Consider the following 224,403-nt stretch of genomic DNA (forward strand, 5'->3'; position numbering starts at 1 on the left):
AGCGGCCCGGAACGGTGGGAAGCGCAGTCTCTTCGAGCTCCGGCATGACGCCGCCATTGGCCGCCTTCACCATTTCATCGACCGCTGCCTGGGGCATCTGGCCCTGGCTCAGGTCCACGAGCTGCTGGAGCTTCAGTGCCTTGGCCGGACCGAGGGAAGCTTCGTCGCTTCCGGTCTGGGCCAGGAAGCCGCGCAGGACCGGGCCGCCCACGGGGTGGTTGAGCCATTCCTCGATCGTGTTGCCGGCTGTTAGGGGTGTAGTGGACATAGAGGGTAGTCCTTTCGTCGGTGCGGCCGGGGTACAGGCCGCACGTGGTTACACGTGTAAGTAACGCGTGTAAGGTCAGATTAGCTCAATACCGGGGCCCCATCGCAAGAACCGCGGGATCCCGGTCCGTGAAACGAAAGGCTGGGCGCTCAATGGCATCACGGGTGACGTCGGAGGACGTGGCACGGGTTGCAGGGGTCTCCCGGGCCACCGTCAGCTACGTCCTCAACGGACGTTCCGGGCAGAGCATCTCGGAGGCTACCCGAGAACGCGTCCTTGCTGCCGCACAGGAGCTGGGATACTCACCGTCGACGGCTGCACGCACGCTCCGCCGCGGGCGCAGCGACCTGGTTCTGATGCTGCTGCCGCCCGAACCCCTGGGACGTGCCCTCGCGATGGTGCTGGACAGCGCCTCGGAATATGTTGAACAGGCCGGTCTGCGCCTCATTGCGCACCGGCTGCCCGACGGAGGTGCGGCCGCCCCGCTGGTCCGCTCACTCGTTCCCGCGGCGCTGATTGTGGCGACACCCTTGAATGCCGAGGACCTGGATTCGCTGCAGGCCAGCGGTGTGCCCATGGCGTCGCTGCAGCAGGACCACGCGGATCCGCTGGGAGCGGACCTGGGGATCGGCGCCATGCAGGTGCAGTACCTGTCCTCCGCCGGACACCGCCGCATTGGCGTTGCCCTGCCGGCCGGCCCCGGCTACCAGTGGCGCGCGGACGCCCGGCTGGCGGCCATCCAGGAGGCCTGCTCCCGAAATGGTTTGCTGCCGCCTGCCGTCGAGCGGATTGGCCTTGATCCGGCGGCTGCAGCCGCGGCCATTGACCGGTGGCGCCAGGCACGCATACCCGTGACCGGGGTCTGTGCCTTTGACGATGAATACGCGTTTGCGCTGTTGGCTGGACTGTCCATGCTCAACCTGTCCGCGCCGTCGGACCTGGCTGTGGTCGGCGCAGAGGACATTCCGCTCGCCCGGCTGGCCATCCCCCCGCTGACCACCGTTAGCGTGCATGCACGCAGGATCGGGGTCCTCTTCGCGCAGTTGGCAACTGCGTCGCTGGTGCCCACCGATAGTTCCGCCGGCACCACAGCGGAACCGGCGGAGAGCCTGCCCCCCGTGACCCTGGTCCTCCGCTCTTCCGCGTAGGAGTCGGCTCCGGTTGGCAGGAAACCGGCGGGTTCGCAGTTCTGCTGCCGGTTACAACCGGCAGCAGAACCTGCAAACGGCAGCAGGCCTTAGTTCTCCCGCGCGCGGTAGAGCTGCATCTGCCGGTAGCGCCGGCCCAGGGATTCACGCCTCGGCTGGGACGGAGCGTCCTCCGGCTCGGCCGTCAGGTCGATGTGCTTCTTGCCGAACCTCCAGAGCAGAAGGTCGTCCAGCAGGCGGTCCGGTCCCGGAGAGTAGCGGTGGTCCAAGGCCGCGCGGACCTTGGTGATGGCCTCGGCCTGGAGCAGCCCGGCCAGGTCCATGGTGGTTTTCAGGCCATGCGCCGCCAGCAGTTCCGCGGCCCAGCCCCAGTCGTCACCGGCCTTGCGGTTCACATGGGGCAGCAGGGTCATCCAGACATGCCGGATCCGGTTGGGAGTCAGCGGCGCCGCCCCCTCACCCTCGTCGTCCCAGAAACCAGTGACCGCCTCATAGCGTTCGTGCAGCTCGGCGAACTCGTTCTCCACAGTCTCCAGCATGGCGGCCGTGGCAATGAACTGCCGGTCGAAGTACGGGCTCCAGGCCCGCGGATCCCCGGCTTTGAACCGGATGTCGTGCTCAATTTCAGACCACGCATGAGCGAGCACAGTGCGGATCTGCACCTCGAAAAGGTAACTGCCGTTGGGTTTTTGCGCCGGTTCGAGCAGGCGGTGGAACTTGCGCACCGTCTCGTTCTGGATGGTGCGCAGGATCAGGTGCCGGCTGGAGTAGCCGTAGGTTCCGGACTCGATCGAGCCGATGTCTTTCTCCCGGTCCCCCCGGCAGTCGAACTCGGCCCGCTGGCGTTTGATCAGGTTCGCTGCCTCATCCACCTCGTGCGGCAGGGTCATGATGACGCGCACGCCTACCAAGTCGGTCAGGTTCCGCAGCGGATCCGGGAAAAGCAGGCTCGGCACTTCGTCCGGGTTCTCGGAGGGCAGCGTGCGGGAGGCCTTGTCCCGGAACGACTCCACCGATTTGGTCCGGGAAGCGATGAACAGCGGCTTCACCGGGGTGTCCTCGAACACGGCCCGCAGGCTGGCTTCCATTTCCGCCGTCACGGATTCCAGTGCCGGGCGCACCCGGGCATACTCGTCCGTGCTGGCCTGGACCACCGGGCGCAGCCGGTCATCCAGGGTGTCCCACGCGCTCACTTCTGTCCTTTCGCAGTTTCTGCCAGCCTAGGGCACGCCGCAGACACTGGACGGTCCGGCGGCGGTTAGGCTCATCTCCAGATTAGGACGACGGCGGCCCGCCGCGTGCAGGCAGCCGCAGGCACCTCTCCCTGACGAAGGACCATCCATGCCACAGCGGTTCACTTACGGCAGCCATCCTGAACAGTTCGGCGAGCTGACACTTCCGCCGGGAGGCCAGCCTGTCCGTGGAACCGTGGTCATCATCCACGGCGGATACTGGCGTTCAACGTACTCGCTGGAACTGGGCCGGCCGCTGGCCGCGGACCTGGCGGGGCGGGGATGGGCTGCCATGAACCTGGAGTACCGCCGCGCGGGAAACGGCGGCGGCTGGCCGCAGACCTTCGCTGACATTGGCGCCGGCATCGATGCGCTGGCGGCCCTTCCCGAACCCGGGGGCACCGGCCTGTCGGGACCGGTGATCGCCCTGGGGCATTCCGCCGGCGGGCAGCTGGCGGTCTGGGCGGCGGGACGGCAGGCGCCCCGGGTGGCGCTGGACGCCGTCGTCAGCCAGTCCGGGGTGCTGGATCTGCGCCGTGCCCACGAGCTGGGACTGAGCAGCGGGGCAGTGGAGAACTTCCTGGGCGCGGGCTCGGAAGAAGACCCGGAGCGCTGGCAGGCGGCCGACCCGGTCCGGTCCGTGCCGGTGCCGGTGCCGGTGTTCGCCCTGCACGGCAAGGAGGACGCAACAGTGCCCCTGGAACTGGCCGAGTCCTACGTCAGGGCTGCGCATGCGGCGGGCGGATCCGCGGAGCTGCGCCTCATTCCCGGGGACCACTTTGAGATGATCACCCCGGGAACGGCGGGCTGGGAGGAGGTGCTGCGTGCGCTCGACGACGCGGCTGAAGCGAATCCCGGCTAGCGCCGCCCGTGCCGCAATCGGTAGGTTGAGGGCGTGATCACAGTCATTGGCGAAGCCCTCATCGACGAAGTCCTCAGTGATACCGCGCCCCGCCGGTCCCACCCGGGCGGCAGTCCGCTCAACGTCGCGGTGGGAGTGGCCAGGCTGGGCCGGCCGGTGCAGTTCGTTGGCCGGTACGGCAGTGACGCCCACGGCGTGCTGATCGCCGAGCACCTGAGGAACAACTCGGTCCTCACCGCCCTGCCGGCGGATGACCGGCCCACCAGCGTTGCCACGGCGACCCTGGATCCAGCCGGCGGAGCAAGGTACACCTTCGACCTGGAGTGGGCGCTGCCCGGCCTGGCGGAGAAGCTGCCGCGGCTGCTCGAGGGAACCACGCTGCTGCACACCGGCTCTATTGCCACCATGCTCTCCCCGGGGGCGCACGAGGTGCTCGCCGCCGTCGAACGCGCGCATCCGCAGGCCACCATCACCTTTGATCCGAACTGCCGGCCGACCATCATCACTGATGTGTCATATGCGCGGGAGCAGGCGGAAAAGTTCGTCCGCCTGGCCGACGTCGTGAAGGCCTCCGACGAGGACCTCGCCTGGCTCTACCCGGACCAGTCTGCCCAGGACGCGGCCCGGGCATGGCTCGGCATGGGGCCGGCGGTGGTGGTCGTGACGCGCGGTTCCCGCGGACCCTGGGGCGTGGCTGCGTCCGGGAGCTGTGAGGTGCCGGCGCCCGCCGTCGCCGTCGCTGACACCGTTGGAGCAGGAGACTCTTTTATGTCGGCGCTGATTGCCGGGCTTATGGACCGCAATTACGACGGCGCTGCCCGCCGCCCGGAGCTGCGGAAGATAGGCGTCGGGGACCTCGAAGCCATCCTCGCCTATGCCGCACGGGCGGCAGCCATGACCGTGTCCCGTCCTGGTGCAGACCCGCCCCGGCGGGATGAGCTGTTCTAGGAGAGCGCCCGGTTCCACAAGGGACCGCCGAACCGCGGCTGGCGGCAGGGGCGTGCATTCCCGCTAATCTGGAAGCTGATGGAAAGGCGGGGCATGCGGCTGGTAGCAAGTGACCTGGACGGAACGATAGTTGGCCGGGACAACCGGATCAGTGACCGGACCGTCAACGCGTTCCGCAAGTGCGCCGACGCCGGCATCAAGATTGTCTTTGTCACCGGCCGGCCGCCGCGCTGGCTGGGCCCGATCCGCGACCAGCTGGGCCACACCGGCACGGTCATCTGTTCCAACGGGGCAATCCTCTATGACCTCAAGGCCGCGCGGGTGACGTGGTCCAGGGCCCTCGGGCTGGACGGTATGTTCCAGGCTGCAGGGATCATCCGCCGCCTTTATCCCGCCGTGCGGTTCGCCGCCGAAACCGTGGAAGGTTTCCACCTGGAGCCAGGGTTTTTACAGGACGGCGGTGCTGACCTGCTGGGGGAAGTCGCCCCCGCACCGCTGGTCCAGTCGCTGGGGCCGGGAAGCCGAGTGGTGAAGTTCCTCGCCCGGGTCCAGGACGTCCATCCGGACGAATTCCTCCGGACGGTCCAGCCCGAGGTGGCGCATCTGGTTTCCACCACCCATTCAGCCCCGTCGGTTCCGCTGCTGGAAATGTCCGCTCCCGGCCTGGACAAGGCCGTGACGCTGGCGGAGTACGCCGCTTCCCTGCAGATTGAGGCGGCGGACGTCGTCGCTTTCGGTGACATGCCCAACGATTTGGGGATGCTGGGCTGGGCCGGACGGGGTTACGCCATGGCCTCCGGACATCCTGCCGTGCGTGCTGCCGCGGCCCGCACCGCGCCGCCGTTCGAGGAGGACGGCGTAGCCCAGGTGCTTGAGGACCTGCTGAGCGGCCGGTAGCGCTACGGCGCCGGAACGTTCCGCAGCCGGCGGGCGTGCAGCAGCTGGTGGACCGTTATGAGGATGGCCAGCCAGGCGAGTCCCAGGAACCAGGCCACCAGCACGTCCGTCAGCCAGTGATGTCCCAGGTAGACCCGGCTCAGCCCCACGGCCGCAATGAATCCGGCGGCCAGCACCAGCGTGATGATCCTGGCCCACCGGGAGTCCAGATAGAGGAACAGCAGATACGCAACCGTTCCGGTTACCACCATGGAGTTCAGTGAATGCCCGCTGGGAAAGGACGCGGAGTACTCATACGGCGGAACGGCGTCGGAAAGCGCTGGCCGGGACCGTCCCACCAGGGCCTTGCCTGCGATGGTCATCAGCAGGGAACCCGCAGCAGCTGAGGCGGTAAGGATCAGGGGAGTCCAGCTGCGCTGCCACCGGCACAGCACGGCCACTGCGGCTGCGGCCAGGAGCGGCAGTCCGATGGTCCCGCCAAGGTTGGTCAGCCAGGTCACCGCGGTGTCCAGTCCCGGCGAACGGATGGACTGCGCGGCAGTGAGCACCGGCTGGTCCAGGGCTGCCACACCGTCCTCCTCCGCGACGGCGTCGTATACGCCTCCCGCCAGCAGGGCCAGCAGCAGGGCCGGCACCAGGCCGGCAGTCAAGGTGAGGAGCAGGACTCCGTGCTTCCCCAGCGCCTGGGCAGCACGGGAGACTTGGTGCTGGAGCCGGGCGGCAGGGGCGTCGCTCATGGTCCCAGTATGCCAAGCCGGTGGCCCAGCCAATCCAGGTTGCCGGCGAGCCCTTCCTTCCACACCTGCCAGGAGTGCCCGCCGGGCAGTTCCTGCAGCTGTATGTCCATGCCCGCGGCCTGGGCTGCGTCATAGACCTGCCGGCCCTCCCCTTTGTACACGCCGTCGTCCTTTCCGATGACCACTATTCCTGCAGTATCCGGAAAGGACTGCTGTTTGAGCACGTCCAGGGCGTTCTGCGCCGCGAAGGCTCCGGCGTCGCCCCCAAAGTAGGTATTGAGCAGTGACTGCATTCCGCCGGGAATCGTTGGTTCGTTCTCTCCGGCTATGTCGATGAACGTTGGGAAGGTTTCGGGAAAGTTCACGGCCAGCTGCAGGGCACAGGTTCCGCCGTAGGAGTAGCCCGCAGCGGCCCACTGCCGCGGGCCGCTGAGTCCGGCCGAAAGGTTTTCCTGAATCCAGCGGGGCACATCCTCAGCGAGATAAGTGGCTCCGCGGCCCTGTTTCGAATCAAGGCAAAGCGACCAGTTGGAGTTGGATCCGCCGGAGAGATCGGGAATGACGACGACGGGTGCCAGCCCGTGATGCTGCGCCGCGAAATCGTCCATCACCTGCTGGAGCTGGCCGCCCGCGAACCAGTCAGCAGGCCCGCCTGGCTGCCCGTGCAGGGCAAGCAGCACCGGAAGGTTCTGTGCGTGGGGCGTACCCAGGTAGGCGGGCGGCAGGTACACCAGGCTGGGCCCGGCGGCGTACCCGGAGCCGGACTCAGGGATCGGCACCTTATAGACGCCGCCCTCCGAGGGCATGTCCGACGGCGGCGTCCAGTTCGCTTCCGTGCTTGGCGTCGTGTCCTGCCCCGGAACCGCTTTCCGAAGAGGTACCTCGCCGCTCGATTCTCCGGGCCGCTCCACCAGGGACTGGATCGTGGGGTACTGCCCGTAGGCAACGTTTGCGGCTGATGCCGAACCAAGCAGCACGGCGGCGGTGGAAAGCACCGTCAGGATCCGCGCGGTGACGCCGCGGCTGAGCCGCCAGCGCGGGACCACAAGCAGTACAGCGAGTATTCCTGCAGCGGAATACAGGTACAGATACCGCGGAAACGAGGCATTCCACCAGGACAGCAGCAGCTCGGCGGCCACGAACAGCCCTACGGTTCCCGCCAGGGCGCCCATGAGCGCCAACGGAACCACCCGGGTGACATACCGCGGCGGCCCGGCGCACAGCCAGCACAGCCCGAGCACTCCCAGAGCGAAGGCTGCGAGAGGGACTGCTCCCGTAGTCAGCGCCAGGTTCATCGCTGCGGGCCTATGATCCTGCGGGCGATCGTGAGCGTCTGGCCCATGGACACGTGTGGCAGGTAGGCCCGGGCCAGCGCGTTCGCTATCGCCGGCAGGGACGCGGAATCAAGGTAGGTCATGTAGAGCGGAACGTACTGCGGCTGGAACTTGGCCTTGTAGGCCAGCAGGGAGCGGAAACCGTAAACCGGTTCCAGGGTGGCTCCCAGCCGGTCCATCAACCACTCAAGCGCAGGAGGCGTCGCAGCGGTCCGCCGCCCCGCGGTGTCTGCCCCGGTCCCGGCAGCGGTTCCGGCCCCGGATGCTGCCGGGGAGGAGGCCTCGTTCCGGGCCAGGGGTGCACCGGAGAGGCTCAGGAGGCGGCAGCCTTCATCCTGCAGGGACAGTGCTGCCGAAGCGATGAGGAAATCCATGGCCACAGGAAATCCCTGTGCGCGCCGGCGCATAAAATCCAGCGTCCAGCCGATGATTTGCCCGTCCCGGTAGATTGGCAGCCAGGAGGTCACTCCGTGCACCGTACGGTCCTGGTCGACGGCCAGCAGAAGCCGTACGCCGTCGTCGTCAAGCTCTTCGATCCCGCCGAGGGTGAAACCCATTTCCGGCATGTTCTTATCCGCCACCCACTCCTCGGAGATGGCGTTGATTTGGTCCAGGACGGACAGCGGAGCGGTGCGGTAAGTGCTCCACTCGGCACGGATCCCGGCCTTCCTGGCACGGTTGAACGCTGTCCGCACGTCCTGGAACCGCCTGCCCCGGAACTCGAGCGACCCCAGCGGAAGCAGTGTCTCCTCCGCGACCTGCAGATCGGTGTGGCCCAGCCCGGCCGCCGCGTCCCGTGTTGCTTCATTCACTGAGTAGAAGCAGGCCGTCACCCCGGCGTCGGTGCAGTAGGCGGCGAAGCCCTCCACGCTGCGGTTCAGTTCCTCCGCTGGGCCAACGGGGTCTCCCACGGTCAGGGCCACGCCGGAATTCAGGCGGTAAGCCACATAGGAGCGGCCCGTGGGGGAGAACCAGTAGGAATTCCCGCTCCACAGAGTCATCCACGCCATGGTGCTGCCGCCGCTGGAGGCCAGCAGGCCCCTGGCCCGTTCCTCATCCGCAGCGAACCGGCTGTACGCCGGTTCAAGGAACGAACGCAGGAGCAGCACGCAGGTCAGCGCCCAGAACGCCACGCCCACGCCTTCATACAGAATGATGGCGGGAACGGACTCCGGAAGCAGCTGCGGCGGGGCCGAGATGATCTCGAAGACCGGAAGGAAGCGAAGCGGCAGATCCGCCAGCAGCGTTGGCAGGCTGGCCTGCGGGGTGAAGCCCGTGCGCAGCACCAGCCCGCCGGCCACCCAGAGAGCGGCAAGCAGTGCCCCTGCCGTGACGCAGACCAGGAACAGCTGCCGGTAAGTGCCCGGCGGGGCTGACACGGCAAACAGGCGGCGGCCGGTGGCGGCCAGCAGCACGAAGATGAGCAGCGGCAGCAGCATGGGAAGCACCAGCGCCAGGGGCTGCACGCGTCCGTCCACTCCGTACACGCCGCCGGTGTGGCCTGCCAGGAAGAAACCCGTATGGACGGCCGCGGTCAGGGTCATGAGCCCCTGCAGGACCAGCGCACCGATCCAGGCGGACCTGCGCCCGCGACGAAGTCCGGCGGCGAAGACGACGAGCAGTACCTGCGGCAGTACAGCGAGGAAAAAGCCCGCCAGTCCGGCGCTCTGCTCCAACTTGGCAGTCCGGCATTCCGCCTGCATGCCCGGATCGGCACAGATGGTGGTGAGTGCCACCGGATCCAGCGTCTCGGCGTTGGTGAACAGGTAGGCCAGGACGGCCAGGGGTCCGACGGCGCGAACGTTCAGGGCGGCGATGACCGGCCCCACTGCGGTAGCCACCACGGCCAGGGCCACCAGCACCCGGGCCTCGCGGCGGCTGGAAACCAGGCTCCGGGGCAAGTGCGGCCGCCGCCCGAACAGATATGGTCCCCACAGCCCGCCTGCCAGTGCCGCCGCCAGGGCCACCACATCACGCAGTGCACCGGAGTACAGCGCCAGCACCACCAGCAGGGTAAACAGGAGCAGCCTCACCCTGCGGCGCCAGAGGGTTCCAACTCCGGCGGAAGCAGCGGCGGCGACTCCGCAGAACACCGCCACCGGCCCCAGGAAGGTATCCGTGCTGAGCTCACGTCCCCAGTTCTCAAAGGCGCCCCGCAGGGCGGCCGCAAAGCCAATGCCGGCCAACGCGCCGGTCACCTGTGTTCCCGCTGCTGCGGCCAGGAAGCGCAGGCTTCCCAGCAGCCGTTCCGCCGGAAGGCCCACCACCAGGGCCAGGACCGTCCCGCCGATGTACCCGGCCAGTCCGTTGGCCCACAGGGCCGAGAGCACCAGTGCAGGCCAGTGGCCGGGCAGCGTATGGACTGACACGCTCACCCACCCAAGCAGGGGATTTTCCGGACCCCGCAGGATTGAAGAGGTCAGGATGCCCAGGAACCAGAACAGGGTGAGGAAGACGAGGGTCACCGGCGACTTCGCCAGGGCGCCGCGCAGGCCGTCCGCAGGCCAGCGGAGATAGCGTCCCGCCGTCCGCCGGGCAGAACCGTGCTGCATGCGGCCACCTCCATGGCTTACCGGCGCGGTGGGCGAAGGTGCCGTCCCCCGGGTGCAGCCAGTCTAATTCCGGCAGTGCTTCCGCGGACCCGCCAGCAGTGCAAGTCGGCCTGCGGCAGGCGATAAAGTACAGCTTGTGAGCGCACCCCTGCCGTACTTCACCCCGCCTTTCCTGCCGCAGCACTCAGGCGCCGCGGCCCCGCTGGGCCTATCCCACCGGGGTTTCAGCCCAGCCGGACTGGAAAACACCATGGCAGCCTTCCAAGCCGCGGTGGACCTGGGTTTCGGGTACCTGGAAACCGATGTCCGGACCACCAGTGACGGGGTGCTCATGGCCTTCCATGATGAGACCCTGGACCGCGTCACGGACGGATCAGGCCCGATCAGTGCCCGTAGCCTGCGTGAACTGCGCGGGGTCCGGGTGGGCGGCACCGAGCCGATCCCCACGCTGGAGGAGGTCCTGGTCCGGTGGCCGGACGTGCGCCTGAACGTGGACATCAAGGACGCTGCGGGAGCAGGGGCGCTGGCCGCCTTGATCGAAAAGCACCAGGCACATGACCGGGTGCTGGTGACCTCCTTTTCCGACCGGAGGCGGCTGGATTGCCTGCGCCGGCTTTCCCGTCCAGCGGCTTCCTCCGCCGGTTCCGGCGGCACCGCTGCGATGCTGCTGCTCTCTCCGCTGGGACTGGGCGGACTGGTCGCACGGCTGGGCCGGTTTGGCTGCGTGCAGGTCCCGCTGAACTTCCGCGGAATTCCGGTGGTCCGCCCTGCCTTCCTGCGGCGCTGCCACCGCGCCGGCATCCAGGTGCATGTCTGGACCGTCAACACCCGCCCGCTGATGGAAGGCCTGCTGGACCTTGGAGTGGACGGCCTCGTTTCGGACCGTGCGGACCTGCTCTCCCAGGTGCTCTCTGCGCGCGGCGCCTGGCCGCAGGGTTCCGGAAGCGCCTAGCAGTCTCAGTACACCTAGCCCAGGGGGTCTGCGGGAGCGGCGTTGGCTGCCGAGCGCAGTTCGGCGATGCGGAGCCTAAGGAAAATGATCAGCAGGACCAGCGCCCAGACGGAGAGTACCGCCACCGCGACAATCACCAGCACGTACAGAATTGCAAAGACCGCACCCACGCCTGAAACAGCCATCATTTTCTCTTCCCCCATCGTCTGGACTTCCGGCGCCCGCCGGACCTGCCGGAAGTCTATAGGTCCTGTGCAAACGCACCGCGCAGTGCGGCCGGGCTGAAGCCGGGCGCTGGAGCTGTGCCGCCGGCTGCAATCGCTGGCAGGATGTAGTCCATGCGCGTGCTCATAGCCCCGGACAAGTTCAAAGGCAGCCTCACCGCCGAAGAGGCCGCTGCGGCCATGGCCCAGGGGGTGCTCTCCGTCTACCCGGACGCCGACGTCACCCGAATTCCCGTCGCCGACGGCGGGGAAGGCACCCTCGAAGCCGCCCTCGCCGCCGGAGCGGAGGAACGCACCGCGCGGGTCCGGGGTCCGCTTGGCCGCGAGGTCACCGCGGTTTGGGCGATGGACGGCACGACGGCGGTCCTGGAAACTGCACGCTCCTCCGGCCTGATGCTCGTGGAACCGTCCGTGCAGACGTCCCTGGCGGCGTCGAGCTTTGGCAGCGGTGAACTGATCACGGCGGCGCTCGACGCCGGCGCCCGGGAGATCATCCTGGGTATCGGCGGATCAGCAATGACCGACGGCGGCTCCGGCGCCCTGACCGCCCTGGGCCTGCGGATCCTTGACGCTGCGGGCGACCCGGTTCCCCCGGGCGGCGCAGGACTCGCACTGGCCGCCGCCGTCGACGCCTCGGGACTGGACCCGCGGGTGAAGGACACCCGCATCCGGATCGCCGCGGACGTCACCAACCCGCTGACCGGCCACAACGGTGCCGCCCACGTCTTCGGCGCGCAAAAAGGCGCGGATTCCTCCGCCCGGCTGCTGCTGGACGAGGCGCTGGGAAACTGGGCCGGGGTCCTCAAGGAAGCGACCGGCGTTGACGTCGACGTTCCCGGTGCCGGTGCGGCCGGCGGTTTCCCCTCCGGGTTCCTGGCTTTCACCAAGGCGCAGATTGAACCGGGGTTTGAACTCATTGCCGGCCTCGTGGGGCTGGTGCAGGCACTGGACCAGGCGGACCTGGTGCTCTCCGGGGAAGGCTCGATCGATGAGCAGTCCCGGTACGGGAAGGCGCCGCTGGAGGTGGCTCGCCTGGCGGCTGCCCGGGGCATCCCGGTGGTGCTGGTGGCCGGAGCCATCACGCTGAGCCCGAAAGTTCTTGCCGAGTACGGCGTCGAGGCTGCGGTGAGTGTGCTGGACCTGGCGCAGGGGCCGGAAGACGCGATGGCGCGGGCAGAGTTCTACGTTGCCCGCGCCACGCAGGCGGCCCTTGAAGGGGCCTAGGCTCCCGAACGGTTCCTAGCCGAGGCTGGAAGGCTTGGAACCGACATCTTCCTGCGGTTCGTCCGGCACGGTGCCGCGCCAGCGGGCAATCGCCATCATGCCGTGGTAGATCACCAGGGTCGCTGCAGTGCCCAGGGCGATGCCTTCGAAGGTCAGGCCCGCGACGTTCCAGGTGTAGTTGGCGATTCCGACCACCAGGGCGACGCCGGCCACGGAGAGGTTGATCGGGTTGGAGAAGTTCACCCGGTTGTCGACCCAGATGCGGACACCGAGGATGCCGATCATGCCGTAGAGCACGACGCCGGCCCCGCCGAGCACGCCCGGGGGAATGGTCGCGATGAGCGCCCCGAACTTCGGGAACAGGCTGAGCAGGACAGCGGTGATGCCGGCGACCCAGTAGGCCGCGGTGGAGTACACGCGGGAGGCAGCCATGACGCCGATGTTCTCCGCGTAAGTGGTGGTACCCGAACCGCCGCCGGCTCCGGCGAGGACCGTGGCAACGCCGTCGGCCATCAGCGCGCGTCCGGTGTACGGGTCCAGGTCGCGGCCGGTCATTGCGGCCACGGACTTCACGTGGCCGATGTTTTCGGCAACCAGCACCAGGACAACAGGGACGAACAGTCCAATGACGTTGAAGTGGAAGGTCGGGGCCATGAACTCCGGCAGGCCGAACCAGGCGGCGTCGTTGATCGTGGAGAAGTCGACTTCGCCCTGGATCACGGCCGCTGCGTAGCCGGCCAGGACGCCGACCAGGATGGACAGGCGGCCGATCAGGCCCTTGAACAGCACTGTCGTCAACAGGATCACGACGACGGTAACCGTTGCCGTAATAGGTCCGGCCTCGTAGTTGGTCCGGGTGGTGGGCGCCAGGTTCAGGCCGATCAGTGCCACGATCGCGCCAGTGACGGTGGGCGGCATCAGGACCTGGATCCAGCGGGTGCCGGCCAGCTGGGCGGCGAGGCCGATCAGGAACAGGGTGGCGCCGGCCATGATGATACCGCCCAGGGCGCCGCCGGGTCCATGCTGGTTTACCGCAGCGGCGATCGGCGCAATGAAGGCGAAGGAGGAGCCCAGGTAGCTGGGCACCTTGCCCGCGGTGATGATCAGGAACAGGATCGTCCCGACGCCGGAGAAGAAGAGGGTGGTGGCGGGCGGAAACCCGGTCAGGAGGGGTACCAGGAACGTTGCGCCGAACATGGCTACAACGTGCTGGGCGCCGATGCCGATGGTCCGCGGCCAGCTGAGCCTTTCATCCGGAGCGACGAATGAGCCGGGAGTAACTGTCCGGCCGTTCCCGTGGAGTTTCCAGTCTGTGCCGAGCCTGCTCATGCGTGTGCCTTCCAAAGGGACATTGGGGGATTGATTCGTGGAGAATGTTACCGGCGGGGCTTCTGTGCCACGCTATGTTGCACGCACGACCAATTTTACCGGGAAAGCTGTGAGGCCGAAGGCGGCCTGTGACGGACGGAATACACGTGGGAATGACAGTTTCGGGACGAACGGTCCTCATTACCGGCGCTGCCATGGGCATGGGGCTCCTGTACGCCGAACGGGCGGTGCGCGAAGGTGCCCGGGAGGTCCTGCTCTGGGACCGCAACACGGTAGCGCTCGAGGCGGCGGCTGCGCGGCTGCGCGGCCTCGGCTCGTCGACCGTGCGTTCCTGGAGCCTTGACGTCTCTTCGCTGGCTGAGGTCACCGAAGCCGCCCAGGCCGTCCTGGCTGAGGCCGGCACTCCGGACATCCTGATCAACAACGCCGGAATAGTCCGCGGCAAGTATTTCTGGGAGCACTCGGACGCCGACATAGACGCCGTGATGGACGTGAATTCGCTGGCCCCCATGCATATCACCCGGGCCTTCCTGCCGGGCATGATCGACCGCCGGACCCCGGCACGGATCCTGAATGTCGCTTCCGCTTCCGGAACGCTGTCCGTTCCGAAGATGAGCGTTTACACGGCCTCGAAGTGGGCCGTGATCGGGTGGAGCGATTCGCTGCGGCTGGAGCTGGAAGAGGCCGGTCACGGGCACGTGCAGGTGACCACGCTGATCCCGAGCTACATCAAGACCGGCATGTTCGAAGGCGCCCGCGGCCCGCTGATGACTCCCCTGATGGAACCCGAATATGTGGTGGACAAGGCCTGGAAGGCGCTGCTGGACGGCAAGGCCCGCGTGCAGCTGCCCTGGACCGTTCCGCTGGGAAGCGCCCTGCGCGGACTGCTGCCGCAGCCGGTTTGGGACGTTGTGGCCGGCAGGGTTTTCAAGGTCTACCAGTCCATGGACCATTTCACCGGCCGTCCGGCGGCGGGTTCAGCCCCTGCGGGTCAGGGCACCCGAACCGGAGGCGACGCGTGAGCGCGGATCTGGCTTCTGCCGAGGCGGGCATGGGGGCCATCCCCGAGCAGGTCGCAGCCGTCCGGAAGACCTACGACTCCGGCCGGACCCGGGAGCTGGCCTGGCGCCGCGGGCAGCTGCAGGCCATGCTGCGGCTGCTTTCCGAGCGGGAAGAAGAGCTGGCTGCTGCGCTGCACGCCGACCTGGGTAAGAACGCGCTCGAAAGCTACCTCACCGAAGTGTCGATCACACGCTCCGAAGTGGAGTACACCTTGAAGCACCTGGCGGCGTGGACCCGGAGCCGCAAGGTACCCGTCCCGCTGGGCCTGCAGCCGGCGTCGGCGCGCACTGAACCCCAGCCGCTCGGCGTCGTGCTCATCATTTCGCCGTGGAACTATCCCGTCCAGCTCCTGCTGGCGCCGCTGATCGGAGCCCTGGCAGCAGGCAACGCCGCGGTGCTCAAGCCCAGCGAACTGGCCCCGGCCACGTCCGCAGCCCTGGCCAGGATCCTGCCGCACTACCTGGACCCGGAGGCCGTAGTGGTCATTGAAGGCGCCCAGGAGGAATCCGAGGCGCTGCTGAAGGAACGCTTCGACCACATCTTCTTCACCGGCGGGGAACGGGTCGGGAAAGCCGTTATGCGCGCGGCGGCGGAACACCTGACACCGGTCACTCTGGAACTCGGCGGCAAGTCTCCCGCCGTCGTCCTGGACGGCAACCTGGCCGCCGTCGCCCGCCGCCTGGTCTACGGCAAGCTGATGAATGCCGGGCAGACCTGCGTCGCGCCGGACTACGTGCTGGCCACCGGGGACGTGGCACCGAAACTGGTGGCAGCCCTGGGCAAGGCCATCCGGGAATTCGTGGGCAAGGACCCGTCCCGCAGCCCGGACTTCGGACGGATCATCAATGAACGGCACTTCGACCGGCTCACGGCCTACCTTTCCGACGGCACCGTGGCATCAGGAGGGCGCAGCGACCGGCAGGCCCTGTACCTGGAGCCAACGGTCCTGACCGGCGTCGCGCTTGAATCCCCGGTGATGCAGGAGGAAATCTTCGGGCCGATCCTGCCGGTCATCACTGTCCCGGACCTGGACGCTGCCATGGACATCATCAACTCCCGGCCCTCGCCGCTGGCGTCGTACCTGTTCACTTCTTCAGCGGCCAACCAGCGGAAGTTTGAACAAGGAGTCCGTGCCGGCAGCGTGAACCACAACGCGGCAATCGTGCAGCTGGCCGTTCCGGAGCTGCCGTTTGGCGGCGCGGGTGCCAGCGGAATGGGCGCCTATCACGGCAAGCATTCCTTCGACACGTTCAGCCAGCTGCGTCCGGTCTTCTCCAAGGGCACGCTGCTGGACACCCTGCGGGTGGCGTATCCGCCGTACAACGGGTTCAAGTCCCGGATCCTGCGCCGCCTGCTCTAGCTCGGTGCGATGGACCTAGGAGATCACGGCGTCCACGATCGCCTTGGCCTCCTCCTGGACCTTCCGCAGGTGCTCCTCGCCCTTGAAGGACTCGGCGTAGATTTTGTACACGTCCTCAGTGCCTGACGGCCGAGCCGCGAACCAGGCGTTCTCGGTGGTGACCTTCAGGCCTCCCACGGCAGCACCATTTCCGGGTGCCTCGGTCAGGCGTGCGGTGATCTCCTCGCCGGCCAGGGTCGTGGCGGTGACGTCCGACGGCGCCAGCTTGGACAGCGCTGCCTTCTGGTCGCGGGTGGCCGGAGCATCCACACGGGCGTAGACGGGGTCCCCGAAGCGGTTCGTGAGTTCGCGGTAATGCTGCGACGGCGTCTTCTGAGTGGCTGCGGTGATTTCCGAGGCGAGCAGGGCCAGCAGGATGCCGTCCTTGTCCGTGGTCCAGGCGGTGCCGTCCAGGCGCAGGAAGGAGGCGCCGGCGGATTCTTCCCCGCCGAAGGCCACTTCGCCGGAAAGCAGGCCCGGAACGAACCACTTGAAGCCCACGGGAACCTCCATGAGCCGGCGGCCCAGGCTGTCCGTGACCCGGTCGATCATCGAGGAGGAGACCAGGGTCTTGCCGACCATGGCATCGCTGCGCCAGCCGGACCGGTTCGCGTAAAGGTACTCGACGGCCGCGGCGAGGTAGTGGTTGGGATTCATCAGTCCGGCGTCCGGGGTGACGATTCCGTGGCGGTCGGCATCGGCGTCGTTGCCGGTGGCGATGTCGTACTGGCCGGCCTGCGAGATCAGGGATGCCATCGCGTTCGGAGAGGAGCAGTCCATGCGGATCTTCTCGTCCCAGTCCAGGGTCATGAAACCGAACTGCGGGTCAACGCTCGGGTTGACCACGGTCAGGTTCAGGCCGTACTGCTCGCCGATGGCGCCCCAGTAATCCACGGATGCGCCGCCCATGGGATCCGCACCGATGTGCAGGCCGGAGGAGGCGATGACGTCCATGTTCAGGACGGAACCGAGGTCGGCGACGTAGTGCTGCAGGAAATCATAGGAGCCCACGGAATCCGCCAGGCGGGCCTGCCCCAGGGGAATCCGCTTTACCCCGCGCAGCCCGTCCTCGAGCAGTTCGTTGGCCCGGTTGGCGATCCACGATGTGGTGTCCGAGTCCGCCGGCCCGCCCGAGGGCGGATTGTACTTGAAGCCGCCGTCGGCCGGAGGGTTGTGCGACGGGGTAATCACGATCCCGTCCGCCTGGTCCGTGCGCGACGCGTTGTGTGTGAGGATCGCGTGGCTCAGCGCCGGCGTCGGCGTGTAACCGGTGCGCGCGTCGATCAGCACCTCGACGCCGTTGCCGGCCAATACTTCCAGTGCGGTGTTCTGTGCCGGCTCTGACAGGGCGTGGGTGTCCTTGCCCATGAACAGCGGGCCGGTGATGCCCTGTCCGGTGCGGTATTCCACAATCGCCTGGGTGATGGCAGCGATGTGCGGCTCGTTGAAGGAACCCTTCAGTGAAGTCCCGCGGTGGCCGGACGTTCCGAAAGCGACGCGCTGCCCCGGGTCGTCCAGATCTGGTGCGACGTCGAAATAGGCGTCCAGCAGTGCCGTCAGGTCAACGAGGTCGGATGGTTGGGCAGGTGTTCCGGCGCGGTTAGACATAGACCCAAGCATGCCAAAGATTCGGATGATCCGGCAGGCATCTGCCGTCCGTGCCGTCCTCTCCGGTTCCCGCCGCCCACGCGAGAGGCCAGTTACGGCTGGTTTGAGCGTTCAAAACAGCCGCAACTGGCCTCTCGGCGGAATGGAAAGGGGACGAGGGTTACTGGAGCATTGTCCGGTCGTCCAGGCCGCCCTTGATCTTCTCGAACTCGTGCAGCAGGTCCGGTACGGTCATGGCGCTCTTCTGGGCGCTGTCCAGGTCCAGGATGATCCTGCCTTCATGCATCATGATCAGCCGGGTGCCCAGGTCCAGGGCCTGCTGCATGTTGTGAGTGACCATCAGCGTGGTCAGGTTGTGGCGGGCCACGATCTCCCCGGTGAGGCGGGAAACCAGGGCAGCACGCTGCGGGTCCAGGGCAGCGGTGTGCTCGTCCAGCAGCAGGATCTTCGGCTCGCTGAACGTCGCCATCAGCAGGGACAGCGCCTGGCGCTGACCGCCGGAGAGCAGGCCGACCTTCGCCTTGAGCCGGTTCTCCAGCCCGAGTTCCAGGGACTTGAGCTCCTCGCGGAACAGCTCGCGCTTCTTCGGGGAAACACCCCAGCCCAGGCCGCGGCGCTTGCCCCGTTCGTAGGCGATGGACATGTTCTGCTCAATGCTCAGCTGCGGGGCGGAACCGGCCATGGGGTCCTGGAACACCCGGCCAATGAACCTGGCCCGCTGGTAGTCGGCCAGCTTCGTGACGTTCTTGCCGTCGATGAGCACCGATCCGGTGTCCGGACGGAGCTTGCCGGAGACCATGTTCAGCAGTGTCGATTTTCCGGCGCCGTTGGATCCGATGACGGTGATGAACTCCCCGGCGTGCAGTTCCAGGTCGATTTGTGCCAGGGCCACACGTTCGTTGACGGTGCCGGCGAAGAAGGTCTTCTGTACGTTGTCGATTTTCAGCATTGTTCTGCTTTCCGGCCTAGCTGGCTGTGGTGGCGTTGGACTTGCGCAGGCTGCTGAAGGTGGGCAGCCGGCGGAACAGTTTCCACTGCGGCAGGATGAGTGCGAGCACCACCAGCACTGCGGAAATCAGCTTCATGTCGTTGGGCTCGAAGCCGAGGTCCAGCGCCAGGGCAATCACGATGCGGTAGACAACCGCGCCAAGGACCACGGCCAGGGTGGAGACCACGATCAGGCGGCTGCCGAAGATGGCCTGCCCGATAATGACCGAGGCCAGGCCCACAAGGATCAGGCCGATGCCCATGCCGATGTCAGCGAAGCCCTGGTACTGCGCCACGAAGGCACCGCACAGACCGACGAAACCGTTGGAAAGTGCCAGGCCGAGGATCTTCATCCGGTCCGTGCTGACGCCAAAGCTGCTGACCATTTCCTGGTTGTCGCCGGTGGCCTGCATGGCCAGGCCGAGGTCGGTGTGCAGGAACCAGTCGAGGAAGAGCTTCACCCCGAGGGCCAGCAGCGCGAACAGGGCAATGGCGACGGCGCCGCCCAGATAGCCGTTTTCACGCAGCGGGGTGATGAGGGTGTCCTCGCGGAGCAGGGAAAGGTTGGACGTTCCCATAATCCGCAGGTTGATGGAGTAGAGGGCAATCATCGTGAGAATGCCGGCCAGCAGGCCGTTGATCTTGCCCTTGGTGTGCAGCAGGCCGGTGACGCAGCCGGCCACGAGGCCGGCTCCGAACGCGGCTGCCGTGGCGGCCAGGGGCGGAACCCCGTTGGTGATGGAAATGGCCGCCACGGCTGCGCCGGTGGTGAAGCTGCCATCCACGGTAAGGTCCGGAAAATCCAGGATCCGGAAGGTGAGGTAAACGCCCAGGGCCATAACGGCGTAGATAAGCCCCAGTTCAACAGCAGTGATCATGGAAGTTCTGTTCCTTACAGCAGGGTGGGAAAGGCAGCTTCGAGGATTACTCGATGACCTTGTCGGCCTTTTCGAGCATCGACGCGGGAATCTCGATGCCCATGTTGGCGGCTGCGGTCTTGTTGACCACGAGCTGCACTTCATCCAGGGTTTCAATCGGCATGGTGGCCGGGTCGGCGTCCTCTTCCAGGATCTTGATGGCCATCAGGCCGGTCTGGTAGCCGAGTGCTTCGTAGTCGATGCCCCAGGTGGCAACGCCGCCGGCCTCGACGGCACCGGCGTCGCCGGTGACCAGCGGAATCTTTTTGGTCTCGGCGATCTGGACCACGGAGTCCAGTGCTGCCACCACATTGTTGTCGGTGGGGATGTAGAAGGCGTCAACGTCCAGGGACTCAGCGGCCTGCTGCACCTCAGCGGTGTTGCTTACAGCCGCGAGCTTCAGCTCCAGGCCGAGCTCCTTGGCTGCTTCCTGGGCCAGTTCGATCTGCACCTCGGAGTTGACTTCGCCGGAGCTGTAGACGATCCCAACGGTCTTGGCATCGGGAGCCAGTTCCTTGATCAGCCCGAGCTGGTCTGCGACCGGGTTGAGGTCGCTGGTTCCGGTGAGGTTGGCGCCGGGGGCGTCCCAGGAATCGACCAGTCCTGCTTCTTCCGGTTCGGTGACCGCGGTGATGAGGATGGGAGTATCCGTGATGGCCTGTGCGGCGGCCTGAGCCGTCGGGGTGGCGATTGCCAGCACCAAATCGAGGTCGTCCGAGGCGAACTTTGAGGCAATCGAGGTGGCAGTTGCCTGCTCACCGGCTGCGTTCTGCTCGTCGTAGGTGATGTTCTCGCCCTCGGTGTACCCGTTTTCCGCCAGGGCCCGCTTGAACCCTTCCTTGGCGGAGGTGAGCGCATCGTGTTCGACGATCTGCGTGATGCCGACCTTGATCATTTCGGAATCGCCGGCTTCAGCGTCGGCGCCGCAGGCGGTGACTGCGAGTGATGCACTCAGCAGAAGGGCCCCCAGTGCCCCTGTCGTAGAACGCTTCATCGTTGCCCTTTCAATGCGCTGCCCAGCGGCGGACGGCGCCGGGGGGCAGGGTGACGTGGTGCCGGGCTTCCCTGGCCCGTTCCTCGGGGGTCGACGTCGGCGTCGTTCCGGAGGATGCACGGGTGTCGTTTCGCACCGGCTGGTTCACCGATACTAACTGTGAGGACAGTCACATTGTCTAATGGTTACGTCACTGCGAAGACAATTCTCCCGGGAACGGCGCTCTCCGGCGACGAACCTGCACCAGATAGGGAGGTCCGCCGTCATAGTGTCTAGTGCGGGCAGACGCTTCGTGGGTATGACCGGATAGCAAAAAGTGCCCGTTTGGTAACCAAACGGGCACTTTTTGTATCGATTTATAAAGGGTTAGCGAACGCCGCCCATGAGCTTTTTGATCGCCGGAGCGAACGCCGCGAGAACGATGCCGAGTGCGATGGCAGTGAGGCCCAGGAAGGAGAAGTAGCCGACTTCGGTCTCCCGGTTATAGAACTGCGCGAGCCAGCCCGAAAGCGTGCTGCCCAGGGATACCGACAGGTAGAACAGGGCCACCATCTGGGTGGGGAACGCCGCCGGAGCGAGCTTGGTCGCCGCGGAAAGCCCCGTGGGGGACAGTGTCAGTTCCGCGAACGTGAAGAGCAGCAGGATGCCTGCCAGGGCAAGAAGCGGCGTGCTGGCGGGGCCGCCGCCGGAGAACGGGATGAATGCCAGGAACGCGAGTCCCATGACGGCCAGCCCCATGCCGAACTTCAGCGGTGTGCCGGGCTGGCGTGTGCCCATCTTGGTCCACATGCTGGCGAAAATCGCGGCGAACACGATGATGAACACCGGGTTGATGGACTGGACGAAGCTCGGCGGCATCTCCCAGCCGAACAGGTCAAGGTTCAGTGAGGTATCCGCATAAAGCGCGACGACGGTGAACTGCTGCTGGAACAGGGCCCAGAAGGCCGTGCTGGCAACAAAGAGCGGCATGAAAGAGAAGACCCGCTTGCGCTCGATGGCGCTGACCCGCTTACTCGACAGGATCACCACGAAGTACGCGATGGCAGAGAGCAGCGCCACCACGGCCATCAGGGCAACAAGGTTCTGGCTGTTGATCAGGCCGAAGGCAATTGCGGCGCCGACGGCGGCGAGGACGAGTACGGCAAGGCCGCCGACGCGGGCGAACTGGGCTTTGGGCAGCGGGTTGGCCACCAGGTGGGCGGACTCGGGCAGGTACTTCCGGGTGGCGGCGTACTGTGCCAGGCCGATACCCATGCCTACCGCGGCCAGGCCAAAGCCGACGTGGAAGCCGAAGGAATCCCACAGCAGGCCGGTCAGGATCGGGCCGATGAGGGCGCCGATGTTGATGCCCATGTAGAAAATGGAGAAGCCTGCATCACGCCGCTCGTCGGTCTTTTCGTACAGCGAGCCGACCAGCGCGGTGGCATTTGCCTTCAAGCCGCCCGAACCGAGTGCGATGAGGACCAATCCGATGGCCAGGCCCGCGTAGCCGGGAACCAGCGACAGGGAGATGTGGCCGATCATCACGATCATGGCCGAGTAGAAGAGTGTCCGTTCCGAACCGAGGATACGGTCCGCGAGCCAGGCTCCGGCGATGGAAGAGAGGTACACGCCGCCGCCGTAGGCTCCGACGAGGCCGGCTGCGACTCCTTCGTCCATGCCCAGGCCGCCGTCTGTGACGGAGTAGTACATGTAGTAGAGCAGGATTCCCTGCATGCCGTAGAACGAGAACCGCTCCCAGAGCTCAACGCTGAAAAGGTTCGCGAGCATGCGGGGGTGGCCGAAGAACGCCTTGCGTGCCGGCAGTGCGGCAGCGGGTTCGGTAGTGGTGGGACTTGGACTCATTGTCCAATAATCCCAAAGGGCCAAGGGGCCCTAACGGCACATTTCCGCCAAAACCGGGGTGATCCGTGGAAGAACAATCAAGGGTCTGTGACAGGTATCACCGTGCCATGGCCAGTTTTGTCCACATGCTGGACAAAACTGCCGATCATTAAGCGTCGTCCTGTTAGTGGGCCTCAAGCTGCGCCGCCACGGAAAGCAGCTCTGCTTCCGCTCCAGGGCGCCCGATGAGCTGGATGCCCATCCACAGTCCGTCCGCATTCCGGTAGGTGGGCACTGTGATGGCGGGAAGGCCGCACACATTCACCATGGAGGTGAACGGAGAATACTGGCACTGCAGGGCGTAATCTTCGTCGGCGTCGCCGGTCCAGTACCAGCCGATGGGACGCGGCGTCATGCCCAGTGCCGGTGTGAGCACCATGTCCCACTGCGAATACTGGGAGATGGTGTCCTCCTCGAAACCGCGCAGGATGTCGACGGCGGCGGCCAAGTCTGCTGCGGACCGCTGCAGGGCCCGGCGCCGCATGGTTGCCGTGAGCGGGGTCAGCAGCTCCTCGGCGCCCGGCGGGAGCGGAATGTTCGCCAGCGGTGCGGTCCAGACCAGGCCGAAGGCATCCGGATACCGCTCGTCATATCGGACCTCGGCTTCGGAGATGTCATGGCCGGCGTTGGTAAGTGCCACGATGCCCGCCTCCAGGGCCAGCCGGGCGTCAGGGTCCAGCCGGATCTCCAGCCGGGACTCAAACGGTGAGCGTGCGCTGACCCCTATGCGGAAGCGGCCCTCGGCGCGCTGTGCGGCCGCCAGGAAACTGCCCGGGACGGCGGGTGCACTCGTGGCGTGGAAGTTCGGCTCGCCGGTCATGGCATCCAGCAGCAGGGCAGCGTCGGCAGCCGTCCTGGCCAGCGGCCCGGCGACCACAAACTGCCCGAGGTCGCGCTGGCCCCCGCCGGAAGGCACCCGTCCGCGGTTCGGCTTGAGGCCGGTCAGGCCGGTCGCCGCTGCCGGGATCCGAACTGACCCGCCGCCGTCGGTGCCAGGCGCAAACGGCAGCATTCCCGCAGCGACCGCAGCCGCGCTGCCTCCGGATGAGCCGCCCGGACTCAGTGAAGGATCGAGGGGATTGCGCGCAGGCTCGCCGATGAGGTTCTCGCTGTAGCTGCTGAGGCCAAACTCGGGCACCTGCGTCTTGCCCAGGCTGATGGCGCCGGCCCGCCGGAGAATGGCGGGAAGCGGCCCGTCCTGCGCCGCGGGTTCGCGCGGTACCGCCGCACTGCCCATGGTGGTGGGAACACCCGCGACGTCGGTGAGGTCCTTGTGCGCCAGCGGCATGCCGTGCAGCAGGCCAAGGTTCCGGCCGCCGGCGTGCTCAACATCGGCCCGTGCGGCTTCGCGGAGGGCCGGCTCGGCGGTGACTTCCACGAAGGAGCCCAGCTCCGGATTCAGCTCCGCGACCCGGCCCAGATAGTACTCGGCAGCTTCCCGCGCCGATATTTCACCGGCGGCAAGAGCGTCCCGCAGCGCAACGGCGGTCATGCCGCCCAATTCTCCGGCGGAGGAGTTGGCGCTGTTGCCGGTAGTAGGACCAATGGACATTTGTTACCTCCGGGGCCGGGGCTCTTCGGTTCTCTGGCGGTGCGTCCCACTATAGGCTTGAAGACAATGTGGGAAAGACCTGACGGCAGGCTATCGCGTGCCTTGTCAGACCCGGCTATGACAACTGCGAGGAAGCAATGAGCGAGATGGAAAACGTGTCCGTGACGGCCATTCCTGAAGGTGCCCGGATCCTTGATGTCCGCGAGGACTATGAATGGGAAGCAGGGCACGCCCCCGGCGCTTTGCACATTCCGCTGGACCAGCTTCCGGAGCGCCTGGATGACCTTGACCCGGACACCGACCTTGCGGTGATCTGCCGCTCGGGCGGCCGCAGCGCCCGGGCTGCCCAGTGGCTCGAAGCCCATGGATATTCCGCCGTCAACGTCACCGGCGGCATGGGCGCCTGGCTGGAGGCCGGCCAGCCGATGGTCTCCGACAACGGGAAAGAACCCACCGTCGTATGAGCGGCTCCGGCAGCGCCGGGACGCCGCGGCTGCCCGGCACCATGGTCTACACCTATCTGGGCCCGGAGGGAACGTTCACCGAAGCGGCCCTGCTGCAGGTTCCCGGAGCCGACCAGGCGGTGCGCATTCCGTCCGCAAGCGTCAGCTCGGCCCTGGAAAAGGTGCGGTCCGGGCACGCCAATGCCGCTGTGGTGCCGATCGAGAACTCGGTAGAAGGCGGCGTCAGCGCCACGCTTGATGCGATCTCCGTAGGTCAGCCGCTGCGGATCCTGCGCGAAATCCTGGTTCCCATCACCTTTGTCCTGGCGGTTCGGCCCGGCATGGAACTGGCAGACATCCGCCGGGTTTCCACGCACAGCCACGCCTGGGCGCAGTGCCGGGACTGGGCGGAACAAAACATTCCACATGCGGAATATTTGCCCGCCTCGTCGACGGCGGCAGCCGCCGTCGGACTCCAGGATCCGGAGTCCGGCTTCGATGCCGCCATCTGCGCGCCCCTGGTGGCTTCGCGGCTGGGGCTGAACGTTATTGCCCGGGACATAGGGGACGTAGCGGACGCGGTCACGCGGTTCATCCTGATCAGCCTGCCCGGACTCCTGCCGGAACCGACCGGCGCGGACAAGACAACCGTGGTTATTCCGCTTCCCGAAGACCGTCCGGGCGCACTCATGGAAATCCTGGAACACTTCTCCACCCGCGGGGTCAACCTGAGCCGGATTGAGTCCCGGCCCACCGGAGCCTTCCTTGGTGACTACTTCTTCAGCATCGACGCCGACGGGCACGTCTCTGACGCAAGGGTGGCCGACGCACTGAAGGGCCTGCACCGGGTCTCGCCGGGGCTGAGGTTCCTGGGCTCCTATCCACGGGCGGACCACCGCCGTGCGGAGGTGCCGCCGCATACCTCCGACGAGGCGTTCGAGGCTGCGGACCAGTGGCTCGCATCGTTGATTGACGGCTAGCCGTGCCCCGCCTGCGCCGCAGCAACTGCGAACATCCCGGATACACCCGCCGCCGCTGGGGCAAGGGGTTCAGCTACCGCGGCCTGAGGAACGAGGTGCTGCGGGATCCGCGGGAACTGAAGCGCATACGATCACTGGCCATCCCGCCCGCCTGGCAGGATGTCTGGATTAGTCCCTACCCCAACGGGCACATCCAGGCCACGGGCCAGGACGCGGCAGGGCGGCGGCAGTACATTTACCATCCGCACTGGCGCGAGATGAAGGACCGGGAAAAGTTTGACCGTGCCCTTGAGCTGGCCCAGGCCCTCCCTGCCGCCCGCCGGATCATTACGAAATACCTGCGGAGCAGCGAAAGCACACCGGAGCGGGCCTTTGCGGCAGCGCTGCGGATCATAGACTCCGGAGCCCTGCGGGTCGGAGGTTCCCGGTACGCCGAAATGAACGGCTCCTACGGAACCACCACGCTGCGGATCGAACATGTCACGGTCCAGGACACCCGGCTGATCCTGGAATTTCCGGGCAAGCACGGCCAGGAATGGTACGTGGAGCTGGATGACGAGGACCTGGTCGCTGCCCTGGTGCCAATGCTGGAGCGGCCGGATGCGGACACCGCGCTGGCGTACATCGGCGTGGACGGGCAGTGGCACAGCATCGACGCCTCCCAGCTGAACGGTTTCCTGCGCGAGGCGACGGCCGGAGATTTCACCGCCAAGGACTTCAGGACCTGGCAGGCAACGGTCTCTGCGGCAATGGGGCTGGCCCGGGCGCACTCCGAAGCCACAACCAGGCGGGCGCAGCAGCAGGCCGTGGCCCGGACCGTGCGTGAGGTGGCGGAGCGCCTGGGCAACACCCCCGCCGTCGCCCGCAAGTCCTACATTGACCCGCGCGTGGTGGACCGTTTCCTGGCCGGGGAAGTGATTCCAGTGGCCGGCTACTCAGCCTCGGAGACGGCAGTGCGCGAGATGCTCGGGGATTAGCCGAGCATTTGCTCCCGCCTTATGGTAAGTATGCTTATAGACCCGTGCCGCAAGGCAGCCGGGCAAGCCATCGAAACGAAAGGCGGACTATGAGCGAGCACCCGAATGAAGAAGAGCAGCTGACGGATCCCAAGCCAAGCGGCCAGTCCACCGGCGACGATAACTGGCGCGGTGACGTCGGCGACCAGGGTAACGACATCCGCTTCGCTGAGGAGCAGGAACTCATCCGCCAGCAGGCCTCCCCTGCTTCGCTGAAGAAGGATGAAGGCGAGTACACGGACGCAGACGGCTCAAAGGAGCCGCCGTCCCGCGGCGGGGCCCGCGACGAAGAAGGCGGTTACACCGACTCTGAAGGCACCCAGGACTAGCACTTTAGGACCTTTTCCGGCGGGAATCAGCCGGTTGGCGGCCGTCTCCGCAGCCTTGACCGGGCTGGGGAGGCGGCCGCTGTGCTTCCGGCCCCTCCGCCGGGCGGCTGGGGGTCAGCAGCCCGGACGCGAAGGCACCGCGGGTCCACCGTCACACTGACGCTGGTTGCTGCGCCCGTCAGGTCTCCGTCCAGCTGGGTGATCGTGGGTTCCTCGGTGCTGACGGTGACCCTGCGCGCCCGGCGGTATTCGATCAGGGGAAGGTCGCGGCGGTTGCGGGTGACGATCTTGCCCACCACAGCTGCCCAGCCCAGGACCGTCCGGGGGCTCAGCACCACGATGTCCAGCATGCCGTCGTCAACCGCGGCTGACGGGATGAAGTCGATTCCTGCCGGCAGCCTGCCGGTGTTGGCGAAGAGTACGCTCCGGACCTTGCGCACCTGCGCCGGCTCGTCGTCGAGCTGGATGCGCATCCGCCGCCGCGGGCCGGGCATGAGACGCACGCCGGCTTCGCTGTAGGCCAGCCACCCCACGCGTCGTTTGAGCTCGTCACGCGTAGCCGCGATGACCTCCGCATCAAGGCCGATTCCACCCATGACCAGGAAGTTGCTGGTGGAGCGGGCCCCGGTGCGGGCGTCCTCCAGCACCAGCCGGCCCATGTCGATCCGCCGCTCCGAACCGTGCAGCGCCGCCTGGACGCTGCCGGCCAGGTCATTGAGGGGCAGGCCGAGGTTCCGGGCGAGCAGGTTCCCGGTGCCAAGCGGAATCAGGCCCATGGCCGCGGGTGCGTTTGCCAGTGCGCGGGCCACCTCGCGGACAGTGCCGTCCCCGCCGGCTGCCAGTACGACGTCGGCTCCTGCTTCCAGCGCCTGCTGCGCCTGCTGGTGGCCGGGGGACTCCACCGTTGTCTCGAAAATCAGCGGAGGTTCCCACCCTGCGATTTCGCAGGCTGCGGCGAGGATGGTGCGGGCGGAATCTGCCTGCGACTTGATCGGGTTGATGACCATGGCCACCCGCTGGTCAGCTGCGGCTACCGGGCGGGTGACGCGTGCGGCGAGCAGGCGGCGCTCCCGCCGGGACATCACCTGCCAGGTCGACACGGACGCGATAACGGCAGTTGTCAGCAGCAGGATGACGGCTATTTCGGCAGGCATGGTGATTTCCAGACTAGTCCAGCCCTGCGTGCGGGGCGGCAAGGTGGTTTTCGGTACTCTTGAACCGTGATCGATGTTAATGAGCTGCGAGAAAACCCTGACAAGTTCCGAGCTTCCCAACGGGCACGGCTGGCTGAACCCGAGCTGGTGGACGCGATCATTTCCGCAGACGCCCGCCGGCGCGAGGCGCGGACCCGCTACGAGACGCTGCGGGCCGAGCAGAATGCGTTCGGCAAGCGTGTCGCCCAGGCCAAGGGCGAAGAGAAGCAGGCGCTCCTCGCCGAGGTCAAGGAACTGGCTGCAGCCGTCAAGGCCGCCGGAACCGAGGCAGACGCCGTCCAGGCGGAGCAGGAGGCGCTGGTCCGGCGCGTCGCGAACGTCGTTGAAGACGGCGTCCCCGCAGGCGGCGAAGACGATTTCACCGTCCTCAAGACCGTAGGTACGCCCCGCGACTTTGCGGCGGAAGGTTTCACCCCACGCGACCACCTCGAACTTGGCGAGCTCCTGGGGGCGATCGACATGGAGCGCGGTGCGAAGGTATCCGGTTCCCGTTTCTACTTCCTGCGCGGCGTCGGCGCCCGGCTGGAACTGGGCCTGCTCCAGATGGCCATGGACCAGGCAGTCAAAGCCGGCTTCGTGCCGATGATCACGCCCACGCTGGTGCGCCCGGAAACCATGCAGGGCACGGGCTTTGACGTGGCCCACGACGCCGAGATCTACCGCCTGGCCGAGGATGACCTGTACCTGGTGGGCACCTCCGAGGTTCCGCTGGCCGGCTACCATGCCGACGAGATCATGGACCTCACGGGTGGTCCGGTACGTTACGCCGGCTGGTCCTCCTGCTACCGCCGCGAAGCCGGTTCCCACGGCAAGGACACCCGTGGAATCATCCGCGTGCACCAGTTCAACAAGGTGGAAATGTTCACCTACACCTCCGTTGAGGAAGCAGCGGCCGAGCATCAGCGGCTGCTGGCCTGGGAAGAGGAAATGCTGGCGAAGGTCGAGCTGCCTTACCGGGTAATTGAAACTGCCGCCGGAGACCTGGGCATGTCCGCAGCCCGCAAGTACGACTGCGAAGCCTGGGTGCCCACCCAGAACGCCTACCGCGAGCTGACCTCCACGTCGAACTGCACCACGTTCCAGGCCCGGCGCCTGAACATCCGCGAACGCCAGGACGGCAAGACCCGCGCCGTGGCCACGCTGAACGGCACCCTGGCAACCACCCGCTGGATCGTCGCTATCCTCGAACACCACCAGAATCCGGACGGTTCGGTCAACGTGCCGGCGGCGCTTCAGCCCTACATGGGTGGCCTGGAAGTCCTTCCGGTCCTCTGATCCGGCCCAGTCCCTCTGATCCGGCCAGTCCCCTGCTGCCGCATTCGGTGCAGCGGCGGGGGCCGGTAACGGTTCACCCGCGGTTCACCCGGAGTGTGAACCGCGTCCTACCGCTATTTACCTACGTCTGTTTATATGAGTCGATGACAACTCTCACCTCCGCCGGCATCGAAGACCGGTTCAACACAGATAGCAAGCACCTCATCGCCCTGGACGTCGACGGAACCCTGGTGGACCACGACGGGCACATGTCCCCCAATGTCCGGTCCGCGGCCAGGGACGCGATCGCCGCCGGCCACCACCTGGTGATTTCCACCGGCCGCTCCTTTGGCGCCGCACTTCCGGTCCTTGAGAGCATTGGCCTCACTGACGGCTTCACCGTCTGCTCCAACGGCGGCGTCACCCTCCAGATCGACACCTCCCTGCCGGACGGCTACCAAATTGTGGACCGGGTGGTCTTTGATCCCCGCCCCGCGCTGGACGCCCTGCGCGTGTCACTGCCTACCGCCAAGTTCGCCCTGGAAGACCACGAGGGACGTTTCCTGTCCACCGAACGGTTCCAGGACGCCAGCTTCGGCGCGGAAGCACAGGCCGTGGACTTCGAATACCTGCGCGAAAGCAAAGCCGTGCGTGTGGTGGTGTTCAGCACCGACAGCACTGCCGAGGAATTCGGCGACGCCGTGGCCGCCATCGGCCTGCACGGGGTGACGTATTCAGTGGGCTGGACCGCCTGGCTGGACATCGCCGCAGCAGGCGTCACCAAGGCATCCGCGCTGGAACAGGTCCGCCGCCGTCTGGACATCGACCCCCTGCACACCGTTGCCGTGGGCGACGGCCGCAACGACATTGAAATGCTCTCCTGGGCCGCACGCGGTGTCGCTATGGGTCAGTCCCCGAAGGAAGTGCTGTCCGTTGCCTCCGAAGTGACCGGCTCGGTCTATGAGGACGGCGCCGCGAAGGTCATCCGCAGCCTGCTCACCCCGCGCTGACCGGCCGCGCCTTGCCACCACACGCTGACCGCAAGGTTCTGGTCAGTGGCGCTTCGGGGCAGTACGGATATGTGGGGCAGTGCGGATATGTTCAGTACGGATATGTTCAGCGCAGATAGGGAAGCGGCGCCGGCGGGAGGGCAGCAGGCCCCGCAGCCAGGTCCAGCAGGCGGGCAGCAGCCGGACGGGTTGCCCACTCCTCGACCCAGTGGGCGCGCACCACTGCCTTGCTGACCGCCTGTGCGCTGATGCCCAGTACTTCGGCCACGTACTTCTGCTGCCCCCGGGCTCCGGGCGTCAGCAGGTCCAGAACGTTCCATTCCGCGGTGGTGCGGCTGGCCACCAACTGCCCCAGCAGACGCAGGACAGCCTCGGCTTCGGCAGCAATTTGGGTATCGGGTCCTTCAACGGCCAGCGGTATGCGGTCTCCGGTGCGCTGCGCCCGTTCCACCGCGCGCCTGGCGTAGACCAGCCCGAATCCTTCAGCCTGGAGCACATCCTGCGGCAGGGGACGGCGGATTTCACCAACGCCGAGGCCAACGTGCCAGCGCCGGGCCCGCACGGCAATCAGGGCGGCGTCCACCGCTGCAGCGGGATCAGCAAGGATCCCCTGGACCTCATCCCCCACGGAGCGCTGGAATCCAGCGGCAGCAGGAATGTGCCGCAGGGAGCGCAGCAGCTCCGGAACCTGGTCGCCCACCTCGCGGGAGTCCCGCTGGTTGATGGTCAGCACAAAATGCATGGCCTCAGCATGCCAGAGCAACCGGCGAAACAACCGCTAGGGGTTGATTGGGCGTGCCGCGTCCCAGATAGCAGAAACTGCACGTACCAGCGCTGGTACGTGCAGTTTCTGTAATCTCGTTGGGGGAGGAAGTCCCTAGTTGTTTTCGGGGTTCGCGTCGACGTCGCGGCCCTGCGGCTCGTCCTCTTCGCTGGCCTCGCCCTGCGCCTTGAAACGCTCGAGGGAAGCTTCGACCTCTGCTTCGGCGGCTTCGCGGCCTTCCCAGTCAGCGGCCTCTACCCACTTGCCCGGCTCAAGGTCCTTGTACTTGGTGAAGAAGTGCTTGATTTCGTCCAGCAGGAAATCCGACACGTCGGAGATGTCCTGGATGTGGTCGAAGCGCGGGTCCACGGGAACGCAGAGGACCTTGGCGTCTCCGCCGCCGTCGTCCACCATGTTGAAGACGCCGATCGGGCGGGATTCAACCAGCACACCCGGGATCAGGTCGAAGTCCTGCAGCATGACCATAGCGTCCAGCGGATCGCCGTCCTCGCCGAGGGTGTTTTCGAAGTAGCCGTAGTGGGTCGGGTACTGCATGGAGGTGAACAGCACGCGGTCCAGCCGCAGGCGGTGCGTCTCGTGGTCAATTTCGTACTTGACGCGGGATCCCTTGGGGATCTCGATCGTTACGTCGAGTTTCATATCGGCTCCTTGAAAACGGCCCGGGCGGACCGCGCAAACGGACAGACGGTTTAGTGCACTTTAGTGCGCAGATGGACAATGGGCGCAGCCGGAATTCCCCGTCCATTTGGGAATGTCCGTTTGGCTCACCGCGCCGGTCTAGTGTTAAAGATATATGTCCGCAGGCGTTGCCGGGTCCGCCCCGGCGCTGGAAGCCTTGCAGACGGCCGCCGCTGGGGCGGGACCTGAGGCATCAGGGAAGCGACGAAACAGAAGATGGTGGCCCTTGGCGAGGATGTTCTCCGGGTTGGCGCTGGCGCTGGCCTTTGCCGTCCTGCTGGTGCCCCTGGCTGTGTACGCCGGTCCGCCCCTGCTCCGGGAGCTGGACGGTTCCGCTGTCGAACGCCAGAGCGTGACGCCTTCCTACCAGCGTCCCCCCGCAGCACTGACGAAGAATTCCTTCGTCAGCCCGCTCGACCCTGCCGCCCCGGTTCCGGATCCGGCGGTCCTGGCCGGCCTGCTTGACGCCGAGCTCGCACTGGAAGGTGCCGGATCGTTTTCCGCCGTAGTCACTGATGCCCTTACCGGGCGGGTTCTGTACGAGCGGAATCCGGCGGTGGCCGGGATGCCGGCGTCGACCCTGAAAGTCCTGACCGCGGCGGCCGTAGCCTCGGCCCTGGACCCCGGGTCCCGCTTTGAAACCACCGTCCATGCGGCGCCGGCAGCCGCGGGAGAGACCGTCGTGGTCCTGAGGGGCGGCGGGGACGTGCTGCTGGGCACGGGAGAGTCCGCCGACGATGCCGTCGTCGGCCGGGCCGGACTGGCGACGCTTGCCCAGTCTGCCGCCAAGGCCCTGGGTTCCAACGCCGGGACTGTCCGGGTCCAGGTCGATGATTCCTTTTTCACGGGTCCTGCGCTCTCCTCCGCTTGGAACGAAGCGGACATCGACGCGGGGGAGATCGCTCCCGTCTACCCCCTGGCCGTGAACTCCGCCTGGACGGACGAATCCCGGCAGGGCGGTCCGCGTACCGGGGACGCGGCGATGGCTGCGGCAGAAGCTTTCCGGAACGCCCTGGCCCAGGCCGGAGAGAAAGCCGGCTTCAGTGTGGCCGACGGCGTGGAACGGGGAACCGTGGCGGCGGGAGCCCGCCGGCTTGCCGTCGTCGAGTCGGCCACGGTCTCCGACCAGATCCAGCAGATGCTGATGGTCTCGGACAACTATCTTGCAGAAGCCCTGGCCCGCTCGGCGGCTGCGGCAACGGGACACGAGCCGTCGTTTGAAGGCGCACTGGACACTGTGGCTGACCAGGCATCAGCCCTGGGGATCGATACCGCAGGCATGGTGCTGGCGGACGTGTCCGGACTCGCGGCCGAAAACGCGTTGACCGCGCGGCAGCTCACGGATGCCGTCCGGCTGGTCCTGACCTCCAGCGACGAGGGGCTGCGTGCGGTTGCCCGCGGCCTGCCGGTCGCCGGGCTGAGCGGAACCTTGGAGCGGCGGTATGACGACGGCGGCGCCGCAGCCGGTTTGGTCCGGGCGAAGACCGGAACACTGTTTGCCGTCACCGCGCTCAACGGGTACGTCACCGACGCCGATGGCCGGCTTCTGGCGTTCGCGCTGGTGGCACGGGGACTGGACGGAAACACGCTCGAGGCCCGGGAAGCCGTTGACGCCGCTGCAGCGGTTCTGGCCGGTTGCGGCTGCCGCTGAACACCCGCGCAATTGGAACCGGACGGAACACTTTGAGCTGCGCCTGTGATCGAATGGTGCCATGGAAAGCAACCAGCAGCACCTGAGTGCCGCAACCGCCAGCCGTTTGGTGAACTGGGACTTCGCAGCTGCCACGGCCGCTGCCCTGGTGGCCCCCGGACCCAAGATGAGCCGCCGCGAAATCCAGGCCGCCGTAACTGACCTGCGCCGCCTCGCGGATGAATCCGTGACCCACGTCCACCGGATTACGGGCCTGGATGCAGCGGAGGACCTGCGTGACTCGCAGGTCCTGATTGTCGACCGTGCGTCCTGGGCCAAAGCGAACTCACAGAGTTTCGCCGCCCTGATGAACCCCATGCTGCAGCACCTGGCCCAGACGCGCCCGGAGGCAGTCAACGCCACGAATACCGCCGTCGCCGGGACGCTGACCGGTGCCGAACTCGGTGCCGTGCTGGCATTCCTGGCCAGCAAGGTGCTGGGCCAGTACGACCCCTTCGCAGCGCTGGCAGCGGATAACCCGTCCAAGACCGGCGGCCGGCTGCTACTGGTGGCCCCGAACATCATCAGTACCGAGCGGGAACTGAATGTTGAGCCCCGGGACTTCAGGCTCTGGGTCTGCCTGCACGAACAGACCCATCGGGTGCAGTTCGCTGCGGCCCCGTGGCTGCGCGACCATATGCTGGACCAGATCCGGCAGCTCAGCAACGGACTGATGGACAAGGCGCAGGGCTTGCCGGAGCGGATTAACCAGCTGGCCAAGCAGCTTTCCGCCGCTGCCGGAACAGGGAAGGCCGTTGAATCTTCGGACGGCGTTCCCGCACGGCAGATGGACGTGCTGACCCTTCTGCAGGATCCGGAAGACAAAGCCCGGCTCTCCCACATCACGGCTGTCATGAGCCTGCTGGAGGGCCACGCCAACGTGGTGATGGACGCAGTCGACTCCAGCATCATCCCGAGCGTGAAGACCATCCGCCGCCGCTTCAATGACCGCGGTGCCAACCGGGGCTGGCTGGACAAGTTCTTCCGCAGGGTGATGGGGCTGGACGCCAAGATGCGCCAGTACGCGGACGGATCCAGGTTTGTCCGGTCAGTGGTGGACAAAGCCGGCATGCAGGGCTTCAACCGGGTCTGGGAACGTGCGGAAAACCTGCCCACCGAAGCGGAGATCCACAACCCGGACCTCTGGATCCAGCGGATGGGGCTGTAACCCGCACGTGAATGATTCCCAAACGCATCCCCTCGTTCCCGCAGTACGCGCCCGTAAGCGGCTGAACCCCACGCTGGGCAAGGCCCGGGCCATGCTGCGGGAATTCCTGCTCGACGCCGGCCTGTCCCCCGGCGGCGAGGCCCCGCCCGTGCTCCTGGTCGCGTGCAGCGGCGGCCCGGACTCCCTGGCCCTCGCCGAGACGGCGTCCTTCTTCAACCGGCGCGGTGACTATCGGGTCGGTGCCGCCGTCGTTGACCACGGGCTTCAGCCCGGATCTGCCGAGGTTGCCGCGCAAGCTGCTCAGAAGCTGGGTGCCATGGGACTGCACCCGGTCACCATCCACCGTGTCCGGGTTCCCGAATCCGGCATGGGACCCGAGGCTGCCGCCCGCAGCGTCCGGTATGAAGCACTTGATGCCGCCGCCGAGGCGGCCGGAGCCGACGCCGTCCTGCTCGGCCATACCCTGGACGACCAGGCCGAGCAGGTGCTCCTTGGCCTGGCCCGCGGATCCGGGACCAGGTCCCTTGCCGGCATTCCGCCCCGCCGCGGCCGTTACCTCCGTCCGTTCCTGGGGCTGCGCCGCGATGAGGTTGAAGAGATCTGCGCCGCCCAGGACCTTGACCCCTGGCACGATCCGACCAACGCGGACCCGGCCTACGCACGGTCCCGGGTGAGGACCGAGGTGCTTCCGTTCCTTGAACAGGCGCTGGGGCCGGGCATTGCGGAGGCGCTGTACCGCAGTTCCCGGATCCTGGCACAGGACGCCGATTACCTGGACGGGCAGGCCGCCGAAACCTATGCGCGGCTGCGCAGCGAAGCGCCGGATTCGGGCAGCCCGGATGAGATCCTCCTCTCGGAAGACGGCCTTCGGGCGCTGCCCCCGGCACTGAGGCAACGGGTGCTGGCCCTGGCCGCCGCGGAGCTCGGAGCCGCCCGTCCCAGCTGGGAAAGGGTGCGCGCAGTGGAGGCGCTGCTGCGCCGGGAGGGCTCGGCCGGGCCCGTCCAGCTGGTGGGTAAGGTCAGCGCTTACCGCCAGGTGCGCGGCAAACCGGTTCCCCAAGGTGCCTCAAGCTATGGCAATCTTGTTTTTAGGAAAAAGAGCAGCGCCTAAGACCAGCTGCAACATCTCGTACCCGGGAGCCATTCGTGGATTCACACGACGTCCAGTCAGACCTCAAACACGTTCTTTACACCAAGGAACAGATTGCCGAGCGGATCAAGGAGCTGGCGGCGGAGATTGACCGCGACTACGCCGGACGCGATGTCCTGCTGGTTGGCGTCCTGAAAGGCGCCGTCATGGTCATGGCGGACCTCTCACGCGCCCTGCACAGCCACGTCTCCATGGACTGGATGGCAGTGTCCTCCTACGGCTCCGGCACCCAGTCCTCCGGCGTCGTCCGGATCCTGAAGGACCTGGAGACCGACCTGCTGGGCAAGCACGTCCTCATCGTCGAAGACATCATTGATTCCGGCCTCACGCTGTCCTGGCTGCGGACCAACCTGCAGTCCCGCGGACCGGCAAGCGTGGAAATCTGCACCCTGCTGCGCAAGCCCGATGCTGCCAAGGTCGAAATCGACGTGAAGTACGTCGGCTACGAAATCCCGAACGAATTCGTGGTTGGCTACGGCCTGGACTTCGCTGAGAAGTACCGCAACCTGGACTTCATCGGCACCCTGGCTCCGCACGTCTACGAGTAACCTGCACGCAGGTGCCCTGACCCGCCGCCCCTGGTGCCGATTCCCCTTTGGGGGCCGCAGCGGGGGACGGCGGGTTTTTTGTTCCCGCCGGCATGAGCGGAATCACGGCCGGCGGCTACGCCCTGAGGGAACTAAAGCGTCTTTCCGGCCGTGTCTTTTGGGGAGACGGTGTATAGCTAGACATTGCTGCAGCCATCAAGACGGTGCCAGGGGCAGCAAATTCTCGCGCAAGACAAGCGTTGTTGATCAGGAGGGACGGGGCTTTGGCCCTGACGACGAATGAAATCTAAGAACTTCTTCAAGGGACCGATCATTTGGATTGTGCTGGCTCTTGCCGCACTGCTGATCATCCTTCCCAACCTTGCCCCCTCCGGCGCTTCCCAGGTTGACACGAACGTAGGCCTGCAGCTGCTGGCTGACAACAAGGTGGAACAGGCAAAGATCTACGACGGCGAACAGCGCGTGGACCTGACCCTTCGCGAGCCTTATGAAGACAAGGGCGAAAACGTCCAGTTCTTCTTCGGTACGGCCCGCGGCGAGGACATCGTCAAGGCGGTGAACGACTCCGACGTCGACGGCTTCACCGACCAGCCGGTCCAGACCAACTGGTTCACGAGCTTCCTTGGACTCTTCCTGCCCATCATCATCCTCGGCGTTATCTTCTGGTTCCTGCTTACCCGTATGCAGGGCGGCGGGTCCAAGGTCATGCAGTTCGGCAAGTCCAAGGCCAAGCTGACCAACAAGGACATGCCGCAGGTGACGTTCGCCGACGTCGCCGGGGCGGATGAAGCCGTGGAGGAACTCCACGAAATCAAGGAATTCCTGAAGGAACCGGCCAAGTTCCAGGCTGTCGGGGCGAAGATCCCCAAGGGTGTCCTGCTCTACGGCCCTCCAGGCACCGGCAAGACCCTGCTGGCCCGCGCCGTGGCCGGCGAGGCGGGTGTTCCGTTCTACTCGATCTCCGGTTCGGACTTCGTGGAAATGTTCGTCGGCGTGGGCGCCTCCCGCGTCCGCGACCTCTTCGAGCAGGCCAAGAACAACGCGCCGGCAATCATCTTCGTTGATGAGATCGACGCCGTCGGACGTCACCGCGGTGCCGGCGTGGGCGGCGGCAACGACGAACGCGAGCAGACCCTGAACCAGCTCCTAGTGGAGATGGACGGTTTTGACGGCAACACCAACGTCATCCTGATCGCCGCCACCAACCGCCCGGACGTCCTGGACCCGGCGCTGCTGCGCCCGGGCCGCTTCGACCGGCAGATCGGCGTGGAAGCCCCGGACATGCAGGGCCGCCTGCACATCCTCCAGGTCCACGCGAAGGGCAAGCCCATGGCTCCGGGCGTCGACCTGGAAACCGTGGCGAAGAAGACCCCCGGTTTCACCGGCGCGGACCTTGCCAATGTGCTCAACGAAGCTGCCCTGCTCACTGCGCGTTCCAATGCGCAGCTGATTGACGACCGCGCCCTGGACGAGGCAATCGACCGGGTGATCGCCGGGCCGCAGAAGCGCAGCCGCGTGATGAAGGAACTCGAGCGCAAGATCACCGCGTACCACGAAGGCGGACACGCACTGGTAGCCGCGGCGCTGCGGAACACCGATCCGGTCACCAAGGTAACCATCCTGCCCCGCGGCCGGGCACTGGGCTACACCATGGTGCTGCCGCAGGATGACAAGTACTCGATCACCCGGAACGAGCTGCTGGACCAGCTGGCCTACGCCATGGGCGGGCGCGTCGCCGAAGAAATCGTGTTCCACGATCCCTCCACCGGCGCGTCCAATGACATCGAAAAGGCCACCTCCACGGCCCGCAAGATGGTCACGCAGTACGGCATGAGCGAGCGGATCGGCTCCGTGAAGCTTGGCTCCGGCGGCGGGGAACCGTTCCTGGGCCGGGACATGGGCCAGGAACGCAACTACTCCGACCAGGTTGCCTACGTGGTGGATGAAGAAGTCCGCCGGCTGCTGGATAACGCCCACGACGAGGCGTACCAGATCCTTACCGAGAACCGGGATGTGCTGGACCGTCTGGCCCTGGAACTGCTCGAGCGCGAGACCCTGAACCAGGCCGAGATCGCGGTGGTCTTCAAGGACGTCCGCAAGCGTGACCTCCGGGAAGTCTGGCTCTCCAAGCCCACCCGTCCGGTGCATGACATTCCCCCGGTGGTCTCTCCCCGCGAACGGGAACAGGCAGCGGCCGCCGGCGAACCCGACCCGGACACCGTGGCCCCGCAGGACCAGATTGCGGACGCCGAGATTCCGCAGGACTTCGATGTTTCCGCGAACGGGCTTCCCGAGCCCGAGAGCAGCGGGCGGGGCAGCCATACCGGCTCCTCCAACCGCAGCGAATAGCGCAAGAACTGACGGCCGGGGCACCTGCTCCGGCCGTCAGGGTACCTTCAGCGTCCACGGTAGGATCGTGCAGTGACGGATTTCGACGACGAACTGACTTTGGCCGAGTTGAATGAGGCCGCCTCAGAAGTGGACCAGCCCCGCATTGAGCGGGCGGTGCGCGAAATTCTCCTTGCCATTGGAGAGGATCCGGACCGCGACGGCCTCAAGCAGACGCCGTCCCGGGTGGCCAAGTCCTACGCGGAGATCTTCGCCGGGCTGCACCAGAGCCCAACGGACCTGCTCGCCACCACTTTCGAGCTGGACCATGAGGAAATGGTGCTGGTCAAGGACATTCCGTTCTACTCCACCTGCGAGCATCACCTCGTTCCCTTTCATGGTTCTGCGCACATCGGCTACATCCCGTCCCACGACGGGAAGGTCACCGGGCTGAGCAAGCTTGCCCGGCTGGTGGACGTCTACGCCCGGCGCCCGCAGGTCCAGGAACGGCTCACCACCCAGATTGTTGACGCCCTGATGGACAACCTGCAGCCCGTCGGAGCGATCGTCGTCATTGAATGTGAACACCTGTGCATGTCCATGCGCGGAGTGCGGAAGCCGGGGGCCAAAACGGTAACCTCGGCCGTGCGCGGCCAGCTGCGCGAGACCGCCACGCGCGCTGAAGCAATGAGCCTGATACTCGGACGATAGGACGACTCCATGGATTCGCTAGCCGCCACTCCCGGAACCGGGCCTGCCACCAACCCGTTGCCGGTGATTCGCCCCGCTGCGAAGCAGCGCCGCTTCGAGGACCTGCCCACGGGACGGACCCTGGTGATGGGGATCCTGAACGTGACCCCGGATTCCTTCAGCGACGGCGGAGACCACGCCACCACTGACGCGGCGATCCGCGCGGGACTCAAAATGCACTACGACGGCGCTGACATCATCGACATCGGCGGGGAATCCACCCGTCCGGATGCCGAGCGGATCAGCCCCGAGGAAGAACAGCGGCGGATCCTGCCCGTTGTCCAGGCGCTGGTGAAAGCCGGAGCGCTGATCAGCGTCGACACCATGAACGCCTCCACCGCCGCAAAGGCCATTGAAGCCGGAGCCGGACTGATCAACGACGTTTCCGGCCTGCAGCTCGACCCGGAGATGCCGGAACTGATTGCGCGCACGAAGGTTCCCTACGTCCTGATGCACAGCCGCGGAAGCGTTCGCAGCCAGGATCCGAAGGCGGACTACGGCGACGTGGTCGAGGACGTCATCGCTGAGCTCACCACACTGCGCGATACGTTCTACGACGCCGGCGTCACTCCGGAGCAGATCATCCTGGATCCGGGACTTGGCTTCGCAAAGAACGCAGAACACGACTGGGCACTGCTGCGAAACGTGGACCGCCTTACCCTGCTGGGCCACCGCGTGCTCATCGGAGCCTCACGCAAGCGTTTCCTGGGCTCCCTGCTGACAACGGCAGGCAAGGCCGCGAAGCCGGCCGAGCGGGACAACGCGACCCTGGCAACCACTGCCCTGGCCGCCAGCCAGGGCGTCTGGGCTGTCCGGGTTCACGACGTCGCAGCCAACGCGGACGCCGTCAAAGTCGCCGCAGCCTGGCAGGGCTAACCCGTGGCCGACGCGCTCCGCGACCGGATCCGGCTCACCGGGCTGAAGGCAACGGGCTTCCACGGAGTCTTCGACCACGAACGGCGCGACGGCCAGGAGTTCACCGTTGACCTGGTGCTGCACACGGATCTTCGTCCGGCGGCCGCCGCAGACGACCTCACCCTGACAGCGCATTACGGCGAACTGGCGGAGCAGGTCTGCGCCATCATTGCGGGTGATCCGGTAAACCTGATCGAGACGCTTGCCGAACGCATTGCATCCCATGTCCTGGAGGCCTTTCCGGTGATCGACGCGGTGGACGTTACCGTGCACAAGCCCCACGCTCCGATCACGGTTCCCTTTGGCGACGTCGAGATCCTCATCCACCGGGAACGGGCATGAGCGCAGCAGTGCGGACCGTGCTGGCGCTGGGCAGCAACCTGGGCGAATCCCGCACCACCCTCTCCGACGCCGTCGCCGCCCTCGCGGACCATCCGGCCATGAAGCTTGTGGCGGTTTCCCCCGTGGCGCGCACCAAGCCGGTGGGCGGACCCGAGCAGCCTGACTACCTGAACCTTGTTGCGGCCTTCGAGACAACGCTGGACCCGCACCAGCTCCTTGAGCACTGCCACCAGGTGGAAAACCTGCACCAGCGCACCCGAGAGGTGCGCTGGGGTCCCCGGACGCTCGACGTCGACATCATCACGTACGGCACCGAGCATGTTAACGACGACGACCTGGTGATTCCGCACCCAAGGGCGGCAGAGCGGGCTTTTGTGCTGCAGCCATGGGCGTGGATGGATCCGGACGCGGTGCTGGAAGGGGAACCGGTGGCAGAATTGGCCAGCCGGGCGCAGGACCATTCCGGAGTAGAGCTTTTCGAGGGGGAGTGAACCCAAACGTGAGGACCATTCGGTACCGCTGGCTGGCAGTCGTAGCGGTGGTCTGTGGAATCGCCGGCTGGCAGGTCAATGCCTGGGCCACACGCAACGGCTTCCCTTCACCGGTCCTGGGTTTTTCCGCCCTGCTCACGCTGGCTTTCATCGTGGGATTCACCCTCTTCCTGGGCCTGCGCGTGCGGCGCTGGCGGGACGGTGACCGCGAGAAACCGCTTGACCCCATAGCCGCAGCCCGCACGCTGGTGCTGGCGCAGGCCACGGCCTATGCCGGAGCGTTGCTGCTGGGATGGCACGGAGGAATCTTCCTGGACCAGCTTGGCCTCTGGGAGATGCGGCCAAACCACGCGCCGACGTGGGCTTCGCTTGCCATGTCAGCCGGCGGGATGGTCATGATCGCCACAGGACTGGTGGTTGAACGGTTCTGCAAACTGCCGCCCGAGGACAAGGACGGCCGAGAAGACAATATGCCTGACGGCGGGGGAGAGTATGCATAGCCAAGCAATTGATCCGGAGGGACTGCAGTGGCAGCGGGTATCACCGCGCTACCTGACCCTGCGCCTGCTCTCCCTCGCGATAGAAGCCGTCATCACGCTTGCCGTGTTCAGTGTTCCCCTGGTGCTGCGCAGCCTGGACATCTGGGGCGGCTTCCCCGCCTGGATCGCCTGGGGACTCCCCGCCGTGTTCCTGGCCGGCTTCGTGTGGCGCGGCGTCCTGCTGCCCCGCCAGGTCCGCGCCATTGGGTACGCGGAACGGAACGAGGACCTGCTGCTGCGCTCCGGAATCTTCTTCCAGCGCACTCTGGTGGTGCCCTATGGGCGGATGCAGTACGTCGACGTCGCCGTGGGACCCCTCGAGCGGCTTTTTGGGCTCTGCACGCTGAAGCTGCACACTGCGTCCACGGGTACCAACGCCACCATCCCCGGTATCCCCGGCCCTGAAGGCGCCCGGCTGCGCGAGCACCTCTCCGCGCGCGGCGAGGCGCAGCTGGCGGGACTGTGACTTCCCCGGAGGACCCCGGCGCTTCGGACGGCCCGGAGCTGCCCGCACCGGGTCCCGGAGCCGAATGGAAGCGGGTCCACCCTGTCTCTCCGCTGGTCCGCGGTTGGATCGCACTGGCGGCCATTGCCTATTTCGTGGGCCGCGACCAGGTCGAAGGACTTTTCCTGCGGGAGGAGTCCTCCGGCCCGCTGCCTCCGGGAACCCCCCTTCTCTGGGGTGTCCTGGCCCTCGTCGCCGTCCTTGTGGTCATTTCGGTCGTCTTCTTCCTCTCCTGGTGGTTCACCCGCTACCAGGTCACCGCCGAACATGTGCGGGTCAGGTCCGGCGTGCTCTTCCGCCAGCACCGGCAGGCACGCCTGGACCGGGTGCAGGCCATCGACATCAGCCAGCCGCTGCTTGCCCGGCTTTTCGGGCTGGCCGAACTCCGGTTCGAGGTTGCGGACGCCGGAGAGTCAGCCGTCCGGCTGGCCTTCCTGCGCCTGGACGACGCCCGCACCCTGCGGGCAACCATCCTTGACCGTGCGTCCGGCGCCGAGCCTTCCGAAGCCGCGCCCGGTGAGCCCGGCATGCCCTCGGAAGCTCCGGAACAGCCGGTCCTGGCGCTGACCCCGGGACGGGTTATCGGCGCCACGCTCCTGTCCGGAAATACCGTCTTCCTGCTCATCGCGGCAGCGGCCATAGCCGTCGTCACTGCCCTGACCGGGGAAGGCATTTCCCTGGCGGCCCTCATCCCGGTGGGGCTGGCCGTCGCCGGCGGTTACTGGTCGACGTTGAGCGGTGCCTGGAACTTCCGCGCAGCGATCTCCCGTGATGGAGTCCGGATCCGCTACGGACTCCTGGATACCCGCACCCAGACTGTTCCACCGGGACGCATCCAGGCGGTGGCCGTCAACCAGCCCCTGCTCTGGCGCCTGACCGGCTGGTACCGGATCTCGATTAACGTGGCCGGATACGGCGCCGCGGCCGGGAACGACGCCGCCCGGACCCGCCTCCTGCCGGTGGGAACCCTCGATGAAACACTTCGAATCCTCGCCCTGGTGCTGCCGAACCCCGGAACCGCGGACCCGGTGGGACTCTTCACCGCCGGGATCCAGGGCAGCGGGGAGGACTACGGCTTTACGGTTTCACCCCGCCGCGCCCGCTGGGTTGCACCCCTGCAGTGGCGGCGCAGCGGCTATGCCCTAACCGAGACAGCCCTGCTCAGCCGAAGCGGCCGGCTCTGGCGCAGCCTCGCCGTCGTGCCGCATGAACGCATCCAGTCCATGGCACTGGAACAGGGCCCGCTGGCCCGGAAACTGCGGATCGCAGACCTGCGCCTGCATTCGACGCCAGGGCCCGTTTCCCCGCGGATCCGCCAGCTGGAGGACTCCGTGCTGCTGGAGCTCTTCAGTGAGCAGTCTGTACGGGCAGCCGATGCCCGCCGCCGGGACCGCACCGAACGCTGGCTGCACCGCGAAACGGCAACCGGACCGGCAGGTCCCGGAGCTGGGCTGCCGACTCCGGCAGCACCGACAGCACCCGCAGGACCCGCAGCACCGGCGGAAGCGGAGCAGCCTGGCGAGGCAGCGCATCCCGCACCACAGATGGAGGAAAACTGGAATGAACACCGCTGATCAGCGCCGGCGCGGACGGCTGGGAATCGGCGTCATCGGCGCAGGCAAGGTCGGCGCCGTCCTGGGAGCCGCACTGCGGGCGGCCGAGCACGCCATAGTAGGCGTTTCGGCCGTTTCTGATGCGAGCAAGGAACGGGCGGAGAACCTCCTGCCGGGTGTTCCCATCCTGGAGATTCCAGACATTGTTGAGCGCGCGGAACTCGTGCTGCTTGCCGTGCCCGACGACGCCCTGGAGCCGTTGGTCTCCGGCCTCGCCGCAACTGGTGCCTGGCAGGCAGGCCAACTCGTGGCACACACGTCCGGACGCTTCGGCACGGCAGTCCTGGAACCGGCACGGCAGGCCGGAGCGATTCCGCTGGCGATCCACCCGGCCATGACGTTTACCGGCATGAGCCTGGACCTCACCCGCCTGGCGGACTGCTCCTTCGGCGTGACCGCTCCGACCGCTGTGCTGCCCATCGCCCAGGCCCTGGTCGTGGAAATGGGTGCCGAGCCCGTGGTCATCGATGAAGCCGACAGGGTGCAGTACCACGCAGCCCTGGCCCACGCCTCGAACCATCTGGTGACCATCGCCGCGCAGTCCTCGGAACTCCTGCGGGGCCTCGGCGTGGAACAGCCCGAACGGCTGCTCGGACCGTTGATGCGCGCGTCGCTGGAGAACGCTCTGGCGTCCGGGGAACATGCACTGACCGGTCCCGTAGCCCGCGGAGACACTGGAACCGTAGCCGCGCACTCGGCTGCCCTGCGCTCCGGCGCTGCTCCGGACCTTGCCGCCGCCTACCAGGCGCTCTCCACCGCAACCGCCCGGCGGGCTGTTGCCCGCGGACTTCTTACCGAGGCCCAGGGAGAGGCCATCATAGAAGTATTGAATTCCCAACCCGAAGGACCCCGGTGAACCACCCCCGGCTGGCAACAACCCCAGCAGAGCTCAGCAAGGCAATCACGGAACTCCTCGAGGCGACCGGCAAGGACCGGCCCGCGCTCGGACTGGTTCCCACCATGGGAGCCCTGCACCAGGGGCACGCAGCCCTGGCGCAGGCCGCCCGCGCAGACAATGACGTAGTCGTCGCCAGCATCTTCGTGAACCCGCTCCAGTTTGACGATCCCGATGACCTGGCCCGCTACCCACGGACCCTGGAAGCGGACCTCGCGCTGCTGGGGGAGGCGGGCGTGGACATCGTCTTCGCGCCGGCCGAAGAAACCATGTACCCCGGAGGGGCGCCCCTGGTCCGGGTCAGTTCCGGGGACCTGGGGAACCGGTTTGAAGGAGCCTTCCGGCCCGGCCATTTCGACGGCGTCCTCACCGTCGTCGCGAAACTGCTGCACTGCGCCCAGCCGGCGGTCCCGGCGGAGTACCGGGCCTACTTCGGGCAGAAAGACGCGCAGCAGGTAGCCCTCATCCGGCGCATGGTCGCTGATTTGAACTTCCCCGTGCAGGTCTTTCCCGTCCCGATTGTCCGGGCCGAAGACGGACTGGCAGAGTCCAGCCGCAACGTTTTCCTGGGCCCGGAACAGCGCAAAGACGCCCTGGTGCTTTCGCAGGCGCTTTTCCAGCTGCAGGAACGCGCAGCCGCGGGCCGGCCGCTGGACCTGCCTGCCGCCGTCGAACTCATCACTTCACGCGGCGGCGTCGAACTCGACTATTTCGAGGTCGTGGATCCGCTTACCCTCGCAGCACTGCCGGCCGGCCCCTCGGACACCCTTTCCGGCCCGGCGCTGGCGTTGGTCGCGGCCCGTGTGGGCAGTATCCGCCTGATCGACAACGCGGAACTTAGCGGCTAAGGACCGGGGCTGCCCGCTGCGGGTCCGGCGCAGCGCGCACGGCTGGGTAGACTTAAGGACCGTGACCTCCTCTAATCCCGTTCCCGAAGCAGCAGACACCTCCGAGCAGATGCGCATCCGCGCTGAAAAGCGCGCCAAGCTGCTCGAGCGCGGTGACGAAGCCTATCCCGTAGGAGTCGCACGAACGCACTCGCTGCGCGAGGTCCGGGAAAAGTTCGGGCACCTGCAGGCAGACGAGGCCAGCGGCGAAACTGTCGGCGTCTCCGGCCGCGTGGTGTTCATCCGCAACACCGGAAAACTATGCTTCGCGACCCTTCAGGAAGGCGACGGCACGCGCCTGCAGGCCATGCTCTCGCTGGCCTCGATCGGCGAAGAAGCCCTGGCTGACTGGAAAGCCACCGTAGACCTGGGTGACCACGTCTTCATCCGCGGCGAAGTGATTTCTTCCCGCCGCGGGGAGCTGTCTGTGATGGCGGAGTCCTGGTCCATGGCCTCCAAGGCCCTCCGGCCGCTCCCCGTGCTGCACGCCGGCCTGAACGAGGAAACCCGTGTCCGCCAGCGGTACGTGGACCTGATGGTCCGTGACGAAGCCCGGGAGATGGTCTACAAGCGGGCGTCGATTATCCGTGCCGTCCGCGACACCCTGCATGACCACGGCTACGTCGAGGTCGAGACCCCGATGCTCCAGCTCATCCACGGCGGTGCGGCCGCACGGCCGTTCGAAACACACCTCAACGCGTTCGACCAGCCGATGACCCTGCGCATCGCCACCGAGCTCTACCTCAAGCGCGCCGTCGTCGGCGGGATCGAGCGCGTTTACGAGCTGGGCCGGATCTTCCGCAATGAAGGTGTGGATTCCACTCACAGCCCAGAATTCACCACCCTGGAGTGCTACGAGGCCTACGCCGACCAGTATGTGATGGCGGACCGGATCAAGGAGATCATCCTTAACGCCGCGGATGCGGCTGGAAGCCGGCAGATCGAGACTGCCGAAGGCGTGATCGACCTGGACGGTGAGTGGCGCTGGCTCTCCGTCTACCCCGGCCTGTCCGAGGCTGTGGGGGAGGAGATCACTCCGGACACGGACGCTGCGACCCTGCGCCGCATCGCCGAAGAGCGCGGCGTGAAGGTCGACCCCAAGTGGGACGCCGAGAAGCTGGTCATCGAGCTCTTTGGTGAGATCGTTGAGCCCACACTGCTGCAGCCGACTTTTGTGTACGACTACCCTCCGTCGGCGCAGCCGCTGGCCCGCCCGCACCGGGAGGACCCCCGCCTGATCGAAGCCTGGGACCTGATCATCGGCGGTATGGAGCGGGGAACTGCCTTCTCCGAGCTGATCGACCCGGTCATCCAGCGTGAGCGCCTGACTGAACAGTCCCGCCGCGCTGCCGCCGGCGATGATGAGGCTATGGCACTGGATGAGGACTTCCTCCGCGCACTCGAGTACGGCGCTCCGCCCATGGGCGGCATCGGCCTCGGCATCGACCGCTTGGTGATGCTTTTCACGAACGCAGGAATCAGGGAAACAATTCTGTTCCCCCTGCTCAAGCCGGAAATGGGTTAGAAGATGGAATACGTCGAAGTCCTGCTGCCGTCAATTTGTGTTGCAGCTCTCTTTTATTTCGTCATGAAGGCAGTACTGAACGCGGACCGCTCCGAGCGAAAAGCACTTGCGGAAGCGGAACGTGAAGCCGAGCAGGCCCAGCTGGCAGCGGAACCCAAGAATGATGCTGCCGACGGAGCAGATAAACAATAAAAGTAAAAAATTACCTCCCCGGCTTTGACGAGACATTGCCAATTGCGCCATACTCGAAAGCGGTCCCGTTATTTTAACGACATTCGCCGCTTGTACTGCATAGGAGCCTGACATGGCGCAAAAGGTAAAAATCATTCTGGTTGATGATGTTGACGGTGGAAGTGCGGATGAAACCGTGCGTTTCGGCCTGGATGGGTCACAGTACGAGATTGACCTCTCGACTGACAATGCGAAGAACCTGCGGGCTGCTTTGAAGCCTTATGTTGATGCCGGACGCAAGACCGGAGGACGCACAGGCCGTCCCCGCGGCACCGGCGCATCCCGGAGCAACGAAGCCGCACAGATCCGGGAATGGGCACGCAGCAACGGCTACACCGTTTCGGAGCGCGGCCGCGTCAACAGCGAGATCATCGAGGCTTACCGCGCAGCCCAGGGCTAACTGCCCCCCAGAGGTCACGCCCATGGCGAACACGGCCCTTAACCCGGGCCGTGCGCCGTAGCATCGAATTACGCGTTAGCTAGGAGTGTGCCTCATGTTTGAAAGATTTACCGACCGTGCCCGTCGCGTTGTCGTGCTTGCCCAAGAAGAGGCCCGCATGCTCAACCACAACTACATCGGGACCGAGCACATCCTGCTTGGACTCATTCATGAGGGCGAAGGCGTAGCCGCTAAGGCCCTTGAATCCCTGAGTATTTCCCTGGGTGCTGTGCGCGAACAGGTGCAGGAGATCATCGGCCAGGGCCAGCAGGCTCCGTCCGGCCACATCCCCTTCACCCCGCGGGCCAAGAAGGTACTTGAGCTCTCGCTGCGGGAAGCCCTGCAGCTTGGGCACAACTACATCGGCACCGAGCACATCCTGCTCGGCCTCATCCGTGAAGGCGAAGGCGTTGCGGCGCAGGTCCTCGTCAAGCTCGGGGCCGACCTGAACCGCGTCCGCCAGCAGGTCATCCAGCTGCTCTCCGGCTACCAGGGCAAGGAGCCCGTCTCGGCCGGCGGCCAGCAGGCCGAAGGCCAGCCGGCAGGCTCGGTGGTCCTGGACCAGTTCGGCCGCAACCTCACCCAGGCGGCGCGTGAAGGAAAGCTTGATCCGGTCATCGGGCGCGAGCACGAGATGGAACGGGTAATGCAGGTGCTTTCGCGCCGCACGAAGAACAACCCCGTCCTGATCGGTGAGCCTGGCGTCGGCAAGACGGCCGTCGTCGAAGGCCTCGCGCAGTCGATCGTCCGCGGTGATGTCCCTGAGACCATTAAGGACAAGCAGCTCTACACCCTGGACCTCGGTTCACTGGTGGCCGGTTCCCGTTACCGCGGTGACTTCGAGGAACGCCTGAAGAAGGTCCTCAAGGAAATCCGTACCCGCGGTGACATCATCCTCTTCATCGATGAGATCCACACCCTTGTGGGTGCAGGTGCCGCAGAAGGCGCCATCGACGCAGCCTCTATCCTGAAGCCGATGCTGGCCCGCGGTGAGCTGCAGACCATTGGTGCCACCACGCTCGACGAATACCGCAAGCACATCGAGAAGGATGCAGCGCTTGAGCGCCGCTTCCAGCCGATCCAGGTCAACGAGCCGTCTGTTGCCCACGCGATCGAAATCCTCAAGGGCCTGCGTGACCGCTACGAAGCCCACCACCGCGTCTCCATCACGGATGCCGCACTGGCTTCGGCAGCGACCCTCGCCGAACGCTACATCAGCGACCGCTTCCTGCCGGACAAGGCCATCGACCTGATCGATGAGGCCGGTGCCCGGCTGCGCATCCGCCGCATGACGGCTCCGCCTGAGCTGAAGGAAATCGACGAGCGCATCTCCGCTCTGAAGATGGAGAAGGAATCCGCGATCGACGCGCAGGACTTCGAGGGCGCTGCCTCGCTGCGGGACAAGGAGCAGAAGCTCCAGGACCAGCGTGCGGAGAAGGAGCGCCAGTGGAAGTCCGGCGGCCTGGATGACATCGCCGAGGTGGACGAGGAGCTGATCGCAGAGGTTCTCGCCAACTCCACCGGCATCCCCGTGGTTAAGCTGAACGAAGAAGAATCCACGCGGCTGCTCAAGATGGAAGATGAGCTGCACAAGCGGGTCATCGGCCAGGACCAGGCCATCAAGTCGATCTCGCAGGCCATGCGCCGTACGCGTGCCGGCCTGAAGGATCCGAAGCGCCCGGGCGGCTCGTTCATCTTCGCCGGTCCCACCGGCGTCGGTAAGACCGAGCTGGCCAAGGCACTGGCTGAGTTCCTCTTCGGAGACGAAGAGGCACTCATCACGCTGGACATGTCCGAGTACTCCGAGAAGCACACGGTCTCGCGGCTGTTCGGTGCTCCTCCCGGATACGTCGGTTACGAAGAAGGCGGGCAGCTGACCGAGAAGGTACGCCGCCGTCCGTTCTCCGTGGTCCTGTTCGACGAGGTGGAGAAGGCCCACGCTGATCTCTTCAACTCGCTGCTGCAGATCCTGGAAGACGGCCGCCTGACCGACTCGCAGGGCCGGGTGGTGGACTTCAAGAACACCATCATCATCATGACGACCAACCTTGGCACCAAGGACATTTCCAAGGGCGTCATGACCGGCTTCCAGTCCGGCACCGACACGAAGACCGGCTACGACCGGATGCGTGCCCGGGTTACGGAAGAGCTGCGACAGCACTTCCGCCCCGAGTTCCTCAACCGTGTCGATGACACCGTGGTCTTCCCGCAGCTGACCCAGGAAGAGATCGTCCAGATTGTGGACCTGTTCCTGGAGCGCCTGGGCAAGCGCCTGGCAGAAAAGGGCATGAGCATCGAGCTCACCCCGGCTGCCAAGGTTCTGCTCGCAACGCGCGGCTACGATCCCGCCATGGGTGCCCGGCCGCTGCGCCGCACCATGCAGCGCGAGATTGAGGACCAGCTCTCCGAGAAGATCCTCTTTGGGGACCTGAAGCCCGGCGAACTGGTTTCGGTCGACGTGGAAGGCGAGGGAGACGAAGCAACGTTCACCTTCACCGGACACGGAGCCCCCCGCGCCATCGAAGAGGCCCCCTCGGCCATTGAAGCCGGTGTGGGCGACGCAGGCAACGCAAACTAGAGCACTAAAGCAAAGAAGCCCCCGGGATTCCGGGGGCTTCTTTGTGTCTTCCTCCGTGCCCGCCCGCAAGGGAGTCCGTTGCAGAAGTCCTAGACTGAACAAATGACGCTTACCGCACAGACAGCACAGGTCACCGTCCGCCGAGCCCGCACCTCCGACGTCGCTAAGATCCGCGAAATGGTGGCGCCGCTGGCCGAGGAGCGGGTGCTGATCGCGAAAGAAGCGGTGGCGTACTACGAAGGGCTCCAGGAATTCCGGATCGCGGAGGACCCGGCAGGCAACGTCGTGGGCTGTGGTGCCCTGCATGTGATGTGGGAGGACCTGGCCGAGGTCCGGACGCTGGCAACGCACCCCGGTTGGCGCGGGCGCGGCGTCGGACACATCCTTCTTGAACAGCTGCTTTCGGACGCCGCGGAAATTGGTGTCACGCGGGTTTTCTGCCTCACCTTTGAAGTTGACTTCTTTAAGCGCCATGGCTTTGTCGTGATGGAAAACCAGTCCGCCGTGGATCCCGAGGTGTATTCGGAACTCCTGCGCTCCCACGACGAAGGTGTGGCGGAATTCCTCGACCTGGCCCGGGTGAAGCCGAATACCCTCGGTAATACGCGCATGATCCGCACTGTTCGCGCATAGAAGAACTGAGCTTGATAAGTGGCCGCATCACCCCCAAACCGCTAAGCTAAGCATACTTAGCATCACAAATGCAGGCGGTCATTCCTTATCCGGAAGGACAGCCTGCCGATCAGAAAGCGGGTACCTCTTATGGGCGCAGACGACAAGATGCAGAACAAGGGCGAAGAAATCGGCGGCAAGGTCAAGGAAGGCCTTGGCAAAGTCACCGGCGACCGCAGCATGGAGGCTGAAGGTCAGGGGGACCAGACCAAGGCGAACATGAAGCAGGCCGGCGAACACGTCAAGGACGCTTTCAAGGGCAAGTAGCCCGCTCTCGGGATAACCTCCCGCCTACGCTCCCGGTCGCTGTTGTCGCTGCTGGCCGGGGAACACTGAAGGAAGGGCGTAACGCCCTTCCTTCAGTGCGTCCGGGGGAAGTTTCCAAGCCTGTGCAGCGTCCCTGCAGAGCGGTAGTGTGGCTCTCAGTCAGCGGGCGTGGGCCAGCGTGGATGCCGGTCCCGGTCTTACCCCGTTTTGTGGGCAAAGGAGAGTTCGGACAATGAAGAAACTCATCAATGATCCCCGCTCGGTGGTCGCTGAATCCCTGGAGGGTTTCGCGCAGGCCCACGGCGACATCGTGAAGGTGCACGCAGATCCTGCCTACGTCCTGCGCGCCGATGCTCCCGTGCACGGCAAGGTCGCCCTCGTTTCCGGCGGCGGCAGCGGCCATGAACCGCTCCATGCCGGGTATGTCGGCAAAGGCATGCTGGACGGCGCCGTGCCCGGGGCCGTCTTCACGTCCCCCACACCGGACCAGATCCTCCCCGCCATCACGGGGACAGACTCCGGCGCGGGCGTCCTGCTGATCGTCAAGAACTACACCGGGGACATCCTGAATTTCGAGACTGCAGCCGAACTGGCCCAGATGGAGGACATTCAGGTCCGCACGGTGGTGGTCAACGACGACGTCGCGGTGGAGGATTCGCTCTATACCGCCGGACGGCGCGGGGTTGGCGGCACTGTGCTGCTGGAGCGCATTGCGGGTGCGGCGGCGGAACGCGGAGACTCGCTGGACTCAGTGGCGGCCATTGCCGAACGCGTCAACGCCAACGTGCGGTCCATGGGAGTCGCCCTGAGCGCCTGCACGGTTCCGCACGCCGGTGAGCCAAGCTTTGAACTGGCCGAGGACGAAATCGAACTGGGGGTGGGCATCCACGGCGAGCCCGGCCGCCGTCGCATGCCGATGGCCGCTGCTGACGCCATCACGGACCAGCTCCTCGAACCGGTTCTCTCAGATCTAGGTACAGGCTCGGGTGAGCGTGTGCTGCTCTTCGTCAACGGAATGGGCGGCACTCCGCTCAGTGAGCTCTACATCGTGTACCGGCATGCAGCCAAGGTCCTGGCGGACCGGGGCATCCATGTTGAGCGGTCCCTGGTGGGCAACTACATCACGGCCCTGGAAATGCAGGGCGCGTCGGTGACGGTGCTGAAACTCGACGACGACATGATCGATCTGTGGGACTCTCCGGTTCATACCGCGGCCCTGCGGTGGGGGGTGTAGGAATGGAACTCGATGCCCAGTGGGCTGCAGCATGGATGCGGGACGCGGCTGTGTCCCTCTCGGATAACCGGCAGCGGCTGATCGACCTTGACCGCGCGATCGGCGACGCCGACCACGGTGAGAACATGGACCGGGGATTCAGCGCCATCGTCGAGAAGCTCGACGCTGACGGCGTGCCGGCCACGCCCTCGGACGTCTTCAAGACTGCCGCGATGACGCTCATGTCCAAAGTGGGCGGCGCCGCCGGGCCGCTCTACGGCACGGCGTTCCTGCGCGGAGCTGCGGCTGTGGCCGGGAAGGACGCCCTGACCGCGGACGACGTCGCAGCTTTCCTTGCAGCGGCGCGCGACGGCATCGTGAGCCGGGGGAAGGCCGAGCCCGGGGATAAGACCATGGTGGATGCTTTCTCCCCGGCGGTGGAAGCTGCGCAGACAGCCGCCTCAGCAGAGGCCAGCGGCCCGGAGGCCTTGGATGCAGCTGCCAACGCGGCCGAGGCGGGGCTGGCGGGCACCGAACCGCTCATCGCCCGGAAAGGCCGGGCAAGCTATCTGGGTGAGCGCAGCGCCGGGCACCTTGATCCCGGTGCCGCCTCGACTGCGCTCATCCTCAAGGCCGCTGCCCGTGCGGCGGGGGAGCAGGCATGAAGGTAGGACTGGTCATCGTCTCCCACAGCGAGAAGCTCGCTGAGGGCGTCTGCGACCTTGCCGGACAGATGGCGCCCGATGTGGCGATCATTGCTGCGGGCGGAACGGATGACGGCGGGATTGGCACCAGCCTGGAGAAGATCACGGCAGGCATAGCCCGGGCCGACGGCGGTGCAGGGGCCGCCATCCTGGCGGACCTGGGGTCTGCGGTCATGACCACGGAAATGGCCCTGGAGTTCCTGGATCCCGAGCAGTCAGAGAGGGTGCGCCTGGCTGACGCTCCGCTGGTCGAAGGTGCGGTGGCGGCAGCAGTGGCTGCCCAGACCGGCCAGCCGCTGGAAACCGTGATCCGGGATGCAGAGGCCACAGCGGCCTCCATGGCCGGGGCAGCGGCCGCCCCGCCGCAGGACAGCGGCCAGGCGCCTGCCGACACGCTGGACGACATAGACCAGGACGACACCGGGGTGCAGGAAGCCTCCTGGGAACTGATCAACCCGATGGGCCTGCATGCACGGCCGGCAGCAGCCGTGGCGCAGGCGATGGCCGACCTGGACGCAGAGATCACCATCAACGGCGTTGACGCTAAATCCGTGATGATGCTGATGACGCTGGGGCTGAAGGCGGGGGACACCCTGACGGTTTCGGCGCATGGGCCGGACGCCGAGCGGGCCATCGAGATGCTCGGACTCGAGGTCCGCAACGGGTTCGGCGAGATCTAGGAAGCCGAGATTTAGGAAACAGAGCCCCTACGCCGGCAGCCGGACACCCGCGTCTGAAAGTTCTGCCAGTCCGTCGCGCAGCAAACCTGCCAGAGCGCGTTCCAGCTGCTCCTGCGGTGCGGAAAGCGCATGCAGTGCCCCCAGCGGGCTCAAGGAGGAGTCTGCGGCCGGAGCGCCGAGATCCACCGGACCGGTGAGCAGCAGTTCGCGGAGCACCGGACCCTCGGCCTGCCGCAGGACCGCCATCATGGCGCCGCGCACCTGGCGGTCGGTCCCGTGCCAGGCCTGGCCCTTGGGGATGTAGTGCGGCTCCGGGCGCCCGGCCTGCACCCAGGCGCAGTTACTGAGCACGGGGCACTCTTCGCAGCGGGGACTGCGGGCCGTACACACCATGGCTCCCAGCTCCATCACCGATGCGTTCCAGGCGACAGCTTCAGCGTCGGCGTCGGGAAGCAGCGAGTCAGCCAGCCGCATTTCCGCAGCTGTCAGGGACTGGGAAGGAAGGGCATTGCCGGTGATCAGCCGGGCATGGACACGGCGGATATTCGTATCCACTACGGTTTCCCGGCGTCCAAACGCGAAGGACGCGACGGCGGCGGCTGTATAGTCCCCGACGCCGGGAAGGGTGAGCAGGGCGGCATGGGTATCCGGGACCTTGCCGCCGTGTACTTCCGTGATCGCTGCGGCGGCTGCATGAAGGCGCAGCGCCCGGCGCGGATACCCCAGCCGGCCCCACGCGCGGACGGCCTCGCCGCTGGGTTCAGCCGCGAGGGCGGCAGGCTCGGGCCAGCGTTCCATCCACTCGTGCCACACGGGCAGGACGCGCACTACGGGCGTCTGCTGAAGCATGACCTCGCTTACCAGGATGCCCCATGGGCTGCACTCCGGATCGCGCCAGGGAAGGTCACGGGCATTTTCGGCGAACCAGCCGTTAATGCGGGCATGGAGCTTCCGTTTGTGCTCCGGTTCCATCCGCTGCTCCCTCTGTCTGACCACCAATACTCTACTGACCGGCGTGGTGTGCGCAGTAATCCGCCGCTGCCTCCCTAGCCTTAACGCATGGCGGGAAAAAAGCCCCAGGGCAAGCCGGGCCGGGGAGGCACTGCCGGCGCGAAGGCCAAGCCTCGCGGCGGCAGCGGCTCCCGTATGCCTGCGCGTCCCAGCAAGGCTGTCGCCCGCAGGCGGCGCCTGGTGCTGCTCCTGGCCCTGCTGCTCGTCATAGCGGGCGGGGTCTGGGGAGCCACAGCACTCGCCGGAGCCCTTTCGCGTCCCGGCAACGCGGATGCCGCAGAACCTTTTCAGTCCGCGCCGACTGCCTCGCCGTCAGCTGCGGAGAACGACGGCGGCAAGGCCCCGGAGGAGCCGGACGCACCTGCCGAGGGTGAAGCGGATCCCGCTTGTCCGGCCGCGGCAGTCAAGGTCGAAGCAGCCACCGACGCGCCGGTCTATGCCGCCGGGGTGAATCCGGTGCTGAGCCTCACCGTGACGAATACGGGTCCGGAGCCCTGCGAGATCAATGTGGGGACCACACAAATGGAGTTCTCCGTCACCAGCGGTTCGGACCGCATCTTCTCCTCGGTGGACTGCCAGGACGGCGGCGAAGACCTGGTGAAGGAGTTCGCGGCGGGTGCGTCCGAAACGGCCAATTTCACGTGGGAACGGCTGCGCTCGGCGCCCGGCTGCACGGCCGTAGCGAGCAATCCCAACCCCGGGTGGTACGTGTTCACGGCGAGCCTGGGCGGAAAAACCAGCGAGAAAGCTGTCTTCCAGCTGGATTGACGGCCGTTGCCGCGGAGCCTGAGGGGATTACATGAACCGGTCGAGCAGGCTGGTCTCCGCTATCCGGGAAAGTCCTTCGCGCACGGTCCGCGCCCGCTGTTCGCCGATGCCGTCAACCTGCATCAGGTCCTCGATGTTGGCGGCCATGAGGTTCTGCAGGCCGCTGAAGTGGTCCACCAGGCGGTTCGAGACAGCCGGCGGGACGCTCTTGATGTTGCTCAGGAGGCGGTAGCCGCGGGGCTGGACCACTGCTTCGAGGGAATCCTGGCCTGGCTGGAAACCGACAACGGCAGCGATCTTGCCCAGGTCCACCATGTCGGAAGAGCTGAGGTTCTGCAGCGTTGCGACCTGTTCGTCCACATTGCCCGGAGTGCTGCTGATGTCGGCGTAGTCGCGGACAATCATTTCGCTTCCCGGGCCCAACCCGGTTGTGAGCTCTTCGAGCTGGAGGGAGAGCAGGCGCCCGTCGACTCCCAGTTCAAGCACGTACTGCGAGATCTCCTCGGAGATCCGGCGCACCATTTCCTGGCGCTGGAGTGTGACGGCGACGTCGCGGACAGTCACCATCGCCTCGATCTCCAGTGCGGAGAGTGAATTGGTCACCTGGTCCAGGCGGGTGCGGTAGCGCTCCAAGGTGGCCAGAGCCTGGTTGGCGCGGGCCAGGACGGGTTCGGATCCCTCCAGGACGTGGCGCAGGCCTCCGACGTAAAGCTGGATGATCTGCATGGACTGGCTGACGGAAATCACGGGGAAGCCGGTCTGGATGGCAACGCGTTCCGCCGTGCGGTGGCGGGTTCCGGACTCGTGGGTCTCAATGGTGTGGTCCGGCACCAGCTGGACGGCGGCACGCAGGATGTTCGCCCCGTCCTTGTCGCAGACGATCGCGCCGTCCATCTTCGCCAGCTCACGAAGGCGCGTGGAGGAGAACTCAATACCGATGTCGAAGCCGCCGGAGCAGATGGAGTCCACCGTGCGGTCGAAGCCGAGGACAATCAGCGCGCCGGTCCGGCCGCGGAGGATCCGTTCCAAACCGTCGCGCAGGGCGGTTCCGGGCGCCACTCTGGCCAGAGTGGCCTTCAGCGCATCCTCGGGGGTGCGTGCCATTGTCACTTCCTTCCGGCCAGTCCGGCCCACGGGCGTTCTGGGCGTGGGGTGCGCAGACACTTCACCATAGTAATGCGCCAACAGGCCACATTGGCCCCATTGTTCCCGCAGTATGACAGCGAAAGCTCACACCCGCGGGACAGGCGCGCCCTAGAAGAGCAGTTCCAGTGCCTCGGAGAGCGTAGTGACCTCACGTACCTTGAAGCCGGCGGGAACCTGGCCCGGACCGTTGGGGGATGCCGGAACTACGGCATGGCTGAACCCCAGCCGTTCGGCTTCCTGCACCCTGCGGGCTATGCCGGGTATCGGACGGACCTCCCCGGCCAGGCCGACTTCCCCGAAGGCTATGAGCCGGGCAGGAAGAGGCTTGTTCATCTTGGCCGAAGCAACGGCCAGGGCGACGGCGAGGTCGGTTGCCGGTTCGGACAGTTTCACTCCGCCAACGGTGGCAACGTAGCTGTCGTCCTTGGCGAGGTTCATGGAGGCGCGCTGCTGCAGCACGGCAAGCAGCATGGCCACTCGGGCCGAGTCCAGGCCGCTCGTGGCCCGGCGGGCCTGGGCGTTTCCGGTTTCAGCCAGCAGAGCCTGGACCTCGGCAACGAGCGGACGCCGCCCTTCCAGGGTTACCGTGATGCAGGTTCCGGACACGGGTTCCTTGGTGCGGGAAACGAACAGGCCGGACGGGTCAGCCAGTCCTACGATGCCGTCTTCAGTGAGATCGAAGCAGCCCACTTCGTCCGTGGGGCCGTAGCGGTTCTTGACCGCACGGACCAGCCGGAGGCGCGAGTGGCGGTCGCCGTCGAACTGGCAGACCACGTCCACCAGGTGTTCCAGCAGCCGGGGGCCGGCGATTGAACCGTCCTTGGTGACGTGGCCGACCAGCAAGGTGGTCATGTTCCTGGTCTTGGCCGCATTGATGAGCGACGCCGCGACCTCACGGACCTGGCTGACACCGCCGGCGCTGCCGTCCACCGCGGAGCTGCTCAGCGTCTGCACCGAATCCACGATCAGCAGGGCTGGCTTGACCTGCTCGACCTGGCCGAGCGCCTGGCCCAGGTCGGTTTCCGCACTGAGGTAGAGGCTCTGGGACACCGCGCCGATCCGTTCAGCACGCAGCTTTACCTGAGCGGTGGATTCTTCGCCGGTGACGTAGAGAACGTCCTTGCCCTGCCCGGCTACCCGTGCGGCGACATCCAGCAGCAGCGTGGACTTGCCGACACCCGGTTCCCCAGCCAGCAGGATGACGGCGCCGGGGACGAGGCCGCCGCCCAGCACGCGGTCCAGCTCGCCCACCCCGGTGGGCTGGTAAGCGGCAGTGGTGGCGTCGACGTCAGCGATCCGCTGCGCCGGGCGGGCGACTGTTGCGGCAGGCGTGGTCCGGGCCAGTACTTCCCCGGCTTCCTCCACTGTTCCCCAGGCCTGGCACTCACCGCAGCGGCCCACCCACTTCACGGCGGTCCAGCCGCATTCGGTGCAGCGGTAGTTGGCAGTTTTTGCCCGGGATGTCTTGGTGGCCATGCCAACAGGCTATCTGGCGGCACTGACACGGCCGGCCACGCAGGCCGGCTGCCGCCGGGAGGCTAGACCTCGGAAAGGTAGCTGACCGCTTCTTCGTGAGGCAGGCCGGTGGCTTCGAGGAGATCGACCACCAGCGGCCGGAAGAGCATCACCAGGGCATCGCCGTACAGATCGGTGACCTCCAAATTCGCGGGGTGCAGCCGGGACGCGACGGCGGCAAGTTCGTTGCGGGCCTGGCGCAGGTGGCGTTCGCGCATGGCTGCGGATTCCCCGCCGCCCAGGGCCCGGGCCAGAACATCAACGGCGTCGGCGGTGTCATTGATGACTTCGGAGACTTTCTCCAGCGCTGAATCCGACAGTGCTGCGTGGTTGATCACGGAGGTGGACCGGCGGGCGAAGACCCGGCTGTTGCGGATCGCCAGGTCCAGGTAACTGACGGATCCGCGCAGGTCGCCGAGCTCGGCGAGGTACCGCCGGTAGGCCGGAGAAATCCTCGCGACCTCGCGGGCATCACGGATACTGCGGGCCAGAAGGTCCAGCTGCGGCTGGGTATTCCTGGCCCGGACCAATGCATGCCAGGCCAAGGTCGAGTCGCTGCGGACCAGCGCGTCAGCGGTCTGGCGCAGCACGGCGGAGAGTTCGCTGAGCAGTTCCCGAATGTTGGATTTCGGTTCGCGCCGGGGGTCGCGCGGCGCCAGCATGGTGACGATCAGGGCGAAGATGCCGCCCACCACCGCGTCGGCGCTGCGGGTGAAGACACCGCCGTCGGGCGCCGGAAGCAGCACCACGAGCAGGGACTGCAGTCCCAGCTGGGTGGTGAAGATGACTCCGCGGTCCAGGAAACGCGCCAGCATCAGGGAAGCAAAGAGTACGACGGCGGCCTGCCAGAGACCGGTGCCAAGGACATGGAGCAGCGCCTCACCGATCGTGATGCCCAGCGTGCAGCCGATTCCGACCTCCAGCACCCGGCGGGTCCGCGGTTCCCGGGAAAAGCCGAGCGATATCAGGGCAGCGGTCGCTGCGAACAGCGGACCTTCGTGGCCGAGTACATATTCAGCAAAGGCATAGGCACCCACCGCGCAGATTGTCATCTGCAGTGCGGGGATGACCGAGGCTCCGCTGCGCTTCACCCCTACCCGGAACCGGTCCCGCAGGAACCCGCGGCTGGCGGCGATACGGTTACGGGCTGGCATGGGATTAGTCTAGGACGGCTCCGCCGAAGTGCCGACCCGGCGAGTCACTATGACCGGCAGATGGCCGGCTGGATCTATGCCCGCTTGTTTCCGGACCCTGTGGAAACAAGCGGGAGGCCTGAACGCTACGGGAATTCCCCCAGTGCTTGGCCCCAGTTCACTTTTTGTTCACTTTGGGAGGGCACGCTCAGTTGCGGGACGGGAAATCCGCCCAGGAACACGGTCTCCCGGCGCTCTTGGCGCCGGAAATGCCACCACACCCTTGAAAGGGAACAACAACGTGAAGGTATTGAGCTTGGGCCGCACCGCGGCCGTTCTTTCGGCATCCGCCCTGGCCCTGGCCGCCTGTGGCTCTGACAACGCCACCGGCGCCGCCGCCGGCACAGATGCCGCGGCCTCCGCCTCGACCGCCTCCGGAACGCTTACCGGGGCAGGGGCCAGCTCGCAGTCTGCCGCCATGGACGCCTGGATCGCCGGGTTCAACTCCGCCAACCCCACCGCCTCGGTCCAGTACTCACCGGACGGCTCGGGCGCAGGCCGCGAAGCCCTGCTGGCGGGAGGGGTGCAGTTCGCTGGAACGGACGCCTACCTGTCGGACGAGGAAGCCGCATCGTCCCTTGAAGTCTGCGGTCCCGACGGTGCCCTCCACATTCCCGCCTACATTTCCCCCATCGCCATCGCGTTCAATCTCGAGGCTGTGGAGGAACTGAACCTCGACGCTGACACCCTCGCCGGGATCTTCCGCGGCGAGATCACCGTGTGGAACGATCCGGCCATTACCGGCCAGAACGAGGGCACGGAACTGCCGGCCACCGCCATCACGGTGGTCCACCGGTCGGACGAGTCGGGAACCACGGAAAACTTCACTGAATTCCTCGCCGCTGCGGCTCCGTCGGTCTGGACCGATGAGCCCGACGGCGAATGGCCAGCCGCGCTAAGCGGCCAGGAAAACGCCCAGGGCACCAGCGGCGTCGTATCGGCAGCCAGCGCTACAGAAGGCGCAATCACCTACGCGGACGCCTCAGCCGTCGGAACCATGGGCACGGTAGCCGTGAAGGTGGGTGATGACTACGTTGCCTACACCCCTGATGCGGCGGCGAAGGCCGTGGAGGCTTCGACTCCGGTAGAGGGAGAGGGACGTCCGGAGCTGGATATGGCCATGGAACTTGCCCGGGACACCACTGAATCCGGTGCCTACCCTGTGGTGTTGGTCTCCTATCACCTCTACTGCACTGCGTATGAGGACCAGGAAACTGTGGACTTGGTGAAGGCTTTTGGCCACTACGTGGTCAGTGCTGAGGGCCAGGCAGCCGCGGCCGATGCCGCAGGCAACGCCCCGTTGTCCGCTAACCTGCAGGAACAGGCTTCGAAAGCTCTCGATTCCATCAAGGTTGCTTCCTGAAACCAAGAGCTGAAGGGACAGTCCCCGCGCCGCGCCGCGGGCGCAGCGCGGGGCATTCGCCCGGTCCGGGCCCAGCTTGAATCTCATCGATGGACAGTGAAAACTGGCGAGTGCGGTGTCTTGTCCACAACGTAATGCAAAAGTGCCAACAAAGTTCGAAGGGTTGTGCAGTGTCAAGCAAGTCAATACAGGGCACCGGCGGTGCCGGGCGCGCGGGGGACAAAGTCTTCTCCGGCATCACGCTCCTGGCAGGATGCCTCATCCTGACTGTCCTGTTCGCCGTCGCAGCCTTCCTGCTGTGGCAGGCACTCCCCACCTTCACCGCATCCTCATCGGACATCTCAGGCGGCTCGGGCTTCCTGGCCTACATCTTCCCGCTGGTGATCGGCACGGTCATTGCCGCCACCATCGCACTGCTGATTGCAACTCCCGTGGGAATCGGCGTCGCCCTGTTTATTTCCCACTATGCGCCGCGCAGGCTCGCCCAGACCCTTGGCTACGTCGTGGACCTGCTGGCCGCCATTCCGTCAGTGGTCTACGGAGCCTGGGGCATGACCGTGCTGGCACCCGCACTAGTGGGCCCGTACAACTGGCTTGCCGATAACGCAGGCTGGTTCCCCCTCTTCACCGGACCCGCGAGCCAGACGGGCAAGACCATGCTCACCGCCGGCATCGTCCTTGCAGTCATGGTCCTGCCGATCATCACCTCGCTGAGCCGGGAGATCTTCCTGCAGACTCCCAAGCTCCATGAGGAAGCAGCCCTGGCCATGGGCGCCACCCGCTGGGAAATGATCCGCATGTCCGTCTTCCCCTTCGCGCGTCCGGGCATTATCAGCGCCGTGATGCTGGGACTGGGCCGCGCCCTCGGAGAGACCATGGCCGTAGCCCTGGTGCTGTCCTCCGGCGGCCTCATCGCCAGCCTGATCCGGCCCGGCAACCAGACGATCGCCGCGGAAATCGCACTGAATTTCCCCGAGGCGTACGGCCTGCGCCTCTCTGAGCTGATCGCCGCAGGCCTGGTCCTCTTCGTGATCACGCTGATCGTGAACGTCATTGCCCGCTGGATCATCAGCCGCCACAAAGAATTCTCGGGAGCCAACTGATGATTGACACCACTTTGACCCGCTCCTCATCACTGACCAAGAACCGGCTGCCGGGCTATGCCATGTGGGCCGTCCTGGCGGCCTCGGTCATCCTGGGCGCTGCGCTTTCCGCTCTCCTCGGCTTCCATATCGCATCGTTCGCGATCTTCTCCGCCGTCCTTTTCGTGGCTGCCGGAACAATCCTCACCCGCGTCGTCGAAGGCAGCCGCCGGGCCGCGGACCGCTTCGCCACGAACCTGATCTACGGTGCCTTCATCCTGGCGCTGGTCCCGCTGGTCTCGGTGATCTTTACCGTGCTGGTGCGCGGCATCCCCGGCCTCAGCCCGGACTTCCTGTTTACTTCCATGGGCGGCATGACCGGCACCGTGGACAACAACACCGTGGAGACCGGGGGACCGGTCCTCGGCGGTGCCTACCACGCGATCATGGGCACCCTGCTGATCACGCTGTGGGCGACGGTCATCTCCGTGCCGATCGGCCTGCTCACCGCCGTCTACCTTGTCGAGTACAGCAAGGGCGGCCCCCTTGCCCGTGCCATCACGTTCTTTGTCGACGTGATGACCGGCATCCCCTCGATCGTCGCGGGCCTGTTCGCCGCCGCGTTCTTCGGCCTGCTGTTCGGGCCGGGTACCCGCACCGGCTTTGTTGCCGCCGTCGCGCTCTCCGTCCTGATGATCCCCGTGGTGGTGCGCTCGACGGAGGAAATGCTCAAGATCGTCCCGAACGAGCTGCGCGAGGCCGCCTATGCACTGGGCGTGCGCAAATGGCGGACCATCCTCAAGGTCGTGGTGCCCACTGCCATCTCCGGCATTGCCTCCGGCGTTACCCTGGCGATAGCCCGCGTTATTGGCGAGACCGCACCGCTGCTGGTGACGGCCGGCTTTGTGAACACCATCAACCTCAACGTGTTTGCCGGCTGGATGGCCAGCCTTCCGACCTTCATTTACCGGCAGCTGATGAGCCCGACCTCACCGACCAACACCGACCCGAGCACGCAGCGTGCCTGGGCCGCCGCCCTGCTGCTGATCGTGATGGTCATGCTGCTGAACCTTGCCGCACGGCTGGTCGCGCGAATCTTCGCGCCGAAGACCGGCCGCTGACCTCCAGACCGACCCGGCCGCTGCTGCGGCACAGGACATCCGTACGGATGTCCACCGGAACAGAACAGAAGGAAACACATGTCCAAGCGAATCGACGTCAAGGGCCTCAACGTCTACTACGGCGACTTCCTGGCCGTCGAAGACGTCAGCATCAAGATGGAACCGCGCTCGGTGACCGCGTTCATCGGCCCGTCCGGCTGCGGCAAGTCCACCTTCCTGCGCACGCTGAACCGGATGCATGAAGTCCTTCCCGGTGCCCGCGTGGAGGGTGAAGTCCTGCTCGACGGCGAAAACCTCTACGGCCCCGGCGTCGATCCCGTGACCGTCCGGAGCCACATCGGCATGGTGTTCCAGCGCCCGAACCCGTTCCCCACCATGTCCATCCGTGACAATGTGCTGGCCGGCGTGAAGCTGAACAACAAGCGGATCTCCAAGTCCGACGCCGATGACCTGGTGGAGAAGTCCCTCACCGGCGCGAACCTGTGGCGCGAGGTCAAGGACCGGCTGAACAAGCCCGGCTCAGGCCTCTCCGGCGGCCAGCAGCAGCGCCTGTGCATTGCCCGGGCGATTGCGGTCTCACCCGAGGTGATCCTGATGGATGAGCCCTGCTCGGCCCTGGACCCCATTTCAACGCTGGCCATCGAGGACCTCATCGAGGAGCTCAAGAGCGACTACACGGTCGTGATCGTCACGCACAACATGCAGCAGGCCGCACGGGTCTCGGACAAGACGGCGTTCTTCAATATCGCCGGCACCGGCAAGCCCGGCAAGCTCATTGAGTATGACGACACCACGGTGATCTTCAACAATCCGTCAGTGAAGGCCACGGAGGACTACGTCTCAGGCCGCTTCGGTTAACCCGGAGTTTTTGCAGGCGGAGGCCGGCCTCAGAGCAGCGGACTGAGCGCCAGGAAGAAGATCCCGCCCAGCAGGGCTGCAGCCGGTGCAGTGATCAGCCACGTGACCAGGATCTCGCGAAGCGGAATGAACCGTACCGCGGCAAAGCGGCGGTTGGCTCCCGCACCGACAATCGCGGACGTCATGGTCTGGGTGCTGGAGAGTGGAATGTGCAGCCACAGCCCGCCCAGGAAGAGCATCGCCGTGGCTACGGCCTGCGCGCTCATGCCGCGCAGCGGATCAATGCGCACCAGCCGGTAGCCAAGGGTGTGGGTGATCCGCCATCCGCCGAACAGTGCGCCCGCAGCAAGGGCGCCTCCGGCGAACAGCTGCACCCCCCAGGGGATTTGGCCGCCGGTCGAGTAGCCCGCAGCCACCAGACCCAGGACAATCACTGCCATGGTCCGCTGCCCGTCCTGCATGCCGTGACCCAGTGAAAAGGCCGCGGACAGCACGGACTGCGCAATCCGGTTGCCGGCGTCCCCCCGGCGCAGCGAGCTGTACCGCATCAGCCACATCACGGGATACACCAGCAGATAGGCCAGAACAAAGGCAATCACGGGGGAGAGCAGCAGGGGCAGGGCGATCTGGTCCCAGAGCACCCGGAACGACTCGGAGATGCTCTGCCCGCCAACGAGCGTGGATGCCGCTCCGGAACCCACAATGCCGCCTACAAGGGCGTGTGTGGAGGAGGATGGCATTCTGCGCAGCCACGTCCATAAACCCCACGCACAGGCCGCTGCCAGCCCGGCTATGAGGATCCCCAGCCCGCTGCTTCCGGCGGGCAGCTTGATGAACAGATCCGCCAGGACCAATGCCAGGGTGGTACTCATCAGCGCGCCCAGGAGATTAAAGACGCTGGCCGAGACGACGGCGGCGCCTGGGGTCAATGCCCGGGTCCGCAGCGCGGCCGCAACGGAGTTGGAGACGTCGTGGAAGCCGTTGATGAAGGCGTAGCAGCCCGCAAAGGCGATCACGGCGACGAGCAGGGCGGTGGTCACCTACGATTCCCGCACCAGGATGTTGCCTACGTAGGTTCCCACGCGGCGCAGTTCCTTCGACGCCGCCGCGAGCTGGTCTGCGAGGTCCCGGTGGCGGATGTAGGAGAGGGCTTTGTGGTCGTTGGCGAGCTCCGCCAGCCACATGCGGTGGGTCCGTTCCACGCGTTTGCTCAGGCGCAGCATCTCAATCCAGTAGTCCTCGAGGTCCTCCAGAGAGGCGAGGGTCCGCATGGCGGCAACCGTCAGCTCGGACTGCCGGCCAACGACTTCGAGCTGTTCGGCCGCCCTGCGGGAGACGTTCGTCAGTTTGTAGAGGGAAATGATCTCAGCCGCACTGTCGAGGCGCTCCATTGCCGCCAGCAGAATGAGGGAGAGGTCGTACAGGTCTTCGCGGGGGAGCGGGTTGATGAAGCTGGTCCGCATCTGCGTCATCAGCGCGAAATGGAGCTCCGTTGTCTCCGCTTCCAGCGCGTGGAGTTCCTCGGCCAGCCGGGGAAACTCCGCCGGCTCGGCACCAAGGGCCTCGGAAAGGGTGGCCGTACCGCGCACGGCCTGCGACGCCATCCGGGACAGCAGGTCAAGGCCGGCATTCTCCTGCGGGAAAAGGCGGAGCTTCATCGGGTGGACCTGGGCTGCTGGGGGGTCGTCACACCGGTAAGAATATCCGATGGAGGAAAGAGTAACGGTGCCGAACCGGGAGCGCCTCTCGGCGGAAGGCCGCTCGAAGCGGCTCTAAGTTGAAGCCCGGGGGTTCCGCGGTCCGACACCAGTTTCAGTTTTCTACTCCCCGTCTCCGATGTCAACTGCGCTGTCCACAGGCCCGGAGCAGCGGGTTGATGGTCAGTCCAGCTCGCCGCGGCGCCACGCTTCAGCCGAATGTTCCAGGTCTTCAGCGGTCAAAACCAGCTGCCGGGCGTTGCGGGTCAGCTCGGTGGCACGCTCGCTGTTGGCCGTCTCAGTGGAGTCCGCGTGATGCGTTTCACCGAGGGCCACCACGCGGCAGAAAGCGGCGAAGCGTTCCAGGGCGACGTCGAAATCTCCCTCGAAGGCACCGGAGAGAATCGTGTCGGCCATGGCCCGCACTTCGTCAGCGCCAAGGGGCTCGGCGACTCCTGCCACGACCTTGGACACCTGCGCGGCTTCCTTGCCGGCCGCATAGTAGGACGCGACCCGCTCAGGATTCTGCTGGACCGCGGCCCGCAGTGCGTACAGGCGCCAGAGCGCGCCCGGAAGTGACCGTGCCGGACTGGTGGCCCAGATCTCGGCAATGGCTTCCAGGCCCTGCTGGTCAGCAAGCTCGACCAGGCGCCGTGTAACCTCCGGATCATCGCTCTGCCTGCCATGGTGGACCAGTGCCTGGGCGGCCAGATGGGCAGCTTCCGAGACGCGGGCCGGGTCTGCGCCGCCGGGGTGGTTGGCGAAGTCCATGGGCGCGTAGAGCTTTGGCTTGTGGTGACGGGGAACCGATGCATTCGACTCAGTCATATTTTGAGAATACTCCCGCCGGAACCGGGAATCGAGGCGGCTTCCGGCAGGCGGAAACGCTGCCAGCCGCGCCTTGGCCCAGCACGGCCTGCGAGGGGTTTCCACGATTCGTAAGCCGTGCGATAAAGTGGAAAAGTCGACACGCCCGGAGTATTCCGCGGCCAGTTGGCGGGGGGCCTTTAGCTCAGTTGGTAGAGCATCGGACTTTTAATCCGTGGGTCGTGGGTTCGAGCCCCACAGGGCCCACCCTGCGCCGAACGGCGAAGAAGCACCCCGGTTCATCTGAACCGGGGTGCTTCTTGCTTTTGTCCACCTGCGGGGCGTTATTCCTCAGCCTCTGCCGCCGGGCGCTTGAGGAGCTTATGGGTGCCGTCGCACCACGGCTTGATCTTGGATCCGGTGCAGCGGCACAAGGCCACGGTTTCCCGGTTCTTCGGAATTACCGTTCCGTCGTCGGCCTGCACCTCGAAGTCTCCACGGACCAGCAGCGGCCCTCCGGGGCAGGATGTCAGGCTCACGGCGTCAGGGTCCGCGCTGTCCCCTGCTGCCACGACCCTGATTCCAGTGCTCTTGATGGTCGCAGCCGGGATGGTCGCAGCCGGGCCGGACGGCGCGGCACTCATGCCGGGACCCCGACGGCGGCGGCATCGGCCGCGAGGGCGGCCGCGGCACCGGAACCCTGCCCCGGGAGCTCGCGGAGGGCCGAGCAGCCTTCCGTCCAGGCGGCAAGCTGCTCCTCGCCCTGGAGGGCGTCCAGCGTCAGCACGGTCGAGGCGCCAAACAGAATGTCCGCCAGGAGTTCCGGCTCCGCTTCGGCAAGCCCTCCGGCCAGGTCCCGGGCAGCAATCTGCTCATGGACCGCATCTGCCTCGACGTGCTCATCGAAGTAGAACGTGACGTCCTCCCCGTAGCCCGCGCGCTTGAATCCCCTGGCGTAGAACGAGTTGGGGATCGAGGAGGTCATCTCAAACGCAGCCAGGTGCCCGGCGATCGAACCGCGCAGGCGCCGGTTCAGGCCGAAGAGGGACATGGCGTTCGATGAGGCCAGGACCAGGGCGGAAACACGGTCCAGGTAGTAGCCGTAGCGCGTATCCAGTCCCAGCCCCTCCATGGTGCGGGCGAACAGCAGGGAATGCATCCGCTCCGGCCGCCCGCCCCCGTATTCATCGGCCTGGATTTCTACCAGCGCAGCCTTGGCCCGCCCAACCGCCAGGCGGGGAATCGCCCAGCTGTGGGGATCCGCTTCGCGCAGTTGATAGACAGAACGCAAAACCAGGAACTCCCGCAGCTGGTCCTCGGTCGCGTGCCGGGCGATGAACCGGGAAACGCTCGGTCCGTCGTCATCCGCGGCCATGGCGAACAGGGCCTGGGCCACCTGCTCTGCCTCGGGGGCGGGCAGGGCGGGTACGTGCACTTCCTCCCGCAGGGCCGCCTCGAAGGCCGCTTCGAGCAAGCGCCGGACCTTGATCAGCTCCGGCTGCCATTCCATGTCGGGATCCACCCCGTCCAGGCCGCTGTAGTGGAGCTCAAACAAGCAGAACAGCGCCAGCTGCACATCATCGTGCCGAAGGATGTCCCCGGCCGCGTCGAGGACGTCACGGGCGGTCGCCTCCAGCCTCCGGTACGCGTCCGGAGAAGCCTCCGGGCCAGACTGAAGGACATCCAAGAGTGCGGAGGTGAGCTCTCCCCGCGGAGCAGGTACCAACATGTAGTTCCTTAGGTGTGAGGCGTCATGCGATGCTTGATTTTTACGAAGAAGACTTCCGAAAACGTCGTCCATCAGCATACTTGGTATTTTGCGGCACTGTCCGCCGCACAGTTCGCAGCCCGCTCAGCCCGCTCAGTCAGCACCGTGAAGGGAGCACTCCGCCTATGCCAGGCATGGATAACGGCTTCCTGGCCGCCTTCCCCGCCCTCCTGCTGGCTGCCGCGGCTGTCCTCCTTGGTGTTCCTGCGATGGATTCGGCACTTCGGAGGGGCGACGGCGAACGGCTCTTCTGGATTGGCCTCACGGGTGTGCTCACTGCCGTCGCCGCCGTGGCGTGGGCAGGGGTCTCAGGTCCGGGTGCTGCTGCCGTCACCGGGCTGGCCGTGATGGCGGGTTCAGCAGCCGGAGGATTATGGCTGCGGCGCAGGCACGTGCGAAGGCTGGCTGCCCGCCGCAGGAAACTGCGGAAAACCCGGATCCAAGCGCTGGCGCAGCGGCGCCAGGCTGTGCTGCTGGACTGGAGTTCCTACGAACTCGATCCCTGGAAGGGCAGTGAGTATCCGGGGATCTCGGATGTGCGGGAAGTTGAGACCAGCAGGCTTGCCCGGGCAGCCGCCGCGGCAGAGGCTGCGCAGGCGGCGGCGGAGTCAGAGCCCGGGAGCGACGAAGCAGTGCAGCTCTGTGCCTCGGCCGTGGATCAGCTCGAGGAAGCCTGGGAAGAGGCACGAGCTGCCGCACGCCGGCGGGCCGGGTAGCGTCGGGCCGGCTGTTCAACGCAGGAATTCGGATCGCAGCACCGGTTAACCGGAGTTAATTGGGGTTAATTGGAGCTGGCTCCCGCCTCTGCATATGGGGGGAACGCAGAGAGGGGAGCCAGTCATCACAGTATACTGATGCCTGTTCGAAGAATCCAATCAGGGGGAAGCAATGGGGATTGCCGCCAAGGCATTCCAGACTTGGCGCACCTCTGTGGCGCCAGGGGAATCTACGAGCGACCTCTGCCGGAAGACCGGAATCAAGCGCTCGACCCTCGCACAGCAGCTGGTGCGCGGAACAGTGTCGGTAGACACCGTGGTGCGCGTGGCCCGCGCCTTCGACGAGGATCCGGTCATCGCCCTGTCTGCTTTTCCCGAATTCGAGGGACTGGCTGAGGGCCGCCGTGCGCCCACTGATGCAGAGCTCATCAGCCAGGTGTCCTATCCCTGCATTCTGCGCACCCTCCTGACAAGGGCCGCATCAGAGCCAGAATCCGGCCTCCAGCTGGAACAGTGCGTTTTTCCGTATGCCGGTTCAGTGCGTCTGTGGTTCGAAGCCATCGATGCAGGGGACCTGCGCCAGCGGCTCTCGGCCGCCACGGGGATCGCCCCGCAGAATATTTCTGCCCAGCTAAGCGCGGAACGGCTGGCGCCTGACGTCGCAGTCCAGGCGGCGCGCCTGTCAGGCGTTTCCCTTACCAGCGGACTGGTTGTCACCGGCGTGCTGCAGCCTGAAGAAGGCGGCTGGCCTCCGGGGGCCAGGGAACAAGCTGTCGCAGGTTTGTCCGACGTCGAACTGGTCACCCTTGCGCGGGACCGGCTGGATGCACTTGCCAAAGTTTTGCGGAAACGCGAACACGACGAAAAATATGACCACGCACTTTTGGAGAACTTGGGATGACCGCAGGAGTTGCCGTCCAGATGACGGCTTTTGGGATCAGTTCCCTCTTCGCACTTTTCCGCCTGCCGGACGCAATCCGGGGGCGCAACCGCATGATGTTCGCGTGCATGGTGCTGATATCCGTGTCCGTGGGTTTGAGTCTGCCCGCAATCTATACCGCTGTTGACCCGCTGGTGGGAGGCGTGAACATTGCCAACCTTTTCCTAAGGATGGCGCTGTACGGTGTCTTCGTCATCCTCGGCGTGCGCGGCGCAGCGGCTTTTGGTGCCGACTGGGCGAAGAAGCTGATCATTGGGCCGGTCGGGCTGGTGGTCCTGGGCATCATCGTTGCGCTGACCGTCGGATTCTTCGTCGCCAGTGACCTGCCTGCCACGTCTACCAGCCTGTACGCCTATGACGACCAGGTTTCCGTCCAGGTCTACGCCATGCTGGGGCGGCTCTACCCTGCCTATGTCGCGGCTTGTGTGTGCGCTCCGGCGCTCGCCGCATCCCGCAATACCTGCTACCGCCTGCCGCACCGAATCGGGGCCGGACTCATGGGTATCGGACTCGCCATCGTCGTGGTCTTCACGGCGCTCGCCCTCGTCGCCGATCTCGGGGCCTTCATGCTGCTCCTGCCATTTTCTGCGGTCATCCTCGTCACGGTGGGTCTTGCCATCATGTGGGCGTCACACCGCCGGCAAATGATCCGGCCCCGGCCGAGTCCGCTAGCCGAAAGTTACAGAAACGTGAGTTGAATTTCACAGATTTTGTTCACATATTCATGCTGGTGTGCCAGACTAATGAATATGTAACGTCCGCTGCCTGTGGGGGGTCAGCGTGAAGTTGCTAATGAAGCCAGCGGCCCAACAGGCCGCTGGCTTCACCTTTTTCCATCCTGTTGGAACGCGCAGGCTATTGGGCGTCCAGGTCCGTTTCCAGGATCTTGACCAGCTCGTCCAGCGCAGCGTCTGCGCCATCGCCTTCCGCCCGCAGGACAACCACGTCTCCGTGTGACGCGCCCAGGCTCATCAGGGAAAGCATGGACGAGGCATCCATTGCCTCTTCCGCAGAATCGCCTTCCATGGCGATCGTTACCTCCACCGGCTGGGCCGCGGCTGCTTCCGCAAAAAGTGAGGCGGGGCGGGCATGCAGTCCCACCCTGCTGGCGATGGTTGCTTGGCGTTCAGCCATTGGTATGTCCTTCCATTAGGTCATCAGGAATGCTTTACAGGCCGAGCTGCTCCAGGATGGGTAGCTTGCGCCTCACCTGGGTACGCCCCTCGGCTGCGGTTTCGGCGGCCAGGGCGAGTGCCGCCAGCTCCTGGGCCTGGGGGAGGGTCACGGAGGCCAGGACCGCACCCACGGTAGAAAGAGCCCGGGGAGTCATGGACAACGTGTTCACGCCCAGCCCGGTCAGCACGACGGCGAGGGCCGGGTCTGCCGCTGCTTCCCCGCAGACACCCACACTGCGCACAGTTCCGTCCACGTCCCCCGCTGCGGCACCGCCGGCCACGGTTGCGGCAATGAGCTGCAGGACAGCCGGCTGCCAGGGGTCGTTAAGGGACGCCAGTGTTCCGAGCTGCCGGTCGGCCGCCATGGTGTACTGCGTCAGGTCATTGGTGCCCAGGGACGCAAACTTAACCCGCGACAAGACTGCCCTGGACATGATCGCAGCGGCAGGCACTTCGATCATGACGCCCGGCGTTGCCAGCCCTGCGGCGCCGCACATCACCGCGAAGTCGGCCGCTTCATCGGCGGTGGAAATCATCGGTGCCATCACCCATACATCCGATTCATGGGAACCGGCCGCCGCGGCAATCGCCTCCAGCTGCCTTGTGAGGACTCCGGGGGAGGACCGGTCCGTACGGAACCCGCGGACCCCAAGTGCCGGATTGGGTTCGGTGGCGTCCGTCAGGAACGGCAGCGGCTTGTCCGCCCCGGCGTCCAGTGTCCGGATCACCACCTTGCGGCCCGGAAAGGCCTCAAACACTGCGCCGTAGGCGGCGACCTGCTCCTCAATGCTTGGTTCGGTGTCGCGGCCAAGGAAACAGAACTCCGTCCGCAGCAGTCCCACGCCTTCCGCCCCGGCCGCGGCTGCCGCTACGGCATCCTTGCCCGAACCCACGTTGGCGAGCAGGGGGACGCGGTGGCCGTCCGACGTCGTACCCACTCCGTTGAAGGCTGGAAGGGAGCCCCGTGAGGCGTACTTCTGTGCTGCCTCGCGTTCGGCAACTCCGGGGTTCACGACGACTGTCCCCGTGGCGCCGTCCAGGTAGATTTCTGCACCGTCAACGATCGAATCAGCGCTCGCTGCTCCCACGACGGCGGGCAGGCCGAGGGACCGGGCCAGGATGGCGGTATGCGACTGCGGGCCGCCGCCGCTGGTGACGAGTCCGATCACCAGTGCCGGGTCGAGTGTCGCAGTGTCCGCCGGTGCCAGTTCCTCTGCGGTCAGGATGAAGGGAACGTCCGACGCCGGTATGCCGGGCGCCGGCAGGCCGTCCAGCTCGGCGACGATGCGGGCACGCACGTCCAGCACGTCCTGGGTCCGCTCTGCCATGTACCCGCCCAGGCTCTGAAGCATGGAAGCGACCTCCAGGCCTGCTTCCCAGATGGCCCGGTCGGCTGCCATCCCGTTGTTGATGTGCTTCCCGGCTGCCTTGAGGAGCATGGGGTCCGTTGCCATCATCGCGGTCGCATCAAGGACGGCCTTGGCATCGCCTGAAGCCGCTGCGGACCGGCGCTTGAGGTCTTCGCGCACGTTTTCCGCGGCGTCCTTCAGGCGTGCCTTTTCCCCGTCCACGGAACTGCGGGGCCCGAACTTGAGGCCGGCATCCGGTTCCGGAACGGGCGGCGGCATCCGCAGAGACGGGCCCAGCACCCGGCCCGGGCTGACTCCGATTCCCTTGATGGTGCGCATTAAAGTACCTCTCTGTGGGTCCCGCGGCGGTTCCTAGGCAACAATGGGTTCCGTCGTGTTCTTTGGCGATGTTGCCCGTTTCAGGCCGACCAGGACAAGCGCGCTGACGACCATGCCGGCGAGGATTGCGACGATGAACATCAGGATGTTCCCGATTGCAAAGAAGACGAAGATCCCGCCGTGGGGTGCCTGCGACGTTACTCCCGCGGCCATGCAGATTGCACCGGCAGTAGCTCCGCCCAGCATGGTGGAGGGGATAACCCGCAGCGGATCGGAGGCTGCGAAGGGAATCGCGCCTTCCGAAATGAATGCCGCGCCCAGCAGCCAGGCGGCCTTGCCGTTCTCCCGGAGGGCCATGCTGAACTGGCTCTTGTCCAGCACGGTCGCCAGCGCCATGCCCAGCGGCGGAACCATGCCTGCGGCCATGACCGCGGCCATGATCTGCCAGGGTGCCTGGTTGTCGAAGGCGCCCTCGCTCAGCCCGGCTACGGCAAAGGCGTAGGCCACCTTGTTGATCGGTCCGCCGAGGTCGGCGCCCATCATCAGGCCCAGGATCACGCCCAGCCCCACAGCGGCGACGCCGGTCAGGCCGGACAGCCAGTCGTTCAGGGCAAGTGTCAGCGCGGCGATGGGTCCGCCAAGGACCAGTAGCAGCAAACCGGACGCTATGAGGGAGGCGAGGAGCGGAATGATAACCACGGGCATGAGTCCGCGAAGCCAGCTTGGGACCTTCCAATGCCCCACCCACATGGCTACGTAACCGGCCAACAAGCCGCCGGCGATGCCGCCGAGGAAGCCTGCATCCATGTACACGGCCACGGCGCCTGCCGTGAACCCGGGTGCGATGCCCGGGCGGTCCGCCAGGGCGTAGGCGATGTAGCCGGCCAGGGCCGGGACCAGGAAAGCCAGGGAGATGTTGCCGATCTTCCAGAAAACCGCTCCCAGATAGGCCACCAGCCCCTCGGGCGGAAGGTTGAAGAGCCCAGTTCCGTCAAGCATGTTATCGCCGTTGGCAACCCCGGCGTCGTCGGAGAGTGAGAGCTCATAGCCGCCGAGCAGGAAGCCGAGGGCGATCAGCAGGCCGCCGCCGGCGACGAAGGGGATCATGTAGCTGACGCCGGTGAGCAGGGCCCGTTTGAGCTGCCCGCCGAAGTTCTCTCCGCCCGAAGATGCCCGCTCCTCGCCGCCGCCTCCGCCTCCGGAAACCTTCCGGGAATTGGGGTCCTTGGCGGCTGCCAGGGCTTCGTCGATCATCACGCCGGGCTCGTCGATGCCTCGCTTGACGGGGCCGCTGACCACAGGCTTTCCGCCGAAGCGGCCCTTGTCCCGGACATCCACGTCAACGGCGAAAATCACCGCCGAGGCGTTCTTGATCACCTCGGGGTCCAGCGGGGTGGAACCGGCCGATCCCTGGGTCTCGACCTGCAGGTCTATGCCGCGTTCAGCTGCGGCCGCAGCGAGGGAATCCGCAGCCATGTAGGTATGGGCAATTCCTGTGGGACAGGCTGTGACTGCCACGAGGCTCTCCGGCCTGGGACCGGATGCCGACGCCGGTTCGTCTCCTGCTGTTGCGGTTCCGCCGCCGCCGCTCACGGTCCCCGCGGGGTTTTCCGAACCTGCTCCGGCGCCTGCGGGGGTGGCGCCTGCTGCGGCACCTCCGGCAGCCGCTGCAGATGCTCCGCCTGGATGGTCTGCGGCGGATGCACCGGATCCGGCGTCCGTGGAGCCGGTGGCGGGAGCCGGGGTTGTCCGGGGTGCCGGTCCCAGCCCCAGTGCACCGTCCACGAGTTCCACGACCGCCTGAGGCGTTGCTGCGTTGCGAAGGGCTGATGTGAAGTCCTTCTTGATCAGTGACCGCGCAAGTTTTGCCAGCAGCTGCAGGTGTTCCTGGTCGGCGCCTTCAGGAGCGGCGATGAAGAACACGATGTCCGCCGGGCCGTCCTTGGCGCCCCAGTCCACCGGAGGTTTCAGCCGTGCCATGGCCAGGCTCGCCTGGGTGACGGCGGCGGATCGACAGTGTGGAATGGCTATCCCGCCCGGTACGCCCGTGGCGGTTTTCTGCTCACGGGCCATCGCATCTCCGAAGAGCTCGTCAAAACTGGTGGCCCGGCCGGTGGCCACGACCTTTTCGGCAAGGTGGCGGATGACCTGCTCACGCGTTGTGCCCAGGTCCTGGTCGAGGGTTACCAGGTCTGGAATGATCAAATCTGACATCAGTCTTGCTCCTTAGGCATGGTTGATGCAGGACCGCCCCGGGGAATTACGGGCGGAACCGGATGCAGTTCGAGTGGACTGACCGTCACCGCCCCCGGTTCGGTTTGCTCCATCGAAGGCACGGTGGAGCCAGGAAGGGACGCAGCTGCCGCGCCGTGGGCGACAGCTTGGCGCAGGCAGTCAGGAGGAGCCTGTCCCGCCGTCGCCGCCAGGAGGTACCCGGCCAGCGAAGAGTCACCCGCACCGACCGTGGACCGCGCAGCCACGGGCGGACGGGTAGCCAGCCAGGCGCCGTCGCGAGTTACCAGCAGGGCGCCCTTTGCACCCAGCGTGGCCAGGACAGCGCCGACTCCGCGCTCGATCAGTGTCATGGCGGCGCTCGCCGCCAAGGGAGGGTTCGCTTCGAGTTCCTCGCCGGAGGCGATGCCTGTGACCTCGGAAAGTTCCTCGCCGTTGGGTTTGAGCAGGTCCGGGGCGGCATCATGGAGCAGTGCTCCCAGCAGGGGAACGCCGGATGAATCGAGGGCAAGCAGTGGTGCCGCTGCACCGAACCGTTCGCGGACGGCGCGGGCGGCGACCGCGTAGAAGTCCGCCGGAAGACCCGGTGGCAGCGAGCCGGCCAGCACCAGCCAGCTTGCCGGCATGGAATCCCCGGGGCCGGCGCAGGCATCCACTGTGAGGGCCACAAGGCTCTCCAGCAGGGACGTGTCCAGCTCCGGTCCGGGAAGGTTGACCTTCGTGGTGGTGCCGTCCGGCTCGGTCAGCGTCAGGTTCGCCCGGAGAGCAGTACCGATGGGGAGGTTGCGGTAATCAATGTCCGCCGCACGGAGCCCGGCCATGACGGGATCCGAGTCGTCACCGGGCAGGACTGCAATGCAGTCAGTGCCGGAGGCTTTCAGCGCCCGGCAGACGTTTACGCCCTTGCCGCCGGATTCCTCGTAGCTGCCAGCGGCCCGTTGGACAGCCCCGCGCATCAGGGTGCCGGCGAGTTCAATCGTCCTGTCGAGGCTCGGGTTGGCGGTGAGCGTCACTATGGCGCCCCGGTTCATTGCTGCGTACATGTGCCCCCGTAATCAGTGGCCGCGGCGCACGGGTATGCGCTGTCCTGCAACGGTAGATTCCTGTCCAACCCATTTGCAATGGCTTCCCGGAAGGCCGGTCCGCTGCGTCCCCAAACGCCGCGGCGAGCACTGGCGGCCCCTAGTGTGGAGTCATGCACCACGTTCTCTGGTCCGCTCCCGAAAACGAGCGCACCGGCACCCACCTGCTGGTCATGCTGCACGGGTACGGCTCTGACGAGGCTGCCATGGCCGGGCTCTTTGGCCGGCTGCCCGCCGGAATTACCTGTGCTGCGCTCCGCGGGCCGTTCGACGTCGGCGGGCGCTTCGGCTGGTTCCTGCTGGATCCGCTGCTGGCATCGGATCCGGCTGAGGTGCTGGCGGCCGGATCCGCACTGCTGGCGACCATCACGGAGCTGCAGCAGCAGGGAACGTTCACCGGCGTCTCGCTGCTGGGCTTCTCACAGGGGATGGCCATGGCCGTGACAGCCTTGCGGTTGAGGCCTGCGGCGTTTACCTGCGTTGTCGGCCTGTCCGGGTTTGTGGTTCCCAGTGAACTGCTCGCCATGGCGGAACCCCTGGCGGACCCCGTGCCCTTCTTCTGGGGAAGGGACCGCGAGGACTGGGTCATCCATCCCGACGCCGTGCTTGCGGCCGAATCCTGGCTGGCTGCCAACACCTTCCTGACTGCGCGCACCTACCCCGGCATGGGGCACCGGATAGGTGCGGACGAAGTGCGCGACATAGGTGTTTTCCTGAACAGATTCGTGCGGAACACAAAAAAATATAAGCTCCCTGATTAAGCCTCTGACTAGGCACGATGTTCCTAGCGGTGGTTATTTTGGGGCGATTCGAGTTCGCGTAAGGTTACTTATGAAGTAGGCTTAGGGAAAGCGTTGCCCACAGGCAGCGCGGACTTTCACTAGTCACTCACACAGCAAGGAGTATTCACATGGGTATCATTGCTTTCCTTATTCTGGGACTCATTGCAGGCGCCATTGCGAAGGCTCTGCTTCCGGGACGCCAGGGCGGCGGATGGATCATCACCTTGGTCCTCGGTGTCGTTGGCGCCCTGCTGGGCGGTTTCATCGGTAACGCGATCTTCGGCATTGGTCTTGAGGAATTCTTCTCGATCCAGACGTGGATCGTAGCCATCCTCGGCTCCGTGATCGTCCTGCTGGTTTACGGCATGATCACCAAGCGCGGTGCTCGGGCCTAGTAAGGCACGGCTGCGGGTTCTGCCCGCAGCCAGAAAACGGGCCCACGGATTTGCTTCCGTGGGCCCGTTCTCTTTTAAGTCCGCTCGCGTAGGCTGATGGGCGGACATCGGCGATTGTAAGGAGCGTTCATGGGCTTCAAGACCAACAGTGCACTGCGGCTTGCAGGCGGTGCCGTCTTCGACCGTGACGGCAGACCCAAATCACACATTGCCCGGGGCATCGAACGGGCCGTGGAAGTCCAGCGGCCACTGGTCCTTGCCAACATCCGCAGGCTGCAGCGCAGGCACCCCGACGCGTCCGCCGCGGAACTCGTGAAAATCCTGGAACACCACTACCTCGCAGCCGTCGCCGGAGGCGGAGCGGCAGTGGGTGCGACGGCTGTAATCCCGGCGGTTGGTACTGCTGCCGCGCTGGGCCTCTCCGCAGCCGCGACCGTTGGCTTCCTCGAAGCCACGGCCCTGTACGCCCAGTCTGTCGCTGAGATCCACGGCGTTAGGCTCCAGGACCCCGAGCGCTCGCGGACCGTGGTCATGGCCATCATGCTCGGTGAAGAGGGCACTGCCATGATGCAGCAGCTCGGCAAGGGCCAGCCGTGGGGCAACGCCCTCGGCGGCGCCTCCTCCGGGATGCTGGGCAGCCTCGGTGCGACCATCCGGCGCCAGTTCATGAAGAAGATGCTTGCCCGCCAGGGATCCGTCATCATTGGGCGGGCGCTGCCACTGGGGGTTGGCGCCGTTATTGGCGGGGCCGGCAACTACACGATGGGCCGGTCCGTCATCAAGGCAGCCCACCGCGCGTTCGGTGAGGCACCCGAGTCCATTCCGGGAGAGCTTGCCGAGGAAATCCAGGCGCTCCCTGACAAGCGGCCGGCCTAGCCGAAAACCGCGTGCGCGACGGTAAAGATGGCCAGGCCGGCGAGTGAGCCGACCACTGTGCCGTTGATGCGGATGAACTGCAGGTCCTTGCCGACCTGCAGTTCAATCTTTTCCGAGGTCTCCTCGGCATCCCAGCGTTCCACCGTTTCCGTGATGACGCCGGCAATGTCCTTGCGGTAGGTCCGGACCAGGTAACCCGCGGCATCAGCCACCCAGGCGTTGACCTTGGCGGCCAGCTCCGGATCGCTGACCAGCCGCGTGCCAAAGTCCTGCACGGCTGACTTGAAGTTGGTGGTCAGTTCGCTGGCCGGATCGTCAACGGCCTCGGCCAGGGCGTTCTTGATGGTGCTCCATGTCTGGGTGACCAGTTCCTTTACCCGCGGATCATCCAGCACCTGTTCCTTGATGCGCTCGGCCTTGGCCATGGCTTCCGGATCATGCTGCAGGTCGTTGGCCAAGCCGCGCAGGTAGTCATCGAGCGCCCGCCGTACCTGGTGGTTCGGATCGTCCTGCACAGCTTCGAGGAAGCGGGTGAGCTCTACCTGGACACGTTCACCGACCAGGTCGTCCAGGAAGCCGGGAACCCATGAGGGCGAGCGTTCCGATACCAGCCGCGAAACTACGTGGGGATTCTGTTCAACCCATTCGGTGAGGCTGTCCACGAGCAGGTCGACCAGTTTGTGGTGGTGCCCTTCGTCGAATACCTTTTCAGCCATCCGTCCCACCGGAGGCCCCCACGGGACGTCAACCACGTGCCTGCGGAAGATGGACTCAAGGACTTCCCGGACTGCCTCGTCGTCGAGCACCCGCAGGAGCCCGCGGATCGCCGCCGCGCCTTCAGCGGCCACCCGCGCGGCGCTCTCGGGCCGGGACAGCCAGGCTCCGGCCCGTTCGGCAACTCCGATCGAGGCCAGTTTCGCTTCGACGACCTCGTCCGAGAGGAAGTTGTCCTCCACGAAGTCGCCCAGCGTGGCACCGATCTGGTCCTTGTTGCGGGGAATGATGGCCGTGTGCGGGATTTTCAGGCCCAGGGGATGCTTGAACAGTGCAGTGACGGCGAACCAGTCCGCCAGGGCACCCACCATGCCGCCCTCGGCGGCGGCACGCACGTACTGCAGCCAGGGGTACTGGTCCTGGAGGGCGAATGCGAAAACGAAAATGATGCCCAGGATCACCAGCAGGCCGGTGGCCACCAGCTTCATCCGCCGCAGGGCAGCGGCTTTGACGGCGTCCTTTTCCAGCAGCGGCGTGCTCATGGGCGCACCTCCGGAACAAACCGGCACCGCAGGGGCGGGAGAACACGCCGGGCAGTAGGGTTCAAGGACGTCAGGCAAGCGGACATTCAGGCAACTCCCAAAACTTAGGTGCGGTCCTGCGAAGTCCAGGCACCGGGGTTTTCCCGCAGTGCCTGTGTGGACCGGCACTGCCATCTAACCAGCCCCGGGTCCCTGCGCGCCACGCATCGCGCCGGGTGCGGACCGCCCGGGGACTGTCGGTGATCTCGCGTAGGCTGGATCCAGTTCCCGAACAGCGCACCGGAAGGTCCTGCATGCGATCCCTCATCTATGCCCACCGGGGTTCCAGCGGCGAGTACGCCGAGCACACCCGCGCCGCGTACCTGCAGGCCCTGGCCGACGGCGCTGACGGGCTGGAGTGCGACGTCCACCTCAGCAGTGACCGGCAGGCCGTGCTCATCCATGACTCCACAGTGGACCGGACCTCGTCCGGCTCCGGCGCCGTCGCGGGTATCTCCCTTGACCAGCTGCGGCTGCTGGATTTCAGCGCCTGGAAGGGCGTTGTCCTGCCGGAAGGGTTCGGAACGGCAGCAGAGCAGCTGCTGTCCCTGTCCGATCTGCTGGACCTGCTCTCCGGCGTCGAGCGGGAAATCGGGCTGGCCATCGAGTTCAAACAGCCGGGTCCGTTTGGCCTGGAACTGGAGGACACCGTCCTGGCGTTGCTCCGCTCACGCGGCTGGGACCCTGAAACCTCGCGGCTGGGATCGGTCACTGTGAGTTTCATGAGCTTCAGTCCCGAATCCGTCCAGTATCTGCTGGGAAATGTTCCCGCAGGGTTCGTATGCCAGCTGCTGTCCGACGTCGACGACGCCGCTGTTGCCGAGGCCGCGGCGCTGCTTCCCGCAGGATCGGATGCTGCCGGCGTGCTGCACGGCGCGCTGGCCGCCGGCGAGCAGCTGCTCACGGACGGCAGTGCCGGCATCGCCGGGCCGGGCGTGGAGTACCTGCGGGCCCACCCCGAGCGGGTAGCGGCCTGGGCGGACGCCGGCCGGACCGTACGGGCCTGGACCGTGGACACCGAAGCCGATGCCACCGCCGCCTTCGCGCTGGGAGTCCGCGAGTTCACGACGAACTATCCGGCACGCCTGCGGGAGGTTCTTTCCAGGCTCGACGCCGCCGTGCAGGCACACTAAGGCTGCGCACCGGACCCATAGGCGGCTGCCGGGAGCGTGTGGTTGAGTGGTGCAATGGCCACTCCAATCGAGGACTACGCCCTGCTTTCGGACCTCCACACCGGCGCCCTGGTGTCGCGGAACGGAAGCATTGACTGGCTCTGCCTTCCGCGGTTCGATTCGCCCTCCGTCTTCGGTGCCCTGCTCGGCAGCAAGGACCACGGCCGGTGGCTGGTGGCACCCTCCGCTCCGGGCGCACGGGTGCTGCACCGGGCCTACCTGGATTCCACCTTCATCCTGCAGACCCACTGGCGGACTGACTCCGGGGAAGTCCTCGTCACGGACTTCATGCCGGTCAAGGACCGCAGGGCCTCCGTGGTGCGGCGGATCGAGGGCCTGAGCGGCCGCGTAGAGATGCGCCAGGAGCTCGAGGTCCGCTTCAATTACGGCACCACCGTCCCGTGGATGCGCCGCGACAGGCAGGGCGGTGCCGAGCGGCTGCTGGCCATTGCCGGGCCCGGTGCCATGGTGCTCCACGGAGGCAACATTCCGCACGGCAGCGACCATCACCACACAGGAAGCTTCATCGTCGGAGAAAAGGAGCAGGTGGACCTGGAGCTGGTGTGGTATCCCTCCCACCGGCCCGCCCCCAAGCGCAACGACATTGACGCCTGCCTGGCCTCCACCACTGCCTACTGGCGGAACTGGTCGGGGCTCTGCGTTGACAGCGCCCGCTACCAGGAACCGGTGCTGCGCTCACTGCTGGTGCTCCGGGCGCTGACCCATGAGGACACCGGCGGCATAGTCGCTGCTCCCACCACGTCACTGCCGGAGGAGTTTGGCGGTACGCGGAACTGGGACTACCGCTACTGCTGGCTGCGGGATGCGGCCCTCACCCTCGAAGCAATGATGACCCACGGGTACTCGGAGGAAGCCCTGCACTGGCGCAACTGGCTGCTGCGGGCGGTGGCGGGGGATCCGGATGACCTGCAGATCATGTACGCGGTGGACGGCGGCCGGGACCTCCCCGAGCGCATCCTGACGCAGTTCACGGGCCATGCCGGTGCCGTCCCCGTGCGGATCGGAAACGGAGCAGTTGACCAGTACCAGGCCGACGTCGTCGGCACCGTCATGGTGGCCCTCGCCCGCCTGCGGGACCGCGGGATCCAGGAAGACGGTTTCTCCTGGCCGCTGCAGCGGGCCCTGCTCGGGTTCCTGGAACGCCATTTGGAGGACCCGGACCACGGGATCTGGGAGGTTAGGGGGGAGCCGCGCTTCTTCACCCATTCGCGGGTGATGATGTGGGCTGCCTTCGACCGGGCTGCACGCGCTGCCAGCCAGGACGGGCTGTCCGGGCCGGTGGAAATCTGGGAAGCCCTGCGGGACGGACTGCGGGCGGAGATCATAGACAAGGGCTACGACGCCGGCCGCAATACCTTCGTGCAGTCTTACGGGAGCTCGCTGCCGGACGCCGCCCTGCTCCAGCTGCCGCAGGTGGGGTTCCTGGACTATGACGATCCACGGATGCTCGGGACCGTGGAATTCCTGGAACAGGAACTTCTCAATCCTGCCGGGCTGCTGCTTCGCTACCGCAGCGAGTCCGGCGTCGACGGTCTGGAGCCGGGCGAAAACCCCTTCCTGGCCTGCAGTTTCTGGCTGGTGGAGCAGTATGCCCGGACTGGCCGGAGCGCCGATGCCGGGGCCCTGATGGACCAGCTTGTAGGGTATGCGAACGAGGTAGGGCTGCTCAGCGAGGAATATGACACCAGCGGTGACCGCATGGCGGGGAACTTTCCTCAGGCGTTTTCCCATCTGGCCCTGGTGCGCGCTGCCGACGCGATCCAGTCGGCGCCGGCCGCCGCTCAGCAGCCGAGCCACCAGCCGGTTCCACCGATGGAAAGAAGCTTATGAACAAGCAGTCCGCCTCAGCCGCTGCCCTGGCCGCGCTGCTCAGCGTCAGCGCCGTCAACCACTTCCGCAGCCCGGGGTTCTACGCGCAGGTGGTGCCGCGGAGCCTCTGCCGGGACAAGCAGGGCCGGTTTGGTGTCCTGACGCGGAGCCAGTGGATCAGCACCAGCGGTGCGGCAGAGATTGCCGCCGCAGCGGGTTTGCTGGTTCCGGCCACCCGCCGGGCCGCGGCCACAGGCACGGCACTGATGTTCGCCGCGTTTATTGCCGGCCACGTCAGTGCGCTTGAGCGTGCCTTTGGGGAGCGGGGCTCGGACCGAGAGCGGGTCATCCACAGCCTGCGGTTGCCCCTCCAGCTTCCGCTTATCCGCTGGGCCTGGAGCCTCAGGAAGGCTTAAATGCTCCCGCCCGCCCCTGGAAGGGACGGACGGGAAACGCGGTGGGGAGCTAGTTCAGCCCCGGCTGGAAGACCACCTTGATGCAGCCGTCTTCCTTCTTCTGGAACTTCTCATACAGCTCAGGGGCTGCCTCCAGCCCTGCCCGGTGGGTCACCAGGTCCAGTACCCCCAGCGGATCGGCGGGGTCCTCGACCAGCGGCAGCAGGTCATCCACCCAGCGCTTCACATTGGCCTGGCCCATGCGGAAGTTGAGCTGCTTGTCGAACATGGTCATCAGCGGCATGGGGCTTGCCGTGCCGCCGTAGACGCCGCTTAGCGAGATCGTGCCGCCGCGGCGCACGGCGTCGATGGCGCTGTGCACAACGGAGAGGCGGTCCATTCCCGCAGTCTCCATGGCTTTCTGGGCCAGCGCATCAGGGAGCAGGCCCACGGCTGCCTGGGCGAAAGCGCCCACGTGGGAGCCGTGTGCTTCCATGCCCACGGCGTCCACCACGGAATCCGGGCCGCGGCCCTGCGTCATCTCCCTCAGCTCATCGCCAAGGTCCTTGGAGAAGTCCAGCACTTCAACGCCGTGGCGTGCTGCCAGTTCCCGCCGCTCCGCCTCGGGTTCGATGCCGATGACCCGGTAGCCCAGATGCGTGCCGATCCGCGCCGCGAACTGGCCCACCGGGCCCAGCCCGTAAACGGCAAGGGTGCCGCCGTCGGGCACGTTGGCGTACTGCACGCCCTGCCAGGCGGTGGGAAGAATGTCCGAAAGGAAAAGGTACTTGTCGTCCGGGCCTTCGGAGCTGACCTTGATGGGGCCGTAGTCGGCGTGCGGGACGCGCAGGTACTCGGCCTGCCCGCCCGGAACGGAACCGTAGAGTTCGGAGTAGCCGAACAGCGCTGCGCCGGAACCCTTTTCGCGGACCTGGGTGACCTCGCACTGGGTCTGGAGGCCCTGGCGGCACATAAAGCACTGGCCGCAGGCGATCTGGAAGGGGATGACCACGCGGTCGCCGGGCTTGAGGTTGGTGACGGCGCTGCCGACCTCTTCGACAATGCCCATGGGCTCGTGGCCCACGATGTCCCCGGCGTTCATGTACGGGCCCAGGACTTCATACAGGTGAAGGTCCGAACCGCAGAGTGCGGTAGAGGTGATGCGGATGATGGCGTCCGTTGGCTGTTCGATCACCGGATCCGGTACTTCTTCGACGCTGACCTTGCGCTTGCCCTGCCATGTGACTGCCTTCATGCTGCCTCCTGCTCGTTTGCTGCGGGATACGTTGCCCCATCCTGCCAAATTTATAAGGCTGCTGACAATTAGGCGGCGTGGCGTGCGGAAACCCGGGGGGACTGCAGAAGGCAGGCTGCGCCCTTAGCTCAGCCGGCGGAACGCTTTCGGATCGCGCTGCAGGAAGGCCATGTCGAAGGCCTGGTCGTTGGTGAGCGGCGGGCCCTGCTCGGGGGAGGCGGCATGCCCGCAGGCGGGCAGGCGGGCAGGCAATTGGATCGAGACGGTGGTGTGTCCGGTGCCCAGGGGTACTGAGGGGATTTTATCCGCGAGGACAAGCAGTTCATCCAGTGCGGACGCGTCCAAATGGTGCGCCTTGGACAGGTTGACGGTCACATGGGCACCCAGCGAGGCGGTGTTCCGGAGGATGTCGAACAGGTCCAGGCACGTCTCCGCGGCCAGGCAACCGCGCACTTCGACGCACGCTGTTGAGCTCTTAGTGTCGATTCTTACCAGTACCCGCAGGCTGTGCTCCATGCCAACTCCACGCACGAGGGATTCCGCGGCTTCTGCTTAACCTGTCCTGAAATATAGCAATGCTTATGGTCACCTGTCGCCCCCCGGGAGGCCTTCGGGAGTCTTTGCCTAAGTACCCGCCGGTAGGTTTGATCCGCTGGTCAAAGCGTGGTTCTTATTCCCGGCCCGCTGCGAGGACTGTCTCCGCTGTTGCCTCGGCAATGGCTTCCTCCTCATCGGTGGGGACCACCAGTACCTCAATGGCCGAGTCCGCTGTGCTGATGCGCCGGGTGTCCTTGGAGGGCGAGGCGTTCGCCTCTTCATCCAGCCGCACGCCGAGCGCACCAAGATGCTTTAGGACCCTGGCCCGGTAGGGGTCGTCGTTCTCGCCGATTCCGGCGGTGAAGACGATCGCCTTGGCGCCGTCCACGGCCACGTGGTAGGCGCCGATGTACTTGGCCAGCCGGTACGCAGAGATTTCCAGCGCCAGCTCAGCCTGCCCGTTTCCTCCGTCAGCCTCAGCCGTAAGTTCCCGCATATCCGCCGCCCCGCCCAGGGCCAGGAGCCCCGACTCGCGGTTGAGCAGGTCATCCAGCTCTTCGGCCGTGTACCCCTCTCGTTCCAGGAACACCAGGACCGAGGGGTCGATGTCCCCACTGCGGGTTCCCATCACAAGTCCGGCCAGCGGGGTGAAGCCCATGGAGGTGTCGATGCTGCGCCCCTCCTTCAAGGCGGTAACGGACGCGCCGTTGCCCAGGTGCGCCACGATGCCGTCGAACCGGTCTACCGGTATGCCGAGGAATCCCGCCGCGATTTCACTGACGTACGCGCAGCTGGTGCCGTGGAAGCCGTAGCGCCGGATGCCGTACCGGCGGTAGAGGGTCTGCGGAATGGCGTAACGCCACGCGCGCTCCGGAAGTGTCCGGTGGAACGCCGTATCAAAGACGGCGACCTGGGGGACACCCGGGTACTGTTCGGCGACTGCACGGATTCCCATGGCGCTCGCCGGGTTGTGCAGCGGCGCCAGGGGGCTGAGGCGCTCGATTGCGCGGGTGATTTCGTTGTCTACCAGTACCGGCTGGCTGAAGCGCTCGCCGCCGTGCACCACGCGGTGCCCTACCGCATCGATCCGTTTGTCACCCATGGCATCGCGCACCTGCTCGCTCAGCAGCAGCATTGCCGTGTGGTGGTCCGGAACGTCCCCTTCGCCGATCCGGGCAATGAGGCCCTTGGCCAGGACTTCACGGGTGTCCGTGTCGCGGACCTGGTACTTGAGTGAAGATGAACCTGAATTGACCACCAGAATCAGCATTTAGTCCTCCTGTGCCTGTACGGCTGTAATAGCCACGGTGTTCACGATGTCTTCAACCGTGCAGCCGCGGGAGAGATCATTGACCGGTTTGCGCAGGCCCTGCAGGATCGGTCCGACGGCGACTGCGCCGGCCGACTGCTGCACCGCCTTGTACGTGTTGTTGCCGGTATTCAGGTCCGGGAAGATAAACACCGTCGCCTGGCCCGCGACGGTCGATCCCGGTGCTTTCGACGCCGCCACGGACGCGTCCACAGCGGCGTCGTACTGGATTGGTCCCTCCACCGGCAGGTCCGGGCGCTGCGTGCGGACAATTTCGGTTGCCTGCCGGACCTTTTCCACAGCGCCGCCCTTGCCCGAGGACCCGGTGGAGTAGGAGAGCATGGCTACCCGCGGGGTAATGCCGAACTGTGCCGCGGTCGCAGCGGAAGCCAGGGCGATGTCAGCAAGCTGTTCGGCATCAGGCTCCGGATTCACTGCGCAGTCGCCGTAGACCAGGACCCGGTCCTGCAGCAGCATCAGGAAGACCGAGGAAACGATCTTCACTCCGTCCTTGGTGCGGATGAACTCCAGCGCCGGGCGGATGGTGTTGGCCGTTGTGTGCGCCGCACCGGACACCATTCCGTCGACGCGGCCCAGCTTCACCATCATGGTTCCGAAGTATGCCCCCTGGAGCATACGTTCGTGGGCGTCCTCCAGCGTGACGCCCTTATTGGCGCGCAGCTGCTGGTACTCCCGGGCGAAGTCGTCCCGCAGTCCGCTGGTTGCCGGATTGATGAAGGTTATTCCGCTCAGGTCGATGCCTTCGCTGGCAGCCAATTCCCGGACCTGCATCTCCGGGCCAAGGATGGTCAGCGCGCAGACATCGCGCCGGCGCAGGATCTCCGCGGCGCGGAGGATCCTCAGGTCCAGGCCCTCTGGCAGGACTATATGCTGCCGGTTTGTCCGGGCGCGGACAATGAGCTCGTTCAGGAAACGCAGAGGAGTGGTCTTCTCCGGGCGGGGAAGCTCCAGCCGCTCCAGGAGTTCCTTCTCATCCACGTAGCGCGACCAGACGCCGAGTGCGGCAGCAACCTTCCGCCGCTGCCCGGTGGCGATCTCCCCGCGTACCTGGCTCACGTCGCGGGCCGCCGCGTAGGTGTCGCTGTCCACAGCGAACACCGGGAAGGGTGCCTGCGCCAGCAGGGCCAGGATGCCGGGATCCACGGGAAGCCCGCCGGTGAGGATCATGCCGCTGGGAACAGGGAACTCGGAGGAGAAGGAGGACGCGAGGGCGGCCACCATGACGTCCGCACGGTCGCCCGGGGCGATCACGAGCGAACCGTCCGCTAGCTGGGTGATGAAATTCCCCACGGTCATGGCTGCGACTTTGACGCCGGTCACGTCCCGCTCCAGCGACGTGCTGCCGGCAACCTGCCGGGCATTCAATGCCTTGGAGACCTCAGAGACGGATGGCTGCGAGATCTCGTTCAGCTCGGGCAGCACGTAGACCGGGCGGTGTGACGCCCCGGGCCGGACATGTGCCCGGATTTCATCGACGGCGGACTCCGCGGCCCGGTTGACCATCATCGCCAGGATGTCGCATTTCGCGGCAGTCAGCTCGCGCCGTGCCACGTCCACCGCGTCCGCTACTTCTTCGATGCCTACGTCCAGGCCGTTGACGACGGCGATGACCACTGCCCCCAGGTTATTGGCGAGACGGGCATTGAGGTCAAACTCCAGGGCGACGTCGTGCCCCGAGAGGTCCGTCCCTTCGACGATGACGACGTCGCAATTCGCTGCGATTTCGCTGTAAATTGCCATGCACCGCGCGTCCACTTCGCCGCGTTCACCGGCTACCAGGAGGGCGCGGAGTTCCGGGCGGGTCAGCCCGCCGCGGCAGTTGGAAGTGCTGAGGTTGAAGCGGCGCTGCATCAGGCGGACCACCGGATCGTCGTCGCGGTCCGTTCCCTCCACGATCGGGCGGAAGAATCCCACCCGGTCTGCGTGCCGGTGCAGCATGTCGGCCAGGCCCAGGCTGATCAAAGACTTGCCGGATCCGGGAGTCATGGCGCTTACATAGATACCTCGGGCCATGGAACTGTCCGATCTCTAGGACGGCACCCGCACCGGGGACTTCTGCACGGGCTGTCCCCATCCTCCCAAAGCGAAGTGCACTTCGCTACCGGCCTTCCGCCTACACTTGTATCGTCCGCACTTCTTGCGGCCCGCGAGCCGCTCCCAAGCAACCGCTAAGCAACACAGCAAGGACGAAACGCAGTGAGTCTGTTCCGCACCAAACCCATTGAGCAATCGCTTGCCGACGCCGATGAGGAAGGCCGCCGGCTCAAACGGTCCCTGACCACCTGGGACCTGATGATCATGGGCGTAGCCGTCGCGGTGGGCGCAGGCATCTTTTCGGTCGGCGCCAAGGCAGCCGCACAGTTCTCCGGACCGGCAGTAACGCTGTCCTTCATCCTGGCCGCGATCACCTGCGCGCTGGCCATCATGTGCTACGCCGAGTTCGCCACGGCCATCCCCGTGGCCGGTTCTGCTTACGTGTTCACCTACGCCACGATGGGTGAGCTGATCGCCTGGATCATCGGCTGGAACCTGATCCTGGAACTGTTCACGGCCGGGGCAGTCATCGCCAAGTACTGGGGCATCTACCTCAGTGAAGTCTTTGCGCTGATCGGCTGGAACATCCCGGCCACGATTTCCCTTGGCCCGGTAGACATGACGTGGGGCCCGTTCCTGATCGTGGCGCTGTTCACCGTCCTGCTGGTCATGGGAACCAAGCTTTCCGCCCGGGTCGGCAACGTCTTCACCCTGATCAAGATCGGCGTCGTGCTCTTCGTGATCGTCGCCGGTTTCTTCTACATCGACTTTGCGAACTACACCCCGTTCATCCCGGACTCCGTTTCCACTGAGGCCGCCGGTTCCGAAGGCGTGATGGCGCAGTCGCTGTTCTCCTTCTTCACCGGGGCCGCACCAGCGCAGTACGGCATGCTCGGTGTCTTCGCCGGAGCCGCAGTCGTCTTTTTCGCGTTCATCGGGTTCGACGTCGTTGCTACGTCCGCCGAAGAGGTCAAGGATCCGGGACGCACGCTTCCGCGCGGCATCTTCGCCGGCCTTGCCGTCGTGACCCTGCTGTACATCGGCGTCTCGCTGGCGCTGACCGGCATGGTGTCCTACAAGGAACTCGCGTCCGTGGAGGCCCCGAACCTGGCCACGGCATTCGCTCTGGTCGGCAATACCGGCGCCGCCCAGGTCATTGCGATCGGCTCGCTGATCGGCCTCACCACCGTCATCATGGTGCTGCTCATGGGCCTGGCCCGGGTGGTCCTGGCCATGTCGCGCGACGGCCTGCTGCCGCGCGCGCTGTCCAAGACCAGTTCCAAGCACGCCACCCCGGCCCGGCTGCAGATCCTCTGCGGCGTCCTGGTGGCCCTTGTAGCCGGATTCACCCAGGTGGACCTGCTCGAGGAAATGATCAACATCGGCACCTTGTCCGCGTTCGTTGTGGTCAGCGCCGGTGTCCTGGTGCTGCGCCGCAAGCGTCCGGACCTGAAGCCCGCCTTCCGGGTACCTTTCGGGCCCGTGCTTCCCGTCCTGTCGACGCTGCTGTGCCTGTACCTGATGACGAACCTGTCCGTGGAAACCTGGATCTACTTCATGTTCTGGCTGGCGGCCGGCTTTGCCCTCTACTTTGTCTACGGCCGCCGCCGTTCACGCCTGAACCCGAAGAACCAGGTCCCCGCAGCGGCTGCCGATGGAAAGCCCGGGGAGCAGATCACGGACTAGGGGAGGTCTGCGCCCGGAGCCTGCGATGTTCTGGTTTTCCGCCGTCAGTGGCAGACTGGGCGCATGCTTGTAGCCTTCTCAGTTGCTCCCTCCGGCACCGGCCCGGAAACCGGCCCGGGCGGTCCTTCGGCCGATGCTTCGGTCCACGACGCCGTTGCCGCGGCCGTGAAAATCGTCCGCCAGTCCGGCCTGCCGAACCGCACGGACGCCATGTTCACCACCATCGAAGGTGAGTGGGACGAGGTCATGGATGTGATCCGCCGCGCCACGGAAGCGGTCGGCCGGTACGGCAGCCGCGTTTCCCTGGTCCTGAAGGCGGACATCCGGCCGGGGCACACCGGGGAACTGACCGGCAAGGTCGAGCGGCTGGAACAGGTCCTCGCCGAGGAGGACGAATACCGGGGGCACTCCTAGCCCGCCGGACCGGAAACAACGGGCTCTCCCGAAGCCTAAGCTGGATACATGAGCTTTATGCGCGTCCGGCCGGCGGAGAACTGAATGGGCAGGAAACGTCCCGGCAAGGCGGCACCGAATGAGGTGCCGGATGCCGGCACCGGGCCGGTGCCCGGCCGCCACGAAATCGATACCGGGACCTGCGAGCTGCTGCCTGACCAGTATTCCTCCACAGGCTGGCTGCTGAAGATCAACGGCGTGCATTCCTCGCACATCGACCTGGCGAACCCGCGCGAACTGGACTTTGAGTACATGCGCTGGATTGCGGCGGTGGTGGAGTCCCGCTTCCCCGAAGAGACCCGGCTGCGGGCCCTGCACCTGGGCGGCGGAGCCTGTTCCTTGGCGCGCTACTTCGCCGCCGTCTATCCGGAAGCCCGGCAGGTCGTCGTCGAACTGGACGGCAAGCTGGCTGAACTGGTGCGCGGGTGGTTCGACCTGCCCAGGGCTCCGCTGATGCGGCTGCGCGTGGGAGAGGCCCGCGAAGTCACTGAATCACTCAGCGAAGACAGCCGGGATGTGCTGATCCGGGACGTCTTCGCAGGGGACAAGACCCCGCTGCCGCTGACCTCAGCCGAATTTCTGGTCCATGCCAAAAAGGTGCTGGCAGCGGACGGCCTGTACGTGGTCAACTGCGGTGACTCCCCGGACCTGCGGATGGCCCGCCGCGAAGCCGCGACCATTGCCGCCGCCTTCAGCCACACGGCTATCGTCGCTGATCCGGCGATGCTGAAGGGCCGCCGCTACGGAAACATCATCATCGCCGGCTCGGATGTCCCCTTCGCCCAGGACGCGTCACTGCCGCGGCGCCTGCTGGGCGGCGCCCTGCCTGCGCAGCTCTGGGACGACAAGCTGGTCCGGTCCTTCGCCGGCAGCTCCAAGGTGATCCACGACGCCGAGGCCCCGCGCACGGTGCGGCCGGCGTAGCTCCCTGCCTGCAAAAACGGGTGCCCCGGCCGCATTGGCCGGGGCACCCGTTTTTTGTGCGCTTTGTCTGCGCTTTGTGTCCGGCAGGGACTAGATGATGCCGAGTGCGGCTTCGATCGGTCCGACGCAGAAGAACAGCACGAAGGCGGCGGAGACAACCCACATCACCGGGTGGATCTCCTTGGCGCGGCCCTGGAAGATGCGGATCAGCACGTAGGAGACGAATCCGGCGCCCAGCCCGTTGGCGATCGAGTAGGTGAACGGCATGAGCACGATCGTCAGGAAGGACGGCAGCGCCAGGCCAATGTCGGTCCAGTCAATCTTGGCCACCTGGGAGACCATGAGGTAACCGACGACTACGAGCGCCGGTGCCACGGCTTCGAACGGCACCAGGTAGATCAGCGGCGTCAGGAACATTGCTGCGAGGAACAGCAGGCCCGTGACGATCGAGGCCAGCCCGGTTCGTGCACCTTCACCGATGCCGGCGCCTGACTCCACGAACAACTGGTTGGAGGACACGCTGGCACCGCCGCCGACGATGGCGCCGGCTGCGTCCACGAGCAGCACCCGCTCGGTATTCGGGATGTTGCCGTCCTTGTCGATGCTGCCGGCCTCGGTGGAGAGTCCGACCATGGTGCCCATGGCATCGAAGAAGATGCTGAGCAGGATGACGAAGGCCAGCAGGGAGGCGCCGATGACGCCAAGCGTCTCGAACGATCCGAACAGGTTGAAGTTGCCGATCAGGGACAGGTCCGGAGCAGCCCATTCGGGCATGCTGGGGGTGACCAGGGACCAGCCGGTGGCAACGCCTGCGCCCTGGTTTCCGGGAGGCGCGACGGCTTCGATGATGACGGCCAGGACCGTGGAGGCCAGGATGCCGATGAGAATGGCGCCGCGTGTCCTGCGGGCCATCAGCACGATGGTCAGGACCAGTCCGAAGACGAAGACGAACGTGGGCCAGCCAAGCAGCACTCCGCCTGCACCAAGTTCGACCGGAACGGTGGTCCCGGCGACGTCGGGGATGCGGCGGACGAAGCCGGCGTTCACGAACCCGAGCAGGGCGATGAACAGGCCGATGCCCGCCACGATGGCAGTCTTGAGGCTCGCGGGGACTGCCTTGAACACCGCCGTCCGGAACCCTGTCAGCACCAGGATGAACATGGTGATGCCGGCGAGGACCACCAGGCCCATCACATCCGGCCAGGTGAGGTTCTCGTTGGTGGCAACGGTAGCGGCTACGAAGGCGTTGACGCCGAGGCCTGTGGCCATGGCAAAGGGGTGCTTGGCCCAGGCGCCCATGACGATGGTCAGGACACCTGCCACGAGTGCGGTGGCCGCGGCAATCGCCGGCCCGCCAAGGGCACGGCCGGAACCGTCCTCGCCGCCGAGGATAAGCGGGTTCAGCACCACGATGTAGCTCATCGCGAAGAACGTGGCCAGACCGCCGCGGACCTCGGTAGCTACCGTGGAACCCCGCTTGGAGATCTCGAAATACCGGTCCAGCCTGGAACCTTGTTTGAGCATGACGGCTTTCCCTCTGAATATGTTCTGGTTGGGACGGGAGAATCCTGCATTTTCGATAGTAGTCCTGCTGGGGGCTTGGGCTTTAACCGGCTGGGCGCGTGAAAGAAATCTGCAGCAACCGAGCGCGTCGGACGAGTAGTCTGGCACTAGGAGCGCAGCCGACGGAGGCTGGGCACGTGCATCCGAAGGGAGCCGGTATGTCCGATTCTGAATGGGAAGCGGCCTCGGCCCGGGCTGGGATCGTCGTGGGAGTTGACGGGTCGGACCAAAGCATCTGCGCGTTGACCTGGGCAGCGCGCGAAGCCCGTCGCCGCAGCGTTCCCCTGCACGTTGTCACCGCGTACACAGTTCCCATTTTTGCCGCCTCCTCGATGGACGCCGGCTACACCGCCGTGGACGACGCCGTGATCCGTGACGGTGCACGCTCGGTCCAGGAGAAGGCGCTGGCCCGCATTTCACGGGACGGCCTGGAAATCGTGCCGCGGGTTGAAAGCGGTGATGCCTCGGCCGTGCTGCTGGAACTCTCGGAGGACGCGGACCTGATGGTGGTCGGTTCCCGCGGCCGCGGCGGTTTTGTGGGCCGCCTGCTGGGCTCCGTCTCGAGTGCCCTGCCCGCACACGCCAAGTGCCCCACCGTCGTCGTCCCGCTCCGCACTGCCGGAAGGCTGCCCGAATCCGGTGTCCAGGCCCCCGCAGGCAGTCCGGTGGCCGATGATGTCCACCAGGCGGTCGTGGTGGGCGTCGACGGATCGGAGCAGGGCCGCGCCGCCTCACTGGTTGCGGCGGAACAGGCCAGGAGCACCGGGTTGCCGCTGCGGATCGTGTGCGCCCTCCCGCCGTTCAGCGGCTCGCTGGCTTGGGTTCCCGCCCCACTGGATCTTGACGCACTTCACGCGGAAGTGATGGAACAGCTCTCCGCGGGCCGGAACTGGCTGCAGAGCCATTTCCCGGACGTGGAAATGAGCGTGGAACTGGTCGACGGACCCCCGGCCGAGGTGATGGTGGCCCGGACGGCCAACGTCGAACTGGTGGTGCTGGGTACCCGGGGCCGCGGCGGGTTCACGGGCATGCTGCTCGGCTCGACCAGCCAAAGCGTGCTGCACCACGCCAAGGGGCCGGTCATGGTGGTTCCGGACCGGGATGATTCCCGCCTGGCGGACCGGGAGACGTTCGGCCCGATGGCCGAGGAGTAGCCGAAGTCCTCAGGCGTGCCGTTCACCTTCGTGGACGGCATGCCGCTCCGGCTCCAGCTGGAAGGTGCAGTGCTCGGTATCGAAATGGCTGGCCAGGCAACTGCCCAGCCGGTCCAGGATCGTATCCATCCCGCCGGGGGTCAGGTACGCCTCGTCCACCACCACGTGCGCGGAGAACACCGGGACGCCGGAGGTGATGGTCCAGATATGGATGTCGTGGGCATCGCTCACGCCGTCAACCCGGACAATGTGCTCCCGGATCATCGCGACATCCACCCCCTGCGGTGTCGCCTCCAGCAGGACGTCGATAACCTCCCGCAGCAGCGACCAGGCGCGCGGCAGGATCATCAGCGCGATGAGGAACGAAGCCCAGACATCTGCCTGCTGATAACCGGTGAGCATAATCACGACGGCGGAGACCACCACAGCGGCCGAGCCCAGCAGGTCGCCCAGGACCTCCAGATAGGCGCCGCGTACGTTGAGGCTCTCCTTCCGCCCGCCCTGGAGGATGAACAGCGAAACCAGGTTGGCCAGCCCGCCGACGATCGCCGCAAAGAGCATGATCCCGGTCTGGACCTCGGGTGCGTCCCCGATCCGGCGGACCGCCTCGGTGAAGATCACGACGGCAATGACAATCAGCAGCACTGCATTGGCCAGGGCGGCCAGCACTTCGGCACGCTGATAACCGTAGGTCCGCCTGTCAGTTGCTGGCCGGCCCGCGATCCAGGCAGCCAGCAGCGCAATGGAGACGCCGGCGGCGTCGGAAAGCATGTGCCCAGCATCCGCCAGCAGGGCCAGGGAGCCGGAGGCAAGGGCTCCGGCGGTCTGGATCAGCACCACCGACATCGTGATCAGGAAGACGGCAAGGAGCCGGCGGCGGTGCCTGCCGGTTGCCGTGCCGGAAGGCAGGCCGTGGCTGTGGCCGGAATGATCGCCCATACTTACAGGCTAGCCCCAGCCGAGTTCGTGCAGCCGTGCGTCGTCGATCCCGAAGTGGTGGGCTACCTCGTGAATGACGGTGATACGGATTTCATCCACAAGCTCATCCCGCGTTTCACACATGCGGGTCAGCGGGCCGCTGAAGATGACGATCCGGTCCGGAAGGGAACCCGCACCCCACCAGGAATCCCGTTCGGTCAGGGGCGTGCCGTCATAGAGCCCCAGCAGTTCCGTACCCGGGTCTTCGTGCGGGCCAGGAACGTACTCGTCCTCAATGAAGACCGCGACGTTGTTCATCGCCTTGGCGAGGTCCTCAGGAATGGAATCCAAGGCGTCGTCGACCGCGGCTTCGAAGTCATCAAGGCTCATCTCAATCGGCACTTTTCCACTGTAGTCTGCGCTGGGCGGCCCGGGTCTGTGCACCGTCATTCGGCGCTGCCGGAACACGATTTTGGAAATCGCCGAAGTAGGCCCTATAGTTTTATAGGTCCGCAGCCGGGAAATGCGACTGGAACCGAGAAGCCTCGGAGCCAGCCAAGTTGAACGCTGCGTGTTCTGAGCCCCCATCGTCTAGCGGCCTAGGACACCGCCCTTTCACGGCGGCGGCACGGGTTCGAATCCCGTTGGGGGTACTCACGGAAGTGGTAAATCACCGGCCGAAAAGCTGGTAGAGTTGACACTCGTGAAATGCAAGGCCCTGTAGCGCAGTTGGTTAGCGCGCCGCCCTGTCACGGCGGAGGTCGCGGGTTCAAGTCCCGTCAGGGTCGCTCAGATTTTCTGAAGCGATTTGGAAGATCTCGGTGATCATCTTTTCGATGATGCCCGGCTCTGTAGCTCAGTTGGTAGAGCGTTCGACTGAAAATCGAAAGGTCACCGGATCGACGCCGGTCGGAGCCACCAGCTAAAAACCCCGTACTCAGTGAGTGCGGGGTTTTTCTTTGCCCGGGACGAGTCCTGGATTCTTCTTCCTTCGCGTTGGCGGCTGTGGTTTTATGCGAAGGGGGAATCAAACCGCCGGCGGGCCTGACAGGGCCGCCAGAGGAGGCGAAATGCCCGGTTTGCAGGCGGCCCCCGGCACACCGGGCCCGGAAAAGTCCCAGCCATGAAACCGGCGCACGGCGACGGCGCCCAGGAGGCACCGTTCAACGGGCGGCTTGCACTGCTGCTGGCCATGGCAATGTTCGTGCTCGTGGTCGACACCTCAATCATGAACGTCTCCATCTCGGCGGTGGTGCACGACGTCGGCGCCACGGTCAGCGGGCTGCAGTCGACCATCGCCCTTGAAGCGCTGGTGTCTGCTGCCTTCATCCTGATCGGCGGCAAGATCGGCGACCTGTTCGGGCGCAAGCGGGCCTACCTCATTGGACTGGTCTGCTACGCGGTCGGAGCCGTGGCGATGACCCTGGCCCAGAGCCTGCTGCCGATCATTATCTTCTGGGCCGTGATCGGCGGACTGGGGGCGTCGCTGCTGCTGCCCTCCATTCAGTCCCTCATCCACGGCAACTTCGAGGGAGCCGCGCAGCAGCGGGTCTACGCCCTGGTTGGCGCCTCGGCGGCGATCGCCGCAGCGGTCGGGCCGCTGCTGGGCGGCTTCATCACCACGTTCCTGTCCTGGCGTGTGGCCTTCCTGCTCGAAGCCCTCGTCATCGCCGTCGTGCTGGCCGGCATCAAGCTCGTTCACGATGTTCCCTATGAGGGGCCGCGGACCCTGGATGCCGTTGGATCGCTGCTGTCCATCCTGGGGATGGGCGGTATCGTGCTGGGCATCCTCGTCTGGCAGGAGGGCGGTGAAGCGGTAGGGGCGCTGCTGGCCGCCGGCGTCGTCGGGCTGGGCTCGCTCGTCTACTGGCTGGTCCGGCGCAAGCGGCGGGGCAGGCCCACCCTGCTGGACCCCGGCCTTTTCCGGTCGAAAGGCTTCCGGTTTGGCGCCACCGGGCAAATGCAGCAGCAGATTGCCCTGGGCGGCACCATGATTGTGCTGCCCATCTATCTGCAGATGGTGCTCGGCTACAACGCCATGGAATCGGGGCTGTCCATTGCCCCGCTCTCACTGACCATGTTCGCCGTCGCACTGCTTGCTGGAAAACGGGCGGCGAAGCGGCGCCCTGCCAGCCTGATCAGATGGGGTTTCCTCCTCCTGGTTGCCGGACTCGTGCTGCTCCTTCCGGTGATACCGCGTGCGGACTCCGGGTGGTGGCTCCTTCTCCCGCTGCTCATCGCCGGAGCCGGGCTGGGGCTGCTGGTCTCCCAGCTGAACAACTACACCCTGTCTCCGATCTCCGACGAACGGGTCAGCGAGGCGGCCAGCGTGAACTCCGCCGCCGGTTCCTTTGGCCTGTCCTTCGGGCTCGCGTTTGCCGGCGGCATCATGCTGGCGGCTCTGTCCATCATCTTCACCGGCCTGGCGGAGTCCAGCACGGTACTCCCGGCCGCTGAACAGCAGCAGGTGGCCCGGGTGCTCGAAGACGACGCGCAGCTCCTCAATGACACCCAGCTCCAGGAGCTCCTCACCGGCCAGCCGGAGCAGATCCGGGAGGAAATCCTCCGTATCAACACGGAGGCCAGGCCCCTTGCCCTGCAGATCGCGCTGTCCATCCCGATACTCGCCGGCACCCTGGGTCTGCTTACGTCTTTCCGGATGCAGCGGCTCCGGGACCCCGGGCCCAAAGGCGGCGGAACCGTCCAGGACTGAGGAAAGCGGTCCGCTGCGGGGGAGTATCCGGCGGAGCCCTTTCCTTCGCGTGCCGTCCCCGGTTCACTGGTAGGTCCGATCAATTGGAGGACAAAGATGTTTCCAAGCACCGAAAGATACGAATGGGATTCCGTGGGCCCGCCCGAAAACCTGGAACTCAGCGAAGCCGAGTGCTGGTCACTGCTCGCGGGAGCGGACACCGGACGTGTGGCGTTCCTGCAGGACGGCCGGCTGATGGTTTTCCCGGTGAGCTACCTTGTGCATGACCAGTGCGTGTATTTCCGCACCAGTGCCGACAGCGGACTGGCTCTGCTTCCGGGGGACCTGAACACATCTTTCCAAACCGATTCGCACGACGTCGGCCGTATGGAGGGCTGGTCGGTGCTGGTGAGCGGGCCGGCCAACCGCGTGCAGGACGAAACGCTGCTCACGACTTTGTGGGGGCTCCGTGCGCAGGCACCCTACGGCGGAGGCGCGCGCAACATGTTCGTTGGCATTGAGCCGTCCGTGCTGACCGGCCGCCGGGTGCGGATGGGCTGACCCCTCCCTGCCCAACGAAGCAGGTGAGGGGCTAGGCTTGGCTCTTATGGATGATGCCCAGAAGAATCCCGGGTCCGGTCCCGCCGATCCGGCAGGAATCCCCGCTGTGCCGATGCCGCCCGCGCCGTCGGGTGCGCACCCAGGGTCCGGCGTATCCGCTCCGCCGCCTGGCCCCGGGCCCAAGCGGCAGGAACCCGCCTCCGCGGTCCCTGCCGCCCAGGGCACGGGAACGGGTGCCACGGAGGTGGCCTCCCCAGGCGGCGGCAGAACGGCCATCGCCGAGCAGGCCGTGGCTAAGGTCGCCGCCATAGCCGCGCGCTCCGTGCCGGGCGTTCACGCCCTTGGCACAGGCGGTGCGCGGACCCTCGGTGCCGTGCGTGACGCCGTCGCCGGTTCTGACAGCAGCGCTACCGCCGGCGTGCACGTTGAGGTTGGGGAGACGGAAGCCGCCGTCGACGTGACCCTCGTTGCGGATTACGGCCAGCCGCTGACCGGGATCGCCGACGCGGTGCGGACCGCGGTGTACGCAGCGGTAGAGGACCTCGTGGGGCTGAACGTGGTGGAGGTTAACGTCTCCATTGCCGACGTGCACCTGCCCGAATCCCTGGAAAACCGCGGAACCAAGCGTCCCGCCGGTTCCCCCAGTGCTGAATAACGACGAACGAAGTAAGGCAGGAACAATGAAACCGACTGTGGTGGGCATGGCCGTAGGCGCCGTGCTGGCCTTCACTGCCCTGTTGTTCGACTTCTGGGGCTTCCTGCTCATGGCCCTGTTCATCGCTGTGGGGGCCTTTTTCGGGCGCGCCGCCGAAGGCAAGGTTGACTTCCGCAGCGTACGGGACGCCCTGACCGGACGCCGTTCCTCCTCGTGAGCGCTTCCGTCATGACGCCGCGGGCAGCACAGCGCACGGCGCGGGGGCTGGCCGGGCACAACCGGATCAGCACCCAGGCCCTCACCAGCACGGCCCAGGCAGTTGCTGCAGAGCACTTCGGCGTCCCGGCGTCCCTGGTGCGCGTCACATGGAGTGACGACGAGGGCCTGCTTGCCCTGTCCCTGAGCCTGCCCGTCACCATGCCGCCGCTCGAAGCAGTGGTTAAGGATCCATCCCTCGTGGCACGCACCGGCGGGTCCGTCTGGGATCGCGTGCACGGCGCCAAACCGGTCCTGCTGCAGCGGATTACCTACCTCACCGGTTCGATTCTTTCCCTGGTCGATATCCGGGTCACGGGTGTCCGCGTTCAGGAAGGGAGCCGGGTTCGATGAGCCACTTGGCGGACGCCGGTCCCAACACTCTCTCCAGCGCTCCCTCCGATGCCGCTGCCAAGCGGATCGTTCGCCGCGAAACCCATGCCGCCCGCACCGTGCCTGCAGTCATTGCAGCCGTCCTCGGCATCCTGTTATGCCTGTACGTGCTCCTGGAATCGGTGCTCCAGTCCCTCGGCCAGGAAGAATGGCTGATCGATCCGCCCACGTTCGCCCATTGGCTGGCGGGCCTGCCGCGGGACTCCGATCCGCTCATCCTCGGCCTGGCTGGCGCCCTGATCTTCCTCTGCGGACTCTGGTTCTTCCTGATGGCAGTGATGCCCGGACGCCGTGCCCGGTACTCCATTCCCAATCCCCGTGCCGCCGTCGTGGTGGATGCCGAGGTGCTCGCGGCCTCGCTGGCACGCCGCAGCCGTCTGGCTGCGGGCGTCGCCGCCGGCCAGGTGCTGGTGACGGTGGGCCGCACCCGGGTCGAAGTGCGCATCCGGCCGACCTCCGGTATTCCGGTTGATGCTGACACCGTGCGCTCCGCTGTAGAGGACGAACTCGCGCTGACAGGTTTGGACCCGCAGCCCAGCGTCCAGGTCCAGGTCTCGACTATGGGGGCGATCGGGCAGTGAACCGCACACCCCGCACCCTGAACCGTGCCCTGCTGGGCCTCGCCGGGCTGGTCCTGCTTGCGCTCGGCACCGGCCTGATTCTCCTGAGCACCGATCCGGCAGCGGCCCGCTGGTGGTGGAACACCGGTCCTGCCCTGATGGCCGACGGCGGCCGGGTCCTTGCAGACACGGCCATGCCCGGTCAGTCCCAGAGCTGGCTTTGGCCGCTCCTGGCGCTGGCCATGGCTGTATCCGTGGTCCTGCTGGTGCTGTGGATCTCCGCCCAGGGCAGGGGACGGGTGGACACGCTGGTGGAAGAGTACGACGACGACGGCGCCCCGGGCCGGATCGCCATCAGCGGTGCGGTCCCGGAGCAGGCGCTGAGGGCTGCCCTGCTGCAGGATCCGGACGTCACCTCGGTGGCCGTCAGTACCTGGTCCCTGGGCCGCGGCGGCAACGGGCTTCGCGTACGGATCACTCCGCGGCAGGGGGCCGCGCCGCACCTGATTGCCGCCGACGCAACCAACCTCGTCGACGCACTGGACAGCGCCCTCGGCCGAAGTTCCACCGTACTGATCAGCCTGGATGCAGGACGGCGCTACCGCCTCGGCCGCGAGGAGCGGGTCCGCTAGGGGCTGGTCCGCGGGGCCCGCTTCGGGCTGTGCGGTTGTGGAGGCTAGGAGGCTAGGAGGCTAGGAGGCGCGGGCGAGCTGGCGGATGGGAATCCAGCGGCCGGCCAGCCGGCGGTAGGCTGCAGCGGCACCTGTCATGTCGCCGTCGGCCAGTGATTCGATGCCCAGCCGCACATCGGACGGTGAATCGTCCGGATAGACCAGCTCGGCAACGGGCCCGTAATCCAGCTCCAGAACGGCATCCGGCGAAAAGACTTCCAGCCAGGTGACCAGGTCCGTCAGCTCATCCAGCAGGTCCAGTTCGGGTGCTGCCAGCGCCAGGGCGGCCGCAGCGTGCCGTGCCCGGTCAATGCACTGCGGGATCGGCGCGGACATCCGCACCGTGAGCACCCTGCCGTCGTCCTCCACGACATCGGTTGCGTCGTCCTCGTGGATCAAAATGAACCAGCCGAACGGCACTCCCCAGGTCGCTGAGCGGGTGTGCAGCTTGGCCAGCGAATCAGCGAACGAGTCGGGGTCGATACGCGCGGCGTGGGCTTCCCGGGCCACTTCGGGCAGCAGGACATCCACCAGGGGACCGTTGACCGTCTCGCCCAGGGACTCCGCAGCCAGCGAGGTCCGCACGGCCAGCTGGTTGGGGCAGTACAGGCGCGTGGTGCTGCCGTCCGGCCGCGGATGGTGCAGCACCCGCACCAGGTCACCGGAGGTGTGGGGAAAAGGATCCGACACCGGGCGGACGAGCCGGCGTACGGCGTCGCTGCGCTCCAGGACTTCGGTCTCATGCCTGGCGCGGGAACGCTGGTCAAGGATGCGCAGCTGCTGGGCGTCGTCGAACGCATCCAACGGTTCGTAGACGCGCAGATAGGACACGTACGGGAAGGTACGCCACACGGTAGCCTCCGGCGCCCCTGCCATCGCTAGTCCAGTTCCACGATCACGGGTGCATGGTCGGAAGCGCCTTTGCCCTTGCGTTCCTCGCGGTCGATGCTGGCGCCCGTGACCCGGGCCGCCAGCGCGGGGGAGCCCAGCACGAAGTCGATGCGCATGCCTTCCTTCTTCGGGAAGCGCAGCTGGGTGTAATCCCAGTAGGTGTAGACGCCGGGACCCTCGGTGTACGGGCGGGCCAGGTCGTGGAAGCCGGCATCCAGGAACGACTGGAAGGCAGCACGTTCCGGTTCGGTCACGTGCGTGGCGTTCTGGGCGCGGAACCAGTCAATGTCCCAGACGTCCTCATCCCGCGGAGCGATGTTCCAATCGCCCATCAGCGCCAGGTTCAGCTCCGGATCGTCCTTGATCCATGAGGCAGCCTGGTCCTTGAGGATCTTCAGCCATTCCAGCTTGTAGGGCATGTGCGGATCGCCGACAGCGCGGCCGTTGGGAACATACAGGCTCCAGACCCGCACTCCGCCGCACGTGGCGCCAATGGCCCGGGCTTCGGCCACAGTGGTTTCTTCGGTCTTGCCGAAGTGCGGCTGGCCCGGGAAGGTCCGCTCGACGTCCTCGAGTCCCACCCGGGAAGCGATGGCGACGCCGTTCCACTGGTTCAGGCCGAAATGGGCCACTTCGTAGCCGTTGAACTCGAAGACCTCCCACGGGAAGTTCTCATCCTTCGCCTTCGTCTCCTGGATGGCCAGGACATCGACGTCGGAGCGCTGCAGCCAGGCTTCAACGCGGTCGGCACGGGCGCGGATGGAGTTCACGTTCCAGGTAGCAATCTTCACCCTTGCTACGTTACCCAATCAGGGCAAGGGGGTCCTACGGGAGTGCATGTGTCGTTTACCCCTTGTGGGTGGTGCTGGTAGGTGCTTCGTGCGGCACCCGGGTGCCGCCCGGGCGCCGCCCGGCGGGCGGACCGGAACGGCGGCAACGAAATTCCTGTGCTCGCAGGGCTCTCAAGGAATATTAAAGCCGCCTAACCCGGCCCGTCCGCCGGACTGCTTGGGTGCGTGACGGGCCAAGTGGGTGCCCACTTGTGGAAACCCGAACGGTCCGCCGGAGGGGTCGGTCGGCGATTGGTCCGCTAGCTGTAGGTTGCATGCCGGGTGGCAGTCATCCTCTGGTTGCGCATCCTTTGGGGAGATAACGCTGGATGGGGAGGGGTCCGCAAAACCATTGGGGAGATAACGTCCCTTAGGGGGCCGAATAAGAGCGTTATCTCCCCAAAGGATGACGGAGGACCCCTCTAAAGAGCGTTATCTCCCCAATGGATGACCGGCTTGCGCCAAGGCATCGCCCGGGTGGCCCGACCCCCCCCCGGGTGGCCCGACCCCCCCGGTTGTCTCGGCATCTCAGGGAGCGCCGTGGGAACGGAGCTGCGTGGTGAGAGCGTGGGCGTGCTTCAGGAGGAGGCGGCCGAGTTCGGGGCGGCGCTGCTCGGTGAAGCGTGAGCCGATCCCGGTGAGGCTCAGGGCCCAGGCTGGCTGGCCTGCACGATCGAAAACCGCGGCACCCATGCCCCAGCTTCCTGTGACGATGAGTTCCGGGTTCACTGCGTAGCCGGCGGCACGGGTTTCGGCGATCCTGTCCCTCAGTGCTTCACTGTCGTGGGCCGGGCCGAACTCCCGGGAGAGATCGGCAGTGGACAGGTAGCGTTCCACGGCGTCTTCCCGTAGGAACGCCAGGATCGCAAGCCCGGCCGACGCAACACCGAGGGGAAAGCGCTTGCCCTCGAACAGCACGAACGAGCGGATTGGAAACGCGCCGTCCTCGCGCAGCAGGCAAACAGTCTCGTCACCGCGGCGCACCGAGAAAAAGGCGCTCTCCCCGGTCGCTTCAGCCAGTGCCTTCACATGTTCACGGGCGACGCCGGTGACGTCGTAGCGCTCGGCTGCCACAGACCCCATCAGGTACAGTTCCGGACCCAGAAGCCAGCGGCCGGCTGAATGGTCGTGATCCAGGAAGCCCTCCTCGGCGAGGGACGCCAGGAGCCGGTGGACGGTCGGCCGCGGCAGGGAGGTGGAGCGGGCGACGTCGCTGGTACTGATCCCGTGCGGCATGGCCGCACTCACCGTGCGCAGCACCTCGGAAAGGCGCCGGACGACCTGTGCGCCCTGGATGCCGTTTGTCTTGTCCATATTATGAACACCTTCCCCGGTGGTGGTCACCATCTGAGCACTTTCGCTCCCCAGACACTAATCCATTGACCTTGATTTCCACGTCAGGCTAGCGTCCAAGGATCCACGGTCAGTGGTCCACATTATGGTCGAAAGGATGTCCTATGGGGTCGAAAGTGTATGAGAGCACGGCGGAGGCCCTGGGCGGCACCGTCCGTGACGGTATGACGATCGCCGTCGGCGGGTTCGGTTTGAGCGGCATCCCCGGCAACCTCATCGCGGCGCTGCGGGACAGCGGGGCTACCGGGTTGACCATCGTTTCCAACAACATGGGTGTGGACGGCAAGGGGCTCGGCCTGCTCCTGGAAAACCGGCAGGTCCGAAAGGTCCTGGGGTCCTACGTGGGGGAGAACAAGCTCTTCGCGGAGCAGTACCTTTCCGGCGATCTGGAGGTGGAGTTTGTTCCGCAGGGCACCCTTGCGGAGCGGCTGCGTGCCGGTGGGGCCGGCATTCCGGCGTTTTACACTCCTACCGGAGTCGGCACGCCGGTGGCTGAGGGCAAGCCCGAAATGGAGTTCGACGGCAGACGGGCAATTCTGGAGCGCGGGATCGTGGCGGACTTGGCCTTGGTCCGTGCGCACCGGGCGGATCCAGAGGGGAATCTCCGGTACCGGATGACGGCGCAGAACTTTAATCCGCTGGTGGCTGCTGCCGGACGCGTCACCATAGCCGAGGCGGAAGAAATCAGCCGGGACTATCTTGAGCCCGACCGGATCCACACACCTGGCATCTACGTGCAGCGTGTAGTGGCCGTGGAGGATACCCATAAGCACATCGAGCAGCGGACCGTCCGGGTCCGGGTGGAGGCCTAGAACATCATGTGGACACGGGACGAAATGGCGGCCATCGCCGCAGCAGAACTGCAGGACGGGCAGTACGTCAATCTCGGCATCGGCATTCCCACCCTCGTGGCGAACCACTTGCCGTCCGGCGTCAGCGTTTTCCTGCAAAGCGAGAACGGGCTGCTCGGCATGGGCCCCTTCCCCTATGAGGGTGAGGAGGACGCCGACCTGATCAACGCAGGAAAGCAGACCGTCACGGTGCTCCCTGGCGGCAGCTTCTTCGACTCGGCGACGTCTTTCGGAATGATCCGCGGCGGGCATGTGCAAACGGCTATCCTCGGAGCGCTGCAGGTTTCCGCCGCCGGAGACCTGGCGAACTGGACCATTCCCGGCAAGCTCGTCAAGGGAATGGGCGGCGCCATGGACCTGGTCGCCGGCACCCCTCGGGTCATCGTCATCACTGACCATCTGGCCAAGGACGGGTCCTCCAAGATCGTCCCGGAGTGCGACCTCCCGCTGACCGGCGTCGGCGTCGTGGACCGCATCATCACCGACCGCGCCGTCTTCGACGTCGAGGACGGCACCCTGATCCTCCGCCGCCTCGCGCCCGGCCTGGAAGTGTCCGACGTCGAAGCCATCACTGCGGCCACTTTCACCACCCAGTTGGACTCCCTCAGCCCGGCCTAGGCGCTCAAGCGACACCGGGTCCGGACGGGCCGGGTTAGGCGGCGCTCTACCTACTCAACGGACGGGGAGGCAACGGGTCCGGACGGGCCGGGTTAGGCGGCTTTAATACTCCAAGCGAGCTCTGCGAGCGAGGAGTTTCGTTGCCGCCGTTCCGGCCCGACCGGACCCACCCCAGCCCACCGCGAAGAAACCTACTTCCACCAACCGTCAAGCAGCGAAACAGGCGTCGTCCGCTTGTGGCGGGTCGCCAGGTACCGCTTCTCGATCTTCTGCGCGGTTTCCTCGGCGACTTCACGGCCTTCGAGGTAGTCGTCGATCTCTTCGTAGGTGATGCCGAGCTCGGTCTCATCGGTCTGGCCGGGAACGCCGTCGAGCAGGTCGGCCGTGGGCACCTTGCCGACCAGCTTCTCCGGAGCACCCAGGGCCGCGAGCACTTCCCGCACCTGCCGCTTGTCCAGAGTGAACAGCGGCAGGACGTCCGCGCCGCCGTCGCCGTACTTCGTGAAGAAGCCGGTCACGGATTCGGCGCCGTGGTCGGTGCCGATCACCAGGAGGTTGTGTTCTCCGCCGAGCGCATACTGCGCCGTCATGCGGACCCGGGCCTTGATGTTGCCCTTGTTGAAGTCGCTGATGCTCTCACCGCCCATGGCGGAATAGGCCTTCTCGAAGCCGTCCACGGCATCTCCAATGTTGAAGGTCCGCAGGGTCTTGGGCTGGATGAAGTCGAGTGCGGCCTGCGCGTCGTCCTCATCGTGCTGTACCCGGTAGGGCAGGCGCAGGGCGATGAAATCGGCGTCGATGCCCTCAGCGTTGAGTTCCTCAACGGCGAGCTGCGCCAGGCGTCCGGCCAGGGTGGAATCCACCCCGCCGCTGATGCCCAGGACAAACCCTTCGGTGCGGGAGGCACGCATGTAGTCCTTGAGGAAGTCCACCCGGCGGCGGATCTCAGCCTGCGGATCGATGCTGGGACGCACGCCCATTTCGGCAATGATCTGTGCTTGTAGTTCGCGCATGGCGTTCAGCCTATACAAGTCGGTCTTTTGCGGGGGAGGCCTTCTGCACTCTGTGACGTGCTGCGGGCTCCCGGACAAGGGCCGCCGCCGGGCGCTCCGATAGGATTACGGGCATGACTTCGCCGCAGACTGCCGCCTCCCGTGCCCGCCTCCTGGAACTGATCAAGGAGCTTGCCGTGGTCCGGGGAAAGGTCATCCTTTCCAGCGGAAAGGAAGCCGACTACTACATTGACCTGCGCCGGGTGACCCTGCACCACGAAGCGTCCCAGCTGGTTGGCGAAGTCATGCTGGACATGATCAACACCGCCGGGATTTCCTTCCAGAGCGCCGGTGGACTCACCATGGGCGCCGATCCCGTGGGCACCGCCGTGATGAACGCGTCCGTCCGTGCCGGCGGCACCGTCGACGCCTTTGTGGTCCGCAAGGCGCAGAAGTCCTACGGGATGGGCCGACAGGTGGAAGGTCCGGATGTTGCCGGCCGCGACGTCGTCGTGCTGGAGGACACCTCGACTACGGGTGGCTCCGCGCTGACCGCCGTGGAGGGTGTGCGCAACGCCGGAGGCAACGTGGTGGCGGTGGCCGTGATCGTGGACCGTGACACGGGCGCCAAGGAGCGTATCGAAGCCGAAGCCGGCATTCCGTACCTGTTCGCTTTCGGCAAGGACGAGCTCGGACTCGACTAATTCCTAGACGCGGTAACGGGAGCCTATGACCGACGATCCAGCTAAGCTCCTCCGCACTGCGGAGAGCCTGGGACGCTTCTCCCGGCGGCGGTTCCTTGTCGGGGCCGGTGCAGGCCTTGCACTGGCGGCCGACCTTTTTGTCACCCGGCTGATCCAGGAGCAGCGTGAGCGGCTGGAGATCATTCCAGTGCGCGACGACGCGGCGGCCTCGCGCTTTCCGCGGGCCATGTGGTTCCTCTTTCCGGGCTACAAAACGAGCTGGGAAGAGGCAGTCTGGGTCCTGAATTCGCTGCGCCCCGCGCTGGCCACCCGCGGCCAGATGGCGGCAGTCGGTTATTCGAACAACGGCCTGGACGTGGATGTCATGGAAGCGGAAGTGTTCCGTTACATCCGCACCCGGCGGATCAACCGGGTGTACTTCTACGGCCACAGCTTCGGCGGCATGCTGGCGGTGGAGATGGCCGCGCGGCTGCTGGCCCGCGGAGTGCAGGTGGAACTCATCATCCTGGACTCCAGCCCCTCCGGGCGTTTCGACGTCCTGGATGCCCGGATGATCGAAGGCGTCGTCCTGCTGTACGAGGCCGGCTACCGCATCCCCAGCGCCTTGCGCGGCGGCTATGAGCTGGGCGAGCGGATCCTGCACAAGGACGAACGCAGCTGGAACACCGTGGTGGACCAGACGCTGGAGCAGCTCTCCCCGCTCGCGCCGTCGAGCACCCTGATCCAGTCGGAATCGTCCTATATCTACCATTACGACGCCGCGGCCTACGCGGGTGCCATCGGGAACGCCGACCTCGCGTACATAGGCAACCCGGACGACGCGACAGTGAACTACTACACCGCGCGGGCCCGCTGGACGGAGCTGTTCGGGCCGAACATGGTGGAGAACTCGCTGATCACCCGGGGAGCCCTTCCGGCACATGCCAGTCCGCAGTGGAATCCGCTGGTCTACCAGGAGGTGGTGGATCAGGTGCTCACTGCCTACGCCCCGCTCCCGGCGGTCGGCGGCGACGGGCAGAAGAAGCCCTTCTAGCGCACGGGCTCAGATGGTCCCGATCAAGTCTGCGACTGAGTCGAGGACCTGGGTGGGGCGGAAGGAATAGCGGGCAATGTCCTCGCGCTGGGTGATCCCGGTCAGCACCAGCACGGTGGTCAGCCCCGCCTCGATCCCGGCGATGATGTCGGTGTCCATCCGGTCCCCGATCATCCCGGTGGTTTCTGAGTGGGCATCGATCTTGTTCATGGCTGACCGGAACATCATGGGGTTGGGCTTTCCCACGATGTACGGTTCGCGGTTGGTCGCCGCGGTGATCAGTGCCGCGATGGCTCCGGTAGCCGGGATCGGCCCTTCCGGGGAGGGGCCGGTGACATCCGGGTTGGTGGCGATGAAGCGTGCGCCGTCCAGGATGAGCCGGATGGCCTTGGTGATGGTGCCGAAGGAGTAGGTCCGCGTTTCGCCCAGGACAACGTAGTCCGGTTTTGTGTCGGTGAGGATGAGGCCGGCCTCATGCAGCGCCGTCGTCAGTCCCGCCTCTCCGATGACGAAGGCGCGGCCGGGGGAGGGAGCATTCTTGAGCTGGTCCTTCAGGAACTCGGCGGTGGCCAGGGCCGAGGTCCACAGGTTTTCCTCCGGCACATCAAGGCCCGAGGCGTGCAGCCGGGCCGCGAGGTCGCGCGGTGTGTAGATCGAGTTGTTGGTCAGGACCAGGAACCGTTTTGAGGTGTCCACCCAGCGGTTGATCAGGTCCGACGCTCCCGGGATCGCCTGGTTCTCGTGGACCAGCACCCCGTCCATGTCCGTCAGCCAGCACTCGATGTCTTCGTTTTCGCCCACGGTGTCCTCTTCCAGGTCTGGTTCGGCACGGCAGCCCGCTGCAGCAGTCCGGGGCGGCGGCAGTCTCCTCCCGGGCCCGGATGCGGGCGGGCCCAGTCTTTCACCTTAGGCTGGAAGGGTGATAGAGAGCCCTGAAACATTGCCCGCAGCGGAGCCCGGTCCGGAGCTCTCGGCACACGAGGTCGGCGTCGGACCGTGGGAGGGGCCGTGGCCCGAGGGCGATCACTGGGACCCCGAGCTGCTCGCCGCCGGAGACCGGCGCAACGTCGTGGACGAGTACCGCTACTGGAAACACGATGCGATCGTCGCGGACCTCGACACGAAGCGCCACGAGTTCCACGTCGCCATCGAGAACTGGCAGCACGACCTCAACATCGGTTCCGTGGTCCGGACCGCCAACGCGTTCATGGCCAAGGAAGTGCACATCATCGGACGACGCCGGTGGAACCGGCGCGGTGCCATGGTCACCGACCGCTACCAGCATGTCCGCCACCATCCCACCGTCGAAGACTTCACCGAATGGGCCCGGTCCGAGGGGCTGGCCATCATCGGGATCGACAACTTCCCGGATTCCGTTCCGCTGGAAACCTACGACCTGCCGCGCAACTGTGTGCTGGTTTTCGGGCAGGAAGGGCCGGGACTCACGCCCGAGGTGCACGAAGCCGCCGAGGCAACGCTGTCCATCGCCCAGTTCGGCTCCACGCGGTCCATGAACGCCTCCGCGGCGGCAGCCATCGCCATGCACGGCTGGGTCCGCCGGCACGTGTTCGGCCAGAAGGTGTCCTGACCCTTTTCGCAGCCGGTGTCCGCTCCGGCGGCCGGGACCGCCGGTGAACGCTTCCGGAGACGTCAAGAACCGGCACACCCTGCTCTACGCCGGTGACTTGTGGCTAGGATGGGGGAAGCCACAGAGGGCCCGGCCCTGCCGCATTTTTATCTTCGCTAAGGAGTCAGCATGCCTATTGCAACCCCCGAGATCTATGCAGAGATGATCGACCGGGCCAAGGCGGGGGGATTCGCATACCCGGCTGTCAACGTCACGTCTTCACAGACCCTCAACGCTGCGCTCGCAGGTTTCGCTGAGGCCGGCTCGGACGGCATTGTCCAGGTCTCCACGGGCGGTGCCGCGTACTGGTCCGGCGCATCGGTGAAGAACATGGTTACCGGTTCGGTGGCTTTCGCCGCGTACGCCCGCGAGGTAGCCAAGAGCTACGACGTGAACATCGCCCTGCACACCGACCACTGCCCCAAGGACAAGCTGGACGACTTCGTCCTTCCGCTGCTGGCCATCTCCGAGGAGCGGGTCAAGCGCGGCGAAGACCCGCTGTTCAACTCCCACATGTGGGACGGCTCCGCGGAGACGCTGGAAGAGAACCTGCGGATCGCCCAGGAACTCCTGGCCCGCACGGCAGCTTCCAAGATGATCCTCGAAGTCGAAATCGGCACTGTCGGCGGCGAGGAAGACGGCGTCGAGAACGAAATCAACGAAAAGCTGTACACCACCGTTGAAGACGGCATGGCCACCATCGAAGCTCTCGGTGACGGCAGCAAGGGCCGCTACATCACTGCCCTGACCTTCGGTAACGTGCACGGCGTCTACAAGCCCGGCGGCGTGAAGCTGCGCCCCGAGATCCTCGAGGAAATCCAGCGCGCCGTCGGCGGCTCGATCGGCAAGGAACGCCCGTTCGACCTGGTGTTCCACGGCGGCTCCGGCTCCTCCGCCCAGGAAATTGCAGACGCCGTGTCCTACGGCGTGGTGAAGATGAACATCGACACAGACACCCAGTACGCCTACACCCGCCCGGTCGCGGACCACATGTTCCGCAACTACGACGGCGTGCTCAAGGTGGACGGCGAAGTGGGAAACAAGAAGCAGTACGACCCGCGCGTCTGGGGTGCCTCTGCCGAAAAGGGCATGGCCGCCCGCGTGGTCGAAGCTGCGCAGTCCCTCGGATCAGCAGGAAAGCACCTCTAATGTCAGACGAATTCCGCAAGAACCTGCTCGGCCCCGAGCCCACGTACCTGCCCGAGGAGACCGACGTCGTCGCCCGCCTTGCCGCCGGTGACGAGGCAGTGGACCTGGCCGCCAAGTTCCCCACGTCCTCGCAGGTCTGGGCGGCACTGGCTGATGAGGCCTTTGCCGACGGGCGTCCGGTGGAGTCCTACGCCTACGCCCGGGTGGGTTACCACCGCGGCCTGGACGCGCTGCGCCGGGCCGGATGGCGCGGGACCGGACCCATCCCGTGGGAGCACGAACCGAACCGCGGTTTCCTGCGTTCCCTCTACGCCCTGGGACGTGCGGCCGCAGCTATTGGCGAGGCCGATGAGGTCGACCGCATCGAGAAGTTCCTGGACGCTTCCGACCCGGCTGCCAAGGCTGCTATCGAAGCCGGCTAGGGCTCACACGGATTGATCCGAAAAGGCGTCTCCCGCTGGGGCGGCGCCTTTTCGCTGTCCGGCGGCGGCCTACCAGCCCCAGGTGCCGGGTGCTCCCTTGAAGGGGCCGGTCACACGGCTGGTGATCCAGCCGCCGTAGAAGTCGCCCTCCTGGGGCTGGACTTCTTCGCCGTCCACCAGGACTGAGTCCATCAGCCCTGGATACAGTGCGGCGGTGGCTGCAAGGGCCTCGTACCCCGGCGCGGGGTGCGGGTAGGTCCACGCGCCGCGGGCGGCCCGCGATGATCCGGAGACGACGTCGTAATAGGAGGCAGTGCCTTTGTACTCGCAGTGGGTGACACCGGAGACCGGGTGCAGGGTATCCGGAGCGAACGCCTCCAACGGCAGGTAGTACACCGGCGGATGGCTGGTTTCCAGCACCCGCAGGGCCTGCCGGGTTTCGACTATCCGGGATCCGCCAAGCCAGACCTGGACGAGTTCGCTGCTTGGTTCGACGCGCGGCGGACGGGGGTAGGACCAGACGGACTCGGCATGCGGGTGATAGCGGTTTTCCATGCGGTTCCTCTTTCACCGGCGGCGGGCCTCGCCGCGATAGTAGTCGTGACGGCAAGAATTTGGGGGCGGGCCGGGACTGAGGAGAAACCGAACCTCACCGGCGGGCGGACCGGTGCCAGCGGGCCGAGGTCCCGGCCGTTCCAGAAGCACGATGCCGCGGCGATCCGGCGGATGGAGCGGACCCCGTAGAACTCCAGCCGGTCCCCCGTAGTGCCCGCTGTCCGCACCCCGCGCACGATCAGCCGGGCCAGCGGATTGACGGCCTGCAGCCACAGCGGGTGCACCGCCAGCGGCGCCGGAACGGATCCCAGCATCCTGCCGAGCAGCGTCACACCGCCCAGTTCCGCACTCAGCCGCAGGGGGCCGCCGTCGACCGTCAGCCGTCCGTCAGCGAGGTACGCGCTCACCGGGACGACGTCGATTGCGTCGAAGGTGTAGGTGGAGGAGACGTACCGGGCTATGGCCTCGCTGGGGGCCAGGAGAAGCCGGGAACCGAAGCGGTTTTCGACCATGACGTCGGTAAACGGACCAAAGGGGGAGTCCGGCCAGTGTCCAACAACCAGGCGGGTTCCCGAGGAAGTGCCCAGCCCGGCGATATAGCCGCGGAAGCGCTCCATCGTCCAACCGTACGCCTGGATCAGGCCTTCCAAACCGGGTTCGGCGCAGATCGGCTAAACTTGACAGGTAAGAGCCCCGCAGCTCTGCGCCGGTGCCTTTGTGGCCTACCTCGCATGAGTGCAGGGGCGTTCTCATGCACGGTAGCGGTTCAGCGCCTGGCGCGGCTCCCTAGCGTAACTAATGGGGGAGGATCCCATGCCAGCAATTGTCATCGTCGGCGCCCAGTGGGGCGACGAAGGTAAAGGTAAGGCCACCGACCTGCTCGGCGGCCGCGTCGACTACGTCGTCAAGCCCAACGGCGGAAACAATGCCGGCCACACCGTCGTCGTCGGCGGTGAAAAGTACGAGCTGAAGCTCCTGCCCGCCGGCATCCTGAGCCCCAACGCGATTCCCGTGATCGGCAACGGCTGCGTGGTGAACCTGGAAGCACTGTTCGCTGAAATCGACGGACTCGAAGCCCGCGGCGCGGACACCTCGAAACTGCGCATCTCGGCCAACGCCCACCTCGTGGCACCGTTCCACCAGGTGATGGACAAGGTTACCGAACGTTTCCTGGGCAAGCGTGCCATCGGCACCACCGGCCGCGGCATCGGCCCGGCCTACATGGACAAGGTCGCCCGCCTGGGTATCCGCGTCCAGGACATCTTCGACGAATCGATCCTGCGCCAGAAGGTTGAAGGTTCGCTGCGGCAGAAGAACCAGCTGCTGCTGAAGGTTTACAACCGCCGCGACGTCGACATCGAAGAGATGGTCCAGTACTTCCTCTCCTACGCGGACCGGCTGCGGCCCATGGTCATCGATTCGACCTATGAGCTGAACCGCGCCCTCGATGAGGACAAGGTGATCCTGATGGAGGGCGGCCAGGCCACGTTCCTGGACGTCGATCACGGCACCTACCCGTTCGTGACCTCCTCCAACCCCACAGCCGGCGGCGCCTCTGTGGGTTCGGGTATTGGCCCGACCCGCATCACCCGCTCGGTGGGCATCATCAAGGCCTACACCACTCGTGTTGGTGCCGGTCCGTTCCCCACCGAACTCTTCGATGACATGGGCCTGTACCTGCAGAAGACCGGCGGCGAGTTCGGTGTGAACACCGGCCGCCCGCGCCGCTGCGGCTGGTACGACGCCGTCCTGGCGCGCCACGCTTCCCGCGTCAACGGCTTCACGGACTACTTCGTGACCAAGCTGGACGTGCTCACCGGCATCGAGAAGATCCCGGTCTGCGTGGCCTACGACGTCGACGGCGTGCGTTTTGACGAGATGCCGATGACGCAGACCGACTTCCACCACGCCAAGCCGATCTTCGAGTACTTCGACGGCTGGACCGAGGACATCACCGGGGCCAAGACCCTGGAGGACCTGCCGGAGAACGCCCGGAACTACGTGCTGGCCCTGGAAAAGATGTCCGGCACCCGGTTCTCCGCGATCGGCGTCGGTCCGGACCGCGACCAGACCATCGTGATCCGCGACCTGATCAACGAGTAGTCCCGCTCTTCCGAAAGCCCCGCAGCCACCTGGCTGCGGGGCTTTCGTCTGCCCGGAAGGCACGGCCGTTCGGGGTGCCTGCAGCTGCCGCCCGGACACGTTCCGTACAACCCTTGCCCGGATCCGTGGTTGCGTTCACGATGTCTTGTAAGCGTCGCCGTGTCGAAACGGTTCTGTGCCCCGCAGCTTCGGACAGCGAAACAACTCAAGCGTCTTGGAGGCCCGGCATGAGTATGCAGCACTCAGCAGCTTCAGTGGTCGAGACAACCGTAGGGCCTTTGACTGTTCGGAGGATGGGGTCCGGCCCGCCGGCCATTTTGTGGCACAGCATGTTCGTCGATTCGGAGACGTTCAGCCCCCTGGTCGATGAGCTGGGCCGGCACCGTGACCTGTTCCTGGTGGACGGGCCGGGGCACGGCAGCAGTCCCGGGCCGCGAAGGATCTACAGTCTGCAGGATTGCGCTGTGGCAGCCATCCAGATTCTGGACGGGTTGCAGCTCGATTCCCCCGTGGACTGGGTCGGAAACGCCTGGGGAGGGCATGTGGGAATTCTCGTTGCCCAGGGATGGCCCGGCCGGTGCCGGACATTGACGATGATCGGGACGCCGGCTTACCCGCTGTCAACGGCTCAGCGCCGGAAGACAGCACTGCTGGTGGCTCTTTACCGGGTGCTGGGGCCCGACCGGTTGAGCCCGCTCGTGGTGAATGCACTGGTGGGGTCGGAGAAGGCCACGGAGGAGGAAATCGCCGCGGCCGAATCCGTGGACCAGTCATTCCGCAGGGGGGACAGGCAAGGAAAGTACTGGGCCATGCGTTCGCTCATGCTGCGCCGTCCGGACCTGCGCGCCGTCCTGGAGAGTCAACAGGTGCCTACGCTCATGATGGCAGGACGAGATGACCCCATGAACGATGCACAGGAAGCGGCGCGGCTGGCCTCCCTCATGTCCCGTGGCGGATTCAAAGCCCTCCCCGGCGGTGGACATGTGGCACCGTTATTCGTAGCCGCAGACGAGCTGACCCAATCGGTCCTGGATTTCTGGGAGACCCTGCAGCCTCCCGGCCGGTAATTTCCCCGCCGGTAGGTTCACGGACGGGAGTGAGGCCAGTCTGCAGGAAAGTCCCGGCTGTACCGGACTTCGAACACCGGAGGGGTGAACCGGGTGTCCTCGAGGACACCGCCGTCGTTCATCCAGCCGTGTCTATCATAGAACTGCCGGGCCCTGCGGTTCTCCTTGGCCACCCAGAGGAAGGCACGCGAGCAGCCCAGTTCGGCCAGGCCGCGTTCCGCTTCCGTGAAGAGGGCAGAACCTGCTCCCCGGTTCCACCAGCCGGGGTGGACGTTGATGGCGCGGAGCTCTCCCGTGCCGGCGTCGTCCTCGGGCGCGGGATCGAAAGCGGCGAAACCGACCGGGCGGCCGGCAACAGCGGCGACCAGGTACGTGGTGCCCGAATCCGGTGTTCCGAGGTTGCGGCGCCATCCGTCAGCCACGCGTGCCACGTCCATTCCGTCGAGGTATTCATCGCTCATGATTCCCCGGTAGGCAGCACGCCATGCAGCAACGTGGAGCTCGGCGAGGAGCTCGGAATCCTGGTCGACCGCTTGGCGGATCGTGATGTCCGTCGTGTCCATACCAGGGCTATCCACGCTCCTAGTCCCTGGCCGAGAGGATGCAGAACTCGTTGCCTTCGGGGTCTGCCAGGACAACCCAGGGAACATCCGGGCCCTGCCCGACGTCGGCGCGGACAGCGCCGAGGGCAAGCATCCGGTCCACTTCCTCTTGCTGGGTGCAGCCTTCGGGAACCAGATCGATGTGCAGGCGGAGCTTCGCGGTCTTCGCGTCCGGAACGGGAATGATGTCGATTGGCGGTCCCAGCACGCCGTCTTCGGGCATCAGGCCGAGCCCGCCGTCGAATTCTTCGGCAATCCGGTACCCGAGGGCCTGGGTCCAGAACTTGGCCTGGCTCTCCACGTCGACGGCATCAAGGGCAAGGGAGGAAAATCTGCTGCTCACGGAAGACTCCTTCGGCTCGGGCGGGGTCGCTACGAACCTAGCAGCGGATTACGCAATGGAACACCCCTGGCCGCGGGGACTGATCGGGGCATCTGCCGGCAACCTACCAGCGGTTCCGGGCCTCTTCGATCCAGCCCTGGAGGCCGTCGAGCCGGTGGCGCGTTCCGTCCGGGGCCACGGCCCAGCCTGACCAGGAGCCAAACGCCTGCCAGGTCTTCGCGGCCACGAGGACGGCGTTCGTTGCCGCCAGGCGCCGGTGGAACGGCGTCAGCGTGGCGTCGATCCAGTCCCCGCGCACCTGCCAGGGAGCCAGCGGATCCGCCAGGTCGTAGCTGAACTCCAGTTCGCCGTCGTAATGGTGGAGCACCCCGTCCACGATCAGCGCGTTTTCGGTAGCCGGAGTTCCGGCGGTCCACAGGCCGCCGACCTGCAGGCCCAGCCGCGTGCCGTCCACGGTCCCGAACCCGGCAGCCCAGTTCCAGCGTTTGGAATACGGCCAGCGGCCGCGGCCGCGGTCCAGTACCGCAAAGGACTCCGGCCCGCCGACGGAATACTCCTGCCCGTCCACCGTCACGGTCCCGCTGACCGCCCGAGCCACGTCCTTCAGCGTGTACTGGTACCGCGTATCCGACCACGGCACCACCACGCCAAGCACGTCCCCGCCCAGCGGAGCATAGAGTTCGACGGCGACACGCTCCGCTTCGGCGCGCAGGTGCGTGCCGCCGGCGTCGTCATGGAACCGCAGGTGCAGCCCGCCCATGGAGCCCACGGCTGTAAGGGGCGGCAGCGTGTCCGGCAGGAGGGCTGCCGAGCCGGCAGGCAGGGCCAGCGGGTCGCAGCGGATTTCCTTGCCGGTGGCGCGTTCCAGGACGTACAGCTGAAGCGTTGCGGCGTAGTCCAGGTGCGCGATCGTCATGCCGACGACCAGCTCCGGGGTCACGACGCCCCAGTACTCCCACCGCTTGCTCCGCCAGCCGTGCCGCAGGCCGGACGGCAGGTGCCCGAAGGCGTGCAGCGGACTGCGTGTGTAGCCTGTCGCCGCGGGGTTGAGCTTCCCGCTGGGCAGGGCAAGCTGCACGGGTTCCTTGATTTCGTCCATGGCGCCACAGTCTAGGCCGCTTGGGCGAAGTCATCCTGTACCGCCGCGGTCTTCGCGGCGGTGTTCCTGACGGTGTTCCTGACGGAGTTCCCGGGGGTGGACTTACTGGGCGCAGACTTACGTCTGGCCTTTTTGCAGATCGGCGACTTGGTGGATGGCCGCGCGGCACTCCGGGGACCTGCCGGGGCCGGGGCCGGGGCTGTGGCCGAGCGGGCGGGCCTGCCGGTTGCCCCCTCGGGGAAGAGCGCCGCACGAATCTCGGCCCGGGCGAACTCCGCCGCGGCGAGGAAATCCCGGGCAGCTGCGGCGTCCCGCTTCTCTGCAGCCCGGCGGGCGGCCCGTAACCGCAGTGCTCTGAAGGCCAGCCAGCCCACGACAGCCAGGCAGGTCCCTGTGCCGTAAAGCAGCACCGCTGCCAGGACCAAAGACGTGGTTCCGCCGGAGAAGAAGCCGAGGCCCAGCAGGGCGGCAGCTACCCAGAGAACGCTCAACCAGCAGGTCGCGTCCAGGACAGGGGAGGGAGGGGAGCCGGCAACCCGGCTGGGGAGGGACAGGAGCCGGGCGGCGCCGGGATGGCGCCGCCGGAAGTCTGCGGGGAGGGACACGTTGACCTGCTTCCAGACAAGTTTCGAATGAAAGACGGCGGGACGGAGTGATCCGCCCGGGGAAATCATAAGGGGCCCGAACTAAGACTGGCACTCTCATGCTTCGAGTGCTAATCTACTGCCGAAAGTTGAGCGAATCCAACTCAACTTTCCTCAAACAGCAGATCAGCCCGCTGAATGGAGCAGCGGAGGCGTGAAGGAGTTGATTGTGTGATGGCTACCCGATTTGACCCGTTCCGTGAACTGGACCGTTTCGCCCAGACCCTGCGCAGCGAAACCCTGCGCGGGATGCCGATGGACCTCTACCGGCAGGACGACCGGTATGTCCTCAGCGTCGACCTTCCCGGCATCGATCCGGGCTCCGTGGACATCGACGTCGACGGCCAGCTCCTGACGATCCGTGCCGAGCGCACCCTGCGCGGCGCCGATGGCGTGCAGTGGCTGACCCGTGAGCGCGAGGGCGGCTCCTTCCTGCGCCAGCTCAGCCTTGGCCAGGGTCTCGACACCGAAGGCATCACCGCCCACTACGAAAACGGTGTGCTCACTGTCCTGATCCCGGTCAGTGAAAAGGCCAAGCCGCGCCGTATCGAGGTGCAGTCCGGCTCCTCGGCATCGCTGGGCACCAGCGGCGAGCACCGCGAAGCCGAGGCGGTCAGCGCCTAGAGGCACCATGTCCATTCGGGGCGGCAGGCGGAGTTCCCGTCTGCCGCCCCGATCCGTGTCCGGGCACTGACGCGCGGGCACCGGGCCGCGTAGCGTGGGCACATGACTACCCAGGCGCGTGCCGCGATCCTGCGCGGCGTCCATGAACAGTTTGAAATCACCGACGTCGTTCTTGACGACCCCCGTCCTGACGAGGTGGTGGTCCGGATGGTCGCAGCAGGCGTCTGCGGAACCGACCTCGGTGTCCAGGCCGGCCACATTCCGTTCCCGCTGCCCGGCATCCTGGGCCATGAAGGAGCCGGCGTCGTCGAGGAGGTGGGCAGTGCCGTGACCTCCGTGGTTCCCGGCGACCACGTCCTGCTCAGCTTCACCAGCTGCGGCACCTGCCGGAACTGCCGCAGCGGCCATCCCGCCTACTGTGTGGACTTCCTGGACCTCAACCTCCTGGGCGGCTCGCGCATGGACGGCAGTGCCACCATCACCAAGGAGGGTAAGGGAGTCCACGGACATTTCTTCGCCCAGTCCTCCTTCGCGAACCTGGTCCTCGCGGATGAGCGCGGCGTCACGAAGGTGGATCCTGACGCAGACCTGACCCTGCTCGCGCCGCTGGGCTGCGGAATCCAGACCGGAGCCGGTGCGGTCCTGAACGTGCTGCGCCCCGAGCCGGGTTCCACCCTGGCGGTCTTCGGGGCCGGTCCCGTGGGTCTCTCCGCCGTGATGGCTGCGGCCCTCAGTGGCTCGACCCGGATCGTGGTCATGGACCTGGTGGACTCGCGGCTGGAGCTGGCCCGGCAACTCGGAGCGACCGACGTCGTCAATTCCGGCAGCACCGATGCGCTGCAGGCGCTTTTGGAACTCACGGACGGCGCGGGTGTCACGCACGCACTGGAGACAACGGGAAGCACCCACGTCGCGGCGGCTGCAGCGGACTCCCTGGCTCCGCTGGGCAAGCTCGGCCTGATTGGCGCACCCGCCTCCGGATCAACCGTGGAGCTGGACGTGAACTTCCTGCTCAACGGGCGCCAGGTGCTCGGCATTACGGAAGGGGACTCCACTCCGCAGCTGTTCCTGCCCGCGCTGGTGGACCTGGTGCAGCAGGGACGGTTCCCGCTGCAGAAGCTGGTGACCCCCTACCGTTTCAATGAAATCAACGATGCCGCCGCCGCCGCGAAGGCCGGAGAGGTGCTGAAACCTGTGCTCCACTTCGAGGACCTGCACTAGGCTGGAGAAAAATCCGGTCCCGAGCAAGGCGGTCATCCGATGTTGGTCAGCGTAGGTCAGTTCAGCCCCGGCGGAGACGTCGAGGAAAACCTTGCGGCGATGCGCTCGCTGGCTGAGAAGGCAAAAGCCGAAGGGTCCGAGCTGATCGTCTTCCCCGAAGAGTCCATGTTCAGCATCGGCAAGGTCGAGGGGACCCTCGCATCAGCGGTCGACGCCGGCTGGACCAGGTTCGTCCAGCAGCTCTCGCTGATTGCCGCGGAACTGCGTATCGCCGTCGTCGCCGGCGGGTATGAATCCTCAGGGGAAGAACGGCCCTACAACACCCTGGTCGCCATCGATAACGACGGCAGGATTGCCGCGACGTACCGCAAGCTGCACCTGTACGACGCTTTCAGCTACCAGGAATCAACCCGGATCAAGGCCGGGGACCGCGGCATCCAGGTGGTGGAGATCGGCGGCCTGCGGGTGGGGCTCATGACCTGTTACGACCTGCGGTTCCCCGAGCTGGCCCGCGCCCTGGCCGTCCAGGGAGCGGACCTCCTTGCCGTGCCTGCCGCCTGGTTCAAAGGTGAGCACAAAGTGGACCACTGGGAGACGCTGCTGAAGGCCCGGGCCATCGAGAACACCGTGTGGGTGGCAGCTGCCGGCACCTCGAGCTCCCACACGATTGGCCACTCCGTGGTGCTTGATCCCCTGGGCATCCCGCAGGTCTTCCTCGGTGAGGAGCCGTCCGGCGTTGTTACTGCCAACGTCGTGCGCAGCCGCATTGACGAGGTCCGGGAATTCCTTCCGGTGCTGCAAAACCGCCGGTTTGCCGCCAATGAGCAGATTCTGGAGGGCTAGCGCGCGTTTGGTTCCGGCAGTTCGATCGGCTGCCGCCCCGGGCCCTTAACGAGGTACCGGTAAGCGGCGAGCATCAGCAGCAGCCACACCCCGCCGACGGCCAGGGCTGTCCGGCCGGGTCCGGTGAAGGCCAGAATGACGGTCACCACGCCCATGAAGGCCAGCGCGGCATAGTTCAGCACCGGCCATCCCGGGAACGCAAAGCCGGCCGATGGCGTCCCCTCCCGGCGCATTTCCAGTCTCATGCGGTGGTGGCTGAGCAGGATGGAAGACCAGGTGAAGAGCGTCGCAAACGTGGCAATCGAGGCCACCACCAGGAACAGCTGGTCCGGGATCCACAGATACAGCCCCAGCCCCGCGACCAGGCTGGCCATGAGGATGCCTACCGGCCAGACGGGCACACCAAAGCGGGACACCCGGGTGAAGCTGTTCGGGGCGTGGCCCTGTTCGGCGAGCCCGTACATGGTGCGGGCGGCGGCGTAGAAGATCGAGTTCATCGCCGACAGTGCGGCCGTCAGGACCACGGCGTTGATGAGGTGTTCAGCGAACGGAATGCCCAGGCCCGCGAAAACCTGCACGAAGGGGCTGCCCTCGGAACCGATCCGGTCCCAGGGCAGGAGGCAGAGCATGACGCCCAGGGAGAGGATGTAGAAGAGCAGGATCCTCACCGGTACGGTGTTGACCGCTTTGGGGATGGCCCGCTGCGGGTCCCCGGTTTCGCCGGCGGTCACCCCAAGTGTCTCGATACCGCCGAAGGAGAACACCACGATTCCCAGGCTCATGACGACTCCCCACACTCCAAAGGGTGCGAAACCTCCGTGGTCCACCAAATGGTGCACGCCCGGTTCGTAGCCGCCGGTGCTGATGCCGAAGACGATCAGGTACAGGCCGCCGGCCACCATCGCGATGATGGTGGAGACCTTGATCAGGGTGAACCAGAACTCCAGTTCCCCGAAGACACTCACGCGCATCAGGTTCAACCCGCCGATCACCAGCATCGCGGCGACCATCCACAGCCAGCCGGGGGTGTCCGGGAACCACAAACCCATGTACATGCTCACGGCGGTCATGTCGGCGATGGCAACAATGATCATCTCGAAGGCGAACGTCCAGCCCGTGAGGAAACCCATGCGGGGGCCAAGGTAGCGGCCGGCGTACTGCGAAAACGAGCCGGCGACGGGATGGCGTACGGCCATTTCTCCCAGTGCCCGCATGACCAGGAACACCGCGCAGCCGGCAATGAGATACGCGATCAGCACGGCTGGTCCCGCCGCTTGGATGGTTTGGGACGAGCCGTAGAACAGCCCGGTGCCAATGGCGGAACCAAGCGCAATGAAACGGATGTGCCTTACGGACAGGCTGCGTTGGAGCCCGGTGTCGCTGCGGCGGTCAAGGGGGGTGGTGAGGGGCATGGTCTTCCTGTGCCGGGGCACTCGGCCGCCGGGGTTGCTGGTCCGGTGCGGGGCTTGGAGGCTTGTTGATCCCGCTTGCCGCGCGGCGCGCACCAACGGGGGCGGGCGCCGCTCAAGTCTCCCACATTCACCGGCGCCGCCGCCTCTCCGGAGACCTCTCCGGACCGTCCCGCAGGGGCCGAACGGCCGGCGGCGTGCAGGTCCGGACCGAAGTGAAAAGCGGCCCGGAACGGAAGGGAAATGTTTTTTCGCAACCGCGTAACTTTTCCCGGTCTACGGACGATTACCTCTGTGTAATGGCCGCGCCGGGGTTTATCCCCCCAAAAAGCTTCGGCGCGGCCATTTCCCTGCAGGATCAGCCTGGGCGGGGTACGATTTGGTTCGCCCCAACGTTCTGGATCGAAGGACCCCGCCTTGGCTGACCCGCTCACAGAGCAGATGGTCGCTGAGGCGCGTGCAAACAGCCCCGCGGCGCTCCGGGCCGTATACGAGTCCCTGGCGCCGGCCGTCCTTGGCTACCTGAAGTCCAAGGGCTGTGACGATCCTGAAGCCCTGGCACAAGAGGTCTTCCTGACGGTATTCGGCAAGCTATCGACAATCACCGGCGGAGCCGCAGGTCTGCGAACCTTCACCTTTTCCGTTGCCCACGCCCGGATGGTCGATGACCAGCGGCGGCGTGAGCGCCAGCCCGCCCCCGCCCCCTATGACCCGCTGGCGGATATCCGGTATTCGGAATCGGCTGAGGACACCGTGATGGGGAGTTCCCACATGGTTGCCCCCCTGCTGGAAGGGCTCACGGACCAGCAGCGCGAGGTGATTCTCCTGCGCGTCGTCGCGGATCTCTCCTTGGAGGAAGCAGCGCAAATCATGGGGAAGACGGAAAACTCCGTCAAACAACTTCAAAGAAGGGCACTGGCGGCCCTCAAGGAACGCTTCGCAGGAAAGGAGGCAGCGGAACTATGAACGGGATGTCCAGCAACCCCGGCGACGAAGAAGCAATCCGGCGCCTCTTGGATGAATCAGGTGTCGAAGCAACACCGGAGCTCACAGACGCGCTCCGGAAGCTGCGCACCGAGTCCCGCGGCGAGGCGCCGGCGCCGTGCGCCGAACTGGAGGCCCTCTTCACGGCAGGAGTCACCCCTCTTCGCAAGTCCCGGCGCCGTGGTTTCCTCCTGGGCGGAGCGGTCATTGCGGCCATGGCTGCCGGCACTACCGGCGTCGCTGCGAACGGCGACTTTTGGGTGACTGCCGAAAACTCGCACGAGTTGCCCGCGCCCGTGCACTACGAGCAGATCCCGGCCCCGGCGCCGGCTCCGGAGACCCCGGCGCCAACCGATCTTCCGGATTCCTCCGCCGATCCTGCACCTGCTGCCGAAACCATCCCGGACCCGGAGGCGGTTCCGTCCGCCGAAGCCGAAGCCGAAGCCGAAGCCGATCCGTCCGTGCCGTCCGCGCCGGCCGCGCCGGCCGCGCCTACGGATGGCGCTGCGGAAGGCCCTTCGGAAGATTCTCCGGAACGTGCTCCCGAACGTTCAGAGCAGCGGAGCGGCCGGGACTGGAACCAGGGGAACCGGGGCAACGGTTCAGAGAATGGCCAAAGGCAATCCGGCTGGGAGCATGAAAAGCGTTCCGGTACGTCGAAAGACGGGTACGGCAAGGACCACGGTGAGCGCGGCAAGAGCCAGGAAAACCGGGCTAGGAGCGGCCGGGATGATGACTGACCGGGCCGCGGACTTCGGCTAACCCCGTCCTTTTTCACACGAGAGGCCAGTTACGGCTCGTTTCAGACGTGAAACGAGCCGTAACTGGCCTCTCGGTGGTTTTGGCGGCGGAGAGGGCTAGACCGTCAGCTGGCGCTTGGAGGAAATCACTCCGGTGTTGAAGCCGGCCAGGTTCAGGCCGCCGTGGAACCGGGCGTGCTCGATCTTCACGCAGCGGTCCATCACCACGTTCATTCCTGCCGCTTCGGCGCCGCGGGCCACGTCCTCATGCCAGGAACCCAGCTGCAGCCAGAGCGTCTTGGCCCCCACAGCCTTCGCTTCCTCGAGAACCGTCGGCAGGTCCTCGTGCCGCCGGAAAACGTCCACGATGTCCGGGGTCTCCGGAAGGTCCGCCAGCGACGCGTACACAGGCTGGCCCAGGATTTCCTTGGCCACCGGGTTCACGAAGTACACCTTGTACGGCGAGGAGGAGAGCAGGTAGGTCGCCACGAAGTAGGACGCACGGGAGGGCTTGTCCGATGCTCCGACAATCGCGATCGACTTCGCCGAACGCAGCAGGGCCAGGCGTTCCGGGGCGCTGGGGCTCTGCCAGGTGCGGGTATCGGGTGTTTCAGACATTGGCGGACTCCTGGGTCTGGGCAGCGGTCGCGGCGGGCACGGAGCAGGACGCCGGTTCGACGGCGGCAGCCGGGGACGCTGCGGCGGCCGCAGCGGCGGTGAGGCCCTGGTCCAGGTCCCACAGGATATCGTCGAGGTCCTCCAGCCCCACGGAGATCCGGACCAGGTCCTCCGGCACACCGGCAGCAGCCAGCTGTTCGGGGGAGAGCTGCTGATGTGTCGTGGAACCCGGGTGGATCACCAGGGTCCGTGAGTCGCCGATGTTCGCCAGGTGCGAGGCGAGCTGCAGTGACTCGATGAAGGTCTGGCCTGCGGTCCGGCCGCCCTTCACGCCGAAGCTGAACACGGAACCGGGTCCCTTGGGCAGGTACTTCTTGGCCCGTTCATGGTGCGGATGGGACGGCAGCCCGGCATAGGACACCCAGGCCACGCGCTCGTCCGCTTCCAGCCATTCGGCCACGGCCTGTGCGTTGCGCAGGTGTTCATCCACCCGCTGGGCCAGGGTTTCCACGCCCTGCAGCAGCTGGAACGCGGACTGCGCGCTCAGCGTGGGCCCGATGTCGCGCAGCTGCTCGGAGCGGAGCTTGGTCAGGAAGCCGTATTCACCGAAGTTCCCCCACCAGGAGATGTTGCCGTAGGAGGGCACCGGTTCGGTCATGGCCGGGAACTTGCCGTTGCCCCAGTTGAACGTGCCGGCCTCCACGACGACGCCGCCGAGGGTGGTGCCGTGACCGCCGATGAACTTGGTGGCGGAGTGGATGACGATGTCCGCGCCGTGCTTGAACGGCTGCACCAGGTAGGGAGTGCTCAGCGTGGCATCGAGAATCAGCGGCACACAGGCGTCGTGCGCCACCTTGGCCAGGCCCTCGATGTCGGTGACCTCGCCGCTGGGGTTCGCCACAACCTCGGCATACACGGCTTTGGTGTTTTCCTGGATTGCAGCCGCGTAGTCCGCAGGATCCGTTCCGGGAACAAACGTGGTTTCGATCCCGAAGCGGCGCAGCGTGACGTCCAGCTGCGTGACCGTTCCGCCGTAGAGCTGGGAAGCGGCCACGATGTGGTCCCCGGCGGAGCAGATGGCCGCGAAGGTCACGAACTCCGCTGACATGCCCGATGCCGTCGCCACGGCTCCGATTCCTCCCTCGAGGGACGCGATGCGTTCCTCGAACGCGGCGACCGTGGGGTTGCCGATCCGGGAGTAGATGTTTCCGTACTTCTGCAGCGAAAACAGGTTCGCGGCGTCGGCGGTGTCCTTGAACACGAACGACGTCGACTGGTAGATGGGCACGGCACGGGCGCCGTGGATGGCGTCGGGGGTTCCGCCGGCGTGCAGGGCACGGGTGCGGAAGCCGAACTGGCGGTCACTCATGGAACTGAGTGCTCCTTCCTTGGGGGAACCGCGGGTAAGCGGTTCTCCGATGGTTGCTTTATTAGGTGCGGAAAACCAACAATGTGAAGAACAGATGCGACGAGGCGACCCGGGGAGCCGGCATGGAACAGTACGTGATCGTGGTCGAAACGGGATACAAACTGGCCTCGGCGAACCACAAAATCACACCCACGGACCCGATGGACCGGGTCGAGGCGCAGAAGATGTTCACCGAAATGATGGACAGCCGGCATCCGGAACTGCTGCCGCCGAAGCACAACACCACCATCCTGGAAGTGTCTCCGGTGGAGTTCGTGCGCCTGCACCGTGCCATGGGCGGCGCGGTGGAGCTGGACCGGGTGACGCTGGCGCGCGTTCACTAGGCAGCGCTCCCGGCACGCCGTTCCTCGCACACAGCGTGGATCGCGGGAATGCACGGCTCGTTCTGCAGGCTGGTGGTGTCTCCAAGCGTGCTGCCCTCGAACAGCTGCGTGAGCAGGCGGCGCATGATCTTCCCGGAACGGGTCTTCGGTACATCGGGAACCACGACGACGGCGGCCGGCTTGGCGATCGGCCCGATCTCCTTGGCGACGTGGTCCCGCAGGGCCTTCGTGACGGCGTCCCCGTCCGTGGCCGCGGCATCCGTCAGGACCACGAACGCGGCAATCGCGTGCCCGGTCTTCGGATCCGCGACGGGGCAGACCCCGGCCTCCACGACCCAGGGGTGGGAGACCAGTGCCGATTCGATTTCGATGGTGGAGAGCCGGTGGCCGGAGACGTTGAGCACGTCGTCCACGCGGCCCAGGATCCAGGTGTCTCCGTCGTCGTCGTACCGTGCGCCGTCCCCGGCCAGGAACCAGCCCTTTTGCGCGTACTGCCGCCAGTAGGAGGAGAGGTAGCGCTGCGGGTCGCCCCAGCAGGTGCGGGCCATCGACGGGCCGATCCGGTCCACCACGATGAAGCCCTGCACGTTCGGCGGAACGTCGTTGCCGTCCCCGTCGACGATCCTGGTGGAGACGCCGGGCAGGGCGCGGGAGGCGCAGCCGGGCTTGAACGCGGTGTCGGTCTGGCGCGGAGACAGGATCGTCGCGCCGGTTTCGGACTGCCACCAGGTATCGATCACGGGGACCTCACCGCGGCCGATGTTCTCCCGCATCCAGCGCCACGCTTCCGGGTTCACCGCTTCGCCGACCGTGCCGAGCAAGCGGATGGAGGACAGGTCCCAGGTGTCCGGGACGCCGTCGGGGAACCAGCCCATCAGGGACCGGACCAGGGTGGGGGCGGTGTAGTAACTGGTGACCTTGTACCGTTCGATGATTTCGAAGTGCCGGCCCGGGTGGGGGGTGTTCGGGGTGCCTTCGAAGATGACCTGGGTGACGCCGTTGGAGAGCGGGCCGTAGATCTCGTAGGTGTGCGCGGTGACCCAGGCCAGGTCGGCAGTGCACCAGTGGACGTCCTGCCCGCGCGCGGATTCGTCCGGATTGGCGAAGAGGAACTCGTAGCTCCAGGACGCCTGCGTGAGGTAGCCGCCCATGGTGTGGACCAGGCCCTTGGGCTTTCCCGTGGTGCCGGAGGTGTACATGATGAACAGCGGCGTTTCGGCGTCGAAGGATTCCGGCTCGTGCACGTCGGAGGCCGTGTCCACGGTGTCGTGCCACCAGACATCCCGCCCTTCGGTCCAGGCGATGTCGCAGCCGGTGCGCTTCACCACCAGGACATGTTCGATCGCGTTTTCACCGGACACTGCTTCATCCGCGTTGTCCTTGACCGGAACGGCAGTGCCGCGGCGGAACTGCCCGTCCGTGGTGACCAGCAGTTTGGCCCGGGTGTCTTCCACCCGGAACTTCAGTGCCTCCGCGGAGAACCCGCCGAACACCAGCGAATGCACCGCGCCGATCCGGGCGCAGGCCAGCGTGATGATGATGGTCTCGGCGATGACGGGGAGGTAGATGACCACCCGATCGCCCTTTTCGATGCCCAGGGCCAGCAGCGCGTTGGCAGCCTTGGAGACTTCCTTCTGCAGCTGCGCGTAGGTGATGCTGCGCCGGTCCCCGGGCTCGCCCTCGCAGTGCAGGGCAACCTTGTTGCCGCGGCCCGCGGCAACGTGGCGGTCCACGCAGTTTACTGCGACGTTGAGCCGGCCCCCGGCGAACCATTCGATCTCCGGGACGGTGTACTCGGCGTCGGCTTCGGGAACGTCCGGGCCGCTGAGCCGCTGGGGCGGGGTAAAGCGGTGCGCGGTGTGCCACGGCGTCTCCCACTGCAGCCGCCGGGCAGCCTCCTCCCAGAACGCGATGCGCTCTGATTCAGTGGCGAACTCCGGTTCGGCTGCTGTCTGGGTTGCTGTGCCTACGCCCATTTCTTCACTGCCCACTTCTCTGCGACGCCCAGCAGGGCATCCGTTGTTTTACCGATGACCGCCAGCAGCACGATTGCCAGGAACATCCGGTCGGTGCGGCCGTTGTTCTGCGAGTCGGTGAGCAGGAAGCCCAGCCCCATGGAGGAGGCGATCAGTTCCGCGGCCACCAGGAACAGCCAGGACTGGGCCAGCGCAAGGCGCAGGCCGGAGAAGACCGAGGGTACGACGGCGGGCAGCTGCACCGTGGTGAGCAGCTTCAGTCCGTTCAGGCCAAAGGCACGGGCTGCTTCCACGAGGTTCTTGTCCACGTGCCGCAGAGCCAGGGACACGGTGGTGAAGACCGGGAAGAACGCCCCGATAGTGATCAGCGTGACCTTGGAGTCCTCGCCGATGCCCATCCACAGGATAAGCAGCGGAACCAGGGCCAGGGACGGAACGGCCCGGACGGCGCCGAACAGCGGGCCCAGCAGCACATCTGCCAGTTTCGAGAGGCCCAGTACCGCGCCCAGGACCAGGCCCAGGGCGGCGCCGAGGGCGAAGCCGGTGAGGACCCGCTGGGTGGAGATAGCGATGTGCGTGCCCAGCTCGCCGCGTTCCATCAGGTCAGCGGCGGAGGTCAGGACCGCGCCGGGGGAGGGCAGCTGCACGGCACTGAAGAGGCCGAGCACGGACACCAGCTGCCAGAGGGCCAGCAGGAGTACCGGAACTACGAGGCCCAGGGACACGCGGACCCAGGTCCGGGAAAGGGCGCCGGCGGACGGACGCCCGGTGACGGGCGGGACAGCCGCGGACGGGCCCTGCGGACCCACGGCCACGGGAACGGAAGTTTGCTGGGAATTGCTGCTCATCAGGATTCCTTAACGGCCGCCGGATCGGCCTTCTGCACGAAGGAGTCATCCAGCAGGGAGGCAACGGCGTCGTCGATCGCCTTCTGACTGGCGACGTCGCCGGTCTCGACGAACACGGGTCCCACCTTTTCCAGGACCTTGCGCTGGGCGTCGCCCGGGGCGGCGTCGACGTCGAGGTTGCTGCGTTCCAGAATGACGGTGCGGGCCACTTCGAGGTCCAGGCCGGCGACGTCGGCGAGGATCTGCGCGGTTTCTTCCGGGTTCTCGGCTGCCCAGGCACGCGCCCTTTCATAGACGTTGACCACGGTCTGGGCTACTTCCGGCTGCTCTTCCAGGAAGGACTCGGTGGCGTTCAGGAAGCCGTAGGTGTTGAAGTCCAGATTGCGGTAAAGGAACTCGGCACCAGCGTGCTCGGCGCCGGCCATGATCGGGTCCAGGCCGGACCAGGCGTCCACGGCGCCGTTTTCAAGGGCAGTGCGGCCGTCCGCGTGCTGCAGGTTCTCAACCGTCACGTCGGAGGTGCTCAGCCCGGCCTCTTCCAGCGCCTGGACCAGGAAGAAGTACGGGTCGGTGCCCTTGGTGGCGGCGACGGACTTGCCGGCCAGGTCAGCCACGGAAGTGATGTCCGAGTCGGAAGAGACGAGGAGTCCGGCCCATTCCGGCTGCGAGTAGATGCTGATGGTCTTGATCGGGGAGCCGTTGGACCGGGCCAGCAGGGCAGCCGAACCGGCGGTGGAGCCGACGTCGATCGCTCCGGCACGCAGTGCCTCATTGGCCTTGTTCGATCCGGCGGACTGCACCCAGTTCACGTCCACGCCCTGCTCTTCAAGGGTGGCTTCCAGCCAGCCCTGGTCCTTGATGACCAGGCTGAGCGGGTTGTAGGTGGCGAAGTCAATGTTCAGGGTGCCGCCGTCGGCTGCATCATTGGCGGCAGCGCCGGAGGAGTCTTCGCCGGCAACGCAGCCCGTGAGGGCCAGCGAGAACGCTGCGGCAGCGGCGGCCAGGACGGCGAGGGGACGGCGGGAGAAGCTGGGCGGGCGGCGGGAGAAGCTGGGCGGGCGGCGGGAGAAGCGGGAACGGCTGTTCATGGGGAATTCCTTCAGGAAGTGGAGGGCAGGGAAGAAGGGCGGTGCGGGCACGGATCGCCCGCGGCATCCGCCGCGGGAATGCCCGCGGCGGTGGGGGAGGAGGGGTCGCCTAGTGGCGGTCGACGCCGAGGCTCGCCAAGAGCTCTCCGCGCATTCGTGCCAGTTCAGCCGAGGCACGGTCCCGCGGACGGGCGCCCGGGACGGTGATGGTCTGCGTGATGGTGGCACCGGGCTTGCCCGGTTCACGGCCGAGGATAATGATCCGGTCCGCGAGCTGCAGCGCCTCGTCGACGTCGTGCGTGACCAGCAGGACAGTGGCCGGAGCTGCGCGGTGCACGTCCAGCAGCAGGTCCTGCATCTTGAGGCGGGTCAGGGCGTCGAGGGCGCCGAACGGTTCGTCGAGCAGCAGCACGCCGGGCTTGCGGGCCAGCGCCCGGGCCAGCGACGCGCGCTGGGCCATGCCGCCGGACACGGCGCGGGGCTGGTGCTTCGCGAAGCTGTCCAGCTCAACCAGCTTGAGGAGCTCGGCGACCTTGGCCTTGCCCTCGGACGCACTGGTGCTCTTGGGCAGGCCGATGGCGACGTTGGCCTGCAGGGTCTGCCACGGAAGCAGCCGCGGTTCCTGGAAGGCAACGGCACACCGGTCATCGATGCCGCGGACGGCAGTACCGTCGATCAGCACCTGCCCGGTGGAGGCGGCGTCGAGTCCGGCGGTCGCGCGCAGCAGCGTGGACTTGCCGCAGCCGCTGGAGCCGAGGATGGCCAGGACTTCGCCCGGACGGACCTCGAAATTGATGTCGCGCAGCACCACGTGGGCGTTTGCGCCCGAACCAAAGGCGCGGCCAACGCCGTCGAACGTTACCGGCAGCGCAGAGTCAGGGGTGGGGCGCGGGGCAGTGGAAACGGCATGGGAGCCGGAGGACAGTACTGCAGTCATGTGAACACTCCATCGGTCCTGGCAGTAGCACCCTACGGAAAACGTCCTGGGCCGGGTTAGCGGCCTCCTGCGACGTCCACCTCGCTATCGCAGTGCCTCAAGGAGGAAGCACTCCGACCAGGGTTGCTGCGGCTTCACTGATCCAGGTCTCTCAGCCGCTCGGGATGGTCAAGTGCAACTAAACGCCCTCGGACAGCCTGCGGGCAAGTCCCCGCGTAACATTCCGAATCCGGGTCCCTCCGGCCCTATTTCCCGCCGAGAGGCCACTTACGGCTCTTTTGAGCGCCCAAACCAGCCGTAAGTGGCCTCTCGGTGGTCGTTGAGGCGGCGCGGCGGCGGGCGGAGTTGGAAGTACGACGCCGGGCGTTACGCCGCGTGACACGGCCGGGGTTGCGCCGGCCCCGGCTCAGGGGCCCATACTGGAGCCGCAGGATCATGAGTCCCAACGCAAAGCTCTGGCTGGTTGGGCGGCAACCCTCTTTCCGTAGCGGGGTGCCCCAGATGACGATCCGGTCGCCCGGCGAATCCGCCGGCGGCAAGTACGGCGCTCCGTCCCCGGTGCGTCGCCTGGGAAAGGATTCTTCGATGACCAGCGCTCCCCGCCAGATCCGCTTCAACGCCTTCGACATGAACTGCGTCGGACACCAGTCACCCGGCTTGTGGCGCCACCCCGAAGACCGGTCGGCGGACTACACCAGGCTTTCCTACTGGACCCACCTGGCGAAGACCTGCGAACGCGGGCTTTTCGACGGAATCTTCATTGCCGACGTGCTGGGCACCTACGACGTCTACGGTTCCTCCAACGAAGCCACCCTCCGCCAGGGCACGCAGGTGCCGGTGAATGATCCGCTGCTGCTGGTCTCCGCGATGGCCCTGGTCACCGAAAACCTGGGCTTCGGCGTCACCGCCGGCACCGCCTATGAGCATCCGTACCCGTTCGCCCGCCGGCTCTCCACGCTGGACCACCTCACCAACGGGCGCGTCGGCTGGAACGTCGTTACCGGCTACCTGCCTTCGGCCGCCCGCAACATGGGCCAGGAGGACCAGCTCGAGCACGACGAGCGCTACAACCACGCCGACGAATACCTCGAAGTCGTCTACAAGCTGCTTGAGGGTTCCTGGGAAGACGACGCCGTCGTCCGCGACAGGGAAACCGGCGTCTTCACGGATCCGTCCAAGGTCCATGACATCAACCATGAGGGCAAATACTTCAAGGTCCCCGGCATCCACATCTCGGAACCGTCTCCGCAGCGCACCCCCGTGATCTACCAGGCAGGCGCATCGCCGCGCGGCATCGGCTTCGCGGCGGAGAACGCTGAAGCAGTGTTCGTGGGCGCGTCCACGGTGGAGAAGCTCAAGACCACGGTCACGAAGATCCGCGACGCTGCGGAAGCCGCCGGCCGGGACCGGCACTCGATCCGGATCTACACCCTGCTGACCATCATCACGGCCGCCACCTCCGAGGAAGCCGAAGCCAAGCACCTGGATTACCAGCGCTACACCAGCGACGAAGGCGCCCTGGCGCTGATGTCCGGCTGGATGGGTGTGGACCTCTCCACCTATGAACTCGACCAGCCGCTCGGCGCCGTGAAATCCAACGCCATCCAGTCGGCGGCTGCGAACTTCCAGAAAGTGAAGGACGACGGCGAGCCCTGGACAGTGCGCGACATCGCCGAGACCGCCGGGATCGGCGGACTGGGCCCGCGGCTGGTCGGCTCCGGTGCGGAGGTGGCCGAGGAGCTGATCCGCTGGGTCGAGGAGACCGACGTCGACGGCTTCAACCTGGCTTACGCGGTCACGCCCGGAACCTTCGAGGACGTCGTCGAGTTCGTGGTGCCCGAGCTGCAGAAGCGCGGCGCGTACCCTACGGAGTATGCCCCCGGAACCCTGCGCCAGAAGCTCTTCGGTGCAGGTGACAAGCTTCCGGAGGACCACCGCGGCGCGCGGTTCCGGCTGGACCCTGCGGTCCGCCGCTAGGCCGGCCCTGCGGGGGTTCCGTTAGGCTCGTGCGCATGACAAATGCGGGGAACACCAAAGCTCTCAGTCTGAACGTCACCTCCAAGCGCGCCCGGGCCCGCGGGGAAATGGTGGTCGCGGCGCCTGTCTCGGCGCTCCCTCCTGCCGTCGAACGGGCCGGGGTGAGGCTTCCACGGATGACCCTCACCGGGATCTGGCAGGAGCGGGCAGAGCTGGTGGCGGGAACCACGTGGAAGACGTTCGGCGAAGACATTGTGCTCACCTTCGAGCCGGTGGACGCTGCAACCACACGGGTGGTGGCCACCAGTACACCCCACGTTCCGACCACCATCTTCGACTACGGGCAGGGCAAGGCCGACGTCACCGAGGTGCTGAACGCCGTGGCTGCGGAGCTCTAGCCAGGACAGCAGGAAGCGGCGGCACGCAGCCGCCGCTTCCTGCCGGCAGGATCTAGTAGATCTTGATCGAGCCGCCGTCGGCCATCAGCGTCTGGCCGGTCATGTACTGGGACTGTTCGCTGGCCAGGAACACCACGATCGGAGCGATGTCCGTCTCCGGATCGCCCAGACGGCCCAGGGGAATGCCGTCCACCACTTCCTGGAAGGCCTCCGGGAACGCCTGGCTCCACTGGGCGATGCCCGGGGTGAGCGCGATCGGGGAGACCACGTTGACGCGGATGCCGTCCTTGGCCCATTCGTTGGCCGCCGTGCGTGAAATGGCGCGGATGGCTTCCTTCGCGGCGGCGTAGGTGACCTGGTTGGGAAGGCCCTTCATGCCCGCACCGGAGGCAAAGTTGATGATGCTTCCACGGGTCTTCTTCAGCTCTGGATAGGCAGCGCGCATCAGGTGGAACGTGGCCATGGTCCCGGTATTGAAGGACAGGTCCCACATCTCCTGCGTAGTCTCCATAATCGGAGCCTGCTTGGAAGCATGCGCGTTGTTGACCAGGACATCCAGGCCGCCAAAGCGCTCCACGGTCTCCGCCACGATCTCCTTGGTGCTCTCCTCCTTGGAAATGTCCTTGGCAATGAAAATAACGTCGCCCTGGCCATCGAGTTCAGCCAGGAGCTTGTCTCCCTGCGCCTGGTCAATGTCGACGACGGCAACCTTAGCCCCTTCGGCCAGGAAGCGGCGGACGATTCCCTGCCCGATCCCTCCGGCGCCGCCCGTGATGATCGCGGTCTTATTTTGCAGTTGCATGGTCTTCCTTCCGTAATGCCGGTGCCCTTTCGGAATCCGGCGGGTGGGTGAGGGATTGTTCAACCCCGGCGATGAAGTTCGCTACGAGGAAATCCAAGGAGCGGCGCGACGCGGCGTAGCTGATGCCCTGGTCCCGGAAACCCAAGGCCTGCGGGTAGGGGGCGACGGCGTCGTCACCCCAGCGCTGGTCGCGTTCCGTTCCGGTGCGCTCGGGGCCCGTGAGAGCTGCAGCGGTAATGGAAGCGGTGCCGATGACGGCGGCAGAAACGCCCAGCAGGCAATCGAAGCCCTGCTCGCTGGTTAGTCCTGCCTTCCGCAGCCGGGAGAGCAGCAGCTCGATCTCTTCGGGTGTTGCCACGTTCACCAGCCGCCGCGGCGTCAGGATGATGCGCAGCAGCCACGGATGTGCCTGGAATGCACGCCACTGGGCATCGGCCATGTGCTGGAGCATCTCCTGCCAGGCGGCGTTCGGGGTGGGGAGCAGTTCATAGTCGCGGGCGGCAGCGTCGGCCATGAGCAGCAACAGGGCCCGCCGGTCAGCCACATGGCGGTAAAGTGCCATTGCGGAGACCCCGAACTCGGCGGCGACCCGGCGCATCGAGACGCCGTCCAGGCCGTCGGCGTCGGCAATCCGGACGCCGGCTTCCGTGATGGCGGCGGCGTTCAGTGGTTGCGGTTGCTTGTGGGGCACGACCGTCCCTTCCGTAGCGTGTTTACAGTGTATACCTCAAGGCCTGCACGAGCGCTTGATGACCGTATCTTTAGGAGCATTGACCCAGCCTGCACGCGCTCCTACGGTGGAGGCAGGGCCGACGGCGGCCCGCCCCAGCGAAGGAGAATCCCATGGATCCAGCAGCTGACGCATCGGGACGCGTACTGTCCGCGGACGGAACGCCCATCGCCTGGGAACGTCACGGCCAGGGTCCGCCGCTGGTGGTGGTGGATCCCATCATGATGGACCGGACCACCTCCGGCCTGGCCGGGGTTGCCGAACTGCTGGCAGAGGGCCACACCGTCTACACGTATGACCGCAGGGGTAAGGGCGAAAGCGGGGACGGGGAGGAATACACCCCCGAATCCGAGGTGGATGACCTGCTGGCCGTCGTGCAGGCCGCGGGTGGATCGGCGGACCTGCTGGGAACCTCCTCGGGAGCGATCCTTGCCCTCCGCGCCGCTTCGGAATCAGCGGTTGTCTCCAGCGTCATTGCCGTCGAACCGCCGCTCTCCCAGGAAGGCGCGGCAGGGCCTGACATCCGGCCGCAGCTTGAAGCCCTGATCGACGCCGAGGACCGGGCGGGAGCCGTGCGCCTGTTCCAGGAGTCCATCGGTGTTCCGGAGGAACTCATCGAGCAATCCGAACCCTCACCTTTCGAGCCGGCGGCGCACACCATCTCCTACGATCTCACCCTCATGCTGGAAACCGACATCCAATCCCTCACCGGCATTCATGTTCCGGTCCTGGTGCTGGCCAGCAGCGGCAGCGATGCCCGGCTGCAGGGCTGGGCCCGCGAGACGGCCGAAATCCTCCCGGAGGGTTCTTTCCAGTTGCTCGAGGGATCCTGGCACGGACTGGACGATGCAGTGCTTGCCGAGGCGGTCAACGACTTCCTGGAATAAAGGCCGCGGACGCCTGATCGACCCGTCGCAGGACGGCGCGTACGCTGTAGACCCGTTGAGTTCCAACCGGAGGGAGGGCCAGAATGGCACACCGCAATGATCCCGAGGTTATATCCCGCCTGCTCTCATCCAAGGGACGCTGGGCAGTGGTAGGTCTCTCGAACAATCCGCTGCGTCCGGCAGTCGGCGTCTCCAGATTTGTCCAGGACTCGCTGGGGATGGAGATCGTCCCGGTGAACCTGGCGGGCGACGACGTCTTCGGCAATAAGGGCTACACCAGGCTGGCCGAGATCCCGGGCCAGATCGACGTCGTCGACTGTTTCGTGAATTCGGCCCGGGTGGGGGACATTGTGGACCAGGCCATCGATATCGGTGCCAAGGCCGTCTGGCTGCAGCTCGGCGTCGTGGATGAGGCGGCCGCCCAGCGCGCCGCCGAAGCGGGGCTCGACGTCGTCATGGATACCTGCCCCGTCATTGAAGCGGGACGCTTCGGGCTCTAAGGCCCCGCCGGACCGGCCGGGCGCAGGTCCACCGGCAGTGAACGGTGGGTTTTCCACGCCGTGAGCATCTGGTCCCGGGTGCCGCCGGGGTGGGAGGCGTGCCAGTCCCGGGAGAACCGGTTGAGCTCAAACTGCGGCCCGATTGGCCGGGCATCCCCTGACCGGGTGGCATGCCAGTGATCCAGTGCCGCGGCGAGCGTCGCAGTGCCGTCATTGCCGGCGAAGAACGCCCGCATGGGCGCATCAAACCGGAAACCGGGTCCCAGCGCATTGACGAAGAACTCCCGGAGCACCTGGCTGCACGGATGCCCGGCAGGAACCACCGTATGAATCGTCAGCGGCGGGACCAGCGGCGCAGGCCGGCGCGGTGGGCGGGCGGGCGCTTCGGTCCGGGGCCGTCCGGCCAGGCAAGCCGCGACGCGTGAGCTGACAGTGGCCTTTGAGCCGGCAGCGCTGAGGCCGTTTGCCCGGGCGAAGCCCTGCAATTCCTCCTTCAGCCAATACCAGCGGAGGAACTCCGTCTCGCTGAGATCCCGCGCCGTAGACGGAAAACTCTTGGTGACCCAGGTGATGCACGTCACGCACGGACGCACTGCGTCATGTGCGGTCACAACATTGCGCGGGCTCCCGCCAGCGGTCAGCATGAACCCGTAACCATCCAGAGCGGCTGAGAGACCTGGCTCCGTGACGCCGCAGCAACCCCTTCCGTAATTCATTCGGAGCAGAGGGGTGCTACCGCCAGGACCGATGGAGAAGCACCCGCTATCTTTTGGTCCCCTTCAAACGTGCTCCGGCGCGCTGAAGCTGTGGACTCCGCGGCGCGCGCCTTCACAACCTGAAGGAGGAGAGCATGATCCGGATCGAGAATGTTTCGACCGTTTTTGACACCGGCGGATCCAGTTTCACCGCCGTGGACAACGTGTCCCTGGACATCCCCAAAGGCAGCATCCAGGGCATCATCGGGTTTTCCGGTGCGGGCAAATCCACGCTGCTGCGCAACATCAACCTCCTGGAACGTCCCACCTCGGGCCGGGTCCTGGTCGACGGAACGGACCTGACCGGCCTGGCGGATGCCGAGCTGCGCGCAGCACGGCATGAGATCGGGATGATCTTCCAGCACTTCAACCTGCTGAACAACCGCACGGCCGCGCAGAACGTGGAGCTCTCGCTGAAATTCGCGGGAGTGAAGAACGCTGCCGAGCGCCGGCGCCGCGCACTGGAGGCGCTCGCCGTCGTCGACCTCTCGGAGAAGGCAGGAACCTACCCGGCCAAGCTCTCCGGCGGGCAGAAGCAGCGGGTTGCCATCGCCCGGGCCCTGGCCACCCGGCCCAAGGTGCTGCTGTGCGATGAGCCGACCTCCGCCGTCGACCCCCGCACCACCGCGTCCGTGCTGCAGTACCTTTCCGACGTCAACGCGCGGTTCGGCATCACGATCGTGGTGGTGACGCACGAAATGAACGTCATCAAGGCCATTGCGGACAACGTGGCCGTCATGGAGGAGGGACGGGTCGTGGAACAGTTTGCGCTCACGGAGCTCGTCCGGCCCGGGTTCACCCCGGCCACCTCGATCGGACGGTACCTGATCTCCGACGAGATCACCCTGGACCGGGCTGCCCGCCGGGAAGGAGCCCGCGTTGCTTGAGCGCATTGCCGAAGTCTGGCCCGAACTGCTCGCGGCACTGGGCCAGACCGGAACCATGCTCGTCGTCGCCATTCCGCTGGCAGTTCTGATCGGAACCCCGCTGGGAGTCCTGCTCTTCGCCCTGGGACCGGACGGACTGGTCCACAAACCCCGGCTTCACCGGGTGCTGGATTCACTGGTCAACCTGGTCCGGTCCTTTCCGTTCCTGATCCTGCTGATCGCCATCATTCCGTTCACCCGGTTCGTGGTGGGCACCACCATCGGCACCGCGGCGGTAATCGTGCCGCTGACCATCAACGCCATCCCCTACTTCGCCCGGTTCGTGGAACAGAACATCACCGCTCTCGGCGGCGGCGTGGTGGAGGCCGCCCGGTCCATGGGAGCCACCCGCGGGCAGATCGTCCGCGATGTCCTGCTGGTCGAAGCGCGTCCGGCCCTGATCAGCTCCGTCACCATCATGACCGTCAGCTTCATCTCCTACTCCGCCATGGCCGGCCTGGTGGGCGGCGGCGGAATCGGCGACTTCGCCATCCGGTACGGCTACTACCGCTACGAAACCGGGCTGATGTTCACCGCGATTGTGCTGATGGTCCTGCTGGTCCAGGCCGTGCAGCTGGGCGGCTCCTGGTTCTCCCGCCGCGCTGACAAGCGCCTCTAGCTTCTCCTCCAACCGACTTCTACAGAACGGAACCACCGTGAGCACTCCGAGTACCCGTTTTTCCGGGCCCCGGCCGCGCCTGCTGCTGAACGCCTTCCTGATGAACACCACCAGCCACATCCGCGGCGGCCAGTGGCGCCACCCTGACGCCGGACAGCACCGCTTCAACGAACTGGGGTTCTGGACGGACCTGGCCCGCCAGCTCGAAGACGCCAAGTTCGACGCCCTCTTCTTCGCCGATGTGGTGGGCCTGTACGGAAACCACGACGGCGGCTGGGCCTCCCATGTGCGCCGCGGGCTGCAGGTGCCGGCCAACGATCCGGTCCTGCTCCTCGCCGCGCTGGCAGGTGCCACCCGGAACATTGGGCTGGCCGCGACGTCGTCCGTTGTACAAAGCCATCCGTTCCAGTTCGCCCGGCAGATGTCCACGCTGGACCACCTCTCCGGCGGCCGTGCCGGCTGGAACATCGTCACCTCCGTCCTGGACAACGCGCACCGCAACTTCGACGGTGACGGGCTGACCGGGCACGACCGCCGCTATGACTGGGCGGATGAATACACCGACGCGGTCTACAAGCTCTGGGAAGGATCCTGGGACGACGGCGCGCTGGTCCAGGACAAAGCCAGCGGCGTCCACGCCGACCCGGACAAGGTCCACAAGATCCATCACCGCGGCGAGCGGTACTCGATCGACGGACCGCACCTGAGCTCGCCCTCCCCGCAGCGCACACCGGTGCTGTTCCAAGCCGGCAGCTCCGGCCGCGGGCAGCAGTTCGCGGCCGCCAACGCCGAAGCCACGTTCATCTTCGCACCCAACCACGCCCACGCCGCGAAGGTTGCCGCCGGGGTCCGTGCCCGCGCCGCCGAGGCCGGGCGGCTTCCAGATGACATCAAAGTCTTCACCGGGCTGTCCTTCGTAGTGGGCGGAACCGAAGCCGAAGCGCAGCGCAAGAAGGCCGAACTGGACGAATACCTGGACCTCGATGCCGTAATCGCGCACATCGGCGGGGGCCTCGGCATCGACCTCGGCGGGCTAGACCTGGACACCCCGCTTGGTGACGTGCAGACCGAAGGCGGCCGCGGCGTGCTGCAGGCCATCATCGACTCCACACCCGGCGGCAACCCCACCCTGGCCGACGTGGCGCGCTACCGCACCGAAGCCCAGCAGGTCACCGGCACCCCGGAACAGATCGCCGACGAGCTTGAACGCTGGCAGGATGCCGGCGTGGACGGTATCAACATCATCAACGGCATCCTGCCCGGCTCCTACACGGACTTCATCGAGGGGGTACTGCCCGAACTGCGCCGCCGCGGCCTGGCCCAAAGCGAATACGCCCCCGGCACCTTGCGCGAAAAGCTCTTCGGAGCCGGCCCGCTCCTCAACGAGCGGCACCGGGCCGCTCAGTTCCGCGGCGCCTTCACGTCCGAAAACACCCTTTCAGCTTCAGGAGTTACCCAATGACCGCCAGCCTGCTCACCCGCTACGGTTACAGCCCCGCCCCGGACGCGGCGCGCTGGTTCGCCGTCGCAGACGAGGTTGCCGCGATCCTCGGCGTTGACGCGCTGGAACGCGACGCCGCCAACAAGCCGCCGTTCACGGAAGTTGAAATCCTGCGCCGGTCCGGGCTGCTTCCGCTGACCATTCCGGCCCGCTTCGGCGGTACGGGAATCGGCTGGAGCACCGCCTTCGAAATTGTGCAGCGGGTGGCCCGCGCGGATAACTCGATCGGTCAGCTGCTGGGCTACCACTACATTTTCCAGGCCTTCCCGTTCATTGACCTGGACGAATCCCGCGGCCAGGCCCTGGCGGACGAGTGCCTGGACCACCAGTGGCTCTGGTCCTCCACAGGGACGCCCCAGGGACCGCAGGCCACCGCCCGGCGCACTGACGGAGGTTACCTGGTCACCGGCCGGAAACCCTTTGCCACGGGCAGCCGGGTTGCGGAGAAGATCTACGCGCGGGCAGTGCTCGACGGCGGGGACCGGCTGGCGCTGGTGATCGACACCGCCTCCGACGGGGTTCTCCGCCACGACGACTGGGACGTGCTGGGCTCCCGGCTGACCGCCACCAACACCATCGAGTTCCGGGACGTGTCTGTGCCGGACGCAGCCGTGATCACCAACCTGGGAGCGCACGACGGCGAGCGGGAACCGCACCAGGTGCTCACCACCCCCGCGTTCCAGCTGCTCTTTGCGCACGCCTATCTGGCGGCCGCGGAAGGCGCGGTGCTCACTGCCCGGGACTACACGCTGTCCACCGCCAGGCCGTGGTTCCACGCGGAGGTGGAAACGGCGTCGGACGATCCGTTTATCCAGAACCACTACGGGTCCTTCGCTGCGAAACTCCAGGCGCTTGCCGCCGTCGTCGAGCAGGCCACCACCGCCTTGCAATGGGCCTTCGATGCCGGAGAGACGCTGACTGCCGCGGAGCGGGCGGGGGTGGCGGAGCAGATTGCAGCCGCGAAGATCACCGCACACGAGGTGTCCCTGGACGTCACGGCGCGGATCTTCGACGTCACCGGTGCCCGCGCCGCCGGGAGCAAATACGGGTTCGACAGGTACTGGCGCGACGTCCGCACCCACACCCTGCATGACCCGGTGGCCTACAAATACAACGAACTCGGCCGGTACTTCCTCAACGGGACCGAACCGGTTCCCTCCGCGTACCGCTAACCCAACCTCTTTCTTCACCGACCTTTAAAGGACCATCCCATGGAACGCAGGAACTTCCTCAAGCTTGCCCTCGCCGGTGCCGGCGCAGCTTCACTGACCGCCGCCACCGGCTGCGGCCTCACCGGCGGCGCAGCAGCCTCAGGGGACAAAACCATCAAGATTATCGCCACCGAATCCGCTCCGTACCAGGAGCCCACCAAGATCGCCGCCGAACTGCTCAAGGCCAAGGGCTGGACGCTGGAGGCAACCTACGTCACGGACATCATCCAGCCGAACCTGGCGGTTTCCAACGGCGAGTTCGATGCCAACTACTTCCAGCACGGCGCCTACCTGCAGCAGTTCAACGTGGATCAGAAGCTCGAGGTGCAGCCGCTGTTCTATGTTTACGGGTCACCGGCGGGGATCTGGTCCAAGCGTTACTCCAGCCTGCAGGACCTGCCCGACGGCGCGCGCATCGCCCTGCCGGTGGACCCCGCCAACAACGGACGCGGGCTGGTGCTGCTGCGCGACGCTGGACTGCTGGAACTCAAGGAGGGAGTGGGCGTTATCCACACCTCGCAGGAAACCATTACGGCCAACCCGAAGAACTTCGAGTTCGTGGAGGTGGACCAGCAGTCCCTCTCCAAAACGCTGCCGGATGTGGACGCCGGAGTGCTGTTCGTGCGGCTGGCCGCGGAAATCGGCCTTTCCCCGGATGACGCGCTGGCCTTCGAGAAGGAAGCAGACCAGATTCCGTTCCGCTGCGTGGTGGCCGGCACCGCGGAGTTCGCGGAGACCGAGAAGGCCAAGGCCCTGCAGGAGGCCTACCAGTCGCCGGAAGTCCGGGAATGGTTCGCGGGCTACATGGACGGCGTGCTGCCCACCCCGTGGGACGCTGATCCGCTGGAGGACCTCAGCTCCTGGTGGGAGGCCTAGAGCTTCCCGAAGCGTGCCCGGATGAGTCCCATGTACAAGCCGTAGAAGATCAGTCCCACGCCGACGGCGCCCAACGCCAGCCAGCCCAGCGGTGCTTCGTTCAGGGTGCGGAGGGCGCCGTCGAGCCCGGTGGATTTTTCCGGGTCCGCAGTTACTGCTGCCGCTATCACCAGGCCGCCCAGGATGAGGAGCGAGATGCCCTTGGCGGTGTAACCGCCGATCCCCGTGACAGTCGCCGTGCGCTGCCAGGTCTGCCCGGGGATCGGTCCCAGGTCCTCCCGGAACTTCTGCGTCAAGCCCTTGTAGATGAAGTAGAGACCGATGCCGGCAATCACGGCTCCGCCCACACCGACGAGCAGCTGGCCTGTCGGTTGGCTGAGGAGACGTGCGGTCCACGTGACCTGGCTCTGCTCGCTGTCGCTCGAGCCGCCCAGGGCGAAGATTCCGAAGGTGACTCCGATGGCGCCGTAGGCGATGGCCGTTCCGGCGTCGGTGGCGCGCTTTTTCCAGACTTCCTTTTTGTCGCCTCCGCGGTCCAGGAAAGCCCGCGATGCCTGGAACAGTGCCAGCGCAATGCAGCCGACAAAACAGAACCAGATCAGGAAAATGCCGCCGGGCTGCTGGGACAGGGCGGCGACGGCGCCGGAGGAATCGGCGTTGCCGCCTCCTCCGGAAGCGATCTGGAACGCAATGATGCCAATCAGGGCGTGAAGCACCCCGCTGGCTACGTAGCCCACACGTGCGGCCCGTTCGAACCCCTTCGAATCCGCGGCGCGTTCTGCGGCCTGGGTGAACTTACCTCCGCTGCCGTGTGTACGGTCCATGGCCAATACGTCCTCCAAGGGTTGGCGGCGGCCAGTGGGGGCCGCCCAGAACTTCGTGTGCTTACTAATTCCTTCCATCCTGCCATCTGTGGTGTGTTCGGCCTACTGCGGGCTAAGGTCGATCCATGGATGCCGCAGCGCTGAGGAAGTACTGCCTGTCCCTCACCGGGGCTTATGAGGACTTTCCCTTTGGGCCGGAATCTTCAGTGTTCAAGGTTCGTGCCGGCGGGGCCGGGAGGCCTGCCAAGATGTTCGCGCTGACCGCGCTCGCTTCCGAGCCCCTGATGATCAGCCTCAAATGCGAACCGGAACTGGCGCTTCAGCTCAGGGCCGCCCACCCGGAGATCAGCGGAGCCTGGCACATGAACAAAACCCACTGGAACCAGCTGGACCTGACCGGCAATCTTGAGGACGAGCTGGTGATGAACCTCGTCGAGGACTCCTATGACCTGGTGGTGGCGTCCTTGCCGCGCCGGGATCGGGAAGCCCTGGCGTGGAAGGGCCTGGCCGAGTCATGACGCAGCGAAAACTGACCTACCCGGATCCCGGCCTTACCGAGCGCCCGTATCCGGTGGCGCTGGAGGGCGGCTGGCCTCCGCGGTACCGTCTAGTGCTGCGCGAAGAACGCGTGTCCGTGCCGGATCCGGCACTGGGATTCCTGCGCTTGGCGGATGGTCTGCTGGGCTGGGCCCTGCACCGCGGCAGCGGCCTGTGGGTGGATGCCGGCACGCCCCGGGCCCGGCCGGGACTCGAAATGTCCTCCGGGGTGGGCATCGGACCGCTGCGCTGGCACGCGCCGTGCCGCGTTCTCTGGAGCACTGAGCCGGTGATCGACGGCAGCGGCCGCCCGGTGCCCGGCCAGCGGGCAGGATTCGGCTACGGGACGCTGCGCGGACACCCGGAGGCCGGGGAGGAAGGGTTTTACGCCGAGCTCAGCGAAGACGGGCAACTGTTCTTCCGGGTCGCAGCGTTCAGCCGCCCCGCGAACCTGCTCATCGCCGTCGGCGGTCCACTCAACCGGCGCACGCAGGAGCTGATCACCCGGCGGTATTTCCGGGCTGCCCGGCGGCTTGCACTGGGGGAGAAGTAGCCTCACCGCGGGGGAACGAAGAGCCCGCGGACAAAGTTGACGGCCCTCTGAGTGAGGCCACCAGCCACCAAATCCCGCCGGCGCTCAGTCTTCGTCGTCGGGCAGCTGGGCCTCACTGTGCAGCACAAAGGCGAGCTCCGGGCCGGAAGACTCCACCGGCATAAAGCCGGTTGTCAGGAGCAGTGATATGGATGCCTCGTTGGTCTCGTCCGTGTACGCGGTGACGCATTCGACTCCGGGCTGGGCCAGGGCGAACCGGCTGAGCGCGATCACTGCTTCGGTGGCGTAGCCGTGCCCCTGCCGGGAGGGGGCAACGTTGTAGCTCATTTCCACGGCGCCGTCGACTGGCGGACCCAGGAATCCAATGGTGCCAATCACGGTGCCGTCGCGCTCGCGTATCATCCGCGCGCCGAACGTGCCGGCCCGGGGGTCCAGCAGGCCGGACTGGAAGTACTGCTGGGCAGCGTCTTCATCGACGCCTTGGGGGAAGTCCTCTGCCCAGTCAGCGCAGCGGACGCCGACGATGAGGGCATCAACTTCCGCCGCCGTCATCTCAGCCAGTTCGAGCCGCTCAGTGAGAAGGCTGCTGGCCGGCGTCTGCTCATGCGAAAGTGTGGTCACGGAAGATATTGTCCCCCATCGAGAGGCCACTTACGGCTCTTATGGACGCTCATACGAGCCGTAACTGGCCTCTCGATGGGGTGTGGATAATCAGATCCGTGGTTTTGGCCGGCGAACCATAATGCTGGTCATGAGAACCCCCAAGGAATTACCAGACGCGCTGGGCCCGCGGTTCTTCACTGTCTACGACTCGGATGCCCTCGGAGTGAGCAGGGAGCGGTTAAGGCATGTCCGTATTCGGCGGATCAGCCGGGCTATCCGGGCAGTGGATAACCTGGACCAGGCGCACCGTGAATTGACGGCACCGGAACGCATTGCGGCGTACACCCGGGTCACCTCGTTCTCAGTTGCTTCGCACATGACGGCGGCCGAAGCCTGGGGATTTCCGCTTCCGTTGCGCTTCGCCGATGCAGCAGACCTGCACATCACCCGACCGGCCGGGCTCGCTCGTCCGCGGAGGGCCGGCGTCGTCGGTCACCGGGCCCGGTTGCAGGCTGGCGAGGTGACGACGTTGCACGGACTGGTCCTCACCTCGCGGGAACGGACCTGGCTGGACCTGGCGAATATCCTGAATGTCCACGACCTGACGGTAGTGGCGGACCACCTAATTCGTCGTCCGCGGGAAGCCTTCGAAGGCCGATCGGAGCCGTACTCGACCCAGGAATCCCTTGACGCGATCCTCGGGCGGCACCCCGGCCAGCGCGGTGTCCGGACCGCACGTGAGGCACTGCGGCTGAGCCGGGTGGGTGCAGATTCGCCGCCCGAGACCCTGCTGCGGCTGGCGCTGGGTGAAGCCGGCCTGCCGGAACCGGAAGTCAACGCGCCAATTGTCGACGACGACGGCGTCCTGCACCACGAGCCGGACCTGGGCTACCGGAAGTACCGGGTGGCCGTTGAATATGAGGGGTCCGGTCACTCGGACCCGGAGCAGGTGGCGCGGGACATCAGCCGCGATGAGCGCACCCGCGCCCTCGGCTGGGTAGAAGTGCGGGTCTCCCGGCGGCACCTGGCCAATGACGCCAAGCCGGCAGTCGAGAAGGTCCGTGCGGCGTTATGGACTGCCGGCTGGCGCGCAGGACGACCTGCCGCCTGACCCCCCTGCCGCCTGACCCCCCAACCAAGAACGAGAGGCCAGTTACGGCTCGTATGACGCTTCAAACGAGCCGTAACTGGCCTCTCGATGGGATCCCGGAGGAGGAGGGGAGGGTTAGCCGAAGTACTTCGGCAGGGTCCCCTCGTGCGCGGCGCGCAGCTCATCCAGCGGCAGGACAAAGTGGCCCTGGAAGTCCAGCGCGCCGATCTCGGTATCCACCACGCCGATGCGGGAGTGTGCGAAGCCGCGGGCGGTGCACATGTCCTTGAACCGGACCTCTTCGCTGCGAGCCACGGAGACGACCGCGCGGGCCTGGGACTCGGAGAACAGCAGCGTGAACAGGTCCACGCCATCGCGCTCGGCAACCTCGTCCAGCCCGATCCGGGCGCCGACGCCGAAGCGCAGCGCCATCTCGGACAGCGCGGCCGCGAGGCCGCCTTCCGAGAGGTCGTGCGCGGAGTCGATCATGCCGTCGCGGGAAGCGTTGATCAGCAGGTCGCCGAGCAGTTTCTCGGCCTGCAGGTCCACCTTAGGCGGCTGGCCGCCCAGGTGGCCGCGCAGGTTCGCGAACTCGGAGCCGTCCAGCTCATCGCGGGTGACGCCCATCAGGTAGATGGCCTGTCCGTCTTCGCGCCAGCCCGACGGCGTGCGGCGGGCAACGTCGTCGAACACGCCCAGCACGCCGACCACGGGGGTCGGGTGGATGGCGACGCCGCCGGTCTGGTTGTAGAGCGAGACGTTGCCGCCGGTGACGGGCACGCCAAGCTCCTGGCAGCCGTCGGCCAGGCCGCGGACGGCCTCGGCGAACTGCCACATGACCTCGGGATCCTCGGGGGAACCGAAGTTCAGGCAGTCGGTGACCGCCATCGGACGTGCGCCGGAGGTGGCGACGTTGCGGTAGGACTCGGCGAGAGCCAGCTTGGCGCCCTCGTACGGGTTCAGGTAGGTGTAGCGGCCGTTGGCGTCCGTGGAGATGGCCACGCCCAGGCCGGTTTCCTCGTCGACGCGGATCACACCGGCGTCGTCGGGCATGGCCAGGGCGGTGTTGCCCTGCACATAGCGGTCGTACTGGTCGGTGACCCAGGACTTGTCGCACATGTTCGGGGAAGCCATCAGCTCCAGCACGGCCTGCTTCACGGCTTCGCCGCCGAACGGGCGGTCCTCCGCCTTGAAAGAATCAGCCTGCACGCCGTCCAGCCACTCGGGGCGGTGGAACGGACGGTTGTAGACCGGGCCTTCGTGGGCGACGGTGCGCGGGTCGACGTCGACGATCGTCTCGCCGTCCCAGTCGATGATCAGGCGGCCGGTGCCGGTGACCTCGCCGAGCCAGGAGTACTCGACGTTCCACTTGTCCATGATCGCTTCGAACGCTTCAACGTTCTCCGGCGTCACGACGGCCATCATGCGTTCCTGCGACTCGGACATCAGGATTTCGCCCGGGGTCAGGGTCGGATCACGCAGCAGGACCTTGGTGAGTTCAACGTGCATGCCGCCGTCGCCGTTGGAGGCCAGCTCCGACGTCGCGCAGGAGATGCCGGCCGCACCGAGGTCCTGGATGCCCTCGACCACGGAGGCCTTGAACAGTTCCAGGCAGCACTCGATGAGCACCTTTTCCGCGAACGGGTCGCCCACCTGAACCGCGGGGCGCTTGGAGGGCTTGGCGTCGTCGAAGGATTCGGAGGCCAGCACGGAGGCGCCGCCAATGCCGTCGCCGCCGGTGCGCGCACCGAACAGGACCACCTTGTTGCCGGCGCCGGAGGCGTTGGCCAGGCGGATGTCCTCGTGGCGCATGACGCCCACAGCGAGTGCGTTGACCAGCGGGTTGCCCTGGTAGACGGAGTCGAAGACGACTTCGCCGCCGATGTTGGGCAGGCCCAGCGAGTTGCCGTAGCCGCCGATTCCGGAGACGATGCCGTGCACCAGGCGGGCGGTGTCCGGGTGGTCGATCGCACCGAAGCGCAGCGGATCCATCACGGCAACCGGGCGGGCACCCATGGAGATGATGTCGCGGACAATGCCGCCGACGCCGGTCGCGGCGCCCTGGTAGGGCTCCACGAAGGACGGGTGGTTGTGGGACTCGACCTTGAAGGTCACTGCCCAGCCTTCACCGATGTCAACGACGCCGGCGTTCTCGCCGATGCCGACGAGCAGGTGTTCCTTCATCTTCTCGGTGACCTTGTCGCCGAACTGCTTCAGATGCACCTTGGAAGACTTGTAGGAGCAGTGCTCGGACCACATGACCGAGTACATCGCCAGCTCGGCCGCGGTGGGGCGGCGGCCCAGGATCTCGACGACGCGGTTGAATTCGTCTTCCTTCAGGCCCAGTTCAGCCCAGGGCAGCGGGGTGTCCGGGGTGGACGCCGCGTGCTCGACGGTGTCGATGTTGAATTTCTTCTGCTCGGCAGTGGAGTTGGCAGACGCGGTCATTATTTGCCTCCGGCAACGAGCGAGGTGAGTACTGAGGTGAAAATGCCGATTCCGTCGGTGCCGCCGCCCAGGGCGACATCCCCGCGGGCGGAGGAATCCGGACCGAAGCCGGCTTCCACAGCGTGTTCGGGGTGCGGCATCAGGCCGACGACGTTGCCGGCGGCGTTGGTGATGCCGGCGATGTCGCGGCGTGAGCCGTTGGGGTTGAAGCCGTCGTAGCGGAACACCACCCGGCCTTCGCCCTCGAGCTCATCCAGGGTCTTTTCGTCGGCGACGTACTGGCCGTCCTGGTTCTTCAGTGGAATGACCATGCCTTCGCCCTGGCCGTAGCCGGAGGTCCACGCGGTGGTGTTGTTCTCCACGCGCAGCAGCTGGTCGCGGCACATGAACTTGAGGTGGTCGTTCTTGATCATCGATCCGGGCAGCAGGTGCGCCTCGGTGAGGACCTGGAAACCGTTGCAGATGCCGAGGACGGGCATGCCGCCCTTGGATGCATCCACGACCTTTTCCATCAGCGGCGCGAAGCGGGAGATAGCCCCGGCGCGCAGGTAGTCGCCGTAGGAGAAACCGCCGGGGATGATGACGGCGTCGACGTCGTGCAGGTTGGCTTCGCCGTGCCAGAGCTCGACGGCGGTGCCGCCGGCCAGGCGCACGGCGCGGGCGGCGTCGCGGTCATCCAGGGTTCCGGGGAAGGTGATGACGCCGACGCGCACTGCGCGCAGGGCAGCGTCTTCTTCGGCGGCGGAGTAGTCGCCGATCAGGGGGGTGCTCAAGGTTAAGCCTCCGAAATAACTTCGACGCGGGTGACGTCTTCGATTACGGGGTTGGAGAGCAGCGTGGCGGCGGCGGTGCGGGCCTGTTCGAGGATCTCGGGGGTGACGTCGCCGTCCACCGTAAGTTCGAAGCGCTTGCCCTGGCGGACGCCGGTAAAGCCGGTCAGGCCGAGTCGGGGGAGTGCGCCGGCAATGGCTTTGCCCTGCGGATCCAGGATCTCAGGCTTGGGCATGACGTCAACAACGATCCGGGGCATCCGGTAACTCCTGTGAGTGAAAGGGGTGGCCGCGGACCGTGCCGTCTCACGCTGATTCAGCGCTCCGCGAGCTTGCTCCTTCATTCTACGGCTGCACCGCGAGATAGCAGAAAGTGCCCGTTACAGAGCTGAAACGAGCACTTTCTGCTATCTCGATATGGGTGGGTGGAACCCGGCAGGGGGCAGGGCTACGCGGGAAGTTCGATCTGGAAACCGCAGGAGCAGCGCAGGATGCTGGTCTCCAGGACAACGTCCGCCGTGGCGGCCTCCGGCTCCGTGCTCAGCGGCTCAAAGAGCGAGACCGTGCGGTTGTCCTTGGGCTGCATGGGTTCCCCGCAGTGCAGGTACTCGGTCTCCGCGGGTTCGCTGACGGCGTTACGCGCCCAGACCGGAGAATGCCGGACGGGGTGCCCGTAGAAGCGGTCACATTCGGCGCAGGTGTAGCTGATTTCCAGGAACTCGGCCGAGTTCGCGGCCTTTGAGGGCTCGACTGATTCGATGATCAGGTATTCATCGGTGCCGCAGTAGGAGCACCAAGGGACGTACTCCGCGGGAGCTGCCGTCTCGGCTGCGGACAGCTGTGGTTCTTCGGGTGTTGCTTCAATCGACAATCTGGTTCCTCCGGTAAAGCCCGGCGCGCCCCTGGAGGGACGCTGTCCGTACGTGGATAGTAAGCAAGCTGATTCAATAATAGAACATGCATCCGGAGTCACGGAAGTAATGGCGCACGTCACCTTCGGTTAGGGTGATCCGGTGAAACTCGTTGCCGCCAAACCCTCGGTAGTCCGCAGGTCCATGAACATCTGGCCGCCCTTCGCCTTCTCCGGAATCCACATCACCGAACTGCCCGCGGACTTTATGTCGGCCACAGTCAGGCTGCGCCAGCACTGGTGGAACAAGAACGTTGCCGGCGTAGCGTTCGGCGGCAGCCTCTTTGCCATGACGGATCCGTTCTGGATGATGCTGCTGCTGCGCCATCTGGGCACGGACCACGTCATCTGGGACCGTGCCGCAGAGGTGGAGTTCATCAAGCCGGGCAAAGGCGAGGTCTACGCACGGTTCAGCATCAGCGCGCAGGACATCGAGCGGATCCGCGCGGCCGCCAAGGACGGCTCCAAGGTCCTGGAATGGTTCAGTGTGGACATCAAGGATGCCGACGGCGACGTCGTGGCCCGGGTGCGCAAGCAGGTTTACGTGCGCCGCAAGCGGGAGAATGCCGCGGGCGTCCCCGCGTCCGTCGGGACGGCTACTGTGCCGCCGTCGCCGGACCGAGCAGGGCGGCCAGGGCTTCCCAACGGCTGATCTGGCAGCCGTCCGTCAACGCGAACTCGGCGTCGACGGTTTCTCCTTCCACCGTTCCCGTTACTGTGGCCCGCTGCGGTCCGCCCCACTGCATGGTGCAGGAGACGTTGGCGCCGGATTCAGCCATCAGCCCGGGCCCGCCCTCCGCCAGTGCAACGCACGCTGCCTCGGGATCCGGCGCGCCTGACTGGCCCACGGGCGTGGTGCCCTCGCACTGCAGTGTCCAGGTGTCCGTGACCGCTTCCCCGTCAGCCATCAGCTCCACGGTCAGGGAGGTGGTGGCCGCGCTGCCCGTCGCGGTGGACGGCGAAGGCGAAGCATCGGGCGACGAAGCATCAGGTGAGGAGGCCGAGGGAGCAGGGGACTCAGGCGTCGGCGCCGAGTACGGGGAGGAGTCGGTGCATCCGGCCAGGGCAAGGCCTGCGGCAGCCAGGAGCACGGCAGTGCGGACAGGGCGGAACGGGAACTGCATGGTGAGACCTCCCACGTTGGATGCGGTCCAGCCTAGCCAATCCTTGGCTTGAAGTGCGGACGGCCCGTCAGGACCCCGCGCCGCTCTCCACGGCAGCCTGGGCCTGGGCCGCCGGTTGGTTCTGGGTGCACAGCTGCTCCTGAAGGGGTGCCAGCAGGTCCAGGATGCGGGCCCGCAGCTGCTGCGATTCTTCGCTAAAGGCACGTTGCGCGGCCGCATACTCCGCGCGCCCGGCAGGTGTTTCCACCGGGATTGGGTCATATCCCCAGTCCTGCAGGTCGTACGGGGAAGCGCGCATGTCCATCTCGCGGATGCGCCAGGCGAGCTCGAAGCAGTCCATCACCAGTTCCCCGGGGAGCACCGGTACCAGCTTGTAGGCCCATTTATAGAGGTCCATATTAGCGTGCAGGCAACCCGGCTGCTCCAGGTCGCGCTGGTTTTCCCGGGTGGGCCTGAGTTCGTTCAGCCCCACCGCCTGGGGGGCGTAGAAGCGGAACGCATCGAAGTGGGTGCAGCGGATCCGGCTTTGCTCCACGAGCCGGTCCGTGCCCCCGGCGCCCAGCCGCAGTCCCAGGTATTCGTGCCGGATACCGTTGACCTCCGACTTGTAGGCCATGGCCCACTCGTGCATGCCGAAACAGCCCAGCGACGCTTTGCGCCCGGCGGTCCGGGAAAGCAGCATCTGCGTGAATTCCAGCGCGGGCCCGCGGGCGGAAGCGAAAGCGGGGAGGTCGACGGCGACGGCGACTGTCCCGGCGTCAAGCCCTGCTGCATGCAGTCCTGCCGCGTCCAGCTGCCGGTAAAACTTCCAGTCAGTGCGTTCGGCTGCGGCCGCTCCTGCCAGGACGACGCCGGCGCCCGGGTGCCAGCGCAGCAGCTGGCCGGGTTTCTGGGAGTAGTAGGTGAAGAGGAAATCCTCTACCGGATGTTTCCGGCCGGCGGAGCGGCGGGACAGGAAGCCGTCAGTGAACGGGCGGACCCGTTCCTGGTAGGCGGCCTGCCGGGGAAGCCACTGGTCCTCGGTCAGCACGGCGGAATAAGGGAGGCTCACGGCCCCATTATCCCGCCGTGCTGCCCTGGGTCCTAGCCGACGGGGGCAGAACGGTGATCCCCGGCCGCCCCGCTGCCACCGTCCTGGTCGGAGTCCGCGTTGCCGGCGCCTGACTCCGCTGCTGATTCCGCGGCGGCTGCGGAGTCGTCCTCGGACGTCCAGCCGTCGGCATATTCCCCCGACTCGTAGTCGTACTCCACGGGCTTTCCGTCTTCGTCGGTGCGCTGGTACCACTCCGTGACGGTGCGGTCATGGGAATCGAAGTCGGCCCCGGCACCCTGCCCATGGGCTGTCTTCTCCACCGTGAAGGCGAAGTCGTCGCCGTGCTCGTCGATGCCCGCGCGGACTGCATTCTCCAAGGCGGCCGTTGCATACTCCCGGCGGATAATCATCGGGTCGGTCTGCAGGTCCCGGATGAGGGCGACCATCATCAGCAGCAGGATCACGGCGAACGGCAGGGCCGAGACGATGATCAGGTTCTGCAGGCCGGACAGGGCCTGGTTTCCTCCCACCAGCAGCATGACCACGGCAATACCCATCATGGCCAGGCCCCAGAAGACAGTGACTTTCCGGTCAGGGTCCGGTTTGCCCCGCTGCGACAGGCTGCCCATGACCAGGGAAGCGGAGTCAGCCGAGGTAATGAAGAAGATGGCGATGCAGAACATCGCCAGGATCGGTGTGATGGTACTCAGCGGCAGGCCGTCCAGGACCTGGAAGAAGAGGGCTTCCGGAGCGCTGTCGGCAGAGATATCCATGCCCTGCATGCGCATCCAGATAGCCGTTCCGCCGAAGACGCCGAACGCGATGACAGAGACCAGGGTGGGCACCACGAGCACGTACTGTACGTATTCACGCAGTGTCCGGCCGCGGGAGATCCGTGCCAGGAAGATGCCGACGAACGGGGACCAGGAAATCCACCAGGCCCAGTAGAAGACCGTCCAGTTGGCTGAGAAGTCCGCTGCTTCGGCACCCCAGGACGGGCCCTTGCTCATCAGGTGCAGGAGATCGGACAGGTATTCGGCCAGGGAAGAGGGAATGAGGTTGAGCAGGAACAGTGTCGGCCCGGTCAGGAAGATGAAGGCCACCAGGACAAGGGCAAGGGAAATGTTGATGTTGGAAAGCCAGCGGATGCCCTTGCCGATTCCGGAGACGGCCGAGGCGATGAACGCTGCCGTCATTATGGCGATGATGCCGATCAGGACGGCGTTGGGAAGCTTACCGATGCCGCTGATAATCTCCACGCCGCGGCCAATCTGCAGGGCGCCGATACCGAGTGACGCCGCCGTGCCGAAGAGGGTTGCGACGATTGCGAACATGTCGATCAGGCGTCCGGCGACACCTTCGGTCTTCCGGCGTCCGAGCAGCGGGGTGAAAATGGCACTCATGAGGGGAACGCGGCCGCGCCGGAAGGAGCCGTAAGCAACAGCGGCGCCGACCAGGGCGTAAATGGCCCAGGCATTAAGGCCCCAGTGGAAGTAGGACTGTGCCATGGCCTTGTGCAGCGCCACCGTCGTTTCAGCGGCTGCCTCACCGGGGTTTGGTGTCATGAAGTAGGTCAGCGGCTCGTACGGTCCGAAGAAGAACAAGCCGATGCCGATTCCGGCGGAGAACATCATGGCGACCCAGGAGAAGGTTGAATACTCCGGCTTTTCGCCGTCAACACCGAGGGGAATCTTGCCGTAGCGGCTGAAGCCGACGAAAAGCATGAAGACCAGGATCACGGCGATAAGTGAGCTGAAGAGCCAGCCGGTGTTCGTCACAACCCAGCCCAGGGCCACATCGGAGATCGACTTCAGCGATTCCGTAGAGAACACGCCCCAGGCGACGAAGCCCAGAATGAGCACGGCAGCAACGCCGAAAACCAGGGGATCGGTTCCGTAGCGCACGCGCTGCTCGTCGACGGCGATGCCCGGAACCAGTCCGGGATGCGTGTCGTGCGGGTATTCCTTCTTATCCCTGCGCAGGGCACGGGCAGCGCGCTGGCTTATTGAGGCCTTCAGCGATGTTTCCCCCCTGGTCCCGGGACCGTTCGGGGGTCCGGCTGCCCCGCTGCCGGAGGGTTGCGCCGAGGGCGCTTGGTGCCGTGATGAAGGCGGTGTTGCCACGGGAATCTTCTCCTTGGGGCGGACATCCGGCCCGCCCATCGGGTGCTTTATTCGGGACGCGAAGAAGAGTAGTTCGATTCGTTTTGCGGTTTGGTATATAAGCCGGCTTACATACCACATGCTGATCGTTACCGGTTCGTTATTCTTTACGCACTATTGTGCTCCTTCGACCCGCCAACTTGCACATTCACTGTCCGGTATGGTGATCCGGAAGCTGGGTCGCCTGAATGAGCCGGCGCATGGTGGTGTTCAGCTGATGGACTTCCTCCCGGGTCAGCTGCAGCCGCTCCAGCATGGTGGCCGGAATCTGCGTGGCCTGCTGGCGAAGCGCCTGCCCTTTGCCGGTCAGGTTCACGGCGAGGGCGCGGTCGTTTCCAGGGGCGCGGTTGCGCTCCACCAGGCCCGCACTCTCCAGCCGCTTGAGCATGGGGGACAGGGTGGCCGGTTCCATCAGCAGGGTGTCCCCGAGGTTGCGGACCGTGCGCGGGGATTCTTCCCAGAGGGCCAGCAGGACCAGGTACTGCGGGTGGGTGATGCCGAGCTCGTCGAGCACGGGCCGGTAGGCCCCGACGACGGAGCGCGAGGCGACGGACAGGGCGAAGCAGAGTTGGTGTTCGAGCAGCAGATCGTCGTCTGCGGTGCCGGTGTCCATTGAGGTCCTTCTTCCCTGAGCGCCGGTCCCAGCGGCTCAACAAATACTTAGTGCACTAATGATTAGCGTACTATGAATCACAGATACACCTCGGAAGGGACGTCAGAGTGGCAGCCAGGGAAAGCTTCACCGCAAAGTTCATGCGCGCAACGGGCAAGGCACGGATGTTTTTCGGTCCGGCCCAGTCGTCCTCGCTGACCCATGACATGACCGAGGAGAACAAGCAGCTGCTCGCCGCCCAGCAGGCCGAGGAAAAGGCCAAATGGGAAACCGTCACACGGGCCGACGGCAGCAGCTACATCCTGCCGCGCAAGCAGGACTGACACAGCTTTTTTATGCAGGACCGGTTTCTTCCGAAGCCGGAAACCTATCCTTAAGGAACCCCAATCCGGCCCTTGAAGGAGGGGTTCCGATGGCAGCAAATGTTCCGGATCCTGGCAGCAGCGGCGAACCGCGACTGCCCGAGGACGAGATTCCCCGGCCTGCGGAAGCGGACCTGCCAGAGATCGTCGTCGAAACAGACGACGCTGGCCACCACTACGGGGTGGACCGCGAATTCCTGAACGGCAAGCCCCACCGCGAGCCTGCTGAACCGGTGGTGTACCAGGACTACTTCCACGCCCCTAAGTTCACAGAGGATATGTACTAGGCGCTGCCTTTAAGCTGCCTTTAAGCAGCCAAGGACGCCCGGTTGCCCGGTCGTCCTTGGGAAAAGCTGCGTGCTGTTAGCGCCCGGTGCCGCCGTAAACGGTTGCTTCGGCTTCGCCGTCGAGTCCGAATGCTGCGTGGACCGCGCGGACAGCGTCGTCGAGCAGGGCAGCGTTGGTAACCACGGAGATGCGGATTTCCGAGGTGGAGATCATGTCGATGTTCACCCCGGCCAGGTGCAGTGCCTCGAAGAAGCGGTGCGAAACGCCCGGGTTGGAGCGCATGCCGGCGCCGATCAGGGAGAGCTTGCCGATCTGCTCGTCATAATCGATGCTGTCAAAGCCCACCTCAGCCTTGGCGGCATTCAGCGCAGCCATGGCAGCCTGGCCGTCCACGATCGGCAGGGTGAAGGAAATATCCGTCTTGCCCGAGCCCTTGGTGGAGACGTTCTGCACGATCATGTCGATGTTGGTGTTCGCGCCGGCGACGACGCCGAAAATTTCCGCGGCCTTGCCGGGAATGTCGGGGACGCCGACCACCGTGAGCTTGGCTTCGGAACGATCGTGCGCAACGCCGGAAATGATGGGCTGTTCCAAGGGTTCTCCCTCTTGAATCTTGATCTTGTCATCGGGGCTGGGCAGGACCCAGGTTCCCTCATGCTGGCTAAAGGAGGAGCGAACGTGCAGCGGCACCCCGAAGCGCCGGGCGTACTCCACGCAGCGCAGGTGCAGGATCTTCGCGCCGGAGGCAGCCATCTCCAGCATTTCCTCGCTGGAGATCTTGTCGATCTTCTGGGCCGTGGGGGCCACGCGCGGATCAGCGGTGTAGACACCGTCGACGTCGGTGTAGATTTCGCAGACGTCGGCATCCAGTGCGGCGGCCAGGGCGACGGCGGTGGTGTCGGAACCGCCGCGGCCCAGGGTGGTGATGTCCTGGCTGTCACGGCTCATGCCCTGGAAGCCCGCGACGATCGCGACGTCGCCCTTCTCAATGGCGGTCTTGATCCGGTGCGGGGAGACATCGATGATCCGGGCCTTGCCGTGGATCGCGTCGGTGATCATGCCGGCCTGGCTGCCGGTGAAGGACTGTGCAGACGCGCCGAGTTCGTTGATGGCCATTGCCAGCAGCGCCATGGAGATGCGTTCTCCGGAGCTGAGCAGCATGTCCATTTCCCGCGGGTACGTCCCGACGGTGATCTGGCCGGCAAGGTCCAGCAGTTCATCGGTGGAGTCGCCCATCGCGGAGACCACAACGACGACGTCGTTCCCGGCCTTTTGGGTGTCGACCACCCGTTTGGCGACGCGCTTAATGCCTTCGGCGTCCGATACGGAGGAACCGCCGAATTTCTGCACTATAAGGCTCATGCGTACACGCTCTCTGGAACTGTTCTCAGTGGCTGTCAGGCGGCGCGGGGCCGCCCCAGCTCAGGCTATCCGTGGAAAAGGCCGCATCGCGGCGGCCAATGGTCAAGAGTCTATAACTCCCCCGCAGCGGCGCCGAAATGCCATAGACACGGCGCTCAACGTCGACTTAACGAATGGTGCCGAGCGCAGGTGCCCGTGCAGCGGTCTCCGCGCAGGCTTTGGACTCCGCGAGCCTAGTTGAGGCTGCGGCGGCCCTCGAAGGCCCGGCCGAGGGTGATCTCGTCGGCGTATTCCAGGTCTCCGCCCACGGGAAGGCCCGATGCCAGGCGTGTGACCGTGATGCCTAGGGTCTTGAGCATGCGGACCAGGTAGGTGGCGGTGGCTTCGCCTTCGAGGTTCGGATCGGTGGCGATGATGATTTCGCTGATCTGCTCGTCGGAGAGCCGGCTCAGCAGTTCGCGGATGCGCAGCTGGTCGGGGCCGATGCCGGCAATCGGATTAATGGCGCCGCCCAGCACGTGATAGCGGCCGCGGAAGGAACGGGTGCGTTCGACGGCGATGACGTCCTTGGACTCCTCCACCACGCAGATCATCGTGGGATCTCGGCGCGGATCACGGCAGATGTTGCACGTTTCCTGCTCGGTGACGTTGCCGCACACCTGGCAGAACTTCACCTTTTCCTTTACCGTCGTGATCGCCGAGGCCAGCCGGGACATGTCCTCAGCGTTGGACTCAAGGATATGGAACGCGATCCGCTGAGCCGACTTGGGACCCACTCCGGGGAGTCGGCCCAGCTCGTCGATCAGTTCCTGAACCGCACCTTCGTACACGTGGCCTTCTTCTGGAGAATAGTGGTTGTACCGGTTTACCGGCGGATGTCGTGGCCGTCGAGACCGCGTTCTTCGATCAGCCGGCCGCCCAGGATCCGTTCGATCGCCTTGCGGCCGACCAGGCCGGAATCCTCAAGGGTCACGTCGTCGGCACTGGGAACGTCTTCGACCAAGTCTACTTTGCCGCGGGCCGCGGACGACGGCGCCGAGCCGTTGCGCGCGGCAGCTTCGTTGAGCAGTTTCTGGTAGCGGCTCAGCGGACGGCCGTCATTTCCAGGGGCCTGCTGAGCGGGACTGGACTGGGCCGGGCTGGGCTGCGCCGGGCTGGACTGGCGCGGACTGTTTTGGGCCGGGCGCGCGCCCGGCGCTTCAGCCAGCTGGACGTTACCGGAGCCCGGCGCGGAACCCATCTGGCCTGATGCTGCCGGTGCGGCATTGGCAGGCCCTGAGCCGGAGCCCTGCGGCCGTCCGCCGGGACGGGACGCAGTGGTGCCGGCCCAGTTGGTGGTGGACCATTCCGCGTCGCTGACTGCACTGGTCGCGTGGATGTCTTCCGGGACGGCTGCTGTTTCCCACGCGTTGCTTTCCGGCATGTCAGCCGGTTCCGACGGTTCCTGAGGCCAGTCCTCGGGCAGGGGAGCAGCAGCCCGAACCGCTGTTGACAGGGCAGGGGCACCAGGGGCACCAGGGGTGCTGGGCGCCGCCGGGGTACGCGTAGCCGGGGCACCGGGGGCACCGGGGGCACCGGGGGCCACGGGAGCCCGCGTAGCCGGGGCGCTGGGCGTAGCCGTCGGGTTTGGCTGAGGACGCGTCGCCTGTGTTTGCGGTGCCGTCGAAGGGGACTCCGGTGCTGCCGGCTGAGTCGTGGATGCAGCAGCAGGCCGGGCCGCAGCGGATGCAGCAGCGGGGCTGGTCTTTACGTTGGCCGTGCTGACAGGTGCGGCAGTTCGCGGCCAAGCGGGAGCGGGCTCGCTCGCTGGAGCAGCGGCTGCCGGAGCCGGAGCACTTGCCTGAGCCTGTGCGCCTGCCGGGGCCGGTGCAGCTGCCGGAGTCTGTGCCGGCGCGGTCTGCCGGCTACCAGCTTTTGGGCCGGGTTCACCCGCTGACGCGGAGCTGTCGTGCACGGCGTTGACTTGGCAATCCACACCGAGCACCTGGTGGATGGCCCTGCGCAGGTTCTCGAGATGGTCGGGCCGGTTGAAGTTGGTGGCCGCACCCGGATTCGAGAACGCCAGCTCCAGCACCTTGCCGTCAAAGGCCCGCGGAGACGCATTCTTGCTGACATTGAGCCACGTCGCCCGTCGAATGCTCGTCAGGGCATCCATGATTTCGGGCCAGGCTCGGCGGATCATCTCCACCTGTCCTCCACCGGCAACCGGTGCTCCGCCCTGACCCGCAGGTGCAGGTGCGGATGCAGCGGCCCGTGCGGGCGCGCCCGGATCAGGTGCGGTGGTGGGTGCTGCGGCGTCGTTCGACGGAGCGATGCTTGGGGCAGGCTCGCGCGCCGGGGCGGTCGCCTGGCGGCCGTCTGCCTGCTGGACTGCGCCTGCCTGCTGCGCGGCGGCCTGCTGTGCGGGCCGCTCCTGGCCCTGCTGTTCCGGACGCCCCTGTTCCGGACCTGGCTGCTCCTGTGTCCGTTGTTCCGAAGAGCCCGTCCCGGACGCCGGAAGGCCGGAGGCTGAGGACTCCTGTGCCGCGGCTTCCTTGGAGACGTCGTCCCACGACTTTCCAGCGGCAGCTGCAGCACCGGCACCAGATGAAGGCGCCGGGGCCGGGGTAGCCCACGTGCCTCCCCAGTCTGCCGACCCGTTCGACGGCTCGGGTGCTGAAGAGGACGCAGCGCCCGCAGCCGGACCGGGAGCAACAGCTGAAACAGGCTCCGCAGCCGCCGGCTCGGCGGCGGGAGTGGCCGTGCGCCACTGCGCCGCAGCGGAAGGTGCCGCGATTGCGGACTCCCGTTCCGGCGTCGTACGCGTTGCGTTTGCGGGGGCCGCAGCGGCGGAACCGGAGTCGCCTGCGTAGCTCAGGCGGCGTTCGATCCGGTCCACGCGTGCTGCCGTGCCGCGCTCCGACTGGTCCGCAGCGGGCAGCAGGACGCGGGCGCAAAGCAGTTCGAGGTGCAGGCGGGGTGAGGTGGCGCCTGTCATTTCAGTCAGTGCGGTGTTGGTGATGTCCGCGGCGCGGGAGAGCTCGGCGCCGCCGAACTGGGCTGCCTGCGTGCGCATCCGGCTGATCTGGTCTTCGGGGACGCCCCGAAGCACGGCTGCGGCGCTGTCCGGCATGGCGTTGACCACGATGAGGTCGCGGAAGCGTTCCAGCAGGTCTTCCACGAAACGGCGGGGATCCTGTCCGGTCTGGATGACGCGGTCCACGGCGCTGAAGACTGTGGCGGCGTCGCCGGCGGCAAAGGCATCGACGACGTCGTCGAGCAGTGCCACGTGGGTGTAACCGAGGAGGTTCACGGCCAGCTCATAGTCCAGCCCGGCTTCCCCGGCACCCGCCATCAGCTGGTCCAGGACGGAGAGCGAGTCGCGCACCGATCCGCCGCCGGCCCGGATGACCAGGGACAGGACGCCCGGAGCGACGGGAACGTTCTCCTGGACGCAGAGCTTGTCCAGGTAAGCCAGCAGCGGTTCCGGCGGAACGAGCCGGAACGGGTAATGGTGTGTGCGGGAGCGGATGGTGCCAATGACCTTGTCCGGCTCCGTGGTCGCGAAGATGAACTTGATGTGTTCCGGCGGCTCTTCGACAATCTTCAGCAGCGCGTTAAAGCCGGCGGAAGTGACCATGTGGGCTTCGTCGATGATGAAGATCTTGTAGCGGTCGCGCACCGGGGCGAAGGTGGCTCGTTCGCGCAGGTCGCGGGCATCGTCCACGCCGCCGTGGCTGGCTGCGTCAATCTCGATGACGTCCAGGCTGCCCGCACCGTTGCGGGCCAGTTCAACGCAGCTGTCGCAGGTGCCGCAGGGAATCGGCGTCGGGCCCTCGGCGCAGTTCAGGCACCTTGCGAGAATGCGTGCGGAGGTTGTTTTGCCGCAGCCGCGCGGGCCTGAGAAGAGGTATGCGTGGTTGACACGGTTCTTGGAGAGGGCCGCCATCAGCGGCTCGGTGACATGCTCCTGGCCGATCACGTCCGCGAAGCTCTCGGGACGGTAGCGGCGGTAAAGGGCTGTACTCACAGATAGAACCTTATCGGTTGGCACTGACGGTTCGCATCCGGGCCCGGGGCGGGGGATAACCCGCTGTTTCCGGATAAATTAAAGACCCCCCATGCACCTGCCAGAGCCCGCTTACCCTTGCTACCTTCCGGTCCTGGGGGAGTTCACAGGATGACACCACATGAGGGGCCAGGAACAAGTCTACCCGATTTTTCGGGTGCCTCATCCGGGGTCAGCGGACCCCGGATGGAGCCGGAACGCACGACGCCGGCACCCAGTCCTGTGGCTGGCCGCCAGCAGGTGGACAGCGGCAGGGTCGTTCCGTCGTGGCAGACCACAGGCCAGCCGGACCGCATCCCATACAGGGGTGCTGCACGGACTCCTCTATACGGACTCCTCCATAGGGGATCGCTATTCAGGAGGTCCCCGGTGAGGGTCCGCGGGTGCCTCATGCCGCGGCTGTCACGAATTCCAGCGGTGGCACCAGAGGATTCCTCTTCCTCCCTTTTCAGAGGTAAGGCTGCGACGTAGCCTCACACGCCACCGGCGCCGCGGTGCCGACGGTTCCGAAGCTCACGGCTTCGGGTGTCCAAAGAGGCCGAGACTGAAAGCAGGAATCCTATGAGTCTGCGTCACCAATCGGAACGTGTCGGGGGGAGGAAGCGGAGCAGGAGAGGTTTCGCAGGCTCCTCCGTGGGCAGCGCCGTCGTCGGTGCCTTTGTTTTTCTGTTTATGCTGCTGCAGTTCGCCGTGCCGGCGCAGGCCGTGTTTTCGGGTGAATCGCCGGGGGAAGAGGTCCCGTCGGACCTGACGGAAATCACCATGACCGGTACCGGGGCGGGTCAAGCCGTGGCCGGCGGGCTGCCTCCAGTCGGTACGCCGTTCGATCCCACAACCGGGTATCCCGAGGACGTGCCGGAGGACTACGAGGCCGCAGATGAGGGGTTCGCCGGCGTCATCACCACTGTTGACGCCGTCGGCAATCCGCAGCAGATGTACTGCATCGACATTCGTACCTCCACCTACACCGGCCTGGGTTACGAGAGCGGCACCTGGGACGAATCCAATGTTCCGAACATCGGCTACGTCAACCGGGTGCTGAACAGCTACTACCCGGACCAGCCGGGGCTGCCGGATGCGCCGTCGGACAATATTCGGGCAGCAGCGGTTCAGGCAGCTGTATGGTTTTTCAGCGATGGCTACGTCCTTGAAGACACTGACGCCGTGCGCCCCTATACCGCAGCCATTGTTGCCGCGGTAGTCGATGCGGGTCCGCTGACTGAGCCGCCGGCCCCCAACGTATCGATTGATCCGCCCACAGCGGCCGGCCCCACCGATGGAGTCACCGGGCCATTCACGATTACCTCCGACGCCGCCACAGTCACCGTCGCGGTGCCCGCCGGCTACACCCTGTATACGGATCCGGTCGGCACGGTCCCGCTTGCCGGTACGACCGTAACCTCCGGCACTCAGCTGTGGGTCCGAAACGACAACCAGACCACGGATCCGGTTGTTCTGACCGCCACAGCCGTGGTTCCGGTCCAGACTGGCAATGTCTACCTCTATGCCGGCAATAATCCAGGCGTCACCACGGCCCAAAAACTGATCCTCGCGGCTGACGCGCAGATTGACTCCAATGCCCAGGCAACGGCCGAGTTCTTTGTAGCCGGAGACCTGACGGTCAGTAAGGCGTTTGCGGGTGAAGGAGCCGGACTGCAGGGCGACATTTCCCTGGTGGTGGACTGCGGAGCATCCGGCGTCTTCACCTTCGGCATCCCCGCCGGCACGACTGAGGCAGTGACTGAGACTGTCGCAGGACTTCCCGTTGGCACCGTCTGTTCAGTCACTGAACCAGTCACCGGATCAACTTCCGAAGTGACGGTTACTCCAGTGCTCCCGGAACCCGTGACCATAACGGAGGGAGAGAACGTCCTCGCTGTCACGAACACGGTTGACTTCAATCCGGGGAGCCTGCTGGTTACCAAGACCATCACCGGTACTGGCGCTGGATTGCAGGACGACATTGTCATCCACGTCCAGTGCGGTGAGGGAATCGTGGACGAAGTCTTTGTACTGGCAGCCGGCACAACGGCAGGCGAATACACCCAGCTCTACGAAGGGATCCCTGCAGGGACGCTCTGCAACATCTCCGAACCGACCTCCGGCGCCAACGAAGATGTCACCGTTGAATCAACGTTTACCGGTGAAGTGGCAATCCTGCCCGGGGCCACCCAGGCCACCGCAGTCACAAACCTCTACGCGCCGGTCCCCGTCAGTCAGCGGCTGCCCAAGACAGGCGCAGAATCGACGAATCTGGCCCTGATAGGCGGAGGGGCAGTAGCCGGCGGTTCCATACTGGTCCTGGCTTCACTGCGACGCCGCCAGAGCTAGCCGCACCACCTCGAATCGCGTGACCGGAACCGGCTCCCGAGGGGGCCGGTTCCGGCGCGTTCAAGCCGATTTGCACGACCCCGCAAACCTGTGTAAAGTCTTCTGAGTCGCCGCGGCCGGGACGCTCCGCTGAAAAGCTGGAAGCAACCGAAGCATGGCGGCCAAACCCCAAACTTCCTTACCGGGAAATCTTGCGCGCTCTAGGGTGCGAAGGAAAATCCTGGGACTGAATGCTGGGTTCGGAGTGATGGTTTGACCGGTTCGAAACGATTTCCACGGAAATCCGCCGAATTGCTAAAACCGGATCGATGAAATAGAATTATGAAACACCGCAGCGGTGCGAAAAGAAAAAGAATCAGCCGGAAACGGAAATGGTTTTTCTGAGTAGACCGGATGCGCCTGTTGTTTGAGAACTCAATAGTGTGCCAAGTTTATTGATACCAATTATTTTGATTGGTTGAACTGGCTGTTCGGCCCACCCCGTGGGCTGGAGCAGCTTTTTTAGCTGGTTTCGAATTTAGTGCATGACTGTGCAGCCAATTTTCCTTGGCTCCGGTTGTGTGTCTGTAACACATTTACGGAGAGTTTGATCCTGGCTCAGGATGAACGCTGGCGGCGTGCTTAACACATGCAAGTCGAACGATGACTTCTGTGCTTGCACAGAATGATTAGTGGCGAACGGGTGAGTAACACGTGAGTAACCTGCCCTTAACTTCGGGATAAGCCTGGGAAACCGGGTCTAATACCGGATACGACCATCTGGCGCATGCCATGGTGGTGGAAAGCTTTATGCGGTTTTGGATGGACTCGCGGCCTATCAGCTTGTTGGTTGGGGTAATGGCCCACCAAGGCGACGACGGGTAGCCGGCCTGAGAGGGTGACCGGCCACACTGGGACTGAGACACGGCCCAGACTCCTACGGGAGGCAGCAGTGGGGAATATTGCACAATGGGCGGAAGCCTGATGCAGCGACGCCGCGTGAGGGATGACGGCCTTCGGGTTGTAAACCTCTTTCAGCAGGGAAGAAGCGAAAGTGACGGTACCTGCAGAAGAAGCGCCGGCTAACTACGTGCCAGCAGCCGCGGTAATACGTAGGGCGCAAGCGTTATCCGGAATTATTGGGCGTAAAGAGCTCGTAGGCGGTTTGTCGCGTCTGCTGTGAAAGCCCGGGGCTCAACCCCGGGTCTGCAGTGGGTACGGGCAGACTAGAGTGATGTAGGGGAGACTGGAATTCCTGGTGTAGCGGTGAAATGCGCAGATATCAGGAGGAACACCGATGGCGAAGGCAGGTCTCTGGGCATTAACTGACGCTGAGGAGCGAAAGCATGGGGAGCGAACAGGATTAGATACCCTGGTAGTCCATGCCGTAAACGTTGGGCACTAGGTGTGGGGGACATTCCACGTTTTCCGCGCCGTAGCTAACGCATTAAGTGCCCCGCCTGGGGAGTACGGCCGCAAGGCTAAAACTCAAAGGAATTGACGGGGGCCCGCACAAGCGGCGGAGCATGCGGATTAATTCGATGCAACGCGAAGAACCTTACCAAGGCTTGACATGAACCGGAAAGGCCTGGAAACAGGTCCCCCACTTGTGGTCGGTTTACAGGTGGTGCATGGTTGTCGTCAGCTCGTGTCGTGAGATGTTGGGTTAAGTCCCGCAACGAGCGCAACCCTCGTTCTATGTTGCCAGCGCGTTATGGCGGGGACTCATAGGAGACTGCCGGGGTCAACTCGGAGGAAGGTGGGGACGACGTCAAATCATCATGCCCCTTATGTCTTGGGCTTCACGCATGCTACAATGGCCGGTACAAAGGGTTGCGATACTGTGAGGTGGAGCTAATCCCAAAAAGCCGGTCTCAGTTCGGATTGAGGTCTGCAACTCGACCTCATGAAGTTGGAGTCGCTAGTAATCGCAGATCAGCAACGCTGCGGTGAATACGTTCCCGGGCCTTGTACACACCGCCCGTCAAGTCACGAAAGTTGGTAACACCCGAAGCCGGTGGCCTAACCCCTTGTGGGAGGGAGCCGTCGAAGGTGGGACCGGCGATTGGGACTAAGTCGTAACAAGGTAGCCGTACCGGAAGGTGCGGCTGGATCACCTCCTTTCTAAGGAGCACCTCAAAGTGGCAGGTCCTTCCACAGTGTTGGATGTGTGCTTTGCAGGAGATGCCCATGTCGGAGACATATGTTCTCCGGTGGGTGCTCAAGGGTGGAATATCAATAAATAGGTTCTTCCGGGTTCTGTCCGGCTGGTGAGTACGCCTCCTTCTGGGGGTTGGAAAGCATGGCCGGTCGGGTTGCCCGGTGGGTATCGTTTGGCACACTGTTGGGTCCTGAGGCAACAGGATCTGTTGTTTCTGGTTTTCCTGCGCATGCCGGATGCCGGGCTGTGGGTTTCCCCTTGCGGGGTGCCTGGTCTGGTGGATGGGTGTGACGGGGTTGTTGTTTGAGAACTACATAGTGGACGCGAGCATCTTAAAAATTATTAAGTGCAATTTCAGAAAAACCTGGTGACCGGTCTTGTACTGGTAACCGTGGTTTTCTCGATAGCGATATTAATTATTGATCTTTGTGGTCAAGTTTTTAAGGGCACACGGTGGATGCCTTGGCATCAGGAGCCGAAGAAGGACGTAGGAATCTGCGATAAGCCTGGGGGAGTTGATAACCGAGCGTTGATCCCAGGATGTCCGAATGGGGAAACCCCGCCCGGCGCGCGAGTGACCGGGTGACCCGCATCTGAACACATAGGGTGCGTGGAGGGAACGCGGGGAAGTGAAACATCTCAGTACCCGCAGGAAGAGAAAACAACAGTGATTCCGTTAGTAGTGGCGAGCGAACGCGGAAGAGGCTAAACCAGTGGTGTGTGATAGCCGGCGGGCGTTGCATCACTGGGGTTGCGGGACTTTCCGTATCAGTTCTGCCGGACTGGTGAAGTGAGTGCAGGTGCATAGGTGAACTGGTTTGAAAGCCAGGCCGTAGAGGGTGTTAGCCCCGTAACCGGAATGTATGCTGCCGCTTGGAGAGGATCCCAAGTAGCACGGGGCCCGAGAAATCCCGTGCGAATCTGCCAGGACCACCTGGTAAGCCTAAATACTCCCTGATGACCGATAGCGGACAAGTACCGTGAGGGAAAGGTGAAAAGTACCCCGGGAGGGGAGTGAAATAGTACCTGAAACCGTGTGCCTACAAACCGTTGGAGCAGCCTTGTTGCTGTGACAGCGTGCCTTTTGAAGAATGAGCCTGCGAGTTAGTGTTACGTCGCGAGGTTAACCCGTGTGGGGAAGCCGTAGCGAAAGCGAGTCTGAATAGGGCGAGTGAGTGGCGTGATCTAGACCCGAAGCGGAGTGATCTACCCATGGCCAGGTTGAAGCGACGGTAAGACGTCGTGGAGGACCGAACCCACTTCAGTTGAAAATGGAGGGGATGAGCTGTGGGTAGGGGTGAAAGGCCAATCAAACTCCGTGATAGCTGGTTCTCCCCGAAATGCATTTAGGTGCAGCGTTGCGTGTTTCTTGCCGGAGGTAGAGCTACTGGATGGCCGATGGGCCCTACAAGGTTACTGACGTCAGCCAAACTCCGAATGCCGGTAAGTGAGAGCGCAGCAGTGAGACTGTGGGGGATAAGCTTCATAGTCGAGAGGGAAACAGCCCAGACCACCAACTAAGGCCCCTAAGCGTGTGCTAAGTGGGAAAGGATGTGGAGTTGCCCAGACAACCAGGAGGTTGGCTTAGAAGCAGCCACCCTTGAAAGAGTGCGTAATAGCTCACTGGTCAAGTGATTCCGCGCCGACAATGTAGCGGGGCTCAAGTACACCGCCGAAGTTGTGGATTTCAGATTATTGGTAAGCCTTCGTGGTTCAGCCGTCTGGAGTGGTAGGGGAGCGTCGTGTGGGCAGTGAAGCTGCGGTGTAAACCAGTGGTGGAGCCTACACGAGTGAGAATGCAGGCATGAGTAGCGAAAGACGGGTGAGAAACCCGTCCGCCGAATGATCAAGGGTTCCAGGGTCAAGCTAATCTGCCCTGGGTAAGTCGGGACCTAAGGCGAGGCCGACAGGCGTAGTCGATGGACAACGGGTTGATATTCCCGTACCGGCGAAAAACCGCCCATACCAAGCGGGGGATACTAACCGCCCGAAACCTGCCCGTGCACCCTTGTGGTGTTCCGGGTTTTGGTGGAGCGCGGGACCGTAACCTGGGAGGTAAGCGTATTAACAGGTGTGACGCAGGAAGGTAGCCGGGCCGGGCGATGGTTGTCCTGGTCTAAGGATGTAGGGTCAGTGATTGGCAAATCCGTCACTGTGTCTTTGATGACGCACCTGAGATCTGATGGGACCCCCGTATGGGGGAATCCGGTGATCCTATGCTGCCTAGAAAAGCATCGGCGCGAGGTTTTAGCCGCCCGTACCCCAAACCGACACAGGTGATCAGGTAGAGAATACTAAGGCGATCGAGAGAATTATGGTTAAGGAACTCGGCAAAATGCCCCCGTAACTTCGGGAGAAGGGGGGCCTGCCCCGTGATGGAAACTTGCTTTCCGGAGCGGGTGTGGGCCGCAGAGACCAGGGGGAAGCGACTGTTTACTAAAAACACAGGTCCGTGCGAAGTCGCAAGACGATGTATACGGACTGACTCCTGCCCGGTGCTGGAAGGTTAAGAGGACCGGTTAGCCCTTACGGGCGAAGCTGGGAATTTAAGCCCCAGTAAACGGCGGTGGTAACTATAACCATCCTAAGGTAGCGAAATTCCTTGTCGGGTAAGTTCCGACCTGCACGAATGGAGTAACGACTTCCCCGCTGTCTCAACCATAAACTCGGCGAAATTGCAGTACGAGTAAAGATGCTCGTTACGCGCAGCAGGACGGAAAGACCCCGAGACCTTTACTATAGTTTGGTATTGGTGTTCGGTGTGGCTTGTGTAGGATAGGTGGGAGACTGTGAGACCCGGACGCCAGTTCGGGTGGAGTCATCGTTGAAATACCACTCTGGTCATACTGGATATCTAACTTCGGCCCGTAATCCGGGTCAGGGACAGTGCCTGATGGGTAGTTTAACTGGGGCGGTTGCCTCCTAAAGAGTAACGGAGGCGCCCAAAGGTTCCCTCAGCCTGGTTGGCAATCAGGTGTCGAGTGTAAGTGCACAAGGGAGCTTGACTGTGAGAGAGACATCTCAAGCAGGGACGAAAGTCGGGACTAGTGATCCGGCGGTACATTGTGGAATGGCCGTCGCTCAACGGATAAAAGGTACCTCGGGGATAACAGGCTGATCTTGCCCAAGAGTCCATATCGACGGCATGGTTTGGCACCTCGATGTCGGCTCGTCGCATCCTGGGGCTGGAGTAGGTCCCAAGGGTTGGGCTGTTCGCCCATTAAAGCGGTACGCGAGCTGGGTTTAGAACGTCGTGAGACAGTTCGGTCCCTATCCGCTGCGCGCGCAGGAAATTTGAGAAGGGCTGTCCTTAGTACGAGAGGACCGGGACGGACGAACCTCTGGTGTGTCAGTTGTACTGCCAAGTGCATCGCTGATTAGCTACGTTCGGATGGGATAACCGCTGAAAGCATCTAAGCGGGAAGCCTGCTTCGAGATGAGATTTCCATACACCTTGTGTGTGAGAGGCCCCCAGCCAGACCACTGGGTTGATAGGCCGGATGTGGAAGCGGGGACTAAAGACCCGTGAAGCTGACCGGTACTAATAGCCGATAAACTTACACCACACCAACACCTGGGAAACACGACTTCAAACGGTTTTCCCAACGTACAGGGTGTTGTGATCATGCTGCTTGCGTCCACTATGTGGTTCCCAACCAACAACCCGCCAGGGTTGTTCTGGTTGCAGGAACTAATTGAATACACGGTTATCGTGTAATCCACTGATTTACCCGCCATACCACCGGACTCGGTCCGGGTGGGTGTGTGCCGGGTTGGTAGGGTTACGGCGGTCATTGCGCGGGGGAAACGCCCGGTCCCATTCCGAACCCGGAAGCTAAGACCCGCAGCGCCGATGGTACTGCACCTGGGAGGGTGTGGGAGAGTAGGTCACCGCCGGACAACCATTAGAACCCCCTGGGGGTTCCGGGCTACGGGCCCCGCACTAGGTGCGGGGCCCGACCTGTTTAACCCGCAAAGTATGGGTGCCGGGTGCGCAAAATCACCGGCACTCCCTGGGTCAGGCAACGCATGCAGGTCCACACCGGGCCACTGTTCCCCCTCCCCGTTACTCCCGTTGCGGGAGTAACCTCGCGGCGCAGCGCACCAGTAACCAGGGCTGGGAACCCGGTGCCCGAACACCCGGCACAGCACCGTTTCCTCCCAAGGCACCCCAGTATCGTGCCTGTGGTGCCGCGGCATGGGGGCTAAGGTCCTGAGCGCCCATGCCGGCGCCGCCCCCAGGGTGAAACGCTGGATCCCGGGGTGCAGGCACTGCACTGTGGGTAAAACACTGCCTCCCGGCCAAAGACACTACGTCCCGCGGCAAACGCGCTGCATCCCGGCCAAAACACTGCACTTTGGGGAAACACTGCACTTTGGGTCCGGAAGCACTGCGCTCGGGGATTTCGCTGCACCCTGTGGCATGGTTTCACTGCGTTTCGGGACAAACCGATCGTCCAGGGAAAATCTGGGTACGGCGCCGCGCAGCAAATTCCCACAGCACACGATTCAGCCCCAAACGCAGCAAAACCACATCGCCGAGTTGCTGCTTCATGGTTGTCGAACCCGTCCGGCCGGCCAGCCGACCCGAATGGTCACCTGCGCTGTCCGCCTGTCCGCCCGCCCCGGCTCTTCACCACTTGAGCCAGCAGCATCCATCCCATGCGGGGTGCGCCCAGCGGCGTTTTTGCCCATCTCGGCCCGAGTCGCGGGATCCTACCCAGCAGCCCCACCCGGTTGAGATTCACTCAGCCGAACGATCCAGGCCTGACACCCGACACCCAGCTGGGTGACGATACCCGGCATCCCTGCTCGCCACCTCGCCCCATCTCGGCCGTGGTTATGAGCGCCTAAAAAACAGGGTAAGATTTAAGAGCATCACCGCCGCAGGCACGAATCAGCTGAGAGGCTGCAGAGAGCACGCGGCGCGTGACCCGAAGATTTCCCGCGCAAGCGAGGACAAAGGGTTACGGCGGTCACAGCGTGGGGGAAACGCCCGGTCCCATTCCGAACCCGGAAGCTAAGACCCACAGCGCCGATGGTACTGCACTCGGGAGGGTGTGGGAGAGTAGGTCACCGCCGGACATACCGTGATGAGTTGGACCCGTACAGAGACGTGCGGGTCCTTCCCTGTTTAAGGCCCGGCTGCTGACCCGTGCGCTTGAACGGCCCACAATGATGCAATGACGGAGAAGAAGGATCCGTTCAGCCGGCGTCTTGATTCCGGAGCCGACCTGGACCGCACGATGTTCTTCAGCGATGCCGTATTCGCGATCGCCATGACGCTGCTGGCCGTGGACATCAAGGTGCCGGAAGTCCCTGCCGGCCAGCTCGGCCATGCGATCCTGGAGCAGCGCCCGGAGTTCTTCGCGTACGCCCTGTCCTTCGCGGTCGCCGGCGCCTATTGGCTGAGCCATCATCGGCTGTTCCGCCTGCTGAAGGGTTACACCGGAGGTTTGCAGCGGCTAAACCTGCTGCTGTTGTTCTTTGTGGCGCTGCTCGCCTATGCCACCGACATGCTGGCGCTGCACGACGACACGAGCCTCGGCGTCGTTATTTATGCTGCTGCCCTGGGACTGATCGGCTCGGTGAACACGTGGATGTGGTCTTACTGCCGCAGGCGAGGACTTTTCCGGGACGACGTCAATCCAGGACTGCTCAGGTATGCCCGGGTCCGCGCTCCCGTCACCCCGGCGGTTTTCCTCCTCTCCATTCCCATTGCACTTGTCAGCCCGTCGGCGGCGGAGCTGTCCTGGCTGTCGATCCTGGTCATCAACCTGGGTCTGCGGCTGGCAGGCCGGCGCCGCATGGGTGCCGCCGCGGGGTCGTGAGGCCGTCGTCGGCCCTCGATTCGGTAATCAGGGCGATGTCCGGTAGTCTTATATCTGCTCTTGACGAGCAAAAGCCTGGAGGATTCGCCTAGCGGCCTATGGCGCACGCCTGGAACGCGTGTTGGGTTAACGCCCTCGGGGGTTCAAATCCCCCATCCTCCGCCAGGTGAGAAATCATCACAGAAACGCCCCGGTCTTCGGACCGGGGCGTTTCTGCGTCCGGGCCCTTACCCGTTGCGCTCCGGCCGCAGTGCAAAGCGGGTGGCCGCCGCAACCGTGCCCATGCCCAGCAGGGCGGTTCCGCCCGCCAGCGCCAGGTACACCAGCGGCTGGATCGTGGGAACCGGCTGTCCGGAGACATTCAGGGCAATGCTCATCAGCGGCGGCAGCGCCAGCACCGTTCCTACTACGACGGCGGCGGCAACCATCAGCGCCGACTCCGCGCCGGTCATGCGGCGCAGCTGCGCGTTCGTGGCTCCGAGCCGGCGCAGCAGCAGCATTTCGGGGCGCCGCCGTGCGGTGGACATAACCAGTGAGTTCCCCACAGACACCGCCAGATACCCCAGCAGGATCAGCATGGCCAGGATGTTCACCCAGGACTCCGCACCGCGCTCCGCCGCACCGGCTGCGTCCAGTTCCTCCCGGTCCAGGACAGTCAGGCCCAGGCCTTCAAGTGCCGGCACCAGTTCCGCCGGATTGGCGTCCGGTGCCGTGAGCAGCAGCTGGTCGTTCAGCCCGGAAGTGGTGTGCGGGAGCAGGGCCGCGTTGTCCATGGTTACGTCGCCGAATCCCAGCCCGCGTTCATAGACGGCGACGACGACGGCGGTGCCCTCAGCCCCGTCCCCGTAGCGGAACCCGAACTCATCCCCGGGCGCCAGCCCGGATTCGTACGCAAGCGCGGTGCTTACCGCTACTGTTCCGGGTTCGGCGAGCCGGTCCAGCGACCCCTCCCGGACCCCCAGGTCCAGCGCGGCCTCCAGATTTTCAGGTGCAACACCCTGCACTCCGACGGGCTGCACCCCGTCATCCATGCCCAGGAAACGCGTTTGGGCGAGGAGCGCGGAGGCGGCCATCGGCGTCGAAGTTTCCACCCCCGGCAGTGCGGCCACCGCGTCCGCCAGCTCGGGAGAGATTCCGCCCGGAGCGCTGGCCAGGTAGCCGGCCACGACGCCGTCGCGGGACTGCCGCTGTGCTTCGGACTCCACGGTGGCTGGCATGAAGAACTGTACGGAGCCGAGCGCCAGGGCCAGAGCCAGCGGCACGATTCCCGCCGCGAGCCGCCGCGGGAATGCCTCGGCGCCGGCTCCGGCCAGGACCAGCGGCGCGGAACTGCTGCTCCGCAGGAGCGGCGCCATCAGCTTCAGCGAACCGGTCACAATCCACGGACCCAGCACGCCCGCACCGACCACGAGCAGCAGGATGCTCGACGCCGCTGCCGCCAGCCCGGCGCTGCCGGGGACCGCCGCAGGCAGCAGCGCTGCGAGGAGACCGGCAGCCAGCAGGGTCAGTCCGGTAATGATGCGCCCGCGGCCCAGCCGGCCGGATTCGGTGACGGCCTCCCGCAGCGCCGTCACGGGAGCTGCGCGGACCGTGCCGCGGGCCGAGACGAGCGAGGCACCCACAGCCGCTGCGACGCTGACCAGGACGGCGCCCACCGCCGGCAGCGGGCTGAACGCGAGCTGGAACCCCTCCGGAATCACTCCGGCGGCGGTGAACTGGCCACCGAGGAAACCTGCCAGCCAGAATCCGGGAAGGGCTCCCAGCACGGCGGCGGCGCTGGAGACCAGCAGGACTTCGCGAACCAGCAGGCCCAGCGTCTGGTTGGCTCCGGCCCCCACTGCCCGCAGCATCGCGAACTCGCGGCGGCGGGACAGGATGGAGAGCGAGAGGGTTCCGGCAGTCACAAAGACCGCGGTCATCATGGCGACTCCGGCCAGGGACCCGCTCAGGAGCAGCAGCATGGACCGCGCCCCGGCTCCGCCGAGGTTCTCCACATCACCGCGCCGGTCGCCGGTGTAACTGACGACGCCGGATACCCCGGCTTCGATGTCCGCGGCCAGTTTCGCCGGGCTGACACCCGGTTCGGCCAGGACACCGACCGTGGCCACGGAATCGCCGTGCGGCCAGAGGACTGCCGCGCCGGCGGTGCTCAGGAAGACGGCCGGCCCTGAATTGTCTCCTTCCGCCGGCTCCACGGTGCCGGACACGGTGTACTCGGAGGGGACACCGCCGTGGCTGAGCACGATGCTGCTGCCCGGCTCCGTGTTGAAGGAGGCATCCACCGCCACCTCATCAGACGCCTGCGGGGGCTCACCGGCTGTGAGGTCATAGGGTGCCAGGGCTGCCGAGTCCCAGGCCGCGGCGGCAACGGGGTTCCCGTCGGCGGTGGCCAGCGGAATCTCCACGCTGCCGACGGCGCTCTGGACGCCGGGCACGGCTTCGATCTCCTCCACTGTCCCGGCGGGCAGCAGGACCCGTTCGGGAAAGACGGCCGGAAGGTCCTCCGGAACCGGAATGGACTGGGGAGCGCCCACTACGACGTCAGCCGCCTGCAGGCGCTGCGGGGAGGTGCCTCCGCGCAGTCCGGATTCAATGAGCACGCCCATAGCGGTGATCAGTGCAGCGCAGAGGAACACGGCGATGAACACACCGGCGAACCCGCCGCGGTGGTGCCGGATGGACGCTTTGGCGAGGCTGAGCATGTTAGTTCCCTCCCAGAGAGGCCATGCGGTCGGTGACGTCGCGGGCCGAGGCGCCGCTCACGCTGCCGTCAATGCGTCCGTCGGCCAGGAAAACGACTGTGTCCGCGTAGCTGGCCGCCACCGGATCGTGGGTCACCATCACCACTGTTTGGTTAAGTACCGAGACCGTGTGCCGCAGCAGTTCCAGGACCTGGCGGGCAGTGCCGGAATCCAGGGCCCCGGTAGGCTCATCCGCGAAGACCACGTCCGGGCGCGTGATGAGGGCCCGGGCAATGGCCGCGCGCTGCTGCTGCCCGCCGGAGAGCTCCTGCGGCTTCCGGTTGCCCAGTCCGGTCAGCCCGACGGCGTCGAGCACGTACTCGAGCCAGGCCCCGTCCGTTCCGCGTCCGGCGAGCAGCAGCGGCAGGGTGACGTTGGCCGTCACTGAGAGCTGCGGCAGCAGGTTGTAGGACTGGAAGACGAAGCCCACATGGTCCCGCCGGAAGCGGGTGAGTGCCTTGCCTCCCAGCCGGGAAATCTCGGTGCCGCCCAGCCGCACCTGCCCGTCGTCGGGCCCGTCCAAGCCCGCGGCGCATTGCAGCAGCGTGCTTTTGCCGGACCCGGACGGGCCCATCACCGCGGTGAAGGTGCCTGCCGGCACGGCCAGGGACACCTCGCGGAGGGCTGCGACGGCGGTAGTCCCGGTGCGGTAGCTCTTGGAAACGCCGGTGAGCTCGAGGGCTGCCGGACCTGGGAATTCGGAAGAGTCTGTGTACATGGTTTGTGTCCTTTGAACGGTGGCGGGGAACTGGTTTCAACGCTACGCAGCGCAGGAATCGGTTCCGATACAGCCAGCAGCCCAGTTCATGGTGTAGCTGGCTATACCGACAGACCCGGGGCGCTCCGGCATAATCGAGGAAATGAGATGGCCAACCCAAGCCGGCCTGCGGGCCCGCACCGCTGACGCTGCCTTCCTGCTGCGCGAGGCCGCCTACTGGCTGGCATCCTTGGCAGCTCTGGTGGCGGGACTGGTGCTGCTGCCCTTCCTGTCCCTGGGCATCGGGCTCTACGCCCTGCCCGGCGCACTGAGGATCCTGGACTTCCTGGCAGCACATGCGCAGGAGCGCTCTGCCGGCTTTGCCGGGGCTGTGATTCCCTTTGACCGCCGCCGCCTCAGCGGGCGGTATTCCTTTGGCGAACTGGCGTCGCTGGTGACGGCTCCGGAAACCAAGCGGGACCTGTCCTGGCTGCTCTTCCATGCCGCGTTTGCCCTGCTGGCCGGTGCCGTGGCCCTCGCCCTGCCGGCCGGAGCGGCGCTGTATCTGCTGGTTTCTCCGCTGTGGATGCTGTTTCCGCCCGAGTCGCCGCTGGAAATGACCATCACCATCACCAGCTGGCCGGAAGCATTCCTGGGCATGCTGCTCGGCGTCGCCTATGCAGTCCTGGCCTGGTTCCTGCTGCCGTGGATGGCGCGGCGGCTCAGTGAGGGAACACTCGCGATCCTTTCCCCGCGCCGTTATGACGAGCTCTCCCGAAGGATCCAGGACCTCTCCACAGCCCGGGCCAGCGCGCTCGCCGCACACGCCGCCGAGCTGCGCCGGATCGAGAGGGAACTGCACGACGGCGCGCAGAACCGTTTGGTGGGTGTGGTCATGATGCTGGGGCTGGCCCAGCGGGCCGCGGAGACCGACCCGGCCGCCGCGCTGCCGTTCCTGGCCCGGGCGCAGGACGCCGCCTCTGAAGCGCTGACCGGACTCCGTGCAGCTGTGCATGACATCTATCCCCCGGTGCTGGATGAGCTGGGGCTGGGCGGTGCTGCCTCGGCCCTGACCAGCCGCTCGCCCATTCCCTGCAGCCTGGACGTCGGGGGATTGCAGCGCGCCCCTGCTGCTGTTGAATCCGCCGCCTACTTTGTCCTGGCCGAAGCGTTGACCAATGCTGCCAAGCATTCCGGTGCGTCCCGGATCGAGGTGGTGCTGCGCACCGAATCGACGCCGCGGGAGGACGTGCTGGTGGTTGAAGTGACTGACGACGGGCGCGGCGGGGCGGAAGCTTCCTCCGCGGACGCCGCTTTCGCGGAGTTCGCACCGGCACCGGGGAGCCCTGCTGTCCCGCCGGCGTTGGCCGCTGACGCAGCCGCCGACACCGAAACTTTCGCAGCCGCCGGAACCGCCCTCGCTACCAACACTGTCGCTACCAACACTGTCGCTACCAACACTGTCGCTACCGAAACTGTCACAACCCCCGCCGGGGCCGCACGTGCCGCCGGTGGCGGCTCGGGGACCGGCCTGACCGGCATCGCCCGGCGCGCAGCCGCCTTTGGCGGCAGGCTGGTGCTCACCAGCCCCGCAGGGGGCCCAACCAACCTGAGAGTGGAGCTGCCGTGCGCGTTCTGATTGCCGAAGATGATGCCCTGCTGCGGGCGGGGCTTGAACTGCTCCTCAAGGGCGAGGGGTTCGAGGTGGCAGGATCCTGGGACAACGCGGATGATCTTTTGGCCGTGTTCGAGCCGGGTATTGCCGACGCCGCGCTGCTCGACGTCCGGATGCCGCCCACCTTCACCAATGAAGGCCTGAAAGCTGCGCTGGAACTGAGGGCACGGGTCCCGGATTTCCCGGTGCTGGTGCTGTCCGCGTATGTGGAGGACCGCTACGCCAGCCGGCTCCTGGGTTCCGGCGCCCAGGGTGTGGGCTACCTGCTCAAGGAACGGGTGGGGAAGGTCGGTGACTTCGTCGACGCGCTGCAGCGGGTCGCGGCCGGCGGGACCGTAATGGACCCCGAGGTCATTGCCCAGCTCTTCAGCCGCCGCGGAACCCGGGATCCGATCCGCTCGCTCACGCCGCGCGAGTTCGAGGTCCTGGGGCTGGTCGCCGAGGGTCTGGGGAATACTGCGATTGCGCAGGCCATTTCCGTGTCGGAGACGGCTGTCAGCAAGCACATTGGCAACATCTTCGCGAAGCTGGGGCTCTCGCCGTTGGACAGTGGACACCGCCGGGTTCTCGCCACCCTGGCGTACCTGCGCTCCTAACCTTGCCCCAACCCCACCTTGATGGGGAAAGAGAGGGACGGGTCAGGCCGGAACAGGCCGGAAAAGCCGTTCAGCCAGCAGTACCGCACGGCGTTCGAGTACGGCCGGATCGTCCGGAACCAGCGAGGACGCGATCTCGTATTCGTAACCGTCGAAGAAGGCCAGGAAAATGGCCACCAGGTCGTCCACCGACTCCGGGTCGACGCCGAGTGACCCGTCCGCGGCACCGCGCTGCACTGCGGCACGGACGTGCGTGTCCCAGAGCTCGTACACGCTGTCCAGCCGCCCGCGCAGTTCGGGGTGCCTGCGGACCAGGCTGGACATTTCCAGCCAGAGCAGCCCGCGGCCGTGCAGGCTCGGCATGCCGCAGACGACGCCGATCATCCCCCGCAGCTCCATCCACGGGCTGAGACGGGCCGGGTCCAGGGCGGCGAAGTGCTCCACGAGCTCACCGCTGGCGTGGCCAAGGGCTTCGCCCAGAAGCTGCTCCCGGGTTCCGAAGTAGTGCTGGAGAACGCCGATCGAGACGCCCGCAGATTCGCTCACATCACGGAGACGGGTCGCTTCGTAGCCGTGCCTGGAGATACTCTCCAGCGTCGCTTCGAGAATTACACGCCTCTTGGCCTCTTGGTTGCGGGCCACCCGCTGCTCCGTCCCGGGGCAGGATCCGGCGCCCGCCCCTGTCCAACTCTAGTTACCGGTCAGCTGTACATGACGTAGACCTTGGACAGCGCCTCCGTGACGTTCCAGGTGCCGGTCCAGCCCTGCGGGAAGACCGCCAGGTCGCCCGGGCCAACTTCCTTGGGCTCTTCGCCGTCGCGCTGGACGGTCATACGGCCGCTGAGCACGTAGATGACCTCGCCGCCGTCGGAAAAGTTCCACCGGGAGAGGCCGACGGCGGTTTCCCAGGTGCCGGCGTGGATGCTCTCATCCTTGGTGGAGAACAGGTTGTAGGTTTTGGTCTCAATGTCCGCACCCAGCGGGTCGGCCAGCGGCAGCGCAAGCGGCTCCACGTCCTTCTCGGACTCTTCAACTTCGGCGATGGTGCGGACAATGGCCATGGATGCTCCTCAATAGTCAAAACCAATATTTTGATATTGGTTTGTTCACGGTACTGACGCGCACCGCCTCATCCCAACTTCGTTACGCTCCGGTTCTCCCTCCACAGGCTGCCAAAGCCGCAGGCGGATAGAGGTTCCCAGTCCACACACCCTTGACGCAGCAAACCGGCGGGATAACGATTTACGGATCAAGGGGACGTGGGCAGCTGGCGGAGACACCGGCGTCGAACATCCCCGCCCGGTTCGCGCGCTGTGCGGGAGCCGCAGCCTGAATCGAGACGCCGGCGCCGGGCTCACGGTGCGGAAGGTTGCACGTGGAACAGCGGCCGCAGCACGAAGGCAAGATCGCCCTGATCACCGGAGCGTCCCGCGGGATCGGCCGGCGGGTGGCGGAGCGGCTGGCCGCGCAGGGCGCCCAGGTGGTGGTTGGCTACCGGAAGAACGCGGACCTGGCCAAGGACACTGTCGCGGAACTGCAGCGCCTCGGCGGCGGCGGACTGGCGGTGCAGGCGGACATCGAGAATCCCGAGGACATCGTCCGGCTGTTCGACGCCGCTGCCGCGGAATACGGACGGCTGGACTACTACGTGAACAACGCCGCCGCAGCCGCCTTCAAGAAGGTGGTCGACCTGAAGACCCACCACCTGGACCGGGCTTACGCCGTGAACGTGCGGCCCTTTGTGCTCGGGTCCCAGGAGGCAGTGAAACTGATGGACGACGGCGGCAGGATTGTGGCGCTGAGCAGTTACGGCAGCGTCCGCGCCTTCCCCACCTACGCGGCGCTGGGTTCCTACAAGGCCGCCGTCGAGTCCTTTGTCCGCTTTATGGCGGTGGAGTTCGCCGGTTACGGGATCAACGTGAACGCGGTGAACGGCGGGCTGATCGACTCCGACTCGCTCGAGTACTTCTACACCATGGACGGCATGGCGCCCATGGACAGCGTGATCTCCCGCATTCCCAAACAGCGGCCCGGCACCGTGGATGAGATGGCTGCCACCGTCGATTTCCTGCTCTCCCCGGGCGCGGAGTACATCACCGGGCAGTCCCTGGCGGTCGACGGCGGCCTCTCCGTCATCGCCCCGCCGTTCTTCAGCGACACCACCGACCCCGTAGCGCTTCCCCAACGGCCGCGGCGGCCGCAGGGGAACTGAGAAAGGACACCTGGATGCAGTACGACGCCGGACGGTTCAAGGACTACTTCGAGCACCAGATGACCTATGGCGCAGGGTTCCGGCGCAACGTCGCCCGGTACGGCAGCGCCGTCGCCATGATTGATCCGCCCACCGGCCGGCAGTGGACCTACGCAGAACTCGGCGCCGACGTCGAAGCCTGCGCCAAAATGCTGGCCGACCGTGGGGTGGGCCGCGGGGACCGGGTGATGTACCAGCTGTTCAACGGACCCGAGTTCGCGCTGCTGTACCTGGCGACGCACCGGCTCGGCGCGATCAGCGTGCCGGTCAACTTCCGGCTGGCTCCGGGGGAAACGGCGCACATCCTCCGCGACAGCCGGCCCTCGGTCTTCATCGTCGACGCCGACTGTGCCGCCGCAGCGGCCCGGGCGCTGGAGATCGCGGAGATGAGCCCGCTGGTGCTCGTCGCCGGAACGCCCGACGGCGGACTGCCGGGCGGCTGGGAAGACTTCGGGACGGCGCTGGAACAGGCGCGGCTGGAACTGGCCGCCGCGGAAAGCGGGGATCCGGCGTCGTCTGCCTTGCCCCCGCTGCCGGCGGATTATTCGACCTATGAGGAGAGCACCCGGCTGTACACCTCGGGTACTACGGGCATGCCGAAGGGCGTGGCGCTGCCATCGATCGCGGAATTGATGAGCGCCCACGACGTGATCATGCACTTCCCGCTGACCCCGTATGACCGGACGCTGAACATGACCCCGTGGTTCCACCGCGGCGGCCTGCATTCGGGCGGACCGAACCCGTCCTTCTACATTGGCGCCGGGGTGGTACCGCTGCGCAGTTTCCATCCGGCCACGGTGCTGGACTGGGTGGGGGAGTACGGACTGACGTTCCTGATCGGCGCGCCCACCACGCTGGAGCTGATCGCCGAGGAGCAGGAGAAGCGGCCGCGGGACATCAGCACGCTCAAGGGCATCGTGACCATGGGGGCGCCGCTGGACCGGGCGGCGGCGCTGCGGTACCAGGAACTGCTCACGCCGCGGATCTTCAACGGGTACGGCACCACGGAGGCGTTCTGGAACACGTTCCTGCGCCCTGAGGACCTGCCGGAACGGGCGGGCACTGCGGGGCGTGCGTGCACGGATGACGACGTGGCCGTCGTCAAGGTCTTCCCGGACCGCCGCGCCCGCCCGGATGAGCTGGCGGCGCAGGACGGCACCGAGGCCGGGGAAATGATCATGCGCTCGCCGAAGGCCGGGTACAGCTACGTGAACCTGCCCGGCGCGGATGAGGAGAAGTTCGTGAATGGGTGGCTGTATCCGGGGGACATGGCCACCTGGGATGCGGACGGCTTCGTCACGATCCTGGGGCGCAAGGACGACATGATCATTTCCGGCGGCGAAAACATCCATCCGGTGCAGGTGGAAGGCGTGCTGGCGGAGCATCCCGAGGTGCTGGATTCGGTGGTGGTCAGCGTGCCTGATCCGCAGTGGGGGCAACGGGTGGTGGCGTACGTGGTGCCGCGCAGCGAGGCGGCGACGGCGGATGCCCTGGATGAATTCTGCCTCGCCCATCCCGGACTGGCGAATTTCAAACGGCCGCGCGCCTACCGGTTCGTGGACTCCGTGCCGCTGACCGCAACCGGAAAGAAGATGCACTTCAAACTGGCTGAGACGGCGGTGGAGGACCTGGGTGCCGGGAACCTGGTGGTGCCGGGCGGGGCTGTGGACACCGAGTGAGGGACGGCATGGACACTCAGCGGGTGGTCATCACCGGGATGGGGGCGCAGACTCCGCTCGGCGGTTCCTGGCCGCTGACGTGGGAAGCCCTGAAGGAGGGTAAATCCGGCGTGGACCGGATCACTGCGTTCGACGCTTCGGACTTCCCGACCCGGATCGCCGCCGAGGTCAAGGGCTTCGACCCGGCCGCCTGGCTGCCGGTCAAGCGGATCAACCGGTCCTCGCGCGCTTCGCAGCTGGCTGTCGCCGCGGCACGGGAGGCGGCGGCCGACGCCGGACTGGGCGAGTCGCTGGAGGACGTCGACGCCGCCGTGATCATCAACAGCGCCGTGTCGGGTTATCCGGAAATCCAGGACGCCACCCGGCTCTTCGACGCGGAGGGCATCCGGCCGGTCAGTCCCAGTTTTGTGGCGTCGTCGCTGACCAATATGCCCGCGTGCGAAGTGGCGATCGACCTCTCCGTGCACGGTCCGGTGAACGCCAGTGCGCTCGCGTGCGCCAGCGGAACGCACGCCCTGCTGGAGGCGCGCCGGCTGTTGCTGGCGGGGGACGCCGACGCCGTTGTTGCCGGTGGGACCGACGCCGCGATCACCCCGGTGATGTTCGCGGGTCTGACCACCATGCGCGGACTGTCGCGGAACAACGACGTGCCGCAGGAGGCCAGCCGCCCGTTCGACGCCGACCGGGACGGTTTTGTCTTCGGCGAAGGCGCCGTGGTGTGCATGATGGAGACGCTGGCGCACGCGCGGGCCCGCGGTGCAACGGTGTATGCGGAGGTGTTGGGCGGGGCGATGACGTCGGACGCGTTCCACATAGTGGCACCGGAGCCAAGCGGAAAGTACGCGGCGGAGGCGATTTCGCGGACGCTTGTGCAGGCGCGGCTGGACCCCGCGGACGTGGATCTTGTCTGCGCGCACGGCACGTCGACCAAGGCGAACGACCGGACGGAGACGCTCGCACTGCATACGGTGTTCGGCGAGCATGCCGGGTCCCTGGCGGTGACCGCGCCGAAGTCGATGACCGGGCACCTGATCGGGGCGGCGGGCACGCTGGCGTCGCTGCTGTGCGCCATGTCGATTGGCGAGGGGGTCATTCCGCCGACCATCAACTATGCGACGCCGGATCCCGAGTGCGACCTGGACTATGTGCCGAACACCGCCCGGGAACAGGACGTGCGGTATGCCGTGACGAACGCGTTCGGGTTCGGCGGGCAGAACTGTGTGGTCGCGTTCGGTCGGGTGTAGCTGGTCCGCCCGTAGCTGGTCCGCCTGCGGACGTTACTTCGACAGTGCCTCGTCCAGCGGTTCCTGGATCTCGCTGTAGTCACCGGTTTCCAGCTGCAGCGTCTGGCCGTCGAGATAGAGCGTAGGGGTGCCCTTGACCTGAAGGTCCTGGGCATCCTTGAGGTCCCGGGCTACGCGGTCCTTGATGGTGTCCGAGTTGTAGTCGGCCGTGAACTGGTCCATGTCCAGGCCGAGCTCTTCGGCATAGCCCGCGAAGATCTCGTCCACGTTGGAGGCGGACTTCCAGTCCTGCTGGTGCTCGAAGACCTTGGCGGCCATCTGCTCCAGGGCACCCTGCTCCGCGGCGGCTTCGACCGCGCGGGCGGAGGGCTCGGCGTTCTGGTGCTTGGGCAGCGGGTAGTTCCGCACCACGATCCGGACCTGGTCGCCGTAGTCGGCCTTGGCCTGCTCGATCAGCGTGTCCATCTTGGCGCAGTACGGGCACTGGTAGTCGGTGAAGAGGACCAGGGTGGCCTTCGGGTCAGCCGGGTCGGTGATCGTCCGGGCGTCTGCGGGGACCAGCTTGTCCATCTGGTCCGCCGGCAGGGACGCTTCCGCGGAGGCGCTGACTGATGTTTCCGGTGCAGGGGACTCAGACGAGGTCCCGCAGGACACCACGCCGCCGCTCACCAGCAGCCCAGCGATGATCAGTGAGGGTACAGCCTTGCGCATGGTTCCTTTCCTGTATGGGGGGAGGCGCGCAGCGGCGCGCGCCAATACGGGTAGGGAGGTTGCTGCTCTTTTAATGGTTCCACCGGGCCCGGTGGAACTGGAAGAGTTTTGTGACGCAGTTCACGCGATTTCCTGAGGGGCCGAGTTCCTGAGGGGGCGGCCAGCGGGCCGGCCCGTGGTTGCCGGGGTGCCCGGCCCGGGGTCCGGCGTTCAGCGTGGGGGCCGGCTGCCAGCGGTCAAACCTTTGGGGAGTTAATGCCCTGTCGAGGCCCTGCCGTTCAACCTTCGGGGAGTAAACGTCCTTTGGGCGCCGGTCAAGCAGCGTTATCTCCCCGAAGGTTCAGGCGGGAAGTGGCTAGGGGACGTTATCTCCCCAGAAGGTTCGGTGGGACTCGGCCACGCGACATTATCTCCCCGAAGGTTTCTGGGTCAGGGATCAGGCCTGCCTGCGTTCCTCAGTTTCCTGGGCCAGCCTCGCGATGCGCTCGCGGGCAGAGCGCTCCGACGGACCCATGTTGCCGAGCCCGAACCGGATGACCCGCAGCACCAGTTTCACGGGGACGTGCACCGGCAGCTTGAACGGACCCAGATGCGGGTCGCGGAGACCGAGCAGTTCCCGGTGCCGCGGTTCCAGAGACGCGACGGCGCCGGCGAACAGAACGCGGTAGCCAATCAGCTGGTTCTTCGGCAGGGGCGGACGGCGGAGGAAGCCGACGACTTCCTGCACCGTGGGGCTGGAACGCAGCTCGGGGTCGAAGGCTGCCATCTGCTTCCGCAGTCCGGCGAGATCGCGGGGCGGGTTATCGATCCGCATGAGCTCACCGGCGGTGGCCCACTCGGCTACGTACGCATCCGGGCCGCCGGGAATGGGCCCGCCGAACTCCATGTGCGAAGTCAGGAACGCATCCGTGAACGCCAGATGGACCCAGCGGGCGAGCTCGGGATCGTTCGCCGAGTAGGGCCGCAGCGTTCCGGAAGCATCCTCATAGGTGCCCTGCACCCGTTCATGCAGCCGCAGCACCCATTCCGAGGCGCTGCGTGCCGCCGTCGTATCCCCGTAGGTGACGGTGAAGATCCAGCGGATGGTGCCCGCCAGCCTGCCCAGCGGGTCCTCCTTGTAGTTGGAGAAGTCGCGGACGCCGGCCATCGCGCCCGGGTGCAGTGCCTGCAGCAGGAGGGCCCGGATACCGGCGATGATCGTCGTCATGGACCCGTGGACTGCCCAGACTGCGGAGCCTGGCCCGTAGTAGCCGCGGTCGGTCCCGTTGGCGAGTTCCAGTTCCCATTCCGGGATGGTCTCGGAATTGTTGCTGAATGTGCCGACCAGCTGGCGGCGCCAGGATTCAAGAAGCTTGCCCATCGTCCCAGTATGGTCCCGCCGGCTGGGAGGAGTCAGGGTGACCGGCGCCCCGGGCGGGCTAGAAGGGTGGGAGGACGTCCACGTTCATGGGGGCGCAGGCATCGACCAGCCAGCTGAAACCGGCAGGACTATCGAGCGCGAGCTGGCTCACTGTGGACAAATCTTGTTCGGAAGCCCTGTCCCCGAAGACCACAGCGGCCTGGTTGCCGTTGAGCTGGTGGCTCATCCAGAGGGCACCGTCCAGGCCTCCCGCATGAGCGGCGGCCGCCCACTTGCGTGTCTGGGGGTAGTTCGCAGGCGGCGTGTCAGTCAGCTGTTTGGCCTGGAGGCCGAACCTTCGCAGTCCCTCACTGTGGAACAGGGCGAACGTCAGCTCCCGTTCAACCGCCACCTCGGAGATGATCCTGCCGCGGTAGGCCGCTGCCGGCAGCCGGGTGGGTGAACCCGCGGGCGTGTAACGCAGCAGGGTTTCGCACAGGGCAGTTTCCGGCGTCTGAGCGAAGTACAGGACGGGCACGGCTGGAGTGCCGAAGAAGTTGAACCGTCCCGCACCCCTGGGACCGGGATTGGCTTCCCCTGCTCGAAATGCAGCGCCGTGGCATCGAAAGAGGCGCGTTCCGGCGGGAAGGGGAACTGTGAGAAGAGAGCACTGGTCCGGCGGATCGGGCGTTTTGGTCACGGTGCCTCGAAAGCATCCGCCGCCGCAGCCAGCACGAGTTCCACGTCATTAAGGTGATCCACCGGCCGGGTTCCTCCCGGGAAATACGTGTTGGGGTTCGTCAGCCAGGCCAAGAGGTCTACGTCCTCCCAGCCATTCTTCCGGGCCAGGCGGATCAGAGCAGGCATGACCGAGCGGATCTGGCCGCCGGTTTCGGTGAATTGGAACGCGGGGATACGGTCGGAGTTGCCGCGGCGGTAGGTGATGATCTGGCCGTTGTTTTTGAGGTCGCCGGCCATGGAACGGTTGGTGCCTTTGGCTCCGCGCAGCTGCGCGACCTCCTGGCGGCTGTAGGTGCCGAACTCGGTTTCGATGTCCCGCAGCCAGTTCTCCCTGGCCTGAAGACTGCGGGCCAGCTGAGGTGAGACCTGTGTCTGGGCCGTTTCCATTGCCGGCGCCAGGTTCCGGCGGGCGACCCACTGCATCACAACGTGGTTGAGTTCGTCCGCGGGAATCACCGAATCGGCCAGCACGGCAGCGACTTCCGGTTCCAGATGCCCCCGCACCCGGACGGGTACGGTTTCTGTTTCCTGTTCATGGGACACGCTCATGGCTGCTCCTAACGACCCTTACACGTCAGAGTAACGTCACATTCGTAAGAGCGTTAGGGGCCGACGCCGGTGAATGACGCTGACGGGTGCGTCGCAGGTGGCCCCGGCCCGGTATGACCGAGCTGCAACGCCATCCTGTGTCGCAATAACGCTGGTTAGACCCTCCTTGCAGAATCTGCTGCTGCAATAAAGTCCTTCTGGGTCGTTCAAAGCGACGTTAGCGCAGCAGAAGAATTCCAGGATCCTCCAGAGCGACGTTATTGCAGCAGAGGATGAACGCGCCGGGCAGGGCGTGGCGCTGCGGGTGACGTGTGCGGCACGGTGCAGTGGGCACGGCGGTATGCGGGCACCCCGCAACGATCACGTTTAGGGTGGGGGGCATGACGTCAGGCACGGCAGCTGGATATGAGACCTTCGCCGCAGTGGAAGCCCGTGGCGTGTCACCGCTCTACGAGGAGTGGGCGGCTGCGGAAGGCCGGCTGGTCCTGTCTCAGGGCGGTGTTCCCCAGGCGTTCACCGGGCCGCACGGCCAGAGCTACGAAGCGCTCTGACTTTGCACAGCATCCGTCACCGGTACAGTGGCTGGCATTGCGAATTCGATACCGAGAAGCTGACCAGTGAGGTGCACGTGCACGATCCGAAAAGAAGTGAATCGAAGTGGCGCGGACACAATGTTGCCATCGCGCTGTTCACCGTTACCGGAATAGTCCTTCTATGGCTCCTGTCGGAGGGAAAAATCAACCAGGGAATTGCCCTTTGGGGGATTCCTGCCTGCTTCCTGGCTGTCGCTGCGACGATCACTCTGGGCGCAGTCAGGAGCTTGAGGAGATAGCCCTGGCCACGGCAGCGGACTAGACGCCAGCCCGCTACCGCAGCAGAATATCCACAGCCCGGGAACCGCCAGAAGACCCCACCGGAACCCGCTCCAGCGTGCCCGACCGGTTGGCGGCGTCGTCGCGCAGGATCTCCGTGACCGAACCCAGGAACCGGGACAGGTCCACCTTGTCCTCGGGAGCCGCGAGCAGCAGCTGGAAACCGAACTCGTGCAGCGCGTTGATGGACGCCTCCGCGAAGGAGAGCGACGACTTCACGAACGCCTCATCCATCATCACCGTGCCGTAGGTGCTGAAACCCTGGGACACGATGCCCAGCTGGTACGCCAGCGCGGAGGCCATGATGAACGCCGTGAAACGCTGCCCCTCGCCGCCGGACATCAGCGACGCCTGCAGGTTGGTGAACGACTGCCCGTTGGCCAGCTTGTTGGTGCAGGTGATGGTCACGTGCGCGCGGACGTCCAGGACCTCGGCCCGCCAGCGGCGCTCCTGCGGATCCTTCAGTTTCTCCACCAGGCCCTCGAGCGCGGCGTACCGGGCGTCCATGTCCGCCTTGTCCTGCCGCACGCCCATCATCGGCAGCGCGTTCTTCAGCTCCATGCGGAACTTGTGCGCGTCGTCCGGGACGGTGGTCTTGACCTCGATCTCCAGATGGCTGTCCACGTGGTACGGCACGCGGCGCAGCACCGAGTTCAGCGGCAGCAGCCGCGCGGAGATGCTGCGGCGTTCCTCGTCGAGCAGCTGCAGCAGGTCGCTGAAACGCTCGTAGGTGCGGTTGTTGAAGTATTCGCGGAACTCGGACTCGTGCTGCGGCAGGCCCTCGGTGACAATGTCCTCGTACCGGCGCACGTATTCCTCGGCCGAGTCCACGGACGTGCCGAAGTCCGAGCCCCACTTCTCGCTGTACGTCTCGAACGTGCGCTCCAGCCGGGTGTGGGTTTCCAGCAGCGTCTTATCCAGCCGCGCGGCCTCGGTGAGCAGGTTCCGCTCCACCTGCCCGGCGGCGTCGTTCAGGTGTACGACGTCGGTGATCTCTCCAAAGGGGGCGAACAGCTCATCGAGCTGGGCTCGCAGGTCCTCCGCCAGGGCATCCGGTCCGCGGCCGGCCAGGGTGTCCCGGCGTTCGGTGGCAGCGGTGAGCTCGGCTTCGAGCCGGGCCAGGTCGCCCTTGAGCACACCGATCTTCTCGGTCGCGGCGGTGAGGTCCAGCTCTGCGGTGTCCAGTTCGAAGCGGATCTGCTCCAGGTCCGCGTTGGCATCGCGGGCTGATTCCAGGCGCTCGACGGCGTCGGCGACGGCGGCGCGCTGCTCGCCGGCAGTGATGTCCTCGAATTCGCGGGTGTCGGCGGCGACCTTGCGGACGGCGGCGAGCCGGCGGATCAGGTCGTCCTGCTCCGAGGCGTGCTTGCGGGAGACGACGTCGGCCTCTTCAAAGCTCGCGCGCAGGGCCAGCAGTTCACCGGCGAGGGCGGCGATCTTGTCCTTGTTGTCGAAGCCCAGGACGTTGTCCGAGGCCTTGGTGTGCCGGTCGTCCTTCTCCGTGGTGGAGGAGTTGCGCTTGACGGCACCGCCGAGGCTGACGCCGCGGGAAACTTTGGCGAGCTCGTCCGGGTTCTCGACGCACTCGAAGTCGTAATGCGCGGTGATCTTTCGGGCCACCCAGTCGCCCATGGCGGAGTCGTAGGTGCTGAGCTTGGTGATGAGGTCCCGAGGTCCCGGCTCGGACGGGCCGTCCACGGGAATGCTCACGTCGATGCAGCGCAGGAAGCCGCGCAGGTTGGTTTCGCTGAGGTAGCGGGTGACGGCGGCCATGTGCTCGCCGGGAACCAGCAGTGCGGTGGAGAGCGGGCGGAGCACGCGTTCGGCGGCGGCACGCCACTGGCTGTGTTCGGCGGGGACGTCGATCAGTTCGCCGGCGAAGGGCATCTCGGCCTCGTCGATGCCGGTGGCTTCGCAGATCCGGGCGCGCTGTTCCAGGCTTTCCGGGCGGATGTTGCTGCGCCGGCGGCGGAAGGACGCAATCTCGGTTTCCAGCTTCGCGATGGACCCCTTCAGCGCCCACGCCTCGCCGTGCGCGTCGGAGCTGCGCTCCCGCGCGGCGTCGACGTCGGCGTTCAGGGTCTTGATCAGCTCATTGGCACGGCTGCGGGCAGTGACCAGCCCGGCGGGGGAGAGGTCCGTGTCGATGCCGGCGGCGCGCAGGTCGGCGCGGAACGCGTTCTCGATGGTTTCACGGGAAACCAGCTGCGCCTGCGCGGCGGCAACTTCGCGTTCCAGGGTGGCGATCGCTCCGCCGCCCTCCTGCGTGTACCGGGCGGTGAGCGCGGCGACCTGCTTCTTCAGCTTGGCGCGCTGGGATTCGGCGGCCTTCAGCGCTTCGCGGCCGGTGGCGGTTGCGGAGGTGAGGCGGTCGACCTCGCGTTCGTGGCTGGCCAGCGCCAGGCGCCGGCGGTAGGCGGGCAGCCCGTCGGCGGTGAGGGCGCGGACCCGGTCCAGTTCGGCCTTGGTGGTGAGGAAGAGGCGGTGCTGGTCCGGGACGTTGGCCAGGTGGTCGCGCTGCTGGCGGGCGCGTTCGAGCTGGCGGCGGATGCTGCGCAGGTGGCTGAAGTCCTCCACGGCCTCGTCCGCGGCGGTGAGGGTCTTGGGGGTGTCCAGGACGTGGTTGCGGAAGAAGTCGTTGACCGTTCCGCCCAGGCCCTTGCCGGTCTGCAGGATGCGCAGCAGGCCAAAGGCCTTCTCGTCCTCCACACCCAGGGCGGTGCGGTACCGCTCGGCGAAGAGTTTGTGCGAATCGAAGATCTGCGCGCCCGGCAGCAGTGACTCAAGGGCACCCTTGGTGAACCGGCCACGCATGCCGGTTTCCAGGGCCGTGATGTCCAGGGGACGGTTGTGCACGGCGTAGAACCGGCCCACGTGGTGTTCGGTGCCGGTTGCGGGCAGGTCCATGAGCACGGAGAGGCTGGTGATTTGGCCCAGGCCGTTGTCGAAGGTGAGGCAGACGGCGGACCAGGTGGCGCCGGGGCGCTGGTAGGCGGTGCCGTCGCCGGCTTCCATGCCCTGGGTGCCGAGCCGGCCGCGCATGTAGGAGAACGCGGTGCGCTTTTCCTCGGCTGCGGTGCCGCCGTTGTTCTGCGCGGCTTCGTTCATCTTGGGCCGCGCGTCCATGACCTGCAGGATGGCATCGAAGATGGTGGACTTGCCGACGCCGGAGTCACCGGTGAGCAGCGTGCCGGCGCGGTCCACGTGGATGGTGTGCGCGCCGTCGAACGTTCCCCAGTTCACGATCTGGATCCGGGAGAGCCGGTTCTGGCCGGGGTTGATCAGGTCCCCCATGGGAAGGGTGGTTTCGATGCTCATGCCGGCTCCTCGCCGTCGTGCTCTGTTTCAGTGACCGCGTTCTCGGGCGCATCCGGCTCCGCCGGGGCCTCGGTCAGCGAGTTCATGTAGGTGATGATGTCGCCGATGTGCTCGTACGGCAGGGCCAGCGGCAGCGCGTTGGAGATGACCCAAACGTCGTCGAGCTCGGTGGGCAGCAGCAGGCGGCGTTCGGTGACGAGCTTGCGGACCGCGGCGTCGGCCAGGTCTTCCACACCCTTGGCGTCGTGCGCCTGCGGGTCCACGTACTGCTCGAGGACGTCGATGATGTCCTGCCGGGCGATGGTGGCCTCGTTGCCGGTGCCCGAGTGGCGGTCCAGGACCAGGCGCATGCGCAGCAGCAGCAGGGTTTCCTCGCGGGTCATTTCGCGCTGGCGCTGCAGGGCGGTGGTGTGCGGTTCGGCCATCTCGACCGGGCGCAGCAGCGCGACCTTGTGGTCCTCGTCGACGACCAGTTCCAGGAACAGTTCGCTCAGCCGGACGCGCAGCTGCTCCTGGTTATCCACCACGGTGTTGTACACGTTGTCCGAGGAGTTGGCGTCCAGGTACGGGCCGCGCAGCAGCCGGATGAGGGCCTGGCGCAGCTTCAGCGGCAGGGTGCCGGTGTCGCCGGGGAACAGTTCCGGGCCGTCGATCAGGACGTCGCGGGCAGGCTCGGGGTAGTCCTCTTCCAACTCATCGTTGTCGAAGTCTTCGGCGGTGGGGTTTTCGATCATGGCTGGGGACTTTCGGCGACGGTGAGGACGGGCAGCACCGCGGTGCGGGAACTACCGTCGATCTGGAGGAAGGGAATGGACTCGCTCGCGGGCGCCGCCGTCGTTCCTGTGCCCTCGGTGGGGGCAGCGGAGGCGAGGAGCGCGCGGATGCTGTTGAGGTGGCGGTGTTCTGCGGGCAGCTCGGCGAAGATCTCCGCGACGGTGGCGCGGCCGCGGCGGCTGCCGGCCCGGGTGATCGCGTCGCGCAGCACACGCCGGTCGGCCTTTGGCGTGCGGGCGGCGCGGTGGATGTCTGCTTCGGTGAACGACGGCGGTGCGGGCAGCTTCCGCGGTGCGGCGTGCTCGGCGGGGTCGTAGCTGCGGACCATGCTGAGCGATTCGAACGCGGACGCGTAGAGCCGCGGTGCGGGCACGACTGCCGCGCGGCGGCGTCCGCGCGGTGCTTTGTGGATGGCGGTTTCGGCGGTGCGGATGAGTTTGCGCAGCTGGACCGATTCCCGGTACTCGTCGCTCTGGACGTAGGTGTGCAGGCTTTCGGAGAGCCGGCCGTAGATCCGCTGGATTTCGGCGGCCTGTTCGCGCATGTCGCTGATCATCCGGTACAGGGCCTGCCGGTCGCCGGGGGTCATGGCGTCGGCGAAGTCGCGTTCCAGAACCTGCGCGATGGCGTGCCGGAAGCGTCCCTGCTGGTCGGCGTCGTTCAGGAAGGCGGTGAAGCCTTCATAGGTGCGGCCTTCGCTGGTGCTGCGCAGGCGCTTGTCCGCTTCGAGGATTTCGCCCATGGTCAGGCCCTTGGAGGCCTGCGATTCGACCATTTCCTGGCGCAGGGTGTGCAGCATCTTCTCGAGGCCGTCGCGCATGCGCTTGAAGTCGGCTGGCAGGGCGGCCGCGAGGTCCAGGATGTCGCGGGCGGCTTCGACGGCGGTGTCATCGTCCAGGGGCGGGGGAGCGTCGCCGGCGCGGAGGGACCGGATGAGGTCTTCGCGGCGGGCGATCTCTTCTTCGAGGACGGCGATGCGTGCTTCGGGGTCGGGGTTGGATTCGTGCGCCAGGGTTTCCACGCTGGAGAGCAGGGTGTTCAGGCGGGAGGAGTTGAGGCTGGTGGTGTCGCCGGTGAAGCCGTCCAGGTAGGAGAGGAACCGGACGGCGGGTTCGGTGAGTTCGTAGACGAAGCGGCCGTCGGCGCGGGGGCGGGCCAGGAAACGGCGGGCCACCCAGTCATCGGCGTAGTTCTTGCCGGTCCAGTCTTCGCGCAGGCTCTGCCCACTGAGCCGAAGCTGCTGCAGGAAGGAGTCAGTGAGGCTGTGGAATTCGTCCAGGGGGATGCGCGGGCGGGTGCGTGTGAAGGCCTCGCGGAACAGGGCCAGGACCCAGGGGTTCGCGTTGGTGAGTTTCCAGCCGGGCGAGGCCTGTAGCCGCTGCAGCTCCGCCCAGCGGGCTACGGCGTTTTCTGTGAAGGACATGCTGCGCTTTCCGCCCGGAACGAAGGGGTAAAACGGGCCTGTCTGATTTTAGCTGAGTGTGGGGGAGGGGCGAGTATCAGAACCTGCTATTCAGACGGGAGTTCCCCACGGTGTTTAGATACACCAAAGGTGTGGCACAACCCAAGTCTGAGATGGGCTCAAATCTCACCGCCACCGCATAGAAACCCCCAGAAAACGGCAGGGACGAGGGCCTGCCGTAGCAGTGATCCGACTACATTCCTGTTGTGCGGATTGACTGGCAGGGAAATGGTCACTGACTGCCCTTCAGGTTCAGCTGGCAGCAGCCCGGGGCCGTCAGAGCTGCGCACAGTGTCTGTCGGCTTTCTCCGAAGTCGCGGGCCGCTATGCATTAGAAACGCCGCTAAATGCGCGCTGGCGGGTGCCCGCGCTGCTCGGCATTGAGCTTCACGCGCGGTCCTACGCACCCTCGGTTCGTTGTTCGTTGTTCGGTGCTCGTTCGAGCTGGGCGGCTGGTGGGAGGACGCCCAACATGAACTCGCCCCGCGGATGCCCGTGTTTTGCCGCCATCGGGGACGTAGACGATCATTTCCTTGAGCGTGCTCTTGGGTAGCAGTGTTTCCTGCCCCCTGCTCTATCAACAATCTGTCGACCCGTACCGAGTGCTTCCAGCAGGATCGACTCATTGTGGTTGTCAAGTACCCAGACGGTATGTTGTCGATGACATGCTTGTATATTCGCTCATATCTAGACCCTTTGACGCGTCCAATCTCACTCCATTTGAGGTTCGGCTACGCTAAAGCGGCTACGCCCGGTCTGGCGACTCGGAACCCTCAGCCTCGCCTTGAGCCTCGAAGTAGCGTTCCAGCAAGCGGGCCGTGATGCGGGTTGCGGCATCATTCGGCACCAAAGACATTCCGCGTTGCAGCTGCCCAGTGTTGAACCCTGTGTCCTGCTGTACGTTGTTCACGAACGGCAGGAAGACCGGTTCAGCGATTTCAACTTGCACAGTCATCGGTACCACCGCTGTGAAGCGGTCCGTGCCACCGGCCCACGGGGCATCCGCTTTGGAGCGCGGCCGACGGGGCATGTCCGTCACGAGTCCGTAGCCAATGTAGCCGCGCTTGCCGATCCAGAACAGGAGATGGTCGCCAGCTTCACATTTCGGCGTGCCGCGCGTGTATCCCCAGAGTCCGCGCTCCTTGCAGAGTTGCCAGTTACGTGGCTCATTGGGCGATATTGCGCATAGGTACCAGGCCATGGTGAATCCGCCTCCTCGATGGTGATCGCCGGTAAAGCGCCGCCTAGTCATCATCCATTGCACCGCATCACTGAGTTGTCCGTGAGTCTCGGAGGCCGTGTCGGGGGCGTCGCCTAGCATTAGGGTATGACCGAGACTCTCGAACCGCTCCCCATGCCATCACGTCAGAACGACCTCCGGGGCTGGACGCAGGACTTCGAGGCCGTCCAGTCCGGTGTAGAGCAGGTCGCATTCCTCCACGGCGATTCGCTCCAGGTGCTCGCGAGCCTTCCTGACGAATCGGTTGACATGATGATGACTTCGCCGCCGTATTGGGGACAGCGGAAGTATGAATCGGACGGCATCGGTGCAGAGCGGTCACCCGCGGAGTTCATCGATGAACTGCTCGCGATTACGCGCGAACTGCACCGTGTGTTGAAGTCAACTGGCTCTTTCTGGCTCAACATTGGGGATAGCTACGTCAAGAAGGCGCTCGCAGGCGTTCCCTGGCGTCTCGCGATCAAGATGATCGACGAGCAAGGGTGGGTGCTACGCAATGAAGTCGTCTGGAATAAGCTCAAAGGCGGCATGGACCAGTCGCGCGACCGACTGGCGAACACGCACGAGCTTATATTCCACTTCGTGAAGCGCGCGCAAGGCTATTATTATGACGTGGATGCCATCCGGACTACGGGACGCGAAGCAAAGGTCGTGAACGGCGCCGTGGTCTCGGCAACGGGAGTATCGGGCATCAGATATCGGCGGCAAATCGAATTGTCAACCGTGCTTACCGAAGCCGAGAAGCAAAACGCGTGCCAAGCTCTGGAGGCGATTCTCCGGGATGTGGCTGAAGGACGGCTCTCCGATTTCCGAATGGTGATTCGAGGACAGCAGCGGGTCACGCATTCCGACCAGGCAAAGGTGTCGGGTCGAGCGAAAGAACTGATCGATAAAGGATTTTACTTCCTTCGCTACCATCCGAAGGGTACGAAACCATCGGATGTATGGGACATCTTGCCCGAGGACACTCAGGCCCGAGGCGCGGGTCATTTTGCCGTATACCCTGTTGAACTCTGCCTCGTGCCAATCCTAGCGTCTTGCCCCCCGGATGGCATTGTGCTTGATCCGTTCTGCGGAACGGGAACGACGATGGTCGCGGCATCGCAACTTGGTCGTCGATCGGTTGGCATCGACCTCTCGGCGAACTACTTACAAACGGCACGCAACCGGATCGGGTTGACCCTTTGGTGAATCTCCGCCCGCGCACTGTTGTTGAGCTTTTTGGCCTCGACGCAACCGACGCCCGCCAGCCCTGGAACGCCATCCTGACGGACCAGACCTGCCCCTTCACGGACAAGCGTTGCTACAAAGTCCGGAAGTCCTCTCCAGAGGTCTCGATTGGTACGTGCACATTGAGCTACGGCACCCCACCGGCGCCCATCCTCATCTGCCCTTCCCGGCTGTTAGATCGAGGGCAGATCTTTACCGATTGCTTGCACCTCTTGACCCTTCACGAGCCAGGAAACGAACTGCACCTGGTGCCGGAGGTCAAGATTCCCGGAGGTAACGTCGACTACTTCTTGGTGTCCACAAAGAACAGCAAGGTCGTCGACTTCGTCGGAATTGAGCTTCAAACACTCGACACGACGGGCTCAGCGTGGCCGGAGCGTCAGCGGGTCGTGGAGCGCTTGGGGATTGAGACAAACGACCCAGCAGTTCATACGGCGAAAACGTTCGGTATGAACTGGAAGATGACGGCCAAGACCATCCTGGTGCAGATGCATCACAAAGCCTCGACGTTTGAGCACGTGAATCGGAAACTGGTTCTCGTGATCCAGAATGAGTTCCTCAGCTACATGCGCGGCGAGTTTAAGTTCGACCACTTCCATGAACCAGCGGCGATCTCAGACACCGTGCACCTGCACCCATATGGGATCAAGGATCCCGTGGACGGTCACCGAGCGCTCGCTCTGGGGTCTCGCATGAGCACCGACGTCGTCGGTATAGGGGAAGCGCTCGGTGTGCAGGCGGAAACGCGTGTGGAGCTGGAGACCATCGTCGCGGCTCTGGAAAAGAAGATATCAACAGACACTCTGTTCTCGCCGTTCAACGCGTCCGTCGCGGTGCATAAAGCAGCACCGGGCGGTGATGGGAAACCGGACCTAGTCGAGTGATGACCAGGCCGCGAAAGGGTACCGGCTGCACACCATGTCCACAGCGTGAAGCGGCAGCAAAGGATTCGGCGGAGGATACCCCATCCAGGCGACGATGGTATTCGAGAGCCTCGGCTGACACTGTTCCGCGAATTTGCACATCAGCCCTGCAACACTCCACTGATGACCGTTTTTGCTTCGGTGTATCACCCGGACCACCATGCCCAGAGCCGAGTTGTTCGGCCGTGCCCGGAGCGTCGACGTCCACAAGGACTCGATGGTACGCTCCGGTGAACAGGCGGTCGCAGGTGTGACTGCGGGCCTTATATCCCTGGGTGAGGACGTCACCTAGCGGGACTGGCACCTTCGGCGTCCTGCGGAGAACTATCTAGCCGATCCGAGGACCGAACAAAGCCCTTAGCATGCACGGACCCAGATCTGCTGGCCGGTCGACTGAATGGCGACAGCAAGAAAGAACCGGCTCACCGGCTGGAAGAACGGTGCGAGTCACGACACGTGTGAGCGCCAGAAGATCGCAAATAACTTGATATTCTCCCCTGATGGAGCTTGAACGAGACGAACGCGGCGAGCCCGCGACCAATCGCCTCAACTACACCGCCTATCGTCTCGGCAGGGCACTCGACCGGTTCACCGAGAACCTGGCACTGGCACACGGCGTGACGCTGTCCCAGTTCCTCGTGCTCCAGGTGCTGGGGGAGGGGCTGCCGCTCTCCAACGCCCAGCTCGGACGCCGAACCTTCGTCAGCTCCCAGGCCGCGCACCTCGTGGCGAACGAACTCCTCGAACTCGGACTGGTGGAACGCGGAAGCCACCCAACCAACCGGAGGATCCGCCTCGTCCAGCTCACCGAAGCCGGCTGGGACGTGGTCCAGACCTGCACCCGGGAACTGCGAGACCACGAAGAGCGGCTCACCGGCCTCATCGGAGAGGACCTCGGCAACTCCATCGTTGGCGTCCTGGACCACGCAGCCCGCGTGCTTGCAGGCGGATACTTCGGAGACGATGAAGCGGAGGTGGAGGCAGTTCACCGCCGCCAGATCACCAGCCGTCCGCGGCACGTGCCCTCCCGGCTGGCGGCCAGCCGCTTGAAGGGCCTCAACCGCGAAGCCGACGGCGCCAACCCGGACACCTAACAAGCGCCCTATCGAGAGACTGGCCGCGTCCTAATCAACACCACCAGCAGGCAGGCAAAGGCGCTCACCGCGGAAACGGCCAGAGCCACCCGGCCCGAGCTGGCATCGATCACCCATCCCATCAACAGCGCCCCAAACGGCACCATGCCGTAGCTTCCCATCGTCATCAGCGACATCATGCGCCCAATGAACTGCGGCCGCACCGATTCCTGCGCGGCAGCATTCACGATCCCCTGGTAGTACCCCACCGCGATACCCAGGACGGGGGCCACTGCCAGGAACAGCAGGAGGGTGGGGGCCGCGGCATTCAGCGCCAGCGCCGCACCGAAAACACTTGTCGCCGCAATCATGGACCGCACCGACACCCGGGGCCGCCGGGCAGCCAGGATGCCGCCGAGCACGGCGCCCACAGCGTTTAGGGTGTGGACAGCTCCCACCGCGCCGGCATCACCGCCGTAGGAAAGATTCACAGTAGAGGTGAGCACCAGGCCGAAGTTCATGGCGAGCAGGGAAATCACCACGTTCATGATCAGGAGGGTGTTCACATCCCGACTGCGCCGGAAGGTGCCCGACGCCGCTGCCCCCACGGCTTTATCCCTCGGCCGCTGCTGGGCCTGGGACGACCGACGGTGCAGCTCGTCCGGACGGATCCGCAGCCGCGAAGCGAACACCAACAGGTAGGCGGCCGCGTTGATCAGAATGCACGCGCTCGGCCCGAGTCCCTGGAAAGCGAGCCCGGCCAACGCCGGACCCACCGACCGGGCAGCGGCCAGCGAAATGGTGCTGATGGAGGCAGCCTTGGACAGACCGTCCGGGCCCACAAGCTCGAAGATGATGGTTTGCGCGGCCACCCGTTCAAAGGCCTGGACCGAACCCAGCACACCCACCATGCCGTAAAGCAGCCACAGATCCGGATCCCGGGTCAAGACCAAGCTGGCGGTAACAACTGCGGAAGCCAGCGAGGTCACGAGCAGCACGGTGCGGGGTGCCACCCGGTCCAGCAGCCGCCCTGCGGGTATTCCGAGCAGGAAGATCGGCAGGAACTGGGCGATAGTGATTCCGCTCAGGGCCTGGGCACTGCCGGTCGCCCCCAGAACCACCAGCTGCAGGGCGAGGTTTTGGAACCAGACCCCGGTGTTGGAGAGGACCTGCCCCGTGAAGTACCAGGAGAAGTTCGGATACCGGAACGGGCCCTTCCTCCCGCCGAAGTTACCCACGGCAACGCCGGGCCGGGCAGCGGAAACAGCAGCCGGGATCAGACACGGTCGCGGATAAACTCGGCCATCCGCTCGGGGATGCGGGCGGCATCGCTGGAGCGCTGGTCGGCGTTGTTGGCCCGGATCTCCAGCACAGGGATCCCCTCAGCCTCCAGGGCTTCGGTAATGAAGCCGCTGCCCGGGGTGTCGTCCGCCACCAGATGCACCACCCCGTCCACGCGGTGGCTCAGCGCTTCTTTCACGTACCACTGGGCGGACCACGGCGGCACGTAGAGCTGGTCCGTGATTCCCACGAAGCGGGCGGCCAGCGCCCGAACCGGGTCCTCGCCGTAGCGCAGGTAGCCGTCGGCGGCGATCGCGAGGTACATGGACCAGACGAACACTGCGCCGAATTCCTCCTGGAACCGGGTGTACAGGCCAAGATCGGACCACAGGCCGCGGCCAACCCACATGAGCCGGCGCTTTTCACCGGGACATACAGCAACGCCGTCGGCCACCCGTTGGGCGGTTTCCTCGTAGAGGGACCTGGCGGCATCCACCGCCCACAGCGTGCCGCGCTGCCACTGCGGTGCCATAACGGCGGGCATCGTGTCATTCACCAACACGGGGGCGAAGGGCGCGGAGGCGATAAGGTCCCGGGTCTTGCGGTTCCATTCGGCCTGCTGGTTGCCCAGGTCCATGATCTCCGCCAGCCGGTCCCGGTCCAGCGTGCGGCCGGTGCGCTCCTCCAGCCAGCTGATCAGCTGCTCGATTTCGCCCTGCAGCAAATCCAGCCGGTCCGAGCCGAAGGCCTTCTCCCAGTCGCGCGGCACAAGCTCCCACCACCGGTCCGGCAACGGGTCAGCTCCTGTGCGGGACAGGAGGAACGTTTCCGTGCCCGGGAACCGGCCCCACTGCTCGAAGATCTTGGCGGTGACATCCCCGCTGCGCTCGGCCACGGCGAACCGCGGCGCAGGCAAGCCGCCCCAGGGGCGATCCTCGGCGTCGAGCAGCTGCTCACCCAGCGGCATCGCGTCGTACTGCTGGCTGAAGTCAGGCAGCCCGCGGGCGGCCAGCCGCTCCATGGAAGCGGGGCCGGCCCGCTTGGCGGCGATGATGGAGGACCACCACTGCGTCACCACGTAGGGAATATCCAGGGCCCGGAACACTTCGTGCGGGGCATCGGCGTTCAGCAGGGCAATAGGTTCGCCTGCCGCGGCCCGCTGGCGCACCGACTGGAACCATTCCTTCTGGTAGCGGGTAGCTGCCACGGCTGAACGGAGTCGATGATCGGTCATGGTGAAATCCCCCCGGACAACTGGACGCTGGCAATGAGTTCGGCGGTGGCAGTAGCGGCGCCGTCGGCTGGAACGCGGACGACGCCGGCGAGCCAGGTTCCGCTGGCGGCCAGCGCCTCGCGCTGGCTGGGCAGGTCCCAGACCGGGCCGTCGTCCAGGTCCCGGACCAGGGCCACCACCCCGGCTGCGCCGGTCCGGCGGACTTCGGCGAGCAGGTGTTCGGTCCGTTCGGAGGCCAGGGACCTCGAGGCCGACGGCGGACGCTGCGCGTGCAGTTCAGCCAAGGCGCTGAAGGCCTCGCCGGGCGACGCGGCGTCTACCGTCTCCCCGAGCCAGGCGGCGTCACCGGCGTCGTGGTCTTCCCCGGCCACCACGATCCCGGACTGCTCGAGCGCTTCATAGACGGTGGCATCCGGGTGCGAACTGCCGGTCATAAACACCGGCAGCATGGTTCCCGGCGCGGGTGCTGCGGCAGCCTGCTCGTCGAGGACCGCATCGATCGCAGCCAGAGCCTGCTCCGGCGGCATTTGGGCCGCAGCCGCGTAACACCGGAGGGCGGCGCTTCCGGAGAGGACGCCCTTTATACGCAGGTCCCGCACGTGCCCGAGAGCCCCGGCCAGGGGCTTCTCCCGGGCGGCGGCGTCGGACAGGGAACTGGCATCAACAGCCTGCCCGGTGCATCCGGAAACGAATCCAGCCAGCCGCTCGTACTGCCGGGCAACGAAGAGGTTCACATGCTGGCCGCCGCCGCGGGGCGTATCCAGCAACTGGACCGGATACGGGATGCGCCCGCGTTCGGCCAGCAGGCGCAGCACGTAGTACACCCGGAGGTTCGCCGCGGAGTCGTTGCAGACCACCAGCCCGGCCAGATCGTCATGGAGTCCGGACAGGACACCGTCCAGCACCCGGGCCGCCACGACGTCGGCTGCCCCAAGTAATTCAGCCGCTTCCCGAGAGACGTCCCCGTTCCATGCACCGAACAGCCGCACCGGTGTCGCACCCGCGGCCAGGATGATCTGCCGGGGCGCGTCCGCTCCGACTATCCCGATCCGGGGCACGGTCACAACACACCCGCGGAGCGCAGGTTCTCGATCCGGTCGGAGTCATAGCCCAGGGACTTCAGGACGACGTCCGTGTGCTCGCCCAGGTACGGGGCCGGTGCGTCCAGTGTGGTGCGGCTGCCGGAGAGGACCATGGGCAGGCCCGACCCGAGGAGGCCGTCAAAGTGGCCGAACTTGGGATGGACCAGCGGGACCACCTCGCCCCGGGAGAGCACCAGTGGGTCGCGGACGGCTTCGGCCGTGGTTCGGACCGGTGCCGCAGGAGCGCCGTTGGAAGTGAGTGCCTCCAGCACCTCGTCCAAGGGTTTCTCGGCGGCCCACCCGGCAATCAGCCCGTGGAGGCGGTCCGCGTTGGCCACCCGGGCATCACGGGAGCCGAAATCCTCGGAGTCCAGCAGATCGGTACGCTCGATGGCTTTGAGGACGCCCGCAGCAAACTGGTCCGTGGGTGCGCAGATCGCGAAGTACCCGTCGGCCGCGCGGAACGTGCCGAACGGTGCCAGGCGGGGAACGTAGGCGCCGGTGCGCAGCGGGAAGCCCACGGATTCAAGGGCGTCAAAGGGTTCGCAGGCCACCATCGAGGTCAGCGCCCCGAGCATCGACACGTCCACGTGCTGTCCCTGGCCGGTGTGCTCAGCCTGCAGCAAAGCGCTCAGGGTGCCGATGACCGCGAAGAGCGGAGCGGACAGGTCGCCGATCGGCAGGCCAAAGCGCACCGGTGGCTGCCCGGGTTCCCCGGCAGTCATCATGACGCCGCTGAGCGCCTGGACGATGGTGTCCATCGCCTTCCGGTCCCCGTTCTCCGTGCCGGCGCCGAAACCGCTGATGGAGGTGTAGACGAGTTTCTCGTTGAGGTGTCGCACGCTCGCGTAGTCGATGCCGAGACGTTTGGTGACGCCGGCGCTGTAGTTCTCCACGACGATGTCCGCTTCGGCGATGAGGTCGAACAATACCTGCTTGCTCTCCGGGTGCTTCAGGTTCAGTGTCACTGATTCCTTGCCCCGGCCCCGGAGCATCATCGAGACGGACATGTCGTCTTCCGACGTCCGGCGGACGTTGAGGCCCTGGGCGGTGACATAGGGGGAGTTGTTGCGCGAGGAGTCCCCGCCGCGGGTGGGGTTCTCCACCTTGATGACGCGGGCGCCCAGCCCGGCCAGCAGCAGGGTGGCGTAGGGGCCGGCCAGCGCCGTCGTCAGGTCAATAACTGTCTTGCCCGCCAGCGGTTTGGTCTCAGTGCTCATCAGGGTGTCTCCTTCAAGTGAACGGTCAGCCGGTCTCCTGCCCAGTTCAGGACAGTGTCCAGACCGGCTTCCCGGGTAATGCTCTTTATGTAGTCGCCCACCTGTTCCCCGCCGTCGGCGCGGGTCAGCGGAACCGGCCGGGCGTCGTCGTCGATCCAGCAGGGAATGACCTCGGCGCCTACGCGCCCGTCGGGTCCCAAGGTGATGACGGCGATCAGGGTGTTCCGGCTCTCGGGGTGGAACGGGTAATCAGGCATGGCGGGATCCGGCTGGAACCCGAACAGGCGGGTCCTTTCACGGGCCCAGGCCCGCCGCTCGGGTGAATCGCCCGGCGCGCCGCCCAGCGCCCGCGTCACGGTGGCGAAATTGCCCAGACCGTGGAAGATCGGGCGGCCGCGGTAGGCCTCCACACCCTTGAGGATGTGGGCGTGGTGCGCCAGGACAGCCACCGCGCCGGCGTCGATTGCCGCATGGGCGATCTCATACTGGTACTGCGCGATCTCCACGGGCTGGTGGACCAGCCCCTGGTGCAGGGCTACGACGACGGTGGCACCCTGGCGCACGTGGCTCGCCACCTGTTCGGTGAACGCTGCCAGGGACCGCGGCTCGGCGAAAGTGTAGGTACGCGGCGGGCCGCCGGGGTTGGCGCCACGCGGTTCGTAGTGCGTGACGACCTCTACCCAGGCGCAGCCGGCCTTGGCGCTGCCTGCCCAGGACTCCTTGGGTCCCACGCAGTTGACGCTGAGCACGATGACCTGCCGGCCGGCGTGTTCAGTGACCGACGGTTCCCATGCTTCCCCAAGGTTGCGTCCGGCGCCGGTGGTGGCCATGCCCCGGTCGCGGCAGTGCCGCCGGGTGTCCTCGATTCCGGCTTCGCCGAAGTCGTACACGTGGTTCCCGGCCAGGGTGAGGACGTCGAATCCCGCGGCGGCCACGGCGTCCAGGGCCGACGGCGGGGCCGGTAGTGCGGGCACGTCCGAGGAAGCCGTGGTGGTGGAGTTGGTGTGCGGGACCTCGAGGTGGCCTATGACAATATCTGCTTCGGCCAGCACGGGGGCAACGGCGCTGAAGAGGGAGGTGGCGTCTTTCCGCTCCAGGACCAGATCCCCGGTGGCCATCAGGGTGGTAGTTGTTTCGGTCACTGCTGCTCGTCGTTCCTGCGCATTGAGCGGGCAAGGAAGGAGCGCAGCCGGTCAGTCTGCGGGTTGCGGAAGAATGCCTCTGCGGGACGGTCTTCGATGACGCGGCCATCGGCCATGAACACGCAGCGGTCCGCGACCTCGCGGGCGAACTCCATCTCATGGGTGACCACCACCATGGTCCGTCCCGAGGCGGCCAGGGACTTCATGGTCTGCAGCACTTCATCGATCAGTTCCGGGTCCAGGGCGCTGGTCGGTTCATCGAAGAGCAGGACGCGCGGTTCGACGGCCACCGCACGGGCGATCGCGACCCGCTGCTGCTGGCCGCCGGAAAGCTGCCGCGGGTAGGCGGTGGCCTTGTCCGAAAGGCCCACCTTCTCCAGCAGGTCCAGTGCCTGCGCCTTGGCTTTGGCCGGGGCAATGCCGTGCACGGCGATGGGGGCCTCGGTGACGTTGCGCAGCACGGTCCAGTGCGGGAACAGATTGAACTGCTGGAACACCATGCTCATCCGGCGGCGCTGGGCCCGGACACCGGCATCGGTCAGCGGGCGCAGGACCTTTCCCTGTTCGAAGCCAAGCAGTTCCCCGTCCAGGTACATGGCGCCGCCGTCGATGGTCTCCAGCTGGTCCAGGCAGCGAACGAGCGTTGACTTGCCGGAGCCCGACGGGCCCAGGACAGCCACAACCTCGCCCTCATTGACGGTGAGATCGATGCCGTCCAGGGCTGTATGGTCGCCGAAGCGCTTACGCAGGCCCACTACTTCGAGGACGGGGCGGGTCGCCGTCGCCGGTGCGGTGCCCGCGGCACCTGCCCCGTTCGAGGACTGTGCGGTGTTCATCATTGGTTCTCCTGGGTCCGGATCGCGGCTGTAGTACCGGCGGCGGCGACGGGCTTGGAACTGGCGGTTGCCTTGGGCGCGTGGCGGGTGGCACCGCGGCCGTAGTACTCCTCGACGCGGCGCTGGAAGAAGGTCAGGATCGTGACGGCCACGAGGTACCAGATCACGGCCACGATCAGCATGGGCACCACGTCATAGGTGCGGTTGTAAATGACTTGGACCGCGTGCAGCAGGTCCCCCATGGCGATCACGCTTACCAGGGACGTGCCCTTCAAGGTGGCGATGATCTGGGAGCCGGTCGGCGGAATGATCACGCGCATGGCCTGCGGCATCACAATCCGGGTGAAGGAGTGCCAGCGGCTGAAGCCCATGGCTGCGGCGGCGTCGTGCTGTCCCTGGTCCACGGACAGGATGCCCGCGCGGATGATCTCCGCCATGTAGGCGGCCTCGTGCAGCGAGAGGCCGATGATGGCGGCTGTCAGCGGCGTGATGAGGTCGTTGGTGGACCAGCTGAAGAACTCAGGGCCGAACGGCACCCCCACGGCGATGCGGGGGACCAGGTAGGCGAGGTTGAACCAGAAGATCAGCTGGACCAGCGGAGGGACCCCTCGGAAGAAGCCCACAAAGGCCATGCATGCCACACGGACGGGCCAGTAGTCGCTCAGCTGTCCTGCGGCCAGCAGGGTGCCCAGCAGTGTGCCGATCACCATGGTTACCACCATCAGCAGGACGCTGGTCACCAAACCGAGCAGCACGCTGGGAGCGAAAAGGTACTCAGCCACCACGGGCCATTCGAAGCGCTTATTGGTGATGAGGAAGTACAGGATGCCGCCGGCGACCAACAGGAGCAGGGCGGTGCCCAGAATGCGCAGCGGCCTGATCCGTGGACGGGCCTGCGCCACGTCCACGGCGTTGGAGCGCACGGCCGGTCCGGAGGACATGGGGGTGTCCGTTACGCTCATTTGCCGGACTCACCCGCGGTCATTGGGTTCAGCGTGGGGCTCTCCACCGTGACGTCGTCAAGCTTCCACTCGGACATGATCCGGTCATATTCACCGTTCTCGAAGATGCCCTCGAAGGCGGCAAGCATGGCCGGAGCGAGTTCGTTGTCCTTCGGCATAAACAGTGCGAGCTGGTCCACGCCGGCTCCCTGCTCGTCGGTCTGCACCAGGAACTCGAAAGTGCCCTCGTCCTTTGACTGCACGTCGAGCGCGGCGGTCTGCGTGGTGCCCGCGTAGTCCGCGCGGTCGGACTGGACAGCGAGAATGGTGGAGTTGGTGTCCTTGAGGCCTACGAACTCGGGGGCATCAAGTCCCTTTTCAGCGCACCATTCGGCATAACGCTCCAGCTGGCTCTCGGTCACTGATCCGGTGACCCCGGCTACGCGGGCGCCGCAGAGATCCTCGTGAGCATCGAGATCGTCCTTCCGTTCCGCAAGGTAGAGGTATGAGGTGCGGGTGGTCATCCAGACGACGGCGTCGAAGTCAGCCTCCCGCTCGAGCGTGGTGCGGGTCGGGCCGTTGAAGGCGTCGTAGCGGCCGGAGAGCATTCCCGTGAGCATGGCATCCAGGCCGGACGCTGTCTGGACGGCAAACGGGACGCCCAGCTGCTCGGAGAGAGCGGCCTGGATGTCCGGGTCAATACCGGTGATGTCGCCATTCTGCTGGAGCGTCCGGTACGGCGGGTGAGTGTCTCCGGCGATGTTGATGACGCCTGCGGACTTGATGGCTTCCGGCAGCTGGTCATAGACCGGCGCTTCGGTGTTGACCTCGCCCGCAGCAACACTGCTGCCTTGGCTGGCTGTAGGTTCGCTGTCGCTGTCGCCGCCTGCCGCCGAACAGGACGCCAGGGCGAGCAGGGCAGCGCCGGCAACGGCGACGGTGCTGAAACGGTTGAGCTTCATGGTGATCTCCTGAGTGTGAGCTGCATCACGGATCAAATATTCGATGAGAATATCATGCGGCTTGATATTAATCACGAAGTAATTTGCTCAATGACGACGGAGCTCTCACGGCAGTGCGGCGGGAGTTTGTCCACGAGTTGGAGCGCCCCGAGGAGCGCGGGTTGGCAGCTGCCGCGTGTCCGTCGTCGGAGGCTGAGGCACCTTCCGTCACGACGCCGTTGCCGGACGAACTGCCGTATCCGCTCGATGACGGTCGGGATCGGTCTTCTCCTATCCGGCACCCCTCGGGGCGGTTAGCGTGGAAAGCATGACCCACATTCGGATCACTGAACACCCAGAGCAGGCGACGGCGGCCATCCGCGCGCAGGTGGCGATGGCCGAACTGGCCGACTTCTTCTCGCACGCGTTCTCGGACACCATGGCGGTTCTGCAGAAACAGGGTGTGCAACCTGTGGGTCCGCCGTTCGGCAAGTACTACGGGCAGCCCGGGGTCCAGGTCGACGTCGAAGCTGGATTCCCCGTTGCTGGCGCCATCGAACCTGCCGGGAACGTTGTGCCAGGAGAACTGCCCGCCGGCAGGGTTGTCGAGGCGACTCACATCGGGCCGTTCGATACCCTGGCAAACACCTACGCGGATGTTGAGAGCTTCTTCGTGCAGCACAAGCTCAAGCCCAGTGCGGTGATGTGGGAGAACTACCTCGCTGATCCCGAAACCGAGCAGAGCCCGGAGAATGCGCGCACCCAAATCTGCTGGCCGGTCGATTGATTCCGGGAGCCTGGGGAAGGGTGCGGGCTAGGCGCCCCTACCCCGGCGCTGCGGCCGGAGGAGGACGACGGCCGTTCCCAGGGCAGCAGTAAGGATTCCCAGCACTGCGGCGAGCCAGAGCTGACCTGGGCCGGGCGAGTCGAAAAGTGCCGGAATATTCAGGATGAGAGCTGCTGCTGCCAGCGACATTGCGAGCAACAAGCTGATGAATACCCGGTTCGATTTGTTGTGCATCAATGATCCTTTGCTGGGGCCGAATAATGCAGGCTTGTTCGCTGGGACAGTCAGCGCCGGGCTGCGGCGGGCGCCGGTGGTGGCTGTCTGGCCACCCTAGATGCCGGAGGAACAGACCTCAAACCCTGCCCACGAAGTGGTGCCGGCGGGCGACGTCATCTTCGTCAGGCTTCGCTAGAACAGCGGCCAGGGCACAGCAGGCATCCCGCCGCGCGGGCCCGGGAACACCGCCGTCGACCGCAGCCGGGCGCAGCGCGCGGCAAGCGCCTCGTTCTCCTCGGCAGTCAGCAACTCCTCCAGCTTCGCGCCCAGCTCACCGTCCAAGGCAGCGAGAACCCGGTCAACACCCTCAAGCTCCTCGGCGCTCAAAGGTTCACCGATCCAGCCCCACAGCACGGTCCGCAGCTTGTGCTCGGCGTGGAGAGTGACCCCGTGGTCCACGCCGTACCGGTGTCCGCTGGGCATGGGAAGGACGTGGTCGCCTTTGCGGTCGGCATTGTTGACGACGACGTCGAACACCGCCATCCGCCGCAGCGCAGGGGTGTCTTCGTGAATGAGGGCGACAATCCGCCCGGCCTGGTCCTCGCCCTCGAGCGCGAGTTTCCACCCGGACTCCGGCACGTCCTCCACAGACACGAGATCCACCGCAGCTTGCTCCGGGTCGGTCTCCTGCCAGAGCTGGACCATACCAACGCCCAGCGGACCGTCCCGCAGCCAGGTGCGCGGCACAATGTTCCAGCCCAGGGCCTCGGACACCAGACACGCAGCAACTTCGCGGTGCGCCAGGCAGCCGTCGGGAAAGTCCCACAGGGGTTTCTCGCCCGCCAGGGGTTTGTAGACGACCGCCGAGTCGCCGATGCTGCCCAGGAAAGTGGCGTTCGACGCCGTCGTAATCCGCCCGGTGAGTGTCAGCTCATCGGTGAGCAGGTCCGGGCCCGGCATCAGGCGTCAGGCAGAGCGCAAGTGTGGCCGTCGTCGTCGATCGGCTCACCGCAGATCACGCAGATCGGACGCCCGGCGCCCACCACTTCCCGAGTGCGCTTCGCGAAGGCCCGTGCGGTGCCCACCGGCATCCGCACCCGCAGCACCTCGGCGGCATCGGCGTCGTCGGCGTCGTCTTCGTCCTCGAGGAGCCCGTCGTCGTCCTCATCCACTTCCTCGAGCGGGTAGGCCTCGATGACGACCTGCGCCGTCGTCGGGTCCCAGCCCAGGCTCATCACGCCGGCCCGGAACTGTTCCTCCACAGTCTCCAGATCGTCATTGTCGACGAGCTCGAGGGGAGTGTTCGGGGGAATGTGGAAGGGGTTGCCGTCGATGGTCATCAGCTGGTCGAGGATCTCATCGATCTTCTCGGCGAGCTGGTCCGCCTGCAGCTTCTCCATTGAAATGCTGATGAGCTGCTTGCCCGCCCGCGCCTGCAGGTAGAACGTGCGCTGACCGGGGACGCCGACAGTGCCGACGACTACGCGGTCCGGCCAGTCGAAATCGTGAACGGTGGTAGGCATAGGACTACTTTAGGCTCCTTGGGCGTGTGGCGCTGCGTGTCCTGCGCCACCGCCGACCGGCGCATCGCCCTGTTCGTGGACGGCAGCCAGCCAGGAGAGGTCTCCGGCGTCGGTATTGGTGGCGTGGACGGTTGGACGCCCCGGGCCGTAGCGCACGATCGACACGGATGCGGGCCCGACGTCGATGCGCTGGAACAGATCCAGGTGCATGCCGAGCGCGTCGGCCAGGACCGACTTGATGATGTCACCGTGGCTGACCGCCACCCACACGGCACCTGGACCGTGCTCGGCTTCGAACGCGGCGTCGTGCCGCCGGACCGCTGCAACGGAGCGGGCCTGCATCGCGGCCAAGGACTCACCGCCGGGGAAGACGACGGCGGAGGGCTGCGTTTGCACCACCTTCCACAGCTCTTCCTTCGCCAGGTCCGCGAGGGTGCGGCCCTGCCACTGGCCGTAGTCGCATTCGGTGAGGTCGGCGTCGACCGGTGCGTGCGGAGTGCCCGGCTGGCGGTCCAGGATGAACTGCGCGGTCTGGCAGCAGCGCTCGAGCGGACTGGACACCACACCGACCAGGGGTACGACGGCGAGCCGTTTCCCGGTTGCGTCCGCCTGGTTCCGGCCGACGTCGTCGAGGCTGACGCCGGGGGTCCGCCCGGCCAGCAGGCCGGAGGCATTCGCTGTGGTGCGGCCGTGCCGCACGAGGATTACTGTTGCCATGCCCCCAGCGTAGTTCCCTGCCCGATCCCAGCGGGAACGCTAATGAAGCGGACTCTTGTCCCACCCAGTTGCACTCTGGCACTGCCCGATCCCCGCCCCTACACTGATGCCTCCGCTGAGAGCCGAACAGAGTCCGCTACCTGAGGAGCACCATGGCCACCATCGCCGAAACCATTGTCCGCAACCTCGCAGCCAATGGGATCCAGCGGATCTGGGGTGTTCCGGGTGACTCCTTGAACGCGGTGACCGAGGCGATCCGCCGGGAGAAGGGCATCGAGTGGATGCTTGCCCGGCATGAGGAGGAGGCTGCGTTCGCTGCCGCCGGAGAAGCCGCAGTGACGGGTGATCTCGCGGTGTGCGCGGGAAGTTGCGGGCCCGGCAACATGCACCTCATCAACGGACTCTACGACGCGCACCGCAGCCGGGTTCCCGTGCTCGCGATCGCCTCGCACATCCCCACCGACGAAATCGGCAGCCAGTACTTCCAGGAGACCCGGCCCACCGAACTGTTCCGGGACTGCACCGTCTTCTGCGAGATGGTGCTGAGCCCTGAGCAGATGCCCCGGCTGCTGGAGATCGCCATGCGGACCGCCATCGAAAAGCGGGGAGTCGCCGTCCTTGTCATCGCGGGCGACGCTGCCCTCCAGGACGCCGTGGACGAGCGCGTCTTCACGGTGCGCCGCACCGACCCGGTGATCGTGCCCTCCCCGGCAGAGCTGCAGGAAGCAGCCGCCACACTGAATTCCTGCGGGAACGTGACGATCCTCGCCGGAGGGGGCGTGGAGGGCGCACGCGATGAGGTCCTCGCGCTCGCCGACGCCCTGGGGGCGCCTATCGTGCACGCCCTCCGGGGCAAGGAATTCATCGAGTGGGACAACCCGTTCGACGTCGGCATGACCGGCCTTCTGGGCTTCGCGTCCGGTTACCGGGCCATGGAGGACTGCGACGCGCTGCTGATGCTCGGCACCGACTTCCCGTACCAGCAGTTCTACCCGGAGAAAGCGAAGATCCTGCAGATCGACATCCGGGGTGAGCAGCTCGGCCGCCGGGTGCCGCTCACCCAGGGCATGGTTGGCGGCGTGCGCGAAACGGCTGCGGCACTGCTGCCGCTGCTTGAACGGAAGCAGCAGCGCACCCACCTTGAGAAGTCGCTGGACCACTACCGCCGCACCCGGGCCCAGCTCGACGACCTGGAGAAGCAGGGAGCGGGCACCATACATCCGCAGCATCTCACCCACCTGATCGACAAACTCGCGGACGACGACGCAGTCTTCCTGCCCGACGTCGGCACTCCGGTCATCTGGGCGTCCCGTCACCTGCATATTGGACGGCGACGGCGGCTGATCGGCTCCTTCTGGCACGGCACCATGGCGGCGGCGACACCGCTTGGCCTCGGCGTCCAGGCGGTGGACCGGAACCGGCAGGTGGTGGTCCTGGCCGGGGACGGCGGCCTCGCGATGATGCTCGGTGAGCTGCTGACTGCGGTGCAGCATAAGCTGCCGATCAAGATCGTGGTGTTCGACAACGCGGCGCTCAGCTTCGTCGAGGTGGAGATGAAGGCAGCGGGCATCGTCAATTTCGGCACCGGGCTCGAGAACCCCGACTTCGGCGCCGTCGCGCAGGCTGTGGGGATGCACGGCGAGAGCGTGGCCCGACCCGAGGACCTTGAGGGCGCCCTGCGCCGGGCGTTTGCGTATGACGGTCCCGCGCTCGTTTCAGTGGCGGTGGAGCGGCAGGAACTGTCCATGCCGCCGAAAATCGAGGTAAAGCAGGCTACGGGCTTTGCGATCTACGCGCTGCGCACGGTACTCGCGGGAAACGGCCGCGAACTCATTGACCTCGCCAAAGCGAACGCCCGCCAGCTGCTCTGAGCTCTCTTCGCGGTGCCGCCTTAACCTCAAGTTGAATGTTGCATGCAACCTTTGTAGTGTTGCCGGAGTCACCAGCAGGTGTCGAATGGATCACACCTGAGGAGGCGGTTAGTGCGTCAGCCAGTCCAGCCGCCGCGCGGCGTCGACTTCGGCGAACTCCGGCCGGCTCTGGGTCTCCTGGGCGATCAGGATCTGGGCCGTATGGGTGATGTGGCGGGCCATCGCGCGGCCGACCCCGTCGACGTCGCCCTGGATGAAGGCGTCATAGATGTCCCGGTGGTCCTCGAAGCACTCGAGGGCGGTCCGGGAGGTCGGCACCGTTCCCACGCCGCCCATCAGCACCAGGTTGCGCTGCTCCTGCAGGATCTCGACAGCTTTGATGTTGCGGCTGCCCAGCAGGAGCGTTCGGTGGAAATCCCGGTCGGCGCGAAGAGTGGCCTCGGCGTCGTTGGTCGCCGCAGCCTCGTGGAACTGCACAAAGGTGTCCTTCACGGCGGCGAGCGTCGCATGGTCCTGCAGCTCGGTGGCCCTGCGGGCCAGCGGGACCTCCAGCATCAGCCGCACTTCGAAGCCCTGGATGAGTCCCTCGATGCTGGTGGAAACCACCCGCATGCCGCGGTTCTTCTCGATCTCGACCAGCCCCAGGCGGGAGAGCTCGAGCAGGGCTTCGCGGACAGGGGTGCGCGAGACACCAATCTGCTCGCCCAGCTGCCCGGCGGTGTAGAGCTCCCCGGGCTTGAGGTGCCCCGAAACGATCGCTTTCCGCAACTGTTCGAACGCTTGATCGGTCAGGTTGCTGGTCCGGCGAACGTTTTCCACGACATCAGTATGTCATTCCATTTCACTCCCCCAACGAGGTAGGTACCAGTGCCCAACAATCAGTCATTCGCCGTGGTGGGCGCAGGAATTATCGGCGCCGCCGTCGCCCGTGAACTTACGCTGCGGTTCCCGGGCTCGGCCGTGACCGTGTTCGAGAAGGAAGCCGAGCCAGCCGCGCACCAGACCGGCCACAACTCGGGGGTCGTCCACGCAGGGCTCTACTACGAGCCGGGCGGCTTGAAGGCACGCCTGTGCCGCCGGGGCGTCACCCTGCTGCAGGAGTTCTGCACCAAGCATGAGCTGCCCTATGAGGAGTGCGGAAAGATCGTCGTCGCCCTCGATGAGGTGGAGGAGCGGAGGCTGCAGGACATCTACGCGCGGGCAACGGCCAACGGCGTGCCGGGAGTGCGGCTGCTGGACCAGGCCGGCATCCGGGAGATCGAACCCAACGCTGTGGGCCGGGCGGCCCTGCACTCCCCGCACACCGCAATCGTCGACTACGCCAAGGTAACCCGGGCCCTCGTGGACGAAGTGACCGCTGCCGGCGGAACCGTACGGATGGGCACCGAGGTACTCCGGGTCACCAACACCGCCTCGGGAGCCACGGTGCACACCCGCGCCGGCGGGCAGGCATTCGACCTGGTGGTGGTGTGCTCCGGGCTGCAGTCCGACCGCTTGGCGAAGGCCTCGGACGCGGCCGACGAGCCCAGCATCGTGCCCTTCTTCGGACAGTACTTCGTGCTCGAGGCCGCCTACCGCCAGCATGTGAAGGGGCTGATCTATCCGGTTCCGGATCCGAAGTACCCCTTCCTGGGCGTCCATCTCACCAAGCGCATCGACGGGGAAATGATGGTCGGCCCCAACGCCTTCCTGTCCTTCTCGCGGGAGATCTACCGGGGCCTGGGCATCAACCCCAAGGACAGCCTCGAGGTCGCCGCGAACCCCGGCTTCTGGAAGTTTGCCGCCCGCAACCTTCCCACGGCCGTGCGGGAGATCCGGTCGGTGGTTTCGAAGGGACGGTTCCTGTGCGAGGCCCAGAAGTATGTGCCGTCCCTGGCCGACGCCGATGCCACCCGGGCAACGCGCGGGATCCGGGCGCAGGCCATGACCCGGGACGGTGCACTCGTGGACGACTTCGTCATCCAGCATCAGGGCCGCGTCACCCATATCCGCAACGCGCCTTCTCCCGGGGCGACCTCGTCCCTGGCCATCGCCGAACACATCGTCGACGCCGCCATCCAGGAGCACTCGCTGACCAGCGCCCCGCCCGCCGGCTAATTCCGCTCAACGCCGGATCCATCCAAATCCCCCGGCAGGCCAAGTCCTGCCGTCCTAGAAACAGGTATTTATTGTGACTGCTCAATTGCAAGCCGAAACTCCACTGGAGGAAAAGAGCCGCCTGCGGCGCGTGGCCACCGCGACGATCGTGGGCACCACCGTGGAATGGTACGACTTCTACCTTTACGCCACGATGGCTTCGATCGTCTTCGGGCAGGTCTTCTTCCCCGCCGGCAACAGCCAGACTGCCACCCTGCAGGCCTTTGCCACCTTCGCGATCGGATTCATTGCCCGTCCCATCGGCGGCATCATCTTCGGCCAAATGGGTGACCGGCTCGGCCGGAAGAAAACCCTTGTGGTCACCTTCTCCCTGATGGGCGCCACGACTGCGGCCATCGGTTTCCTGCCCACCTACCAGCAGATCGGCTACTGGGCGCCGGCGATGCTGGTGGTCCTGCGCATCCTGCAGGGCATGGGCGCCGGGGCTGAATACGCCGGTGCTGCCGTGGTCTCCTACGAGCACGCCCGGCCCGGCAAGCGCGGCTCACAGGGTGCCTGGCCGGCCCTGGGCCTGAACCTCGGTCTGGTCCTGTCCTCTTTGACGATCTTCCTGCTCAGCCTCAACGGCGACGAGTTCCTGATCAACGGCGGCTGGCGCATCCCCTTCATCGCCAGCATTGTCCTGGTGATGATCGGCCTGTGGGTCCGCCGGACCATGCCGGAGTCCCCCGAGTACGAGAAAGCTGCCGCCGAGCGGCCCAAGCAGACGTTGCGCACGGTCTTCCGCGATCACTGGCGCGGCCTGCTGGTGGTCCTGATCGTCGCCATCGGGTACAACGCCATCAGCTACATTTTCAAGACGTTCTCCGTGGCCTACCTTCGTGAATTCCAGGGCATCAGCGCCAACGTCAACTCCCTGGCCATCCTCATTGCGGGCATTGTCGCCGTGATCACCGTGCCCATCTTCGGGCGGCTCTGCGACAAGCTCAGCAGCAAGACCGTCATCATTGGCGGCGGCGTGCTGGCAGCCGTGTTTGCCTTCCCCTTCCTGGCCCTGCTGCAAACCGGCGAGTCCTGGGCCGTGTATGTGGCCATCGGCATTGGCACCGGTGTCCTGGCGCCGATGATGTTCTCCGCGCAGGGAGCCTTCCTGAGCCGGCAGTTTGCCACGGAAGCCCGCAGCACCGGGGTGGGCACCAGCCGGGAGATCGGGACCGCCATTGCGGGCGGCCTGGCTCCGCTCGGGGCGCTGTCCATGGTGGTGGCCTCACCCACGAACTCGACCACCGGCGTCGGCGTTGTCCTGGTGGTGGCCGGACTCTTGGTCTTCGCCGGAGCCGCCTTCGACCAGGGCCGCCGCTTCAGCAGCTCCCGCAACTAGGACGGAACCCCCGGGCCGTGGCCGCACCGGCCGAACGGTGTCGACCGCGGCCCGGGGAGCAAGTCAGTCGGCGCTCACCCGCTGCTCGCGTTTGCGCCGGGCCCGGGCGGCGAGGAACAGCAGCGACCCGACCACCACGTAGGCGGCGGAGCCTAGCCAGATGGGCCCGGTCTGCTGCGTCAGGAGCACTATGCTCGCAATGATCGCGAGGACCGGCACGAATCTGGGCGCCGTGAAGTGGTCGTGGTCGACTTTGTCCTTCTTGAGGACGATGACGCTGACGTTGGCGGACAGGAATACCAGGAGCAGGAGCAGCACGGTGGTTTCAGCCAGGGAGGCAAGGTTCCCGGTCAGTGCGAGGACGATCGTCAGGCCGGCGATGACCACAATGGAAACCCAGGGCGTGCGGCGGCCCGGCAGCACGCGGCTGAAGGCCCGGGGAAGCAGTTCTGCTTCCGCCAATCCGTAGCCCACGCGGCTGGCCATGACCATGAACAGCAGCGCTCCGTTGGCAATGGCGATCAGGGCGATGAGGCTGAACAGCCAGGGCGGGATGCCGACGCCGCTGGCAGCGACGACGTCGAGCAGGGGTCCGGTGGACTCGGCCAGCTCTGCCGGGGGCAGGACGATAACCGCGCCGAGGGCGATGAGGAGATAGACCAGCCCTGCGGTGCTGATGGCACCGAACAGCGCACGGGGGTAGGACTTGGACGGGTTGCGCACTTCCTCGGCCATGTTTGCCGCCGCCTCAAAGCCGAGGAAGGAGAAGAAGGCCACGATCGATGCGGCGAAGGCGCCTTCGAGGGGCGGTATATCCGGTGCGAATTCAAGGAGCCGGGAGGGCTCCCCGTTCCCCGAGGTGAGGACGACGGCGGCGACGAAAATGACGATGACGAGACCGCTGACCTCGATGATGGACGCAACGAGGTTGGCAGTAAGGGACTCCCGGACGCCGCGCAGGTTGATCAGCGTCAGCAGGAGGATGAACACGACCGCTGCCGGGGCGGCAGGCACATCGATGAGGGCTGCCAGGTAGTCGCCCGCGAAGGCGTTCGCGAGGGTAGCGGCTGTCGTGATTCCTGAGGCCATCATCAGGAATCCGACGAGGAAGGACAGATAGGGGATGCCGAAGGCCCGGTCAACGTAACGCGCGGCGCCGCCAGCGTGCGGGTATTTGGTGATCAGCTCGGCGTACGTCGCGGCTGTGAGCAGTGCAACGACCAGTGCGATCAGCAGGGGTATCCAGATTGCGCCACCGATATCCGAGGCCATGGTGCCCACCAGGGTGTAGATGCCGGCACCGAGAGTGTCGCCAACGATGAACGCGAACAGGAGCGGCGTACCAACTGCCCGCTTCAGCCCAGTTTCTGGTTTTGACGCCTCCGAGCCGGAATCTTTTGTCATTGGGCTATTGGAATTCGTTTGCCCTCCCAGCGCAAGAGAATCTTTATCTTCCGGAGCCTGCTTTGTCTTTCAGTCCTCCGATTGCGGCTGCCCGGAACGGCTGAGCCGGTAGGTGCGGCTGCGAACGGCCTCCTGACGGTGTGCTGCGCTTCTTGCGTGGTTTCCTGCGGCGGCGACGCTTGTGCTGCGAGTTGAACGGCGGCCGCGGAGCACCGAGCCGGTCCCCGGCCCAATGCCGTCCGCCAATCAGGATCCCCGCCATGACGCCGTACGCCCACGAATAGGGGAGGGTCACCAGGCCCAGGGTGCCACCCAGGATCACCAGCACGACGAAGACCGCGGGTGTGCCCAGCAGCACCAGGCCGTTCCTGGCCGGCAACGCCGGTGGAAACCGAAACAGCATCCAGCCGGCGAAGAACGAGGCCACGAGGACTGCACCGGCGGGCATCGGGGGCGACAGCAGGACAATCGCGGCCGTTCCTATTCCGAGCAGCAAGGCTGCACAGGCACCGTTGATCAGCGCGAGCCGCCGACCGCCGGAATACTTGCCGTCGGCGTCGGGCCTGCGCTTGTTCTTCGGCGCGAACTCCGCTCCGGCGTGCGGGCCCAGCCACACGGAGCCCGCTGCCATGCCGCCCGCTAGGATACCGACGAACCACGGGCCCGAAGCGGGCACAGCCAGGAGATGCTGGTTGTCAATTGAGATCAGGGTCCAGAAGTTCACCATGAGGGACCAGGACATCACGGTGACAGCCCTGACCGACTGCGAAGCGACGCGCCAAACAAGGAACGAGTAGGCCGCACCGATGGCCAGGAACACTGAGGCTTCCAGGAGGCTGCTGCGGACCATCCAGCCGAACATTCCCAGCAGAAGACCTACCATGCCGGCGCGGAACATCAGCAGGTTCCGCTGGTCTTTCTTCCGCTGTTGTCTCTTGGCTTCGGCGACACTCACCGTCCAATCGTAGGGCGACGGCGGCATTCCCCCGTGCCCGCCCGCCCGGCTAGGACACGCTCAGTGCACCCAGTCCGGAAAGTGCTGCTGCAATGGTGGCTGCCGGGTCGGTGGCCTCGCTGTGCAGCGCCCACCAGCTGAGCGCTTCGAGGATTGCTGTGTGCACTGCCGTCCCGGCGGTGACGGCGACGAGCCCCCGTGCGTCTTCGCCGCGGCGCCGCGCTACGAACCCTATGATGGCGTGGCGCCAGGCCTCGAACGTGGCAGATTGGTTGGCCCGGAGCTCGGGGGTGAGTGCTATCAGCCGGAGCCGAACACGCATGACCGTGAGGTCCTCGGCGTTCTGGTCGAAAACCCGTGCGACGGCGCCGGCTACTGCCTCGAAGACCGGAAGACCGTCGTCGGCGTTATCGAGTTCCCGCGTGAGCGTCTCAATCGACGATTCGATCCCGCCCCAGACAATGTCGGCTTTGGCGGGGAAGTAGCGGTGCAGCGTGCGCACGCTCATCCCGACTTCCGCAGCGAGCGATCCCATTGACGCCTGGTCGTAGCCCGCCCGATCAATGAACCCGAGCAGCCTCGACCGCAGTACTTCCGGGTCGGCAAGGGGCGGCCGGCCGATCCGCGGTCTGTTGTGCTCCATCCGCCTAGCCTAGCCACTAGGCAGGAACAGAGTTATGGCATACCGTGACATAACTATCCGTGCACGTGCCAAGGAGGTCACTGTGTCTTTTCCTTTTCCCGATGTGTCCGCACAACCCATTGCCGATCTGATTGCCTTGAAGGGACGCGCGGCACTCATTACCGGTGGCGCGCAGGGGCTGGGCCGGGCAATCGCCGAGCGGCTCGCCGAAGCCGGCGCCAACGTCGCCCTCGCCGACCTGAACCTTGACCTTGCCGCCGAGGCCGCCCGATCCATTGGGGAGCGGTACGGAGTCACGGCCGTGGGCGTGCGAATGGACGTCACGGATGAAGAGTCCGTAGCGGCAGGCGCCGATGAAGCCGCCGCCGCGATCGGCGCCATCACTGTGTGGGTCAACAACGCCGGCCTCTTCCCCAGCGTGCCGGTGCCGGACATGTCGGTTCAGGCCTGGGACCAGGTGTACGCAGTGAACACCCGCGGCACCTTCCTGGGGGCCCGCGAAGCAGTGAAGCAGATGGCCGGCCGCGGAGGGGTCATCGTCAACATAGTTTCCACCGCAGGTTTCCAGGCGCCCGCGCCCGGCCTTTCCGCATACGTGAGCTCAAAACATGCTGTCCGCGGCATGACGAAGGCAATGGCCCTGGAATTCGCGCCGCTGGGCATCCGCGTCCTCGGCGTTGCTCCGAGCTACGTCCCGACCGAAGGCAATATGGCGATGGCCACGGCCATGATGGAGCAGGCAGCCGCTGCGGGAATCGAACTGCCGGAGATGGACGTCATGAACCAGAGCCTGATCGGGCGCACCGGCACCCCGGATGACATTGCCCGCGTTGTCCTCTTTGCCGCCAGTGACCTGTCCGCCATCATGACCGGCAGCGTCCTGCTCGCCGACGCCGGGGAGACGATCTAACGTGACACCGCGAAACAACACTGACCAGGATTACGACGTCGTCATCGTTGGCTTCGGCGTCGCCGGCGCCGCCGCAGCGATTGAGGCAGCGGACGGTGGTGCCCGCGTCCTCGTATTGGACAGCTCCTACGGCGGCGGCGCCAGCGCGCTGTCCGGCGGAGTGGTGTATGCCGGCGGCGGCACCCGGTACCAAACCGAGGCCGGCTACACCGACAGTCCCGAAAACCTTTTCGCCTACCTCCGGCAGGAAGCCGGGGACGCCGTCGACGAGGCAACACTGCGCCGCTTCTGCCAGGAAAGCGCCGGGATGATCCCGTGGCTGGAGCGCCAAGGCGTGTCCTTTGGCAGCGCCGTCGCGCCTTATAAAACGTCCTACCCGACCGACAAGCACTACCTGTATTTCTCCGGGAACGAAAAAGCGCATCCCTACCGGGAAACGGCCACGCCCGCTCCACGCGGACACCGGGCGGTAGCCAAGGGCCTCGCCTCGGGGAAGGTCCTGTGGACCCACCTCGCCGAGTCAGCCATGCAGAAAGGGGTACGGTTCATCCCGATTGCCAGGGTCACCGGCCTCATCATGAACGACGGCGCAGTCAGCGGCGTGAAATACCGCGTGCTCGAGCAGTCCCACCCTGGCGCCACACGCCACCGGCGGATGACGAAGGGCTCGGCCAAAATCGGCAACTGGGCACCGGATCTGGTCAAGGGAACCACGGAGCGTATTGCACGCATCTGGGAGGAAGGGGCGGTGGAGCGCGAAGCCCATGCCTCCACGGTGATCCTGTCTGCAGGCGGCTTTATCTACAACAAGGAGTGGGTGGCCAAGCACGCGCCGGAGTTCACGAAAATCTCGCCGCTCGGTACACCCGGCGACGACGGCAGCGGCATCCAGATGGGCATGGACGCAGGCGGCACAACCGCGAAAATGGGCAATGTCACGGCATGGCGGTTCCTTTCCCCGCCCAGCGCCTTCATCGAAGGGGTGACCGTTGGCCTCAACGGCCGCCGCATCGCCAACGAAGATCTCTACGGGGCCACGCACGGAAACGTGCTCATGCGCCAGTTCGGAGGCAAGGGCTGGGCAGTCTACGACGCCGACAACTGGAAGAAGGCCCGCCGGCAGTTCTGGACCCAGACCCAGATCTTCCACAAGCTCACGGCAGCGTTCACCTTCACGCTCGGCCACACACGTGCCCGCACCCTCGAGGCGCTCGCCGCGAAGACCGGTGTTGACCCGGCAGCAATGATGGAAACGGTCGCCGCGTACAACTCCGGAATCGCTTCGGATGCCGGCGACCCCGCGCACAAGGAAGCCGACGTGTGCCATCCCGTCACCAAGGCCCCGTTCTACGCGGTGAACATCTCCGACGACGCGTCACCCTTTTCGCCGATTCCCGGCCTGACCCTGGGCGGGCTGGTGGTCGAGGGGCAGACCGGACTGGTGAAGCGCGAGGACGGTTCCGCCATCCCTGGCCTGTACGCCGCCGGGCGCACGGCAGTCGGAGTCTGCTCCAACAGTTACATCAGCGGGCTGTCCCTGGCCGACTGTGTCTTCAGCGGACGCCGGGCCGGTGCGCACGCGGCGTCGCTCCTCGCTGATGCCACTGGCGTGCCGAGCGTTCTCGAAGAAGACCGCCCGGTCAAGTGACTGCTCAGGTTGCAGTGGTGCAACCTTCGGGGAGATAACGCTACTTAGCCGGTTTCCGGCTCAACCTTCGGGGAGATAACGCTGCCTGCAGCGCTCCAGAACAGCGTTATCTCCCCGGAGGTTTCAGCGGAGGGCCCTCAAACTGCGTTATCTCCCCGAAGGTTCAAGCCGAAGGCCTCAGGACCCCGTGGACAGTTACGGGGAACCATGGATCTTCCCCTGGTTGTGTGGTCCACTGACCTTGCGGCCCGAGCGTAGCGACGTTACGTGAAGCCCACCCCTCGGACCGCCGGTTTGGAAATCCGGCCTGATCCGAAGGAGCCGACATGTGTCGCTGGCTAGCCTATTCCGGTTCCCCCGTCCGATTGGATGACCTTCTCTATAAACCCGTCAACTCCCTGGTAATGCAGAGCAAGCACTCGCGCATGGGTGTCGAGACCACCAATGGAGACGGGTTCGGCGTCGGCTGGTACGGCACCGAACCAACTCCCGGCGTCTTTCACTGCACCGAGCCTGCCTGGCATGACCGCAACCTGCGCGAGCTCGCAGCACAGGCCTCCGCGGGCCGGGTCTTCGCGCATATCCGCGCCACGACCGGCACCGCCATTCAGCAAACCAACTGCCATCCGTTCCGCCACGGAAAGTGGCTCTGGATGCACAACGGTGTGCTCGCGGACTTTCCGAAGGTGAAGCGCGATATGGCCATGGCAGTGGACCCCAGCCTCTATCCGGAGATCGAAGGATCAACGGACTCCGAGATGTTCTTCTACCTCGCGCTGACCTTCGGTCTGGAGCGGGACCCCCGCGCTGCGGTAGCCGAGGCGGTGGCGTTCATTGAAGACGCCGGCCGGCGCCGCGGCGTCGAACACCCCGTGCAGATGACGGTTGCAACCACAGACGGCGAAACAACCTGGGCGTTCCGCTACTCCACTGAGGGGGACTCGCGGTCCCTCTTCGTCAGCAGCGACGTCGCGACGCTGCAGGCGCAGTATCCGGAGCATGAGCTGCTCGGCAAACTCTCCGAGGATTCCCGGCTGGTGGTCTCCGAACCGCTCGGCGACCTCCACGGCGCCTGGCAGGCCGTGCCGGACGCGACGTGCGTCGTCGTCCACGGAGCTGAGCAGGAGCTGTACCCGTTTGTGCCCGCGGCTCCGATTGTTGCGGCAGCCTGAGGTCGAACACGCGGAGCACCTGACATTATGGGCAGGTGGAATCCCAGCCCGTAAACCAGCCCGATGAGGACGCAGCCCTTCGAATGTGGCAGGACTACGCTGCCGCACACCCGAACGCGGTGGCCGCCTGCCCGGAATACACCGTGGAGCATTTCGGGGATACACGGAGGCTGGCCGACGAGCTCCTCGCCCACGTCCTCAGCGGACGGAAACGCGCGACGTCGGAACTCGTCGCCGACTTCCTCGCCCGGGGAGACTCGGTACCCCGGATCGGCTCCCACTGGATAGCGTGCGACGGAACCGGCACGCCCCGGATCATCCTCCGCACGACCGAACTGCGGCTGGGATCCTTCCAAAGTGCTGATGCCGCGTTTGCCAGGGACGAAGGCGAAGACGATCAGAGCCTGGAGAGCTGGCAGCGTGAGCACCGCCGCTACTGGGCGCGGGTATCAGCGGCTCGGGGACGGGAATGGTCTGAAGCCGACGAAATAGTCTTCGAACGGTTCACCGTGGTCTGGCCGACCCGGCACGCAGACCTTCCCCTGGTTCTGTGGTCCACTGACCTTGCGGCCCGAGCGTAGCGACGTTACGTATCGGCTGGTACGGCACCGAACCAACTCCCGGCGTCTTTCACAGCACCGAGCCTGCCTGGCATGACCGCACAGACTCCGCCGCTACCTCACCGCTGGCCACGCTTGGGCATGACCGCCGTCGGAGGGACCCCAAATTCCTGCTTGAAAGCGCGGCTGAAGTGCGCCGTGTCGCTGAAGCCCCATCTGAAGGCGACGTCAGTAACCGTCGTGGAGCCGGTGGCGTCCGCCAGCTCACGCCGGCAGCGTTCCAGCCGCTGCTGGCGCGTCCACCGAGCCGCGGAGGTCCCCGACTCAGAGAAGACCAGATGAAGAGTGCGGACCGAGACTCCGTGGGCCGCGGCCACGGAGCTGACCGACATCCGCCGGTCGCCCAGATGTTCCAGAATGTATTCCTGGATCCTGGATAAGAGTGCAGCGCGCTCCCCGGAGGCCGTGCCCTGAAGGGGGACCACCGCCGTGTCGAGGAGATCGAGGAGGCTGCTCACTGTCCGGTTTATCGCCTCATCGCTAAGGCGGTCCATCTCGCGGGCAAGTCCGCGGAGCTGGTCCGCAGCGATGGAAAGCAAGCCGGCTCCCGGGTGCGCCGCGAGCGGGCGGCTCTCTCCGAGGGTTGATGCAATGGCCTGCGGGACAAACGTTGCCGGGATGAGCAATGAGACCTGGCGCTGCTGACCGGTGCTGTCGAAAGTGCCTCCGCGAATGCTGTCCCAGACGAACAGATCGCCCGGCTCGATGATGAATTGGTCGTCTCCGTAGGTGCACGTCAGCCGGCCGCTGAGCTGCAGCTGGATCCCCACCACCACAGGAGTGCCTGGGGAGGGGGAATACTGGCCCGCAAACGCTGCACAGTGCACGTCTGCAACCTGCACTTGCCGGGTCTTCCGGTGGCGGATGCGGGCGGCGTAGCTGTCCTCCAGTGACGTGGAGAGGTCCCAGTCCATGTGCAGTGCGCGCATCTTCTCCGCCCACGCCCCAAACCGGACCTTCTCAGGCAGGGCCTCGGTTGACCAAGTCTGCGCGGCAGTCATGAATCACCTCCCGTGGCATCTTCGTTGGACTTGTGACCACTGCTCACCTGGTGGATGGCCCCGCAGCAGGCATTCAGCTATTGCACAAACTGGCAAGGCGGGCTGCATGGACAGTCATGCGGTGGGCCATGAAGCCAGCCTAATGTGATTTAGATCATACGCGGTTGGCTGCGGACGGCTCGAGGCCGAATCTCCACACTCAGGCGGGGCCGCATCCAGAGCACTTGTTTCAAAGGAGAGACGATGGCTGAGGCCACCGAGCACGTAGACGTCCTGATCATCGGCGCCGGCCTGTCCGGCATTGGTGCCGCCGCGCACCTGGTTCGGGAGTGCCCCGGGAAGCGGTACGCCGTCCTGGAATCGCGCGGTGCCATTGGCGGAACCTGGGACCTGTTCCGTTACCCCGGTATCCGCTCCGATTCAGACATGTACACCTTCGGATATGGCTTCAAGCCGTGGACGGAACCGAAGGCCATCTCCGACGGGGAATCGATCAGGCGCTACGTCGAGGAGACCGCGGACGAGTACGGGATCACGGGGAACATCCGGTTCCACCACCGGATCCTGTCCGCGCACTGGTCCACGGCCAAGGCGCGCTGGGCCGTGACCGCGGAGCGGACCGACACGGGGGAAACCCGCGTCTTTACCGCCTCATGGGTCATTGCAGCCACCGGCTACTACAGCTATGAGGAGGGATACAAGCCGGCGTTCGAGGGGGAGGACCGCTTCGCCGGGCAGGTAGTGCATCCCCAGCACTGGCCCGAGGAGCTGGACTGGGAGGGCAAGCGGGTTGTCGTCATCGGCAGCGGAGCCACGGCTGTAACGCTGGTGCCGAACCTCGCGGCGAAGGCGGAGCACGTGACCATGCTCCAGCGCACCCCCACCTACATCGCCTCCGTCCCCGCAGTGGACCCGCTGGCCGATGTCCTGCGGCGCGTGCTGCCCACCTCGGTGGCCTATCCGGTGCTGCGCTGGAAGAACATGCTGAGCCGGCACCTGCTGTACTCCCTGAGCCGCAGCAAGCCGGATGTGGTCCGCGCGAAGATCCGCAAGGACGCCATCAAGCAGCTTCCGGCTGGCTACGACGTCGACACGCACTTCAATCCGCCGTACAACCCGTGGGACCAGCGGGTGTGTGCCGTACCTGACGGTGACCTGTTCACGACGCTGCGCGAGGGCCACGCATCGATCGTCACCGGAGGGATCCGCTCCTTCACGGAGACCGGCATCGAACTTGAATCCGGTGAGCAGCTGCCGGCCGACATCATCGTGACCGCCACCGGGCTGAACCTGCGTTGGGTCGGTGGAATGACGTTGAGCGTCGATGGCGAGACGGTCAACATCGGGGAGCGGTTCGCTTACAAAGGCATGATGCTCTCCGGTGTTCCCAACCTGAATATGGTCAGCGGATACACCAACAACTCCTGGACGCTGAAGGCTGACCTGGTCAGCCGCTACGCCTGCCGCCTGCTGCAGCATCTGGACGCGAACGGCTACGTGTCCGCGGCCCCGGTCACTCCCGCAGGTGAAACCGCCAGCCCGTTCCTGGACCTGGACGCCGGCTATATCCGCCGCGGTGTGAGTGAGATGGCCAAGCAAGGCTCCCGTGTGCCGTGGCGGCTGCACCAGAACTATATGAAGGACATCCGGCTGTTCAGCGGCCGCCGGCTCGAAGACGGGAACATGGTCTTTCAGCGCCGGAACGACGGCGGTGCCCGGGCCCCGCGCGCGGGGGCCGCGGAGCTGCAGGCTCCCCACGAGAAGTTCGCGGTGGTGCGAGGGGGACAGGTCCGTTACCGCGACGAGGGGGAGGGCACGCCCGTCGTCCTGGTGCACGGCATTGGCCGCAGTCTCGAAGATTGGAACGAGCAGCACGAGCTGCTCTCCGGCCAGGGGTACCGGGTGATCAGCGTGGACCTCGCGGGGTACGGCGAATCCGAGCCGTTGGATGGAGCCTACTCGCTGCCCGCGCTGGCGCAGTTCCTCGAAACCTTCCTTGACGAGGCAGGCATCACGGAGCCGGCCCACTTCGCCGGCAACTCCCTGGGCGGCGCCGTCGTGATGCAGCTGGCGGCGCAGTCCCCCCACCGGGTGCGCAGCCTGGTGCTCGCAAACAGTGCCGGCTTTGGGCGGGAAGTTGCCCTGCCGGTACGCCTGATGTCATTCCGGCCGTTGGGCAAAATACTCATGTGCAAGCCCAGCCCCGCCTCGGCGCGAAGGCTGGAGCTGAGCCTGTTCCATGACCCGGAGCTGGTCACTGACGAGCGCGTGCAGCTCGGCCACCGCCTGGCCTCCCGGCCGCACGGCACCCGGGTATTTCTGGACACGGCCGCGGCGCTTGGCACGATCCGCGGCACTCGTGCAGAGTGGCGACGGGAGCTGATGGAGGATTTGACCGCCAGCCGGGTGCCAACCCTTGTCATCTGGGGTGAGCAGGACAAGATCTTCCCGTTCACCCACCTCGCCGCCGCGGCAGGGCAGCTCCCGCACGCCATCACGCACGCCTTCAGCGACACCGGCCACATGCCGCAGATCGAGCGGGCTGAGGAGTTCGCGAAGCTCATCACCGGGTTCTGGGCCGAGACCCAGGCCAACCTCACGCCTGCCGGGGAAAGCAGCGCCTAACCCGCGGCCGGCAGCGCCCGCCTGCCGGCTCGCCCAGGGACGCTGTCCCGCCCGCCTGCCGGCTCGCCCAGGGACGCTGTCCCGCCCGCCTGCCGGCTCGCCCAGGGACGCTGTCCCGCCCGCCTGCCGGCTGGCAGGGACGCTGCCGCGCAGAGTTCCTCCCCTCCTGAACCGAAGGAATACACACCATGTCGAGTCTGCAGAACCTGGGTCTCGGGTCTTGGCCGCGCCGCCGCGCGATGCTGAGCCCTGACCGCATAGCAGTGGAGTTCGAGGGGACGGAGACGACGTTCGCCCAGTTCGCCGCGCGGGTGGAAGTGTTGTCCGCATGGCTTGCCCACAGCGGGGTCCGTCCGGGTGACCGCGTGGCCTACTGGGGGGCCAACCACGCGGTGCTGCTCGAGACCCTGT

Annotated in this window: 215 protein-coding genes, 5 tRNA genes, 4 rRNA genes, 1 other RNA gene and 2 riboswitches (2 of these 227 running past the window's edge); of the genes, 123 read left to right on the forward strand and 102 right to left on the reverse strand. The window is 65.8% G+C overall.

What is annotated here, in order from left to right:
* Window positions 1-268, reverse strand: partial view of an SDR family NAD(P)-dependent oxidoreductase gene (locus NF551_RS00280; protein WP_227896477.1) — the start only. It extends 731 nt beyond the left edge of the window; 268 of the gene's 999 nt are visible here — the first part of the coding sequence; it begins with the start codon at window positions 266-268; its stop codon lies beyond the left edge, outside the window.
* 152 nt (window positions 269-420) lie between these two features.
* On the opposite strand from NF551_RS00280, the gene NF551_RS00285 reads away from it, so the two are divergent.
* Window positions 421-1,416, forward strand: coding sequence for a LacI family DNA-binding transcriptional regulator (locus NF551_RS00285; RefSeq protein ID WP_227896478.1), 996 nt, complete (start codon window positions 421-423; stop codon window positions 1,414-1,416).
* 89 nt (window positions 1,417-1,505) lie between these two features.
* Here NF551_RS00285 and NF551_RS00290 read toward each other — a convergent pair whose 3' ends face one another.
* Entirely contained in the window at window positions 1,506-2,609 is a 1,104-nt protein-coding gene (locus NF551_RS00290) for a GTP pyrophosphokinase (RefSeq protein ID WP_227896479.1), read from the reverse strand.
* 148 nt (window positions 2,610-2,757) lie between these two features.
* Here NF551_RS00290 and NF551_RS00295 point away from each other — a divergent pair, with 148 nt between their 5' ends.
* The 3 genes from NF551_RS00295 to NF551_RS00305 all read left to right on the forward strand — a co-directional run bounded on the left by NF551_RS00295 (window position 2,758) and on the right by NF551_RS00305 (window position 5,355).
* Entirely contained in the window at window positions 2,758-3,510 is a 753-nt protein-coding gene (locus NF551_RS00295) for an alpha/beta hydrolase family protein (protein WP_227896480.1), read from the forward strand.
* Window positions 3,511-3,543: 33 nt separating this feature from the next.
* Window positions 3,544-4,458, forward strand: coding sequence for a carbohydrate kinase family protein (locus NF551_RS00300; protein ID WP_227896481.1), 915 nt, complete (start codon window positions 3,544-3,546; stop codon window positions 4,456-4,458).
* A gap of 93 nt (window positions 4,459-4,551) precedes the next feature.
* Window positions 4,552-5,355: an HAD family hydrolase gene (locus NF551_RS00305; RefSeq protein ID WP_227896482.1), complete on the forward strand. Its 804-nt coding sequence runs from the start codon at window positions 4,552-4,554 to the stop codon at window positions 5,353-5,355.
* Between the two features lie 2 nt (window positions 5,356-5,357).
* On the opposite strand, the gene NF551_RS00310 is transcribed toward NF551_RS00305, so the two are convergent.
* The 3 genes from NF551_RS00310 to NF551_RS00320 are packed head-to-tail and all read right to left on the reverse strand — an operon-like array spanning window position 5,358 to window position 9,978.
* Entirely contained in the window at window positions 5,358-6,092 is a 735-nt protein-coding gene (locus NF551_RS00310) for a phosphatase PAP2 family protein (RefSeq protein ID WP_227896483.1), read from the reverse strand.
* Window positions 6,089-7,387, reverse strand: a complete 1,299-nt coding sequence (locus tag NF551_RS00315; protein WP_227896484.1) for an alpha/beta hydrolase — start codon at window positions 7,385-7,387, stop codon at window positions 6,089-6,091. Before NF551_RS00315 ends, NF551_RS00310 begins: the two co-directional genes overlap by 4 nt.
* Window positions 7,384-9,978 (reverse strand): bifunctional lysylphosphatidylglycerol flippase/synthetase MprF, encoded by a 2,595-nt coding sequence (locus tag NF551_RS00320; RefSeq protein WP_227896485.1) that lies wholly within the window; start codon window positions 9,976-9,978, stop codon window positions 7,384-7,386. Before NF551_RS00320 ends, NF551_RS00315 begins: the two co-directional genes overlap by 4 nt.
* Before the next feature lie 136 nt (window positions 9,979-10,114).
* Between NF551_RS00320 and NF551_RS00325 the strand changes: the two genes are divergently transcribed.
* Window positions 10,115-10,930: a glycerophosphodiester phosphodiesterase family protein gene (locus NF551_RS00325; protein ID WP_227896486.1), complete on the forward strand. Its 816-nt coding sequence runs from the start codon at window positions 10,115-10,117 to the stop codon at window positions 10,928-10,930.
* A gap of 14 nt (window positions 10,931-10,944) precedes the next feature.
* Here the strand turns inward: NF551_RS00325 and NF551_RS00330 are convergent, their stop codons facing one another.
* Window positions 10,945-11,118, reverse strand: a complete 174-nt coding sequence (locus NF551_RS00330; protein WP_227896487.1) for a hypothetical protein — start codon at window positions 11,116-11,118, stop codon at window positions 10,945-10,947.
* A gap of 150 nt (window positions 11,119-11,268) precedes the next feature.
* Between NF551_RS00330 and NF551_RS00335 the strand changes: the two genes are divergently transcribed.
* The gene (locus NF551_RS00335; protein WP_227896488.1) at window positions 11,269-12,378 is read left to right on the forward strand and encodes a glycerate kinase; all 1,110 of its coding nucleotides are present in this window, start codon (window positions 11,269-11,271) and stop codon (window positions 12,376-12,378) included.
* A 15-nt stretch (window positions 12,379-12,393) separates the two neighbouring features.
* Here the strand turns inward: NF551_RS00335 and NF551_RS00340 are convergent, their stop codons facing one another.
* Window positions 12,394-13,707: a uracil-xanthine permease family protein gene (locus NF551_RS00340; RefSeq protein ID WP_227896489.1), complete on the reverse strand. Its 1,314-nt coding sequence runs from the start codon at window positions 13,705-13,707 to the stop codon at window positions 12,394-12,396.
* Between the two features lie 152 nt (window positions 13,708-13,859).
* Here NF551_RS00340 and NF551_RS00345 point away from each other — a divergent pair, with 152 nt between their 5' ends.
* Both NF551_RS00345 and NF551_RS00350 read left to right on the forward strand, forming a co-directional pair.
* Window positions 13,860-14,729, forward strand: coding sequence for an SDR family NAD(P)-dependent oxidoreductase (locus NF551_RS00345; RefSeq protein WP_231704560.1), 870 nt, complete (start codon window positions 13,860-13,862; stop codon window positions 14,727-14,729).
* On the forward strand, window positions 14,726-16,129 hold the full coding sequence (locus tag NF551_RS00350) for an aldehyde dehydrogenase family protein (protein ID WP_227896491.1): 1,404 nt from the start codon (window positions 14,726-14,728) through the stop codon (window positions 16,127-16,129). Before NF551_RS00345 ends, NF551_RS00350 begins: the two co-directional genes overlap by 4 nt.
* Before the next feature lie 15 nt (window positions 16,130-16,144).
* Here NF551_RS00350 and pgm read toward each other — a convergent pair whose 3' ends face one another.
* The 7 genes from pgm to NF551_RS00385 form a co-directional block, all read right to left on the reverse strand.
* The gene (gene pgm / locus NF551_RS00355) at window positions 16,145-17,776 is read right to left on the reverse strand and encodes a phosphoglucomutase (alpha-D-glucose-1,6-bisphosphate-dependent) (RefSeq protein WP_227896492.1); all 1,632 of its coding nucleotides are present in this window, start codon (window positions 17,774-17,776) and stop codon (window positions 16,145-16,147) included.
* 160 nt (window positions 17,777-17,936) lie between these two features.
* The gene (locus NF551_RS00360; RefSeq protein WP_227896493.1) at window positions 17,937-18,725 is read right to left on the reverse strand and encodes an ABC transporter ATP-binding protein; all 789 of its coding nucleotides are present in this window, start codon (window positions 18,723-18,725) and stop codon (window positions 17,937-17,939) included.
* A gap of 16 nt (window positions 18,726-18,741) precedes the next feature.
* The gene (locus NF551_RS00365) at window positions 18,742-19,641 is read right to left on the reverse strand and encodes an ABC transporter permease (protein ID WP_227896494.1); all 900 of its coding nucleotides are present in this window, start codon (window positions 19,639-19,641) and stop codon (window positions 18,742-18,744) included.
* A gap of 46 nt (window positions 19,642-19,687) precedes the next feature.
* Window positions 19,688-20,674 (reverse strand): ABC transporter substrate-binding protein, encoded by a 987-nt coding sequence (locus NF551_RS00370; RefSeq protein ID WP_227896495.1) that lies wholly within the window; start codon window positions 20,672-20,674, stop codon window positions 19,688-19,690.
* Between the two features lie 10 nt (window positions 20,675-20,684).
* Window positions 20,685-20,822: a hypothetical protein gene (locus NF551_RS00375; RefSeq protein ID WP_227896496.1), complete on the reverse strand. Its 138-nt coding sequence runs from the start codon at window positions 20,820-20,822 to the stop codon at window positions 20,685-20,687.
* A gap of 218 nt (window positions 20,823-21,040) precedes the next feature.
* Complete coding sequence (locus tag NF551_RS00380) at window positions 21,041-22,519, reverse strand: peptide MFS transporter (RefSeq protein WP_227896497.1); 1,479 nt, start codon at window positions 22,517-22,519, stop codon at window positions 21,041-21,043.
* A gap of 163 nt (window positions 22,520-22,682) precedes the next feature.
* Window positions 22,683-24,110: an amidase gene (locus NF551_RS00385; RefSeq protein ID WP_227896498.1), complete on the reverse strand. Its 1,428-nt coding sequence runs from the start codon at window positions 24,108-24,110 to the stop codon at window positions 22,683-22,685.
* Between the two features lie 137 nt (window positions 24,111-24,247).
* On the opposite strand from NF551_RS00385, the gene NF551_RS00390 reads away from it, so the two are divergent.
* From NF551_RS00390 to NF551_RS00405, 4 genes are all read left to right on the forward strand, one after another.
* The gene (locus NF551_RS00390) at window positions 24,248-24,574 is read left to right on the forward strand and encodes a rhodanese-like domain-containing protein (protein WP_227896499.1); all 327 of its coding nucleotides are present in this window, start codon (window positions 24,248-24,250) and stop codon (window positions 24,572-24,574) included.
* Window positions 24,571-25,533 carry a prephenate dehydratase gene (gene pheA / locus NF551_RS00395; RefSeq protein ID WP_227896500.1) on the forward strand — a complete coding sequence of 321 codons (963 nt, stop codon included), beginning with the start codon at window positions 24,571-24,573 and terminating at the stop codon, window positions 25,531-25,533. Before NF551_RS00390 ends, pheA begins: the two co-directional genes overlap by 4 nt.
* Window positions 25,534-25,535: 2 nt before the next feature.
* Window positions 25,536-26,510, forward strand: a complete 975-nt coding sequence (locus NF551_RS00400) for a DNA topoisomerase IB (protein ID WP_227896501.1) — start codon at window positions 25,536-25,538, stop codon at window positions 26,508-26,510.
* A gap of 89 nt (window positions 26,511-26,599) precedes the next feature.
* Entirely contained in the window at window positions 26,600-26,878 is a 279-nt protein-coding gene (locus NF551_RS00405) for a hypothetical protein (RefSeq protein WP_227896502.1), read from the forward strand.
* Between the two features lie 26 nt (window positions 26,879-26,904).
* Here the strand turns inward: NF551_RS00405 and NF551_RS00410 are convergent, their stop codons facing one another.
* The gene (locus tag NF551_RS00410) at window positions 26,905-28,032 is read right to left on the reverse strand and encodes a diacylglycerol/lipid kinase family protein (RefSeq protein ID WP_227896503.1); all 1,128 of its coding nucleotides are present in this window, start codon (window positions 28,030-28,032) and stop codon (window positions 26,905-26,907) included.
* A gap of 66 nt (window positions 28,033-28,098) precedes the next feature.
* On the opposite strand from NF551_RS00410, the gene serS reads away from it, so the two are divergent.
* Both serS and NF551_RS00420 read left to right on the forward strand, forming a co-directional pair.
* Window positions 28,099-29,367: a serine--tRNA ligase gene (serS, locus tag NF551_RS00415; protein WP_227896504.1), complete on the forward strand. Its 1,269-nt coding sequence runs from the start codon at window positions 28,099-28,101 to the stop codon at window positions 29,365-29,367.
* Between the two features lie 143 nt (window positions 29,368-29,510).
* Entirely contained in the window at window positions 29,511-30,356 is an 846-nt protein-coding gene (locus NF551_RS00420) for an HAD family hydrolase (protein WP_227896505.1), read from the forward strand.
* Between the two features lie 106 nt (window positions 30,357-30,462).
* Here NF551_RS00420 and NF551_RS00425 read toward each other — a convergent pair whose 3' ends face one another.
* Together NF551_RS00425 and NF551_RS00430 are read right to left on the reverse strand one after the other, a co-directional pair.
* Window positions 30,463-31,098, reverse strand: coding sequence for a hypothetical protein (locus tag NF551_RS00425; protein ID WP_227896506.1), 636 nt, complete (start codon window positions 31,096-31,098; stop codon window positions 30,463-30,465).
* A 135-nt stretch (window positions 31,099-31,233) separates the two neighbouring features.
* Window positions 31,234-31,779: an inorganic diphosphatase gene (locus NF551_RS00430; RefSeq protein ID WP_227896507.1), complete on the reverse strand. Its 546-nt coding sequence runs from the start codon at window positions 31,777-31,779 to the stop codon at window positions 31,234-31,236.
* 274 nt (window positions 31,780-32,053) lie between these two features.
* On the opposite strand from NF551_RS00430, the gene dacB reads away from it, so the two are divergent.
* From dacB to dhaM, 23 genes are all read left to right on the forward strand, one after another.
* Window positions 32,054-33,469 (forward strand): D-alanyl-D-alanine carboxypeptidase/D-alanyl-D-alanine endopeptidase, encoded by a 1,416-nt coding sequence (gene dacB / locus NF551_RS00435; protein ID WP_227896588.1) that lies wholly within the window; start codon window positions 32,054-32,056, stop codon window positions 33,467-33,469.
* Between the two features lie 61 nt (window positions 33,470-33,530).
* Entirely contained in the window at window positions 33,531-34,676 is a 1,146-nt protein-coding gene (locus NF551_RS00440) for a zinc-dependent metalloprotease (protein WP_227896508.1), read from the forward strand.
* A 91-nt stretch (window positions 34,677-34,767) separates the two neighbouring features.
* Window positions 34,768-35,787 carry a tRNA lysidine(34) synthetase TilS gene (tilS, locus tag NF551_RS00445; protein WP_227896589.1) on the forward strand — a complete coding sequence of 340 codons (1,020 nt, stop codon included), beginning with the start codon at window positions 34,768-34,770 and terminating at the stop codon, window positions 35,785-35,787.
* Between the two features lie 35 nt (window positions 35,788-35,822).
* A complete protein-coding gene (gene hpt, locus NF551_RS00450) occupies window positions 35,823-36,374 on the forward strand; it encodes a hypoxanthine phosphoribosyltransferase (RefSeq protein WP_227896509.1) in 552 nt (183 codons plus the stop codon).
* A gap of 279 nt (window positions 36,375-36,653) precedes the next feature.
* Complete coding sequence (gene ftsH, locus NF551_RS00455; protein WP_227896510.1) at window positions 36,654-38,723, forward strand: ATP-dependent zinc metalloprotease FtsH; 2,070 nt, start codon at window positions 36,654-36,656, stop codon at window positions 38,721-38,723.
* 72 nt (window positions 38,724-38,795) lie between these two features.
* On the forward strand, window positions 38,796-39,413 hold the full coding sequence (gene folE, locus NF551_RS00460) for a GTP cyclohydrolase I FolE (RefSeq protein WP_227896511.1): 618 nt from the start codon (window positions 38,796-38,798) through the stop codon (window positions 39,411-39,413).
* Window positions 39,414-39,422: 9 nt separating this feature from the next.
* On the forward strand, window positions 39,423-40,328 hold the full coding sequence (folP, locus tag NF551_RS00465) for a dihydropteroate synthase (RefSeq protein WP_227896512.1): 906 nt from the start codon (window positions 39,423-39,425) through the stop codon (window positions 40,326-40,328).
* Between the two features lie 3 nt (window positions 40,329-40,331).
* Window positions 40,332-40,709 carry a dihydroneopterin aldolase gene (gene folB, locus NF551_RS00470; RefSeq protein WP_227896513.1) on the forward strand — a complete coding sequence of 126 codons (378 nt, stop codon included), beginning with the start codon at window positions 40,332-40,334 and terminating at the stop codon, window positions 40,707-40,709.
* Window positions 40,706-41,200: a 2-amino-4-hydroxy-6-hydroxymethyldihydropteridine diphosphokinase gene (folK, locus tag NF551_RS00475; RefSeq protein WP_227896514.1), complete on the forward strand. Its 495-nt coding sequence runs from the start codon at window positions 40,706-40,708 to the stop codon at window positions 41,198-41,200. The genes folB and folK overlap by 4 nt, the downstream gene beginning before the upstream one ends.
* An 8-nt stretch (window positions 41,201-41,208) precedes the next feature.
* A complete protein-coding gene (locus NF551_RS00480) occupies window positions 41,209-41,700 on the forward strand; it encodes a DUF3180 domain-containing protein (RefSeq protein ID WP_227896515.1) in 492 nt (163 codons plus the stop codon).
* Window positions 41,693-42,205, forward strand: coding sequence for a PH domain-containing protein (locus NF551_RS00485; protein ID WP_227896516.1), 513 nt, complete (start codon window positions 41,693-41,695; stop codon window positions 42,203-42,205). Before NF551_RS00480 ends, NF551_RS00485 begins: the two co-directional genes overlap by 8 nt.
* On the forward strand, window positions 42,202-43,818 hold the full coding sequence (locus NF551_RS00490; protein ID WP_227896517.1) for a PH domain-containing protein: 1,617 nt from the start codon (window positions 42,202-42,204) through the stop codon (window positions 43,816-43,818). The genes NF551_RS00485 and NF551_RS00490 overlap by 4 nt, the downstream gene beginning before the upstream one ends.
* Window positions 43,805-44,713 (forward strand): Rossmann-like and DUF2520 domain-containing protein, encoded by a 909-nt coding sequence (locus tag NF551_RS00495; protein ID WP_227896518.1) that lies wholly within the window; start codon window positions 43,805-43,807, stop codon window positions 44,711-44,713. Before NF551_RS00490 ends, NF551_RS00495 begins: the two co-directional genes overlap by 14 nt.
* Window positions 44,710-45,600 carry a pantoate--beta-alanine ligase gene (panC, locus tag NF551_RS00500; RefSeq protein WP_227896519.1) on the forward strand — a complete coding sequence of 297 codons (891 nt, stop codon included), beginning with the start codon at window positions 44,710-44,712 and terminating at the stop codon, window positions 45,598-45,600. The genes NF551_RS00495 and panC overlap by 4 nt, the downstream gene beginning before the upstream one ends.
* 109 nt (window positions 45,601-45,709) lie before the next feature.
* Window positions 45,710-47,164 (forward strand): lysine--tRNA ligase, encoded by a 1,455-nt coding sequence (gene lysS, locus NF551_RS00505; protein WP_227896590.1) that lies wholly within the window; start codon window positions 45,710-45,712, stop codon window positions 47,162-47,164.
* A gap of 3 nt (window positions 47,165-47,167) precedes the next feature.
* The gene (locus tag NF551_RS00510) at window positions 47,168-47,356 is read left to right on the forward strand and encodes a hypothetical protein (protein WP_227896520.1); all 189 of its coding nucleotides are present in this window, start codon (window positions 47,168-47,170) and stop codon (window positions 47,354-47,356) included.
* Between the two features lie 112 nt (window positions 47,357-47,468).
* Window positions 47,469-47,795, forward strand: coding sequence for a histone-like nucleoid-structuring protein Lsr2 (locus NF551_RS00515; protein WP_227896521.1), 327 nt, complete (start codon window positions 47,469-47,471; stop codon window positions 47,793-47,795).
* 94 nt (window positions 47,796-47,889) lie between these two features.
* Entirely contained in the window at window positions 47,890-50,412 is a 2,523-nt protein-coding gene (locus tag NF551_RS00520; RefSeq protein ID WP_227896522.1) for an ATP-dependent Clp protease ATP-binding subunit, read from the forward strand.
* A gap of 102 nt (window positions 50,413-50,514) precedes the next feature.
* The gene (locus NF551_RS00525) at window positions 50,515-51,045 is read left to right on the forward strand and encodes an amino-acid N-acetyltransferase (protein WP_227896523.1); all 531 of its coding nucleotides are present in this window, start codon (window positions 50,515-50,517) and stop codon (window positions 51,043-51,045) included.
* A 129-nt stretch (window positions 51,046-51,174) separates the two neighbouring features.
* The gene (locus NF551_RS00530; protein ID WP_227896524.1) at window positions 51,175-51,351 is read left to right on the forward strand and encodes a CsbD family protein; all 177 of its coding nucleotides are present in this window, start codon (window positions 51,175-51,177) and stop codon (window positions 51,349-51,351) included.
* Between the two features lie 232 nt (window positions 51,352-51,583).
* Window positions 51,584-52,585: a dihydroxyacetone kinase subunit DhaK gene (dhaK, locus tag NF551_RS00535; protein WP_227896525.1), complete on the forward strand. Its 1,002-nt coding sequence runs from the start codon at window positions 51,584-51,586 to the stop codon at window positions 52,583-52,585.
* Between the two features lie 2 nt (window positions 52,586-52,587).
* Window positions 52,588-53,229 carry a dihydroxyacetone kinase subunit DhaL gene (gene dhaL, locus NF551_RS00540; RefSeq protein WP_227896526.1) on the forward strand — a complete coding sequence of 214 codons (642 nt, stop codon included), beginning with the start codon at window positions 52,588-52,590 and terminating at the stop codon, window positions 53,227-53,229.
* Window positions 53,226-53,948 (forward strand): dihydroxyacetone kinase phosphoryl donor subunit DhaM, encoded by a 723-nt coding sequence (gene dhaM / locus NF551_RS00545; protein WP_227896527.1) that lies wholly within the window; start codon window positions 53,226-53,228, stop codon window positions 53,946-53,948. Before dhaL ends, dhaM begins: the two co-directional genes overlap by 4 nt.
* 27 nt (window positions 53,949-53,975) lie before the next feature.
* Here dhaM and NF551_RS00550 read toward each other — a convergent pair whose 3' ends face one another.
* On the reverse strand, window positions 53,976-54,920 hold the full coding sequence (locus tag NF551_RS00550) for an HhH-GPD family protein (RefSeq protein WP_227896528.1): 945 nt from the start codon (window positions 54,918-54,920) through the stop codon (window positions 53,976-53,978).
* Window positions 54,921-55,007: 87 nt separating this feature from the next.
* Here NF551_RS00550 and NF551_RS00555 point away from each other — a divergent pair, with 87 nt between their 5' ends.
* A complete protein-coding gene (locus tag NF551_RS00555) occupies window positions 55,008-55,727 on the forward strand; it encodes a hypothetical protein (RefSeq protein ID WP_227896529.1) in 720 nt (239 codons plus the stop codon).
* Between the two features lie 27 nt (window positions 55,728-55,754).
* Here the strand turns inward: NF551_RS00555 and disA are convergent, their stop codons facing one another.
* The 3 genes from disA to NF551_RS00570 form a co-directional block, all read right to left on the reverse strand.
* Window positions 55,755-56,831: a DNA integrity scanning diadenylate cyclase DisA gene (disA, locus tag NF551_RS00560; RefSeq protein WP_227896530.1), complete on the reverse strand. Its 1,077-nt coding sequence runs from the start codon at window positions 56,829-56,831 to the stop codon at window positions 55,755-55,757.
* Window positions 56,832-56,981: 150 nt separating this feature from the next.
* A complete protein-coding gene (radA, locus tag NF551_RS00565) occupies window positions 56,982-58,349 on the reverse strand; it encodes a DNA repair protein RadA (RefSeq protein WP_227896531.1) in 1,368 nt (455 codons plus the stop codon).
* 62 nt (window positions 58,350-58,411) lie between these two features.
* Window positions 58,412-59,542, reverse strand: a complete 1,131-nt coding sequence (locus NF551_RS00570) for an FUSC family protein (protein ID WP_227896532.1) — start codon at window positions 59,540-59,542, stop codon at window positions 58,412-58,414.
* 280 nt (window positions 59,543-59,822) lie between these two features.
* Here NF551_RS00570 and pstS point away from each other — a divergent pair, with 280 nt between their 5' ends.
* From pstS to pstB, 4 genes are all read left to right on the forward strand, one after another.
* Entirely contained in the window at window positions 59,823-60,944 is a 1,122-nt protein-coding gene (pstS, locus tag NF551_RS00575; RefSeq protein ID WP_227896533.1) for a phosphate ABC transporter substrate-binding protein PstS, read from the forward strand.
* Window positions 60,945-61,078: 134 nt separating this feature from the next.
* Complete coding sequence (gene pstC, locus NF551_RS00580; RefSeq protein ID WP_231704561.1) at window positions 61,079-62,047, forward strand: phosphate ABC transporter permease subunit PstC; 969 nt, start codon at window positions 61,079-61,081, stop codon at window positions 62,045-62,047.
* A 2-nt stretch (window positions 62,048-62,049) separates the two neighbouring features.
* On the forward strand, window positions 62,050-63,147 hold the full coding sequence (gene pstA / locus NF551_RS00585) for a phosphate ABC transporter permease PstA (RefSeq protein ID WP_423721987.1): 1,098 nt from the start codon (window positions 62,050-62,052) through the stop codon (window positions 63,145-63,147).
* Between the two features lie 78 nt (window positions 63,148-63,225).
* The gene (gene pstB, locus NF551_RS00590; protein ID WP_227896536.1) at window positions 63,226-64,005 is read left to right on the forward strand and encodes a phosphate ABC transporter ATP-binding protein PstB; all 780 of its coding nucleotides are present in this window, start codon (window positions 63,226-63,228) and stop codon (window positions 64,003-64,005) included.
* A 29-nt stretch (window positions 64,006-64,034) separates the two neighbouring features.
* Here pstB and NF551_RS00595 read toward each other — a convergent pair whose 3' ends face one another.
* The 3 genes from NF551_RS00595 to NF551_RS00605 all read right to left on the reverse strand — a co-directional run bounded on the left by NF551_RS00595 (window position 64,035) and on the right by NF551_RS00605 (window position 66,530).
* Window positions 64,035-65,045: an inorganic phosphate transporter gene (locus tag NF551_RS00595; protein ID WP_227896537.1), complete on the reverse strand. Its 1,011-nt coding sequence runs from the start codon at window positions 65,043-65,045 to the stop codon at window positions 64,035-64,037.
* Entirely contained in the window at window positions 65,046-65,663 is a 618-nt protein-coding gene (locus NF551_RS00600; protein WP_227896538.1) for a DUF47 domain-containing protein, read from the reverse strand. It lies immediately after the preceding gene.
* A 222-nt stretch (window positions 65,664-65,885) separates the two neighbouring features.
* Window positions 65,886-66,530, reverse strand: a complete 645-nt coding sequence (locus tag NF551_RS00605) for a hypothetical protein (RefSeq protein ID WP_227896539.1) — start codon at window positions 66,528-66,530, stop codon at window positions 65,886-65,888.
* Between the two features lie 173 nt (window positions 66,531-66,703).
* On the opposite strand from NF551_RS00605, the gene NF551_RS00610 reads away from it, so the two are divergent.
* Window positions 66,704-66,776 (forward strand) — tRNA-Lys (locus NF551_RS00610).
* A 77-nt stretch (window positions 66,777-66,853) separates the two neighbouring features.
* Here the strand turns inward: NF551_RS00610 and NF551_RS00615 are convergent.
* Window positions 66,854-67,153, reverse strand: a complete 300-nt coding sequence (locus NF551_RS00615; RefSeq protein WP_341482276.1) for a CDGSH iron-sulfur domain-containing protein — start codon at window positions 67,151-67,153, stop codon at window positions 66,854-66,856.
* Window positions 67,150-68,238: an iron-containing redox enzyme family protein gene (locus NF551_RS00620; RefSeq protein ID WP_227896540.1), complete on the reverse strand. Its 1,089-nt coding sequence runs from the start codon at window positions 68,236-68,238 to the stop codon at window positions 67,150-67,152. Before NF551_RS00620 ends, NF551_RS00615 begins: the two co-directional genes overlap by 4 nt.
* A gap of 164 nt (window positions 68,239-68,402) precedes the next feature.
* Between NF551_RS00620 and NF551_RS00625 the strand changes: the two genes are divergently transcribed.
* From NF551_RS00625 to NF551_RS00635, 3 genes are all read left to right on the forward strand, one after another.
* Window positions 68,403-68,993: a hypothetical protein gene (locus NF551_RS00625; protein ID WP_227896541.1), complete on the forward strand. Its 591-nt coding sequence runs from the start codon at window positions 68,403-68,405 to the stop codon at window positions 68,991-68,993.
* A 172-nt stretch (window positions 68,994-69,165) separates the two neighbouring features.
* Entirely contained in the window at window positions 69,166-69,894 is a 729-nt protein-coding gene (locus NF551_RS00630; RefSeq protein ID WP_227896542.1) for a helix-turn-helix domain-containing protein, read from the forward strand.
* Complete coding sequence (locus NF551_RS00635; protein WP_227896543.1) at window positions 69,891-70,631, forward strand: hypothetical protein; 741 nt, start codon at window positions 69,891-69,893, stop codon at window positions 70,629-70,631. Before NF551_RS00630 ends, NF551_RS00635 begins: the two co-directional genes overlap by 4 nt.
* Before the next feature lie 157 nt (window positions 70,632-70,788).
* Here NF551_RS00635 and NF551_RS00640 read toward each other — a convergent pair whose 3' ends face one another.
* From NF551_RS00640 to NF551_RS00655, 4 genes are read right to left on the reverse strand one after another with little or no spacing between them, the layout of a single operon-like run.
* The gene (locus NF551_RS00640) at window positions 70,789-71,067 is read right to left on the reverse strand and encodes an HPr family phosphocarrier protein (protein WP_227896544.1); all 279 of its coding nucleotides are present in this window, start codon (window positions 71,065-71,067) and stop codon (window positions 70,789-70,791) included.
* A 34-nt stretch (window positions 71,068-71,101) separates the two neighbouring features.
* The gene (gene ptsP / locus NF551_RS00645) at window positions 71,102-72,796 is read right to left on the reverse strand and encodes a phosphoenolpyruvate--protein phosphotransferase (protein WP_227896545.1); all 1,695 of its coding nucleotides are present in this window, start codon (window positions 72,794-72,796) and stop codon (window positions 71,102-71,104) included.
* 33 nt (window positions 72,797-72,829) lie between these two features.
* On the reverse strand, window positions 72,830-75,010 hold the full coding sequence (locus NF551_RS00650; RefSeq protein WP_227896546.1) for a PTS fructose transporter subunit IIABC: 2,181 nt from the start codon (window positions 75,008-75,010) through the stop codon (window positions 72,830-72,832).
* Window positions 75,010-76,071 (reverse strand): 1-phosphofructokinase family hexose kinase, encoded by a 1,062-nt coding sequence (locus NF551_RS00655; RefSeq protein WP_227896547.1) that lies wholly within the window; start codon window positions 76,069-76,071, stop codon window positions 75,010-75,012. The genes NF551_RS00650 and NF551_RS00655 overlap by 1 nt, the downstream gene beginning before the upstream one ends.
* A 152-nt stretch (window positions 76,072-76,223) precedes the next feature.
* On the opposite strand from NF551_RS00655, the gene NF551_RS00660 reads away from it, so the two are divergent.
* The 3 genes from NF551_RS00660 to NF551_RS00670 all read left to right on the forward strand — a co-directional run bounded on the left by NF551_RS00660 (window position 76,224) and on the right by NF551_RS00670 (window position 78,163).
* The gene (locus tag NF551_RS00660) at window positions 76,224-76,871 is read left to right on the forward strand and encodes an alpha/beta hydrolase (RefSeq protein WP_227896548.1); all 648 of its coding nucleotides are present in this window, start codon (window positions 76,224-76,226) and stop codon (window positions 76,869-76,871) included.
* Between the two features lie 149 nt (window positions 76,872-77,020).
* Window positions 77,021-77,287, forward strand: a complete 267-nt coding sequence (locus NF551_RS00665; protein WP_227896549.1) for a GlsB/YeaQ/YmgE family stress response membrane protein — start codon at window positions 77,021-77,023, stop codon at window positions 77,285-77,287.
* 129 nt (window positions 77,288-77,416) lie between these two features.
* Window positions 77,417-78,163, forward strand: coding sequence for a hypothetical protein (locus NF551_RS00670; RefSeq protein ID WP_227896550.1), 747 nt, complete (start codon window positions 77,417-77,419; stop codon window positions 78,161-78,163).
* On the opposite strand, the gene NF551_RS00675 is transcribed toward NF551_RS00670, so the two are convergent.
* On the reverse strand, window positions 78,160-79,419 hold the full coding sequence (locus NF551_RS00675; protein WP_227896551.1) for a DUF445 domain-containing protein: 1,260 nt from the start codon (window positions 79,417-79,419) through the stop codon (window positions 78,160-78,162). The two genes, NF551_RS00670 and NF551_RS00675, sit on opposite strands and share 4 nt — an antisense overlap.
* Window positions 79,420-79,712: 293 nt before the next feature.
* Here NF551_RS00675 and NF551_RS00680 point away from each other — a divergent pair, with 293 nt between their 5' ends.
* Genes NF551_RS00680 through NF551_RS00690 form a run of 3 tightly spaced genes read left to right on the forward strand, consistent with a single transcriptional unit; the run spans window position 79,713 to window position 82,876 of the window.
* Window positions 79,713-80,591, forward strand: coding sequence for a glycerophosphodiester phosphodiesterase (locus tag NF551_RS00680; protein ID WP_227896552.1), 879 nt, complete (start codon window positions 79,713-79,715; stop codon window positions 80,589-80,591).
* A gap of 36 nt (window positions 80,592-80,627) precedes the next feature.
* A complete protein-coding gene (locus tag NF551_RS00685; protein ID WP_227896553.1) occupies window positions 80,628-82,481 on the forward strand; it encodes a glycoside hydrolase family 15 protein in 1,854 nt (617 codons plus the stop codon).
* On the forward strand, window positions 82,478-82,876 hold the full coding sequence (locus tag NF551_RS00690) for a DoxX family protein (RefSeq protein ID WP_227896554.1): 399 nt from the start codon (window positions 82,478-82,480) through the stop codon (window positions 82,874-82,876). The genes NF551_RS00685 and NF551_RS00690 overlap by 4 nt, the downstream gene beginning before the upstream one ends.
* Before the next feature lie 49 nt (window positions 82,877-82,925).
* On the opposite strand, the gene NF551_RS00695 is transcribed toward NF551_RS00690, so the two are convergent.
* The 4 genes from NF551_RS00695 to pta form a co-directional block, all read right to left on the reverse strand.
* Entirely contained in the window at window positions 82,926-84,110 is a 1,185-nt protein-coding gene (locus NF551_RS00695) for a zinc-dependent alcohol dehydrogenase (RefSeq protein ID WP_227896555.1), read from the reverse strand.
* Between the two features lie 123 nt (window positions 84,111-84,233).
* The gene (locus NF551_RS00700) at window positions 84,234-84,626 is read right to left on the reverse strand and encodes a hypothetical protein (protein ID WP_227896556.1); all 393 of its coding nucleotides are present in this window, start codon (window positions 84,624-84,626) and stop codon (window positions 84,234-84,236) included.
* Between the two features lie 154 nt (window positions 84,627-84,780).
* Window positions 84,781-85,917 (reverse strand): acetate/propionate family kinase, encoded by a 1,137-nt coding sequence (locus NF551_RS00705; RefSeq protein WP_227896557.1) that lies wholly within the window; start codon window positions 85,915-85,917, stop codon window positions 84,781-84,783.
* On the reverse strand, window positions 85,918-87,990 hold the full coding sequence (gene pta, locus NF551_RS00710) for a phosphate acetyltransferase (RefSeq protein ID WP_227896558.1): 2,073 nt from the start codon (window positions 87,988-87,990) through the stop codon (window positions 85,918-85,920).
* A gap of 183 nt (window positions 87,991-88,173) precedes the next feature.
* Between pta and NF551_RS00715 the strand changes: the two genes are divergently transcribed.
* The 3 genes from NF551_RS00715 to NF551_RS00725 all read left to right on the forward strand — a co-directional run bounded on the left by NF551_RS00715 (window position 88,174) and on the right by NF551_RS00725 (window position 91,074).
* Window positions 88,174-89,697: an amino acid permease gene (locus tag NF551_RS00715; protein ID WP_227896559.1), complete on the forward strand. Its 1,524-nt coding sequence runs from the start codon at window positions 88,174-88,176 to the stop codon at window positions 89,695-89,697.
* A 63-nt stretch (window positions 89,698-89,760) separates the two neighbouring features.
* Window positions 89,761-90,111, forward strand: a complete 351-nt coding sequence (locus tag NF551_RS00720; RefSeq protein ID WP_227896560.1) for a thiamine-binding protein — start codon at window positions 89,761-89,763, stop codon at window positions 90,109-90,111.
* Window positions 90,112-90,195: 84 nt separating this feature from the next.
* The gene (locus NF551_RS00725; protein WP_227896561.1) at window positions 90,196-91,074 is read left to right on the forward strand and encodes a spermidine synthase; all 879 of its coding nucleotides are present in this window, start codon (window positions 90,196-90,198) and stop codon (window positions 91,072-91,074) included.
* 90 nt (window positions 91,075-91,164) lie between these two features.
* Here the strand turns inward: NF551_RS00725 and NF551_RS00730 are convergent, their stop codons facing one another.
* Window positions 91,165-92,598 carry an NCS2 family permease gene (locus tag NF551_RS00730; protein ID WP_227896562.1) on the reverse strand — a complete coding sequence of 478 codons (1,434 nt, stop codon included), beginning with the start codon at window positions 92,596-92,598 and terminating at the stop codon, window positions 91,165-91,167.
* 197 nt (window positions 92,599-92,795) lie between these two features.
* On the opposite strand from NF551_RS00730, the gene NF551_RS00735 reads away from it, so the two are divergent.
* The gene (locus tag NF551_RS00735; protein WP_227896563.1) at window positions 92,796-93,791 is read left to right on the forward strand and encodes a universal stress protein; all 996 of its coding nucleotides are present in this window, start codon (window positions 92,796-92,798) and stop codon (window positions 93,789-93,791) included.
* Window positions 93,792-93,800: 9 nt separating this feature from the next.
* Here the strand turns inward: NF551_RS00735 and NF551_RS00740 are convergent, their stop codons facing one another.
* Window positions 93,801-94,730, reverse strand: coding sequence for a cation diffusion facilitator family transporter (locus tag NF551_RS00740; RefSeq protein WP_227896564.1), 930 nt, complete (start codon window positions 94,728-94,730; stop codon window positions 93,801-93,803).
* 9 nt (window positions 94,731-94,739) lie between these two features.
* Window positions 94,740-95,159 (reverse strand): metallopeptidase family protein, encoded by a 420-nt coding sequence (locus NF551_RS00745; protein WP_227896565.1) that lies wholly within the window; start codon window positions 95,157-95,159, stop codon window positions 94,740-94,742.
* A gap of 130 nt (window positions 95,160-95,289) precedes the next feature.
* On the opposite strand from NF551_RS00745, the gene NF551_RS00750 reads away from it, so the two are divergent.
* From NF551_RS00750 to NF551_RS00795, 10 genes are all read left to right on the forward strand, one after another.
* Window positions 95,290-95,362, forward strand: a tRNA-Glu gene (locus NF551_RS00750).
* 61 nt (window positions 95,363-95,423) lie between these two features.
* Window positions 95,424-95,497: transfer RNA gene (locus tag NF551_RS00755), tRNA-Asp, on the forward strand.
* 57 nt (window positions 95,498-95,554) lie between these two features.
* Window positions 95,555-95,630: transfer RNA gene (locus tag NF551_RS00760), tRNA-Phe, on the forward strand.
* A 202-nt stretch (window positions 95,631-95,832) separates the two neighbouring features.
* Window positions 95,833-97,422: an MFS transporter gene (locus NF551_RS00765; protein ID WP_227896566.1), complete on the forward strand. Its 1,590-nt coding sequence runs from the start codon at window positions 95,833-95,835 to the stop codon at window positions 97,420-97,422.
* Between the two features lie 96 nt (window positions 97,423-97,518).
* Window positions 97,519-97,962 carry a pyridoxamine 5'-phosphate oxidase family protein gene (locus NF551_RS00770; protein WP_227896567.1) on the forward strand — a complete coding sequence of 148 codons (444 nt, stop codon included), beginning with the start codon at window positions 97,519-97,521 and terminating at the stop codon, window positions 97,960-97,962.
* A gap of 112 nt (window positions 97,963-98,074) precedes the next feature.
* Window positions 98,075-98,617, forward strand: coding sequence for an Asp23/Gls24 family envelope stress response protein (locus tag NF551_RS00775; RefSeq protein WP_423721990.1), 543 nt, complete (start codon window positions 98,075-98,077; stop codon window positions 98,615-98,617).
* Window positions 98,618-98,642: 25 nt separating this feature from the next.
* Window positions 98,643-98,834 carry a DUF2273 domain-containing protein gene (locus NF551_RS00780; protein WP_152224870.1) on the forward strand — a complete coding sequence of 64 codons (192 nt, stop codon included), beginning with the start codon at window positions 98,643-98,645 and terminating at the stop codon, window positions 98,832-98,834.
* An 11-nt stretch (window positions 98,835-98,845) separates the two neighbouring features.
* Entirely contained in the window at window positions 98,846-99,226 is a 381-nt protein-coding gene (locus tag NF551_RS00785) for a hypothetical protein (protein WP_227896593.1), read from the forward strand.
* On the forward strand, window positions 99,223-99,846 hold the full coding sequence (locus NF551_RS00790; protein ID WP_227896568.1) for a DUF6286 domain-containing protein: 624 nt from the start codon (window positions 99,223-99,225) through the stop codon (window positions 99,844-99,846). Before NF551_RS00785 ends, NF551_RS00790 begins: the two co-directional genes overlap by 4 nt.
* Entirely contained in the window at window positions 99,843-100,457 is a 615-nt protein-coding gene (locus NF551_RS00795; RefSeq protein WP_227896569.1) for a hypothetical protein, read from the forward strand. The genes NF551_RS00790 and NF551_RS00795 overlap by 4 nt, the downstream gene beginning before the upstream one ends.
* 60 nt (window positions 100,458-100,517) lie before the next feature.
* Here NF551_RS00795 and NF551_RS00800 read toward each other — a convergent pair whose 3' ends face one another.
* The 3 genes from NF551_RS00800 to NF551_RS00810 all read right to left on the reverse strand — a co-directional run bounded on the left by NF551_RS00800 (window position 100,518) and on the right by NF551_RS00810 (window position 103,531).
* The gene (locus NF551_RS00800) at window positions 100,518-101,372 is read right to left on the reverse strand and encodes a DUF8083 family protein (protein WP_227896570.1); all 855 of its coding nucleotides are present in this window, start codon (window positions 101,370-101,372) and stop codon (window positions 100,518-100,520) included.
* 2 nt (window positions 101,373-101,374) lie between these two features.
* The gene (locus tag NF551_RS00805) at window positions 101,375-102,178 is read right to left on the reverse strand and encodes an exodeoxyribonuclease III (protein ID WP_227896571.1); all 804 of its coding nucleotides are present in this window, start codon (window positions 102,176-102,178) and stop codon (window positions 101,375-101,377) included.
* 567 nt (window positions 102,179-102,745) lie between these two features.
* On the reverse strand, window positions 102,746-103,531 hold the full coding sequence (locus NF551_RS00810; protein ID WP_227896572.1) for an IclR family transcriptional regulator: 786 nt from the start codon (window positions 103,529-103,531) through the stop codon (window positions 102,746-102,748).
* 143 nt (window positions 103,532-103,674) lie between these two features.
* Here NF551_RS00810 and NF551_RS00815 point away from each other — a divergent pair, with 143 nt between their 5' ends.
* Complete coding sequence (locus NF551_RS00815) at window positions 103,675-104,382, forward strand: CoA transferase subunit A (protein WP_227896573.1); 708 nt, start codon at window positions 103,675-103,677, stop codon at window positions 104,380-104,382.
* Window positions 104,383-104,385: 3 nt separating this feature from the next.
* The gene (locus tag NF551_RS00820; RefSeq protein WP_279324726.1) at window positions 104,386-105,039 is read left to right on the forward strand and encodes a CoA transferase subunit B; all 654 of its coding nucleotides are present in this window, start codon (window positions 104,386-104,388) and stop codon (window positions 105,037-105,039) included.
* Between the two features lie 191 nt (window positions 105,040-105,230).
* On the opposite strand, the gene nadE is transcribed toward NF551_RS00820, so the two are convergent.
* On the reverse strand, window positions 105,231-106,052 hold the full coding sequence (gene nadE / locus NF551_RS00825; protein WP_227896575.1) for an NAD(+) synthase: 822 nt from the start codon (window positions 106,050-106,052) through the stop codon (window positions 105,231-105,233).
* Between the two features lie 113 nt (window positions 106,053-106,165).
* On the opposite strand from nadE, the gene pyrE reads away from it, so the two are divergent.
* A complete protein-coding gene (gene pyrE, locus NF551_RS00830) occupies window positions 106,166-106,735 on the forward strand; it encodes an orotate phosphoribosyltransferase (protein WP_227896576.1) in 570 nt (189 codons plus the stop codon).
* Window positions 106,736-106,760: 25 nt separating this feature from the next.
* Complete coding sequence (locus tag NF551_RS00835; RefSeq protein WP_227896577.1) at window positions 106,761-107,768, forward strand: alpha/beta fold hydrolase; 1,008 nt, start codon at window positions 106,761-106,763, stop codon at window positions 107,766-107,768.
* A 9-nt stretch (window positions 107,769-107,777) separates the two neighbouring features.
* On the opposite strand, the gene NF551_RS00840 is transcribed toward NF551_RS00835, so the two are convergent.
* Window positions 107,778-108,530 carry an HAD-IIA family hydrolase gene (locus NF551_RS00840; RefSeq protein WP_227896594.1) on the reverse strand — a complete coding sequence of 251 codons (753 nt, stop codon included), beginning with the start codon at window positions 108,528-108,530 and terminating at the stop codon, window positions 107,778-107,780.
* Between the two features lie 157 nt (window positions 108,531-108,687).
* On the opposite strand from NF551_RS00840, the gene NF551_RS00845 reads away from it, so the two are divergent.
* The 3 genes from NF551_RS00845 (at window position 108,688) to NF551_RS00855 (ending at window position 110,966) form a co-directional block, all read left to right on the forward strand.
* The gene (locus NF551_RS00845) at window positions 108,688-109,356 is read left to right on the forward strand and encodes a TrmH family RNA methyltransferase (RefSeq protein ID WP_227896578.1); all 669 of its coding nucleotides are present in this window, start codon (window positions 108,688-108,690) and stop codon (window positions 109,354-109,356) included.
* Window positions 109,357-109,524: 168 nt separating this feature from the next.
* Window positions 109,525-110,544 (forward strand): class II fructose-bisphosphate aldolase, encoded by a 1,020-nt coding sequence (gene fbaA / locus NF551_RS00850; RefSeq protein WP_227896579.1) that lies wholly within the window; start codon window positions 109,525-109,527, stop codon window positions 110,542-110,544.
* The gene (locus tag NF551_RS00855; RefSeq protein ID WP_227896580.1) at window positions 110,544-110,966 is read left to right on the forward strand and encodes a DUF3151 domain-containing protein; all 423 of its coding nucleotides are present in this window, start codon (window positions 110,544-110,546) and stop codon (window positions 110,964-110,966) included. Before fbaA ends, NF551_RS00855 begins: the two co-directional genes overlap by 1 nt.
* Before the next feature lie 69 nt (window positions 110,967-111,035).
* On the opposite strand, the gene NF551_RS00860 is transcribed toward NF551_RS00855, so the two are convergent.
* Window positions 111,036-111,521 (reverse strand): DUF427 domain-containing protein, encoded by a 486-nt coding sequence (locus NF551_RS00860; protein ID WP_227896581.1) that lies wholly within the window; start codon window positions 111,519-111,521, stop codon window positions 111,036-111,038.
* Window positions 111,410-112,138: a hypothetical protein gene (locus tag NF551_RS00865; protein ID WP_341481684.1), complete on the reverse strand. Its 729-nt coding sequence runs from the start codon at window positions 112,136-112,138 to the stop codon at window positions 111,410-111,412. The genes NF551_RS00860 and NF551_RS00865 overlap by 112 nt, the downstream gene beginning before the upstream one ends.
* Window positions 112,139-112,334: 196 nt before the next feature.
* Here NF551_RS00865 and NF551_RS00870 point away from each other — a divergent pair, with 196 nt between their 5' ends.
* Together NF551_RS00870 and NF551_RS00875 are read left to right on the forward strand one after the other, a co-directional pair.
* A complete protein-coding gene (locus NF551_RS00870; RefSeq protein ID WP_227896582.1) occupies window positions 112,335-113,624 on the forward strand; it encodes an adenylosuccinate synthase in 1,290 nt (429 codons plus the stop codon).
* A 233-nt stretch (window positions 113,625-113,857) separates the two neighbouring features.
* A complete protein-coding gene (locus NF551_RS00875) occupies window positions 113,858-114,691 on the forward strand; it encodes an alpha/beta fold hydrolase (RefSeq protein WP_331460473.1) in 834 nt (277 codons plus the stop codon).
* Window positions 114,692-114,708: 17 nt separating this feature from the next.
* Here NF551_RS00875 and NF551_RS00880 read toward each other — a convergent pair whose 3' ends face one another.
* From NF551_RS00880 to NF551_RS00895, 4 genes are all read right to left on the reverse strand, one after another.
* The gene (locus NF551_RS00880) at window positions 114,709-115,269 is read right to left on the reverse strand and encodes a GNAT family N-acetyltransferase (RefSeq protein ID WP_227896584.1); all 561 of its coding nucleotides are present in this window, start codon (window positions 115,267-115,269) and stop codon (window positions 114,709-114,711) included.
* Between the two features lie 4 nt (window positions 115,270-115,273).
* The gene (locus NF551_RS00885) at window positions 115,274-115,636 is read right to left on the reverse strand and encodes a VOC family protein (protein WP_227896585.1); all 363 of its coding nucleotides are present in this window, start codon (window positions 115,634-115,636) and stop codon (window positions 115,274-115,276) included.
* A gap of 103 nt (window positions 115,637-115,739) precedes the next feature.
* Window positions 115,740-116,735, reverse strand: coding sequence for a DUF2804 domain-containing protein (locus NF551_RS00890; RefSeq protein WP_227896586.1), 996 nt, complete (start codon window positions 116,733-116,735; stop codon window positions 115,740-115,742).
* 11 nt (window positions 116,736-116,746) lie between these two features.
* Window positions 116,747-117,340, reverse strand: a complete 594-nt coding sequence (locus NF551_RS00895) for a hypothetical protein (protein ID WP_252604973.1) — start codon at window positions 117,338-117,340, stop codon at window positions 116,747-116,749.
* Between the two features lie 213 nt (window positions 117,341-117,553).
* Between NF551_RS00895 and NF551_RS00900 the strand changes: the two genes are divergently transcribed.
* The 3 genes from NF551_RS00900 to NF551_RS00910 all read left to right on the forward strand — a co-directional run bounded on the left by NF551_RS00900 (window position 117,554) and on the right by NF551_RS00910 (window position 120,067).
* Window positions 117,554-118,003 (forward strand): Hsp20/alpha crystallin family protein, encoded by a 450-nt coding sequence (locus NF551_RS00900; protein ID WP_227896595.1) that lies wholly within the window; start codon window positions 117,554-117,556, stop codon window positions 118,001-118,003.
* A gap of 102 nt (window positions 118,004-118,105) precedes the next feature.
* The gene (locus NF551_RS00905) at window positions 118,106-119,224 is read left to right on the forward strand and encodes an NAD(P)-dependent alcohol dehydrogenase (protein ID WP_227896596.1); all 1,119 of its coding nucleotides are present in this window, start codon (window positions 118,106-118,108) and stop codon (window positions 119,222-119,224) included.
* Between the two features lie 39 nt (window positions 119,225-119,263).
* Window positions 119,264-120,067: a carbon-nitrogen hydrolase family protein gene (locus NF551_RS00910; RefSeq protein ID WP_227896597.1), complete on the forward strand. Its 804-nt coding sequence runs from the start codon at window positions 119,264-119,266 to the stop codon at window positions 120,065-120,067.
* Here the strand turns inward: NF551_RS00910 and NF551_RS00915 are convergent.
* Window positions 120,064-121,479, reverse strand: a complete 1,416-nt coding sequence (locus NF551_RS00915) for an amino acid permease (protein WP_227896598.1) — start codon at window positions 121,477-121,479, stop codon at window positions 120,064-120,066. The genes NF551_RS00910 and NF551_RS00915 overlap by 4 nt on opposite strands.
* Before the next feature lie 414 nt (window positions 121,480-121,893).
* Here NF551_RS00915 and NF551_RS00920 point away from each other — a divergent pair, with 414 nt between their 5' ends.
* Window positions 121,894-122,442: an RNA polymerase sigma factor gene (locus NF551_RS00920; protein WP_227896599.1), complete on the forward strand. Its 549-nt coding sequence runs from the start codon at window positions 121,894-121,896 to the stop codon at window positions 122,440-122,442.
* The gene (locus tag NF551_RS00925; RefSeq protein ID WP_227896600.1) at window positions 122,439-123,200 is read left to right on the forward strand and encodes a hypothetical protein; all 762 of its coding nucleotides are present in this window, start codon (window positions 122,439-122,441) and stop codon (window positions 123,198-123,200) included. Before NF551_RS00920 ends, NF551_RS00925 begins: the two co-directional genes overlap by 4 nt.
* Before the next feature lie 117 nt (window positions 123,201-123,317).
* On the opposite strand, the gene NF551_RS00930 is transcribed toward NF551_RS00925, so the two are convergent.
* A complete protein-coding gene (locus tag NF551_RS00930; RefSeq protein ID WP_227896601.1) occupies window positions 123,318-123,818 on the reverse strand; it encodes a CoA-binding protein in 501 nt (166 codons plus the stop codon).
* Window positions 123,811-125,187: an O-acetylhomoserine aminocarboxypropyltransferase/cysteine synthase family protein gene (locus NF551_RS00935; protein ID WP_227896602.1), complete on the reverse strand. Its 1,377-nt coding sequence runs from the start codon at window positions 125,185-125,187 to the stop codon at window positions 123,811-123,813. Before NF551_RS00935 ends, NF551_RS00930 begins: the two co-directional genes overlap by 8 nt.
* Window positions 125,188-125,270: 83 nt before the next feature.
* On the opposite strand from NF551_RS00935, the gene NF551_RS00940 reads away from it, so the two are divergent.
* On the forward strand, window positions 125,271-125,570 hold the full coding sequence (locus tag NF551_RS00940) for a hypothetical protein (protein ID WP_227896603.1): 300 nt from the start codon (window positions 125,271-125,273) through the stop codon (window positions 125,568-125,570).
* On the opposite strand, the gene acs is transcribed toward NF551_RS00940, so the two are convergent.
* The 4 genes from acs to NF551_RS00960 all read right to left on the reverse strand — a co-directional run bounded on the left by acs (window position 125,567) and on the right by NF551_RS00960 (window position 130,419).
* Window positions 125,567-127,546: an acetate--CoA ligase gene (gene acs, locus NF551_RS00945; protein ID WP_227896604.1), complete on the reverse strand. Its 1,980-nt coding sequence runs from the start codon at window positions 127,544-127,546 to the stop codon at window positions 125,567-125,569. The two genes, NF551_RS00940 and acs, sit on opposite strands and share 4 nt — an antisense overlap.
* Window positions 127,537-128,394 carry an ABC transporter permease gene (locus NF551_RS00950; RefSeq protein ID WP_227896605.1) on the reverse strand — a complete coding sequence of 286 codons (858 nt, stop codon included), beginning with the start codon at window positions 128,392-128,394 and terminating at the stop codon, window positions 127,537-127,539. Before NF551_RS00950 ends, acs begins: the two co-directional genes overlap by 10 nt.
* Window positions 128,394-129,482, reverse strand: coding sequence for an aliphatic sulfonate ABC transporter substrate-binding protein (locus tag NF551_RS00955; RefSeq protein WP_227896606.1), 1,089 nt, complete (start codon window positions 129,480-129,482; stop codon window positions 128,394-128,396). Before NF551_RS00955 ends, NF551_RS00950 begins: the two co-directional genes overlap by 1 nt.
* A 109-nt stretch (window positions 129,483-129,591) precedes the next feature.
* A complete protein-coding gene (locus NF551_RS00960) occupies window positions 129,592-130,419 on the reverse strand; it encodes an ABC transporter ATP-binding protein (protein ID WP_227896607.1) in 828 nt (275 codons plus the stop codon).
* A gap of 431 nt (window positions 130,420-130,850) precedes the next feature.
* Window positions 130,851-130,967: riboswitch (SAM riboswitch) on the forward strand.
* A 37-nt stretch (window positions 130,968-131,004) separates the two neighbouring features.
* Between NF551_RS00960 and NF551_RS00965 the strand changes: the two genes are divergently transcribed.
* Window positions 131,005-132,396 (forward strand): LLM class flavin-dependent oxidoreductase, encoded by a 1,392-nt coding sequence (locus tag NF551_RS00965; RefSeq protein ID WP_227896608.1) that lies wholly within the window; start codon window positions 131,005-131,007, stop codon window positions 132,394-132,396.
* A gap of 35 nt (window positions 132,397-132,431) precedes the next feature.
* Window positions 132,432-132,794, forward strand: coding sequence for a hypothetical protein (locus tag NF551_RS00970; protein ID WP_227896609.1), 363 nt, complete (start codon window positions 132,432-132,434; stop codon window positions 132,792-132,794).
* A 52-nt stretch (window positions 132,795-132,846) separates the two neighbouring features.
* Here the strand turns inward: NF551_RS00970 and NF551_RS00975 are convergent, their stop codons facing one another.
* Both NF551_RS00975 and NF551_RS00980 read right to left on the reverse strand, forming a co-directional pair.
* Window positions 132,847-133,596, reverse strand: a complete 750-nt coding sequence (locus tag NF551_RS00975; protein WP_227896610.1) for an SDR family NAD(P)-dependent oxidoreductase — start codon at window positions 133,594-133,596, stop codon at window positions 132,847-132,849.
* Complete coding sequence (locus NF551_RS00980; RefSeq protein ID WP_227896611.1) at window positions 133,580-134,287, reverse strand: TetR/AcrR family transcriptional regulator; 708 nt, start codon at window positions 134,285-134,287, stop codon at window positions 133,580-133,582. The genes NF551_RS00975 and NF551_RS00980 overlap by 17 nt, the downstream gene beginning before the upstream one ends.
* Window positions 134,288-134,439: 152 nt before the next feature.
* On the opposite strand from NF551_RS00980, the gene NF551_RS00985 reads away from it, so the two are divergent.
* Both NF551_RS00985 and NF551_RS00990 read left to right on the forward strand, forming a co-directional pair.
* Window positions 134,440-135,213 carry an alpha/beta fold hydrolase gene (locus tag NF551_RS00985; protein WP_227896612.1) on the forward strand — a complete coding sequence of 258 codons (774 nt, stop codon included), beginning with the start codon at window positions 134,440-134,442 and terminating at the stop codon, window positions 135,211-135,213.
* Window positions 135,214-135,296: 83 nt separating this feature from the next.
* Complete coding sequence (locus NF551_RS00990) at window positions 135,297-135,713, forward strand: CoA-binding protein (protein WP_227896613.1); 417 nt, start codon at window positions 135,297-135,299, stop codon at window positions 135,711-135,713.
* On the opposite strand, the gene NF551_RS00995 is transcribed toward NF551_RS00990, so the two are convergent.
* Window positions 135,710-136,324, reverse strand: a complete 615-nt coding sequence (locus NF551_RS00995) for an SAP domain-containing protein (RefSeq protein WP_227896614.1) — start codon at window positions 136,322-136,324, stop codon at window positions 135,710-135,712. The genes NF551_RS00990 and NF551_RS00995 overlap by 4 nt on opposite strands.
* 40 nt (window positions 136,325-136,364) lie before the next feature.
* Window positions 136,365-136,467: riboswitch (SAM riboswitch) on the forward strand.
* A 96-nt stretch (window positions 136,468-136,563) separates the two neighbouring features.
* On the opposite strand from NF551_RS00995, the gene NF551_RS01000 reads away from it, so the two are divergent.
* Genes NF551_RS01000 through NF551_RS01020 form a run of 5 tightly spaced genes read left to right on the forward strand, consistent with a single transcriptional unit; the run spans window position 136,564 to window position 141,601 of the window.
* Complete coding sequence (locus tag NF551_RS01000) at window positions 136,564-137,355, forward strand: methionine ABC transporter ATP-binding protein (protein ID WP_227896615.1); 792 nt, start codon at window positions 136,564-136,566, stop codon at window positions 137,353-137,355.
* The gene (locus NF551_RS01005) at window positions 137,348-138,013 is read left to right on the forward strand and encodes a methionine ABC transporter permease (protein ID WP_227896616.1); all 666 of its coding nucleotides are present in this window, start codon (window positions 137,348-137,350) and stop codon (window positions 138,011-138,013) included. The genes NF551_RS01000 and NF551_RS01005 overlap by 8 nt, the downstream gene beginning before the upstream one ends.
* 37 nt (window positions 138,014-138,050) lie before the next feature.
* Window positions 138,051-139,475: an NtaA/DmoA family FMN-dependent monooxygenase gene (locus NF551_RS01010; RefSeq protein ID WP_279324715.1), complete on the forward strand. Its 1,425-nt coding sequence runs from the start codon at window positions 138,051-138,053 to the stop codon at window positions 139,473-139,475.
* Window positions 139,472-140,686 (forward strand): acyl-CoA dehydrogenase family protein, encoded by a 1,215-nt coding sequence (locus NF551_RS01015; RefSeq protein WP_227896617.1) that lies wholly within the window; start codon window positions 139,472-139,474, stop codon window positions 140,684-140,686. The genes NF551_RS01010 and NF551_RS01015 overlap by 4 nt, the downstream gene beginning before the upstream one ends.
* A 39-nt stretch (window positions 140,687-140,725) precedes the next feature.
* The gene (locus NF551_RS01020) at window positions 140,726-141,601 is read left to right on the forward strand and encodes a MetQ/NlpA family ABC transporter substrate-binding protein (RefSeq protein WP_227896618.1); all 876 of its coding nucleotides are present in this window, start codon (window positions 140,726-140,728) and stop codon (window positions 141,599-141,601) included.
* Here the strand turns inward: NF551_RS01020 and NF551_RS01025 are convergent.
* Window positions 141,598-142,425, reverse strand: coding sequence for a DUF1206 domain-containing protein (locus NF551_RS01025; RefSeq protein ID WP_227896619.1), 828 nt, complete (start codon window positions 142,423-142,425; stop codon window positions 141,598-141,600). The two genes, NF551_RS01020 and NF551_RS01025, sit on opposite strands and share 4 nt — an antisense overlap.
* A gap of 125 nt (window positions 142,426-142,550) precedes the next feature.
* Here NF551_RS01025 and NF551_RS01030 point away from each other — a divergent pair, with 125 nt between their 5' ends.
* On the forward strand, window positions 142,551-142,943 hold the full coding sequence (locus NF551_RS01030; protein ID WP_227896620.1) for an MmcQ/YjbR family DNA-binding protein: 393 nt from the start codon (window positions 142,551-142,553) through the stop codon (window positions 142,941-142,943).
* The gene (locus NF551_RS01035; RefSeq protein WP_227896621.1) at window positions 142,940-143,515 is read left to right on the forward strand and encodes a DUF1990 domain-containing protein; all 576 of its coding nucleotides are present in this window, start codon (window positions 142,940-142,942) and stop codon (window positions 143,513-143,515) included. Before NF551_RS01030 ends, NF551_RS01035 begins: the two co-directional genes overlap by 4 nt.
* 84 nt (window positions 143,516-143,599) lie before the next feature.
* Here NF551_RS01035 and NF551_RS01040 read toward each other — a convergent pair whose 3' ends face one another.
* Window positions 143,600-144,136: a GNAT family N-acetyltransferase gene (locus NF551_RS01040; RefSeq protein ID WP_227896622.1), complete on the reverse strand. Its 537-nt coding sequence runs from the start codon at window positions 144,134-144,136 to the stop codon at window positions 143,600-143,602.
* Between the two features lie 130 nt (window positions 144,137-144,266).
* On the opposite strand from NF551_RS01040, the gene NF551_RS01045 reads away from it, so the two are divergent.
* The gene (locus NF551_RS01045) at window positions 144,267-145,229 is read left to right on the forward strand and encodes an endonuclease domain-containing protein (protein ID WP_227896623.1); all 963 of its coding nucleotides are present in this window, start codon (window positions 144,267-144,269) and stop codon (window positions 145,227-145,229) included.
* A 114-nt stretch (window positions 145,230-145,343) separates the two neighbouring features.
* On the opposite strand, the gene purL is transcribed toward NF551_RS01045, so the two are convergent.
* The 4 genes from purL to NF551_RS01065 form a co-directional block, all read right to left on the reverse strand.
* Window positions 145,344-147,656 (reverse strand): phosphoribosylformylglycinamidine synthase subunit PurL, encoded by a 2,313-nt coding sequence (gene purL / locus NF551_RS01050; protein WP_227896624.1) that lies wholly within the window; start codon window positions 147,654-147,656, stop codon window positions 145,344-145,346.
* Complete coding sequence (purQ, locus tag NF551_RS01055) at window positions 147,656-148,429, reverse strand: phosphoribosylformylglycinamidine synthase subunit PurQ (RefSeq protein WP_423722014.1); 774 nt, start codon at window positions 148,427-148,429, stop codon at window positions 147,656-147,658. Before purQ ends, purL begins: the two co-directional genes overlap by 1 nt.
* Before the next feature lie 2 nt (window positions 148,430-148,431).
* The gene (gene purS, locus NF551_RS01060) at window positions 148,432-148,686 is read right to left on the reverse strand and encodes a phosphoribosylformylglycinamidine synthase subunit PurS (protein WP_066300964.1); all 255 of its coding nucleotides are present in this window, start codon (window positions 148,684-148,686) and stop codon (window positions 148,432-148,434) included.
* A gap of 188 nt (window positions 148,687-148,874) precedes the next feature.
* Window positions 148,875-149,297: a hypothetical protein gene (locus NF551_RS01065; RefSeq protein ID WP_227896625.1), complete on the reverse strand. Its 423-nt coding sequence runs from the start codon at window positions 149,295-149,297 to the stop codon at window positions 148,875-148,877.
* 142 nt (window positions 149,298-149,439) lie between these two features.
* Between NF551_RS01065 and NF551_RS01070 the strand changes: the two genes are divergently transcribed.
* Window positions 149,440-149,988: a DUF4442 domain-containing protein gene (locus NF551_RS01070; RefSeq protein ID WP_227896626.1), complete on the forward strand. Its 549-nt coding sequence runs from the start codon at window positions 149,440-149,442 to the stop codon at window positions 149,986-149,988.
* Here NF551_RS01070 and NF551_RS01075 read toward each other — a convergent pair.
* The 4 genes from NF551_RS01075 to NF551_RS01090 form a co-directional block, all read right to left on the reverse strand.
* Entirely contained in the window at window positions 149,933-150,460 is a 528-nt protein-coding gene (locus NF551_RS01075; RefSeq protein WP_227896627.1) for a serine protease inhibitor, read from the reverse strand. The genes NF551_RS01070 and NF551_RS01075 overlap by 56 nt on opposite strands.
* 67 nt (window positions 150,461-150,527) lie before the next feature.
* Window positions 150,528-151,511, reverse strand: coding sequence for a 3-methyladenine DNA glycosylase (locus tag NF551_RS01080; RefSeq protein ID WP_227896628.1), 984 nt, complete (start codon window positions 151,509-151,511; stop codon window positions 150,528-150,530).
* 32 nt (window positions 151,512-151,543) lie between these two features.
* A complete protein-coding gene (locus NF551_RS01085) occupies window positions 151,544-153,616 on the reverse strand; it encodes a BCCT family transporter (RefSeq protein ID WP_227896629.1) in 2,073 nt (690 codons plus the stop codon).
* A gap of 187 nt (window positions 153,617-153,803) precedes the next feature.
* On the reverse strand, window positions 153,804-154,268 hold the full coding sequence (locus NF551_RS01090; protein WP_227896630.1) for a MarR family winged helix-turn-helix transcriptional regulator: 465 nt from the start codon (window positions 154,266-154,268) through the stop codon (window positions 153,804-153,806).
* Window positions 154,269-154,375: 107 nt separating this feature from the next.
* Between NF551_RS01090 and NF551_RS01095 the strand changes: the two genes are divergently transcribed.
* Both NF551_RS01095 and NF551_RS01100 read left to right on the forward strand, forming a co-directional pair.
* Window positions 154,376-154,591, forward strand: a complete 216-nt coding sequence (locus tag NF551_RS01095) for a hypothetical protein (RefSeq protein ID WP_423722019.1) — start codon at window positions 154,376-154,378, stop codon at window positions 154,589-154,591.
* A gap of 89 nt (window positions 154,592-154,680) precedes the next feature.
* Window positions 154,681-154,917, forward strand: a complete 237-nt coding sequence (locus NF551_RS01100) for a hypothetical protein (RefSeq protein WP_227896631.1) — start codon at window positions 154,681-154,683, stop codon at window positions 154,915-154,917.
* Window positions 154,918-154,993: 76 nt separating this feature from the next.
* On the opposite strand, the gene NF551_RS01105 is transcribed toward NF551_RS01100, so the two are convergent.
* From NF551_RS01105 to ffs, 4 genes are all read right to left on the reverse strand, one after another.
* A complete protein-coding gene (locus tag NF551_RS01105; RefSeq protein WP_227896632.1) occupies window positions 154,994-156,280 on the reverse strand; it encodes an aspartate kinase in 1,287 nt (428 codons plus the stop codon).
* Between the two features lie 233 nt (window positions 156,281-156,513).
* Complete coding sequence (recR, locus tag NF551_RS01110) at window positions 156,514-157,110, reverse strand: recombination mediator RecR (protein ID WP_227896633.1); 597 nt, start codon at window positions 157,108-157,110, stop codon at window positions 156,514-156,516.
* A gap of 35 nt (window positions 157,111-157,145) precedes the next feature.
* Window positions 157,146-160,289, reverse strand: coding sequence for a DNA polymerase III subunit gamma and tau (locus tag NF551_RS01115; RefSeq protein WP_227896634.1), 3,144 nt, complete (start codon window positions 160,287-160,289; stop codon window positions 157,146-157,148).
* Window positions 160,290-160,366: 77 nt separating this feature from the next.
* Window positions 160,367-160,462, reverse strand: an RNA gene (gene ffs / locus NF551_RS01120) — signal recognition particle sRNA small type.
* A gap of 499 nt (window positions 160,463-160,961) precedes the next feature.
* Between ffs and NF551_RS01125 the strand changes: the two genes are divergently transcribed.
* From NF551_RS01125 to NF551_RS01155, 7 genes are all read left to right on the forward strand, one after another.
* Complete coding sequence (locus tag NF551_RS01125) at window positions 160,962-162,659, forward strand: DUF5979 domain-containing protein (RefSeq protein WP_227896635.1); 1,698 nt, start codon at window positions 160,962-160,964, stop codon at window positions 162,657-162,659.
* Window positions 162,660-163,233: 574 nt separating this feature from the next.
* Window positions 163,234-164,762 (forward strand): 16S ribosomal RNA (locus NF551_RS01130).
* A 467-nt stretch (window positions 164,763-165,229) separates the two neighbouring features.
* Window positions 165,230-168,365: ribosomal RNA gene (locus NF551_RS01135) — 23S ribosomal RNA — on the forward strand.
* A gap of 217 nt (window positions 168,366-168,582) precedes the next feature.
* Window positions 168,583-168,699: ribosomal RNA gene (gene rrf, locus NF551_RS01140) — 5S ribosomal RNA — on the forward strand.
* Between the two features lie 1,068 nt (window positions 168,700-169,767).
* A 5S ribosomal RNA gene (gene rrf / locus NF551_RS01145) occupies window positions 169,768-169,884 on the forward strand.
* Together the 16S, 23S and 5S rRNA genes form the textbook arrangement of a ribosomal RNA operon.
* Window positions 169,885-169,982: 98 nt before the next feature.
* The gene (locus tag NF551_RS01150) at window positions 169,983-170,630 is read left to right on the forward strand and encodes a TMEM175 family protein (protein WP_227896351.1); all 648 of its coding nucleotides are present in this window, start codon (window positions 169,983-169,985) and stop codon (window positions 170,628-170,630) included.
* A gap of 77 nt (window positions 170,631-170,707) precedes the next feature.
* Window positions 170,708-170,795: transfer RNA gene (locus NF551_RS01155), tRNA-Ser, on the forward strand.
* 62 nt (window positions 170,796-170,857) lie between these two features.
* Here the strand turns inward: NF551_RS01155 and NF551_RS01160 are convergent.
* A complete protein-coding gene (locus tag NF551_RS01160; RefSeq protein ID WP_227896350.1) occupies window positions 170,858-173,332 on the reverse strand; it encodes an ABC transporter permease in 2,475 nt (824 codons plus the stop codon).
* A 1-nt stretch (window position 173,333) separates the two neighbouring features.
* On the reverse strand, window positions 173,334-174,089 hold the full coding sequence (locus tag NF551_RS01165) for an ABC transporter ATP-binding protein (protein WP_227896349.1): 756 nt from the start codon (window positions 174,087-174,089) through the stop codon (window positions 173,334-173,336).
* Between the two features lie 142 nt (window positions 174,090-174,231).
* Between NF551_RS01165 and NF551_RS01170 the strand changes: the two genes are divergently transcribed.
* Window positions 174,232-175,707, forward strand: coding sequence for a sensor histidine kinase (locus NF551_RS01170; protein WP_227896348.1), 1,476 nt, complete (start codon window positions 174,232-174,234; stop codon window positions 175,705-175,707).
* A complete protein-coding gene (locus NF551_RS01175) occupies window positions 175,695-176,339 on the forward strand; it encodes a response regulator (RefSeq protein WP_227896347.1) in 645 nt (214 codons plus the stop codon). Before NF551_RS01170 ends, NF551_RS01175 begins: the two co-directional genes overlap by 13 nt.
* Window positions 176,340-176,381: 42 nt before the next feature.
* On the opposite strand, the gene NF551_RS01180 is transcribed toward NF551_RS01175, so the two are convergent.
* Window positions 176,382-176,981, reverse strand: a complete 600-nt coding sequence (locus NF551_RS01180; RefSeq protein WP_227896346.1) for a TetR/AcrR family transcriptional regulator — start codon at window positions 176,979-176,981, stop codon at window positions 176,382-176,384.
* 59 nt (window positions 176,982-177,040) lie between these two features.
* On the reverse strand, window positions 177,041-177,400 hold the full coding sequence (locus NF551_RS01185) for a cupin domain-containing protein (protein ID WP_227896345.1): 360 nt from the start codon (window positions 177,398-177,400) through the stop codon (window positions 177,041-177,043).
* Window positions 177,401-177,714: 314 nt separating this feature from the next.
* Between NF551_RS01185 and NF551_RS01190 the strand changes: the two genes are divergently transcribed.
* From NF551_RS01190 to NF551_RS01200, 3 genes are read left to right on the forward strand one after another with little or no spacing between them, the layout of a single operon-like run.
* Entirely contained in the window at window positions 177,715-178,551 is an 837-nt protein-coding gene (locus NF551_RS01190) for an SDR family oxidoreductase (protein WP_227896344.1), read from the forward strand.
* 14 nt (window positions 178,552-178,565) lie between these two features.
* On the forward strand, window positions 178,566-180,269 hold the full coding sequence (locus NF551_RS01195; protein ID WP_227896343.1) for a class I adenylate-forming enzyme family protein: 1,704 nt from the start codon (window positions 178,566-178,568) through the stop codon (window positions 180,267-180,269).
* A gap of 8 nt (window positions 180,270-180,277) precedes the next feature.
* Window positions 180,278-181,513 (forward strand): beta-ketoacyl-[acyl-carrier-protein] synthase family protein, encoded by a 1,236-nt coding sequence (locus NF551_RS01200; protein ID WP_227896342.1) that lies wholly within the window; start codon window positions 180,278-180,280, stop codon window positions 181,511-181,513.
* A 33-nt stretch (window positions 181,514-181,546) separates the two neighbouring features.
* Here NF551_RS01200 and NF551_RS01205 read toward each other — a convergent pair whose 3' ends face one another.
* The 4 genes from NF551_RS01205 to NF551_RS01220 all read right to left on the reverse strand — a co-directional run bounded on the left by NF551_RS01205 (window position 181,547) and on the right by NF551_RS01220 (window position 184,853).
* Window positions 181,547-182,224, reverse strand: a complete 678-nt coding sequence (locus NF551_RS01205; protein WP_227896341.1) for a DsbA family protein — start codon at window positions 182,222-182,224, stop codon at window positions 181,547-181,549.
* Between the two features lie 436 nt (window positions 182,225-182,660).
* Window positions 182,661-183,584 carry an oxygenase MpaB family protein gene (locus NF551_RS01210; RefSeq protein ID WP_227896340.1) on the reverse strand — a complete coding sequence of 308 codons (924 nt, stop codon included), beginning with the start codon at window positions 183,582-183,584 and terminating at the stop codon, window positions 182,661-182,663.
* 58 nt (window positions 183,585-183,642) lie between these two features.
* The gene (locus tag NF551_RS01215; protein WP_227896339.1) at window positions 183,643-184,263 is read right to left on the reverse strand and encodes an RES family NAD+ phosphorylase; all 621 of its coding nucleotides are present in this window, start codon (window positions 184,261-184,263) and stop codon (window positions 183,643-183,645) included.
* Window positions 184,260-184,853: a hypothetical protein gene (locus NF551_RS01220; RefSeq protein ID WP_227896338.1), complete on the reverse strand. Its 594-nt coding sequence runs from the start codon at window positions 184,851-184,853 to the stop codon at window positions 184,260-184,262. Before NF551_RS01220 ends, NF551_RS01215 begins: the two co-directional genes overlap by 4 nt.
* 380 nt (window positions 184,854-185,233) lie before the next feature.
* On the opposite strand from NF551_RS01220, the gene NF551_RS01225 reads away from it, so the two are divergent.
* Window positions 185,234-185,404, forward strand: a complete 171-nt coding sequence (locus NF551_RS01225) for a hypothetical protein (protein ID WP_227896337.1) — start codon at window positions 185,234-185,236, stop codon at window positions 185,402-185,404.
* Window positions 185,405-185,719: 315 nt separating this feature from the next.
* Here the strand turns inward: NF551_RS01225 and NF551_RS01230 are convergent, their stop codons facing one another.
* The 4 genes from NF551_RS01230 to NF551_RS01245 all read right to left on the reverse strand — a co-directional run bounded on the left by NF551_RS01230 (window position 185,720) and on the right by NF551_RS01245 (window position 192,480).
* Window positions 185,720-189,043 carry an ATP-binding protein gene (locus NF551_RS01230; RefSeq protein ID WP_227896336.1) on the reverse strand — a complete coding sequence of 1,108 codons (3,324 nt, stop codon included), beginning with the start codon at window positions 189,041-189,043 and terminating at the stop codon, window positions 185,720-185,722.
* Complete coding sequence (locus tag NF551_RS01235) at window positions 189,040-189,777, reverse strand: DUF4194 domain-containing protein (RefSeq protein WP_227896335.1); 738 nt, start codon at window positions 189,775-189,777, stop codon at window positions 189,040-189,042. The genes NF551_RS01230 and NF551_RS01235 overlap by 4 nt, the downstream gene beginning before the upstream one ends.
* Window positions 189,774-191,240, reverse strand: a complete 1,467-nt coding sequence (locus NF551_RS01240) for a DUF3375 domain-containing protein (protein ID WP_227896334.1) — start codon at window positions 191,238-191,240, stop codon at window positions 189,774-189,776. Before NF551_RS01240 ends, NF551_RS01235 begins: the two co-directional genes overlap by 4 nt.
* A 784-nt stretch (window positions 191,241-192,024) precedes the next feature.
* Window positions 192,025-192,480, reverse strand: a complete 456-nt coding sequence (locus tag NF551_RS01245) for an EVE domain-containing protein (RefSeq protein ID WP_227896333.1) — start codon at window positions 192,478-192,480, stop codon at window positions 192,025-192,027.
* A 126-nt stretch (window positions 192,481-192,606) separates the two neighbouring features.
* On the opposite strand from NF551_RS01245, the gene NF551_RS01250 reads away from it, so the two are divergent.
* The 4 genes from NF551_RS01250 (at window position 192,607) to NF551_RS01260 (ending at window position 195,766) form a co-directional block, all read left to right on the forward strand.
* Window positions 192,607-193,710 (forward strand): DNA-methyltransferase, encoded by a 1,104-nt coding sequence (locus NF551_RS01250; protein WP_227896332.1) that lies wholly within the window; start codon window positions 192,607-192,609, stop codon window positions 193,708-193,710.
* Window positions 193,711-193,961: 251 nt separating this feature from the next.
* The gene (locus tag NF551_RS01255; protein WP_341482274.1) at window positions 193,962-194,633 is read left to right on the forward strand and encodes a hypothetical protein; all 672 of its coding nucleotides are present in this window, start codon (window positions 193,962-193,964) and stop codon (window positions 194,631-194,633) included.
* A 199-nt stretch (window positions 194,634-194,832) separates the two neighbouring features.
* Complete coding sequence (locus tag NF551_RS18940) at window positions 194,833-194,964, forward strand: SRPBCC family protein (RefSeq protein ID WP_269439013.1); 132 nt, start codon at window positions 194,833-194,835, stop codon at window positions 194,962-194,964.
* A gap of 208 nt (window positions 194,965-195,172) precedes the next feature.
* Window positions 195,173-195,766, forward strand: a complete 594-nt coding sequence (locus tag NF551_RS01260) for a MarR family winged helix-turn-helix transcriptional regulator (protein ID WP_227896331.1) — start codon at window positions 195,173-195,175, stop codon at window positions 195,764-195,766.
* 8 nt (window positions 195,767-195,774) lie between these two features.
* Here the strand turns inward: NF551_RS01260 and NF551_RS01265 are convergent, their stop codons facing one another.
* The 8 genes from NF551_RS01265 to NF551_RS01300 are packed head-to-tail and all read right to left on the reverse strand — an operon-like array spanning window position 195,775 to window position 204,443.
* Complete coding sequence (locus NF551_RS01265) at window positions 195,775-196,983, reverse strand: MFS transporter (protein ID WP_227896330.1); 1,209 nt, start codon at window positions 196,981-196,983, stop codon at window positions 195,775-195,777.
* A 38-nt stretch (window positions 196,984-197,021) separates the two neighbouring features.
* Window positions 197,022-198,260: a 2-hydroxyacyl-CoA dehydratase family protein gene (locus NF551_RS01270; RefSeq protein WP_227896329.1), complete on the reverse strand. Its 1,239-nt coding sequence runs from the start codon at window positions 198,258-198,260 to the stop codon at window positions 197,022-197,024.
* Window positions 198,257-199,324, reverse strand: coding sequence for a 2-hydroxyacyl-CoA dehydratase family protein (locus NF551_RS01275; RefSeq protein WP_227896328.1), 1,068 nt, complete (start codon window positions 199,322-199,324; stop codon window positions 198,257-198,259). Before NF551_RS01275 ends, NF551_RS01270 begins: the two co-directional genes overlap by 4 nt.
* Window positions 199,321-200,562 carry a CaiB/BaiF CoA transferase family protein gene (locus tag NF551_RS01280; RefSeq protein WP_227896327.1) on the reverse strand — a complete coding sequence of 414 codons (1,242 nt, stop codon included), beginning with the start codon at window positions 200,560-200,562 and terminating at the stop codon, window positions 199,321-199,323. Before NF551_RS01280 ends, NF551_RS01275 begins: the two co-directional genes overlap by 4 nt.
* Window positions 200,562-201,704, reverse strand: coding sequence for a CapA family protein (locus tag NF551_RS01285; RefSeq protein WP_227896326.1), 1,143 nt, complete (start codon window positions 201,702-201,704; stop codon window positions 200,562-200,564). The genes NF551_RS01280 and NF551_RS01285 overlap by 1 nt, the downstream gene beginning before the upstream one ends.
* Window positions 201,701-202,543 carry an amino acid ABC transporter ATP-binding protein gene (locus NF551_RS01290; protein ID WP_423721878.1) on the reverse strand — a complete coding sequence of 281 codons (843 nt, stop codon included), beginning with the start codon at window positions 202,541-202,543 and terminating at the stop codon, window positions 201,701-201,703. The genes NF551_RS01285 and NF551_RS01290 overlap by 4 nt, the downstream gene beginning before the upstream one ends.
* Window positions 202,540-203,502, reverse strand: a complete 963-nt coding sequence (locus NF551_RS01295) for an amino acid ABC transporter permease (RefSeq protein ID WP_227896325.1) — start codon at window positions 203,500-203,502, stop codon at window positions 202,540-202,542. The genes NF551_RS01290 and NF551_RS01295 overlap by 4 nt, the downstream gene beginning before the upstream one ends.
* Window positions 203,499-204,443: a transporter substrate-binding domain-containing protein gene (locus tag NF551_RS01300; protein ID WP_227896324.1), complete on the reverse strand. Its 945-nt coding sequence runs from the start codon at window positions 204,441-204,443 to the stop codon at window positions 203,499-203,501. Before NF551_RS01300 ends, NF551_RS01295 begins: the two co-directional genes overlap by 4 nt.
* 307 nt (window positions 204,444-204,750) lie before the next feature.
* Between NF551_RS01300 and NF551_RS01305 the strand changes: the two genes are divergently transcribed.
* Complete coding sequence (locus tag NF551_RS01305; RefSeq protein WP_227896323.1) at window positions 204,751-205,209, forward strand: GyrI-like domain-containing protein; 459 nt, start codon at window positions 204,751-204,753, stop codon at window positions 205,207-205,209.
* A gap of 27 nt (window positions 205,210-205,236) precedes the next feature.
* Here NF551_RS01305 and NF551_RS01310 read toward each other — a convergent pair whose 3' ends face one another.
* From NF551_RS01310 to NF551_RS01325, 4 genes are all read right to left on the reverse strand, one after another.
* Entirely contained in the window at window positions 205,237-205,443 is a 207-nt protein-coding gene (locus tag NF551_RS01310) for a hypothetical protein (protein ID WP_227896322.1), read from the reverse strand.
* A gap of 174 nt (window positions 205,444-205,617) precedes the next feature.
* Entirely contained in the window at window positions 205,618-206,385 is a 768-nt protein-coding gene (locus NF551_RS01315; RefSeq protein WP_227896321.1) for an SCO1664 family protein, read from the reverse strand.
* Complete coding sequence (locus NF551_RS01320; protein WP_227896320.1) at window positions 206,385-206,948, reverse strand: DUF3090 family protein; 564 nt, start codon at window positions 206,946-206,948, stop codon at window positions 206,385-206,387. Before NF551_RS01320 ends, NF551_RS01315 begins: the two co-directional genes overlap by 1 nt.
* A gap of 9 nt (window positions 206,949-206,957) precedes the next feature.
* Window positions 206,958-207,665, reverse strand: coding sequence for a histidine phosphatase family protein (locus NF551_RS01325; protein ID WP_227896319.1), 708 nt, complete (start codon window positions 207,663-207,665; stop codon window positions 206,958-206,960).
* A gap of 152 nt (window positions 207,666-207,817) precedes the next feature.
* On the opposite strand from NF551_RS01325, the gene poxB reads away from it, so the two are divergent.
* Window positions 207,818-209,536 carry a ubiquinone-dependent pyruvate dehydrogenase gene (gene poxB, locus NF551_RS01330; RefSeq protein WP_227896318.1) on the forward strand — a complete coding sequence of 573 codons (1,719 nt, stop codon included), beginning with the start codon at window positions 207,818-207,820 and terminating at the stop codon, window positions 209,534-209,536.
* A gap of 108 nt (window positions 209,537-209,644) precedes the next feature.
* Here the strand turns inward: poxB and NF551_RS01335 are convergent, their stop codons facing one another.
* Entirely contained in the window at window positions 209,645-210,355 is a 711-nt protein-coding gene (locus tag NF551_RS01335; protein WP_227896317.1) for a GntR family transcriptional regulator, read from the reverse strand.
* Between the two features lie 48 nt (window positions 210,356-210,403).
* On the opposite strand from NF551_RS01335, the gene lhgO reads away from it, so the two are divergent.
* Window positions 210,404-211,633, forward strand: coding sequence for an L-2-hydroxyglutarate oxidase (lhgO, locus tag NF551_RS01340; protein ID WP_227896316.1), 1,230 nt, complete (start codon window positions 210,404-210,406; stop codon window positions 211,631-211,633).
* A 73-nt stretch (window positions 211,634-211,706) separates the two neighbouring features.
* A complete protein-coding gene (locus NF551_RS01345) occupies window positions 211,707-213,014 on the forward strand; it encodes an MFS transporter (protein WP_227896315.1) in 1,308 nt (435 codons plus the stop codon).
* A 63-nt stretch (window positions 213,015-213,077) separates the two neighbouring features.
* Here the strand turns inward: NF551_RS01345 and NF551_RS01350 are convergent, their stop codons facing one another.
* The 3 genes from NF551_RS01350 to NF551_RS01360 are packed head-to-tail and all read right to left on the reverse strand — an operon-like array spanning window position 213,078 to window position 216,016.
* Window positions 213,078-214,418, reverse strand: coding sequence for an APC family permease (locus NF551_RS01350; RefSeq protein ID WP_227896314.1), 1,341 nt, complete (start codon window positions 214,416-214,418; stop codon window positions 213,078-213,080).
* A gap of 43 nt (window positions 214,419-214,461) precedes the next feature.
* Window positions 214,462-215,373, reverse strand: a complete 912-nt coding sequence (locus NF551_RS01355) for a hypothetical protein (protein WP_227896313.1) — start codon at window positions 215,371-215,373, stop codon at window positions 214,462-214,464.
* Window positions 215,374-215,422: 49 nt separating this feature from the next.
* Window positions 215,423-216,016, reverse strand: coding sequence for an acyl-CoA-like ligand-binding transcription factor (locus tag NF551_RS01360; protein WP_227896312.1), 594 nt, complete (start codon window positions 216,014-216,016; stop codon window positions 215,423-215,425).
* 82 nt (window positions 216,017-216,098) lie between these two features.
* On the opposite strand from NF551_RS01360, the gene NF551_RS01365 reads away from it, so the two are divergent.
* The 4 genes from NF551_RS01365 to NF551_RS01380 all read left to right on the forward strand — a co-directional run bounded on the left by NF551_RS01365 (window position 216,099) and on the right by NF551_RS01380 (window position 220,327).
* A complete protein-coding gene (locus tag NF551_RS01365) occupies window positions 216,099-216,926 on the forward strand; it encodes an SDR family NAD(P)-dependent oxidoreductase (RefSeq protein ID WP_227896311.1) in 828 nt (275 codons plus the stop codon).
* Between the two features lies 1 nt (window position 216,927).
* Window positions 216,928-218,574 carry an FAD-binding protein gene (locus tag NF551_RS01370; protein WP_227896310.1) on the forward strand — a complete coding sequence of 549 codons (1,647 nt, stop codon included), beginning with the start codon at window positions 216,928-216,930 and terminating at the stop codon, window positions 218,572-218,574.
* 404 nt (window positions 218,575-218,978) lie between these two features.
* The gene (locus tag NF551_RS01375; protein ID WP_341482273.1) at window positions 218,979-219,746 is read left to right on the forward strand and encodes a class II glutamine amidotransferase; all 768 of its coding nucleotides are present in this window, start codon (window positions 218,979-218,981) and stop codon (window positions 219,744-219,746) included.
* A gap of 83 nt (window positions 219,747-219,829) precedes the next feature.
* The gene (locus tag NF551_RS01380; RefSeq protein WP_227896360.1) at window positions 219,830-220,327 is read left to right on the forward strand and encodes an ASCH domain-containing protein; all 498 of its coding nucleotides are present in this window, start codon (window positions 219,830-219,832) and stop codon (window positions 220,325-220,327) included.
* A 98-nt stretch (window positions 220,328-220,425) separates the two neighbouring features.
* Here the strand turns inward: NF551_RS01380 and NF551_RS01385 are convergent, their stop codons facing one another.
* Window positions 220,426-221,367 (reverse strand): helix-turn-helix domain-containing protein, encoded by a 942-nt coding sequence (locus NF551_RS01385; RefSeq protein WP_227896308.1) that lies wholly within the window; start codon window positions 221,365-221,367, stop codon window positions 220,426-220,428.
* Between the two features lie 243 nt (window positions 221,368-221,610).
* Between NF551_RS01385 and NF551_RS01390 the strand changes: the two genes are divergently transcribed.
* Both NF551_RS01390 and NF551_RS01395 read left to right on the forward strand, forming a co-directional pair.
* Window positions 221,611-223,992, forward strand: coding sequence for an alpha/beta fold hydrolase (locus NF551_RS01390; RefSeq protein WP_227896307.1), 2,382 nt, complete (start codon window positions 221,611-221,613; stop codon window positions 223,990-223,992).
* Window positions 223,993-224,180: 188 nt separating this feature from the next.
* Window positions 224,181-224,403, forward strand: partial view of an acyl-CoA synthetase gene (locus NF551_RS01395; RefSeq protein WP_227896306.1) — the 5' portion only. 1,304 nt of this gene lie beyond the right edge of the window; only the first 223 of its 1,527 coding nucleotides appear in the window; the start codon lies at window positions 224,181-224,183; its stop codon lies off the right edge, out of view.

It is taken from the genome of Arthrobacter caoxuetaonis (assembly GCF_023921125.1).
GTDB classification, from domain to species: domain Bacteria; phylum Actinomycetota; class Actinomycetes; order Actinomycetales; family Micrococcaceae; genus Arthrobacter_B; species Arthrobacter_B caoxuetaonis.

Excerpts from the sequence above, each read along its gene's own strand:
- NF551_RS00285 (WP_227896478.1), top strand. The coding sequence starts at position 421 with ATGGCATCACGGGTGACGTCGGAGGACGTGGCACGGGTTGCAGGGGTC.
- NF551_RS00295 (WP_227896480.1), top strand. The coding sequence starts at position 2,758 with ATGCCACAGCGGTTCACTTACGGCAGCCATCCTGAACAGTTCGGCGAG.
- NF551_RS00305 (WP_227896482.1), top strand. The coding sequence starts at position 4,552 with ATGCGGCTGGTAGCAAGTGACCTGGACGGAACGATAGTTGGCCGGGAC.
- NF551_RS00310 (WP_227896483.1), bottom strand. The coding sequence starts at position 6,092 with ATGAGCGACGCCCCTGCCGCCCGGCTCCAGCACCAAGTCTCCCGTGCT.
- NF551_RS00315 (WP_227896484.1), bottom strand. The coding sequence starts at position 7,387 with ATGAACCTGGCGCTGACTACGGGAGCAGTCCCTCTCGCAGCCTTCGCT.
- NF551_RS00320 (WP_227896485.1), bottom strand. The coding sequence starts at position 9,978 with ATGCAGCACGGTTCTGCCCGGCGGACGGCGGGACGCTATCTCCGCTGG.
- NF551_RS00330 (WP_227896487.1), bottom strand. The coding sequence starts at position 11,118 with ATGATGGCTGTTTCAGGCGTGGGTGCGGTCTTTGCAATTCTGTACGTG.
- NF551_RS00335 (WP_227896488.1), top strand. The coding sequence starts at position 11,269 with ATGCGCGTGCTCATAGCCCCGGACAAGTTCAAAGGCAGCCTCACCGCC.
- NF551_RS00340 (WP_227896489.1), bottom strand. The coding sequence starts at position 13,707 with ATGAGCAGGCTCGGCACAGACTGGAAACTCCACGGGAACGGCCGGACA.
- NF551_RS00345 (WP_231704560.1), top strand. The coding sequence starts at position 13,860 with ATGACAGTTTCGGGACGAACGGTCCTCATTACCGGCGCTGCCATGGGC.
- pgm (WP_227896492.1), bottom strand. The coding sequence starts at position 17,776 with ATGTCTAACCGCGCCGGAACACCTGCCCAACCATCCGACCTCGTTGAC.
- NF551_RS00360 (WP_227896493.1), bottom strand. The coding sequence starts at position 18,725 with ATGCTGAAAATCGACAACGTACAGAAGACCTTCTTCGCCGGCACCGTC.
- NF551_RS00365 (WP_227896494.1), bottom strand. The coding sequence starts at position 19,641 with ATGATCACTGCTGTTGAACTGGGGCTTATCTACGCCGTTATGGCCCTG.
- NF551_RS00370 (WP_227896495.1), bottom strand. The coding sequence starts at position 20,674 with ATGAAGCGTTCTACGACAGGGGCACTGGGGGCCCTTCTGCTGAGTGCA.
- NF551_RS00380 (WP_227896497.1), bottom strand. The coding sequence starts at position 22,519 with ATGAGTCCAAGTCCCACCACTACCGAACCCGCTGCCGCACTGCCGGCA.
- NF551_RS00385 (WP_227896498.1), bottom strand. The coding sequence starts at position 24,110 with ATGTCCATTGGTCCTACTACCGGCAACAGCGCCAACTCCTCCGCCGGA.
- NF551_RS00390 (WP_227896499.1), top strand. The coding sequence starts at position 24,248 with ATGAGCGAGATGGAAAACGTGTCCGTGACGGCCATTCCTGAAGGTGCC.
- pheA (WP_227896500.1), top strand. The coding sequence starts at position 24,571 with ATGAGCGGCTCCGGCAGCGCCGGGACGCCGCGGCTGCCCGGCACCATG.
- NF551_RS00405 (WP_227896502.1), top strand. The coding sequence starts at position 26,600 with ATGAGCGAGCACCCGAATGAAGAAGAGCAGCTGACGGATCCCAAGCCA.
- NF551_RS00410 (WP_227896503.1), bottom strand. The coding sequence starts at position 28,032 with ATGCCTGCCGAAATAGCCGTCATCCTGCTGCTGACAACTGCCGTTATC.
- NF551_RS00420 (WP_227896505.1), top strand. The coding sequence starts at position 29,511 with ATGACAACTCTCACCTCCGCCGGCATCGAAGACCGGTTCAACACAGAT.
- NF551_RS00425 (WP_227896506.1), bottom strand. The coding sequence starts at position 31,098 with ATGCATTTTGTGCTGACCATCAACCAGCGGGACTCCCGCGAGGTGGGC.
- NF551_RS00430 (WP_227896507.1), bottom strand. The coding sequence starts at position 31,779 with ATGAAACTCGACGTAACGATCGAGATCCCCAAGGGATCCCGCGTCAAG.
- dacB (WP_227896588.1), top strand. The coding sequence starts at position 32,054 with ATGTTCTCCGGGTTGGCGCTGGCGCTGGCCTTTGCCGTCCTGCTGGTG.
- NF551_RS00440 (WP_227896508.1), top strand. The coding sequence starts at position 33,531 with ATGGAAAGCAACCAGCAGCACCTGAGTGCCGCAACCGCCAGCCGTTTG.
- tilS (WP_227896589.1), top strand. The coding sequence starts at position 34,768 with ATGCTGCGGGAATTCCTGCTCGACGCCGGCCTGTCCCCCGGCGGCGAG.
- ftsH (WP_227896510.1), top strand. The coding sequence starts at position 36,654 with ATGAAATCTAAGAACTTCTTCAAGGGACCGATCATTTGGATTGTGCTG.
- folP (WP_227896512.1), top strand. The coding sequence starts at position 39,423 with ATGGATTCGCTAGCCGCCACTCCCGGAACCGGGCCTGCCACCAACCCG.
- folK (WP_227896514.1), top strand. The coding sequence starts at position 40,706 with ATGAGCGCAGCAGTGCGGACCGTGCTGGCGCTGGGCAGCAACCTGGGC.
- NF551_RS00485 (WP_227896516.1), top strand. The coding sequence starts at position 41,693 with ATGCATAGCCAAGCAATTGATCCGGAGGGACTGCAGTGGCAGCGGGTA.
- NF551_RS00495 (WP_227896518.1), top strand. The coding sequence starts at position 43,805 with ATGAACACCGCTGATCAGCGCCGGCGCGGACGGCTGGGAATCGGCGTC.
- lysS (WP_227896590.1), top strand. The coding sequence starts at position 45,710 with ATGCGCATCCGCGCTGAAAAGCGCGCCAAGCTGCTCGAGCGCGGTGAC.
- NF551_RS00510 (WP_227896520.1), top strand. The coding sequence starts at position 47,168 with ATGGAATACGTCGAAGTCCTGCTGCCGTCAATTTGTGTTGCAGCTCTC.
- NF551_RS00515 (WP_227896521.1), top strand. The coding sequence starts at position 47,469 with ATGGCGCAAAAGGTAAAAATCATTCTGGTTGATGATGTTGACGGTGGA.
- NF551_RS00520 (WP_227896522.1), top strand. The coding sequence starts at position 47,890 with ATGTTTGAAAGATTTACCGACCGTGCCCGTCGCGTTGTCGTGCTTGCC.
- NF551_RS00525 (WP_227896523.1), top strand. The coding sequence starts at position 50,515 with ATGACGCTTACCGCACAGACAGCACAGGTCACCGTCCGCCGAGCCCGC.
- NF551_RS00530 (WP_227896524.1), top strand. The coding sequence starts at position 51,175 with ATGGGCGCAGACGACAAGATGCAGAACAAGGGCGAAGAAATCGGCGGC.
- dhaK (WP_227896525.1), top strand. The coding sequence starts at position 51,584 with ATGAAGAAACTCATCAATGATCCCCGCTCGGTGGTCGCTGAATCCCTG.
- dhaL (WP_227896526.1), top strand. The coding sequence starts at position 52,588 with ATGGAACTCGATGCCCAGTGGGCTGCAGCATGGATGCGGGACGCGGCT.
- dhaM (WP_227896527.1), top strand. The coding sequence starts at position 53,226 with ATGAAGGTAGGACTGGTCATCGTCTCCCACAGCGAGAAGCTCGCTGAG.
- NF551_RS00550 (WP_227896528.1), bottom strand. The coding sequence starts at position 54,920 with ATGGAACCGGAGCACAAACGGAAGCTCCATGCCCGCATTAACGGCTGG.
- NF551_RS00555 (WP_227896529.1), top strand. The coding sequence starts at position 55,008 with ATGGCGGGAAAAAAGCCCCAGGGCAAGCCGGGCCGGGGAGGCACTGCC.
- disA (WP_227896530.1), bottom strand. The coding sequence starts at position 56,831 with ATGGCACGCACCCCCGAGGATGCGCTGAAGGCCACTCTGGCCAGAGTG.
- radA (WP_227896531.1), bottom strand. The coding sequence starts at position 58,349 with ATGGCCACCAAGACATCCCGGGCAAAAACTGCCAACTACCGCTGCACC.
- NF551_RS00570 (WP_227896532.1), bottom strand. The coding sequence starts at position 59,542 with ATGCCAGCCCGTAACCGTATCGCCGCCAGCCGCGGGTTCCTGCGGGAC.
- pstC (WP_231704561.1), top strand. The coding sequence starts at position 61,079 with ATGCAAAAGTGCCAACAAAGTTCGAAGGGTTGTGCAGTGTCAAGCAAG.
- pstB (WP_227896536.1), top strand. The coding sequence starts at position 63,226 with ATGTCCAAGCGAATCGACGTCAAGGGCCTCAACGTCTACTACGGCGAC.
- NF551_RS00600 (WP_227896538.1), bottom strand. The coding sequence starts at position 65,663 with ATGAAGCTCCGCCTTTTCCCGCAGGAGAATGCCGGCCTTGACCTGCTG.
- NF551_RS00605 (WP_227896539.1), bottom strand. The coding sequence starts at position 66,530 with ATGACTGAGTCGAATGCATCGGTTCCCCGTCACCACAAGCCAAAGCTC.
- NF551_RS00615 (WP_341482276.1), bottom strand. The coding sequence starts at position 67,153 with ATGAGTGCCGCGCCGTCCGGCCCGGCTGCGACCATCCCGGCTGCGACC.
- NF551_RS00620 (WP_227896540.1), bottom strand. The coding sequence starts at position 68,238 with ATGTTGGTACCTGCTCCGCGGGGAGAGCTCACCTCCGCACTCTTGGAT.
- NF551_RS00625 (WP_227896541.1), top strand. The coding sequence starts at position 68,403 with ATGCCAGGCATGGATAACGGCTTCCTGGCCGCCTTCCCCGCCCTCCTG.
- NF551_RS00630 (WP_227896542.1), top strand. The coding sequence starts at position 69,166 with ATGGGGATTGCCGCCAAGGCATTCCAGACTTGGCGCACCTCTGTGGCG.
- NF551_RS00635 (WP_227896543.1), top strand. The coding sequence starts at position 69,891 with ATGACCGCAGGAGTTGCCGTCCAGATGACGGCTTTTGGGATCAGTTCC.
- NF551_RS00640 (WP_227896544.1), bottom strand. The coding sequence starts at position 71,067 with ATGGCTGAACGCCAAGCAACCATCGCCAGCAGGGTGGGACTGCATGCC.
- ptsP (WP_227896545.1), bottom strand. The coding sequence starts at position 72,796 with ATGCGCACCATCAAGGGAATCGGAGTCAGCCCGGGCCGGGTGCTGGGC.
- NF551_RS00650 (WP_227896546.1), bottom strand. The coding sequence starts at position 75,010 with ATGTCAGATTTGATCATTCCAGACCTGGTAACCCTCGACCAGGACCTG.
- NF551_RS00655 (WP_227896547.1), bottom strand. The coding sequence starts at position 76,071 with ATGTACGCAGCAATGAACCGGGGCGCCATAGTGACGCTCACCGCCAAC.
- NF551_RS00660 (WP_227896548.1), top strand. The coding sequence starts at position 76,224 with ATGCACCACGTTCTCTGGTCCGCTCCCGAAAACGAGCGCACCGGCACC.
- NF551_RS00665 (WP_227896549.1), top strand. The coding sequence starts at position 77,021 with ATGGGTATCATTGCTTTCCTTATTCTGGGACTCATTGCAGGCGCCATT.
- NF551_RS00670 (WP_227896550.1), top strand. The coding sequence starts at position 77,417 with ATGGGCTTCAAGACCAACAGTGCACTGCGGCTTGCAGGCGGTGCCGTC.
- NF551_RS00675 (WP_227896551.1), bottom strand. The coding sequence starts at position 79,419 with ATGAGCACGCCGCTGCTGGAAAAGGACGCCGTCAAAGCCGCTGCCCTG.
- NF551_RS00680 (WP_227896552.1), top strand. The coding sequence starts at position 79,713 with ATGCGATCCCTCATCTATGCCCACCGGGGTTCCAGCGGCGAGTACGCC.
- NF551_RS00690 (WP_227896554.1), top strand. The coding sequence starts at position 82,478 with ATGAACAAGCAGTCCGCCTCAGCCGCTGCCCTGGCCGCGCTGCTCAGC.
- NF551_RS00695 (WP_227896555.1), bottom strand. The coding sequence starts at position 84,110 with ATGAAGGCAGTCACATGGCAGGGCAAGCGCAAGGTCAGCGTCGAAGAA.
- NF551_RS00700 (WP_227896556.1), bottom strand. The coding sequence starts at position 84,626 with ATGGAGCACAGCCTGCGGGTACTGGTAAGAATCGACACTAAGAGCTCA.
- NF551_RS00705 (WP_227896557.1), bottom strand. The coding sequence starts at position 85,917 with ATGCTGATTCTGGTGGTCAATTCAGGTTCATCTTCACTCAAGTACCAG.
- pta (WP_227896558.1), bottom strand. The coding sequence starts at position 87,990 with ATGGCCCGAGGTATCTATGTAAGCGCCATGACTCCCGGATCCGGCAAG.
- NF551_RS00720 (WP_227896560.1), top strand. The coding sequence starts at position 89,761 with ATGCTTGTAGCCTTCTCAGTTGCTCCCTCCGGCACCGGCCCGGAAACC.
- NF551_RS00725 (WP_227896561.1), top strand. The coding sequence starts at position 90,196 with ATGGGCAGGAAACGTCCCGGCAAGGCGGCACCGAATGAGGTGCCGGAT.
- NF551_RS00730 (WP_227896562.1), bottom strand. The coding sequence starts at position 92,598 with ATGCTCAAACAAGGTTCCAGGCTGGACCGGTATTTCGAGATCTCCAAG.
- NF551_RS00735 (WP_227896563.1), top strand. The coding sequence starts at position 92,796 with ATGTCCGATTCTGAATGGGAAGCGGCCTCGGCCCGGGCTGGGATCGTC.
- NF551_RS00740 (WP_227896564.1), bottom strand. The coding sequence starts at position 94,730 with ATGGGCGATCATTCCGGCCACAGCCACGGCCTGCCTTCCGGCACGGCA.
- NF551_RS00745 (WP_227896565.1), bottom strand. The coding sequence starts at position 95,159 with ATGACGGTGCACAGACCCGGGCCGCCCAGCGCAGACTACAGTGGAAAA.
- NF551_RS00765 (WP_227896566.1), top strand. The coding sequence starts at position 95,833 with ATGAAACCGGCGCACGGCGACGGCGCCCAGGAGGCACCGTTCAACGGG.
- NF551_RS00770 (WP_227896567.1), top strand. The coding sequence starts at position 97,519 with ATGTTTCCAAGCACCGAAAGATACGAATGGGATTCCGTGGGCCCGCCC.
- NF551_RS00775 (WP_423721990.1), top strand. The coding sequence starts at position 98,075 with ATGCCGCCCGCGCCGTCGGGTGCGCACCCAGGGTCCGGCGTATCCGCT.
- NF551_RS00780 (WP_152224870.1), top strand. The coding sequence starts at position 98,643 with ATGAAACCGACTGTGGTGGGCATGGCCGTAGGCGCCGTGCTGGCCTTC.
- NF551_RS00785 (WP_227896593.1), top strand. The coding sequence starts at position 98,846 with ATGACGCCGCGGGCAGCACAGCGCACGGCGCGGGGGCTGGCCGGGCAC.
- NF551_RS00790 (WP_227896568.1), top strand. The coding sequence starts at position 99,223 with ATGAGCCACTTGGCGGACGCCGGTCCCAACACTCTCTCCAGCGCTCCC.
- NF551_RS00800 (WP_227896570.1), bottom strand. The coding sequence starts at position 101,372 with ATGGCAGGGGCGCCGGAGGCTACCGTGTGGCGTACCTTCCCGTACGTG.
- NF551_RS00810 (WP_227896572.1), bottom strand. The coding sequence starts at position 103,531 with ATGGACAAGACAAACGGCATCCAGGGCGCACAGGTCGTCCGGCGCCTT.
- NF551_RS00815 (WP_227896573.1), top strand. The coding sequence starts at position 103,675 with ATGGGGTCGAAAGTGTATGAGAGCACGGCGGAGGCCCTGGGCGGCACC.
- nadE (WP_227896575.1), bottom strand. The coding sequence starts at position 106,052 with ATGCGCGAACTACAAGCACAGATCATTGCCGAAATGGGCGTGCGTCCC.
- pyrE (WP_227896576.1), top strand. The coding sequence starts at position 106,166 with ATGACTTCGCCGCAGACTGCCGCCTCCCGTGCCCGCCTCCTGGAACTG.
- NF551_RS00835 (WP_227896577.1), top strand. The coding sequence starts at position 106,761 with ATGACCGACGATCCAGCTAAGCTCCTCCGCACTGCGGAGAGCCTGGGA.
- NF551_RS00840 (WP_227896594.1), bottom strand. The coding sequence starts at position 108,530 with ATGGACGGGGTGCTGGTCCACGAGAACCAGGCGATCCCGGGAGCGTCG.
- fbaA (WP_227896579.1), top strand. The coding sequence starts at position 109,525 with ATGCCTATTGCAACCCCCGAGATCTATGCAGAGATGATCGACCGGGCC.
- NF551_RS00855 (WP_227896580.1), top strand. The coding sequence starts at position 110,544 with ATGTCAGACGAATTCCGCAAGAACCTGCTCGGCCCCGAGCCCACGTAC.
- NF551_RS00860 (WP_227896581.1), bottom strand. The coding sequence starts at position 111,521 with ATGGAAAACCGCTATCACCCGCATGCCGAGTCCGTCTGGTCCTACCCC.
- NF551_RS00865 (WP_341481684.1), bottom strand. The coding sequence starts at position 112,138 with ATGGAGCGCTTCCGCGGCTATATCGCCGGGCTGGGCACTTCCTCGGGA.
- NF551_RS00870 (WP_227896582.1), top strand. The coding sequence starts at position 112,335 with ATGCCAGCAATTGTCATCGTCGGCGCCCAGTGGGGCGACGAAGGTAAA.
- NF551_RS00875 (WP_331460473.1), top strand. The coding sequence starts at position 113,858 with ATGCAGCACTCAGCAGCTTCAGTGGTCGAGACAACCGTAGGGCCTTTG.
- NF551_RS00890 (WP_227896586.1), bottom strand. The coding sequence starts at position 116,735 with ATGGACGAAATCAAGGAACCCGTGCAGCTTGCCCTGCCCAGCGGGAAG.
- NF551_RS00900 (WP_227896595.1), top strand. The coding sequence starts at position 117,554 with ATGGCTACCCGATTTGACCCGTTCCGTGAACTGGACCGTTTCGCCCAG.
- NF551_RS00905 (WP_227896596.1), top strand. The coding sequence starts at position 118,106 with ATGACTACCCAGGCGCGTGCCGCGATCCTGCGCGGCGTCCATGAACAG.
- NF551_RS00910 (WP_227896597.1), top strand. The coding sequence starts at position 119,264 with ATGTTGGTCAGCGTAGGTCAGTTCAGCCCCGGCGGAGACGTCGAGGAA.
- NF551_RS00915 (WP_227896598.1), bottom strand. The coding sequence starts at position 121,479 with ATGCCCCTCACCACCCCCCTTGACCGCCGCAGCGACACCGGGCTCCAA.
- NF551_RS00925 (WP_227896600.1), top strand. The coding sequence starts at position 122,439 with ATGAACGGGATGTCCAGCAACCCCGGCGACGAAGAAGCAATCCGGCGC.
- NF551_RS00930 (WP_227896601.1), bottom strand. The coding sequence starts at position 123,818 with ATGTCTGAAACACCCGATACCCGCACCTGGCAGAGCCCCAGCGCCCCG.
- NF551_RS00935 (WP_227896602.1), bottom strand. The coding sequence starts at position 125,187 with ATGAGTGACCGCCAGTTCGGCTTCCGCACCCGTGCCCTGCACGCCGGC.
- acs (WP_227896604.1), bottom strand. The coding sequence starts at position 127,546 with ATGGGCGTAGGCACAGCAACCCAGACAGCAGCCGAACCGGAGTTCGCC.
- NF551_RS00950 (WP_227896605.1), bottom strand. The coding sequence starts at position 128,394 with ATGAGCAGCAATTCCCAGCAAACTTCCGTTCCCGTGGCCGTGGGTCCG.
- NF551_RS00955 (WP_227896606.1), bottom strand. The coding sequence starts at position 129,482 with ATGAACAGCCGTTCCCGCTTCTCCCGCCGCCCGCCCAGCTTCTCCCGC.
- NF551_RS00960 (WP_227896607.1), bottom strand. The coding sequence starts at position 130,419 with ATGACTGCAGTACTGTCCTCCGGCTCCCATGCCGTTTCCACTGCCCCG.
- NF551_RS00965 (WP_227896608.1), top strand. The coding sequence starts at position 131,005 with ATGACCAGCGCTCCCCGCCAGATCCGCTTCAACGCCTTCGACATGAAC.
- NF551_RS00970 (WP_227896609.1), top strand. The coding sequence starts at position 132,432 with ATGACAAATGCGGGGAACACCAAAGCTCTCAGTCTGAACGTCACCTCC.
- NF551_RS00975 (WP_227896610.1), bottom strand. The coding sequence starts at position 133,596 with ATGCAACTGCAAAATAAGACCGCGATCATCACGGGCGGCGCCGGAGGG.
- NF551_RS00985 (WP_227896612.1), top strand. The coding sequence starts at position 134,440 with ATGGATCCAGCAGCTGACGCATCGGGACGCGTACTGTCCGCGGACGGA.
- NF551_RS00990 (WP_227896613.1), top strand. The coding sequence starts at position 135,297 with ATGGCACACCGCAATGATCCCGAGGTTATATCCCGCCTGCTCTCATCC.
- NF551_RS01000 (WP_227896615.1), top strand. The coding sequence starts at position 136,564 with ATGATCCGGATCGAGAATGTTTCGACCGTTTTTGACACCGGCGGATCC.
- NF551_RS01015 (WP_227896617.1), top strand. The coding sequence starts at position 139,472 with ATGACCGCCAGCCTGCTCACCCGCTACGGTTACAGCCCCGCCCCGGAC.
- NF551_RS01020 (WP_227896618.1), top strand. The coding sequence starts at position 140,726 with ATGGAACGCAGGAACTTCCTCAAGCTTGCCCTCGCCGGTGCCGGCGCA.
- NF551_RS01025 (WP_227896619.1), bottom strand. The coding sequence starts at position 142,425 with ATGGACCGTACACACGGCAGCGGAGGTAAGTTCACCCAGGCCGCAGAA.
- NF551_RS01030 (WP_227896620.1), top strand. The coding sequence starts at position 142,551 with ATGGATGCCGCAGCGCTGAGGAAGTACTGCCTGTCCCTCACCGGGGCT.
- NF551_RS01035 (WP_227896621.1), top strand. The coding sequence starts at position 142,940 with ATGACGCAGCGAAAACTGACCTACCCGGATCCCGGCCTTACCGAGCGC.
- NF551_RS01045 (WP_227896623.1), top strand. The coding sequence starts at position 144,267 with ATGAGAACCCCCAAGGAATTACCAGACGCGCTGGGCCCGCGGTTCTTC.
- purL (WP_227896624.1), bottom strand. The coding sequence starts at position 147,656 with ATGACCGCGTCTGCCAACTCCACTGCCGAGCAGAAGAAATTCAACATC.
- purS (WP_066300964.1), bottom strand. The coding sequence starts at position 148,686 with ATGCCCCGGATCGTTGTTGACGTCATGCCCAAGCCTGAGATCCTGGAT.
- NF551_RS01075 (WP_227896627.1), bottom strand. The coding sequence starts at position 150,460 with ATGCAGTTCCCGTTCCGCCCTGTCCGCACTGCCGTGCTCCTGGCTGCC.
- NF551_RS01090 (WP_227896630.1), bottom strand. The coding sequence starts at position 154,268 with ATGGACACCGGCACCGCAGACGACGATCTGCTGCTCGAACACCAACTC.
- NF551_RS01100 (WP_227896631.1), top strand. The coding sequence starts at position 154,681 with ATGGCAGCAAATGTTCCGGATCCTGGCAGCAGCGGCGAACCGCGACTG.
- NF551_RS01105 (WP_227896632.1), bottom strand. The coding sequence starts at position 156,280 with ATGAGCCTTATAGTGCAGAAATTCGGCGGTTCCTCCGTATCGGACGCC.
- NF551_RS01150 (WP_227896351.1), top strand. The coding sequence starts at position 169,983 with ATGACGGAGAAGAAGGATCCGTTCAGCCGGCGTCTTGATTCCGGAGCC.
- NF551_RS01160 (WP_227896350.1), bottom strand. The coding sequence starts at position 173,332 with ATGCTCAGCCTCGCCAAAGCGTCCATCCGGCACCACCGCGGCGGGTTC.
- NF551_RS01165 (WP_227896349.1), bottom strand. The coding sequence starts at position 174,089 with ATGTACACAGACTCTTCCGAATTCCCAGGTCCGGCAGCCCTCGAGCTC.
- NF551_RS01170 (WP_227896348.1), top strand. The coding sequence starts at position 174,232 with ATGAGATGGCCAACCCAAGCCGGCCTGCGGGCCCGCACCGCTGACGCT.
- NF551_RS01185 (WP_227896345.1), bottom strand. The coding sequence starts at position 177,400 with ATGGCCATTGTCCGCACCATCGCCGAAGTTGAAGAGTCCGAGAAGGAC.
- NF551_RS01195 (WP_227896343.1), top strand. The coding sequence starts at position 178,566 with ATGCAGTACGACGCCGGACGGTTCAAGGACTACTTCGAGCACCAGATG.
- NF551_RS01200 (WP_227896342.1), top strand. The coding sequence starts at position 180,278 with ATGGACACTCAGCGGGTGGTCATCACCGGGATGGGGGCGCAGACTCCG.
- NF551_RS01205 (WP_227896341.1), bottom strand. The coding sequence starts at position 182,224 with ATGCGCAAGGCTGTACCCTCACTGATCATCGCTGGGCTGCTGGTGAGC.
- NF551_RS01210 (WP_227896340.1), bottom strand. The coding sequence starts at position 183,584 with ATGGGCAAGCTTCTTGAATCCTGGCGCCGCCAGCTGGTCGGCACATTC.
- NF551_RS01220 (WP_227896338.1), bottom strand. The coding sequence starts at position 184,853 with ATGAGCGTGTCCCATGAACAGGAAACAGAAACCGTACCCGTCCGGGTG.
- NF551_RS01225 (WP_227896337.1), top strand. The coding sequence starts at position 185,234 with ATGACGTCAGGCACGGCAGCTGGATATGAGACCTTCGCCGCAGTGGAA.
- NF551_RS01230 (WP_227896336.1), bottom strand. The coding sequence starts at position 189,043 with ATGAGCATCGAAACCACCCTTCCCATGGGGGACCTGATCAACCCCGGC.
- NF551_RS01235 (WP_227896335.1), bottom strand. The coding sequence starts at position 189,777 with ATGATCGAAAACCCCACCGCCGAAGACTTCGACAACGATGAGTTGGAA.
- NF551_RS01240 (WP_227896334.1), bottom strand. The coding sequence starts at position 191,240 with ATGTCCTTCACAGAAAACGCCGTAGCCCGCTGGGCGGAGCTGCAGCGG.
- NF551_RS01245 (WP_227896333.1), bottom strand. The coding sequence starts at position 192,480 with ATGGCCTGGTACCTATGCGCAATATCGCCCAATGAGCCACGTAACTGG.
- NF551_RS01250 (WP_227896332.1), top strand. The coding sequence starts at position 192,607 with ATGACCGAGACTCTCGAACCGCTCCCCATGCCATCACGTCAGAACGAC.
- NF551_RS18940 (WP_269439013.1), top strand. The coding sequence starts at position 194,833 with ATGCCCAGAGCCGAGTTGTTCGGCCGTGCCCGGAGCGTCGACGTCCAC.
- NF551_RS01260 (WP_227896331.1), top strand. The coding sequence starts at position 195,173 with ATGGAGCTTGAACGAGACGAACGCGGCGAGCCCGCGACCAATCGCCTC.
- NF551_RS01270 (WP_227896329.1), bottom strand. The coding sequence starts at position 198,260 with ATGACCGATCATCGACTCCGTTCAGCCGTGGCAGCTACCCGCTACCAG.
- NF551_RS01280 (WP_227896327.1), bottom strand. The coding sequence starts at position 200,562 with ATGAGCACTGAGACCAAACCGCTGGCGGGCAAGACAGTTATTGACCTG.
- NF551_RS01290 (WP_423721878.1), bottom strand. The coding sequence starts at position 202,543 with ATGATGAACACCGCACAGTCCTCGAACGGGGCAGGTGCCGCGGGCACC.
- NF551_RS01295 (WP_227896325.1), bottom strand. The coding sequence starts at position 203,502 with ATGAGCGTAACGGACACCCCCATGTCCTCCGGACCGGCCGTGCGCTCC.
- NF551_RS01300 (WP_227896324.1), bottom strand. The coding sequence starts at position 204,443 with ATGAAGCTCAACCGTTTCAGCACCGTCGCCGTTGCCGGCGCTGCCCTG.
- NF551_RS01305 (WP_227896323.1), top strand. The coding sequence starts at position 204,751 with ATGACCCACATTCGGATCACTGAACACCCAGAGCAGGCGACGGCGGCC.
- NF551_RS01310 (WP_227896322.1), bottom strand. The coding sequence starts at position 205,443 with ATGCACAACAAATCGAACCGGGTATTCATCAGCTTGTTGCTCGCAATG.
- NF551_RS01315 (WP_227896321.1), bottom strand. The coding sequence starts at position 206,385 with ATGCCGGGCCCGGACCTGCTCACCGATGAGCTGACACTCACCGGGCGG.
- NF551_RS01320 (WP_227896320.1), bottom strand. The coding sequence starts at position 206,948 with ATGCCTACCACCGTTCACGATTTCGACTGGCCGGACCGCGTAGTCGTC.
- NF551_RS01325 (WP_227896319.1), bottom strand. The coding sequence starts at position 207,665 with ATGGCAACAGTAATCCTCGTGCGGCACGGCCGCACCACAGCGAATGCC.
- poxB (WP_227896318.1), top strand. The coding sequence starts at position 207,818 with ATGGCCACCATCGCCGAAACCATTGTCCGCAACCTCGCAGCCAATGGG.
- NF551_RS01350 (WP_227896314.1), bottom strand. The coding sequence starts at position 214,418 with ATGACAAAAGATTCCGGCTCGGAGGCGTCAAAACCAGAAACTGGGCTG.
- NF551_RS01360 (WP_227896312.1), bottom strand. The coding sequence starts at position 216,016 with ATGGAGCACAACAGACCGCGGATCGGCCGGCCGCCCCTTGCCGACCCG.
- NF551_RS01375 (WP_341482273.1), top strand. The coding sequence starts at position 218,979 with ATGCAGAGCAAGCACTCGCGCATGGGTGTCGAGACCACCAATGGAGAC.
- NF551_RS01380 (WP_227896360.1), top strand. The coding sequence starts at position 219,830 with ATGTGGCAGGACTACGCTGCCGCACACCCGAACGCGGTGGCCGCCTGC.
- NF551_RS01385 (WP_227896308.1), bottom strand. The coding sequence starts at position 221,367 with ATGACTGCCGCGCAGACTTGGTCAACCGAGGCCCTGCCTGAGAAGGTC.
- NF551_RS01390 (WP_227896307.1), top strand. The coding sequence starts at position 221,611 with ATGGCTGAGGCCACCGAGCACGTAGACGTCCTGATCATCGGCGCCGGC.